This is a genomic window from Psychrobacter arcticus 273-4 (assembly GCF_000012305.1).
Lineage (GTDB): Bacteria > Pseudomonadota > Gammaproteobacteria > Pseudomonadales > Moraxellaceae > Psychrobacter > Psychrobacter arcticus.
The window spans coordinates 692,059-922,744 of record NC_007204.1 but is presented as its reverse complement, the minus strand read 5'-3'; the positions used below and the strand labels follow the sequence as shown (position 1 = coordinate 922,744).

Sequence of the window (230,686 nt, the reverse complement as noted above, 5' to 3'; positions counted from 1 at the left end):
GTTAAAATAGGCGTTTTTCGTCAACCAATAATAGATGCCACTATGACAAATACTGCTCTGCCAACCTCTTCTGCTGATCAAGAAAACGATACCCAATTAAACGAGCTGCATAAAAGCCAAAATGCGGTCGTGCTGTTGTCAGGTGGGCTTGATTCAGTGACTTGTTTATATTGGGCAAAGGCGCGTTATGCTTCAGTAACCGCAGTCAGCTTTGATTATGGTCAACGTCATAATAGTGAGCTTATCGCTGCTAAAGCGATCGCTGAAACCGCAGGGGTCAATCATAGGATTATTGATATCGATATCGCCCAATTGGGTGGCTCATCATTAACAGATCACAGTATGATTGTGCCCGATGGTGATACTGATAAATTCCCAGATAAAAAGCGTGATGAGATTGATAACGACGCCATTCCAAATACCTATGTGCCAGCGCGCAATACTATCTTCTTATCTTATGCCTTGGCAGTCGCTGAAGTGACTGACTCTAACCATATCGTCATTGGTGTAAGCTCAGTCGATTATTCAGGATATCCTGACTGCCGACCTGAATATATTGCCGCTTTCCAGCATATGGCAAACCTTGCCACCAAAGCAGGTGTTACCGGTCATCATTTATCGATTCAAACGCCACTGCAACAGCTATCAAAAGCCAAAACCATCGAGCTTGGTCTGTCTCTTGGCGTCGATTACGGGCAGACGATTTCTTGTTATCAAGCAGATGCCAATGGTTTTGCCTGCGGCGTTTGTGACAGTTGTGCGCTGCGCCGTCAAGGGTTTGCTCAGGCAGGCGTTGCCGACCCTACACATTACCAGTCATGATTGCAGAGATTAATGTCTTAGAATACGAATAGACTGTCTTAAAATAAAGGCGATTAAACATTGGCGCAACATTCGCTTGCATTAACACAGCACGCTGCCGTTGTATTTTAAATACAATAGTTGGTATGGTATGAGCCACTCTATCTGCAACAAGATATGAATGCGCACCAAAATACCAACATTTTAGCAGAAGTGATATTTTATCATTTGTACAAAAACTGAATTATTTATAAAAAATTCAAGTCATCGCTGCTACCCGTAAGAGGATATTTATGAAATTTTTGCCAGTATTACCCCTAGCCCTTGCTGCTCTATTTGCCATGCCACAAGCAAATGCTGTTGATATTAAACAGAATAATATCAATACTTGCGTCAACGGCGCGGTCAAATACAAAGTCGCTGACAAGAGCACTGCAACCAAGCTTTGTGACTGTACCATCGGTGTCCGTAGCAATATGACCATTGGTCAGATGTGGGAGATTGAGAGCTACGCGCAAAGTAAAAAAGACCCATCAAGCCTCTCGTATGTGAAAAAAATGCAAAAAGATTTGCAGCAATGTACCATTGGTTTGGACTTAAAACAGCCACAAAAACCTGCTTAATCCTTAAATTTTTAGATGTCTAAAAGACTGGCAATTGCCAGTCTTTTTTGTTGCTCATCCATAAGTGATGTGTAAAATTGAGGATTTATTTCTACGAATCTGCCTATAATGGGATGACCAATAATAATATAACCCCAATCAAAATAAATAAGGATTTTATGATGGCAAAGCCAACCACAGAAACCATTACCCTACCTGATTTTCCAGTCACCATCGTACGCGAGCTAGACGGTCATTTCATTCATGATGACATCAGCTTAAAAGAGCTAGTAGCCAATACCAGCAAAGGACTTATCCTTTATTTTTATCCAAAAGACAATACCCCTGGCTGCACCACACAAGCGACAGAGTTTACCGCCCATCTTAACGAGTTTGATGACTTAGGCTATGACATCATTGGCGTCTCACGTGATAGCGTTGAATCACATGAAAGCTTTATTACCAAATACAATCTACAGATCCCACTTATCAGTGATGCCGATGAAAAACTTTGCCACCATTTTGATGTGATTAAAGAAAAGAACATGTATGGCAATATTACTCTAGGTCTTGTGCGTTCAGCATTTGTCTTTGATAAAAATGGTACGCTCACTCATGCACAGCGCAACCTTAAAGCAAAGGATTATACTGAGCGTTTATTAACCACGCTTGCGCCTTAGTTTTTTAATAGACCTGACGATAAACCTTAAAACACTCTTTATTTGAGAATACTATGAATAAACAGCCTGATACCGCCTCCGATCCTTCTGCTCCCTTTGATCATAGCACTCATCAAAACGTGACGCGCAAGGTATCTGTTGCGGTCATTGGTGCTGGGACTGCCGGTCAAAACGCTTTTCGTCAAGCAAAAAAATCTGTAGAAGATATCATTATTATTAATGATGGCTTTTGGACAACGACCTGTATTGCGGTGGGTTGTATGCCAAGCAAATTACTCATTGCCGCCGCTGACCGCGCTCATGATGCCAATCATTCTGGTGAATTTGGCATCCATGCCACTGCTCACATAGATGGCAAACAAGTAATGGAACGGGTGCGCGCTGAGCGTGGTCATTTTTCCAGCTACATCGAAAAATACGTCGATAGCTGGTCTGAGGATAGCAAAATAGCGGGACGTGCTTATATTAATAAGCAAGGTCTGATTGAGGTCAATGATGAGTTGATACAAGCAGATAAAATCATTGTCGCTACTGGCAGCTCGACCTTTATTCCAGATGGCTGGGCTGACAAGCTTGGCGACACCATGCTGACCTCAGACACTGTCTTTGAGTTAGTCGACTTGCCAAAATCCATGGCTGTCATTGGTGCAGGTGCCATAGGTTTAGAGCTTGCCCAAGCCTTTACACGTTTGGGTGTAAAGGTAACGGTATTTAATCGCGCCAAACGCGTTGCTGGTTTAAAAGATAATGATATCAATAACAAAGCCATTGACTGCCTAAGTCGCGAGCTGACCATGCACTTGGGGAGTAAAATTACTGATATCGGTCAAAAATTAGATGGAAATATCGATAAAAATATAGATAAAAAGAACATCGCTGCATTTATTGACTATGAAGACAGCGCCGGTAAGGTACAACAATGGCAAGGTGACTATGTACTGGTCGCGACCGGTCGACGCAACAATATAGATACATTGGGTGTTGAAAACCTTGGCGTTGAGCTCGATGATAAAAATCGCCCAAAAAACCTTGATAAAAAAACTGGTAAAATCGGTGATTTAGACGTTTATATTGTAGGTGATGCCAATGCCCATATTCCATTGCTTCATGTAGCAAGCGATGAAGGTTTCAGTGCCGGAAGTATGGTCTGCGGCAACAAAAAAGACGCCTATATTCGTCCGCCTGCAACGCCATTTTCCATCGTCTTTAGTTCACCGCAAATCGTCAATGTCGGTATGTCTTTACCAGATATCGAACAAGATCCAACGCTTGAACACGTGATTGGGAAAGTCAACTTTGACAATCAAGGTCGTAGCCGTGTTATGGGTGTCAACTGTGGTCTATTGCATATTTATGGCTGTGAAAAAACAGACAGAATCTTGGGCGCAAGCATGGTTGGTCCGGATGCAGAATATATCGGTCATATATTGGCAATGGCAATTACCAACGACTTGAGTATCAAAGACATACTCGACACCCCTTTTTATCACCCTACTATTTTAGAGGCTTTGCGTGCTGCCTTGCGTGATGTTCAGGATTTGATGGAAATACCGTATCAATCGCTTGATACCCAACAACACAGCTCTTGAATGAGCATTAAACCACGTTGTTAACATCATATTAGTATAGAGTAATATATTTTAGAACCACACCTTTCATGGATAAGATAATGGCAATCACTAGTATTACTGAGTTTTTTCAAGAGATTGCTCGCGATCTGCATACCAGCCTTTATCTTGCCATTGGTGGCTCTATCGAGGAAGGCACCTTAGATTGGTCGTCTAAATCAGTAGAACTGGTGAGCACTGGCATCAAAATCCTAATATTGCTTGCGATATCGGGGTTTCTTTATTGGCTTGCTATCTATGTACTCAAAAAAAGCAAAGCACGCATTCGCCTTAATGAGCGCTGGGCTAAAATTGCCCGCTCAATCCTGCGTTATGTATGGGCCGTGACCAGTGTCATTGCTATTATGAGTCAGCTGAATTTTGAGCCAGATACCATCAAGGCCACTGCCAAAGCCAGTACATGGGCGGGGATATATTATGTATTATGGACATCTTCTGGACAAATTATCCATAAAATCCTACAGCACTATGGTCTAAACGCCTCTATTGAGCAGCTGCTTAAAAATATCTTATCGGTGCTGCTATTAGTCTTAGGGCTTGCCAGTGTCATGGCACAGTTTGGCTTTGATATTGTCTCTTTAGTAGCAGGTTTGGGTATCGCCGGTTTGGCAGTCGGTTTTGCCGCGCAGTCAACGCTTGCCAATTTTATTGCGGGCATTACTATTTTGCTTGAGCAGTCCTTTCAAGTCGGTGACTGGGTCAACATCAATGACAATGAAGGTCGCGTAGTGGTGATTGCCTTACGTACGACCCATATCTTAACTCGTGACAATATTACAGTCATCATACCCAATTCGAATGTCGCCTCCTCCGTCGTTACCAACCTGACCTCCAAAAACTTTATACGCTTTGATATTCAGATGCGTATTGCTTTTGAAGATGATATCGATAAAGCACGTGAGGAAATTCTGCAGGTACTGTCTGATAGTGAGGCGGTACTTAACCGACCTGAGTCTTCTGCGACCGTGGCAGAGATTGGCGAGTATGGCGTATATTTTATTGTACGCTTTTGGGTCAAACCAGCGGCAGTAGCTCGTATGCCCAAAATCAAAGAGGATTTACGAGAGAATATCAAACGCGCTTTTGATGCCGCTGATATCTCGACCCCTTATCCTCATATGCGCCTCTTAATGCCAAGAGAAGACGTCTATCCGATTGTGACCAAGCCCAAGCCATTGGCAACGACCGCGCAAACTGTTTCAGAGTCATTAGCGCTGAACAAAGACCAGCATTAATATTCTTGCAACTTATTTAGCATTTATAGTTGAAATACTTTAAAGTCGCTACCGTATTACTGGTGTAAATTTTTTGCAGCCTCTGTCTGCGTAGGCACAGCAAGCAAGAAAAATTTGCACCAGTAGTACGTGTTGTATCGATATTACTTTTCACCGACTATATATGCCATAAAAAGTTCTTTAAAATATAAATCTTTTAATCATCGCTTTCTTAAACATCAGCGCTTTAAAGCATCCGCTATAGAATTATGGTAAAATTAGCGGTTAAACATCTTATTTTATGATGTGCACTATTTATCAATTTAGCCCACAGGTATCCGTATGACCGAAACAACCGCGCTCGCCTCTTCCACAGTATCTTCGGCACCGTTGTCGCTTGACCTTATCATTACCTGCGCCGATGGGTTAGAAGCACCGCTACAGACTGAGCTGACCAGTTTTGGTATTGCAAGCGAGATGAAAAGCACTGGTCGCCTTGCTGTTACGGGTACCTTGCGTGATTTATATAAGATCTGCCTTTGGTCGCGCGTGGCATCTCGTGTATTAATGCTGATTAAACGCAAAAATATCAATGCCGAATATGATGTGGCTGAGCAGCTGTATGGTTTGGCAAAATCGGTCAATTGGACGGAGCAATTTAGCTTAGAGCAGACATTTGCGATTCGTCTGTCTGTGGATAAACGTGTGGCAGTCAGCCAACAGTTTGCCATGCTACGTATCAAAGATGCGATTGCTGATACCTTTAACGAAGTATATGAAAGCCGCCCTAACGTCGATAGTAAAAATCCAGACTTTTCTATTTTTGCGACCGTCAATGACAAGCAAGCTGAATTGTATTTGGATTTGTCAGGTACCAGTTTACATCGCCGTGGCTATCGCGTGGCAATGACAGAGGCACCATTAAAAGAAAACTTAGCAGCTGCCCTACTTTATAGTGCAGGCTGGCATCAGAAAAATGAGGCAGGTGACGCGCCTTTTTATAATGCACTAATCGACCCGATGTGTGGCTCTGGTACCTTTATCATTGAAGCGCTACTCATGCATTGTGATTATGCCGTCGGTATTGATAAAGCCGCCAATCAATTTGGTTTTTACGAGTGGCAGCATCATGATGCGGCACTATGGCAAGAGATGATTGATGATGCACAGACACGTTTCCGTGCAGCCTTAGAGATTGCTAATGAGCAGCCGGATACTTTGCCGCTCATCTTTGGATTCGATGCTGATAATGGCGCCATCATTGCCACAGAAAAGAACCTGATTGCCGCCGGTCTGCAAGACTTATTGCCGCTACTCGATATCGAAACGCGCGCCCTTGATCAGCTAAGTACGCTATTAAAACCCTTGGTTGCTGACGGTCGTCTAAGCAATCCTTTGATTATCACCAACCCACCTTATGGTGAGCGTCTGGGTGATGAAGAAATGATTAAGCCATTATATCAATCGATTGGTCTTATATTACAAGACAGCTTTGCTGGTAGTGGTGTTGATCCGATGCTTGGTATATTGGCATCTCACGTTGAGCAAGTAGATATCTTGCCTATCAGAGAGCCAAAAACGTTGCGGTGTCATAATGGTGCCATTACCGTGTATTTCCGCTATGGTACCTTGATTGCTGGACAAACGGGTAATCTTGTTAATCGTTTTGAGAAACGTGAAATTGAGGTTGAAGACGGTCAAGATTTTATCAACCGTTTGCAAAAAAACCTGACCCGACTAAAGAAATTGGCTAAAAAAGACAACGTGAGCAATATCCGGGTCTACAACGCTGACTTACCTGATTTTAAAGTGGCGATCGACTTATATGGCGACTATGCTCATGTGCAAGAGTACGCGCCGCCGAAAACTATTCCACCAGAAACTGCCAAAAAACGCTTTAATTTGGCGTTAATGGGTATTCGTGAAGTGTTCGGCATTAACCGCGAACAAATCTTTATTAAAACTCGTGCTCGTCAATCCGGTAATGACCAATATAGTAAACAAGGCAATACCGAAAAGCGTGGCAAGTTTTATATTGCCCGCGAAGATGGCGCTTATCTGTATGTCAATTTCACCGATTATCTCGATACGGGTTTATTTATTGACCATCGCAATATGCGTGCGCGTATCAAAGACAACAGTCGTAATAAGTCGGTATTGAACTTATTCGCTTATACTTGTACGGCGAGTGTGCATGCTGCATTGGCGGGCGCTAAAAAAGTGACCAGCGTGGATTTATCACAGAATTACCTGGATTGGGGCAAGCAAAACTTTGCCTTGAATGGCTTAAATGTCAGTGGTAATAAATATCAATTTGTTGCTGCCGATATTTTTGAGTGGATCAAAGACAATACGGAACAATTCGATATTATCTTTATTGATCCACCAACCTTTTCAAACTCTAAAAAGTTTCAAGGTACCTTTGATGTCCAGCGTGATCATGCTGCACTGATTAACCGTGCCATGAACCGCTTAACGGCAGATGGTATTTTATACTTCTCTAATAACTTTACCCGCTTTGAGCTGGATGAGCAGTTGACTGAACGTTATGACATCGTCGATATTACCCAAAAAACTATCGGTTTTGATTTTGATATCAAAAAACCGATTCATCAAAGTTTTGAGATTCGTCATCGTCAGAGTATATAAAAAACAATAAATCTTAGCTTTGATGCCTAACTTGGTATGAAACATAACAATGACCCAATCAGCTTTGATTGGGTCATTTTTTATTGGTATGATAGAACGCTGCTAGCGATCATCTTACCTTTGTTTAATCCTATTATCGCTGGTATAGTAAATCTGATTCAAAAGCGACACAGTACTATTTTGAAGAGACGGTCTTAAAATATAGTTGAAATACTTTAAAGCCGCTACAGTACTACTGGTGTAAATTTTTTGCAGCCTCTGTCTGCGTAGGCACAGCAAGCAAGAAAAATTTGCACCAGTAGTACCTGTTGTATCGATATTACTTTTCACCGACTATAGTTTTTATCTTCACCGTTGTAATCGTGCAACTCACCCTACTCCAATAAATAACAAGGACCATTCCATGGCATTATCTCTGAATAAAGGCGGTAATTTATCGCTCACCAAAACAGATCCAAATCTAACCAAATTACTTATTGGTCTTGGTTGGGATGAGCGCGCAACCTCTGGTGCTGAATTCGATCTTGATGCGAGCGTATTTTTATTAAATGCAGCTGGCAAAGTACGCGGCGACCATGACTTTATCTTTTATAATCAGCTCAAATCTGATAATGGCGCCGTTGAGCATACCGGTGACAACCGTACGGGCGAAGGTGACGGTGATGACGAAGTGGTCAAAGTCAACCTAACGCAAGTACCTGCTGATGTCGATAAAATCGTTGTCACTGTGACTATCCATGATGCCGCTGCGCGTAGCCAAAATTTCGGACAAGTAGCCAATGCATTTATTCGCGTTGTTAATGAAGAAACGGGTACTGAAGTGGTCCGTTTTGATTTAGCAGAAGACCACTCTATTGAGACAGCGATGGTATTTGGCGAAGTCTATCGCCACAATGCCGAATGGAAATTCCGCGCCGTTGGTCAAGGCTATTCAGGTGGTCTACAAGTGATGTGCCAGCAATATGGTGTTGATATCTAAATCAATATTTAGTCCGTGCTAAAACTATTTATTAGATGATAAGTCCGTCCAAAACATAAAGCAAATATGCCTCACTATTAGCTGTGATAATGGCTGTAAAATATGGTTGCAAAATAGTCACAATTTTTAATAGCCAAATGACTGATAATGCTTTATGTTTTGTTTAGAATTATGCATAAAAAGTGGTTAGTAATAACCGCTTTTTTTATGCTGTGTCTATAATAGACAACCTTAGCTTTACGCAACCAGACAGGATGTGTCATGAGACATTTTTATTTAGACTTCATCTTCACAGCTATCGCATTGATGGTAGCTGCATGGTGGGGATATTCACATGGTGGTATGGGCGGCTTAATAACCACTCTATCTATTACTGCTATTTTGGCCGTCATGGAGATTTCATTATCATTTGATAATGCGGTGGTCAACGCTTCAGTCCTTAAAGGCTGGGACGAATTTTGGAAAAAGATATTTTTAACCGTTGGTATTTTAATTGCTGTATTCGGTATGCGCTTAGTATTCCCGATTGTCATCGTTGCAGTGACTGCCGACCTTGGTATGATGGAAGTAATCAATCTAGCGTTATATCAACCAGAAGAATACTCGGCAAGACTAATGGCACATCATGCTGAAATCTCAGCCTTTGGTGGTATTTTCTTGTTACTGGTATTCTTAAACTTTATCTTTGATGATAAAGAAGTCCATTGGTTCCATTGGCTTGAGAGCCGTTTGGCAAAATTGGGCAAAGTCGATGCCATGAGCGTGTTTGTCGCGCTTATTGTCCTGATGTTTGCCGTATCATGGGCCAATGCTGAACAAGGTTCTGCCGTACTGATTGCTGGTGTATGGGGTATCTTGGTCTATCTTGGCGTCCAAGTTATCTCTGGTATGCTCGAGGGTGACCTTGAAGAAGACTTAGAAAACGAAGAGAATGGTTCTGGCGCAGCAGCGACCAGCGCGATTATGAAAGGCGGTATTATCGGCTTTTTATACTTAGAAGTCCTTGATGCCTCATTCAGTTTCGATGGCGTGATTGGCGCATTTGCGATTACCAATGACGTTATCGTGATTATGCTTGGTCTTGCCATTGGTGCTATGTTTGTGCGTTCGATGACCATCTTCTTGGTCGACAAAGGCACGCTTGATGAGTTCATCTATCTTGAACATGGCGCACATTATGCCATCGGTGCCTTGGCAATTATCATGCTACTATCGGTGAAATTCCATGTACCAGAGCTTATTACTGGTTTGATTGGTATTGCCTTTATCGGTTGGGCATTGCTTGCTTCACTCAAATATCGCAAGCAACAAGCAAAGTCGATTACCTAGTGTTTATATAACAGGGTGTGTAAATAACATAACGTAAAAAGATTTTATCTCAAAGCGTTACTAATAACAGGTTATATCGAGCAATTGGTATAGCTTGTTTTTTTACCTTTTTTATTTTACCGGCAATTTATATCATTAGATTTTGCTTAACAGCTATAGTTGAAATACTTTAAAGTCGCTACAGTATTGCTGGTGTAAATTTTTTGCAGCCTCTGTCTGCGTAGGCACAGCAAGCAAGAAAAATTTGCACCAGCAGTACGTGTTGTATCGATATTATTTTTCACCGACTATAGCTTCGACATTGAAACCTCAGTACCAACTTTAGTATCTAAGAAATTCATTTTTGATAACAATATCTTAACGCTTGTTATCGGGATGGTTAGAAAGTATCAGATTTGCACAATTGCTATATCTATTAGTAAACACAACATCAGCGCACAAAATACGCCTTGCTTAGTGAGCAAACGCTTAGTATAGTAAATCGTAATGATATGCAGGGCATGGCGTACAGATGGATTTTTTCTAACGGCGTCTATATCTCGACCACTGCACTATTTGAGTTTATTTTTTTATCAATCAATCCACTTAATTATTAATCCAAAGGATATTTATATGGCTATTAGCTTAACAAAAGGCGGCAACGTAAACTTATCAAAAGAAGCGCCAGGTTTAACCAATATTACTGTCGGTCTAGGCTGGGATCCACGCGCCACTGACGGTCAAGAATTTGACTTAGATGCGATTGGCTTTTTGGTCAATGAAGCAGGTCAAGTACGTAATGATCAAGATTTCATCTTCTTTAACAACCTAAAGTCAGACAATGGCGCGGTTGAACACACAGGCGACAACCGTACCGGTGAAGGTGATGGCGATGATGAAAAAATCAAAATCAACCTTGCGAGCATTCCAGCTGACGTAAGCAAAGTCGCTATCTGTGCCATCATCTATGAAGGTCAAGCTCGCAACCAAAATTTCGGTCAAGTGGGTGACGCTTATATCCGTGTTTTGAACGACAATGGCGACGCTGAAATCGCTCGTTATGACCTATCAGAAGACGGCAGTACCGAAACAGCGATGATTTTTGGTGAATTATATCGTCATAGTGGCGACTGGAAATTCCGCGCGGTTGGTCAAGGTTTCAGCGGTGGTCTTGGACCATTAGCGGCCTCTTACGGCGTCAACGTTTAATAGTCTAATTGACTTAAGCGTGTCGCAGGCCAACTATCGTAAGTAACTATTCACTTACGAAATCTATAAGCCATCAAGTGTGTTGTTTAAGACATTTGATGGCTTTAAATTTAAGTAGCTATGGCTTTAATCGCTAAACGATATTGACAGAAGATACTTGCTACACCCTCTAAAAATAGACTTATAAAAATATTAGAACAAGGACTTTTGACCTATGGCTGCAACGTTTAGCTTAATCGGAACTATTGAACCCTTCTTACATTGCACTCTTAAAAAAGGCGATTCAATCTATTGCGAAGCCAATGCTATGGTGATGATGGAATCAAATCTTGAGCTAAAAGGTAAGTTGCAAGGTGGACTGATGCAGTCATTGATGCGCCGTTTTGCTAATGATGAGTCACTTTTTCAGCAGCAAATTGAAGCGGTAAATGGTGAAGGCGATTGCTTACTGGCACCAACGCTAGACGGCGATATGCAAATCATTGATTGTGGCAAACATCAATATACCTTGAGCGATGGTGCTTTTGTCGCGGCGCAAATTGGCGTCGATATCAGAGCCCATATTCAACGTAACTTAGGTGGCGCAGTCTTTGGTGATACCGGCGGCTTTATGGTCATGCAGACGCAAGGTCAAGGTCAGGTGGTGGTATCGGGTTTTGGTTCATTATTTGAGATTGATGTGACCCCAGATAAAGATGTCATTATCGATAATGGTCATGTGGTCTGTTGGGACTCGACGCTTGATTATAAGCTCTCTGTATCCACCAGCAAGAAAAAAGGCATCATGAGCAATATCATTAATTCAGTCACCAGTGGCGAAGGCATGGTATTGAACTTTTCGGGATCAGGCAAAGTCATTATTTGCTCACGCAACCGTGACAGCTACCAAGGTTGGCTGCAAAGCATCTTAGGTACCAGCTCAGGCGGTCGCGGCGGCAATAGCGGATTACTTGGTAATATTTTATAGCAATTTCTCATACAACTATTCTAAGGATTATCACATGGCAGTTAGTTTACAAAAGGGTCAAAAAATCTCCCTAAGCAAAGAAGCTGGCGGCGATCTTACCCAAGTAAAATTAGGTCTAGGCTGGGATGTTGCCCAAGCTCCACAAGATAAAAAAGGTGGGTTTTTAGGTAAATTGTTCGGCGGCGGTAGTGGCGGCGATTCTATCGATTTAGATGCGTCATGCATCATGTTTGATAGCAACAAACAGCCAGTGGATGCCATTTGGTTTAGCCAATTAAAATCAAAAGATGGCAGTATCGTGCACACTGGTGATAACCGCACCGGTGACGGCGATGGTGACGATGAAGTGATCAATGTTGATTTATCAAAAGTCCCAGCTAACGTAGTGTCCTTGGTATTTACCGTGAACAGCTTTACTGGTCAGACGTTTGAGACAGTAGAAAATGCGTTTTGCCGTATCGTCAATGCCAATAACAATACTGAAGTAGCACGCTATAATTTGTCGTCGCAAGGTACTCATACAGCGATGATTATGGCAAAAGTTTACCGCCATAATAATGAGTGGAAAATGCATGCCATCGGTGAAACGGCGACTGGTCGTACTTTCCATGACTTGATGCCTGCTATCACCCCGCATGCTTAATATAGTTGAAATACTTTAAAGTCGCTACCGTATTGCTGGTGTAAATTTTTTGCAGCCTCTGTCTGCGTAGGCACAGCAAGCAAGAAAAATTTGCACCAGTAGTACCTGTTGTATCGATATTACTTTTCACCGACTATAGCTATAATTTTTGAAATGATATCTCGTCTTATCGTTTATAAAAATTGCGCATAAAAATCAGCCCATCTAACAATAGATGGACTGATTTTTTACGTTTGTTAAAGCATATAAATACAGTCGTTACTTACTGCCACGTTTCCAACTAAAGCCCCAATTAAAAGCTTTATCCATCTCTTGATGTCCTTTAAAGTACTCATTAATACGCTCAACATTAATACTGCCTTGTTGATTGACCAGACGCGCAATAGCGCACATTGGTAAGTTACCTGCACCTTCTGTCAAACGTGTTTCAATCGGTGGCTGGTCTGGCACATGAATGGTCACTACCCCATCTGTTTGCGACCAATTTGGTGCCCCTTCATAGATAAAAGCAAAGATAAACACCTCTTCAATCTGTGACCACTGCTGACCATTAATATCCAGCCATTCGCCACCATTCGTTTGTCCCGTTCTATCATCAGCACGCAATAAAACGTAAGGCGCTGACTGCAAGCTACCAAAGCGATTGCCTAAAGCTTGAATCAGGGTCTTTTCACCATTTTTCAGATGAATCATCGCGCCAACATCAAGATCTATGCCGCCAGCTTTATGTTGCTTAAACAAATCGCCAAGTAGCCCTTTTTTGGGCGCTTGCTTGCTGGTATCTGGACGCTGATTCCAGTTTAAATTGACAGAGATTTTACCAAAGTCATCGCGCTTTTTAAGATTGATGCTAGATTGATTTTTGGTTAAGGTGATTTTACTCAGGTTAATTGAAGGGCTAGTAGAGCTGGCAGGTATTGGCGGTGGCGTACTTGTTTGAGGCGCACTACCAGCTTTTTGCGTGTTGATCGGTCGCTGTGTATTAATAGTCTGAGCTTGAGATTGAGCAGGCGCTTCATCGGCAATTTCAACACCGAAATGCTCAGACAAAGGTTTAAGACCGCCTTCAAAACCTTGAGCAATAAAGCGAAACTTCCAACTGCCCTGCCGGCGATAACATTCTGCTAAAATGATGGCTTTTTCATTACGTCCAACAGCACTTAATTGGCAAGTTATCAGCACTTGGCTGCCTTGCAATACCTGGATATCTACATCGCCGACTTGAGCAAGCGTTTGCGCGCTAGAAAACGCTAAAGCAATCTTCTCAATATTGGCAGGTTGCGCTGTTAAATTAATATCAAAAAATCCATCGCTGTCATGACCGCGAAAGCCGACGCTACCATCATCGCTACGTGTCTGCCCATAAAATATCATATCGCCATCACCGCGCACTTTGCCATCCGCGGTCAAACGGTAAGCGGCGCAATCGATGGCATTTTGGCTTAAAATACGAATACTGATATTGTCAGTTGGTAGTGGCGCATTGGCACCAGCAATCAGTGCTTGAGGTTGACTCATTTTTTATCCTTTAAATGATTGATTGTGTCGCTGTATTTATTAGATTGACTATAGTAAGCCCAGTATAAAAACGATACAGCGGGACTGGAATGAATTTTTTGCAGCCTCTGTCTGCGCAGGCACAGCACGCCAGAAAAATTTATACCAGTGCCGCGTCAAAACATGATGTATCTACTTTATTTGGAATCGACTATATCGCCATATAGTAGCATGGATGGCACCAAAACCTTAGTCAGAACCAGCGTCTCATAAAACGTCAAAAAACATTATAAAAAACAGTAAAAATCCTTGATGCTATTTAATTGGAAGCATTTATAACGTCTAGCATTTGTATATAATAGAGCCCGTTATATACAAATGCTATTTCTGAGATTATTTGATCATGTATTAGATTGCTAATCACTTTGTGATGACGATATTGAGTGATCCAAAACCCTATTATTTAAAAGAATGCTGAGAGAATTATGGATAACCCTGTTAACAATAGTCATCATACAAAGTTAAACGCTGTTTGGTTGGCTGAAGGTCAATCAAGCCAGCGTGATATGCTCGCCAGCCTGCAAGCTTTAAAATCCCAATCTAACACACCTTTTACTATCATTGCTTCACACCGCCACAATAGACCTGAGATTTTTGAATTTGCCGATATCGTATACCGAGAACCTTCTGTAACTGCGACAGATAGTGATGAGCAAGCAATAATCGAATCCGTTGAGACATTGATACCGCGTTGGGAATTTGTCTTAGAGCAAGCCAAAAACAATAACGTAAAAGTGTTACTCACTGGACGCAATGGTATCGATTACGAAGCCCAACGGGAAAAATTTACTGCCGCCGGTATTCGTTTGTTAACGGGTGCGACCAGCGTTGCAGCACTAGAATCAATCGATGATAAGTTTGCTTTTATGCAACAGTGCCATGAGCATGATATCCCTGTTGCAGATGCGTGGCGCTTTGATAGTGTGGCAGAGCTTGAGGCTTTACTTGCCAAACACGGTCATCAGCCGTTATGTGTCAAACCAGTGACGGGTATTTTTGCACAAGGATTTTGGCGACTAGGCAAAGTTAAAGAGACGGGTAAAGAAGAAGGTGAGCAATATGACAGTTTTGAGCATTTATACTTTACTGAAGAGAAAAAAATCAATACCGCGCAATTTATCAATGCTTACGCCAATAGTCTAATGGTGCATGAGCACCCGATTCCCATGTTACTGATGCCTTTTTTATCAGGGCAAGAATACTCTATCGATGTCGTCTGTGAATACGGCGAAGTATTGGCCGCCGTCACCCGTTATAAAACGGGGAAAATCCAACATATTGGTTATGAGCAATCAGTTATGGATGTGGTCATTCCACTAATAAAAGCCTTTGGCTGCGATGGTATCGTTAGCGTACAAACCAAAGCCGATGATGATGGTCAGCACCGAGTGCTTGAGATTAACAGTCGCCCCTCTGGCGGTATTGATTACACCACTCATAGCGGTGTAGATTTGACTCAAGTTGGTTTTGCTTATTGGCTCGGTTTAAGTGAAAAACCAAAGCTTGCGGATATCGCACAGCAAATTACGCCGTGCCAAGTACGCTCCATCATGATGAGTGTCAAAATTGAAGCAGATATCGAGGAAGAGATTCTCGAGTAATAAAAGCAAGTATTGTGAATATTGTTTGATATACAAGACGTATCAAGGCGTTATCACTGGTGAGCTGTTAAAGTTAAATCTTAGGATTAATCAGTCGCGCTAAATCTATAGAGTAGAAAGTCCAAAGGAACATTAATGTCAAATAAGCAACACAGCACGACCATCACCTTACCTCGCGGTACGCTTGATCTAACCTATCAGACTAACGCTGCTAGTGGTAACAATGACCTTAAAGAAAGTAGCCGTTATCAGCTTGAAGATTTGCTTGATTTTGCTCAACGTATCAACCCAAAACGGGCGTTTTTATTTGTGTCAAAAGTCTTAGGTCGTCATATTCCGGTGGCACCGAGCACCATGCGTGACGCCTTTACTGATTTGGCAAACCTAGTACCTGATGATTTGCCTGAGCCAATTTTGGTCATCGGGATGGCAGAGACAGCGGTTGGCTTATCTGCGGGTGTGCATCAAGCGCTACAAACGCGCTATCCACAGGCTTTATTATTGAATTCTACCCGTCACGCCCAACACGATAATGATAATACCAATAATTTGTTAACTACCTTTAGCGAAGACCACAGTCATGCCAGTCAGCATCTGATTTATCAAAGTGCCGACAAAGTGACCCAAGCGCAGCTGCTTGCTAGCAAAACCCTAATTATGGTCGATGACGAAGCATCAACGGGTAATACTTGTGTTAATGTCGTCACGGCGCTACGCAATGCGGGACTGATGCAATTGCAGCAAGTGCATCTCACAACCTTGGTTGATTGGTCCCTAAATCAGAATCAGACTGATGCTAAAGCCGATGATACGATTGCCAGCCGCTTGCCAAATATTGATTTTTACCGCCATCATCTGCTATCTGGCGCTTGGAAATGGACCGACGCGCCCAATCCTGAGCCTATTATTATGCCATCAGTTGATACGACTGAGGCTGGCAGTCAAGCATTAGCTCATACTGGTCATTGGGGACGCTTTCCAACGCTAGATAGCACGGATGGCTTTGCTAATTACCTAGCAAGTTTTCAAACTACATTTGCAATTTTTGATGGTCAAACCGCGTTTGATAACGCTCAATTGCCACAAAAAATATTGGTATTGGGCAGTAATGAATTCGTATGGTTGCCATTTTTATTAGCGGAATGGCTTGAACAAAATGCCGATACCGTTATTGATAATCAAGTGATTAAATTTAGTGCATTAACCCGCTCACCGATTGCACTTGGTGGCGGTATTAGCACGATGTTAAGCTTTCATGATAATTACGGGCTTGGTATGACCAACTTTGCTTATAACGTTGACCCTAGCAACTGGGATTTGATTGTATTGTGTGTGGAAACGTCCGCCGATGGTGTTGATGCAATGTGGCAAGATTTAGACAATGTACTGATAGTGAGCCCTAAATAGGCGCTCATTTAATATAGATATTACCTACCTATTCTCCAATCATTTAAACTTATCTACCTAATCCCAAGTTCGCTAAATCCAATCCTCTTTTGGCAATTTTGCGCTTTTATAGTCGGTGAAAAGTAACATCGATACAACACGTACTACTGGTGCAAATTTTTCTTGCTTGCTGTGCCTACGCAGACAGAGGCTGCAAAAAATTTACACCAGCAATACGGTAGCGACCGTAAAGCATTTCAACTATATTGTTGATTTATTCTGACCTTTTTTATGATTATCGTTATACTGTCTGAATTGAAATATCCGTATTCAAGCCATATCTAAACAGCCTTGTCATCATTTTTATCTTTGGAAAACATAATGACCTTCCTATTTTTCCAACCCAGTTCAAACATCATTAAGCCTTATGCGCTAATGGATTTGGACGATACGCTCTTTCAGACCCAACGTAAAATTGATGCTTGGGAATTACCAACGACTGAACCTGAAAATTTGGTTTGCGCCACCGTCAATAAACAAGGCGAGCCGTTAAGCTTTATGAGTCAGCGCCAGGCGGCATTCTTTAATTGGCTGCTTGCCAGCACTGAATTGATAGCCGTCACAGCACGTGATCGTCTGGAGATTAAGCGCGTCAAGCTGCTCTTTAATAGCTGGCAAGTATTAACCCATGGCGCGGTTATTTTAACCTCTGATGGTGAGCCACTAAGCACATGGCAACAGCATATGTATAATGCGCTTATCCCATTACAAGATAAGATCAATCAGCTGACCGAGTGGGTGAATAGCTATAGTAAAGAAAGCGATAGAACTCATAACGATTTAAAACTTACCCCGCATACCGATACTTTTATCGACAGCGAACTGACCATTTATTTAGCGATCAAACATACGCAAAAAGATCATCAAGCATTGGCAGAGTTGGCTACACAGCTACCAACGCTAATACCAGATTTTGATGCACATTTTTATGTGCATGTGAATGCTAATAATTTAGCCATATTACCGCATGCTGTTCATAAGCGTCATGCGGTGCAGTTTTTATTAGAGCAGCACTTGGATCATCAGCGCCCAAGCTTTGGTTTTGGTGATAGTCTGGCAGACCTGCCATTCCTGCAATTACTTGACTGGTACGGCATGCCCAATCACGGGCAGCTTCATACTCAACAATAGAGCTTTTATTTTCATTGCAATCTCAAGCATATTATCATTAAGTGAGTACCAATATTTCTACCATGACTCCAAATAACCATAATACTCAAACAGCCAATTTATCCCAATATGGTTCAGGTAGCTATCTTGCTAGCGATGTCACTGTGCTGCTCGATATCGTGGATAAAGATGCCGTTGCTGATGTGCCTGTCAGTCATAAAGAAGCGCTAATCCAAAGTGGGCAGCGTCATTACTCTGATATGCTGACCTTGGAAGATGCGCCAAGTGCCATGCACGAGCAGCTGTATATCGAGGCGTTAGAGCAAGGCAAAGCAAAAGCGGCTACTGATATTGCCAATTTGGCCTATACGCTACAGCAGGTTTTTCAGCCAAACGTCAATAATGAGAGCCCGTTGATATTGGTCAGCCTCGTGCGCGCCGGTTTACCGATTGGCGTGCTGTTGCAACACGCATTGGCAGATACTAATAGCAGCTATGCTTTACCAAGTATCCATTACGGTGTCAGCATCATCCGAGATCGTGGTTTGGATCCGGTTGCTTTACAGATGATATTAAATAACCACCCTCATAGCCCGATTGTATTTGTCGATGGTTGGACCGGTAAAGGTGCCATTTATCAAGAACTGGCGCATAGTCTAGAAGCATTTGCCGATCCTAACCACCCTAACTTTGCCAATATTTTCCATCAAGGTATGGATGTTATACCGCTACTTACCCTTGCTGATCCGGCTGGCGTTGCTTGGCTTGCTGCTAGTGAAGAAGACTGGCTGATTCCATCGGGTTTATTGAACAGTACCGTATCGGGTCTCATATCACGTAGCTTATATACTGAACCAGAGTTAGGGCTGCATCGCAGTGTCTTTTATGATAATTTAATAGAGGCGGATCATAGCCTAGCCTTTATCGATTGTATTGATGCCACAAGGCTCACATTGAGTATATTGAGCACGCCTTTACAATGCTTGCCAACATATAAGCAACCTCGCTATCAGACCGCAGACTTAATAGATACGCTGGCAGCAGAATATAATATTACCAATCGCAATCGTATTAAGCCAACCATCGCTGAGGCGACACGCGCGATATTACGCCGCGACCCCGAGTGTATTCTGCTGGCAAGCGCTGAGCATCCTGATACCATATTATTGCGCCATTTATGTGCACAGCGACATATCCCTATCCGTGTGTTAGGTGATAAAATACTGCCTTATCAAGCGATTACGCTCATCAAGCAGCGCGCCACAGACAATGAATGATTTATCGTTTTGCGCCTAATGTTTCAACCGTTCGGTTATGCCTATTCATTTACCACTATTATACGATGCCCATTATGTCAGATATGCCAAATAACGAGTCCCATCTTTATCAAAACACCCAGTCTTATGCCTATCTGATTACTGAGCGTCATGCCATGCTCAAGCCTCATATGCATCATCCGTATCAGTTGGGGGCGAGCTTGTATATGCCAGCGACACGCCAAGATATTTGGCAAGTAATCAAGCGTGATAAATTACCGACGATTAATAGTATTATCATCTGCCTAGAAGATGCCGTCAGCCACAATGATGTTGAGGTGGCACTTGAGCGCCTGCAAATACTGCTGCATACGTGGGCAACGCACGTCGATAGTATCAATGAGCCGACACAGCAAGCCGATATACAGCCCGAGCAGCCAACGCGCCCGTTGGTATTTGTACGTCCGCGCCATCCCGTCATGCTAGAGCAGTTATCGAATTTTTCTCATATCGATTTGATTGATGGTTTTGTGATGCCCAAGGTCGATATGTATAGCCTGTCTAATTGGCGCATGGCGTGCCAGAATCTTAGTACTAACATGCTATTGATGCCGACGCTTGAGACGGCAGCATTATTTAATCCGCATCACAATCAAGAGTTGGCTATTGGTTTTAAAGAAGCCTTTAGCCAGCCCGTATTTGCCTTGCGTATCGGTGGTAATGATTTATTTGCAGCGCTGCGCTTGCGCCGTCCTAAAAATAGCCTTGTCTATGACACACCCGTTGGCACGCTTGCCTATCAGCTGCTTGGTTGTTTTGTGCCGCATGGCTTCTATCTCTCGGCACCGGTGTTTGAGTATTTGGATGAGCCAACACTATTTATGCAAGAGCTGACGCGTGATGTGAGTTTGGGGCTGGTTGGTAAAACGGTCATTCATCCCAGCCAAATTGCCTTGGTACAGCAAGCCTATTGCGTACCGCTTAGCATTTTAGATGAGGCGCAGGCAATCTTGCATAGCGAGGCAAAAGCGGTCTTTAAATATAACAATACTATGCTAGAGCCTGCTACCCATCGCGCTTGGGCAACAGAAATCGTCAATCGAGCTCAAGTATTTGGCACCATTAATGATAGCAATAACAACTATACAGCACGCTTATAAGTTACAAACAACCTTTTAAAAGCGTTAAAAAAAGCCGTTATCATAAATTTGATTGAACTGACCCCCGAAAATCAAACGCAATACAACGATAACTTGCTTGTCATACATGCGCGTATTCCATAGCAAACCATGAGCGAATACCTTGACAGGCTTTTGCTTGTCGTTTGGCGCGCTGTCTTCATAATAAATATCGACATCATTGACATGAATAATTGGCACTGCATTATTTGTCTGACTTATTGCCAATATCACCTTTTTATGACCATCATTATCTAGAACACTCTCTTAAGGATATCCAAAATGTCACAAGCTCTCGTCGAATACCAAGCAGAAAACCATATCGCCACCATCACAATGAACGACCCTAAAACCTTGAACGCTTTTAGTACTGTGCTCAAAGATGCCATGATGGCAGCACTGACCAAAGCGGATGAAGACGAGCAAGTACGAGTCATTGTTTTGCAGGGCGCCAACAATAATTTTTCAAGTGGCGGACATATCGGTGAAATGTTAGAAAACGGCATGGAAAGCGAGGCATTGTCGGATAAGCTAAACTTCATGGTTGGTGAAGTGGCTGAGATTAGCTTAAAGCTGCGTAATATCCATAAGCCCATTATCGCCAAATTAGAAGGTGCGGTCGCTGGCGCTGGGATGAACTTGGCACTGACTTGTGATTTTCGCATAGCAAGCGAGAATGCCAAATTTGTACAAGCCTTTGTCAATATCGGTCTGATTCCAGATGCTGGTGGTATTTATTTATTGAATCAATTGATTGGCGTCGCAAAGACCACTGAAATGGTCATGCTAGGCGATAAGCTCAAAGCAGAAGATATGGCACGCTTAAACTTGGTGAATGATGTGGTCAGTAGCGATAAGCTAGATGCTAGCGTGTTAGCGTTGGCAACGCGTCTGAGCAACCTGCCCGGAAAAGCATTAGCATCGATGAAGCACATGATTAATACGCATGCTTATATGGGGTTGAATGAAGCGCTAGATATGGAAGTGGATCAACAAACGATGCTCGCCAAAACCGATGATTTTAAAGAAGGTATTACAGCATTTATGGAGAAACGTAAGCCGGTTTATATTGGTAAGTAGGTTCTTATGTAAAGCTGAGTATTGCAAATCTATAAGCGCCCGTACTCAGCTTCATTCGGTTAAGTAACTTGTTAAGTAAAAGCTCACTCGAATCCAGTTTCTTTCTTTTGATTTATTCTATATTCGAATGATATAGACGATCTTTCTGCTCCATGACTTCTAGCTTTTATATCACCAATTTTAACAACAGCAAAAAACCCGTTTTGATTTACTAAAGTAATAAACTCACCAGTTTTAGGAGTACGTGATCTAGAAGTATAATCAAACAATGATGCATCAGTTATATCGGAAAAAGAGTTGACCTCATAGGCTAAAGCTATACCTTCTATATTCTTAGGGTCATTATAAATGTGGATTGAACCATTGCCAGCACTGGAAAAACTTAGCTCGAATTGCATACTACCTGCACCAATGATATAGCGACCATTGTTGTTTTCATAATCGAACTCAACTTCACCGCTAAAATTTGGGTTTGAATATTGACTCATACTTATGCTGGTCATCAGTGCTATTGGACTTTCAGAAGCTTCAAATGGATTACTACCTAATGCTGGTCGAGCCTTAGTATATTCACCATGTATCTCATGTATCAACTCAATATAACGTGCTTCGTAGTTATTTTCATCACGGAAATCTACATAAGCTTTTGTTTGAAGGAATACTGGAGTTACCTTGGGCGCATCGTTACTCTTTATAAGAGGTATTATTTTTTTAGAATTTATATTACTCATTAATTCTGACGTTAAAATCATTTTTTCATAACCAACACCGCCAGAACCCCTATTAGCTTTCGAAACGTACGCCTCTGTGCAAATACATATCACTCGATCTGCTTCAGTTAATCCACTTTCCATGAATGACGGCAGATCGCCACCTAACCTTACATCCCATTGATCTAAAATTATATCTACGCCGTTTTTCATTAATCTTGTAGCAAGATTCAATACCCACTCTTTGTGAAGATCATTATCGTGAGAATATGAGATAAAACACTTTGAAGAGACGCTCATAAATTTTCCTATTTAGATTCTAGTGATTACAATAAGTAAGTATTTAAATACATTCTGATATTATCAGATATTAAGCCTACACTACAAAAAACCCCGCATCATGACGATACGGGGTTTTCTTTTTCTAAACAGATTAAACTTTGTTTAAAGCAAAAACTAGCTCAACTGAGCAACGTTAATTTTATCGGCTTCTTCAGTATAAGACTCCATACGGTCGAAGTTCATGTACTGATACACCTCTTCACCCATGCTATCAAGCATACCAGCGTACTGCTGATACTCTTCATTCGTTGGTAATTTACCCAATACCGCAGCAACAGAAGCCAACTCAGCTGATGCTAGATATACGTTAGCACCTTGACCTAAACGGTTCGGGAAGTTACGAGTTGAGGTCGATACCGCAGTAGAGTTCGGTGCGATACGTGCTTGGTTACCCATACACAATGAACAACCTGGCATCTCAGTACGAGCACCGGCTTGGGCATAAATATTATAGTAACCTTCTTCCATCAACTGACGCGCATCCATCTTAGTCGGTGGCGCAATCCATAGACGAGTTTTCAAGCTACCTGCTGGTACGTCTTGTAGCAATTTACCGGCAGCACGGAAGTGACCAATGTTAGTCATACATGAACCAATGAATACTTCATCAATGGTATCACCAGCCACGTCAGCTAAGGTTTTTGCATCGTCTGGATCGTTCGGGCAGCAAAGAATCGGCTCTTTGATTTCAGACATATCGATAACCATATCGATAGCATACTCTGCATCTTCGTCAGCACGCAATAAGCTTGGATTCGCCAACCACTCTTGCATTTGTTCAACACGGCGGCTAATCGTACGCGCATCGCCATAGCCTTCTGAGATCATCCATTTAAGTAGCGTGATGTTTGAGTTTAGATACTCAGTCACTGACGCTTCAGATAAAGTGATCGTACAACCAGCAGCACTACGCTCAGCTGACGCATCAGACAATTCAAACGCTTGCTCAGCCGTTAAGTCTTCTAGACCTTCAATCTCAAGGATACGACCGTTAAACTCGTTGATTTTTCCTTTTTTATCAACGGTCAAATAGCCTTCTTTGATCGCTTGATAAGGAATAGCATGTACCAAGTCACGTAATGTGATGCCAGCTTGGCGCTCACCGATGAAACGAACACGGACAGATTCAGGCATATCAAGTGGCATCACACCCGTTGCAGCAGCAAATGCTACTAGACCAGAACCCGCTGGGAAAGAGATGCCCATTGGGAAACGAGTATGCGAGTCACCACCAGTACCAACGGTATCTGGAAGTAGCATACGGTTCAACCATGAATGAATGATGCCATCGCCTGGACGTAAGCTTACGCCGCCACGGTTCATGATAAAATCAGGTAGTGTATGCTGAGTCTCAACGTCAACTGGCTTTGGATAAGCGGCCGTATGACAGAATGATTGCATAACTAGGTCTGCTTGGAAGCCCAAACATGCCAAGTCTTTCAGCTCATCACGGGTCATTGGACCAGTGGTATCCTGACTTCCTACAGTGGTAATTTTTGGCTCACAGTACATACCAGGGCGTACGCCTTGCATGCCACAAGCTTTACCAACCATTTTTTGCGCTAGCGTGAAGCCTTTACCCGTATCTACCGGCTCTTCTGGCTTAGCAAATACGTCTGAATGACTAAGACCCATATATTCACGAGCACGATTGGTTAGACCACGACCAACGATTAGTGGAATACGACCACCAGCACGAACTTCGTCAAGCAATGTTGGCGAGTTTAGCTTAAACGTTGACAGCACTTCATCAGAGTCATGCTTAGTGATTTTGCCTTCATACGGATAGATATCGAATACATCACCCATATTTAAATTATCGACGTTGACGCCATCGATAGGGAGTGCGCCTGAATCTTCCATAGTGTTAAAGAAGATAGGGGCAATATTGTTACCTAGTACTAGACCGCCACCACGTTTGTTTGGCACGTTAGGGATATCATCGCCCATCAACCACAATACTGAGTTGGTCGCTGATTTACGGCTAGAGCCGGTACCTACTACGTCACCAACATAAGCCAACTGATGGCCTTTTTCTTTTAGCGCTTCAATCTGTTTCATAGAACCAACCACACCCTCTTCGTCAGCGATGATACCGTCGCGAGAGTTTTTGTGCATGGCCAATGAATGCAATGGAATATCAGGACGGCTCCACGCATCTTGCGCAGGAGACAAATCATCCGTATTGGTTTCGCCAGTTACTTTGAATGTCGTGTAAGTCGTCTTTGCTGGTACAGCATCACGGCTCAAGAACCACTCAGCATCCGCCCATGATTGAACGACTTCTTTAGCAATGGTATTGCCCGCTTCGGCTTTTTCGGTCACATCATTGAACGCATCAAATACCAATAAAGTTTTTTTCAACGCATCGGCCGCTTCTTGTGCCACTTCTGCATCATCAAGAGCAGCAACCAACGGTTGAACGTTGTAACCACCTTGCATGGTACCCAAGATTTGAACCGCTTTTTTCTTAGACAAAAGAGGTGACGTTGCTTCGCCTTTTACGATAGCCGCTAAAAATGCCGCTTTAACATAAGCAGCTTGGTCAACACCGGCAGGAATACGATTTTCCAGCAAGTCCATCAAGAACGCATCTTCGCCCGCTGGTGGGTTTTTGAGTAGCTCAACCAATTCTACTACCTGCTTCTCATTTAGTGGAAGTGGTACAATTCCTAGCTCAGCACGTTCTGCGACATGTTTACGATAAGCTTCTAACACAATAGTCGTCCTCGTCGGTTGGTGACCAGTACATCACGTGAGTAGTCAGGATGACAGCCTACATCGATGTACTGCATTGAATAATTATCCGTGCAATCATAGCTCAAAATGCTTAAAAAGTTAATGGCTGAGTCGAGAAAAGGCGCATAATAAGGCCATATTGGACATTTATTATAAAAATAGTGCCATAAATAACATGACTAATGGTGCCTATATCATAAATACTGAACTTTTCATACTGAGGTCTTATTTTGTCGCTTACCATTCAAAATGTGTTCGCAGTAAAGTACTATTACGACCACCTATTCACTTAAAAAATAATACAGCGCTGCTGCCTTAGTAAGGCGTTATTGTTATACGTCGTTACTGTTAAATGGAATCAACTATAGTTGAAATACTTTAAAGTCGCTACCGTATTGCTGGTATAAATTTTTTGCAGCCTCTGTCTGCGTAGGCACAGCAAGCAAGAAAAATTTGTACCAGCAATACGTGTTGTATCGATATTACTTTTCACCGACTATATATCTCGATTAGCGGTTAAATAAAACACCCTCGACTGTTATAATGTTTGATAAGAATACACTCATTAAATGCAAAGGATGTAACCATAAAATCAAGGATTACAATGGATAATAAAGAGATCGAAGATCGCAACACCACTCACAGTATGAGTCATAACCCTAACCAAAACGCCAATTATGACAACGGTTTAAAAGTTCGTACCGAGGTAATGGGCGCAGAGCACGTTAAACGCTCGCTTGACTCGGCGACGTCCTTTACTCAGCCATTACAAGACTGGATCATCGAACACGCTTGGGGCAGTACGTGGCAAGATGACTCAGTACTGCCGCGCAAATATCGCTCGCTTATCACTATTGGTTTTTTGATTGCTCAAAAAAGCCCAAACGAGCTCAAAGGACACATTCGAGGGGCGATTAATAATGGTGCGAGTGTCGCTGAAATTCGAGAAGTCTTGATGCACAGCTTGCCTTATTGCGGTGCACCTGCCACTCAAGAAGCGTTTCGTGCCGCCATAGAAGTGCTAAATGAGTTGAATATTAATATAGATAAATGAAACTATGCTAAATCGCGTATTCATAGTAGCCTTAATAAGGTAACCCTCATACAATTGCATAAAAACTGCCAACCTGATATCTGCTATAATAACTCGATTCATAAAGCATTCTAATAATTCCATAAACCCTTATTCTATCAAGGGTTAAGAGATAATTTTATTATGACAAACGCCGTACAAACGCACATGCCTGCTGCCCGTGCAAAACCCAAAAAAGCCATCCAAGGCGAAAAATTACGTGGCTACGATAAAGTTGCACGTATTCCAATTAAAATCATCCCGACTGTCGAGGCAAAGAAAAAGCCAGATTGGATTCGGGTAAAGCTGTCTTCACCTGCTGAAGTCGCACGTATCAAATCTACCTTGCGTGAGCAAAAGCTTTACACCGTTTGTGAAGAAGCTGCCTGCCCTAACCTGCCGCAGTGTTTTGCCGATGGTACCGCCACCTTTATGATTATGGGTGATATCTGTACGCGTCGTTGCCCGTTCTGTGATGTCGGACATGGTCGCCCCAATGAGTTAGATAAAGATGAGCCGCGCCATACTGCTGAGACCATTCAAGGTTTGGGTCTTAAATATGCCGTCATTACCTCTGTTGACCGTGATGATTTAAAAGATGGCGGCGCCGCGCATTTCGTTGAAGTATTGAACGAATCTCGCGCACTCAGCCCAAATTGCTTAATCGAGATTTTGGTGCCAGATTTCCGTGGCCGTATGGATATAGCGTTAGACTTATTGACTGAAACTGCGCCTGACGTCTTTAACCACAATATCGAAACGGTGCCTCGTTTATATAAAGCCTTCCGTCCAGGCTCTGATTATCAGCATTCATTAGACTTGCTCAAGATCTATAAAGAGCGTCGCCCTGATATTGCCACCAAATGCGGCTTTATGGTTGGGCTTGGTGAAACAGAAGAAGAAATCTATAAGCTACTTGATGATCTAAAAGCGCATAACGTCGATATGATTACCGTTGGTCAGTACTTACAACCAAGTAAAGACCATGCGCCAGTCGATCGCTATGTGCATCCTGATGAATTCCAGCGTTATATGGACTATGGCAAAAAGATTGGCTTCTTTAACATTTGGGCAGGTCCTATGGTGCGCTCAAGCTATTTTGCTGATCGTCAATACTACGGCGAAGATTGCCCAGCACCTATCCGTAGCAAAAAAGCCTTAGCAGCAGAAGGTAAGCTTGGCTGTTAAGTGAGAGTCGTCACTATATCAACGTAAAATGACGAATCTTAAAATATACAAAGGGCGAATAGCAGATATCTACTATTCGCCCTTTTCTATGCTTCTAAATCTTCTGTTTCACTTAAAGCAGCAGCGTTTCAATGTTAAACACTTAAAGCGGTTGGCGCCTTACTACCTTTTATATTAAACGCCGCGATACCCAGTACTATTACGCCACCTATTACACCTGTGATAAGCCCAGGATAAATCAGCAATAATGCACCTAATGCCAATATTAAGCGTGTAACGACATTCATGTCACTTTTAAAATAACCCTCTAACGCCGCGCTAAGCCCAATCACACCAATGACAGACGTCACAACAGCAATAACAATATCGATTACAGGTGGCAGAGGAAACGCTTTAGCCGTGACAGCAAGATCTGTCGGGTCAATCATCAACATCGCAGGATTATAAATAAACATAAACGGGACGATAAAACCTGCTAACGCTAACTTTAATGACAAGTATCCTGTTGTCATCGGGTCACCGCCAGAGATACCAGCACCAGCAAAGGCTGCTAGACAGACTGGCGGGGTAATGTTAGCAAACACGCCAAAATAGAAGACAAACATATGCGCTGATAAAATAGGAATATCAAACCCAGCTAAAGCTGGCGCTGCCATGGTTGCGGTAATGATATAAGCAGGAATGGAGGGCAATCCCATACCCAAGACCATCGAAGCTAGCATAGTCAAAATCAAAGTAAGCAATAAAGACCCTGCACCCAAGGTGACAATTGAAGAAGTCATCACCGTACCAAAGCTGGTCAAACTGACTACTCCGATGATAATACCCACGACCGCACAAGCTGCCATCACTGCTAATGACTGGCGAGCACCATCTTCTAGAGCACCCAAGATATCCTTGAAGCCCATGCGTGTCTCTTTGCGTAGCATACTGATGACGACAGTAAAGCCAATGGTATAAGCAGCGGCATAACCTACTGGTACATTTTGTATTAATAAATATATCAAAAACACAATCGGCAATAGCATATGACCGCGCGCTTTTAATACCTCTTTTACCTGCGGCAGACTCTCTTTTGCCATGCCTTTTAAGTCTCGGCGACCGGCACGAAAATGTACCTGTGCGATAACGCCGAGATAATAGAGAATAGCAGGTAATAACGCCGCCAAAGCAATGGTGCTATACGGTAGGCCTGTTGTCTCCGCCATAATAAAAGCACTGGCACCCATGATAGGCGGTAATATCTGACCACCGACTGAGGCACTGGCCTCTACTGCCCCAGCAAAATCTTTATGATAACCGACCTTTTTCATCAAAGGGATGGTAAACGCGCCGGTACTGACTACGTTTGATAAGGCTGAGCCATTGATACTGCCCATAAAGCCGCTTGAAATCACAGCAACCTTAGCAGGTCCGCCTTTTTTATCCCCTGCCAGCGCCAATGCCAAATCATTAAATAGCTGACCCATTCCAGAACGCGCCAAAAATGCGCCAAACAAAATAAACAGAAAGATAAAAGTCACTGACGCGCCAATCGCAACGGAGTACAGTCCTTCAGTCTTCAAAAATAGCTGACCAAAAATATCGCCAAAATCATATGGCCGAGTGAGCAAACGATTTGGCATAAAGTCTAAATGACTTATAAATGGATAGAGCAAAAATATCGACGCCAATATGGGCAATATCCAACCAGTGATGCGTCGACTACCTTCAAGGACACAGATGACCGTAATAATAGAAAATATCACATCGACCGAATTTGCCATACCACCGCGAGAAGTCACAATTTCTTGGTACTCATATATGAGATAGGCCATCCCAGAGAAGGACAGTAAAAACCAAATCCAGTCATACCATGCCACTTTCTTACGGCTGCTTTTTTTACTGGCAGGGAAAATCAAAAAAATCAAAGCAAACCCAACGCCCACATGCACAGAGCGCTGTAGTAGTGAGGGCATTGGATTAAAGGTGATGTATAAGTGAAAAATGGAGTAGAAAATACAGATCGCAGCAATAATATACTTCACTGGACCTTGGGTGATATGACGCGTAATAGATTCTCGATCGTATTTTTCTAATATCGCCTGTGTGACACTAGGATCAACATCATCGTCATCGTCAACATCAGTATCTACATGAAGGTCCGGATGCTTCGACAAATTGGCATCTTCGCTAGACATGGTGGATGCGCTATTGTGATCCGTCACTTGAGAGTTCATGGCACAAGTCCTTATTAAATCTATCCATTATATTATACGCTTTGGGCGTAATCGTTACCTCTGAGTAATCTGGCACCCATTGATGAATCAAAATCCGATAGGCAGCATAATCAATTTCACCTTTAGTTAGCCGGGATACCACCCAGTCCAGATGAGGGAGTCTTTCATTGATTTGATAACCTACATAGCCAGGTTTTTGTACTGAAGCAAGCGCTTCAGTTGATGGGGTGCCCGCACCGAAAGCTTGAAAATAGGTGGTGGTCAGCAGTAACCCATCGCTTTCGCGAAGATACTGCTCCTCCCACCATTGTTTTTCTACAGAATGTATCCATCGCAGTTGGAAGTTGGGTTCGATGAAATAACAGACCACTTTATCAGATTCATCAGTATCCTCAACGCCATCAACTCGCACTTCGATTACAGACTGGCGTGTAGACACGGCCCATAGCGTAAAAAAAACTAGCGCAACAATAAGTGTTGCGCCAGTTAATAACCATAGCCATGAGCGCTTATTTAGCTGCTTGCTCATCATAGTATTTTTTGGCTCCTGGATGAATAGGCGCTACCATACCTTGCTGCGCCGTCTCTAAACTGATATCAGCGGCCGCTTGGTGGGCATTTTTCAAACCTTCTAAATTATCAAATAAAGCTTTGGTCAGTTTATAAACGTCATCCTCAGACATATCAGAACGCACTAATAAGGCGTTCATGACAGCTGTTGTTGGAATAGCAGCATCATTACCATAGGTACCGGCAGGAATCTCAAAAGTCTTAAAGTAAGGTTTGGTCTCAATAATTTTTTTAAGCTTATCTTGATTGATGGTGACCAACTGCAACTTAATGCCTTGCTCTAGCTCTAATAATGAAGAGTTTGGTAAGCCACTACTAAAAAATGCCGCCTCAATTTTGCCAGCTTTCATCGCATCTGCAGCATCAGCAAAGCCTAAATAATCCACCTCGACATCATCATAAGTCAAGCCAAACCCTTCTAGTAATGTCCGAGCATTCACTTCTGTGCCAGATCCTTGATCGCCAACAGCAATACGCTTGCCTTTTAAGTCTTCAATATTTTTGATTCCAGAATCTTGAGTGGCAACCAACTGAATTACGTTAGGATACAATACGGCAATTTGTTGAATATTAGTGATTGGCGCATCAAAGTTATTTTTACCTTCAACCGCATCAGTGACCACATCACTAAGGGCCAATACCATATCAACTTTACCTTGTGTCAACAGATTGACGTTTTCTACTGAGGCGCCTGTCGTTTGAGTCTTTGAGTTGACGCCAAAGGTTTTGGCATAAATCTCTGCCAAAGACGTCCCGATAATATTATAAGGACCTGACGCGCCGCCTGTAGCGATAGTAACAAATTTGGTTTCAAGCTTGTCATTTGCTGTGGCAGCGGTGTCAGTAACAGCGCCATCGGCAGCCGTACTGTCAGTAGCTGCGCTATCAGTAGCCGCTTTGTCTGAACAGGCAACCAGCATCATACTAGCTGCTATCATTGCCGCAAGTAAAGGCGTTTTATAAATGGACTTCATTATTTTCTTCCTTGATAAAATAAAGCAAATGGACTTATAAAAGTATGACTCGAATATGATAGCGCTATCCATATTCGTCATACTAGCAACGTGCTATTTTAGATGGCTTTTTAATCACTCTGTTGTAACGAGCTCGCCATAAAAAATAGTCTATCTAATTAAAACATGAGAAGCTTTATATTGCTATATTGTTTTTCTCGCTAGCCCTTATCCTGACTATAAATCGAGATTTATTCAGAATTGAGAACTACTATTTACTAAATACCACCTTCTTGTTTCGCTAAGCGATACTAAGTTTCATATTGTAAGTTATTTAAACAAACTTTAACCGCCTTGTAAACCTTTATATCTATAAGGACATACCCCTACTGGAATATTTACAACTCTTTTCACCATGACATAATTTGATATAAGAACAGTTGTTAAGAGATATTCTAATAGCACGTTCATATTTCCTTTGTCATCAATATTGAGTTCTAGTAAGATGACTTTTTAACTGTCTTGATGTATATAGTTGAAATACTTTAAAGTCGCTACAGTATTGCTGGTGTAAATTTTTTGCAGCCTCTGTCTGCGTAGGCACAGCAAGCAAGAAAAATTTGCACCAGCAATACGTGTTGTATCGATATTACTTTGCACCGACTATATAGATAGCAAAAAGTAGATTGTAGATTTTGGCACCTCTGCTCAGCACGATATAAAATTTTAAATATGTCTCCTCATAACACCGATCAACCTGAAAGGAAATCTGATGAAGAAATTATTTGCATCAACAGCATTACTAGCAACATTTGCGTTAGCGGGCTGTGCCACAACGGGCGGCAATACCAATGCAGGAACAGCAATGGGTACTGCAAACGAGATCGGTATGAACGTTTTTAAAGCGGCTATCGACAATCAATGTCGCAGTCAGATCGAACAGCAAAACGCGTGGCGTATTGCCAGTGTTGCTATGACTGAAGCGCAAGAAGAAGCGGTAAAAGGCAGGGTTTGCGGCTGCGTCAGCGAACAAGCACCACAGCAAGTCACTTTTATTGAATTGGGCAATGCAGCCATAGACCCACAATATCGCGTGCAATTGGTGGCTAGAGTCGTCGCGAAATCATTGCAGAGTTGTTATTCGAGTATCGTTAAATAAGCAGTTTATTAGGGCGTATTGAACATTTATAATTTCAACCATAGATAAGCACAAGCGAGTGCCAGTCCATATATAGTTGAAATACTTTAAAGTGGCTACCGTATTGCTGGTGTAAATTTTTTGCAGCCTCTGTCTGCGTAGGCACAGCAAGCAAGAAAAATTTGCACCAGTAGTACGTGTTGTATCGATATTACTTTTCACCGACTATGGTTGTTGGTGGACTTAAAGATGACTGCTTCGCTATTTTTTTTACCATCAATTTATCCACAATGTTCAACACGCCCTACTTTTTTTACATTCTAAACTTTACTTTCTAAATCAAATGCGCCTTTAACTCAAGCACCTTATCACGTGTTTTTGCCGCATCTTCAAACTTCAAGTCACGCGACATCTGCTTCATGAGCTTCTCAAGGCGATTAATTTCTTTGGCGAGCAAATCAGGACTGCGTAAGATACTGATATCAACATCAGGTAGATTGCTTTTGACCGGAATCGCTTGATTATCATTGGCATCAAGGTCATCGCCCGTATCGATTTTATCCGTGATACTACGGCGAGCACCTGTTGGCGTAATGTTATGCTCAAGGTTAAATGCCACTTGTTTTTCGCGGCGACGATCCGTCTCATCAATCGCTTTTTGCATACTATTGGTAATACGATCGGCATAAAGAATCGCTTTACCATTAATATGACGGGCAGCACGACCAATAGTCTGAATCAAGGCACGCTCAGAGCGCAAAAAGCCCTCTTTATCTGCATCAAATATCGCGACCAATGACACCTCAGGCATATCAAGACCTTCACGTAGCAAGTTAATGCCGACCAGCACATCATGTACACCAGTACGCAATTCATGAATAATCTGCATGCGCTCAAGGGTATCAATATCCGAATGTAAATAGGCGACTTTGACATCATATTCTTTCAGATAACTGGTCAAATCCTCTGACATTCGCTTAGTCAAAGTCGTAATCAGTACGCGCTCATCTTTTTCACGGCGTTTGGTAATCTCAGACAACACATCATCGACTTGCGTCAATACGGGACGAATCTCAATCTCAGGGTCAATCAAACCAGTCGGACGCACCACTTGCTCGACCACTTGCTCGCTATGCTCAAGCTCATACAACGCAGGCGTAGCGCTGACATAAATGGTCTTGGGCTTAATACGCTCCCACTCTTCAAACTTCATCGGACGGTTATTCATCGCACTCGGTAGACGAAAGCCGTAATTGACGAGATTTTCTTTACGTGATCTATCGCCTTTATACATCGCGCCAATTTGCGATACCGTCACGTGCGATTCATCAATGAATAGCAGCGCATCTTCTGGAATGTAATCAAACAACGTCGGCGGCGCTTCACCTGACGGGCGACCAGACAGATGCTGTGAGTAGTTCTCAATACCGTTACAGTAGCCGAGCTGCTGAATCATCTCAAGGTCATACTGGGTACGCTCTTTGAGACGTTGTGCTTCAATCAGTTTATTATTTTCACGAAAATACTCTAACCGCGGCTCAAGCTCGGCGCGGATGGTATGACTGGCAGCTTCCAGTTTATTACGCGGTGTCACATAATGTGATTTTGGATAGATGGTAATGCGCGGTACAGTACGCACCGTTTTGCCCGTTAAAGGGTCAAACCAAGTAATTTTTTCCACTTCGTTATCAAACAAATGTACACGCACAGCCAGCTGCTCGGACTCAGCAGGATAGATATCTAGTAGCTCACCGCGCAGACGATAAGTACCACGCCCAAAGTCCAGCTCGTTACGCGTATATTGCATCTCAACCAGACGCTTAATCGTCGCGGTGCGGTCTATTTTGTCACCGACGACGACGTGGAGCAGCATTTTCAGATAACTTTCTGGATCACCCAAACCATAAATGCATGATACCGATGCGACGATAATTGCATCACGACGCTCAAGTAGTGCACGTGTGGCTGACAGACGCATCTGGTCAATATGATCATTAATGGCGCTGTCTTTTTCGATAAAGGTATCGCTCGCTGCGACATATGCTTCCGGCTGATAATAGTCATAATAACTAACGAAATATTCAACTGCATTATTAGGGAAAAACGATTTAAATTCACCATATAACTGGGCGGCAAGCGTCTTATTATGCGCCATGATAATGGTTGGGCGTTGAGTCTCAGAGATGACCTTTGCCATGGTATACGTCTTACCAGAACCCGTCACGCCCAGTAATAACTGCTCATCCATACCAGAATTGATACCGTTAACCAGCTTTTTGATCGCTTGCGGCTGATCCCCCGCAGGCTCAAATTCGGTAACCATCTCAAAGGCACGACTTGATATTTGCGTACCAGACGCATTAACACCACTAATTTCAGCTTCGCCTTGTAGCTGAGTGGCCAATTGGTTTAACTGACGCGATGAGCGCGGTTCAGGCATTCGCATAATGGCTGTCTTCCTGATTTTTTATAAGAGGTTAGGTTTATAACAATATGGGGTTAAACCTTTATTTTTAAAGGTCATTTATTGCGCTAAACGCCCACAAATGGATGCAAAAACACTCAATAAACAGCATAAAAACTCAGGTATAGTTCAATGACAATTAATCAAGGAAAGAGTTATGAAAGGTCACTGTCTGTGCGGTTAGGTGTTGTCTGAAGCATTAAACGGGTTTTGAGCGCGAGAGCGACCAACGCCACTCGTATCAGCGTGCGGCGTTGGCTCATGTGTTTGAGTCGGTTTTGACGGTTTTATATAATCGAGTTACTCTAGAGTAGATACAACGCTGCTCGAATGAATATCTCTTAAAATGACTCGATCATCGCTCTTTCAAAATAGTTTTTTTAAACCGCTTAACTTTGTGTTTTTGTAGCGGTGACTCTTGCATTCCCTTGTTTATCTGCCAGCTTGGCGATATCACAGTTGATGCGCTGCGATCCTTCCATACGCCTCTTTTTACGCTCCAAGCCTGCGTCAAATCGGCATTGCTGCATGGCATCTGTAATCTCAAGCTCAGGTGCCGGTGTTGGCTTACCTTTATCATCAATCGCGACCATCGTAAAATAGCAGCTGTTGGTATGGCGAACTTTACGCGCACGGACGTCCTCTGCCTCAACCCGAATACCAACCTCCATTGAGGTTTTGCCAACATAATTAATACTAGCTGCAAACGTCACCAACTCGCCAACATAAATAGGCTCACGAAACATCACTTGATCGACCGACAGTGTCACCACATAACTACCGCTATATCGACTGGCACAAGCATAAGCAACTTGGTCCAGCATCTTGAGCAAATCTCCACCATGGACGTTACCAATAAAATTGGCCATATCAGGTGTCATCAGCACTGACATATATAGCTCATGGTTTAACGGGACTCTTTTAGCAGTAGAGCTGGTGTTATATTGCGACATAATATTCCTTAACGGGGGGGGGAGGTGAAAACCTATTATTAAGTGTTATTTATACAGCAGCAATTGCGACAGCGCAAATATAGTCTATTCACGTTAAGTAATAGACTATATTTGCCAATGAAAACGATAAGCAAGCCAAGCCACGATAGTACTCACGGAACCCGTTAAGATACCGCCCCAAGCAAAATCAACCAAAGCGGTTTCCAGAGTAAAGCCTTGGTATAATGCTAAGCTGGTAAAATCATAAGTGCCGTAAGCCATCAGCCCTATTAAAGCACCCAGTAAGAAAATATGGTGAAGTGGCGCATTTGATCTAATTTGTGGATAGAGAATAATAATGCACAGTACCAGCAGATAAAACAGATAAAACACACCAGCGGCAATGATATTTGGCTCATCGGCAAGCAAATGTCCAATACGCTTTTCATAAAATAGACCCGTCATAGTCTTAAGCCAAATGGCATCAATACCCAAAAATATAACAAGGGAGGCAAGATAGATATAAATATAACCCATAGTAATATCCTTTTATAATAAGGACTAAAAATTTAGCCTATGAATGCCATGCATCAATATTGTTTGGCTTTACTGCGGTGACTTGCACTACTCCAATCGTACGCTCCAAAAACCCCCCTTCGCAGTAACAGAAGTAAAACTCCCATAAGCGAATAAACGCCTCATCATAACCGAGTGCTTTTACCTCTTCACGCTGCGACATAAATGCTCGGCGCCAATCTCGCAGCGTAAAAGCGTAGTCAAAACCATAATCATGCAACTGCTTGATGACCATATCAGTCTGTTCGGTAAATTGCGTATTTAGCTCTTGATTGGACAGCAAACATCCACCGGGGAAAATATGCGTCTGAATAAAATCAACAGATTTTATATAGGTCTGATAATTTTGATCATTAAAGGTAATGGCTTGAAGCACCATTAAGCCGGTTGGCTTCAGCAGGCTATTACATTTGGCAAAAAACGTCGGCAAATACTCGTGTCCGACCGCCTCAATCATCTCAATACTGACCAATTTGTCATACTGTCCTGCCAGCGTGCGATAGTCTTGCTTCAGCAGGGTTATTTTATCCGACAGTCCGGCCAATTCGACACGGCGCTGAGCCTCTTCGTATTGTGCGTCTGAGATAGTCGTCGTTGTTATTTGACAACCATAATGCTGTGCCGCATAAATGGCAAAACCGCCCCAACCAGTCCCGATTTCTATCACATGATCTTCAGCCGTGAGTTGTAGACGCTCACAAATCAATGCCAGTTTGTGCTGCTGCGCCTCCGCTAAGCTCGTCTCTGGATTTTTATATACCGCCGACGAATACATCATCGTATCATCTAAAAAACACTGGTACATGGCATTACCCAAGTCGTAATGCGCTAAAATATTGGACTTTGAACCCGATTTGTCATTGCTGCGCAGCTTATGATTTGCCCGCTCAAACGTTTTACTAATACCTGCAAAACGGCTTTCTAATTGATTAAGCACTGCCAAATTACGCGCCGCCAGTCGAATCAAACCCGTCAAATCATCCGTATCCCATTCGCCATTGATATAGCTGTCCGCTAGCGCAATAGAGCCGCCAAATAATAACTGACGATAGACGCGGCTATCATGAATGGTCAGCGTCACATCTAAGGGGTGACGACCGATGGCTGAGCTACTTATGTTATCAGAAGAGGTTTTGCCAAAACGATGTGGCTTAGACGCTGGTCCAGCAAAGTCTTCAATGATAGTAATACTGCCAAATTGAATATGCGTCAAAGCACGGAATATGGCTTTTTTTGCCAGATAATTCACGCTATTACTGACTGGCTGCAAAATAACACTGTCATTAACCGTTTGACTGATGCGAGCAGTGAATTTTTCTAGTTTTGATGTGGGTGCTTTGCTGGTTAGTCTTGCTGACATCATTTATTCATCCTTGTATAAGTATTCAATCGTAAGCGCTCTACCTTAAATCATTGAATCATTGAATCATTGGCATAATTAGTTAATGTTCACTATTATTACCATTGTGCTGCTGGCTATCGGCTAATGTTTCATCGTAATTAATATAGGGTACTTTTTTAATGGCATAAAGTTTAAAAGCGTGTCCATAAATACGCATTAAAGACGTTACATTCATCAGTGGATTTTTGCGCAAACTTTCATAAATCGTCGACGCTGTCATTGGAATACCTGACATTTTAATACCCGTTTTTAATACCTCACCGCGCTTATCGCTGATATTTATCGCGATACGAACGTCCAAACATTGGTTAGAATGCTCGTTTCTCTCAAATCTCACTTCATTTATAACCGTATTTTTTATTGCACTCTTAATCGTTACTTGCCACTGATACTGCTGGTCAATGGGATTAAAAGGTGAGACATGAAAATCTTTATCATGACAAAAATCAGTATTTACGCCATCTAATAAGAACCCATAATAATGACGTTTGTCCCATGGCGTATTAGATACTTCTGCCAATAGATGGCTAGGTTTTTGCTCTATATCAAAACCCAAATAGAAATTCACTGGACTAAAATAAATACCTGCATTACGGCAAACAAGCATGCCAATCATATCGCCTGTTGGCGCACTACCCGTCCGTTCTGTAAATGCCTGAATTAAACGTTGTTCTATTGCTTGGACATCTGTTAAATATTTTTTCTTATCATCAATCTCTTTATTTTTACTTAGGCTATTTTTATCTTGTGTGCTTAACCCTTGCAAATAATCCTCAGGATAAAACTGTTGTAAGGCTTTTTTTGTCCCAGAAAATAGCAATAGTTTATTCAATGATAGTTTTTTTAGGAATTTATTATCGATAAATGGTCTGATATCCACTTCTGGCAATACTTGCCCTGCTGCTAATGCGGTAATATTAACGCCCCAATAACGATAAGGGTAAGCGAATTTATGCATACTCGGCAGCAACCGGCTGTGCCATGTTGTCCCGTGAAATATTTGGTGTGGTAAGCCCTTAGCATCATCTGATAATGTATGTTTCGCTTGTATACTCTTAGACTGTGCTGATGCTGTCATACTGATTACCCTCAATTGGCAACGTTATGTTTAATTGCTACACATGCTTGTCTTTACGACCAGCAAAAAACCCCAGTTTTTTCTTTTTAAATACTTTAGCCACTGGCTCTAACGTTGCAATGTATTGCACCAACTCTTGATTGGTCGTAGCAGTGACTATCTGACGTTTTTTGAGTTTGCGTAACTGTTTATCTGCTTTTATCGGCAAGTCTTTATAGCGAAACGGCGTATGGGCACTCTCGGCATCAGGCAAATGACTTGGGTCAACAGTATCCTTTATATCGATATCGCATCCCAATACCTGACAAACACGCAAAGCACTTCGTACGCCGTCTTCATGGAAACCATTAAACCAATAAGCACCGCAAAAATGGCTATGTGAGTCGGTACCAGAGATGCTTGACCATTGCGCTTGCGCGGCGACCATCTGATTATTAAATACCGGATGCCTATAATCAATGCGCTTGATGACTTGACGTTCATCCACCTTATGATTGAGGGTGACTAAGTAATTGTGCTGTTTGGTCAAGCGCTGCAAAATATTCATATGATAGGTCAATACAGGCTTTGTGGCAGTTTGCAGCGGCTCTTTGTCATTCTCAATAGAATTTTTATCATCGATTAAATAATTCCAGCTTGCCCATGCCAGCGACCTTTTTGGTAAGACTGAGGTATCGGTATGTAGAACAGCGGTATTACTGGTGAAGGTAAAATGGCTCAATACTTCTTGTTCGGTAGGATTCGCATCTTGTAATATTTTAAGCGCTGTATCTGCATGACAAGCAAAGATGACCTCATCAAACACAAGTGCTTGTGCCTTATCAGCCGTTGTATCTATAACTTTTAATATGACCTTGTTATCTTCGCGAATAACTGATTGCACGGGGCTGTTCACGCGAACGGTGCCACCCGCTTTCACAAAACGTTTGACCAGCTTATTTACATACTGCTTAGAACTCCCTTTTATCGTAAACCACTGCGGACGATTGACCACCTCAAGTAGACCATGATTATCAAAAAATTGAGCAAAAAACACTAAAGGCAACGCTTGTACGTCGCGCAAGCTGGTCGACCAAATGGCAGACACCATTGGTAATAAATAATTGTCCGTGAACAAGTCGCCATACTTGTTAGTATCTAGATATTCGCCTAGCGTTTGCTTGGTAAAAACACCAACAGCCTGCCCCTGCTCGCGCGCCTTATCATAATCTTGGCGTAGCTGACGTACCTGTTTATTGAACTGCAAAATATCGTTAATAAACCCCCAAAACTTAGGGTTCAAAATATTCTTGCGCTGCGATAACAAGGTATTGAGTGTATGACCATTATATTCAAAATGACGCGCCGTATTTTTAACAGAAAAACTCATGTCCGTTGCTTGAAACGGCACTTGCAGCTCATAAAGTAGGCGAAAAAAATTGGGATAGGTACGCTCATTAAAGACAATAAAACCGGTATCTATTGCACTTTTTTCAACGGTGCTTCGCTTTGCTTTCTTACCGTCCTGTAGCGTTACATCGATAGTATTTACATGCCCACCGACATAATCACTGGCTTCAAATACTGTGACCTCAAATTGCGCTGCCAAATAATGTGCGCAAGTGAGTCCTGAGACGCCTGAGCCAATGATAGCGAGGCGTTTTTTAGCTTCTGGATTTAGAGAGTTATCTAAGTCGCGGCTAGTATGATTAACCACTGATTTATTAGAAACGGCTTCTGTACTCTTAGATTTACGGCGGAAAAATGGCATCAAGGCATTCCTTATTGTTTTCTTTACACAGTCTCATAAACAGTCTCATAAATAGCAAAACTGGCTATTTTTTATTGATTTTTTCGCTGACTTGTTGCCAGACCAAATCAGGTAACGTCCCTAAGACCTTTAAGGGCAAAGTAAGTTTTTTGGGAAATTCAATGACTTCATTGGCATTATTTTATTAATCAACACAGGCATTTATTTATCAAATCTAAATAATTATAGTATAAGCAAGAGGCTTTATTTGTTGTTGCTTCGCAAACAGATTTGTATCGAAGATATGAGACAAATTCGTCTAATAAAAATCTCTGTCATAGCAATAGTATTTTTAATCTAAAAAATACTCAAAAAAAAGCTTGACGTATTTTTTATCTTTGCTAGAATACGCCCCACTTAGCAAGAACTCGTTAGAGGCTTTCTAAGCTCGTTGTAAGCGATTAAACACTTGCAGCTTATTCTCCAATAGCTCAGTTGGTAGAGCAACGGACTGTTAATCCGTGTGTCCCTGGTTCGAGCCCAGGTTGGAGAGCCATATTTTAGTAGTAAATTTTTTGAGTCATCTTTGATTCGATTATGGCATTTGCCAAGACCCTCATCACTTTGATGGGGGTTTTTTTATGGCCGATATCTTTGTAGCTGTCGTTTAAATGACTGGACCATAGCGCTCATTGAAAACCAAACAACATACTAATGTTGCTAATTTTCGCAATTAGATTGGTTCTAGCAATAACTTATCCCTATAATAAAGCCCTAAAAAATATATAATCTATCTCATCATACCCTTAACCATTCAAGGACTGGATTTTTATGAGTAATACTGAACAAATCACCTCTTCTGACAATACTCATTATCTGCATCATACCTTTTTTGAGCCGAGTAATAGTGATACCGCCATTAGCGCAACCTTGCTGATTGTACACGGCATGGCAGAGCACAGCGGGCGTTATGCAGACTTGGCTCAATTTTTAGCCGATCACGGTATTGCGGTCGCCACTTATGATCAGCTTGGTCATGGAAAAACCGTCAAATCCGCTAAAGATTTGGGGTTTTTTGGTGAAGAGCATCCTGTGCAGTCACTATTAAAAGATGTCATCGTCATGGCAGACAGCTTAAAAGTGCGTCATCCGAATGTGCCTCACTTCGTCATGGGTCACTCTATGGGCTCGTTTATCGTACGTAACGTCCTAAAGCATCATGCACGTAACTTTACCGGTGCTATCTTAATGGGTACAGCTGACGCCAATCCATTGACCAAAGTATTATTGCCGGTCAATAAGTTACTGGCAAAAGCGGCGCCTAAAAAGCCAAATACCCTGTTTGCTAACGTGATGAATAAAGTACTCAATAGCAAGCTCAACAATCGTATTTCTTCATCGAAGTTTGCGTGGTTGAACGAAGACCCTGCCGCCGTTGAAGCTTATGAAGCCGATCCATTGACAGGTTTTGACCTTACCAATAACGGCTTTATGACCCTCTTTACACTGATGGACGCAGGCTTGCATAAGAACTGGGCAATGACGATTGCCAAAGATTTTCCGATTTTATTGATCAGTGGCGAAAATGACCCCATCGGTGATATGGGTCGCGGCATTCGCAACATTGCCAACCGCTTAGACAGACAGCATTTTGATCATGTCTCTGTGCAGCTCTACCCTCATATGCGCCATGAGCCGCTACACGAACAGAATAAAGAGCAGGTTTATCAAGACATCTTAGGCTGGATAAATAATAATACTTAAGACCATAAACACCCGAACTTATAGTATCGTCTATCACGTTTGCTAAAAGTCGCCAAATTAGCGACAATACGGCAAGTTTTTTATTTACCTTCATCAATTTTAGGAATCCTTATGTCATTACAACAAACCATCGAACAAGCTTTTGAGAACCGCAACGAATATAGCCCAGCAACCATGCCACAAGATGTCCGTGATGCCATCAATCAAGTGCTTGAGCAGCTAGATAACGGCACTTTGCGCGTTGCAGAAAAAAAGGATGGCGAATGGGTCGTCAATCAGTGGGCAAAAAAAGCCGTCTTGCTATCGTTCCGCCTAAATGACAACTACGTTCAAGCAGCGGGCGAGCATATACAGTTTTATGACAAGGTGCCAACGAAATTTGCTGATTGGACAGAAGCACAGTTTAAAGAAGCCGGCGTACGTGTAGTACCACCAGCCGTTGCTCGTAAAGGCTCATATATCGCACCAGGTGCCGTACTAATGCCATCGTATGTCAACATCGGTGCTTATGTTGATCAAGGTGCTATGGTAGATACATGGGCGACAGTTGGTTCATGTGCTCAAATCGGTAAAAACGTCCATCTATCAGGCGGCGTCGGTATCGGTGGTGTCTTAGAACCATTACAAGCCAATCCGACTATCATCGAAGACAACTGCTTTATCGGTGCGCGCTCTGAAATCGTTGAAGGCGTCATCGTAGAAGAAGGCGCAGTTATCTCTATGGGTGTCTATATCGGTCAGTCTACCCGTATTTATGATCGCGAAACGGGCGAGATTCATCGTGGTCGCGTACCAGCAGGCTCAGTGGTTGTGCCAGGCAGCTTACCTTCTGAAGATGGTACACACAGCTTGTATGCTGCTATCATCGTGAAAAAAGTAGATGCACAAACCCGCGCTAAAACATCAGTAAATGAGTTATTACGTTTAGCCTAAATACTTAATCACGATTATTTATCGCTTTTAAAAAAGATGCTGAAGCTTAATGTGCTCCAGCATCTTTTTTGTTGCTGAATAGCAGCTTAATAGAGGACTTTACGTTATAATCTTTGTCTCGTTTGGGCACTGAACTTCCGAGTGTTAGACAGATTATTAAACCTTTTTTATTTGATATGTGCTCGATGGCACGATTAATCCTTAACTGTATTTGAAATATTATGAGTGAGTTATCTTTACGCACTGCTGCCATCCCTGTCACTGACCCTGAAGCTGGGTTACGTTTGACGGAGATTTTCTACTCCTTACAAGGTGAGGCACTGACTTCAGGGTTGCCAACGATATTTGTGCGCTTGACCGGCTGTCCGCTGCGCTGTGTCTATTGCGATACCGAATATGCCTTTAGTGGCGGCGAGCGTCAATCGCTTGAGACCATGATGGCGACTATTGCAAGCTTCCCTTGCAAGCGTATTTGCTTGACCGGTGGCGAGCCTTTAGCCCAGCCTAATGCCATTGAATTGATGAAACGTTTGCTAAACGATGGTTACGAGATTTCTCTTGAAACGGCAGGTGCACTGACGGTCGAAAATGTCCCGCCAACGGTCAGCAAAGTCATGGATTTAAAAACCCCAAGCTCAGGTGAAGTCGATAAAAACTTATGGTCAAACCTCGATTACCTCACTCAACATGACCAAATAAAATTTGTCATTATGAATCGCGCCGATTATGACTGGGCAAAAGCCAAGCTTGTCGAATACAAGCTCAATGAATTGGTCGGTACGGTATGGTTTTCACCGATGTTTAATGTGGCGCATGAAGACACTGTAAACGATAACAGTCCAGAAGTGCCAGTCCTGGCACGCGAGCTTGCCGAATGGATGTTAGCCGACGCCCTACCCGTACGTTTTCAATTGCAATTACACAAGATTATTTGGGCGGACGCCAAGGGCAAATAGTCTCTAAAATCTAAATGGACAATTAAATACATATAGTCGGTGAAAAGTAATATCGATACAACACGTACTACTGGTGCAAATTTTTCTTGCTTGCTGTGCCTACGCAGACAGAGGCTGCAAAAAATTTACACCAGTAGTACTGTAGCGATTTTAAAGTATTTCAACTATAGCAAGCCAAGGCAGAAAGGGATAGGCATGGTCAAACTCATTTTATTGGGCTTATTAGCGGGCGCGTTTTTTAGCGCCACCTTTATTTTAAATGAGATGATGAGTAGTGCCGGTGGGCACTGGTTTTGGTCAGCAAGCCTACGCTATTTATTTATGTGGCTCATCATTACTATCCTGATTGCAATGCAGCATGGTTTTGGGCGTATTAAAGAATTGAGCGCTATCTTTTTTCAGCATTGGCGGTTTTGGTGTATCACCGGTAGTATCGGCTTTGGCGTATTTTATACTGGCATTTGTTATGCTGGTGACCATATTGCAGGTTGGGTGGTTGCGGCAACCTTTATGTTTACGGTGGTGACAAGCTTATTGGTGTTGGTAGCATTTGGGCAAAGATTTGATAAAAAATTCATCATTTATGCCTTATTGGTCTTTATTGGCGTAGTGATGGTCAACGTCAGTGAAGGCTTACATGCTTCTACCCTAACCGATACCGTACCTATGGCTGATATGCTGCTATATGGCGCGCTGCCTGCACTGATTGCAGCATTCAGTTACCCGATTGGCAATCAACTGGTTTGGCAAGTGTCTCACAACTCACGCAAACATAGCGCTGAGCAGCAACAAGCTCGAGATAGTAATCAAAAGAATGACGCTGATATTCATACCCAGCGCATTGTCACCGAAGCCCCTATATTACCTATCGATAGACAAGCTGCGTCACGCTTGCAAAATCTCATCGCGCGCATTCCTGCGATTGAGACGACTTTACTGCAAAATGCTTTTAATAAAGTTTGGCTAATGACCTTCGGTAGCTTGCCGTTTTGGTTACTATTAGGCTTAATAATACGTCCTGAGCAACCTGCTACTACACAGGTCTTTAATACATTACTGGTGGCAGTATTGGCAGGGGTCGCGGCGACGAGTATATTTTTATATGCCCGTGAGCAAGCGGTGACATCGAGCGAGGTGGCAGGCGTAGATTCTACCCAAGCCAGTGAAGTGATATTTGCTGTGATTGGCGGCATGTTATTACTGAATAAGGCACTTCCTTCTACACTAGGCTTGGTGGGTATTGCGCTTATCATTCTGGGACTGATATTATTTGCAAAAGATGGTTAAGGCTCAAATACAGCCATGATAAACAACTTTATTTTCCCCGATATCCTGCTGTAGATTTTGGATTTTGGCGCTCGACTACTGCAGGCTGGATACGACAACAAACGAATTTACAATGTTATTTATCATCTTTGCTGTACGCATGCTGGCGCTTAAATTCGACTGGCATTTGCCTTCCATTCGCTTGGTCGATTAACTGATTAGCCGGTTTTTATGATTGGCGAAGAAAATAGCAGCACTTTAATCTCAGTGCTTTAATCTCAGTGCTTTAATGAGAATAACTCATGCCTACCATTGCCTTAGATTCTAATCTGATTACTACTTTTGACCCGCGCTCACTCATTTATTTGTTCGATATGATTGGCATTGTCGCTTGTAGCATTTCAGGAACGATATTAGCCAAGCATAAAAACTTCGATGTATTTGGCTGCTTACTGGTATCGATTGTGACTGCTATCGGCGGCGGTACCGTGCGTGATGTGATCTTGAATCGTCATCCACTGTTTTGGATGGTGGATATGAATTATCTGACGGTCATTACCATCTCTTCACTGTTGATGCAGATATTCTTTCACCCCAACTCTAGACGCGTTGATACGTTTCTTAAACTCTCTGACACCATTGGTCTGTCAGCCTTTACCTTAATCGGTATCAAGGTGGCTGATAGTATGGGCACAAATGTGCTGGTGGCATTGTTACTTGGGGTTATTACAATTATTGTCGGCGGTATCATTCGCGATATGATTTGCAATGAAATTCCACTGGTGCTACAGCAAGAGATTTATATCACCGCCGCTTTAACAGGTGGTATCCTTTACTTTGTGCTTCAAAATCTTGGCGTGAGCGCTTGGATTGCTGATATCTCAGCAATGGCAACGATTTTTACCTTACGCATGCTTGCTATTCGCTATGACTGGCAGTTTCCGAGCATTGAATGGAAATATTAAAGCCTAGCAATTATTAATACAGTTAAGCTACTAGCTCTCTTCTACCGTCTCTTTTACAAGCGCCAAATCTTTTATCATCAACTGCAAGCTTTGTTTGCCATTCCACTCATTAATGTTCAGCTCAAACAATACATGCACTTTTCCGGCGCGGTAATCCCAAGCACTGCTATCAAAATTGAATTGAATGGCTTCAATCGGATACTGCACATCAGGATAACGTAGCGATAATTTGAGGTGCTTATCTTTTAGTACCTTAAAGTTTAATACTTCAAACACCCCGTCAAATATCGGCGGTGCAAACCCATGCCCCCAAATACTAGATTCTGCCAGATACTCGGCAAACCACAGACTAAAATCACCTGCTTGTAGAGGGCCATCGGTGAATTTCTTCTCGGCGAATACCTCATCATCCATCTGTGCCAGCACATCATTGAAAGCGGCGACAAAGGCATCAAAGTTACCACGTTTCAACGTTAATCCGGCTGCCATGGCATGACCACCAAAATGGCTGATTAAATCAGGATGACTTTCGGCAACTTGTTCAATAGCATCACGAATATGCACGCCAGTGATAGAACGTGCTGAGCCTTTAATAGCATCGTCGTCGCCTATGCGCTTAGTATCCGCTGGTGCAAAGACAATACTGGGCAGATAATGGCTTTCTTTCAAACGCCCTGCAACGATACCGATGACACCTTGATGCCAGTCATCTTGATATAACACGATACTGCGGGTGTTAGTGGTCTTCTTCTCAAGTTTATGCTGAACGATGATATCACCGCTTTCGTCAGCATTAGCTTCAATACCTGCATCAGCAGCAGCTAATGCTTGGACGATATCATCCGCTTGTGCACGCATCTCACCTTCTACGTGGCGACGCGTACGGTTGAGCTGCTCAAGCTCTTGCGCCAATCGCTGCGCCGTTGCCCAATCATCCGCTAACAAGCATTCAATACCGATGCGCATATTATCCATACGACCAGCGGCATTAATACGTGGACCTAAGACAAAACCAAAATCTTGCGCCTGTAGTTTTTTGGGATCGCGACCCGCTTGCTCTAACAATGCCAGTATCCCCAAAGAGCCACGCCCTTGACGAATAGCAGCTAAGCCATGATGTACTAAAATACGATTGTTTTTATCGAGCACTCCAACATCAGCAATCGTGCCAAGCGCCACTAAATCTAAATATTGGCTGACTTGTACGGTAGACTTTCCCGCTTCCCGGCGCAGCTTTGCCAGTCGTCCAAGCACATAAAATGCTACCCCAACACCCACCAAGGCTTTGCTAGCAAAGTTACAATCAAGCTGATTGGGATTAACCACGGCTTCAGCAGGCGGTGTCTCTTTGGTTGTCAGATGATGGTCAGTAATAATGACAGTGATACCATCAGCCTGCGCACGTGCCACGCCTTCATGGCTTGAGATACCATTATCTACCGTAACGATCATTTGCGGTTGATAAGTTTCAATACCCAATTCGACAATCTCTGGCGTCAGACCATAACCGTATTTAAAGCGGTCGGGCACCAAAAAATCCACCTTCGCGCCCATAGCAGTCAGCGCGCGCATCATTAGCGCCGTGCTGGTCGCGCCATCACAATCAAAGTCGCCAACAATCAAAATGCGCTGACCTTCATCGATAGCAACATCTAACAAACGTACCGCTTCGGTAACGCCTTTTAAGCGCTCAGCAGGTAATAAACTAGCTAGCTGAATTTCAAGCTCATCAGGCTGCAGGATACCGCGACCGGCATATAACCGAGCAAGCGTCAAGGATTGGGCGGCAAGTGGTTGCAACGCGGCGGGCAACTCGTCGATGCGAGTGCTGGTATAACGGGGGGTTAAATTTAGCATGAAGGTATTCTACTGGCTTTAGTAAGTGGTCACAATATTAATTTAGGGGTAATTTTCAGCGTGTAGGTGCATGGTTAGAGATTGCTTATGCACGCATCATCACGTAACTTATAGCATAATTTAAGCACACATAAATGGTGTATTTACTTCTAAACTGCTACTTTTAGCGCATACCTTCATTTACAAAAATGGTGCAGATTAACCCTGTTTTTCTGCATTTTGCTACAAAGCAGCGATTGTATGGTGTTTATAAATACATAGAATAGTAGGCATCTTATAAACACCGCAGTTGCTTGTCATCTATGCCATACTAAATGTTTGATTATTCCCTGCTTCTCTTTTATTTTCTTTTAATTGCTTTTTTTAACTACTTTAAGGATATTTCATGAAAACCACCCCTCTCGCTGAAAAACTACCCAATACGATTGATCCAAATTTAAATCTTGAACAAGTTAAAAAAGAATGTATCGCTATGGTTAAAAAACGCGCCAGAATCTCTGCTGGTGTTGCCATCGTTCCTGTACCGTTTTTTGATGTGGCAATCGACGCTAGCATGCTCACTATGCTGCTACCTGAAATCAGTGAGCGCTTTGGTTTGCTCGAAGATCGCCAAGCAGCGGTAGACTTAGAGTCACGTGCTATTCACTGGAGTGCTCTAAAAGATCGTACAGTCGATTTTGCAGGTCTGATGGCAACCCGTGGTATCATAAAAAAGACCGTTCAGGGCTTTGGTGGTCGTATTGCAGCCAAGCAAGTGACCAAATTTATTCCACTTGGTGGTCAACTGGTCGCAGGTACAATGGGCTATATGATTTTTAAAAAAATCGCTACTGACCATATTAATGAGTGCTATAACTTAGCAAAAGACATTCAGCAAAAGCAACACGGTAAAAATGTCTAAAGCGCTACTTCAAATAAACTGAACCGCCCCGGAATTGTCGAAGATTTAACATTCTGAGAGAATACGATAATGAAAACACGAAACTACACTCCCGAGATTAAAGAACGAGCCGTTCGCATGCTGATTGAAGCAGCAGGCGACTACCCAGCACATAGACCAAACCATTCCTGCCGTTGTACAAGCGCAAAGCTAACAGCGCATCAAAATGCTTGAACGCGAGAATAGAGAGCTTAAGCAAGCGAATGAAGTCATACACAAGGCGGCGGCTTTTTTCGCCCAGACGGAGCTCGACCGCTAACTAAAATAATGGTTCAGTTTATCGATGATTATAAAGATAATTAGGGGATCGAGCCTATCTGTAGAGTGCTACCGATTACCCCATCAACCTATGGTTATGTGTCGCCTTTTGAGTTTGAAAAGCGGTATTATGATAGTTTAATCCTGTCAGGCATCGCTGCTTGACTCAAGTAAATTAGCCACCGATATAGTCGGGGCGGTTTACATTTTGAATTTAATCTTAACAAAACCGCCCTACTTCGAGTTGATATATTTCCTTCAATTAATTAACACAGAACTATTATTGTTGTTCATAAGCAATACTAAAGTTATATAGATGTCATTGATAATTGACGCATACCTCAAAGGAACCACCTAACAAGACTCGTTAATCAATTAATAGACCACTCAAAATAGACTGATATAGAGGAACCACCTATAACAGACTTTTTATAACGAGAGTGTGAGTCCTAGATAAGGAGTAACACTATCTGCTATAGGTTTCTATTTAATCGCCCTAAAAATCATTTCGAATATTCCTATCCCAGCAAATATACCAAGTTTTAATCAAGTTATTATCTAAAATATTTTAGCCTCTTTTTAAACTGTTCATGTTTTCTTAGATAACTGTAAATTTCTCATATAACCAAGGCTCAATATCTTCAATCACTTGATGGTATAAATGCGGGCCTAGCGTTTCAATAATGAAATCCAATCAAAACCGAGCAGTCAGGTTGCCGATATCGGTATCAAACTCCTCTTTCATATATGTACTGAGACTCTCCAAAACCATTTCTTCTGCTCCCTCTAATAATTTTAGTGGTGGCTCTTTATTCATGTTAGCTGCTCCAAATAATCACTTTTCTTCGTTAAATATTAGCTATTAAAGCTTAGTTATAACGATATAGTCTACCCAAAATATACAGTTATAGATGAACGCTTAGCAGTAACTAACAACAATGATAAGCAGTAAATAGCAGAGTCTAAACCATAGAGATGTAAACTATCTCTTTCATTCTTAACTGAAAATCTATAAGATACCGTCTGTATGGTTTCTTTTTAAGCCGTAAATTGTTGCGAGTATCTACAAGATGAGTCCTACTACTATTGCTTACAGCTACCTTGGCATCGCCATTATTTGTGAAGTGATTGGCACTACTTTTTTGATGAAGTCAGAGCAATTCACCCGTGTGGTGCCGACACTCATCATGGGCGGGCTTTATACCATCTCATTTTTCTTGTTGACTCAGACACTAAAAACACTACCGCTGGGTATTGCCTATGCGATGTGGGGCGGACTGGGCATTGTGCTCACCTCAGTCATTGGTCTCGTAATGTTCAAGCAGCACCTCGATACCGCAGCAGTGAGTGGCATTACTATGATTGTGGGTGGCGTCGTTGTGATGAATATATTTTCTAATTCTGTAGGACATTAAGACATGGACAACGCGCATAAACGCAAAAAACAACCAGAGTTTGTTCGTCATGCATTACTTGAACAAGCCGCCAAGCTGACAATAGAGCAAGGGCTGTCTAAGGTTACATTTCAAGCGGTCGCTGAGGCTGTAGGAGTGACAAAAGGTGGCGTGATGCATCACTTTGCCACCAAAGACGCGCTTGTTCTTGCCGTGTTTAACGATGCCATGGCAAAATTTGAGTTGGAAGTAGATGACGCCATGGCCAAAGATTCTGTGAGTTATGGTTCTTTTACCCGCGCTTATATAGATGCCACGATCAGTTTGGGTAAAAAAGGGCAGGAGCAGTTTAATCACCAAGCAACGTTATATGTACTGATGTTAGGGGATAGCGAGCTTCGTGAGTTGTGGGCTCGTTGGTCTAATAAGCAATTACAGAAGCATGAAAACACAGACAATACCGAGACGTTATGTATGGCGCGTTTGGTCGCTGATGGTATTTGGCTCTCTGACTTCTCGGGTATTAGCATCTCTGACAAAAAGTCATTGCGGAACCGCTTGATACAAATGACGCAGAGCGAGCAGTAGTAAAATATAACATTATCAAAAATTAGCTTTATTCAAAATTAGCCTTTAAGCAACCGTAAATATTTTTGATTCGACCGTTTTTACTATCCGGTCATAATTCATTTTAACCATTTATAAAAACGACAATTTATTAGGTGTAAAGGGCTTGCTATAGCCCTTTTTTTGCCGGTTGTCATAAGGAGACATCATGACTGACTCAACTGATCTTAAACACATGGACAATGCCGAACAAACACAGACGGCTTATATCAATGGCAGTTATCTTGCAGTAGACAAAGCGCTCTCGACCTTCGATAGCATTAACCCTGTAACGGGTGAGGTGCTCTCAACCATTCAGCAAACCACTACCGAGCAAATCAATGATGCTGTTATTGCAGCGCAAAAAGGTCAAAAGGTTTGGGCGGCAATGACTGCGATTGAGCGTAGCCGTATCCTGTTAAATGCCGTTGCTATATTACGCGAACGCAATGACGAGCTGGCCGTTCTTGAAACTAAGGACACGGGAAAAGCGATCTCTGAAACTAAATATGTCGATATCGTCACCGGTGCCGATGTCATTGAGTACTATGCAGGGCTTGCGCCCATGATCGAGGGGCGTCAAATCCCGCTACGTGATACCAGTTTTGTGTACACCCGCCAAGAGCCGTTAGGCGTAATCGCGGGTATTGGTGCATGGAACTATCCCATCCAAATCGCCATGTGGAAAGCAGCACCTGCGCTCGCGGCGGGTAATGCGATGATCTTTAAGCCTTCTGAAGTGACGCCATTGTCTGCGCTAAAACTGGCAGAAATCTTCACTGAAGCGGGATTGCCAGAAGGTGTCTTTAATGTAGTGCAGGGTAACTATGAAGTTGGCGAAGCGCTTACTCAGCACCCTGACATCGCTAAAGTGTCATTCACGGGTGGCGTGCCAACGGGTAAAAAAGTCATGTCATCAGCGGCAACGTCCTCACTCAAAGACGTTACTTTAGAGCTGGGCGGTAAATCACCGCTGATTATATTTGACGATGCCGATATTGATACCGCTGCCGACATCGCCATGATGGCGAACTTCTATAGTACGGGACAAGTATGTACCAATGGTACGCGAGTATTTATCCCTAAAGCGTTACAAGCCAAATTTGAGCAAGCCATCCAAACGCGCGTTAAGCGCATCAAGTTGGGTGATCCTATGGATGACAGTATCACCATGGGGCCATTGGTAAGCTTCCCGCATATGGACAGAGTGCTTGGTTATATCGAGCAAGGTAAAGCGAGCGGCGCGCGCTTACTGTGTGGCGGTGCACGTGTGACAACAGGCTCGCTTGCTGACGGTGCTTATGTGGCGGCTACCGTATTTACTGATTGCACGGATGATATGAGTATTGTGCGCGAAGAGATCTTTGGTCCAGTTATGTCAATATTGACTTACGAGACAGAAGAAGAAGTCATTCGCCGTGCCAACGATACCGAGTATGGTTTGGCGGCAGGCGTTGTGACTGCTGATTTGAACCGCGCGCATCGCGTAATCGCTCAAATTGAAGCGGGTATCTGCTGGTTAAATACGTGGGGTGAGTCGGCTGCGCAAATGCCAGTAGGCGGCTACAAGCACTCAGGCATTGGCCGTGAAAACGGCATTCAAACGCTTGAGCATTACACTCAAACCAAGTCTATTCAAGTAGAGCTGGGCGCATTTGAATCTGTATTTTAAAGCCTCGGTTTAATACTTGGTTTTTACGGCTCGATTTTTAGCGTTTATCTAACGTATACACTTTACTATTATGGATATTTTTATGTCATCAACATTACCTGAGTTTGACTACATCATCGTTGGCGCAGGGTCAGCAGGCAATGTGCTGGCCACACGCTTGACCGAAGATGACGATATTAACGTACTGCTACTAGAGGCCGGTCGTCCAGATCATCGTCTCGACTTTCGCACCCAAATGCCAGCTGCTTTGGCAATGCCATTGCAAGGCACTACTTATAACTGGGGCTACAAAACCGACCCCGAGCCTTATATGAATAACCGTGTCATGGACTGTGGTCGCGGTAAAGGGCTTGGTGGCTCCTCCCTAATTAATGGGATGTGCTATATCCGCGGCAATGCCTTGGATTTTGACGATTGGGCCAAAATAGAAGGGCTAGAGGACTGGACCTATTCAGATTGTCTGCCTTATTTTAAAAAGCTAGAAAACCGTGATGCGGGCGAGAATGACTATCATGGCGTGGGCGGCCCTGTTGAGATGACCACCTCAAAACCGGGGGTTAACCCGCTGTTTCAAGCTATGATTGAAGCGGGTGTGCAAGCCGGCTACCCGAGCACCGAAGATTTAAACGGCTATCAGCAAGAAGGTTTTGGCCCGATGGATCGTTTTGTCACGCCAAATGGTCGCCGTGCGTCAACCGCACGAGGCTATCTTGACCAGGCCAAGCCGCGCAGCAACCTGACGATTTTGACGGGTGCATTGACCGATGTGATTTTGTTTGATGGCAAACGTGCCATTGGCGTTAAGGTCGAGCACGGCGGTCAGACCAAGAATTTTTATGCCTCTCGTGAAGTGATTGTGTCCTCTGGCGCGATTGCTTCGCCGCAACTGCTCCAGCGTTCAGGCATTGGCCCTGAACAGTGGCTTAAAGAGTTGGGTGTGCCAGTGGTGTTAGATTTACCAGGCGTGGGCAACAATTTACAAGACCATTTAGAGCTGTATATGCAGTATGAATGTACCCAACCGGTCTCGATTGCTCCTGCCAATAAATGGTGGAATAAGCCCGCTATTGGTGCAGAATGGTTATTCAAGGGTACTGGCCTTGGCGCATCCAATCAGTTTGAAGGGGGCGGTTTTATCCGTACCGATGAGACGTTTACCCATCCAAACATCCAGTATCATTTCTTACCACTTGCGGTTCGTTATGATGGCCGCAGTGCCAGTGATTCTCATAGCTTTCAGGCGCATGTTGGCTCATTGCGTTCACCAAGTCGTGGCCGCGTGAAGCTGACCTCGCGCGATCCAAGTGCCCATCCTAGTATCTTGTTTAATTATATGTCTCATGATCAAGATTGGCGTGAGTTCCGTGCAGCAATGCGCATCACTCGTGAAATTATGCATCAACCTGCACTTGATCCGTACCGTGGCCGTGCCATCTCTCCTAGTGAAGACTTGGTGACTGACGAGCAGTTAGACGACTACGTTCGTGAAAACAGCGAGACCGCTTATCATCCGTCGTGCACATGTGCGATGGGCGAGCACAAAGATGCAGTGGTTAATGGCGAAGGGCTGGTACATGGCATTGAGAGCCTGCGAGTAGTGGATGCCTCCATTATGCCCAACATCATCAGTGGTAATCTCAACGCGACCACCATTATGATGGCAGAAAAAATTGTCGATAAAATGAGAGGCGTACAGCTGCCCCGTTCAACCGTAGATTATTACGTTGCGAATGGCGCGCCACTCAGAGCGGAGCCAATGCGGGATTATAGCCCTGCTCAATAACAGTTCTACTCGATAAAAGGTTCTGCTCGATAAAAGGTTCTGCTCGATAAAAGGTTCTGCTCGATAAAAGGTTCTGCTCGATAAACACCAACCTTTTAAAACAACGACATTATTAATGCTCTACTGATTGTTATTACCTTGTTCGCTACAAAGTTGAAATATTGCGGCGCACAAGGTAATACCTGAATGTAGTTAACTTTACCTATTGAGGTCTTTTATGTATAGCTCGCCTTCCGAGGATACAACACAAACCATGAGTCTAAACAAAACAGTGTTTATAGGCTCAGCTGTTATTTCTATTTTATTAATCATTTGGACCATTGTTTTTCCAACTTACAGTGGGGCTTTGCTCGGCGCTGGCATGGCGTGGGTATCAGAGAGCTTCGGCTGGTATTACATGTTGGTAGTCGCCGCTTATAGTATTTTTGCCTTGTTCGTTGGATTCTCTAAATATGGTGATATCAAGCTCGGTCAAGACCATGAAAAGGCGCAATTTCCCTTTTTAGCATGGGCAGCCATGCTGTTCTCAGCGGGTATTGGCATCGACTTATTGTTCTTTGGTGCCTCCGAGCCTTTGATGCATTACCTCACGCCACATGCTGGACTTGCGCCGGCAAGTGAAGAGGCCATGCGCCAAGCCGTCGCCCAAACGTTCTTACATTGGGGTCTGCATGGTTGGGGCATTTATGCACTGATCGGTATGGCGTTGGCATACTTTGCTTATCGCAAAAATATGCCTCTGGCGCTCCGATCTCCCTTAACCCCAATCTTTGGCGAGCGCTTAATTAAAGGCTGGCTAGGTGATGGTATCGATACCTTTGGCGTGGTATGTACGCTAATGGGGATTGCGACCAGTTTGGGCATTGGTGTCCTACAAGCTAATGCGGGACTGACGCATGTGTTCGGTATCGAATCGAGTAAAATGGTTCAGACCATTATCATCGTTTGCGTTGTTGTGGCGGCTGCAATATCAGCAATGACGGGTGTTGAGAGAGGCGTGCGTCGCCTGTCTGAATTCAATATGCTTGCGGCTATATTATTTCTGGTTGCCATATTGGTAATGGGCAACACGGTTTATCTGCTTAATACATTCACCCAAAGCGTGGGTCAATATTTCCAAACGATCGTTGCCAAGACTTTTGATGTCTATGCTTACGATGGTGCTGCTGGTGCCGAATGGAAGTCAGGCTGGACGGTATTTTTCTGGGCATGGTGGGTTGCATGGGCGCCTTTCGTTGGCTTGTTTATCGCACGTATCAGCCGTGGCCGTACCTTACGCGAGTTCGTCTTTGGCGTGATGTTTATTCCACTGGGTTTCATCTTTGCTTGGTTTTCTATCTTTGGTAATTCAGCGATAGAATTGGTTGCTAATGGTGCCACTGAGCTTGGTGAGGTCGCGGTTAACGATGCTGCCATGGGTCTGTTTGCATTATTTGAGTACTATCCGTACAGTGATGTGCTGTCTCTTGTAGGCGTCATCATAGGTTTGGTATTCTTTATCACATCAGCCGACTCAGGTGCTTTAGTATTGGCCAATCTGAGCTCAAGAGGGCTGATTAATGGTGTTGATGCACCCGTATGGTTACGGTTGTTTTGGGCAGCAGCGACCGGTCTTATCACGCTAGGCTTACTATTTGCTGGCGGGTTTTCCTCATTGCAATCAGTGTCTGTTATAGCAGGATTGCCTTTCTCAGTTATCTTAGTGCTCTATATGATAGCCATGTGGAAATCGCTGAAAGAAGAGGGTAACAAGCGTAAAGCGAGTACGATAGGTACGGCTAATGTGCTGGATAATGGCAAAAGCTGGAAAGCACGCTTGCAACGTATTGTCAGCTTTCCTAAACATGCACAAGTTGAGCATTTTTTACAGACTATCGTATTGCCAGCCATGACTGACGTTGAAAGCGAGCTAAGAGCAGGTGGACTCAAAACAGCTTTGGTCGTCCGAAATCCTGAGCATATTGGTCAAGATATCGATCAAGGTAAGGACCAAGAAAGTGTGCAAATAGAAGGTCTGAAACTACAAGTCGGCCATGGCGATCAAGATGACTTTATTTATGAAGTCAATTTGGTGAAAGCTGAGCGACCTAACTTTACGCTTAATACGTCAAGCAAACTTGCCGAATATTATTATAGAGCTGAAGTCTTCTTGAGTGATGGGTCGCAAGAGTACGATTTGGTTGGCTATAGTAAAGAGCAAGTATTGGTCGATATTCTTAACCAGTATGAGCGTCATATGCAGTATTTACATTTAGAACGGTAACTAACTTAAAAATTTAACGACCGTTAGCAAGCTATCATCATGTTGTCTAATGTAGCGTAAATTTTATATGAGAAAGTAAAACCCCAGTTAATAGCTGGGGTTTTTTTGCTTATTTTTTGAGATTAAATCAGCTCACTTTACGGTATAACACTGGTTTTTCTTATCAAACAGTTTGTGATTCAGGCATAGACATTGCCCGCCACAAGATAGTGACGTGGTCAACTAAATTCACACACCCCAGTTAAGACATAATAAGCTTAATTGGAGAAATAGAATGACAACACGTAAAAAATATTCAAAAGAATTTAAATTAGATGCAATATCGCTCGTTAATGAGCAAGGCTACAACAAAGCGGAAGCAGCTAGAAACCTTGGTGTTAGCCCTGGACTACTTGGTAAATGGATTCGAGAGGCAGAAAACGATGATGGGCTCGCCTTTAGAGGTAATGGCAAATTAACGCCTGAACAATTAGAAATGCGTCAACTTAAAGAAGAAACGAAATAAAGTATTCGTTTATTACTGAGCATAAGAAGACCTGGCCTGTGAGTGTCATCTGCCCTTTAATTGGTGTGAAAATCCGTAATTATTACAGTTACTTAAAGCGTTCTGGAGCGAAAAAGTTCGCACCCGATGATGGCGACATGATTGAAGTGATACAAAAAATATCAGAGGCCAGTGATCACACTTACGGCAGCCGTAGAATACAGAAAAAATTAAATGCATTAAGTTTTCCGGTTGGACGTTGAAAAACAGCTCAATTAATGAAAGACGCGGGTGTTTGGGTCCGTTATAAAAAGAAATATAAAGTGACAACAAATAGTGAACACAATAAGCCAGTATTTAAAAACGAGCTGAAACAAAATTTCAAATTCGATCAGCCAAATCAAGCTTGGGTTGGAAATATTACCTATATCTGGACCACCGAAGGCTGGTTGTATAGTTGAAATACTTTAAAGTCGCTACAGTATTGCTGATGTAAATTTTTTGCAGCCTCTGTCTGCGTAGGCACAGCAAGCAAGAAAAATTTGCACCAGTAGTACGTGTCGTATCGATATTACTTTTCACCGACTATACTAAATTATGTATGAGTATGAGTATAACTAAACCACCCTACTCCTCTTAAAATTCTCAGCCTGCTCAAATATCTCTTTATAGACCTCTTTTGAGTCAACAGGTGGATAACCCCATTCATCGAGCAATACCATCAGGTCAAACTGTAGCTCCGCTTTGATGTCATCACGCTTATTCCAGTCAGTGTATTTAGCCTTCTCATCGATGAGCTTTTTCACCTCTTTGGACAGCTCAATCAGCTTAGCTTCTGGATAGGTAAAATCATACTTATGCGCCAGTGACAGCAAGATGTCATAAAATGCTTTTTCTTCAAAGTCGATACCCATCTTGCCAAACGACGCCATCTCTTCGCGTAGCTCGTGATACAGCTTGATGATCTCATCAGAGAAGTCGCCAATGACTTCAGCGCGCAGTATGTCTTGCTCGGCGCGGTCGTTATACTTCTCAACGAGCGCATTCATTTTTTTACTGAAATCGACACCCTTTACCTTGTTGGTTTTTTTCAGCTCACCAATGGCTTTTGCGAGTAGCTGTTGTAGCAGCTCTAACTTGGTATTGGGCTGCTTAATCACCTCAAGCTTGGCTAAGTAGTCTTCATCGAAGATATCGATCTCACCGTCGGTGTTATCACCCAGCTTGAATATTTCTTCAACACCATCACTCATTAGCGCATCTTTTACCAGATCACGTACCTTTTGGTTCATCTGTTCAACGTCAGGCGCGCCGCCAGTGGTGATTTTAAAGATGATGGTACGAATAGCTAAGTAGTAATGAATTTTGTCTTTATGCGCTTTGGTGAGCGCTTCACTACCCACGCAAATATCATAGGCAGACTTAAGACGCTTGGCTAAATCCATAAAACGCTTTTCTAGCTTTTTGGATTGCAGGGCAAAGTCAGCCGCCGCGTTTAAGCAATTGAGCTGCTCTAGTGGCGTGCCGTTGAAGTAAAGACTAGAGTCAAACTTATGATAGACCGTATCCAGTAGGTCTAAGTGGTCTTTCACTACCACGACTGACTTTTGGATATCTTCTAGGTTTTGAATCTGACCGCCCGTATAGTGCGAGAGCGCAAGGTTCATCTGCTTTTTGATGCCAATGTAATCAACCACTAAGCCGCTTTCTTTGCCTTCGAACTTACGGTTGACCCGTGAGATGGTTTGAATCAGGCTGTGCTTTTGCAGCGGTTTATCAATGTAGATGGTATCGAGAAATGGCACGTCAAAGCCTGTGAGCCACATATCGACGACGATGGCTATCTTGAAGTTAGATTTGTCATTCTTAAATTGCTTATCCAGCTCTTTGCGGTAGTCTTTATTACCGAGATTGTCCCACATGCCTTTTTCATCATCCTTGTTACGAGTCATAATCATCTTGACGCGCTCCATAGGCATGACTTTTTTCTTATCACTTTCAGATAAGGTTGAGCCTTCCTCGCACGCTCTGAACCGCCCCGGTATTGTCGGAGACTCAACATTCTGAGAGAATACGACAATGAAAACACGAAACTACACTCCCGAGATTAAAGAACGAGCCGTTCGCATGCTGATTGAAGCAGCAGGCGATTATCCTTCCACATGGTCAGCCATTCAAGCCATAGCGTCAAAGATTGGCTGCACGCCTGAAACCCTGCGTTCATGGCATAAAAAGCACATAGAGCAAACCATTCCTGCCGTTGTACAAGCGCAAAGCTAACAGCGCATCAAAGTGCTTGAACGCGAGAATAGAGAGCTTAAGCAAGCCAACGAAATCATACGTAAGGCGGCGGCTTTTTTCGCCCAGACGGAGCTCGACCGCTAACTAAAATAATGGTTCAGTTTATCGATGATTATAAAGATAATTAGGGGATCGAGCCTATCTGCAGAATCCTACCGATTGCCCCATCAACCTATGGTTATGTGTCGCTTTTTGAGTTTGAAAGACGGTATTATGATAGTTTAATCCTGTCAGGCATCACTGCTTGACTCAAGTAAATTAGCCTCCGATAAAGTCGGGGCGGTTCAATTGCCTCAACGTAAAAAAACGAAAGAACCGGAGAGTTATCTTTCGTTTAGGACTTACTTAGCTATACTTAATTACAACTTATACCAGTATAGAAAATATAACAATACAGTGTGGCGTTGGTTAAGTCATATCATAACACTTAGACAAACACGCTCTTCCTTGCTTTACTTTTTTTGAATTTTATAAAACTATCAACTTGGTTAACATACCACTATATCCTCTCCTCGTTTATACAATCGCCCTTATGCAGTGCATTATAGAGCTTTATCTCTGCAACTTTTATCAATGCCTCACGCTTAGCATAAGCGTAGCTTTGGGCAGCATTGGTGTCACATAATCGGTTTTGGTTGTTCTGTGCTCGCCATTCAATAATACTCTGCAAAAGCTCGGCACAATAAGCTTGGTGCGCCTCATCAAATAAGAGCGTATCAACAGTAGGTGCACTACCAATATCATCTTCGACCGTAGTGATTGCTAACATCATGATGGCATCAAAACTTCGCTGACTAACTGCTATATCACTTTGCTTTTTTGTAGCGAGCATCATCTTTCCCACTATTTTATACTTAAGAATTTATAACTCGCTATACTAGGTTTTTGATGTGACAGACTGATGACATCATCACAATTATCTGTAATACATAATTGCAGCTTTCAACTAAACTGCCCCAGTATTGTCGAAGATTCAACATTCTAAAAGAATATAGTAAGCCCAGTATAAAAACGATACAGCGGGACTGGAATGAATTTTTTGCAGCCTCTGTCTGCGCAGGCACAGCACGCCAGAAAAATTTATACCAGTGCCGCGTCAAAACATGATGTATCTACTTTATTTGGAATCGACTATACAACAATGAAAAAATGAACCTATACTCCCGAGGAAAACACGAAACTACACTCCTGAGATTAAAGAACGAGCCGTTTGCATGCTCATTGAAACAGCAGGCGATTATCCTTCCACATGGTCAGCCATTCAAGCCATGGACAGAGTATGTTTAGCCTGCCCTATTCTATCTAATAATACGCCAACCTCTGAACTTGGCAAAGAAGCCCTTAAGTCTTTCAGAAAAATTCAAAGCCTCCGATTCTGTCACCTCTTCGACATGATGGCGAGCCGCCAGTATCGGCTGTTCTACCAATCTTTCATGATGATCAAAAGCACGATCCAGACTGATACTCATGATAGAGAAGTTGGTCGGCCGTGGTAGACAACGATATACCTGACCTTTATTAATTAAATCAATGACCATATGGGCATCTTTGAATTCAGTCAACATAAGAACCATCAGATCTGGCTGGATATTTTTCAAAGCATAAACGATGGGTGTAATATTTTCTTTATTAAGCGTCGAATCCGTAATAGTGACGCCAAAGCGTTTTTTTTGTAATAACTTTGCAGCCTGTTCAAGATTACTGGCCCAACTCACGGTATAGGCACTCTTAAACTGACTTTTTATTTGCTGATAGACGCTCTCGTCGTCATCTAATATTAATATATTGCGCTTGCTACCAGCACCACTATCAATACGATTTTGAGTCGCATTGTTTTCAATGGTACTTTGCGTAATTTCTTGCGTTTGCTGAGCAATTTCTGTGGCTTTATTAACGATTTTTTTAAGTTCATCATTTTGCCATGGCTTGGTGATATAGCGATAAATTTCGCCCTCATTCACAGAATCCATCACGGCATTCAGATCCGCATAACCAGTTAATAAGATACGAATAGTATTTGGTGAGGCCGCTTTGATGTCACTCAATACTTCCGTACCTTGCTTATCTGGCATACGTTGGTCGCTGATGACCACTTGTACCTCATTCGTGCTGACATATTCCATCAGCTCAGCGGCATCGGTAGTAATAAATACGTCATGTGACTGGCGAAAATGCATTTTTAAACTTCGTAAAATGCGTGGCTCATCATCGATAAAAGCGATTTTTGGTTTTTGCATTACGCTCTCTTTAAATAAATTATTGGAAGTCTCTCAACTTTCGAATAAGGCTTGTGGAGGTTTGTTTTTATGAGCGATAGACTGTATCGGTAATTTGATGGTAAACGTCGTGCCTTCGCCAACGCTTGAGCTAACCTCGATGCCTCCAGCATGTTGCTCGATGATTTGTGCCGTAATGGCCAGCCCTAACCCTGTGCCATCACCTGCTTTTTTGGTGGTAAAAAACGGCTCAAAAATCTGCGCCAGCGTACTTTCTTGGATACCGACACCATTGTCTTTGACACTCACTATGATGTGCTGCTGCGCCTTATCGACAGACGAGTTGACCTGTAATACCCCTTTATGATCAATCGGCATGGCTTGGGCGGCATTATTAAACAGGTTTAATAATACTTGGTTGATTTGTGAAGGATTACATTGAATCAGCGGCAGCTCGGCTAGATTGGTATTGACGTCTAAATTTTTTAAGTTATTGCGCGCCATAATCAATGAGGTATTGATGCAATCATTGATATCGACATCTTTTACCTTAGATTCGTCAATTCGAGAAAAGTTGCGCAAGCCGACTACCAGTTCAGCAATCTGATCGACGCCATAAAGTCCATCTTTAATCAACTCTGCCAAATCTTCACTGACCTCATCTTCTTTAATCTCTTCGCAGCATTGTAAGGTTTGCTCTATCAGTTGCTCGACTTGTTCTTGATTGATGGTTGGCGCTTTTAAGGCATGCAATAATTGATCGCTATGCTGTAGCAACTCATCAAAACGTATGAGATTATCGCCAACCAATTCCATGTTACTTCGCACGTAGCCCAGCGGCGTGTTGACTTCATGCGCCACACCTGCCACCATTTGGCCAAGCGTAGCCATTTTTTCGGAGCGCACCAGATGTACTTGTGAGGCTTTTAATTCATCCATGGCTTGCTGTAAGTCTTGCGTGCGGGCGGCGACTTGTTTTTCTAGATGAACATTAATTTCAGCAAGTGCGCCTTCATTCTCGACGACGCGATCAATCAGTTGATTGGTCTGCTCACTGATGATTTGAATTTCGCTGACATTTGAATGAGGCAGTTTGTGCGCGCTTAATTGTTGATATTTTTTTTGTTCAATTAACGCCCCCATATCAGCCACCGACTGTGCCATGCGCTTTAGCGGCCGCGTAAAATAGCGACGAAACACCCATGCGGTCAACAATAAGATAGGAATGAAACCCAGCAGCATGGCTTGAATCAGTTTATTGGACAGGGCATTTGCCACGCTCATCATGTCATTATCAGGCTTGACGATAACCATCTTCCAATACGTAAACGGCATGCGAAAGACAAAAGCAGTGGCGGGCTGCTGCAACACAAAATCATTGGGCACAGCGATGGTATCGACCAAATGACTCTCTACCAAATTAAACGTTTGGTCGATATTTAACAGTAATAATGCTGAGAGCAACTTGGACTCTTGCTCGCTGATTTTATCCAGATTGGTCGTACTTAGAATACTACGTGCAGCGAGCGTATAACGGCTTTTATCTTTAGCTACCGCCTCATCTATCAGTGTCTGATTAATACTATCTAGACTGTCCGCGATAGGGGCAAAGTTAGGGTTGGCATCTGCCAACTGACGTGCCGTTATGACCTCGCCTTGGCGACTATCTTCAGTTGTATGCATGACTTTCGACTGATCTGGAAAAGTCAAAAACCGATTGTCTAGGTCTACTAAAAAGACATAACCGCCGAGCTTATCTTGCCACTTTTTCATGGCATCGCCGAGGTTGTCCAATAGCAGATTGAAACTCACCACCCCATCAAAAGCTTGATTGCGACTGTCATACAGAGCCTTGGCGCACGTCATCATCGGCTGATTACTCACTGGATCGACATAGGCACGGCTCCAGACACAATGGTCATGACGCGCGTACATCGCAGGAATATACCACCAATCACGATAATAGGGATTAGGCGTTTGGCGTGCTTGATTGTAACGCTCTAATGGCTGCATGGTGCCTGACTCATCACGTGCCCATACAAACGACTGCCGCTCTCGGCCCTGAGCGTACATATTAGGGTCAAACCACACACCGCCGCCTACAATACGTTGATCCGTTTGTTGCATGAGATTGCCAAAGGTTTCTTTATAAAGGGCGTCTTGTTTTGGCAAGCCGCCCGCCATCGTACTGGTGGCTTTCGCCATTCCATCGACATGATTGATACTCGCCATGATGCTGTTAATGGCTTCGTTACCTGTTTCAACCACTGTCTCTGAGGTCATCTCCAGTATGCGCGGCTTAGCTTGGGTTTCGATGACCCAATAGACCATCAAAATAATAAGTAAAAAAGCCAATGTTAAGATAATCAATATACGGGTGGAAATACTACCAAACCGACCAACAACTTTCATAAACACACCTGTAGTGGCATAATAAATTCGGACAACTAGTAAGGTTATACTAACCCAAAGAGGTTAACTAGTATGCCTAACAAACGCAACCAATACATAGCGAACGAGATCTTTTTTTTGTAAGAGCTTAACGATTAACCGTTCGCTATTTTTTGCCAACATTTTATGCACAATGTTCAACACACCCTAATCTAACAATGATATGAATTTCCACTACCAAATTTTAACAACCTTGGTCAAAAAATGGTCACCGATTTTCAAAAAGCAGAGTGCATGCACGCAGACTTATAGAGAATAAATTATTAAAGAGTAGACCTTTTCTTAATGGTTGATAGAGACAAAATGCATATCTCTTATAAATAAAGGTCTCAAGGAGAAAATTCAGACACAAAAAAACCTCAAGTATGAATACTTGAGGTTGAAACTTTTGTATTAAAACTAAGTTTTAAATATGGCGCAGCGGACGGGACTCGAACCCGCGACCCCCGGCGTGACAGGCCGGTATTCTAACCAACTGAACTACCGCTGCTTAGGTCATCTTTAGCGTTTCACCTTTATCAAGAGGTCCACGTCGCTAAAATAGTGGTGGGTGATGACGGATTCGAACCGCCGACATTCTGCGTGTAAGGCAGACGCTCTACCAACTGAGCTAATCACCCTTTGAACAATTGCTAGGCAATTTATTCTACATTAACCGAGCCCTAAGTTTGTCACTAAGCTCTGCTGCTGTGGGAGTGTATTATATAGATTTACACATGGCTGTCAAACACTATTTCATATTTATCACGGATTTTTGCTTATTTTAGTGATTAAATTTATAAGCATCTGTTTTTATTCATTTTATAATTTAGCAAAACTTAATCTTTATAGTCAGAGAAATTTTGCGTAGTTCCGTCGATAGGCTCAGCGCTAAAATCATAAATAGTATTCATTATTCATCCTTAAATTAGTCACTCATTTATATTGCTATCAAACATTAGACACTGTGTTATGTAAGATACTATAGTCGGTGAAAAATAGTCGGTGAAAAGTAATATCGATACAACACGTACTACTGGTGCAAATTTTTCTTGCTTGCTGTGCCTACGCAGACAGAGGCTGCAAAAAATTTACACCAGCAATACTGTAGAGACTTTAAAGTATTTCAACTATATATAAGACGCTGTGGTTAATGGATTTAATAGGCTTAACGATATTAATAATAAGTAGGGAGACATCAATACCCCCTACTCTTTTCACTCTTATTTTATTAGCTCACCCTCAGTTTTGATTATTCGTCAGATTTATCTAAATCAATAGCGACTGAGTTGATGCAATAGCGCATGCCAGTGGTCTCACTTGGACCATCAGGGAACACATGACCCAAGTGCGCGCTGCAATGGCTGCAAGTAACTTCGGTACGGCGCATGCCTAGTGAGTCATCGACGTGCTCATCGATGGCGCTATTGTCGATGCCTTGATCAAAGCTTGGCCAACCGCACCCTGCATCAAACTTGTTATCTGACTCAAATAAATTGGCGCCACAGCCTTTACAGCGATAAATGCCCTTATCATTAATATCGTTATAAACGCCCGTAAATGGTCGCTCTGTGCCCTTCTCGCGCATCACATGATACTCATCAGAACTCAGGCGCTCTTTCCAGTCAGCGTCGGTCAATTGGCTGATTTCTTCTTTGCTCAGTTGATTGTATTGCATAACGAATCCTTATGGAATGACTGATTATCTACTCTATCGTGAGTAATGGTTTATCGAGGCCTTATCGCTATTTTTTATAAAAACGATAAGCTTTATCTGTTGGCGAGCATCTTATTATTCAAGACGCTTATAACAAGAATACTTGCTGTATCAAATGGCAGTGCCAGATACTATAGGCGATTTGATATCGAAAAATGACAAGCTATAGTTGAAATACTTTAAAGTCGCTACCGTATTGCTGGTGTAAATTTTTTGCAGCCTCTGTCTGCGTAGGCACAGCAAGCAAGAAAAATTTGCACCAGCAATACGTGTTGTATCGATATTACTTTTCACCGACTATAGATAGTGCTTTATTGAGTTGAATTTTCTTAGGACGTTACAGTGATTTCCACAATGCAAGATAATCTTGCATTGTGGAAATCACTGTAATCTATAAAAAACTTGCATTTAGTTTTTACATGCAATAATATCTTGCATTAGGAATTAATTAAAAGTATTTCTCTTTTAAAGCATTAGCTTAATACTTACCTTATAGAATTGGTTTCGTTATTTGATTAGTGACGGATTTATAAAATAAAAAGGCTTACACAATGATGGCTGATGACAAGACTAAAAGCACACAAGCTGAACGACTGGTACAGCTGCGCCGTGACAAAGGAATGACGGCAGAGCAGTTGGCACAAGCGATGACTGCTGCTGGCGCTAAAGTCAGTCGTGGTGCCATCTCTAATTGGGAGCGTGGGACGAATGGGATTGTCTCATCTAAGCTACCTACTCTCGCGCGTATTTTAGGCTGTAGCGAAGGATATTTATTGCGCGGTGAGCTTGAAAGTGACAGCAAATCAGATGTCGATTTAAAGAATATAGCGTCAGACAATACCAACGTATATGTCGAATCCGATGAGCAAGCTCATAGTGCCAGTCAAATCACACACACAACGACAATACCCTCTACTCCCCGCAAAATTTCACCAAATAACCTGATGAGTGGTCCCTTTATGAATACAATAAAAAAATCCGATAAATTACAAAACGTCTGCTACGACATTCGCGGTCCTCTGTTGCAAACTGCCAATAAAATGGAAGCAGAAGGCAAACGTATTTTAAAGCTGAATATTGGCAATCCCGCTCCTTTTGGTTTAGAAGCACCGCATGAGATTTTGCGTGATGTGGCGATGAATCTGCCGGAAGCGACGGGCTATTCAGACTCGCAAGGGATTTTTTCAGCGCGTAAAGCGGTATTGCAATACTATCAATCAAAAGGGCTTCTATCGGCAGTTGATGTTCGTGATGTTTACCTAGGTAATGGCGTCTCTGAGCTGATTGTCATGACCTTGCAGGCACTGATGAATGATGGCGATGAAGTATTGATTCCAATGCCAGACTACCCGCTTTGGACAGCAGCTACCAATCTAGCAGGCGGTACAGCGGTACATTATCGCTGTAATGAAGAAGACAACTGGCATCCTGATATTGAAGACATCAAATCTAAAATCACTAGCAAAACCAAAGGCATTGTGGTTATTAATCCCAATAATCCGACAGGCGCACTTTATAGTGATGAAGTACTGCTGCAAATTATCGAGGTCGCAAAAGAGCATGATTTAATTATTATGGCCGATGAAATTTATGACCGTATTCTTTATGACGATATGGAACATACGCCGATGAGTACCTTGACCGATGAAGTACTGGTGTTGTCCTATAATGGTTTGTCAAAATCGCATCGCATCGCAGGCTTTCGTGCCGGTTGGATGATGATCTCAGGTCGCAAAGAACACGCCGCTGACTTTATCGAAGGTTTGGATATGCTCGCCTCTATGCGTCTATGTTCTAACGTTCAAGGACAATATGCGATTCAGACAGCCATGGGCGGCTATCAAAGCATGAAAGACTTAACTTCTAAAAAAGGTCGCTTGTACAAGCAGCGCGAGTTGGCAGTGACCCGCCTTAATGCGATCAAAGGTATTTCTTGTACCATGCCACAAGGCGCGTTTTACTGCTTTCCAAAGATGGATCCTGAGATTTACCCTATCAAAGATGATATGCAGTTTATGATGGATTTATTGTTGGAAGAAAACGTATTGATGGTACAAGGAACAGGGTTTAACTGGGACAAACATGACCATTTCCGCTTGGTATTTTTACCCAACTTACACGATTTAGAAGACGCCATGGATCGCTTAGACCGCTTCTTTGCTAAAAAGCGTAAGCAATTTGGTACCGACTAAGTCATAAATGACATTTATGATTTTGTATAAAAAAACGCTTATCGATATGATATCGATAAGCGTTTTTTATATTTACCACTTAAACTTAAGTTACTATAAATTTAAATTACTATAAACTTAAGTTTTAAAAGATATTTATCAGCACGATATAACTGATTGCAGACATGCTTGCTGCTGCAGGAAGCGTGATAATCCACGCCAAACCAATAGGCTTCATCAGCGCCCAGTTGGTATCTCTATTCACAATACCAATGCCTAGCACTGCGCCAACTAAGGTATGTGTACTCGATACCGGCAGACCCATCGTCGATGCACCCATAACAACAGCAGCAGCAGCCAATTCAGCTGAGAAGCCAGAAGCTGGATGCATTTTTGCTAAATTGGTACCGACAGTTTGAATCACTTCTTTACCAATAAACCAAAGACCGACAATCAGTGCCACACCAAAAGTTAGCATCACTGCTGGAGGTACAGCCGCTTCGGTTGAAATACTATTGGTACGAATAACATCCATAATCGCAGCAAACGGACCAACAGCGTTGGCAATATCGTTCGAACCATGACTAAAGGCAAACGCTGATGCGGTAAAGACTTGCATCCAGCTAAACATAATAAACGTCGCTTTGGTCAAGTCTTCTTTATGTTTACCGCGGATACTCTTAGTATAAATATAAGTCGCAAGCCATACTAGCGCTGCTATCATCCCCATGATTAAAAAGCCTTGCAACGTCGTCATACCATTATTGACGTTTTTCAGACCTTTGAAGATAACCAAAGAGGCCATGACCGCACCGCCTGCAGCCGCAATAATAGGCACCCATTGCTTAAGTGCTTTTAGGGTATCGAGATTGCTGCGCTCGTTTTCAACCTTATAAAGTGCTTTGTAATAATCCGTCTCTAAATCTTCAACCAAGCAATCATCATCTTTATAGATTTCTTGGTCACGTAACATCGCTGACGTATAAGCCAATTGCTCAGACTCGGTTAGACCATCCAAATACGCTTTATGCGTTTGCTTTAGCATCTTTTTATTGTCTTTTAGAACTGCAATATGCGCCTCTGTTTTATCATTATACTCAATGATATTTTTCTTAATCTGTCCATATAACAGATAAGACAAAACGCCGCCTAGTAGCGGTGATAGGACCCAAGAGATGGCGATTGTGCCAATCTTGCCCCAATTCACTGTTGATAACGCCATTTCAGTACCACCTAAAGTGATACCCAACACAATGGAGCTACCAACTACGCCGCCAATAATCGAGTGTGTGGTCGAAACTGGCAGACCTTTTTTGGTGGCAAACAACAGCCAAAATGCGGCAGCGATGAGCGCTGAAAGCATGACATAAATGAACTGGTTAGGTGTCACTGACAACCCATCTAAATTGACAATGCCGCTCCGAATGGTATCGGTCACTTCACCACCAGCAAGTACCGCCCCTGATACTTCAAATATCGCTGCCACACCTAGCGCTTGCGGGATGGTTAACGTCCCTGCACCGACTGAGGTGCCAAAGGAATTGGCGACGTCATTACCGCCAATATTGAATGCCATAAAAACACCAAAAGCAGTGGCGACAATAAACAGCGTCGTCTGCTGATGCATGGTGTAATCTAGACCCCACCACAAAAAGTAGGCGGTCATTCCAATCATTAAAATGGCAAAAAATAGATTGATTCTCATAGAGCCGACTGATTTTGTTGGTTCTGTAGAGCTGCTGCTAATACCCATACGTTGATACGTCCTGCGTAAGCTGATTGAAACTAAAGACAAATAAACAGAAGACAAGGCTATTTTGATAAATAGCAATGCTTATTACGCGCCTATTATATTAAATATAGACGCATAATGCATGATGATATGACAAAATTTGCAACTGTGAATATATGATTTGAGAAATATGCAGCTTAGATCAAACGGTAGAGGGTTATTTTTAGCCAACATACGCTTTGATTGCCATAGTAAATTCAAGATAAAACAGCAAAAAATTAATGCTATAAATGAATAGATAGCTGTTTAATAGTACGATTACACGTACTTTTCTGGAATAAATCATCCGCGTTTATTGTGTACTATGCACGCCAAAGCCGTAAGAAAAACTGTCCTTGCAGCACTGTATTATTTAGCCGATAGCAAGCAACGCTGAGAGCTGATCGATTGCATGGTCTAGAACCTCTAAACGCGCTTGGCGCTTATCATTATTAGCGATAACACACCAAGGGGCGTTCTTGGTATCCGTACGTGCCAGCATATCGGCGGCAGATTGTACATAATCCGACCATTTATCACGGTTACGCCAATCGTCATCGGTTAATTTAAATTGTTTGTACGCAGTCGCTTTACGCGCCTTAAAACGCTTGAGCTGCTCTTTTTTATCGATGGCAAGCCAGTACTTAATGACCAAGGTACCTGACGCTGCCAAGGCGGCCTCAAAGCGATTGATTTCATCATAAGCACGCTGCCACTCATCATCAGTCGCAAAGCCCTCAATACGCTCTACCAAGACGCGCCCATACCAAGTACGATCAAAAATGCCAACACGGCTGATGCGGTCTGTTTGCTCGTTCGGAAGCTTTTGCCAAAAACGCCACAAATAAGGATACTGTAACTCATACAACATAGGCGCGCCAATGTTATAAATTTGATATTCGCGTGGATCAAGTGGCGCCACCAATCTTTTGATAGCGCCGCCCTTGCCAGCGGCATCCATACCTTCAAAGGCAAATACCACATGCTGACCTTGACGCGCACGTAATAATTCTGCCAAGCGCGCCTGCTTCTTAGCCAATGCGTCATTGTAGTCAGATTTATCAATATCTGAATCTTCGATATCGGTGAGTAACTTAGGTATTTTTACTGGTTTAAACTTTATTGATTGGGACTCTACTTGGTGATTGTGAGTATTGTTTGAGTCTTTACTGTTTTCTACTTCGCTACTGACCAATGCCTTTTGCATCGCATGTAAGACTTCATGACAAAAATGCAGGGCTGCTTGCGACTTATCTGCGCCATCTATAATGACCCAATCGCCTTGCTGGCGTAATAAACTCGCTGCAACTTCATTAAACTTAGCCACTATCGCCGCATCATGCCAATCAATTTGATACAAGAACTTGGGATCTGGCTCATCGTCATTTAGTCTTGCTTGCAAAGTCTCAATATCGACATGAAACCAGCATTTCAGCAGCTTGGTTTGATTTGCCACAAGGTCTTGCTCAAAAGCTTGCAGTTCCGTCAGCTGCTGGCGTAAATAGTCTTGCCATTGACCAATTGGCAGCGCTTTAACATCCGTACTCTTGTTACTTTTTGCTGACTTTTCGCTCTCTGCAGTCACCATTCGCATCACGTTATATAGCAAGTCAGCATACCAGTTGCCAAAATATACCATCACATCACCGTGGCGCGCCATAGCTTTGGTATGCGTCTGCCAAATTGGTTGGTGCGCTAAGGGACAATAATCGATGGTCGCTTCAACTTTAAGCAGGCGCGGATCGACCCACTGGTGCAATTGCGTCACCGCAGTTCCCTTACCGGCCTGCTCCATACCATTAACCAACACCAATAGCCCAACGGCTTTATCAGTGCTGGGTGCGGCTGGCTGACGCGTCGCTCGCAGAGCAAACTGGGCGGTGACCAATGCCAATCGCAGCGCATCTTCATCCATTGAAAATTTGCTCAAAGGATTAGGCATGAGACTCTGCTCGACGACTTGCTCATTAAATGGCGCGCTCACATCTTCTGCTGACTCTACATCCGTTTTATTATTTTTTTTGCTCATGTCTATGCTCGCTATAGTCTTATCAAATAATTGGTTTAAAATAATCGTTTTAAATAGCTAAGTTGTTTTATCATAGCACTGCGCCCGTTTAGTAAATAACGTGGCTATGTAACAGTTTGGCATTTGTATTCTGCCTTATTTTCTTTTAAGGTGAACAAAATCTTGAGAGCATGGTTTAATAGCTGCCCATAAGTAGAAAACTTAGCGCTAACCAGCCCATTATTATCCCTTTTTTATTATCAACTTGATGACTATTATTTTTATTTTTATAGGATGACGTGCCATGTCTGCTTTAGCCAATTTACAACAGCACCTAAACCGCTTTTGGGCGCTGCCACATCATGAAGATGCTGCATTGAATAAAAAACTCAATGAAGTACAGTCATGGCAACAAGCCCGTATTAAGCGTACGCATAGCGCACTATTTGAACAACCAAAAAACCAGTTAATGGCAGATTATTTTTTAACGCAGCTGTACGGTGGTGATGAATTTAAAGTATTGGCAGAACAATTGGGCCGCATCCTTCCTAAAGCTAAGAAACTAGAACGTCTTGCCAAAGAGTCTTCTTTAGAAGCCGGTAGTATGGGTATTCAAGCGTCTATATTGGCCATTGAGCTTGACTTACATTTGGCGCAGTGGTTACTCGAACAAGAGTTAGCGGTCAATGAAGAAAACATGCTGCTCGCTTACCGTACGGTTGATGAAGCGGATGAGCGCCGCGTACAGATTAATAACTTAAAAGACGTCTGCTATCGTACTGACAAAGACTTGAATTCATTTATGCTCAAAAAAGCCTTTGCTCTGGCTAAAGGCACCGCCTATCGCTACAACTTTCAACCGCTTTACGATTTTATCGATGCAGGCTTTAAAGCCATGAAACCCTTAAAAAGTGTGAGCAGCTTTATCGAACCGTTTTGCGAGCGCGAGCTTGAGGTTATTGATGAAGTGCATGCCGTGGATAATGGCGGTAAGCCCGCTGCGTTTGGTGTATGATAATAACAAGCATCATCTCAGTAAATCTGAGTATTTTATCTGGCTAAAAATAAGCATAAAAATAAATAACAGGACAACACGATGACTGATCATGTAAATAATAACGCAAGCCAAGCTGCTCATACTTCTACTAGCAACCTATCTAATAACATCACGACTACTAACGGTCATCTACAAGATAAATTGGTTCAAGACAGTATCACCAATAACCAAAATATCACCGCTCAAGTGAAAGCACTTCAAAATACCACCACAAGTGCTAATAATAATGACTTTACCCATGTTGAAGATTTACCCATAGGAACACCACAAGGGCAACAAACCACTATGCCAAATGCCAATACTGAAAACCGCACCCAAAACAGTCACGCCAATAGCGCTGCACAAACGAGTACAGCCACCAAACAAACGCTTTTTAACCAGCGTGATGACATCAATAATCCGCATACATCTGATACCGATGGTCATGAAGAAACCCATTTTGGTTATAAGACCGTTAATAAAGCGGAAAAGCAAGCGCGTGTGGCTGATGTATTTACTTCAGTTGCCAAAAAATACGACATCATGAATGACTTGATGTCTTTTGGTATTCATCGCTTGTGGAAGCGTTATGCCATCAGCTTGTCTGGCGTGCGTGCCGGTCAACATGTATTAGATATCGCTGGCGGTACGGGTGATTTGGCAAAAGTATTTAGCCGTGAAGTCGGACGCAATGGTCACGTTGTGTTATCAGATATCAATGCAGCGATGTTAGAGGTCGGTCGTGAGCGCTTGATTAATGCTGGCTGTAATAATGTAGATTTTGTCTTGGCCAATGCTGAAACCCTAGCACCATTTGATGATAATAGCTTTGATTTGGTTACTATTAGCTTTGGCTTGCGTAACGTCACGGACAAAGATGCGGCGTTAAAATCTATGTACCGTGTGCTGAAGCCAGGTGGTCGCTTATTGGTGCTTGAGTTTTCAAAACCGGTTTTTGAGCCATTGTCTAAAGCTTATGACTTATATTCATTTACCGCATTACCGATTATGGGCAAGCTGATTGCCAATGATGCTGAGAGCTATCAGTATTTAGCAGAATCGATTCGGATGCACCCTGATCAGCAAACATTAAAGCAAATGATGCAACAAGCAGGCTTTGAAAATTGTGATTATTACAATCTGACAGCTGGTATCGTCGCTGTCCATCGTGGCTTTAAAGCTTAAGCTTTAAATTAAAATATAGTCGGTGAAAAGTAATATCGATACAACACGTACTGCTGGTGCAAATTTTTCTTGCTTGCTGTGCCTACGCAGACAGAGGCTGCAAAAAATTTACACCAGCAATACGGTAGCGACTTTAAAGTATTTCAACTATATATAGTGATAAAAAATACCATCACTTAAAGTGGTGGCAACGGATCTTGATAAATAATGCGCTCTTTTAAGGCGCTCAACTAACCATGCGAGAGCCTTATGCTGACTGTTCTACTTTTGGCTGGTGCCGAAAAGCTGATTAACATGGCCATCGCCAGTGATGAGATTACCAAAGCGGGTCTGGTGCCACTTGCTGGCAAAGTGCTGCGTCTAAATATGGGTACGCCTGATGTAAATTTGGATGTGCTATTTACTCAAGAGCGTTTGCGTTTTGAGCCGGTGACGACTGAGAGTGTATTTGAACAAAGTGGCACTATGAATGAGCGCCAAAAAGCCAGTCTTGAGCGTGGTCGTCTTGGTCACAGCCGCCCAGATTGTATTATTACCGTTGCTAATCCTGCCCAGCTACTGAATCTCATGCGCGGCACTGAAGGCAATTTGCCTATTGAAGGCGATTACAAGGTGCTTATGCAATTAAATCAACTGGTAGCAGGCTTTGATCCTGATGTCGCCGGACAGCTTGAACCATTTATTGGTAAGCCGATGGCGAGCCAGTTACATTTACTGATATCGCAGCTTAAAGGCAGCTGGCGTCATAGCGCCAAACGCGCCTTTAACGATGTCAGCGACTGGGCAAATGATGTGGCAGGCAATGTCACTCCTGACACTAGTGAAGCAGCAGAAGTAAATGTTCTTAAGCAGCAACTACTGAAACTGCGCGCCGATGTCGAACGTGAAGAAGCCAGATTAGCCGCCATCAAAGATGAGCAAGCACGTTTGACCAATAGTAGATGACCCCTTTTTCTACAACGCCTACCTTATTTTTGACTTTATTTAGAGTACTTATATCTCATGCTATTATCCCATCGCGCCCGTTTACTTGAGCTTTGGCGTATTGCCGCCACCTATCGTATTGACACCCATTTTTCTGTCGAAGAAGCGCCGCAGCTGCAACCTTTGGTGCGTTTAATACGTATGCATCCAGCTGCGTGGGGTAAAAAGCATCAGCCCAATGCCATTAAATACTCGCTTGAAGATATGGGCACGCTGTTCCTAAAACTGGGACAACTGCTCTCAACCCGCCGTGACCTCGTTCCACCTGAGATTATTGCGCAACTTATTCAACTGCAAGATAAAGTTAAATCTTTTGATTCTGATGTTGCCATTGCCCAAATCCAAGACTCCAAGCATGGACTTGGTCAATCTATTGGGACTTTATTTGCGCGTTTTGACGTCAAGCCTTTAGCAGCAGCGTCTATTGCCCAAGTCCATACCGCTGCCCTGCATGATGGGCGTGAAGTGGTGGTAAAGGTGGTTCGTCCTGATATTCGCACTACCATTATTGCAGATTTTGAATTGCTACGTGAACTGGCTAATTGGGCATCGGCTCGTATTGAAGTCGCACGTGCGATACATGTTATCGATATTGTTGAAGACTATCGTCAAGTCATGCTCAATGAGTTGGATTTGACGTTAGAGGCGGACAATACGACGCAGATGCGCAACAACTTTTTGGGCTCGGCATTGATGTATGTGCCTGAAATCTATGATGCCGCCAAAAACGTCATGGTCATGGAGCGTATTCAAGGCGTTCCTATCTCGCAAATTGAAATATTTGATCAATTGGGCTATGACCGTGCGGCGCTTGCAGAAAAAGGCTTAACCATATTTTTTACCCAAGTATTCCGTGATAACTTCTTCCATGCCGATATGCATCCCGGCAACGTCTTTGTAGAGACGCCGCCAGTCAATACCTTGACTGCAAATATGGCAGCCGTTGACTTAGGTCATGAGCCACGTTATATCGGGCTTGATTGTGCCATCATGGGCACCTTGTCAAAGGATGATCAGCTTATCGTCGCACGAATGTTATTGTCCGTGATGAATAATAACTTTACGGCGATGGTCGATATTGTCAGCCGAGCAGGCTGGATACCACCAAATACCGACAAACATGCTTTGATGCGCGATATGAAGCGCACTGTCGGTCCGATGCTACAAAAATCGATTAATGATATCGATTTTGCGGGTGTGTTGATGCAAATCTTAGATATCGCCCGCCGCCATCATATGAGCATCCCGCCACAGTTGATGCTACTGCTAAAAACCTTGGTGCACGTCGAGGGTCTTGGGCGTGACTTATATCCTGACCTTGATATCTGGTCACTTGCCAAGCCCATCCTAAGCAGCTGGATTAAAGAGCAGCTCGATCCGATGCGTAATTTGCAACAGCTACGTCAGCAGTTGCCTGAGATTTTATTATCAACGATAGATATCCCAAAATTGTTAGACCAAGGATTACAGAGCCTTGCTTCACAAGGGTCACGTCAAGACAGCCAATTGCGTGAAATTCAACAAATTCGTGCTGATATGCTAAACGATCGTCGCCGAGATTGGTTGGCACTGGCGGGCTTTGTTATTTTCATTGCCATTGCAACGCAAGTTATCGGTTGGCTCTCACCTATCTTTTATCTTTTGGCGATTTTGGCAGTCGTTTGGCGCATCTTAGCCTAAACCGTTAATACCTTTAACGAGAATACCTTTGAAACTAATAATAGGGCTTATAAGAAATTAAAGCAAAAAAATGTGCCTGTGTTTAACATTCTAATTAAACACAGGCACATTTTTTGGGCTAACTTTTATACCATTTGATCAATCGCCATTTGCGTCAATACACGACCACGTGCGGTGCGTAGTACATAGCCTTGTTGAATCAGATACGGCTCAATCACATCTTCAAGCGTACCGCGGTCTTCAGCCATCGCTGCTGCCACGGCTTCAACGCCTGCAGGTCCACCATCAAAACGCTCATGCAATATTTCAATATAACGTCTGTCTAAATGATCAAGACCACGTCTGTCCACTGCTAGCATATCAAGTGCACTACCAGCTATAGCACCATTGATACTACCATCGCCTCGGACTTGTGCATAGTCACGTACACGGCGTAATAGACGATTGGCAATCCTTGGCGTACCACGAGCACGGCGCGCAATCTCAACTGCACCATCCTCACTCATCGGCACGCGCATCAAACGAGCAGCGCGGCTGACAATGGTCGTTAGATCCGCAATATTATAAAACTCCAGTCGCTGCACAATACCAAAGCGATCGCGCAACGGTGATGTCAATAAACCTGCTCGCGTGGTCGCTGCGACCAAAGTAAATGGCGGTAACTCAAGCTTAATAGAGCGTGCTGCTGGTCCTTCACCAATCATGATATCCAGCTGAAAATCCTCCATCGCTGGATAAAGTATTTCTTCAATCACAGGACTTAAACGGTGAATCTCATCGATAAATAAAACATCACCCGCTTCCAAATTGGTCAGCATCGCTGCCAAATCACCCGCACGCTCAAGCACAGGTCCTGATGTTGAACGTAGGTTGCCACCCATCTCACGAGCAATGATATTGGCAAGGGTCGTTTTCCCTAAGCCTGGCGGTCCAAAGATAAGCGTATGATCCAATGCTTCATCACGCGCACGTGCTGCTTGAATAAAGACTTCCATCTGCTCGCGTACGACGGGCTGACCGATATATTCCGCCAATAATGCTGGTCGAATATTGGCATCAGGGGCATCAGCTGCCCCTTCTAGCGGATTAATCAAACGATCTTGCATCATAGTTTTTGCCATTATGTTTAAAGCATTGTTTTTAAAAGATTAGGTAACAAATAGCATAACCAAACGCTTCGCATAAGTCATGCGAAACATCATAAAACAGGCGCTAAAAAGAAAATAAGCGACACCTAATGTCGCTTATTTTTAATCGCTATTTTTTAATTACTGCTTTGTTATAAAGATAACGCTACTTAAAACTTTGAAACTGCTGCAAGGTGGCTTTTAACAAGCTCTGTGTATCTGCAAATGTCTCGCCATTACTTTTTGCTGCCTTGATCGCTTGCTGAGCTTCTTTCTCTTTATAGCCCAAGCTCATCAACGCGCCTTCGACCTCAGCAATAATACTATCTTCAGCAGAAATTGGTGCAGGCTGAATCGCAAATTCTAAATTACTGTTGTCAACCTCGATATTTTTCAGCTTGTCTTTTAGCTCAATCAACAAACGCTGCGCCGTTTTTTTGCCGATACCTGGGATACGAGTCAATGCAGTTTCTGACTCTTGCTCGACATGCATTTTTAGCTCAGCAGCTGACATTGCAGACAGCATAGCCAATGCCATTTTTGCGCCAACGCCATTGATTTTAATCAGCTGGCGAAAAACATCGCGCTCTTTACGATCGATAAAACCATAAAGCAGCTGCGCATCTTCACGCACATGAAAATGCGTCCAAATGCTCGCCTGCTCATTGAGTCGTAATTGGCAAAATGACGGTAGCGGCAGCTCGATATCATAGCCTATGCCAGAGGTGGTCATAACACAGGCAGTCGGTGCCATCAAATACTGCACCTGTCCACTAATCAATCCAATCATAATCCACCACCTTTTATAAAACCTGCAATAAAATAATTTGCTTTGCAGTTATTAAATTAGCCTATCTTGCCAACAAGCTTATTTATAAAAATCGACCATGCCTTCAAGACTGATAGGACGAATTTTATGTGCTTGACCAGCAGAACCAAATGCTTCAAAACGATTGGTACAGATATCTGACATCGCAACCATAGACGCTTTGAAGTATTTACGTGGATCAAATTCACTAGGATTTTCGGCAAGGAACTTGCGGATAGCACCGGTTGATGCCAAACGTAAATCAGTATCGATGTTTACCTTACGTACGCCATGCTTAATCGCTTCAACAATTTGCTCAACGGGCACACCATAAGTTTCACCGATATTACCGCCATTTTCATTGATGACTTTTAGCCACTCTTGCGGTACTGATGATGAGCCATGCATGACCAGATGCGTGTTAGGAATACGTGCATGAATTTCTTTGACGCGCTCAATCGATAGAATATCGCCTGTCGGTGGACGCGTGAACTTATAAGCGCCATGACTGGTACCGATAGCAATGGCAAGCGCATCAACATTGGTATCTTTAACGAATTGCTCAGCTTCATCAGCGCTGGTCAATAGCTGCTCATGATCTAACACACCCTCTGCGCCAGAGCCATCTTCTTCGCCTGCCATACCAGTCTCAAGACTGCCCAAACAGCCAATCTCGCCTTCTACTGAAACACCGCAAGCATGAGCCATTTTGACCACTTCACGGGTGACGCTAGCGTTGTAATCATAATCCATTGGCGTTTTGCCATCTGTACCAAGCGAGCCATCCATCATCACTGACGAAAAACCAAGCTGAATTGAGCGCTGGCAAATAGCGGGTGACATACCGTGATCTTGATGCATCACTACTGGAATATGTGGCCACTCTTCAATAGCAGCAATAATCAGGTGACGCAAAAACGCCGAGCCTGCATAACTACGTGCGCCGGCACTGGCTTGTACAATCACAGGAGAATCACAGGCGTCAGCCGCCATCATGATGGCACGCATCTGCTCTAAATTATTGACATTATAAGCAGGAACACCATAGCCGTGTTCAGCAGCATGATCCAAAAGTTGACGTAACGATATTAAGGCCATAAAACGCTCTCTGGTTATGTTTTAAAAATAGTATTTTGAAGATGAGATTAAGACATCATTTTTAACAATACGACGCTGCCACATTTGCACTGCAACCTAGCTTTGCAATGGATATTCCATGATAAGCCAACAAAAACACTGTTTTTTGCTCGTCATTATTACGTCGTGATTATAGCAAAAATTACCGGCGCTTCGTAGCGCTTAGCCGATTATTTGTTTGTCTGCTTGGTTTTTATATCTTGTTTGGATAATTAGATGGTCGATTTCATTTATCTAAGATCCATAAAAATACCCCATAAGTTGTGTCCAACTTATGGGGGTCAGTTCACACCAAAGCTTTTTTATATTTTAATAGCTTATAAAACAACTCATCAGCTAACAGCCTGTCACTACTATATTAATGAATAGCCTGAGCTTTATGTTGCGTGTTTTCATATTGCTTAATATTGTTGTTCTGCATCAACAGCGACATCATTTGCGCCGTCAGCAACTGCGTTAGCACCGTCAGCAACGGCTGATGCAGTACCTTCAACGACTTTGCTTGTGCCTTCAGCAATAGCATCGCCAGTTTCTTGAGCAGCTACTTCAGCTTCAGCAGCAGCGGCTTCTGTATTCGCAGCAGCATCTTCGCCAGCTGAATCAGCAGCAGCGCCAGTTTTATCTTGTGTTTCTTGGCTACATGCAGTGATTGCAAAAGTACCAGCAAGAACACTAGCAAGTAATAAATGACGTTTTAACATAGTAAATCCCTCATAAATAAAGCATATAAAATACATGGTTTGCGCTATTTTATAGAGTGCAAATTAGACATGCAATAACAATTTTCAGTATAGAAACAAATAATTATCACTTAATAATAATCAATGACAATTCGCACTTATCGCCTTAAAAACAATAAGATATGAATAGTAGCCAAAATATTATCTGTACAGCGTACCTTAGATATTGAGGCTAAGTTGTACGGCTAATGTTACTCATCTGCTGAAGTATCGTTAAGACGTTATTCATTAATTTGTAAAGCAGCAACCGCCGGCAAGACTTTACCTTCTACAAACTCTAAGAAAGCACCACCACCCGTTGACATGTAGCTGACGCCATCTGCCACTTGATATTTATCAATCGCAGCAAGCGTATCACCGCCGCCCGCGATAGAAAAACCTTGGCTATTTTTGACCGCTTCTGCCACTATCTGAGTGCCCTGACCAAACGCATCCACTTCAAAAACCCCTACTGGACCATTCCATAAGATAGTTTTGGCATTGGTAATAGCAGCAGCCAACTTTATAGCACTGTCTGGCGCGATATCCAATATCATGTCATTGTCGCCGATATTATCAACAGACTTGATGGTCGCAACTGCCTTTTGCAATGAGCCTGTAAAATCTGCAAAATCAATGTCATTTTTATTAGCAACGACGACATATTCAGGTAATAAAATCTCGGTTTTACCCATTATTTCACGAGCTGTATCGACCAGATCTGCTTCATAAAGTGAAGCTCCAACGCTATGACCTTGCGCGGCTAAGAAGGTATTGGCAATCCCGCCACCAACGATAATCTGCGAGCAGAGCTCAGCCAAACTATGCAAAACCTCTAATTTGGTAGAGACTTTTGAGCCACCAACGATAGCTAACATGGGCTGTGCTGGCGTTTCAAGCGCCAAACTCAATGCATCAAGCTCGGCTGCCAATAAAGGTCCAGCACAAGCCGTCTTGCCAGCTTGGTGCATCGCTTGGGTCACGCCTTCTGTCGACGCCTGAGCACGATGTGCTGTCCCAAAAGCGTCCATCACAAATACATCGCACAAATCAGCATATTTTTGCGCGAGCGCCGCGTTATTTTTCTTTTCGCCTTCATTAAAACGTACGTTTTCTAACAATACGACCTCGCCCGCTTTGATAGCTACGCCTTGAGCGAGGTAGTCATTATTAAGCGTAACAGGCGCTGATAATTTATCGCTTAAATAGTCAGCAACAGGCGCTAATGAATAAATGGCTTCAGAACTTCCTTCTGTCGGGCGACCCAAATGCGAGCAAACAATCACCGCTGCGCCCTTCTCTAACGCCATCTTAATCGTCGGCAGGCTGGCTTGTAAGCGTGCGTCACTAGCGACCTTACCTTCTTTGATAGGCACATTGAGGTCTTCACGAATCAACACTACTTTATTGGTCAAACTCAGCTCGCTCATACGCAAAAAATTCATTATCTGCTCCTATGTATCATCTATTATTAATCTGTGTGATGCTTCGCCAACGGTTTATTGAATACTCTTTAGCAAATTTATTTCATCAAATTCTATCGTTGCTGGTCTTATAAAACTGTCCTAGCAAGAATTTAAGGCGGTGTATTCTAACAGTTTTATAGTCCGTACTTATATGTCACCTAAGATAAATTTAGCGATAAGCAAATTTTATCTTCTTAAACTGACAACAATCTTATTAACATTTTGTGGTGGTACTTAGCCGTTTAGCTATTTATGATCAATGGCCTACTTATGTATTCAGCAGGTACATTCCACTTATTAAGCACTTGCTGCCATTGCTGACAACGCGCGGCGATTTGATGGACGGGTAAATCCATGATATCGCCAACGATTGCTATATAAGTAATAGGCAACCCCGCCAGCTCTAAGATGTTTTCTGCCGTCAAACCGCCTATCACGCATACTTTGATATCTTGCTGGCAGCCATCTATCAGTTGCTGCCGCGAAATTGTAGCAGCATTGGGCTTTGTCGTTGAAGCAAATACCGCACCCATGGCGGCATATCTTGCACCTTCATTTTTCGCTGCTTTGACTAGCGCTACATCGCCATGACAAGTGCGACCAATAATTTTATTAGGCGCTAAACACTGTGTTGCCTCGCTAATATCACCATCCTGCTGTCCTAGATGCACGCCAATACCAAGCTTTGCGGCCAAAGCGATATTGTCATTTATCAATACTGGCACATTGTAAGTTTTAGCCAAATTGACGATTTGTAGCGCCTCTTTATAAAGAAGAGACTCACCATCAGGCAATGCCAATATGTGCTTACGGCGGATTTGTAAGAGAGCAATCAATCCTGTTGCCAAAGCGGCTTCTAGTTTGTGATATAAAAGGCTAAACTCATCATCATTAGTAAGCAGGTATAGCTTAGGTATGGCATGAGAAGCCGTAGAGAATGATGGCTGAATCATGTAACGCTCCTTAATATCAACACGTTTTTTACATAATAAAAAAGCTGTTATATTGCATAACAGCCTTTTTATTTTATTATAAATGTCTTTTGATACTGCTGATTTAATGCTGTAATCTTATACCGTACGGCGCGTTGCCAAGCTGTTTAAGATATTTTTGGCATCACCCCAACGCGTTGCTGAGCTATTGGCACCCAAAATCACGATAATAGCGGGACGATTATTGACGCGCGTCTCCATGACAACACAACGACCTGCTTCATTGATAAAGCCTGTCTTTGAGATACCAATAGGATAGCTGCCATCACGAACTAAGCTGCTCGTGTTATTGGCTTTATAAGTGCGGTTGCCACTTGCGTAGTTAGAGACAAAAAAGTCATAGCTCTTGGTGGTCGAAAAACGACGTATCACATCATAATTACCAGCAGCACGAACCATTTTAACCAAGTCATTTGATGAAGCAATGTTACGCTTATCAAGACCAGTTGGGTCACCAAAGAAAGCGGTACTCATGCCAAGCTCTTGAGCTTTACGGTTCATAGCGCGCATAAAGGCGCTGTAGCCACCTGGATAATTACGGGCAAGACTTTTTGCTGCAGGGTTCTCTGATTTCATTAATGCCATTAATAGCATCTCAGCACGATTAAGACGGTCGCCTGATTTTAAGTTTGAACTAGCACGCTTTGGGCCAACGAAATCTTCTGGATCAAGCGTGAGCTCCTCACGCATGTCCAAACCAGCATCAAGTACCACCATAGCGGTCATCACTTTGGTAATGCTTGCCATTGGACGCGCGATATCGGCATCTTTTTCATAGATAGATTCGCCAGTCTCCGCATCGATAACCGCGACACTGCGCGAATCGGTGCTGATCGGAATCATATTGCTATTGCCAAAACTGCCACGATAAGTGGTGTTATAGCTATTGGCATTATTATAACTGTTGTTATTACTACCAAAACTGGTCGTATTAGTGATATTGGTTGTGCTCGAACCGTTATCTACTTTTTTAATTGTAGAACTGCTGCCAGACTTAGACATGATACTGCGTGCTTCAGATAAGCTGTCGGCACCGCCCCAGCTAAGGCGAGCACTAGACTCAGAGCTAGCGCTACCATTAATTGTAAGTGCGGCTTGTGCGACACTGCCCAAACTCAATGAAATCATAGCAGCGATTAATTGCTGTTTGGTTAATGGTAGTTGCTTCATTTTGCCTCCTGCTTACGTGCTGTCGTCAGTTACATACTGGCTGACGCCAACTACGTACGTAGCGTTTATAGGTGTGTTTGTAGATACTCACATAGAGTTTTTGTATTTTTAGTGTATCATGGTTTGCATTTAAGTTTAATCCGCTAAATCAATTAGATGGCATTTCAGTGCCACATCCAAATTTTACTACACTTACTTGATGTTACAGCAATATTAGTTAACATTAGCACAATATAGAATTATATTGACGCTATCAGACACCCTATTGCGTATCTACTATTAAAATATGACACTTAATATTGGCTTTTTTGTGAGTGAATGAATTTTATTGGTCAAATAGATTGATTGAGATGATTAAAAGTTAGCAGTGCACCCTTTATTCTGACAGATAGAAAAGAGTATAACGATGATTCGAGTATTAGTAGTAGATGATCATGATTTGGTGCGGATGGGTATTAGCCGTATGCTCGCAGATAGTGCAGATATCGAAGTCGTCGGTGAGGCAGACAGCGGTGATATGGCGATAAAGCTGGCAAAACAGCTGCGTCCTGATGTGATATTACTGGATGTGAATATGCCTAATATTGGCGGTTTGGAAGCCACCAAACGCTTGATTCAGCTGGATATGGGTATCAAAATTTTGGCGGTTAGTAGTATGTCAGCTCAACCTTATCCTTCAATGTTGATTAAAGCGGGCGTCAATGGCTATATTACTAAAGGCACACCGCTTGATGAGATGATACGAGCTGTCAAAAAAATCTATCAAGGTGGACGCTATTTTAGCCAAGACGTTGCTGAACAGTTAGCTGACGTACTATTATCTGATAATGCCAACTCACCTTTTGACTTATTAAGTGATCGTGAGAAGCAAGTAGCAATGATGGTGGTCAACTGCCAAAGTCCTCAACAAATTGCAGACCAGTTATTTGTTAGTGTAAAGACCATCAATACCTATCGTTATCGCATTTATGAAAAAGTAAATGTCGATAGTGATGTGAAATTGACTCATTTGGCGATTCGCCATGGTCTTATTCAACCCTAATTATCAAGCACGCCATTTATCAAGAACATTGGTTATCAACCCATGAATCCTGCCAAATCCGCCTCGAATTATTATCACTGCCCTTAAGCAAACTGGTTGGAATAAAACCCAAGCCGCTGAATTATTGGGGACGACTTTTCGATCTTTACGCTATAGTCGGTGAAAGGTAATATCGATACAACACGTACTGCTGGTGCAAATTTTTCTTGCTTGCTGTGCCTACGCAGACAGAGGCTGCAAAAAATTTACACCAGCAATACGGTAGCGACTTTAAAGTATTTCAACTATATCGTATGACCAAACTTGATAGTGCAGAAGATCAGTCTGAATAGTGCGCTTTGCTTTAAGATTGAGAATAAATTAGGATTTCTCCTTAAATGTCGGTTTTTCGATAACATTATTTATAACAGTATTGTTCTTAATAACACTGTTTTTAGGATCAGATTTTTTCTTAGAGAGATCCTCTAATGCTGCCCTGTATACAAATTGAATACCTGAAGTAAGCGCTTTCTTTCGTAATAAATTAAGCGCTTGCTCCTCCCACGTGCTCTCACTCCCCGATAGTGCGACATCGGGCTCTACCCCAATACCGTCTATCTTCTTACCTAAAGCGGTCATATAGTTGGCAACCGTGAGCTTGACTGCTTGCGCATCATTAAGCGGTATCACTGATTGTACTGAGCCTTTGCCATAACTGATCTCACCTAAGATAGTGGCTCGCTTTTGCGCCTGCAAGCTGCTGGTCAACACTTCTGCCGCTGACGCCGAGTAGCGATTTTGCAGTACCACTACTGGCAGTGACTTGAATAATGCTGCACCTTTGGTCGATAACGTACGCGAATCAGCCTGACGACTCTTTATCTGCACCACATCCGTATCTGTCATAAATAAGCTAGCAACGCTCACAGCTGATGCCAATACGCCGCCCGGATTGTCACGCAAATCCAATAATATTCCTGTGACGGGTTTATTTAAATCAATCAAACTTTGCAGCAGTTTTTCGCGGCTGTTATTTTGAAATGCGGGCAACCGAACAACGGCCATACCATCTACAAAACGAGTTTCAATGATTTGAGGATGGCTACTATTACGTTGTAACGTGGTGATATGTTTACGGCGTCCTGCCTTGGAAGTCACCACATCTACCTGCGTCCCTGCAATCCCTGTCAGTAGCTGCTCAATATCATTACTTTCTTCATCTTCGCCAAGCTTAAACTCATCGACTTGGTGTAGATAATCACCAACGGCGATGCCTTTTTTATCGGCAGGTGAATCATCAAGTACCTCCGTGATGACCCAATAGCCCAAGGCTGACTGATACTCAACCTTGATGCCAATATCGCCGACATCACCTTCAGTAAAAGCACGCAGATTTTCATAGGCTTCAGCATCCAAAAATTCAGCATGGCTATCGAGCTTGGTTAACATGCCGCTCATGGCATTATTAAACAGCTCTTCATCATTGACCGTATCAACATATTCACGGCGCACCAAGTCAATCAAAGTAACAAAAGTCTTTAACGTTTCAGGAGAAATGGCATTTAATGATACTTGAGCGACTTCAGCAGGAATGTCGGTATTAATCACAGCCGACTCATTGTTCAATACACTTTCATCCGCTACGCTATCAATTAAATCGTCAGTTTGATCAGCAGACTCAAGCATATCAGCAATATCTGATAAATCATCCGCGCCGTTGTCTAATGGTACATTATCGGTATTTAAACGGATCAGTTGTAAGCTTTCCGTACGACTAGCATTGTGCCCTGCAGTACTATCCTTGACAGCCGCTTGTGCTGGCATAGTCATCACACTTAAGCCCAACAGACCCATAATAAGTGTCGGCTTTAAGACGTTAGAATAAGTGAATATCGTGCTCACTGACTGCTCTACTCTTTTAGAGGTCAATGAAAATGTACGAATGATAGGACTGATAGGATTGATAAAATGCATAAAAATCACCTGAAAATTTGTCCAAAGTTAAGCCATGATTGTTATATGATCGTTATAGTCGGTGAAAAGTAATATCGATACAACACGTACTACTGGTGCAAATTTTTCTTGCTTGCTGTGCCTACGCAGACAGAGGCTGCAAAAAATTTACACCAGCAATACGGTAGCGACTTTAAAGTACTTCAACTATATATGGTTATTATTGAATAATAGACCATAAGATAGCATCAAGCGCCCTTGTAAGAATAGGAGAGTATTGCAAGTAACTTAGGTGAAATGTTAGACAAAATATAGCAACAAAAAAGGGAGAACTGATCAATAGCTCTCCCTTTTCATGCCAATTTACTTTAAGAGTTAAGAGTAATGTAACGCTACTATTATAAATTTCTAGCGCCTTAACACAACTGGATTACTCCGCGGCAACCAATAGGTTTTCACCTGTCATCTCTTTCGGCGCTTCGATATCCATCAGTGCCAAGATAGTGGGCGCAACGTCACTAAGCTTACCGCCGCTACGCACTTGTACTTTTTTCTCACCCACATAAATCAGTGGCACGTGCTCAGTGGTATGCTGAGTATGTACTTGACCACTTTCATAGTCTTGCATTTGCTCGCAGTTGCCATGATCTGCTGTGATCAGCATATCGCCGCCTGCGGCATGTACCGCTGCTGCCACACGACCAACGCAGACATCTAGCGCTTCTACCGCTTGAACCGCAGCATCAAAGATACCAGTATGACCGACCATATCACCATTGGCATAATTGACCACTAGCACATCATATTGACCAGATTCAATCGCTTCTACCAATTTATCTGTCACCTCAGGGGCGCTCATCTCAGGCTGCAAGTCATAAGTGGCAACATCTGGAGATGGCACTAAGATACGTGTCTCGCCTTTATACTCATCTTCACGCCCGCCACTAAAGAAGAACGTTACGTGGGCATATTTTTCAGTTTCAGCGATACGCAGCTGGGTTTTACCCTTACTCTGCAAATATTCGCCAAGGGTATTGGTCAATGAGGTTGGATAATAGGCAATGCTAGTTTTAGGATTGTCTGCTAACACATCAGAATACTTGGTCAACATCACAAATGCCGCAAGTTTTGGCTGCTTATTGCGGGCAAATCCTGAAAACTCGTGATCTGGCAATACAAAGGCTTGCGCAAGCTCACGAGCACGGTCAGCACGGAAATTCATAAAAATAAGGGCGTCATTGTCATCAACAGTATAAGGCACCTCATCACGCCCAATCACGACCGTTGGGTTGATAAACTCATCAGTTTCGCGGGCTTTATATGCCGCTTGTACCGCGCCATCAGCACGAGTAGACAAACGATCTGCTTTACCTTCAGTAATCAGCTCATAGGCTTTTTGCACGCGATCCCAGCGATTGTCACGATCCATCGCATAGTAGCGCCCAATAATACTGGCAATCTGTACACGACCACTCTCATAATGCGCGTTAAGCTTAATGATATGATCACGAAGACGATTGATGTATTTATCAGCAGACTTAGGCGGTGTATCACGTCCATCTAAAAAGCAGTGTACAAAGACATTTTTGGCACCATGTACCAATGCTGAATGGCACATCGCTTCGATATGGTCTTGATTTGAATGAACACCACCATCTGACAGCAAGCCCATAATATGCACATTACCACCCAGTGTATTGGCGGCTTTTACTGCATTTACCAAGGCTTCATTTTTATAAAAATCACGACTGGCGACTTCACTCGAAATGCGGGTTGAGTCTTGGTAAAGCACGCGCCCAGCACCCAAGTTCATATGCCCAACTTCTGAATTACCAAACTGCCCATCTGGCAAGCCCACGTCTTCTCCTGACGCTGATATCAATCCATGCGGATATTGTTCATAAATCTTATCTAAATTTGGCATATCAGCGGCAGCAATGGCATTGTCTTTATCGTCTTCACGATGCCCAAACCCATCTAATATCATTAAAACACGAGGCACTTTTTTATTATTATCACTATTTTGCTGCTTACTTAATTGTGCCTGATTGTCGTCGATAGATTCTGATTGTTGCTGGGTATTGGTCATGGATTACCGCTCCTCAAGTGAATGAACGCCTATAATGCTGTATTAGGATGTATAAAGTTCTCTATATTAGCACACATCTTGAAATAGCTGAAAAATGAGCTTTTTAGCCAACAGTTGATTGCTTTATGACCAAATGTAGATGTAATAAAGCTCCCATCGCAATAATGCTCATTATTAAAACCACGTAGCAATCTGTAAATCGTACTTGCAATCACTCAAACCATTGGTTAAGATAATTATATTCTGAAGTGTTGGCTAGCAGATGTTTATTCCCTGAGCCGATAATGCTTTACCAGGATGTGGTACCTATTGCTTCATTGTGTATGCCTGCACCGCTTGCGGTGTATCAGGAAACCTGCCGAGGCAGTGACGCATCCGCCCTGAACTTCACGGTTCATGGGTCACCATCTTGCGGCGGCACTTCGGTTGTTATATTCGGTTAGTAGTTTTTTTATTTATAAGTACTACCTTTATAAAGAACGAATTACAACTACTAAAAAGCCCCTTTTCTCATTGACGAAAGGGGCTTTTTTTATGCTAAATAACTTGATATCTACGGATTAATACTCTACTCATCATTAGCAGATTTAGTAATTTTTTTCACATCTTTAGGAATAGTTTTTGCCGTACCATCGACTGTTGTATGCTGCTTAAACACATTACCGAACGGGTTTTGTTGTTGACCAAATGGACTTTGGTTATTCATACCACCGGCGCCGCCAAACGGGTTTTGACCGCCCATACCACCTGCGCCACCAAATGGATTTTGACCACCACCCATCTGCTTAGCCATCATTTCCATCATTTTTTGCTGATTGTTCATGACATAATTATTGGCAAAGTCTTTGAGCTTTTTCTGCACTGGCGGCAATATAACAAGTAACGCCAACAAGTCACTGAGCACACCTGGAATGAGTAGCAAAATACCAGCCGCTGCCATGGCCACACTTTTGATCATAGTCGATTCTTGCGGACGCATCGATGGGTTCATCATACCGCCCGCTTTCATCTGTTGTGCCATTGGATTGAGAGCTGCCATGCCTTTACGCAGGAGCGTGATACCGATGACGGTGGCGATAATGAACCACATAAATACCCACCAGCCACTCGTAAATTGAGCAAGCAAATACCAAAGCAGCATCTCGATAATAAACCATACGATGGCAATACCAACTATCTGACCCATAAAGCGTCGTCCTATAAAATAAAATCAATAAATTGAGCGCCATGCAACTTAAAATGGCTAACATATGATGTATATGGGGATTGATTGCTATACTATCAAACTTACGGCTAATTTTTAAGCCCTACAACAAAATGTCAGCAAGATGGAACACTATGGCAATTATTATTGGGATTGATCCAGGTTCACGCATGACCGGCTATGGAATCCTTCAACAAACGGGTGATAAGCTCACCTATATTGATTCAGGTACTATTCGTACCGATACCAAAGAGATGCCTGAACGCCTAAAACGTATTTTTAATGGCTTGACGCGTATTACTCAGCATCATCTAAAATATGCAGATGAGCCTATTTATACGGCAATTGAACAAGTATTTATGGCAGAAAACCCTGATTCAGCGCTTAAGCTGGGGCAAGCACGTGGTGCAGCCATTGCAGCGATGGTAGCACTGGATTTGGAAGTCTCAGAATATACTGCTCGCCAAATAAAACAAGCCGTTTGCGGCTATGGCGCAGCAGCAAAAGAGCAAGTACAAGACATGGTGTGCCGCATACTGACTTTGGACTTTGTACCACAACAAGATGCGGCAGACGGTCTTGCCTGCGCCATCTGTCATGCGCACTCAAGCCATTCGATGAACAAACTTATATTAAACAGTGCCATGCGCGGGCGCGGTGCGTCTAAGAAAAAAGGTCGCTGGCGTTTAACTGAAGAAGACTTAGGAAATTTGCGTTAAAAATGCTTATAAAACAATGATAAAAAAAACACGCACCATCTGGTCGCGTGTTTTTTTTATCAATATTGAAGGTCACTATAGTAAGCCCAGTATAAAAATGATACAGCGGGACTGGAATGAATTTTTTGCAGCCTCTGTCTGCGTAGGCACAGCACGCCAGAAAAATTTATACCAGTACCGCGTCAAAAGATGATGTATCTACTTTATTTGGAATCGACTATATTTATTAATAATTAATCAGCGCTATTCTACCACTGAGCTTTCAATGACAGCGTCTAGTACATAAGCATACTTTTCAGCGGCTGCATTCTGTTCCTCTGCTCCACCCTGATTTAACGAGTAGCGCTGTATTCTTAGCACTTCATTATGCTTGCCATCATACTGATAGCCATCAATTTCACCATTAAATGCAGACCACTTACCTTCACTGGTTTTAATCCCTTGATCATTATAAGTGATGGGTTTCACTTGTAGACACATCTCTGAGCTATTATCGGCGCACGCTATTTTGTTAGCGTTTACTGCCCAAAATACAGTCTCACCCTTACCATTGTACTTGGCTTGTGACGTCAGCCTACCTTTCCAAGTCAAAGTCACAGCATTGCTCGTCACTTGCGTTAGTACTGGATTCTCACCTTCAGTAACACTTATCTCACTAGTGCCTTGCATCAAGGTATCTAAACTATTTTCTGCCTTATTTAGATTTTCGCATAGCATTTTAGTACTCATGCTATCTTCAGTTGTTAGTGTATGACCTTGCAGTTGATAACCCGCACTCATAGTGTTACAGCCTACACCATAATTCAGGGTGTTGTGACCTTGATTATGTTTAAACAACAGCGTTACTTGATTCTTAATATCTACAAGCGTCGTTATAACTGGTCCACCACTTTTGTCATCGATATCGAGTAGTGTCCAACGATAACGCGCAAGATTGGCAATCATTTGTTCTTCAGCGCTCATCTCACTCGCCTTAGCTAACGTGGCAGTATTATTATCTACATCAGCATTTTCGGTGCTCATATTAGTATCAGCTGCCTCAATATTTGCATCCGTTGGAACGGAAGCATCTTGGCAGGCACTTAATGCCAAACTTATCGCTAGCATAGTTGGCAATAGGGCAGATTTAAAAGATAGTGTCATCAAGATCATACCTTGCAGTTATACTTTTTAATTCGACTTTTAACCCATTTAATCTACAAAATCTAACTGCCAAAATTGTACATGAGACATCCATCAGATGACTTAAAGGGTATTTATAGCGACTTTCATCAAAGGGTAATAATCTGACCACTATAGCGCTCATGACTGATAGGGGTGTAACGAAGTGTTTAATTTTATACATCCATAGTAAATTTCACATATAGTCGGTGAAAAGTAATATCGATACAACACGTACTGCTGGTGCAAATTTTTCTTGCTTGCTGTGCCTACGCAGACAGAGGCTGCAAAAAATTTACACCAGCAATACGGTAGCGACTTTAAAGTATTTCAACTATAGTTGCTGACGCTATTTTTGATATTAACCATAGCAAAACAGCCTTACATTATTAGGAGTTATCCTCGTTACGCAAAGCTGTTGTTGCTTATCAGTACATTCTTAAAAACTTACTGCTCTAATCCTCTTCATGGATGGGTTTGGCTTTTGCCATGTTTTTAATACTAAAACGTTCGTTCATCATCTGGTAAAAACGGGCAAGATTGTCGCCCTGCTCATTGGGATTGACTTGGAGGACTTTGCCAAAATCCAAACTCAAATACAGCACAATATCAGCAAAGCTCAGTTGGTCACCAACCAAATACTCATGACCGTCCAGCATGGTATCAAAATATACCAAGGCTTTGACAGCACGTGCGATAGAGGGCGCGACAAATTCTGGTACTTGCTCAACATGCTGGGCTTTTGATGGGTGACTATGCTGAAAGGCGAGCATAAAGTTATATAACACCTCAAATTCAGCGATACGGCGCATAGAGCACACTTGCGCACGCTGTACCACATCATTGCCCATCACCGAACGCTCACCATAAACACGGTCGAGATATTCACAAACTGCCTGCGAGTCATTGAGCACGGTACCATCATCTAATGTCAAAACGGGTACGGTTTGCATGGGATTTATTTTGGTAAATGTCTCTGACATTTGCTCGTTGATAGCAAAGTCAATATCAATCACATCTAGGTCATCCATATCATCAATATCGATACCTTTTGACGCCAATAAAATAAGTGCCTTCCGTGGATTGGGTGCGGTACGAGTAATGTATAACTTTTTCATAAAAACTCCTTGTAAGGTGGGCTTAAAAGCGACTCAGCGCTGCTGTACTTTATTATGTTTGTTGTGTTATCAAGTATCAAATGCACTATTGGATCGAGTATTAACGATAACAATTCATATCCAAATTATCCATGCTTGATTTAATAGTTATAACGTACTCTGCTTATCATAGCAAAGCCTTATTTAGCTGACGGTTCTGATAACAAGCTTAATAGCAAAAAGCCCCACAATTTTACATTATGGGACTTTTTGAATCATATCTTAATCAAACTGACATGCTCCAGCTTATTATTTATTAGGTGCAGGAGTAGTACGTAGATATGGCTTGATTTCTGTGTGACCTTTTGGATATTTTGCAGCGATATCTTCGTTTTTTACGCTTGGTGGAATGATAACATCATCGCCATCTTTCCAGTCAACTGGCGTTGCAATGTTGTACTCATCAGACAATTGCAGCGCGTCAATAACGCGGATAATTTCATCAAAGTTACGACCACAACTGGCAGGATATGTCAGCGTTAGGCGAATCTTTTTGCTTGGATCAATAATAAAGACACTACGTACTGTATGCGTGCTGTCTGCATTTGGGTGCATCATGTCATATAGCTCAGCGACTTCTTTATTAGGGTCAGCGATGATTGGGAAATTTAGCTCAGTACCTTGAGTCTCACCGATGTCTTTTGCCCACGCATGGTGGTCATCGATACCGTCAACAGAGATACAAATTGGCTTCACACCGCGCTTCTGAAACTCACCATTTAGCGCAGCAGCGCGGCCAAGCTCAGTGGTGCATACTGGGGTAAAATCGGCTGGATGTGAGAAGAAAACCACCCAGTTATCACCCGCCCACTCATGGAAATTGATATCACCCTCTGTGGTGGTCGCGTCAAAGTTTGGTGCGGTATCGCCTAAACGTAAATGTGCCATGCTTTATTCCTTATTTATATTCATGATGAACGCTATTATCAAAGGCTATCCATGCGCTCTATTATTATCAACATACTCAGTTGGATACTATTCAGTTAGATACTATATGGATAGTACATAATATCTCAAAGTACGTCAGCAAAAAACTTCCTTTATATTAACAAACTGGTTATGAATGTCTTGTGACGGATTGTAATGCAGTTATTCCTTTTATTACCAAGTAGAATGTAGCAAAGTAATTATTTGAAAACACAGTAATGGGTTAAAACTTGATAAGTTAAAGAGATTGTTATATCACCATCCCTGAATCCCACAAACAAAACTCGCCAAACTTTCCACGCTTACTCGTACCGCCTGCTGCACGCCCAGCATCGGTCAATATCAACTCCTCTTCTTGCTCTTGTAGATAACCAGCGGCGAGTAACTTCTCGTTTAATTCTTGCGTCTTCAATCCCAATTCTTTGGCAAGCTTAGCCGTCGTCAGTTTAGAGTAATTAAAGGTTGTTACCTCTGTAGGATTACTTATAGTAGAGCTTTGAGATGGGCTATCAGAGCTAAGTTTTGTCTCGACTCTATTATCAGGCTCAACTACTTTTTCAAGAGACATTCTTACTTCATCACTGATACGAATAATGCGCTGGGCTTCCTCATAAGTATCGGCATAAAGCTTCGCATCTTCGTTACGGTAAATCAGCACACCCATTTCATTATTATTTACTTGGCTAAATTCATAAAGGTTTAAGCTAGTAATGATGCACTCATTTTCATTAAGGTAGCACTTCGCATGCAAGTTTTTACAAAAGCTCGTACGAATAAAAGTCAGATTTTTAAGCCAGTTGATTTCTTCTGGGTGCAAATCATTTTTACCATAAACAATACGGATATCAATTTTAAGACGATTACGATCCTCTAATAGCTCTTTAATACGCTCATTAAGCTTTAAATAGGGGCTAATAATAATTAATCTGTCAGACGCATTTTTAATCAACTCTTCTAAATGATAAGTTGTACCACTGCTGTTTAAAAACTTTGCCATTCTAATGCCCTCACCATCTATAGTTGAAATACTTTAAAGTCGCTACCGTATTGCTGGTGTAAATTTTTTGCAGCCTCTGTCTGCGTAGGCACAGCAAGCAAGAAAAATTTGCACCAGCAATACGTGTTGTATCAATATTACTTTTCACCATCTACGATTAAAATTTATGCTTATTCACAAAAAAGCCCATCCCTAGCGTACTAGAAATGGGTAATCTTGCAAACTACTATTGTTCAGTATTTTCTTACAAGTAAGTATTAATCGCGCTAATGATAAATTAAGCGGGTTTATAACTATCACGTAAGCTCACGATTTGGTTAAATACTGGCTTATCACTGCTATGATCTTCGCTATCAGAAATAAAGTAACCTTCACGCTCAAACTGGAAGCGCGTACCAGCATCTGCATTCACCAATGATGGTTCAACCACTGCATTGAGCTCAGTCAACGAGTTTGGGTTTAGTGCTTGATGTACGTCAGCAACGCTACTTGGGTCTTCAACACTAAATAACTGCTCATACATGCGTACTGTCGCTGGTATACCTTGGCTCGCTGATACCCAATGAATAACACCCTTCACCTTGCGACCTTCAGGGTTGTTACCTAAAGTAGCTGGATCAATCGTTGCTTTTAGCTCAATCACATTGCCGCTATCATCAGTAATATGCTCAGTTACTGCCAATACATAGGTATTACGCAGACGAATCTCATTCTTCTCTGGTGACAGACGCTTATAGCCCGCTGGCGGCTCAATCTCATAATCGCCTTGATCAATATAAATGGTCTCAGTGAAAGGAATCTCTCGCTCGCCCATATCGACATTAGGATGGTTTGGCTGAGTCAGCCATAAAGTCTGCGAGGCATCGTCAAAGCGAGCTTGAACGCTATCAGCCTTTTGCGACTCCCAACTGCTAACAGCTTCCGCAAAGTTAGTAATCGTCACTTTTAATGGTTTGAGCACTGCCATGCCACGTGCAGTCGTCGTCTCTAGTGACTGACGAATGCTAAATTCTAACAGACGGAAATCTACAACACTGTCCACTTTGGTCACACCAACACGCTCACAGAAGTCACGTAAGCCTTCTGGCGTATAACCACGGCGACGCATACCTGCAATAGTCGGCATGCGTGGATCGTCCCAACTGCTAACGATATTCTCATCAACGAGCTGCTTTAATTTGCGCTTACTGGTTAATGTATGATCAACATTGAGGCGGCTAAACTCATACTGATGCGGCGCTTGCTCAAAGCCAACCTTTTCTATTACCCAGTCATAAAATGGACGATGGTCTTCAAATTCTAGCGTACATAATGAATGAGTAATGCCTTCGAGCGCATCAGAGAGCGGATGGGCAAAATCATACATCGGATAAATGCACCATTTATCACCAGTTTGATGATGCGTTTGATGCATGATGCGATAAACAACAGGATCGCGCAGGTTCATATTTGGGCTTGCCATATCAATCTTGGCACGTAAAACAGCTTTACCTTCAGCATATTTGCCCTCTTTCATATCATCAAAGAGTTGCAGGTTTTCTTCGACACTGGCATCACGATGTGGTGACGCTGTGCCTGCATCATTAAATGAGCCACGGTTTTCTTTGATTTGCTCAGGCGACTGCAAGTCTACGTACGCATCGCCTTGCTCAATCAATTGCACTGCCCAAGCATACAACTGGTCAAAGTAGCCTGACGCATGATGCGCTTCTCCTGCCCACTCAAAGCCTAGCCATTTTACATCGTTCTCGATGTTATCAATGAAGTCTTGCTTTTCTGCGGTAGGGTTGGTGTCATCAAAACGCAGGTTACAGACACCGCCAAACTCCTCAGCCACACCAAAGTTTAAGCAAATAGATTTTACGTGACCCAAATGTAAGTAACCATTTGGCTCAGGTGGGAAACGAGTGATAATCTGTTGGTACTTTTGCGCAGTAACATCATCACGAATGATATTACGAATAAAGTCATTTTTTTGTTCGTCTTTTTGTGCATGGTTGCTTGATTGCTCACTCATTGGGCATTGCTCCTAACGCAAATGGTCAATTCATGCGACGTGCCATCACGCCTCATGGAAAATTCAAAATATTTAGTAAAATAAAACGATTTGTTAAAATAAGAATCAGTCAGAAAAATAAATTCGGCTAATGAGAATCTCAGCCATAAAAACAGTGGGTTATCACATTAAGCGCTTAAGCGCGTTTAATAAATAGGATTAAAAATCGGTAAAGTTGCCTTATTCTATCAGCTTTTACAAACGCATTAACAGCCTGATACATGACACGGGATAAAAAAGCCGTTAGACTAGCCATAACTTTTTAACCACCACTCACGACAGCGTCATTTAATACGCTGCAATCAAAGAGGAATATCACATGGTAGACATGCCACCAGTAGTAGAACTTGACACCAGTATGGGTGCGATCGTTATCGAACTCAACGAAGAAAAAGCACCAAAAACAGTAGAAAATTTTTTAAACTATGTAAAATCTGGTCATTATGATGGCACGATTTTCCATCGCATTATTGATGGTTTTATGATTCAAGGCGGCGGCATGGACGCTGATATGAATGAAAAAGCCACCAACAAGCCAGTAGAAAATGAAGCAGACAATGGTCTAAAAAACAACGCTGGTACGATTGCTATGGCACGTACGCAAGATCCACATTCAGCGACTAGCCAGTTTTTCGTTAACGTAAAAGACAACGATTTCTTAAACCATTCTGGCAAAAACATGCAAGGTTGGGGTTATACCGTATTTGGTAAAGTAACAAGCGGTATGGACGTGATCGAAAAAATGCGCGGCGTACCAACCGGTCGTTTCGGCATGCATGCTGACGTGCCAAAAGAGCCAGTGGTTATCAACTCAGCAACCATCATCACTCAGTAATCATTCTTCATTAGTTATTACTCAGTAGTGATGAGTCGTTACTGTTTAAAATTATGAGGATAAGGATAAATGCAAAGTTTTAATCACCTAATGACCACCCACCCTCATGAGGTGCAGCAAGTATTGATTAGCGATTTGCATTTATCGCCTGAAGAGCCTGCCTTAGTGCAGGCTTTTTTGGCGCTGCTTGATGATTGCTTAGCCTTGCCACAGCTTAAACGCTTGTTCATTTTGGGCGATTGGTTTGAGGTATGGATTGGCGATGATGCTTATTTATCACTATCAAAAGACGAACGTCAAACTCATTGGTTGACCCCTCTTAGCGTTAAGTTAAAAAAACTGCGCGTAGCTGGCTGCGAGATTTTGGTCATGCATGGCAACCGTGATTTTTTGTTAGGTCAGCCATTTTGTAATTTATTCGGTGGTGAGCTTATTTATGAGCCATATACCTTAACCGTCGGACAGAAAAACTACCGCTTAGAACACGGCGACGCCTTATGCATTGATGATAAGAAATATCAGTTTTTTCGTAAAGTGATGCGCAATCGTCTGACGCAGTGGTATCTGCTTAGTAAATCGCTAGAAAAACGCTTGGCGATTGCCGATAACATGCGTCAGAAAAGCCAGCAGAATAATGCCAATAAAGCCGCTTACATCATGGATGTCAATGAAAATGCGGTGATACAAGCAATAACAGCTAGTGATGCTTTAGTACACGGACATACTCATCGTCCAGATATTCATCCGACCAGCAATGATAAAATACGCTACGTCCTTGGTGACTGGCGACTGTTAGATAGCGGCACACGCCAGCCAAAAGTCAGTGCAGTGATTGGGGCGGTGACAGCTGATGACTGTTTAAATAAAGATAAAAAACCCAATAATAATGGTGCAGAATTCGGGTTGTTTGAATTTAATATCACTATTTAAATACCTAAACATCTAAACTGCTGCTGTCATTCTCATATAATGAAAAACTCCGTTATAAAACGGAGTTTTTTATTTCTTAACATTGTTATTTCTTAATATTGTTATGTTTAAACAACCTTTGAAAATAATGATTGTCCAAAAATAGCGACTTCACTCTATCTCACCATCCCGCCAATGAAGACCCACTACCTTGAGTAATAAAACCATCTGGGGTCTGACCATTGTCTGCTTGCCAGCGCTGGAACGCCTTACGAGTATTGGTACCAACAATGCCATCAGCACCTTTTGTATCATAGCCTGAACTGGTCAAACGCTGCTGTAAATTGCGTACTTGAGACGTCGATAAAGGACGCTCATAGCGTGGCCATGACTTTTGCAACCCATCTTGTCCAACAAGCGCTTTACCCAATAAGCTGACACCAAGCGCATAGCTTGATGAATTATTATAGACCTTGATGACATCAAAGTTTGGACTCAATAGAAGCACAGGACCATCTTTACCAGCCGGCAACCACAGCTCCATCTCGGTATTGGCATCTAAGTACACATCGGCTATGGTATCAACGCCCATTGCCGCCCATCTAGAAGCAGGCTGCTTAGTGCCAACCAGTGAGTAATCAAATGATGACGGAATAGTCGCTTCATAAAAAGGTTCCAAACCACGTACCCAACCTGAATTGCTCAGATAGTTGGCAGTAGATGCCAAGGCATCGCCGGTTGACCATGGATTACGATGGCCATTACCATCACCGTCGACCCCATTCTTAAGCCAAGTATCAGGGATGAATTGAGTATGCCCCATACCGCCCGCCCAAGAGCCCTCTAGCTGTGACCAAGAGACATCCCCACGCTGTAATAGTGTCGCTAATGATAATAATTGAGTTTCAGCAAATTCTTGACGGCGACCATCATAAGCAAGGCTGGCAAGCGCGCTTGGAATATTGCTATTGCCAGTCACCACACCATATGAGGACTCCATTCCCCAAATCGCAGCGACTACCTCTGCATTAACCCCATACTGCGACTGCAACTGGGATAGATACGTGCGTTGCTCGGCAAACTTACGCTTACCAGTACTGACACGACCATCTGATACCGCAGAATCAACATACTCCCATGGCATTTTTGAAAACTCTGGCTGACCTGAGTCAAGTGATATGACTTGCTGATTTAAATAAGCAGAATCGAGCAGACGATGAACCGTAGCAGCATCATGACCTGATGAAATCGCGCGCATAGAAAAATCAGACTTCCAATCAGAAAAACTATTGTAGCTTGGCTTGGCAACTGGCGTCGGTTTAATAACCGGTGCTGGGGTCGGCTTCACTTGAATGGTTTGGGTCTGGGCAATTTGCACATTACCTTGACGAACCGGCTTATTAGGTTGCTGCATCGCCTGCTGACTGGTACAGCCAACCATGACTAGAGCGGGGAAAAAGACAAGGTAGTGTTTATTTAATCGCATAAAAAGTCTCAAGTATCCGTAAGTAAAGTGGCAATGTGGCTTTGATAATTCAATTTAATAGCCAAGCAATAAGAAATTTAACGCCCTAGTACTGCCCGTGGATCGATAGGATTGCCATTTAAGCGCACTTGGAACTCCAAACCCACTTGGTTGGTCTGACCACTATTACCCATGTTTGCGATACGTTGACCGCGTTGGACACTATCACCTTCTTTAACCAACAACTGGCTGTTATGCGCATAGGCAGTGATGTAGTTGTCGCTATGACGAATCATAATCAAGTTGCCATACTCTGGCAGACCGTTACCCGAATAAAGAACCGTACCTGATTGGCTCGCCTGCACCGGATCGCCAGCGTTACCTGCAAACCACATGCCCATCGTTCCAGATGCGGCGTCAAAATTACGTGTCACTTGATTGCGAGTAGGATATTCATAACCTGAAGTAGCATTTGCCGTTACTTCATAGACGGGGGTTTGTGAATAGTTAGGGGTGCTTGTCACTGGCGGCGTATGCGTATAGGTTGGTTGTACAGGCGCAGCGGTATTGTTCGAGGCATTATAGTGATTGTTATTGGTCGCGGGTACTGACTCACCTTGCCACAGTTTGAGCCACTGGCCACTATAAATAGTATATTTACTGTCTAAACCATTCAGTGCGCCAATTTGACGATAGTTGAGACGATAGCGCGCCGCCACTTGACTGACCGTATCGCCGCGCTGCACACGATGATAATTGGGAACCCCTTGATTATTGGTAATAATCTTAGGTGCCGCTTGGTTGGTTGATTGATAAGTAGGCTTGGTGGCACAGCCTACCATCGTTACTGTGGCAGCAGCCATCGTGCCCATCAATGCCACTGTGATAAATCGCGATCCAGCCATAAGCTTCTTCATACAAGATTTCCTATTCTTTATGTTACGTACAAACCCCTTGTGTGACTCACAAGCATTTTGCTAACTGTTATACCGTTTAATGTCTCAGATACCGACATCAGGAATATTAACGTTTAATACGTGATAGGGCAAATTTTTGCAAATATCCAATATGGGCATATCTGTTAATAACCCCGAATTAATACCTGTAATCACACAGTCAAAATCTGTCTCAGGATACAGTTCATTTAACGCCAAATAAATACCGTCAGCCGGCGTACCATTAACAGCGATAAAACCAGACGGCAACTGATGCGTATATAGTTGAAATACTTTAAAGTCGCTACAGTATTGCTGGTGTAAATTTTTTGCAGCCTCTGTCTGCGTAGGCACAGCAAGCAAGAAAAATTTGCACCAGCAATACGTGTTGTATCGATATTACTTTTCACCGACTAATAACAGCATGGTGATACTTAAGGCATTGCAATCAAAGCGGTATTGGTTGTTAATACTGACTGATTATATTTACTTAAATACGGTGTAGCTGTGATTATTTCGGGCGATTATACCCTAATCGTAGATAGACACGAACCCGCTCTTTATAGGTCATGTGCATAATACCCTAGTTTTTTAAATGATTTATCCATAGCAAGACCCCTATTTTCAGCCTCAAAAACCTGCGCTGAAGTTACAGTAGGCTACAACCCACAACATTTGCAGCTTATACTTTTATATTGAGGTAACTTACCGGTTTATAATACGGATATGTTGCTGAAGACCCTATTTGGCTCACAATATCTCTACACATAAATCAATATATTATGTGACATTTGTTTTTTTACCCATTAACATAGCACTATTAAATAAAGATAAGCGAGTGTGATACTGAATGAAAAATCAATCGATATTATCTATGGCTTCTGTGATGGCAAAGAGTGCCTCAAAAGTCGGGCTGGCAGCATCGATAACGTCTATTGCGATGCTGTCTCAAGCAACAAACGCTGCACCCAATTCTGCGACAGCCATACCTTTAGATTTGTCCGGTATCAATATCACAAAACATGAAATTGCGGTCATGCAAGTGCTGTCAGAGATATGCCCGCCAATGCTAAATGGCAAGCAAAAGCAGCGTTTTTATAAATCTTATAACGTGCAGCTTCATGAGTTGATGCCGTCATTAGAAGACCCAAAAGCAGCTATCCAATACTTGTCTACTCAGCAAGATTACCGTCAAATTTTGCAAGGTATTCGCAGCTGGACGATGGGCTTTTCTAAGCAGGACAACAAAGCATTGTGTGAAGATTTAGCGAATGCTGAATATCAATAGTAGCCCTTTATTGATACGCTGTTTTATAGACATACTTTTTTGACCCATGTTAAGAGGTTAAATAGATAAAGACCACTATAATTAACGACAATAATCTACTGGCTTATCTCTTTAACATCCACATAAAGCGGTTAAATAAGTATTATGTAAGGCAGTTTTAAGCGCTTATTTATTTAGATGACTCGCTACAAAAAGCTTGCTGCTATCCCTATTATTTAACAAGGATAGCAGCAAGCTTTTTTATGAGTGAATTTTATAAAATTACTCACTCTATTTTTAATAACGTCTTATTTTATTGTATTTATCGTTTCCCCATCGGGCGGCATTTTGCTAAGATAAGACGTTAATTTTATGTCCGTTGCTTTAGTCTCCTCTGCTCTCAAAAAATCCATGGTTTAACCTGAGATTTAACACAGTCTGCCAACGATTGTGTAAAGGTGTGGTATTGGGGATAAGCGGCAGATACATTTGGTTTTATGATGCGGTGTAACAATCTATGACAGTAAAGCGTGTGAAAAAACAGCTGGTGCAGCTGGTAGTGGGTGTCAGTATTTCTATGAGTGCAGTGATGGCAAGTGCAGCCATACAGCAGCCTGAGATGGCAAATACTGCGTATGTATTAATGGACTATAACACGGGTGAAATTTTGGCACAGAAAAATGCCAATCAAGCCTTGCCGCCAGCGTCTTTGACCAAAATGATGACCAGTTATATCATTGAGCAGCGCTTAGCATCAGGCGATCTCAAAGAAACCGATCAGGTATTAATGAGTCCAAATGCTTGGTGCCGCGGCAGTAATAGCCAGTCGTGCATGTATGTACCAGTGAATAAAAGCGCAAGTGTCATCGATATGCTACGCGGTATTATTATCCAATCAGGTAATGATGCCTCAAAAGCGATGGCTGAGCATATCGCTGGTAGCGAAGCGTCGTTTGCTATCTTGATGAATGAGCAAGCGCAAAAGATTGGTATGAAGAATACCCATTTCGTTAACTCTACCGGTATGCCTGAGGAAGGTCACCAAGCATCTGCTCTAGATTTGGCCAAGCTGTCACGCGCTATTATCAAAAACAGCGGCGACTACTACAGAATTTATTCAGAAAAAGAGTTTACCTATAACGGTATTACTCAAGGTAACCGTAATGCGCTACTCGCCACCGACCCTACTGTTGATGGTCTAAAAACAGGACATACGGATGCGGCTGGTTATTGCTTGGCAGCCTCAAGCAACCGTGAAGGTATGCGTCTAATCTCTGTCATTATGGGTACAGAAAGTCAGCAAGCACGTGCTGACCAGTCGCGTGAGTTGCTAAACTGGGGTTTTGGTCACTTCACCACTGTCACTCAAGCACCTGCTGGGCAATTTGTCAGCAAAGTTCCTGTCTGGTTTGGTGAAGCAAAAGAGATAGAAGTGGTAACTGCTGATAATTTGCAGATTCTAACCACTAAGACTCAAAAGAATAAAATCTCTACTGTAATCGATATTCCTGAAAGCTTAGAAGCGCCTATCAAAAAAGGTCAAGAAATCGGTAAGATGATGGCTGTTATCGATGGTAAAGCAGTTGCTTCTGTGCCTGTGATTGCGACAAGCGATATTGAGCAATCAGGCTTTATGAGCCGTATCTGGCAACGTTTTTCTCGCTGGGCACAAAACTTATTTTAAGCGTAATAATGGCCTTTTAAAATAATGCTTTTATCATGAAGTTCAACATAAAAAAGACGCCTCGATAGGAGGCGTCTTTTTTATGTCTAGTCACTTTTTATAGTCCAGTCACTTTCTATATAGTCGGTGAAAAGTAATATCGATACAACACGTACTACTGGTGCAAATTTTTCTTGCTTGCTGTGCCTACGCAGACAGAGGCTGCAAAAAATTTACACCAGCAATACGGTAGCGACTTTAAAGTATTTCAACTATATATCAATTAAAAAGCGTAAAAACAGTGAGAATTTAATAAAATTAACGCGGTTTCTTATCTTTTGTCGTAAATTTCTGCGCACGATTACGTTCACGTTGACGCAGCTGTTGGGTTTTCGCTTTGGTTGGTGTGTCGCTTTTGTTAGCATACGGGTTTTCATTCAGTTTAAAGACTACGTTTAGTGGCGTGCCTTCTAACTTAAATACCTGACGGAATTGATTTTCAAGATAGCGCTGATAGCTCTTAGGTAACGAGCCAGTCTGATTGCCATGAATCACAATAACGGGCGGATTGTGTCCACCAATATGCGCGTAACGCAACTTAATGCGGCGACCAGCGACCGTTGGCGGTGGATTAGCAGTAACAGCATCTTGCAAAATCTGTGTCAAACGGTTGGTCGACACTTCAAACATAGACGATTGATAAGCGCGCAATATAGACGGATATAAATTACCCACACCCGTACCATGTAGTGCTGAGATTTGATGCACTTTTACATAAGGGATAAAGTTAAAACGGCGATCCATCTCAATCTTGATATAGTTCTTTTGATCGGCAGTCAGACCATCCCACTTATTAATCGCAACCACTAGAGCACGACCTGCGTCCAATGCATAGCCAATCATATGCAAATCTTGATCGACGATACCTTCATGAGCATCAATAACAATAACAGTCACGTTAGAATCTTCAATGGCTTGCAAAGTTTTGATAACTGAGAATTTCTCTACCTTTTCATCGATTTTACCACGGCGACGTACCCCAGCCGTATCAATCAATACGTAATCTTTGCCATCACGCTTATATGGGATATAAATACTATCACGAGTGGTACCAGGCATATCAAAAACGACAACGCGGTCTTCACCCAATAAACGGTTAACGAGAGTTGATTTGCCAACGTTTGGACGACCGATAATAGCAAGCTTTAAGCCTCTTGGCTCTATGATATTTTCTTGATTAGGCATATCAGCGGTCAATACTTCGAGCAGGTTGCCCACACCACGACCGTGACTGGCCGCCATTGGATATGGTTCGCCTAGACCTAATGCATAAAATTCAGCCGGCGCCGAATCATGCACGCCATCGACTTTATTGGCAACCACATAGACAGGCTTGCCAAGGGTATGTAGAAATTTACCAATCTCAGCATCGGCACCAATCATTCCTGCGCGCGCATCAACCACAAACACAATGATGTCGGCTTCATGAATGGCAGTATACGACTGCTCAGACATGTAATCATCAATATCGCCTCTGCCATCGTCCGCTTCACCAATACCACCGGTATCAACGACAATAAAAGCTTTGTCTTCGTAGGTTGCATCACCGTATTGACGGTCACGAGTCAATCCTGACAAATCAGCAACCAATGCCTGCCGACTTTTAGTGAACTGATTGAATAAGGTGGATTTACCGACGTTTGGACGACCAATTAAGGCGACCACAGGCTTGATACTCATGGGTTACTCTCAGTGAAAGGCACAATGACGGACAATGCGACTACTTAGGTAAAATCTCTTTTACAAAGCTGCTATGATAATAAAATACCAAATAGTTGTAATAAAGCAGTAAATAGTGGCAGTTGACCGTAAATTTAAATGAATGATAAGATAAAACGATAGCCAGAAAATAGTTCTTGGCTATCTTACAATGAATAAATAAATGATATTCAGAGGACTGCATCATATATGGACATTATCTATCGCTATTATATATAGATAACGCCAACAATGCACCGGTCGCATAGCGTACGCGAAAGCCGATATGTAAACAAGCAATTTTACAAGGCATTAAACGCTGACAATGCAGCGTTTTCTGTTCATTTTACTATTAGGCTGCCTATTCAATGAGCCATATGGAACAATACTCATTAGATAAGACTGCAAGTCATTAAGATTAGCGCGCCAACTGCCAAATCGCTACTTGACCTGAGGTGCTTTGGGTCATCAAGCGGCTGCCTTGTACTTGCAAATTGGTCAATGAGCCTTTGGTCTGTACACGGCTGACAATCTTACCGGTGGCTGGGTCAAATAAATGCACCACTCCATCAAAATCGCCCACTGCGATATAGTTGCCAATCATCACAGGATTGGTCAAATGACGATAGGCCAATTCTTCACTTTCCCATAAGACAGTACCATTACTGCGGTTATAAGCAACCACTTTACCCTCTAAGCTCGTCGCAACCACTTGCTGATTATTGACTGCAAGCGCTTTTAAGCTGGCAAGCTCATTAACAAACAATACTTGTCCTGATGCCAAATCAATACCGAGTAGCTGACCACTATAGCTGATAGCAAATAACTGATTGTTATCTACAATCGGCATACCATCAACGTCGCTCATACGTTCAACTTCGCTGCTGCCTGTACCCACACCAACGCGTCTTGACCATAATGGCAAACCATTATCTACCGTAACAGCATGCAAGCGTCCATCGGCAGTCGCTAGCAATGCTGTCTTGGCATCTAATAACGTTGGTGCAGCGCTACCACGTACACTAATCACAGGGACTTGGGTAGCAAACTGCCAGACTGACTGACCGGTCTGTAGTGATAAGCCATGCAGAAAACCATCATTGGCTGATAGAATAACGCGGTTGTTGCTGATCAATGCTGGCGTTAGCACTGAACCGGTAAGCTGTTGCTGCCAGCGTTTTGCACCTGTTACGCTATCAAATGCCATAACCAGACCGCCACGAGTACTGATAATAGCGGTTTGGCTTAGCTCATCTATCGCAACACCACCTGTAATCTGGTCGCCAACATTCACTGACCATAAACGCTGACCAGCTTTATCAAAACCAACCAGATCACCAGCGCGCGAGGCCGTAACGATTTGCGAATTGGCATAGCCAACTTGCAAAGTAAGCGGATCTTTTTTACTGACGTTTTTATTACCAAGGTCGGTACTAAAAACTGGCTGCAATACACTAACAGGTTGGATAATTTGTACCAATTTTACAGGGTCATTGACGACTGGCTTGATACCTCGATTACACCCAATGACCGCAGTTGTCATCACTGCAATTACGGCTATATGCATGGCCGTTGAGCGCATGGTTTTGGCTTTGATGGTATTGTTAAAGCGAATAGCTTGAGTCATTATAGGTCTCACTACAAATAAATTAATCATTAATAAATTAGCGTTTAATCAGTGATAAAAAACAATACTAACCTAGTACAAATAAGTGTCGGTTATCATCATCCTTCTGACTGATTATGCTACTTCCTTTGTAGAACGTTTTGAGGTATTACCATATCTATCGAAATCAGCACTAACTTTTTTAATACTAAGCCTCTAGTTTTAAAATTTTATGCACCAGCACCGGTATTAGTTTCTACTGAATCTTCCATCACTGGTGCTTGCGATGTTGCCGTAGATTCTTGAATAAGGCTGGTTTGCTCAGCGATAGGCTCAGGGACGATACCCAAACTTTCCATTTTTAATGCCAATACTGCGCGGGTTTCTTGACGCTCACGTAATAAATTCCACGCATTATTATAGGATTTAATCGCTGAATCTGTATTGTCTTGTGCTAAATAAATATCACCAAGTAACTCTTGCTGACTGGCTTCAAATGAGCTGGGCATGTAACGACTGGCTTCTGTCAATGCCGCTTTTGCATCGCCTGCTGCCAAAAGCGTGGTCGCATAACGCAAACGGGTAATCGCCTCTAGACCTGCATCACCCAAATCAATCGCTAACGCCTTTTTAAAGCTCTCGCCTGCTGCCTTAAAATCATCACTGTCGACTTGTTGACGCGCTTTAATCATCAGAGCCTGCCAAGCATAGACCGATTCTCCATGGGTGCCAACTAAAGTATCGATGTTCTTATTTAGCTGAGTACGACTCTTCTCTAACGATGCTTTTGCGTCCGCTTCTAGATCGGGATTTTGCGACGCCAAGCTAACTTCTGCATTAAGACGTTGAATATCCGCATATTGATCGGCTGCAACGGTATCCACACGTGCATGATTATCTTGCCAATAAGTCCAGCCAAAATAGGCGGCTAACGCCAATAAAATCGCGGTGACAATATAGCTGCCATACTGCTTTAACGCTTGCATTGAGTTGTCTGCATTCGGCGAATTAGGGGTCAGAGCCATATACTTTTACCTGATAAAATGGTTATTAAATTGCTAATACTAAACTCAATGCTACTTACGGCGACAAAAGTTATCTTTATCCGATAACCAATCTTGAGCAGCTGTTTTTTGTTCGCCAGTTTGCATATCTTTGATACTAATGGTTTTATCATCAATCTCTTGCTGGGCGATAATAACGGTCAATGCAGCACCCGACTTATCCGCCTTTTTCATTTGGGCTTTTAGGCTAGTGGCACTTGCCATTTTGACGCGCAAATCTGGACGGCTATAACGCAGGTTTTGCGCATAACCAATACCAGCACTATAAACCTCAGGATGGGCGACCACAAAGACGTCACAAGCAGGGATATCAGCAATGGGTGCCACCGCGTCTATGAGCAATAATAGACGCTCAAGCCCCATGGCAAAACCAACCGCAGGCTCAGATTTGACTGGCTTACTATCGGCTTTAGCATCGGCTTTAGCATCGGCTTTAGCATCACGGGTATCAATAGATTTTAGCTGTCCAACCAAACCGTCATAACGACCGCCGGCACAGACCGTTGCTTGACTACCAAGCTTATCAGTGACCCATTCAAAAACGGTTTTGTTATAGTAATCAAGACCACGTACCAGATGCGGATTGATTTCAAAATCAATGCCAAGCTCTGTTAAATAAGTTTGCACTTGCTCAAAATGCGCCACACTCTCTTCGCCTAAAAAGTTAGCAAGTTTGGGTGCATCTATTAATAGGGCTTGGGTGCTGGCTTCTTTACTGTCTAAAATACGTAGTGGATTGGTGGTTAGGCGACGTTTGCTATCCTCATCTAGCTGCTCTTGCTTATCAGTTAGATAGGTTACCAGCGCTTCACGATAAGCATGACGCTCATCACGCTCGCCTAGACTATTCAACTGCAGACGCATCTCATCTTTTAGACCCAGCTCTTGCCACATCAGATGGGTCATCGCAATCAGCTCGGCATCGGCATCTGGTAAGGCACTACCAAAGCTCTCGACACCCAATTGATGAAACTGACGATAACGCCCTTTTTGTGGACGCTCATAGCGGAACATCGGACCGATATACCAAAGTTTGGGCGTATCACCGCGTAGTAGATTGTGCTCATTTACCGCTCGTACTGCCCCTGCGGTTCCTTCAGGACGCAAGGTTAGCGGCGTTGGTGGATCAGACTTGTCGGTAAAGCTATACATCTCTTTTTCAACGATATCCGTGGCACCACCAATGGCACGAGCGAACAAATCGGTTTGCTCAACGATAGGCAAGCGAATATGCTCATAACCGTATCTGCCTAGCACATCAGCCAATATTGACTCTAAATACAGCCATTTTGCAGACTGTGCAGGCAAAATATCATTAAACCCTTTAATCGCTTTAATCATGGTTCGGTCGTGTCCTTTAAATTTTAACAAACAGCTCTATAATTTTTATTGGTAAAACATTTTATTATCTAACGCGAATAATCTCATTTTCACGTTTTTTCGCCAATTCTTCTGCATGAGCGCGTACCATCCCTTCTATCTCATCGACCAAATTATCGGTATCAATCAGATGGCTTTTTTCGCCCATACGGTAGACCAGCGATTTTGGTGCAGCACCAACGATACCGATATCGGCTTCTTTTGCTTCACCCGGACCATTTACTTTGCAGCCAATCACTGACAAATTCATTGGCTCACGAATGTCTTCTAAACGCGACTCTAACGCGGTCATTACTCTAATTACGTCAAACTCTTGGCGTGAGCAGCTTGGGCAAGCAATAAAGTTGACACCATTAGAGCGAATATTGAGTGATTTTAAGATATCAAAACCAATTTTAATCTCTTCTTCTGGCTCGGCTGCCAAGGAAATACGAATCGTATCCCCAATACCGTCCAATAATAAACCACCAAGCGCGATGGCAGATTTGACCGAACCAGTACGATAGACACCGGCTTCCGTAACGCCTAAATGCAGCGGATTATCAATCTGTGCTGAGATCAGACGGTACGCATCCATGGTCAAAAACACATTGCTGGCTTTGACAGACACTTTATATTGATCAAAATTAAGGCGCTCTAATATATCAATATGACGCATTGCTGATTCCAGCATTGCTGCACCATTTGGCTCTTTATACTTACGCTGAATGTCTTTTTCTAAAGAGCCAGCATTGACGCCGATACGAATAGGAATATTATAGTGCTTGGCACAGGCAACGACTTCACGTACTTTGGCGTCGCTACCGATATTGCCTGGGTTAATACGCAGACAATCTGCGCCCGCTGCCGCAACCGCTAAAGCAATTTTGTGGTCAAAATGCACATCCGCTATCAAGGGTACGCTGACCAATTTGCGAATTTCACCAAATGCTTTAACGGTATCCATCGTCGGGGTAGAGACGCGCATCAAATCAGCGCCTGCTTCAACACAGCGCTCAATTTGGGCAACAGTCGCTGCCACATCGCAGGTATCGGTATTGGTCATACTTTGCACACTAATCGGCGCATCACCACCAATCGCGACATCACCGACATATATTTTCTTAGTAAGACGACGATTAATAGGCGCTGACGTTGACATAGACAAACCCTTTCATGAAAGCAGTAAGAACGAGAATAACCATAAAACTGAAGGTAATAATAAACAATATTCGCTTTGAAAAATAAATCAGTTAATAAATTAAGGCGCCAATTCAAAACTGGCTTGGCGACCATTTGCGTAGCTGTTTAAAGCGACGGATTGCTGATTAAGCATCAGGCGCACGTTATTGATATTATCGATCTGTACATTAAACGGTGGCATACCTGATAATTGATAATCACCCGCATTTTGCGAGCCCGCTATCAAGCTGCTACCGGTAGCGTCTGTAATAGTGACCACAGCAGCAGCAGTCAGCTTAACATCTAAAGTGGCGGGGGCAACGTCACCACCGCCTAAGTTTAGTGCTGAACCTGAAGCGCTAACCCCTGTAACATCGGTATTAATGGCGGCGCCTTGTGCTTGTTCTACTGCTGAGATATCTTCAGCGCTAGAGACAGGCGGCGCAGTGTTTTCCTTGCTCGCATTACTGACCATACGGAATAGGAAAATCGCTAAAATAACGACACCGATGACGGCGATGATAAGCAGCGGATTGAAGCGAATGCGACTGTGTGTATCACGCTGTAGCGTGCCCATCGGACGCAGTAGCGACTGAGTATTACTGGCTGAACGCGATTTTAGCTCATTTGGGTATGCCGCATCAAAGCTACTGGCTATTCTTACTGGGTCGAGACCCAAATATTTGGCATAGTTAATCGCAAAACCGCGTGCAAACGCCACTTGCGGCAAGTCAGAAAAATCTTCGTTTTCTAACGCTTGCAGATGACGTTTTAAAATAAACAATTCATTTGCCGCGTCGTCCAAGCTAACTTGCTTAGCTTTGCGAGCTTGCTGCAACATGGCACCAAATGATCCCTGCGCGTTAAAGTTAGTGTTTGATAATGGGGTGGTCATTTCCATGGTGCCTCTGGATTGTTAAGCCAAGTCTTTAGTTGTTTTGCTTCATCACTTAATGGATAAGCGGATAAAAGTTGCTGTGCCAATTGTTGGCGTGTCTCGATGTTTTTTTGCGCTGCCGCCAATTTGATACCTTGTAGTAGCAAGCGTGGACTAACGCCCTGCCCTTGCAGCAATATCAAGGTCTCATCATAGAGTCTTTGTGCTTGCTGAAAACGCTGCTGCTCAAGTAGTAAGTCAACCATCTCAATATGCGCAATGATGCTGTTTCGATTGCCATCTAAAGCCCGTAAAAAAGCCTTTTCCGCGGCAGGATGATCCTTTAGTTGAAGGTAGGTACGACCTAAGTTTTCTAACGCACCAATACGGCCTTCATAGCCAAGGGCAGCGCCTGCTATTTCGAACTGCTCTGCTGCCTCTTTGTAACGCTTCATCTGCGACAAATACACGCCATAATTGTTGTGTGCTTGATCAAAATCTTTATCAAGCACAATGGCTTTTTTAAAAAATTGTTCGGCTTTTTCAAGATTAAGGCGGCTACCCTCTTGCTGCAACAAAACACCCATCATATCATAGGCCGGCGCATGACGGCTATCGGCAGCAAAGGCTTTTTCGAGCTGTCTTTGGGCAGCATCGAGCTCGTTTTTGCGGATATATTGTGCAGCAAGTGTCGTTCGAACGCGAGCAATTTCTTGCTGATCCAATTGACGATTGTCATTGGGTTGCGTTGAGGTTTGATAAAGCGTGCCCGTTATTAAATCATTGGTTGGCGTGCTTTGACAACCAGAAATCAATAAAGCGCTTAACGTGCTGGCAAGCCATATACCTTGAGCACTTTTTCTAACAAAAACGGTAGCGCCCAACTGCCTCACTGAATGAGAAAGAGAGGTTTGATATTTGAACTGACAAGAATTTTTAGAAGTCATTATGGTCGCCATCATAAAACTGTGAGTCAATGCGTTCGATCATCGAGGCATCAGTTTAATAGATTTAGCCTCCATAAGTACAATTTAGTTGTCATTAATTGTCTCACTCCCTCAGTACTAGCATTGGCGACTACATTTTATTACCATTGTGATGCAAAAAAGACAGCTAAACATAGTCCGTCTGCAATACTAGAAATAATATTATAGTAACGCGTTACTGCTATAAATTTTTCTTGTTTGCTTGCTTGCTGCTGCCTGCATAGTAGAGGCTACAAAAAATACTATAGTAGGATTCTTTTTAATACGCGACTCTCAACTTAATATGGGCTATCGTAGGCTGGTGCTTTTAGCCCAGTCAATCGTAACAATTTGCCAAAAACGCTGGGCTAAAGCCACAGCCTACGCCAAAAATTATGATAGTTGAGAGTGGGGTTTTTTAATACATTAATTCATCTATAGCTACGTTAGATAGCTATAGCAGTCATTTTTATTAACCTAATCAACTATTTTCGCGGTCTTTAATACTTTGCTGCCAAGCGGCTGAGCGACGTGTTCTATCGGCTACCTGCCCAACCAATTGCCCACAAGCGGCATCAATGTCATCACCGCGCGTTTGGCGAATGGTACAAACAAAACCTGCTTCACTTAATATGTTGCTAAAGGCATGAATGCGATTGTTACTCGACTTATCATAATTTGCATGTGGGAATGGGTTAAACGGTATCAAGTTAATCTTACTTGGCAAATCACCCAATAAGGCAACCAGTTGCTCAGCATGCTCATTACTATCATTGACACCGTCTAACATGACATATTCGATCGTCACATGTTTTTTATGGCGCGGGTTCACGTCAAAGACGTAATTTCTCGCCGCTGCCATTAACTGCTCTAACGGATATTTTTTGTTAATCGGTACCAATTCATTACGCAGCTCATCATTTGGCGCGTGTAATGAAATCGCTAAAGCGACGTCCAGCTCTTTTGCCAACTCATACATTTTTGGCACCACACCTGAGGTAGATAGAGTGACACGGCGCTTTGATAAACCATAGGCATGATCACTGAGCATCAACTCCATTGAGCTGACAACGGGACGATAGTTTAATAACGGCTCACCCATGCCCATCATGACCACATTGGTGACATTATTTTCCCATAAACTATGGTCAATATTCTCTAAGCTGTCGTTTTCATCGCTCATATAAGAAGCATTGGCCACCCATAATTGTCCGAGAATCTCAGCCGCCGTTAAATCGCGCTCAAAGCCCTGCTTGCCCGTACTACAGAAGCTACAGTCCAGCGCACAGCCGACTTGCGAGGAGATACACAAGGTTTTGCGACCATTTAACTTACTGTCATCTGCCGGAATCAATACCGTCTCAACCAATGAGCCGCCAGTCACTTCAAATACCCATTTGCGCGTACCATCATCACTATATTGGCGATGGATAACCTTTGGTGGTATCACACAGGCATTGGCTGATAACTTATCTCGCAAAGACTTACTTAAATTGGTCATTTGCTCAAAATCTGTCACCCCTTGCTGATATATCCACTTAATGACTTGCGTCGAGCGGAACGGCTTTTCGCCAATACTCTTAAAGTAATCCGCCAATTGTGCTTGTGTCATGCCTAGTAGATTGGTTTTTGCCTGCGCCTCGTCTACCAATTTTATGCTGTTAGCAGTTTTGGCTGGGAGATATTGGACAGGGGTTTGGACAGTCGACATAATAAATAACCTTTTTGCATTTTTTGATATAAGCGATGCAATTGTTGAGATGGGCGTTGCTAGACATACTTAATGTATGAGTGCATGAGCAATCCGTTATGAGTGCATTTTTTATCAGAAATTGATAGAAACATACTGATAAAGGATTGATAACGCTAAGTAAAACCAATAATGAGGGAGAAAAGTTAAAATTTCAATGCATAGTTAGACTATAATTGATCCACTTTTAAAAGAGTGCAGCGCTACTGGGGTTAATTATTCGCAGCCTCTGTCTGCGTAGGCACAGCAAGCAAGAAAAATTAACCCCAGTAGTGCTTTATAACATCTGTATTTCTTTTACTTAGGACTGACTATATTATAATAGCTAAAACGGCTTATACCAAAAGATATAAGCCGTCTCGTTACACTAATAATTAATCAGCGCTATTATTATGGATAACAGTGGCTGTTAATAAAATCTGTTAATAAAAGCTGCTATTAACGCGTACGTGCACAAACTTCTTCTTCATTGAAGAAGTAGCTGATTTCACGTGCTGCTGATTCTGCTGAATCTGAACCATGAACAGCGTTTTCATCGATGCTGCTAGCAAAATCAGCACGGATAGTGCCTTCAGCTGCGTCTTTTGGGTTAGTAGCGCCCATGATTTCACGATGCTTAGCGATAGCATTTTCGCCTTCTAGTACTGATACCAATACTGGACCTGACATCATGAAAGATTTTAGGTCGTTATAAAATGGACGCTCAGCGTGCTCAGCGTAAAAACCGCCCGCTTTTTCATCATCTAGTTGCATCATTTTAGCCGCAACAATTTTTAGACCTGATTTTTCAAAACGGTCGTAGATAGCGCCAATGTTATTGCCAGCGACTGCGTCAGGTTTGATGATAGATAAAGTACGTTCGTTAGCCATGAAAAGCTCCTGATATATAAGTGAGAAATTAAATAATTTACGTTGTCTGTGATCACTGCGCTAAGCGAATTCATTCATGCATGTCTAATACGGATACACAATAAGAAGATATAGTGCTCAGCGAATGATTGCTGCCTATTATAATGATTAAGCGTGTAAATGATAGGATTAATTTATGGTTGTATAGTCGGTGAAAAGTAATATCGATACAACAGGTACTACTGGTGCAAATTTTTCTTACTTACCAAAAACAAAACCCCAATGTTTAGCATTAGGGTTTTGTGAATGAACCATACAATATAGTTATAACCAATTATGCATCATACGGATCACGTAGGACGATGGTCTCTTCACGATCAGGACCGGTTGAGATGATATCGATAGGGCAACCAATCAATACTTCGATACGTTTGATGTATTTTTTAGCATTTTCAGGCAGCTCATCGTAGTTAGTGATACCAACCGTTGATTCGCTCCAACCTTGTAGTGTTTCATACTTTGGTGTTACCGACTCATAGAATTCAGCATCATGCGCGCCTGCACACTCAGTTTCTGGCAAATTATAACCGACACCAATGAGTAGCTCTTCAAGACCATCTAACACGTCAAGCTTGGTTAGGCAGATACCTGACATAGAGTTAAGTACGACAGCACGGCGTAATGCCTCGGCATCGAACCAACCACAGCGACGCGCGCGTCCTGTCGTGGCACCAAATTCATGACCGACTTTGGCTAAATGCGCGCCAACATCATCAAACAATTCGGTTGGGAATGGACCGCTACCGACGCGCGTGGTATAGGCTTTTGTGATACCAAGGACATAATCCAAATATAATGGACCGATACCCGTGCCTGTAGATACGCCACCAGCGGTCACGCTTGAGCTGGTCACAAACGGATACGTACCGTGGTCGATATCAAGTAAGGTACCTTGCGCACCTTCAAACATTAGGTTCTTGCCAGCCAGACGCAATTGGTTCAAATCTTCAGTGACATCAGTCACCATGCCTCTGATTGCTTCTTTCCACTCTTGGCACAGCTTAAGCGTCTCATCAAAATCAATCGCTTCAACTTTATAGTACTGAGTCAATTGGAAGTTATGATATTCGATTAAGTTACGTAATTTTTCTTCTAAATCATCACGGAACAAATCAGCAAGCTTGATCGCACGGCGTGCAACTTTGTCCTCATAAGCTGGTCCAATACCGCGACCAGTCGTACCGATTTTGCCGCTACCGCGCTTGGCTTCACGCGCTTGGTCAAGAGCAACATGATATGGCATGATAAGTGGGCAGTTTGGAGAGATACGTAGACGCTCGCGTACAGGTACATTATTGTCTTCTAAATTTTTCATCTCTTTTAGTAAAGCGTCAGGCGCTAGTACCACACCATTACCGATAAAGCAGGTTACGCCTTCACGTAAGATACCTGATGGAATCAGATGCAAGATGGTGGTTTTGCCATCAACGACTAAGGTGTGACCAGCGTTATGACCGCCTTGAAAGCGAGCGACTGCTGAGGCTTTTTCGGTAAGTAAATCAACGATTTTACCCTTACCTTCATCGCCCCACTGGCTACCCAAAACTACGACATTCTTACCCATGATGAATCCTTACTTTGATGTATTGATGTATTGATGTATTGAGATGTGTGCAATTTCATACCAAGTGCTTTTATTTAAAGCGCTTATAAACGTAAATTTTTTTAAAGTTAAACCGCGTGTAGTCGCCATTGGTTATCTGCAAGGCTTAAACGATGCGTCAACCCCACTGGCATGTCTTCTGCCGTTAATGGCATGGTGACGCGATAGCCCTGCTGACGTAAGCTTGCCACTTGCTGTAATAAGAGCTGCCGCTGCGCACTGTCTAAATTATTAAAAGCATCATAATCGATCAGCACGATAAAGGGTGCATCAAGCTGAGTATGCGCGAGCAAACGGCTGACATCCATACTAAAACCCGTCGCTTGACGCGGCTGATTCGTGGCTAGCTGATTACTTTTCATGCCATCAAAACGCCCGCCACGCACCAGCGGCTGGGTCTCACTATTGATATAGCCATTGAACACAATGCCGGTATGATAATGATAGCCTGATAGCTCGGTCACATCGATACTGACCGCACACTGCCACTGTACTTGCAAGTGCGCTTTTAGACGTTGCAGCTCATCGATGGCGGTGACAATTTTCGTATCTTGTTGAGCATTCTCTGACAACCTTCCAAGCAGATTTGCAATGTCATGACCAAAGCGTGCCAAGGTATAAAAATCGCTACCCATCGGCAATACTTGGCAGACCTGCTTAAGTTCTGGCAAGTTCTTATTGGCATAAAGCTGCATCAATTGCTCAGTATCGCTAGCGGATAATGCCGCCAATTCTGCCAAGCGTTTAAATATCGTGACATGACCCAAATCAACGTGCAATACTGCACTCATATCTAGGCTATTAATCATGCTAAATAGGACATCAATCAGCTCAATATCTGCTGCAATTGACTCACAACCAAATATCTCAGCACCGAGCTGTAGCGGTGTGCGTGAACCAAAAAGCCCTGATGGCAAGGTATGAATGACATCGCCTGCATAGCAATAACGCGCGATTCCATCGCCGCCATGGTGTGCATCAATACGCAGAATCTGCGGCGTAATATCGGCACGTATACCCATCAATCGACCGGTTAGCTGGTCAATAATTTTAAAGGTTTGACGCTTTAAATCCTCTGAGGCCCCGCTTAATAAGGATTCGGTGAACTCAATCATCGGCGGAGACACCAGCTGATAGCCGTGTGTAATCAGCTGCTGCGTCAATTGATGTCTAAGCACTTCTTGCTTATGAGCGTCTTCAAACAATACATCGGCCACTCCATCAGGCAGCAACCAACTATTAGCAACATCGCTGGCAAGATTGCTAAGATAAGGTAAACGGTTGGGTGCGGCGTTATTATCAGCGGGCTGAGTAGCCGCTTGCTTGATGGCGTTTTGCAGGGCAGGTTTGGCAGAATCAGAACTGGCAGACACAATAAATCCTTGTTTGGCGTATCGCTTACCAAAAAGCGCGGTAGAGATGCGGTACTTAAATGTGGTACTTAAAGGTTATATTTCCAATTGCATAGATATCAGGCGATTTTTATTTTTCACGCGCAACATCACTGACCCAATTATTGATAAGCAAACTAGGTAACCGCAAAAGGGTGAGCAATAGTATAAGTTGGGATGATAAGACGAGTATCTTTATGCGCTAAAAAACTATGATAATTTATGCGCTAAAAAACCATGATAAATAATCAAGGCACTTTATGCTTTAGTCTAGCATAGCAGCCAAGCTTTGCCTAGTGACAATTAACTGCAATCGCCATCTATAGTCGGTGAAAAGTAATATCAACACAACACGTACTACTGGTGCAAATTTTTCTTGCTTGCTGTGCCTACGCAGACAGAGGCTGCAAAAAATTTACACCAGCAATACGGTAGCGACTTTAAAGTATTTCCACTATATCGTTGAATAACGCCTTGGATGTGCACTCATGTTACACTAGCCTATATTTTTATTTTGGAAGCCTTATGTCCTCTGATTATCATCCAAATCCAGCCATCAACCAAAGCAACGTACTTGGCACTGCCCTAGCCAGCTGTTGTTTTGATCCACTTACCGGTTATTATCGCAATGGCTTTTGTCATACGGGCAACCATGATGTTGGTCAACATACCGTTTGCGCCAAAATGACCAGCGAGTTTTTAAACTTTTCAGCCAGTCGCGGTAATGATTTGAGTACACCGCTGCCTGAGTATGGTTTTGTCGGTCTACAACCGGGTGACTACTGGTGTATTTGTGCACTACGCTGGGTTGAAGCACTCGATTTGGGCATGGCACCACAAATCAAGCTTGAAGCTTGTCATGAGAGCTTATTGAATTTGGTCGATATCGATACGTTAAAACGCTTTGCACTGTAATCTATATCCGTTGCATGAATCGATATCCGTTGCATGAATCATTTTTATATTTATTTCCTACTTAGATAAAAGGAGCAGGTATGAACCAAGATGATGACCTGATTGTCAAAACGGCAACGCGTATCACACCTGAGTCTAATGTCAGTCTTATTGACGCCACTATCATAGACGAGCACTCCTATTTAGACAATTATGACAGCTATATCTATGGCGATTCTGATGCGACGGTCGAGGACACCATTGAGACGATGACCGTCTATGATCCAGACTCTGAGCGCTATGAGGATATTGAGCCATTAAGTGCCAATGAAGTGGTCAATTGTTATACTTACTCACGTAAAACTGGTGAGCAGCTCAACAAAATAGCACTCAGGGATGTCAGTCGCGCCTTGAGCAATAGCGGTCAGTTTATCTGGCTAGGTCTTTATGAACCTAGCTTGCAAACGATCTCTGAGGTAAAAGAAGCCTTTGATCTGCACGAGCTCTCAATCGAAGATGCCTTTGCTGACCATCAGCGTGCCAAAGTTGAAAGCTATGACAATGATACGATATTTGTGGTATTGCGTACCGCTAAGCTTGAAGGCAATGTCATCCGCTACGGTACCACCGCGATATTTATGGGTAAGAATTATCTGATTACGATTCGTAATGGCCCTTCGAACTCCTACGCACCGGTACGCGAGCACTGTAATCGCCGCCCTGAAAAATTACGTATGGGGCCTATTTTTGTCTTGCACGCTGTTATTGACTTTATTGTCGATAACTATATGCCAGTGACCGACCGCTTAGGCAGCTATTTACGTGAGCAAGAGCGCAATATTTTTACTTATGAATTTAATAAAGAAACGCTTAGAAATCTATATGAATTAAAATCACAATTGGTGCATATGCGTGCGGTGATTTTACCGGTGCAAGATATCTGTAGCTTTTTTATTAACCATCAAAAAAGCGATCTCGTCTCACCATTCTCGCACGCTGCCAAGCCTTACTTTCGTGACATCAATGACCATTTATTGCATTCTCTAGATGCGATTAATGGTTTGAATGAGATGCTCAGCGTGGTGATGAATACCTATCTGGCTATGGTCAATATGGGACAGAACGAAGTGGTTCGTAAGCTTGCGGCTTGGGCGGGTATTTTGGCAGTACCAACGGCGATGGCGGGTATTTATGGGATGAACTTTGACTTTATGCCTGAGCTGCACTGGCAATATTCTTACTTTATCGTCATGGCCGTTATCATTTCACTATGTAGCTTTTTATACCTTAATTTTAAGCGCTTGGGCTGGTTATAAATTAGCTTTTCAGACAAAAAAAAGGGCTGCCATATATATACATGACAGCCCTTTTTAATGAACTATAGTCGGTGAAAAGTAATATCGATACAACACAACACGTACTACTGGTGCAAGTTTTTCTTGCTTGCTGTGCCTACGCAGACAGAGGCTGCAAAAAATTTACACCAGCAATACGGTAGCGACTTTAAAGTATTGCAACTATATATCATCTTATAAACCCGCTGACTTTTCAGCCGCATCAACGGTTTGACGAATCAGGGTATTAATCGTCATCGGTCCAACACCACCTGGGACTGGTGTATAGGCACTGGCAATATTTTCTACGCCTTGCAGCTCGATATCACCGACGCCGCCATTATCAGTCGGATGGAAGCCTGCATCGATGACTACCGCGCCTGCTTTAATCCAATTGGCTTTGATCAGCTCAGGTACGCCCACTGCCCCAACCACGATATCGGCACGCTTAATATGAGATTCTAAATCTTGCGTTCTTGAATGGCAAATCGTCACGGTACAGTTGGCATTCAATAGCATCATCGCCATTGGTTTACCTAGGATAGCACTGCGCCCTACCACTACCGCCTCTAAACCAGCCAGTTCGATATTATGATGCTCTAGTAAATGCATGATGCCTTGCGGGGTACATGAGCCATAAGCAGACTGCTGCATCGCCATACGACCAAAGCCAAGGCAGGTCACGCCATCGACGTCTTTTGCCAAGTCAATCTGCTCAAAGCAAGCACGCTCATCGATATGCGCCGGTACTGGATGCTGTAGCAAGATGCCATGGACGTCTGGATTGTTATTTAGCTCGTCTATCTTAGCCATAAGCTCTGCAGTCGTTGTCGCACTCGGCATCTCAACGCGTATAGAATCCATGCCGACACGCTGACAAGCATTGCCCTTCATACGTACATAAGTCGCAGAAGCGGGATCATCACCGACCAATATCGTCGCTAGGCTTGGGGTGCGTCCTGTCTTAGCTTTAATAGCGTCTACACGCGTACTCAGTTGCTGTTCTATTTGTTTAGCAAGTGCTTTACCATCCAAAATGGTAGCAGATCCTTGGGCAGTTGATGCAATAGACGCAATAGACATAGTAACTCCAATAGAGGGTGCGATAAAAAAACAAAGACAGCGCCTGCAGTATAGTCGGTGAAAAATAATATCGATACAACACGTACTACTGGTGCAAATTTTTCTTGCTTGCTGTGCCTACGCAGACAGAGGCTGCAAAAAATTTACACCAGCAATACGGTAGCGACTTTAAAGTATTTCAACTATATCTTTGCATGCCTGTCTTATGCTCGGTCAATATATAGTCATATTAATATAAAAGAGATACCTTCAAAACAGCGTTCTGCTGGGATAAATTTTCCTCGCTTGCTGTGCGCTTCGCACTCCAGAGGCTTCGCAACATTTATCCCAGCAGCACTATATTCTTTCTAAATTTAATCGACTATATTATTAAGACTGATATTGTACCTGTGTAGGCTGAAAAATCCTAGCGTGAGATGAGAACACCTTAATTAAAAAACAATAACATGACCATAAAAAAGTCGGTCTATTAGTAGTTAATAGACCGACTTTTTGTGTTCAAGTGCTATCGTAAACTGACTAAATATAGTCAAATCTAAATAAAAAAGATACATTATATTGCAACGCTGAACTGGTATAAATTTTTCTGGCGTGCTGTGCCTACGCAGACAGAGGCTGCGAAAAATTTATTCCAGTCCTGCTGACTCGTTTTTATAATGAATTTACTATAGCCATCTAATAAGTATGAAACTCTATACCCACTGCCGCGCCAATGTCACTAGATTGGGTATCAGAGTCTACTGCCCACAGCCTAGTAGTCACCAACGCTTGTGGTTTTAGCTGATGCTCCCACGCCACATCGATAGCTGTCAGCTTATCAGTCGCTGGGAAGGCCTGATTATCATTTTCATCTGATTGGTTTACTTTAGCATGTTGCACTTTTGCATTGATAAAGTTACGGTTATCAAGCCATAATCGTCCACCAAGTGCGATGCTTTCCGCATCGCCGCCTAGCGCATAGCCTAATGGGAAGCCTTGCTGATAATAGCCATCTGTATAAACAAAGTGGTCGTAGGAAATACCTCGCACTTCGCCACTAGAGCGGGTGTCCGTATACTCTGCATAAAGCTGATAAGGTTTACCATAAGCATCAGACGCATAATCAACACCGGCTAAATACATATTTTTAGCGGGCAAGCCGCCTGCTTCATCTTCACCTACATATTGAGCATAGACACCTGCGGGTACGTTGATTAACGGTGCCAGACTCATGCGCGCATCAAAACCGCCAAGTTGATTGGCTGGATCATTGGCTGCCTCAATACTATTAGTCGCTTCATTATCTTTGGTACCTAAAAGAGCATCAGTAAAGGAGCCAAAGCTCTGTGGACGACCTTCACCGCCCCACATAAAGGTACGAGACGCACCCACTTCTAGCCATGGCCATGGGCTAGCCGTCAGCCTTGCGCCAAATAACTTAGCATCGGGAATGGCCTCATAATCCTCTAATTGACCGGCAAATAGCTGATATTGCCAAGGTCCGACCCATGATAAATACTGCGATGTAGGCGCGGTTTGCTGATCACGCTGCATGGTAAAACCTGCAACCGGTAAGCTTGCATCGCCTCGAATGAGGCTGCCATCGTGACCCGGTCCCCACCATGTTGGAACTTTACCCGCGATTAACCATTGATTGGCAGCAGTACCCGCAAGATACGAGCCCTCAAAACTAACGTCTGAGCTGTCCTCGATGAGTTTGTCATTTTTCACATTGGCTTGTAAATTAAATTCCCACTCCGCTTTGCTAAGCGACACCCCGACGCTTGCTTGCTGACCAGCAAGCTGATCGTCGGCAAACTTTTGTGGTAGCTGATCTCTATCGGTTTGTATATGCAGTGCAGCCGAGCCTTTTACCACTGAGTCAAGGTTCTGATTCAATCGCGTTTGTACCGACTGTAATATCTGCTGCTGCGCTGGCGTCTGGGCATTAGCGGTATTTAAAGCGCGTTTGATCTCATTAGCCGTCAGCGGCCAAGTACTGGTACTAATCTGCGCGACCCCTTGAGTATTGAGCCAGTCAAGATCTGCCTTAAGCTTTAGGTCGTTCATATACAGGTTTTGTGCGCTGGCAAGTGTACTCACCATACCAAAGCTCAATAAAATACTGATTAGACTTAAAGCGTTTAGACGGCGGTGTGACAGTTGCTTGCTCATAGTGGTTTACTCATAATCTAGTTTATGAAACAGATGGGTTATTAACTCAATAGTTTACCGCGAACCAAATCCTGTCAGCGTAGTATGAATGGTTCTAAAGAAAATCAGTAAGTCCAAGGTAAATGAAATATGCTTGATATAATAAAAATCATATTCAATTTTTAATTGGGTTTCTTCTGCTCCGGTAGCATAACCTTGGTTGACCTGTGCCCAACCAGAGATGCCGGGCTTGACAATATGACGATAATTAAAAAAAGGCACTTGTTTTTCAAGTTTGACCGCAAAATCAATAAATTCAGCCCTCGGACCTATTAAGCTCATCTCACCTTTAATAACGTTAATAAATTGAGGCAGCTCATCAACTCTAGTCTTACGAATAAACTTGCCCACCTTAGTAATTCGATCATCACTATCGACCGTTAAGATTTCTTTCGCATTTTCGCGCATACTGCGGAATTTATAAACTTTGATGGGTTTCCCACGATAACCCACTCGTGATTGAACATAAAAAACCTTACCCCCATCTTCACGCTTAATCGCTATAGCAGTCAATAGACAGATTATAAGGGTAAATGGCAGTAATATTAGAATAATTAAGAAATCAAGGCAATATTTGATTAACATATAATTTTCGCAAGGAAGCAAAGAGCCCAATTCATTCTCATACATATGATTGATTCTGACTCTACCAGTCAATGACTCGCGGATATTACGATAATGATAGACGGGAATACCTTCTAAAGTTTTATTAGCGATAAACTTTTGCCAGTCATCAGTCAAGTCATCGCTATGAAGGTCCGTTACGATACCACTCACATCCTGCTCTAAGTTAGTAGTGTCTAACTTCATCCAATCAGCAGAGGGCACTTGTTTTGGCATATCCGTTGCTCTACCCACTGGAATATAGGCTAAGGTTTGAACTTGGTAATGACCATTAATTATATTAACGATAAAAAGGTAGCTAAACAAACAAATGCTACTTAAGTAATAATAGGTTAAAGAAAAAGGAAAATCGGTTGGTGTGGCTAAGGTAAAAATTATAGCAAACCAAAATAGGAATACCGGTAATATGTATGACGTCGAGGTAATACCTGGGAATTGACGTATCAAGTTCAGGGTGAACAAAGTCAATAAAGTGAGTGTGCCACTAGTAAGAATATTAAAAACACTCGCTTTGTTAAACCCTTGAGTTAGATAATTCCAGTCAAAAAATAAGTACGGAATCCAAGTACATAGTAATAATCCTACGAATAGCTGGACAGGCAAGAAGCGCAAATACTGTAGCGTTTTTCTATTGAACATAATTAGAGTCTTTCATTCGTAGATACAAAGTACATTTGGAAATTTAGCAAATATAACTTATTGAGAGTGTAAAAAACTGTACTATTGTAGTAGGTTGGCAATTTAGATAAAGGAAGTGCTATAAAAAAACGGAAAACTATAAAAGATACCCCACTCTCAACTATCATAATTTTTGGCGTAGGCTGTGGCTTTAGCCCAGCGTTTTTGGCAAATTGTTACGATTGACTGGGCTAAAAGCGCCAGCCTACGATAGCCCATATTAAGTTGAGAGTCGCGTAAAAGATGGTAATCAATACTGCTGGTAAATAGACAAATGCTGATCGACCACTTGTTCAATTGAGAACGCATTTTCTGCCAGCTGACGCCCTGCCGTACCCATACGTACTCGAAGAATAGTGTCTGTGACCAGCTTTTCGATAGCATCAGCCAACTCATTGGGGCTCTTAACGGCTACTAACAAACCCGTTTCATTTGCTTCTATAGCATCACGGCAGCCCGGTACATCGGTTGTAATGACCGCTCGTCCGCAAGCAGCAGCTTCAATCAGAACTTTAGGCAAACCTTCACGATAAGAAGGCAATACCACCAGATTAGAATGTCTAAAAACAGCTGCCATATCTTTTTGGTAGCCCCTAATACTTAAATTAGGAATAGACTTCCATAGCTCAATATCTCTATTTTTAGCACTAGTGAGGTTACCTGGGTCTAGATCTCCCACTATCTGATAACTCGCAGCTATTCCTTTGTTATTCAAAAGCTTAATAGCTTCGATATACTCCGTTAAGCCTTTATCAAACAATAAACGAGCAGCAAAGGTTACCACAGGCTTATCAGTTAGATTCTCAGGGAAAAAACTAAAAGCCGAAAGGTCTATGCCTGAGCCACGAATTAAGACGGTTTGCTCTGGTTTGACCGCTTTGAGATCTATAAACATCCGCTTGTCATCAGGATTTTGAAAAATCACTGTGGTCTTATTAGAGCTTAACGCAAAATGATACAACCATGTACCAAGTTTTCGTTTTAACTGAGCTTTAAACCCTGTAGCCAAAAACAAAGTCCCCAATCCTGACACTGCAGCGACTACCTTTGGCACTACTGTAAATCGAGCAGCAATACCACCATATACAACGGGCTTAATAGTAACTAAATGGAGCACATCAGGCTTAACCTGTGTTAGCAGTTTCCAAATAGCAAATAAGCTATTCAACTCATTGGGTATACTACTACCACTGCGTGACAGTGGGATGTCATGATGGATAAAACCCATATCAGTGATTTCTTTGACTGCTTTACCGTCTCTAGTCGCTACATGTACGGTATGACCTTGCTCTTTAGCAGCCAAAGCGATAGGCAGACGATGAGATAAGAAAAACCAAGGCTCATTAACGATATATAATATTTTCAATTTAAGTCCTATCACCTTTATCGTGTGTTACTGGCTGATTCGCATGAGAAGGTCGATTTTTTTTCGGAAACAACTTTTGGACATTACAGTCAGCACAGACAAACAATACATAGATAACCACGAATGCATAACGATAACGGACAGCAGTACCATAGTTAGCCACAACCAAACCATATACAGACATCGCTAACGCCATAAACAATAGCCAAAAGGTAAGTTTGTCAGGGAACTTCCTCCAAGCTTGACGGGTTATTAAGTACAAAATGGCTAATACTGCTAAGTTCTCAACGGACTGTACAAATTGCAAAGCACCGCTAGCTTCCCAGGGTAAAGGTTTGGACAAGAAATACAACGCTGAGGTCAGACCTTGAAATACAAAGTCACCTGTGCCTGTAATAAGGCTGATATTCTCTGCTTTTCCACCATCTTCGACAAACATAGCGACTCTAAATTTATTAACTAACGGTATAGCAATAGGAGCAGAGAGTAGTAGAGCAGCTAAGCCAACCGCACCAATAATCAATGCTTTGGTTACCCCCATTCCTTTTTTTGCCACATTAAATATAAAATACAGCAGAACAATAGGACCTAGAATAAAGAAATTTTGAAATTTAATTATATATAAGGGTGCAATACAGATAATACTTTTAAAAACTTTAGACTCACGGGCGTATACTATTGTCAAAATCATAAAAAATAATATTAAAGTTTCTCTTAAGCTCAGAGCAGTATATAAAGCAGCACTTGGAAATAGTAAGTAAAACCATATAGACACATTGGTAAATATTTTTTTTACGTATAGAATAAAAAATAGAATGATATAGAGAAAGGTATTGTAGAAGCCTAAGCTGATAATTGAAACAGGCGTTGGAAATGGAATCAAAGCCAGCAGGGCACTTGCTGTTAAGACGGTATCACTGCTTTGAAAAGCTTCGATAAAGCCTAATTCTCCACTCCTCAACTCATTAACACCACCCCAGTAACGGAACTGATCTGGCATATAATTAGCATTAAACAACACATCATTTAAAATAAAGGGCAAGAAGCAATGTAGTGCTAACACAACCTGATATTTAGGTGAAATATCAAATTTATATCCGAGTATGAATACAGTCAACAAGCACATAAAAAAACTAGGCAAATCGAACAGCCTAGTCCCTAAAAATCCATAAGTATTAATCCAGCTTAGATCTGACATTCAATTATCTCTATTTTCTAGGTATTATTGCGTTTCAAGCCATGCCTGAAACATAAGTATGTCCCATAGCTGATGTTGATGATTAAATACGCCGCTCAAATGTTCATTCCAAATCTTACGGATTGGCGCTGGATTAAAATACCCTTGCTGCTGCAAAAGATTTCTATCAAGCAAGGCTTCAGCCCAATCACGTAAAGAACCTCGTAGCCAATCATGCAGAGGTATACCAAAACCCATTTTAGGACGTTCAATTAATTCGCGAGGCACATGACGATATAATACTTGCTTCAGCAACCATTTACCTTCACCATTACGTATTTTATAATCTAAAGGCATACGCCAAGCGAGTTCAGCGATACGATGATCAAGCATTGGCACTCGGGTCTCTAAGCTATTGGCCATTGCCGCACGATCAACTTTAACCAATATATCATCTGTCATGTAAGTTTGCGCATCCATAGCCATCATGGCATGCTGAAAGCTATCTGTTGTCGGCCAGCAACTTGAATCACTGATTAGGGTTGCTGGTTCTTGTGCACCAATAACTAATTGAGCTGGATCCTGCCAATGACTGGTTAAGTTCTGATAAAAGGCTTGTTCGCTATCGATATTAAGGACACCTGCTAGCTTATGGGCTTTGTCCCCAGGAGTACGTAAATTTAGGCGTTTAGGTATTACCGGACTAAGCGTATTAACCAATGTATCCCAGCTTTTGGGTGACAAAGCAGTAAGACTAACGGCTGCTAGCTGCCGCATCGGCCTAGGCAACTTGCGACTCTTACTCCAAACCTGCTGAGCCATAAGATAGCGGTTATAACCTCCAAATAATTCATCACCACCATCACCGCTGAGCGCCACCGTCACGTGCTGGTGTGCTAACTGATTCACCAAAAAGGTCGGAATCTGCGAGCTGTCGGAAAATGGCTCGCAATATATAGAAGATAATTTAGGTATTACCGCTAGAGCGTCTTCAGGGCGCATATACATTTCAGTATGTTCAGTACCTATATGTTTAGCAATAGCCTTTGCATGAGTTGCCTCATTATAACCTGCGTCATCAAACCCTATAGTAAAGGTCTTTACTGGGCGTGAACTTTGCGCTTGCATCAAGGCCACTACTGTACTGCTATCAATACCGCCACTTAAAAAAGCCCCAAGTGGCACATCAGACTGCATCTGTCCCCCGATGCTTTGCATCAGTGCAGACTCTAAAGCGTCAACTGCTTGCTCTGGACTTCCTGTAAATGGATCTGCTAAACCTGCTTCAACGATATCATTAAAACGCCAGTAGGCTTTCGATTGCGCTGTTTTAGCTTGTTGTATATCAGATAAAGGCAATTGCACCCAATGTCCAGGACGCAGCTTTTCGATACCCTGATAAATACTATAAGGAGCGGGAATGCAATTGTGTCGTAATAGTAGAGTTATCGCATCACGATTAATATCAGTTTTAAACGAAGGATGCGCTTTGAGTCCTTTTAACTCAGAGCTAAAGTATAGGCTCTGTCCTTGCCACCCCCAATATAGAGGCTTTTCACCCATTCGATCTCTAGCTAGCGTCAATACTTTTTGCTGGCGATCCCACAGTACAATGGCGAACATACCTACCATCGCTTGTAGAGTTTTTTCTATCCCCCAAGCGACAAAGCAGGCTAGCATAGTTTCTGTATCTGAATGACCACGCCAAGCGGGTGCATGACCTTCAATCATAAGCTGCTCACGCAATTGTAAATGATTGTAGATTTCGCCATTAAATGCTAGCACATATCGCCCACAAGCAGAGTGCATGGGCTGTGCGCCTGCCGGGGAAAGATCTTGTATAGCCAAACGCTGATGACCAAGAACCAAACCAATATTCTCATCCAACCAAGCATCACCAGCATCTGGGCCACGATGATCGATAGCGGCATTCATCTGAGCTATGACATTTTGCACAGGTATCGTTGTGTGCGCATTGAAAAAACCGTTTACACCACACATAATTAGGTCACATCGCTTTTAATTATTGAATTAAATATACGAGCTAGAATAGGTGCCTGAACCTGCAGCGAATAAGTTTTTTCGACTGCTTTCCTACCAGCATCACCAAGCATTTGTCGTTTCTCCTGAGAAGATAGTAGTATACTCAATGAATCAGCCCACTGTTCTAAGTTATCAGCCAAATAGCCACATTTACCATCACTTATAATATCGTTATTAACACCGACAGGACTGGCAACAACAGGTATGCCACATGCCATGTACTGGATAAGCTTATAGCCGCATTTACCTTTTTCCCAAGGCCCATCAGGAAGCGGCATAACACCGATATCCATCTGCTGAATCAATTGAGCTTCACTATCTTCACTCCAAGCTGCAACTTCAACTTCTATACCTGAGAACTCATCAACGATGTCTTGGGTTGCACCCACTAGTAGCAAACGAGCCGAATGAAGCTCACAGACGGTATGTAAAGCTTCTTTTATATCTAGAATATACTTTTGTGTTGAGGGTGATCCTATCCAACCAATTACCTTTTGATTACCTTTTTCCTTCAGCATTGGTACATAGCGAGACTGATCAACGACAGTGGGTACCCATTCAATATATTTACCACCAGCGGCTCGCGCACGCTCAGCTAAGTAAGCATTGCCTGCAATCACGCAACTGGATTTTGCCATGACCATATCAATCTTTTTAGCTAAGAATTTACGGATTATTGAATTATCAAATAAATCATAATTATGAAAAATTGCATCGTCATAATCCACTATATATTCTTTACCAATAAGTCTTAAATACCGTTCAGCAAAAGCAGGTAAATAAGGGAAGAGTTCGTATTCAATCCATATTAAATCGTAGCGATAGACCGAAAATAAGGTAATCAAGCGCTTACAATAATACTTTAAAACAGCCAAACGTGAGCGACTACTATTGTTATAAAGATTTTCAAGATAGGCTTCGTCAAATAAACTACGGACAGTAAATTCAAAACCATGTTGCTCAAGTAGTGGTAAATACTGCAAAGTACGTAATCGAGAGCTAGCACCCATACGAGGGTACTTTGTAAAAACTAATACTTTCATTTATTACCCTTATTGGCACAAGAGCAAAATGTATTAGCATTCAACCCTACTTTTTGTGAGAAAAACGAGTAATGCATCATCCAACAGCAGAAGCTGGCGCAGGAGTAATTTGCAAAAACAACATTTATTAAGCCTGCATTAGTCATGGGAAATTATGCTTTTATAAATCTTACGATATTTATCTGCACCACTATCAGCAGAAAAATAAGTTTCAGCCGCATTTCTACAGCGCTCAGATAAATTCTTATCTTGATATAATGAATCGAGGCTAGCTAAAGCTTTATCTATAGATTGTTGGCTACCGTCTTCAATAACCACTCCTACTTTATAATGCTCAATGAGATCGGCCATATCACCGACTCCACGATTACCGATAACTGGAATACCGCAAGCCAAAAACTCACCCATACGAGTCGGAGCAGAACCTAACTTACTAACGCCTGAGGTAAAGTAAAGTAACCCAGCTTTTATATTGGCAATATTGTTTGCGATATCATTAGGGGTAGAGCTTATAATCTCTAATTTTGAACCTTCAATACCATACTGTGTCGCTAGCTTACGAAGCGCTTGTTCTGAATCACGCGTAACTATTTTGAATGTCGCGTCCTTGTCCTTTTTCATTTGCGTTTGTAGCGTTAAAAACAACCAATCCAAATGATACCAACCACTAATCACTGTGCCCATAGTGCCTAGTTTCTTAGGTGAGTTTTCAGCTTTTCTAGTAATAAATTTACTCAAATCCACACAGGTAGTAATAACAGAAAATTTCTGGCTTTTTAGATGAGACTGCTGTGCCTGTAAGTAGTCAACAGCGGCTTGGGTAAGGCTGACCACATGTGCAGCATCTTTTAATAGCTTGGTTTCTAGTAACACTAATATTCGGTGAATGATGCTATTACGGTCTAAGCGTCCAGCGTCAATCATCTCATCAAGCCACAAGGCACGCATATCGAAAATAAAAGGCACTTTGGTTACTTTACCTACAAGCAGAGCAGCAATCGCAGGAATATAGCTACGGCAATGTACTAACTCTGCCCTTCCCGAATGAGAGAATGTCCAAGTAGCCTGAAGTAAAACCCACAAATCCCATAATGTGGCTAACAGTCTAGGCTTATGGTGATAAATTTTGGGTTGCCAGTCAATACCGTAAGAGACACATTCTTCTCGCAAAGCCTCAACCTTGGATGCTTCAGCAAAATCATTAGCTTTCTCAAAGCTGACAATAGTAAATTGATACTCATCTGACAATCGCGAAAGATAAGCTAAAATTTGAGAGCGACCTAAAGGTTCTAATAAGCCAGTATATGATAAATACAGCGCTTTCTTCTTAAGCATCATTTTTTGACCTTTCGAAAAATATAGTTTTTGGTTATAAATCTATACTATTCTCTGTTATTTACTAGTTGCCAAATGTTCTGAAAACCACATTTGGAACATTAATAGTGTCCAAATTTTTCTATCATCGTTCTTACCTGCGTGGAACAAGCGTAGTAAATCAGTAACATATTTGGGATCAAAAACACCATACTCTTTTATAATATCTTCATTTAAATATTGATCTAATAAATATTTTAGGTCATTTCGCAACCACGAATTAATGGGAATACCAAAGCCTTGCTTTTTTCTCAAGAACAATTCTTCAGGAACATAACGCTTCAGAATATCCTTTAAGATAGACTTATTTTTCTTCAAAGATATTGGCATCCTAGCAGCAAACTCGATAATCTTATGATCGAGTAGTGGTTCTCTACCTTCTAGTGAGACACTCATTGTTGACCTATCAACCTTTACGAGTAAATCATCTGGCAAATAGCCTTTGAAGTCAGAAATCATCATTTTCTCTAGTGTAGAAACATGACTAATTGAGTCTTCATTAAAAAAATACTCTTGAGATATGATTTTATCTATTTCGTCTTTACAAAAAACAGAATTTGAAACTTTAAACGCATTAGCAATGTCGTCATGTTCTAACAGATTTCTAAATTTCATAAATTTAGTATATAAATTTTCATTGATACCATTAAGAAGTACGAGAGGGAATGGTATAAAATCTGATAGTTTTTTGATACTGTTCTTAAAAGGTATTTTGGATATAGAGGCGAACCTTTTCTCCATTAACGTATAGCTAGAGTATCCGCAGAATAACTCATCGCCACCGTCACCTGATAAAATTACAGATACCTTTTCTTTTGCTAGTTTAGAGACCAACGTTGTTGGTATAGCTGAGCTGTCTGCAAATGGCTCATCAAAAATCTTCGGTAGCTCTTTAATTATCTCTAATGCGTCTTCCTTTTTACAGATATACTCAGTGTGGTTTGTACCTAAGTGATCAGCTATAGCTTTGGCGTAAATTGATTCATCATAATTTTTATCTTCAAAACCAATAGTAAAGGTATTGATTGGTATATCGCTATATTTTTGAAGGATGGCCGTTACTAAAGAACTGTCTACCCCACCACTGAGAAACGTACCCACTGGAACATCAGAAATCATACGTAAATTAAATGACTCTATAATTATAGACTCTAGCTCATCAGTAATAGCGGTTATATCAGTGACATTAGTCTTATCTTCAAAATAATCAGTCACATCCCAATAGCAATCGATGGATAGTTTTTTTGATGCAATATCGAATTTTAAATAATGCCCAGGCAATAGTTTCTTGGCCGAACTAAATATACTTTTTGGCGCATGAATATAACCGAACTGGAGATAAGAAGATACAGCTTCAAAATCAATACTTTTATCAAAGTTTGGGAAGCTAATGAAAGGCTTCAATTCACTAGAAAAAATAAAGCTATCTTCTGTTTGGGAATAATAAAGTGGTTTTACTCCTACACGATCACGAAAAATAGTAATCTCTCGTTTGTTTATATCGTAAATTGCAAAAGCAAACATTCCTCGAAACTTATCGACACTCTTAATTCCCCAGCAGTGAAACGCTTTTAAAATCACTTCAGTATCAGAATCAGACTCAAAAAAGTAACCTTTTTCTAAAAGCTGTTGCTGAATCTCTTTAAAATTATAAACTTCACCATTATAAATAGTGACTAAATTGTCATATTTCATAGGCTGATGCCCATGATTGCTAAGGTCTTGAATCGCAAGTCTTCTATGACCAAGTAAAACTGAACAAGAATCGTCATAAAATAAATCTATTCCTTCGCTATCAGGACCGCGTTTCACTAAACAAGATAACATCTCACTAAAGATATCTTCGCTAGTTGTTTTTGTATAATCAATTAAACCTAATAATCCACACATTATCTAAAAACCTCTAAGTATTGCTTTGCAATCTTATCAACTGAAAACTTTGCAGCTCGTAGTTTCAGAGCATCCATATCATGTTGTTCATTTAAAGACTCAACCATAGCTTGTGCCAAAGCATCAACATCACCTACAGGCACTAATTTACCATATTTTCCATCACAGAGAATTTCTCTAGGACCCGACTTGCAATCGGTAGAAACAACTGCAGTTCCAACGTCTAGTGATTCAACTATGACATTACCAAAGCCTTCACAACTAGAAGATAGCACTAGTAAATCAGCAGATGCCATCCATGCAGAGGGCATAGTGCTGAAACCTGCGAAGTTAACTTGCTTACGAATGCCTAGCTGTTCTGCTATAGCTTCTAACTCAGATAGTAAAGTACCCTGACCGACTATACTCAAGTACGCATTTTCCTTTTTTAATAATAAAGCAAAGGCTTTTAGCAAAGTAGGATAATCCTTTTCCCACTTTAAGGCACCTACAGCGACAATTTTCTTACCACTAAAACCCTGCCAAGATTCTTCATTTTGCTCCTTGGTAAAACGCATAGTATCTGAACTAACTGGGTTATGAAGCACTGTAATACTACTTCGCTTGATATTACCTAGTGTCGCTAAGTCATTTGCAACTCCCTCAGACACGGCCAACCTTGCATTAGCAAAAGAATAAACCATAGGCAAACTCAATTTGAAAAATATTCTTGTTGATTTTTTTTTCAATAAAGGTGCTTGTGAGAAAGTAGTATGATCAGAGACTACGACACGTCCAGGTAATTTTGCGAATTTAAAAGCAGTAACTGCTAATAAAGTCAGTGGCCACATTAAAGCTAGCAAAACATCAGGACGTTCTGCTTTTAAATAACGTAATAAAGGAAAAAATGCGTTACGCAACCTTGGACTTTTTAAATCGACTACATTAATGCGAGTATCTAACTCGGATAAGAACTCACCATGAGCAGTGCAGAGTATTACATCTACAGCACAACCTTTTTGCACAAACTCATTAGATAGTAATAACGCTACTTTTTCAGCACCACCAGCACGAAGATCGGGAAGGAAAATTGCTATTTTTTTCATCTTATCTCAGACTTTTATAAATTATATTGACCTGACATGAAACTTCTTAACTTTAGCTATACCATATTTTCCAACATCATTTACTAAAGAATTACTTTAAATACTTATTTCAAGCAGTATAAAATTATGTCTATAATTTTTTAGTATATTCCAGTTTTAGTAGTTTTCATTATATGCAGTCTACTCATCAACTAGTAAATCAATAAACTCAATATCTGTATTATCAGCCAACGAATAAGCTACTGTTGAATTGAAGTGATACACCTTTATTTTGAGACCCATTCTATCCACAATATGTTTCAAAATTGCTTCTGCGGGGCTATGGAGCCTGACAGCTTTCACATTTTCTATCCAAACACTCTCACGGGGATGCATAATGTATAAATCAATGGAAGGAAATATCTCAAGTACTTTTTGTTGTAGATACTCCCTTTTACTCAAGTTATGAAACACCGTTCCTAACAATATAGTATTAGTCTGTGCTGGTATTTTCTTTAAGTCTCTTTCATCTAATAGCTCACCCCAATCCCAATTAAGATTGAACAATCTTGCCTCTTCAACGATATTGCTCAGACCTGAAAATATTGTATAATGCAGCTTAGTTCTACTTCTTAAGTATTTTGCAGCCCCTTCAGGAAAAGCTACTTTAGAAATAATTCCCTTAATTCCTTTCCTCTCAAGAGGAGTATCTTTAAAATATTTTGAGTTGCTAATAAAATTGGCAGTGCCATCATCATATGTAATAATTTTTGAGAAAGGAAAAATCTTGGCTGATATAGCAAAAGGATAACTATCTATTCCTGCCAGAAATATTTTTCCACCTGTAATAAAAGATAGTACATGTAGACAAAGATATTTCAAAATATTAATAGAAATATTATCTATCGAAAGTACACTTATAGAAAAAATCGAGTTTCTTTTAACTTTCTCGTATAAAGAATAAACCTCAGTTGCATCTTCATACCTGTGATCTTGATAACATAGAACTAATACATATAGCTTTTTGCTTTCTATTTTTATTATCTTCTCTACTATTAATGCTTGTAGTCTTGTTCTAACAATGAAAATATTCATATAAAAACTCATAAACATAGTTACTTTGTATATTTATTTAAATTAACAATGCGCAGTTATAGTCGGCACTAAATAAAAAAGGTGCTTTAGCCTATGTATCAAGACTAATATATAGTTTTCATATTGAACTGACTATATATTTATGACTTCAGCTTACTTCTGTAAATACTTTAAAACAACAGCTGTATTTTCCTTAACATCTTCCTTCACTACTTTTCCAATCACTTCCTCCAAAAACTTCGGAGCCAACCCAAATCCTGGCCTGACACTGCGTACTGCATCTTCCGTGATAACATCACCTGCCTTCAAATCTTTGACAAAATATAGAGAACGACGAAACTTCATATTGCCTTGCTCGCTTGCTTTGCGTCCATAGTCTACTTTGCCAAGTGCTGCCCAAGTAGTCTTACTATCCCGGCAAAGAGCCGTTAAATCTGTAGGCTCTAAAGAGAAGCTATCATCGGGACCACCAGCATTACGGTCAAGCGTAAAGTGTTTTTCGATAATTGATGCACCAAGCGCCACACTAGTGATTGCTGTCGTATTATCAAGTGTATGATCTGATAAACCTGTCACTAAACCAAAGCGTTTCATCATATCTGGAATCGTAAGTAGATTGTAGTCCTCGCTAGGTGCAGGATAGCCACTCACACAATGCAGAATAGCGAGCTCTTTACAGCCACCTGAACATGCCGTATGGATCGATTTAATACCTATTACATCCATAGAAGAATTCATTACTTTATTTCTCTAACCAGCATAAAGGCTTCTGCTGCGTGAACACCAACCGTATAACCTCGATGCCTAGCAAGTAGTTCTATGTGCTGTAGACTGCGTGAATGAGGTACCTCTCGCATTTCATTATAATAGGCTTTTGATGCATCCATCTTTACAGGTAAATAATCAGTTATATCTATAAATACATTAGGTATAAAAAGTGCTGAATTGGATGTTTGCCACTCTGTACTTGAAAGCACCTCGAAAGCGTAAATGGTTTTCACACTGAAACCTGGCTGAGGTCGACAGGCCGTCATAACTGCTTTGTGCGTCACTTGATGATCAATATTTAGATCACCTATATGGTGTGTATAGATAATTTCCGGCTTAATTTCAGAAATTTTAACTTCAACCTCTTTCACGATATCCAAAAGCGCTACGCTATCCATACGATTATCAGGAAAGCTTAAGTTAGTAAAAGAGCTAACTCCTAAAATTTTAGCGGCTTGTTGTGCTGCACTTGATCGGTCTATTACTTCTTCAGCCAAAACTTCACGCGAACCGACACCATCAGTCATAAATAAAAGATGTACCTCGTCGCCTTCTGCTATGTGCCGAGCAATAGTGCCGCCACAACCCATCGCTTCATCATCTGTATGAGCAGCTACTACGAGAATTATTTTACTCATCAAATAAATCCCAGCTGGTTGGTGTACCACGGGTAACAGATGTTTTTAGGCGCTTACCTATAATCTCTTGCTCATGTTTAGGCGCAAGTCCAAGTCCTGGCCTAATACGACGTATACTATCAGCAGTAACTAAGCTTCCTGCCGGTAAGTCTTTGACAAAATAAACCGAACGTCTAAATTTTATATTGGCTTCTTCAGCTGGTTTTCTTTCATATCCAGCTTGACCGAGCGATAACCAAGCATCGTTAGTTTGCTCAATCAAAGATGTCAACTCATTAGGCTCTATCGAAAATGAGGAGTCAGGACCTTTATCATTTCTATCTAAGATAAAGTGCTTTTCGATAAGCGTAGCACCTAGACCTGTAGCTACTACAGAAGCAGTATTCGATATAGTATGATCAGATAACCCTATCTGTACTCCCAACTTTTTTCTCATATCAGGAATAGTTAATAAGTTAGATTGCTCTATAGGTGCTGGGTAGCTGCTAAGACAATGTAAGACTATTAAGTCTCTGCAGCCAGCATCTTGTGCAGTAGCAACCATTTCAGCTATCTCTTCAAAGTTAGCCATACCTGTAGACATTATCATCGGCTTTTTAGTTGCAGCCACATATCTTATTAATGGTAAGTCTGTTGCTTCAAATGAGGCAATTTTATAAGCAGGTACGTTCATATCCTCCAACAGATCAACAGCTGTTTCATCAAAAGGCGTGGAGAAACAGGTAATGTCTATATTACGTGCATGATCAAACATTGCTTTATGCCATTCAAATGGTGTTTGTGCTTGCTTATATAAATCATAAAGCTTATAACCGTCCCACAGACCGCCATTAATCATAAAATCTTTAGTGTCACAATCGATAGTCATAGTATCGGCTGAGTAGGTTTGTAATTTAATACCATCTGCGCCGCAATTTTTGGCTGCAGTAATAGTGTCAAGCGCTTTTTGCAATACGCCATTATGATTAGCTGAAAGCTCTGCTAAGATATATGGTGGGAAATCTTGCCCTATCTTACGGCCGTTAATTTCAATATGAGACATTTATATATCCTTTAATTTAATTTTTACTCGAGCAGTCACAGTATTTGTAGCTAGTTCAGCTTGATCAAATTCTAGTTGGTATGATCCTTTATCTATAAAAGCTTTAGGATATCCTGGGGCGTCCAACATACGTATATAATCATATAACTGTTCTACTGTTAAATCATTAGGTATTTCACTCTGCTTAGGTGTACGACGCTGAAAATTTACAGTATCACCTTGCTGTGGAATGGGCTGTGGTTCATTTGCAATGATATTTTTAATCATATCCCATGCAGTTTGACTAGCACGATTATAAATAGCCTCTGCACTACCTGCTAAATTAAACGCTTCCTTTAAGTAAACTGGCCCAGTATCTAAACCTTTTTCCATTTTTAATGCGGTTAATACCGTATCTTTATGACCGCGAACTATAAGATTTTGTAGTGGCGAGCCACCTCGGCCATAAGGAACATCAGTCATATGAAAACAGACGCATTCAAATTCGCTAAGTATCTGGACAGGTACAATCCAACGCCAATGTAGGAAAAATATATACTTCGGGTCAAAGCCTGTTGCTAGCTTAGCTTTTAATTCGGTTGGAGTAGAGACATAAGCCCAATTACCCGAAAGCTTAACAACATACTCGTCAAATAATGCTTTGTTCCACTCCCCTATTGCAGCAACGATATAATTCATAAGTCGTTCTTAGTCAATTGCATAGTAAGTACTTTCTCACCACCTTGATCAAAAGAGCTTACTAAAGAGAAGCCAAATTTTATATATAGATTCACTGCTATGTTATTTGACTCATAAACCTCTAAGCTTATTTTTTTAAGATTTATGCTCCTATCAAAGTATGCCAAAGCTGATTCCATTAAGACAGAGCCTGCACTATCTAATTTTTTATATAAATTAGCATAGACACCAAACACTGCACTATGCTTACCATCATCAATATCTGTAAAATAGATAACTCCAACAATACTTTTTTGATAATTAACCATTAAATATTGTTTTTCGGCGTTGTCTTTTAGCAATTCGATAAAATTTAAATGACCTTCTTCATTAATAATATCTTGACTATGCATCTGCGCTCTCACTTTTGGGTGATTACGCATCTCAAGAATTTTCATCTTGCTCTCATAGGATAAACTAGTGAGATTTAATAACTCTACTTCGCCAAAGCTAGGAGTATCTACTATCATATTTAAAACCCTTTAACATGTAACTAATCACTCTTTCAGCTCCTAATCCATCAGCAACAGATTGAGCACGAATAACTATAGGTAATACCCAGTGCTTTACATTTATCACTAGATGGGTAAGTTCATTAACATCTTTAATGAGCTTAACAACACCATCCACTGCTAAATATTCTGCGATTTGACGTTGATTTTCGGCAATCACTAGCTGAATGGTCGGCACACCTAAACAACAACGCTCCCAAGTTGTAGCACCCGCAGCGCCTATTGCTAGGTCTGCGTTACTCATTAATTCTGCCATATTACTAACATTAACTTTTACCGTAGTTTTTACTGGCATGTCAGCTGCTTGGTGTTTGACCGATTGTAGATGTGGAGCAGTTACACCCATAACGACTGTAATGACTATTTTTGGATCTAATTCAGTCTTGGCAAGATATTTAAGTATTTTTCCAGTGTAATTATCAGGATCAACACCACCTAGCGTAATTAAAATACTCTTAACTTCCCTATTATCTTTACGGCGTTTCAGGCTATAGTCACGCCATAGAGCAAATTCTGGTCTTAATAGCGCAAAAGTAGTACCTGCTAAAATTTTACAATCTTTAGGTACTAGCTTTTTATATTTTTCAACTGTCGATCCGTAATTTTGGTCTAACAATAGATCCCCTAAATGCTCTCTATCCCCTAAATCATCAATCACCATTAATTTTTTACAGTACGGGTGCAACGCTTTTTCCCAGCTTATATCAATAGCATAATGATCAATAACTAACCAGTCAGGCTTTATTAATCCGAGCAGATCAATGCAGTATTGAGCATCTTCCTGCTGCGTAGCTCCTAACCAGTCCGCGTGTGCAAGCTTTATGTTGCCTTTTATACTTTTTCCTACATCGTCTTTAAGTGGCAGGCTGTGAGCTTGATGACCACGTTTTCTAATCACTTCAAGCAAGTTACCTTCATGCTCACGGCAAATGAAGTAGCACTCTGCGCCCTTTAAAACCAATGCATCAGCCAATGTCAGACAGCGCATCACATGACCAGTACCTATTTGGATAGAAGCATCGCAGCGGAAAACGACTCTCATCCTTGCAGCGCCTTAAACAACCATTCAGCGCGATCCCAATCTTCAGACGTATCAATATCTTGTACACGGTGTCTTGGCAAAATAACTGGAGTAGAGTCAGCTCCAAAGATTATTTTTTCAGTTAACCAAGCATCTACTCTACCCCAATAGAATTGACCAGCATCATGCCAAGCCTCTTCTAAATCTTGAGATCGAGTATTAAAGTTATTCCTATCGAACATCTCTACCCCTAACTCAGGGTTAAGCTTAATAGCTCTTTGAATAGGAAAAGCATAACTGGTCACTGTAAAAGCATAAGCTGCATTGGTGCTCTTTAGTTGCTGAAAGCCTTGCTGTAAGTATTCGGCGGTAACAAAGGGAGCCGTAGCATATAAGCAGCATATAAGCTCAGGATCGAACCCTTGTTTTATAAGCCATTCAATAGCATGACGTATAACAGGAATAGTGCCTGAATAATCATCAGACAGTTCCATTGGTCGCATAAAAGGCACTTCAGCGCCATAACTTTTAGCGACTTCTGCAATTTCTAAATCGTCTGTAGATACAATGATTTTATCGAAACAGCCAGACTGCAGCGCGGCTTCGATTGAATAAGCAATCATTGGTTTACCACAAAATTCTTTGATATTTTTGCGCGGTATGCGCTTACTGCCACCGCGTGCTGGAATAACAGCAATTTTCATAGCTTATCGCTTAATGTAGTATTTTCTGGAAACGGTTTCTGCCAAGCCTTATAACGCTCTTTTTCAAAAAAATCTGTCTGATCTTTAAAAACTAAAAAAGAAAGATACCAGTGAAATAAAAAATATACTTTGAATTTTTTGTTTTCTCCTAAATCTTCTCTAAACCCTTTTTCTATTTTTAAATCTTTAGCTACTTTTCTATATTGTTTCATGACTCTATATGTCATAACCCAATTTTTAGATGGACGTTTTGTCATCAGTGCCCCTACTGTATTTATCAAATAGAGCCTATTAAACTTAGATTGCAGAATAGAAATATCATTTATATCTGAGGTTAGTTTATACCCTTCCCTAATCCCGTAAACAGATGTAAACAAACGATCTAAAAAAATTGGACTAGGATTACATCTAGTGATAGAGCTATATTCTTCGTGATGTATGTAACCAACAATATCAGACTTTAAAAATTTACTACAGAGAAACGGGTAAATAAAAACGAGTGGATTATCTTCATATATACAATATTCAGGATAATATATATTATTTTTTATTAAAAAATCCTTTTTGAATATTTTCGTCCATATACGTCCAAACTTGGCAAGAAGTATCTCTCTATTTGTATTCATATCTTTATATGAATCACTTTCTATTTCCATACTGTTACAGATAGAACCTTTAGAGATATAGTTGAAGTCAACAAAGTCATATCCTTTATGATAGATGTTCTTCAAATAAACTAGTGCATCAAGTTTAATATCGTCATCAGAATCTACAAACCAAACATATTCACCTTTAGCTATGTTCAGACCTGCATTTCTTGCACCACCTGGTCCTTTGTTCTCTTGCCTAATGACTTTTACCTCGACTTGACTTTCTGATCTGAAAGCAGTTAATAATGCAACTGTATCATCTGTTGAACCATCATCGACAAAGATAATCTCGATTTCTTCATCTTTGATATTCATCAAGGTTTCTAACAGCCTTTTACACTTCTCTTCAGAGTTGTAAAAAGGAGAGATGATAGAGAGATAATGCATAGAAAAATATCCTAAAATAATAGTTGTTGTAAAGTATTAACTATTTTTTCTTGCTGTTGATTAGTCATCGTCGGAAACATTGGAATACTTATAGCTTCTTTATAGTATTGTTCCGCTTGAGGAAACTGACCAGCTTTAAAGCCCATTGATTGATAATAAGGTTGCATATGCACAGGTATATAATGCAAATTAACCAAGATACCAGCTTCACGCATCCCTTCAAAAACTTCTAAGTGTGTTTTCTTGATCTTATCTAACTGCAAGCGAATCACATATAAATGTAAGCCTGAATAGCTATTCTTATGCTGCCAAGGCAGCGTTACAGGCAAGTCTTTAAGCAAGGTATCATAACGCTGTGCTAATTCATGACGTTTGGCAACAAAAGCCTCTAAACGCTGCATTTGCGACACACCCAAAGCAGCTTGCAACTCTGTCATACGATAATTAAAACCCAAATCGACTTGCTGATAATACCAAGGACCATCCGTAGGTTTGGTCATTAAGTCAGTATCACGAGTAATGCCATGGCTGCGTAGTAAGTCTAACTTCTGTGCTAACTCTGGACTATTCGTTGTTGCCATACCACCTTCAGCAGTAGTGATTATTTTTACTGGATGAAAACTAAATACCGTAATGTCGCTATATCGACAGTTACCAATAGGCTCACCTTTATATTTACCACCGATGGCATGCGAAGCATCTTCAATAATCTTAAATCCATATTGTTTTGATAAACTGTATATTGCTTCCATATCACATGGTTGACCACTAAAATGTACTGGAATAACCACCTTAGGTAACTTCCCTGCTTTTTCTGCGATAACTAGCTTTTTTTCTAACTCTTTTGCACATAGGTTGTAAGTTTTAGGATCGATATCTACAAAGTCAACTTGTGCACCGCAGTAAAGCCCACAATTTGCTGAAGCGACAAAAGTATTAGGCGTCGTCCAAAGCCAATCACCTTTTTTTAATCCTAATGCAAGACAAGCAATATGTAATGCAGATGTTGCACTATTGACCGCCAACGCATATTTTGCATCACAAGCGTCCTTGACCGCTTGTTCAAATGCAGGAACTTTAGGACCTTGAGTCAGAAAATCTGATTTGAGGACTTCAACAACAGCATCAATATCTTGTTGATTAATGTCTTGGCGGCCATAGGGAATCATTTAGATGCTCCCGATTTTATCACGGTTAGTGTCAATCCATTCTTGTAAATCAGTATCACTCATCCATTCTGGATTGTTATCACTAGCGTATTCAAATCCTTCAGGCACACGTTTACCGTCTTTAATTCTTGCAGGATCATTTGCCCATTTATTAATGGTAGGTAAAATCTTAAAGTGCTCAGGATACTCGTAGGTATAGTAAGCATCTTCAACGCTAATCATTTGCTCATGTAGCTTTTCACCTGGGCGGATACCAATAACTTCTTGCTTTGCTTCTGGCGCAACAACTCTAGCTAAATCTGTCATTTTCATTGATGGAATTTTTTTGACATAAATTTCACCACCCACCATATCTTCGAATGCATGCCAAACCAGTTTAACCCCATCTTCCAATGAAATCATAAACCGAGTCATACGATCGTCTGTAATAGGCAACACACCTTTATCTTTAATAGACATAAAGAATGGAATAACTGAACCACGAGAGCCCATCACATTTCCGTAACGGACAACTGAAAACTTGGTCCCATGCTCTCCAGAATAAGAGTTACCTGCTACAAACAATTTATCAGAGGCAAGTTTAGTAGCACCATAAAGGTTGATTGGACTACTGGCTTTATCTGTCGATAGCGCAACGACACCTTTAACGCCTTTATCAATACAAGCATCAATTAAGTTCATGGCACCATTGATATTGGTTTTCACACATTCAAATGGATTGTATTCAGCAGTCGGTACAATCTTAGTGGCAGCAGCATGTACTACATAATCAACGCCATCTAGTGCGCGATATAAGCGTTCCTTATCACGAACATCACCGATGAAAAATCGAACCCTATCATCACCGACGAATTTTTTTGCCATATCCCACTGCTTCATCTCATCACGTGAGAAGATAATCACCTTTTTAGGATTATATTTTTCTAGCACCATGGGAACAAAAGTGTTTCCAAATGATCCTGTACCGCCGGTAATCAGAATAGTACTATTACTTAACATTTAATTCTCTCTTTCAATTTAAATTCTATATTTTAAAATTAGTTGAAAACACCAATAAGATAATAATATGTGTTCTAGAAAACACTTTCTTTGATCTTTGATATAGTTACACTTGGTACAACAATTATTTATACCATATTCAATCATTGAGCTAGAAGATATCGGAATTTTAAACTATAAATTCATTAAGCATGATCAGCCATCTTTTTAAATTGGACATTCTTTTCTAATAGTTCTTGGTAAGTACCTTGATCAACTATTTCACCTTGATCCATTAAATAAATAATGTCACATTTCTGTACCGTTTTTAGACGATGCGCAATCATAATTATCGTTTTCTGACCACTAAAATCATGAATAGCATCCATGATTATCTTTTCTGTAATACCATCTAGTGCACTGGTTGCTTCATCAAACACCAAAATACCTGCTTCATGATAAAGTGCTCGAGCAATACCAATACGTTGACGTTGGCCACCAGACAGCTGGACACCGCGCTCACCTACTTTTGTATTTACGCCATCTGGAAGTTGTTCAACTAGTTCTGTTAAATGTGCAAGTTCGAGCGTCTTATGAACTTGCTTGAGATCAATATCTTTAGTAGGCAAACCAAAAGCAATATTCTCAGCGATAGTTCCTTCGCTTAAAAAGATACTCTGCGGAACAAAACCTAATGTATTTTGCCAAGCACGTTTATTTTCAGGAGTGATACAAGTGTCATCTATACACAAGTGACCACTTTGAGGTGTCAATAAACCAAGCAACAAATCTATTAAAGTAGATTTCCCAGAACCAGTCGATCCTACTAAACCGACCACGCTATTAGCAGGAATAGTCATAGTGACACCATTCACAGCAGGTTTTGGTTTGCCAGGATAACTAAACTGTATATTACTTAAAGTAATTTTTTCCTTTAGCTCGATTCGTATTGGTAGAGGATCTTTAGAAATAGAGTTATTCTGATTAAGTGATTTTTGCAAATCCTCTTCAACTGCTTCAAATGCAGCTAGATTCCCTTTGATTTGAGCCACACTAGAATATATTTGTTGCAAAGCTGGAAGTAACTTAAATGCAGCGAGAGCGTAAACGGCTAGGATTGGTAATACGGCTCCTAAGTTGCCTTCGTGTAATTTAATCAGGAGTAGAACCAACCCAATCATAGTACCGAAAGCAATTAATTCCATAAAATAGCGGGGGACTTGACCGATACCTGCATTTAATCCTAAAGCACGAGCATAAACCCTACCACTATCTTCAAAGCGTTGAATGAAATCATGGCTACGATCAAGTAGTAAGACATCTTTGATACCACCAAACCCTTCATTCATTAACCTAAATCGATCAGTAGATACTTTTGATATCTCTTGACCATTAGAAACCAATTTATTACGAACAAGTTTATAAAGTAAGAAATATGCTAACGCAAATATAATTAAACCGCCTATAGCTATAATAGGATTGTAAATTAATATACTTACAGAGATCAGAATAGCTAAAATTACTTTTGCATTCATTTGCATCAGTGGTTGTATTATTCCACTCGTTAAGCGCATAGCTTCTGTAGATACCTGCTTGGTTAACTGAGCGCTACTACCACTGGCATGAAACTGCCAATCTTCTCGCATATAATAAGCGTAAAGACGATCCGCAATTTCAATACCGACGCTCGCCCCATAAAGTGATAGTTTCCAAATCGTAAACATAGAAACTAGGGTAGAGACTGTTAAAGCTAAAAGTACCAGTAACCCAGTATAAAACACAAAATCCATAGGATCTGTTAAACCAGACATTTGGTATAATTCTGCGAAGACATTACTTTTTTCTAGTATAGAAATATCACCGACTAGAGCCATAAAAGGCGCTATGGATGCAATACCCAATAACTCAGTAAAAGCCATAACCACTACAAGCACTTGCAGAATATAAAACTGTTTTACTTGCTGGGCTGAAAGCAATGAGAAAAGCTGCTTAATCATCTTAAACATATAAATCCCACTATCAAAATCAACCTAAAAACTTAACATACCAAGGCATAGCTTTCTCAATACCCTGAACAATATCAAACTGCGGTGCATAGCCTAATGCGTTCTGTATTTTACTAATATCAGCCTGACTATGACGCACATCTCCTGCTCTAAAATCTCGATATACTGCTTCTTGAGTATAATTCACCCCATTGAGGGCTAGATTCTCGTGTAGCGCCGTAAATAGTGTATTGAGCGTTGTACGACCACCCACTGCCACGTTATACACCTCGTTTTTAGCTTCATCCGTAGCAGTCGCCGACAAAATATTAGCTTGTACCGCATTCTCAATAAAGTTAAAGTCTCGACTGGTATCACCATCACCATTGATATAGACCGCATCACCAGCTATCATAGCCGCCGTCCATTTAGGTATCACTGCGGCATAAGCACCATCTGGCGTTTGGCGTTTGCCAAATATATTGAAATAACGTAGACCAATCGTATTGAAGTCATAGGTACGAGCAAATACATCGGCATATAGCTCATTGACATATTTAGTCACTGCATAGGGTGATAAAGGCTTACCAATGGCATCCTCGACCTTGGGTAATGCAGGATGATCACCATACGTTGAGCTACTAGCCGCATAAGTAAAGCTAGCGACCTTTGCATCACGTGCTGCGGTCAGCATATTTAAAAAGCCTGAAATATTAGTCTCATTAGTATTAATAGGATCAGCGATAGAGCGTGGGACCGAACCTAGCGCTGCTTGGTGCAAGACATAATCGATACCAATACACGCCGCTTGGCAATCTGCTAAGTTACGTATATCACCTTCTATAAAAGTAAAGCCTTGCCATTGTTGCGCGCTCACTAAGCTTTGGACTTCATCTAAATTATGTTGAAACCCAGTCGCGAAATTATCTAAACCCACTACTTTTTGATTTAGCAATAATAAAGTTTCTAATAGATTAGATCCTATGAAACCCGCAACCCCTGTAATGAGCCATGTTTTTGGCTCATTTGCCAGTGTTTGCTTAATTTGTTCATAGACTGTCTGTGTCTGTATCATTCTGATTTTCCTAATTGCTTATTATATGGACTACCCTACTCTCAACTATCATAATTTTTGGCGTAGGCTGTGGCTTTAGCCCAGCGTTTTTGGCAAATTGTTACGATTAACTGGGCTAAAAGCGCCAGCCTACGATAGCCCATATTAAGTTGAGAGTCGCGTATGAACTAAATATTTATAGTCGGATATCAGTATCTTCTTTAGTAAAGACATACTTTAAATCATAGAGAACATGGCTAGTTTTACCAAGCGATCTAATTTGCTCTACACCCATTTCTACAAACTCATTATGCGCGACTGCTAAGACGATACCATCATAGGTATTAATCGCTAACTTGCTGATAGGCGTAACATTATACTCACGCTCAGCTTCTGCTTTATTTACCCAAGGGTCATAAATCTCAACTTCGATATTATATTCTTCTAGCTCACGTACGATATCGATCACTTTAGTATTGCGCACATCTGGACAATTTTCTTTAAAGCTTAACCCTAAGATCAAAACTTTGGCACCTTCAACTTGAATACGCTTTTTGATCATGGTTTTGACCAGTTGGGTTACCACATACTCGCCCATGCTATCATTCAAGCGACGACCAGCTAGTATAATTTCTGGATTATAGCCGATGGCCTGTGCTTTATGAGTCAAATAATAAGGATCTACCCCGATACAATGACCACCCACTAGTCCGGGGCGGAATGGCAAAAAGTTCCATTTTGTACCTGCAGCTTCTAACACCGCTTCGGTATCTATATTCATCTTATTAAAGATAACGGCTAACTCATTGATTAGCGCAATATTGACATCTCTTTGGGTATTTTCAATCACTTTTGCCGCTTCTGCTACTTTGATGCTTGGTGCTTTATGAGTACCTGCAGTGATGATTAGGTTATATACCTCATCGACAAAGTCGGCTACCTCTGGAGTGGAACCTGCCGTTACTTTCAAAATATTAGTAACACGATGCTCCTTATCGCCTGGATTGATACGTTCAGGACTATAACCTGCATAGAAATCTTGGTTGAAAACTAAACCAGAGATTTTTTCTAATACTGGAATACAGACTTCTTCTGTCGCACCTGGATAAACTGTCGATTCATAAACTACAATATCGTCTTTTTTGAGTAGACTGCCGATAGATTCTGAAGCTTTAATTAATGGCGTCAAATCTGGTTGCTTGTATTCATCAATAGGCGTTGGTACGGTCACAATAAAAAAGTTACAGTCTTTGAGCGCTTGGATATTAGAGCTATAACTCAAATGCGCTGCTTGCGCTAGCTCCTCATTACTAACTTCTAGCGTACGCTCCATACCTGACGTTAGCTCAGTAATACGATCATTATTGATGTCAAAACCAATAACTGAATGGTTCTTACCAAACTCAACAGCGAGTGGTAAACCCACATAACCAAGGCCAATCACAGCTATTTTAATGTTACTAATATTCATCATAGTATCCTGTTAACTGTTCTTATTCATTTTATGCTTTAAAGGCGCGGCAACCGTAATTTTTCTTAACGCGCCGTGTATGTGAGTCCGTAAGCTGAAAGTTTTATCAATAATGAGTCAACCAGTATTACTTACTAACGAGAGTGAACGAACTCTGTGCTCACAGAAATAGCGCTCATTTGATAATATGCTCGTTAATTATTATTGCCATAAGCATAACTATAGTGATAGCTATATTTACTCATAATGCCTTGCTGTACATCATTTAAGATAATGCCATCCACTTTTATATTGGCTTTATTCATCTGATTGACGGCATAAACCAATTGACCTTCTATTGAGGACTCATATCGTGTCACCATCAGTACTTTATCAGCGTGCTGCGCTAATATCATCGCGTCAGAGGCTGCCAATATCGGTGGTGAGTCGATAATAATATAATCATAATGAAGATTTAAATCAGCCATCAAGTGATCAAAACTACCATTAGCTAATAGCGATGCAGGATTGCGCGGATGTTCGCCCCGTGGCATAAAGTCAATATTATCAATACCTGTTGAATGGATAAAGCTTGCTAAATGACTAGACTCTTGAACCGTATCAATTTTTGCTAGCTGAGTATTATCTCTCGATAGGTGTGTCGTATCTTGTGTTAAATAATCCGCCAAACCATTATGTTGGTCCATATTAAACACTTTATGCAACTCACCCAAACGCATATCTGCATCTATGATTAAGGTTTTTTTATCCAGTTGAGCCAATACTTCTGTTAAGTTAGACGAGATAAAAGACTTACCTACCCCCGGACTTTCACCGGTAATTAAGATAACTTTGGCACGCTGACCGGCTCGCGCTGCAGCAGGCATACCAAACATCAGGTTCGTTCTTAAGCTCTTAATGGCTTCATAGCTTAGACTATTATTATCCACGTAAGCCAGTAATCGGTTAGGCGCGTTCTTGTTTCTACGCAGTCTTGTTAATAGTGGAGAGCGTGGAATAGTCGCAATGACAGGTATACCTGTCTTGGCTTCAAGACGCTCTGGGTCTTTGACCGTGTTTCTGAGGAAGTTTCTAAGAAAGACTAGTAATAGTCCTAACATTATCCCCGACAATGTCGCTATCATTATTATCAGTTGTTTCTTAGGGGCAATAGTCCTATAGGTACTGATAGGCATGTCAATAATACGTGCGTAACCAACTTGGCCTGCTTTCACTATCTTTAACTGTTGATAGTTCTTGAGCATAGTGAGATAGATTTCTCTATTGATAATTGTATCTTCTGATAGCTTCAAAAACTCTCTTTGTATCTCAGGTAAACCTGCTACTCTATCTTCTATTTCTTGTCTTCTGTTATTTAGAACTGCAATTTGATCATTTATTTGGATGACTAGCGGGTGCTCTTCTGTATAGTAAGTGGTCAAATCTGCTTTTTTGAGTTTTAGCTCATTAAGTTGAGAGTCAATTTGAGACTTTTCTCCAACTAACAGAGATGCTTCCTGACCGATGTCAATGGTGCCTGATTTTTCACGGAAATTATTAAATAGTTCTTCAGAGGTCTCAAGCTGTTGTTTGAGCAAAGGCATCTGCGTTTCCATAAACCTTAAAGTTTTAATGGTTTGTTCAGAGCTTCGAGATTCATTTTTAGCCATATAAGATAAAATAATCTGTTTTAATATCAAGGTTATTTGTGGTTGGTTTGAACCAATAAGTGATAACTGAAGAATACCGGTTCCACCTTTTTCTACCACTGTTAAAGCCCCATTTATGGCATCTGTAGCATTCTGCAATGACTGCTTACTAATATTGATAGGGTGATTGTCAGCGGGCAGCTCGGCTACAGTAATTTGAATGATACCTTCTGAGCCTCTAAATCGATGCGGTTGATTTAGCTGCCCTTTAAAGTCATCGAAGCCATTACTTAGTGTAAATCCTTTATCGGATTTCACTAAAGTAAACGATTGATTTAGGTAGGCTTGTGAGACATCAAACTGACTGATTCGGACTTGTCCGTCTGCAGTATCAAGTGTGACACCTTCTGCAGTATTAACTTGGGTAGATGTGCGATTGGTTTTTATTCTATCAAAAGAGTTAACGGCAGGATCATTCAGCCGAACGTCTAGATGTAGTAGGTCAACCACTGGCTTTAATACCATACGTGACTTTATCAGTTCAGTCTCGGTTAGTGCAGTACTGTCCTCTGGAGTCACCAAACCTGAGATATTCTCTCCAAGCGCCGAGATACCCTGCGAATTGTTTTCAATCTGTATTAGGGCGTCCGACTTAAAAGTAGGATTCTCATAGCGGCTATATAGCACACCTATCAGTAAACCCAATACAGCAAAAAAGACGATGACTTTCCAGTCACGTAAAATAGCAAAAAGCAGCGCCATTAAATCAGTTTCGTCACTGTCTTTTTTAGAGGCAGAGTTTGATACATTATTTGAATCTGTATTCATAACGGTAGGTTCATCACTTAAGGTTATTCGTTTAATAATAGTAGACTTTTAGTAATAGTTATTTAACAATCACAGTGGCTTAGCCGATTTTATCAGCCCATTGCTCCAAACCATCTACAATGTCTTGATGTGCAGTCTCGAATGCACTTATCTCATGCTTGTAAGGATCAGCAATGTCTTTATCAATCCAATGGCCTAGCTTAAAGGTTTTACCACGGCAAAAAGGCCAGCGCTCTTCTATCCATTTGGTCTGACCGTCTGACATGGTAAAAATAAGGTCTGCTTTTTTCGCCAATTGCTCATCAATTTGCTTAGCAACATGATTGGTAATATCAATCTGCTGCTTTGACATGATTTCTAGCGCAGCTGGGTCGGCGGGATGCCCGACCAAAGCACCTACCCCTGCAGAGTCAATAGTCTTATTGGGAAAACGCTGTTTCAATAGTGCTTCCGCCATTGGACTACGACAGATATTACCGACACACACCACTAGAATATGATCAAATGCCATGATAATTATTACCTCTTGATTATAATCCTGATAGACTTCTGACCGCTGATGTAGAAGGTAAGAGCGAACTAAGTACGCGATTCCAACGCGTCAAGCCAGTTGGATCTACATAGACAATATCATTGGCACGCATCTCAAAACGATTGGCAAGCGCAAAGCTGGTAATCGTCTGCATATCAACATAATAAATATCCGTAGCCCTTGTATTAACATTATCACGGACGATGTATATCTTGGCGGCATTGGCGGTACTAGAATTAAGACCTGCAGACTCCCCCAATACTTGAGCCAAATTTAATCCTTGCTCGAGAATAGGAACAGGCGCGACTCGTCCAAACTCACCTAAGACATATACTTTATTAATGTCTAGGGTATTGATATGAATTGAGTCGCCATCTTGTACATAAATTTGGTTGGCCGATGAGCCTATTTGTCGAAGTGAGGATAGGTTTATGTTGTAACTTGCCCCACGACGATTCAATACGATGTTGTTTGAATCGCCAGTAGCGGTTACGCCACCTGCCATAGAAATGGCGCTATAGAGAGAGACGGGGGCGTCGGTGATATTGAATTCGCCCATTTTACTGACTTCACCATCAACAATAAATGTATTGCCGCGATAGTCGATAACTTTGACTTGTGGGTCTGAATATTTGAGATAGCGTTGCAACTGCCCGCGTAGGTTTGCGGTGAATTGCGGGACACTCATACCACTGGCTTTAATACGACCTATTAGAGGAATTTGAACAAAGCCTTGCTGATCGACCGTTAGACTCGAGGTTGAGGCATTGATATTTGGATACTCGACAAGGACAACATTGAGAATGTCGCCTTGAGCAATGCGATAGTCTACGCGATTGGAAGTTTTAATCAGTCGAGACAAGTCACTAGTGGGTCGAACAACCGCTTGTTTTGGCGGTAACGTTGCTAGGCTTAGCGGTTGAACATTAAAATGCAACCCATTTTCAGCGATAAATGCACCACTCGGTGGCAGCTCGCCTACTTGCAGTCCTGCATTGATACTAGAGCACCCTGAAACCAGACTAATCATTAGCAGACACGTTATACTTAATAACCTTGATGAATTGAAAAACATAAAAAGACCTTTATAAATCATAAATATAATAAGTAGTGTCCAGCATTAAAGAAAAGAATCAGACAGCCATACCAGAGCGTTATATTATTAGCACTGCATCGTTTTTAAATTGCATCATTTTTAAATTGCATCGACTATAACATAGGTGGTTAAATAGTAAACTGCAATCATGTATGCTTAATGAAAATTGCGCTTAATTATGAAATAAATTATATGCGAATATTCTTATATTTGGCGATAGCCATCATATAGCTCTTGCTCATCTATAGTCGGTGAAAAGTAATATCGATACAACACGTACTATTGGTGCAAATTTTTCTTGCTTGCTGTGCCTACGCAGACAGAGGCTGCAAAAAATTTACACCAGTAATACTGTAGCGACTTTAAAGTATTTCAACTATAAAGTAACAAACATCCTTCTGTTTGGCATTTGAGCAAGCGCTTTGGATCGACAAATGATATGGAAATAACTGTTCTTATTCAGATATAAAATCGAAACCCATTGAAACATAATCCCTATTACGCTTATAAATAGCGTATAATACTCAGTCCAAATTTATACATTGAGAAATGTAAACCCACCGATTCTAGGAAATCGTTATGAAAGATGAAAAATTACAGAAAGCACTTGCCCGTATGGGACTTGGTTCACGTCGTCAGATGGAAGAAGTCATTAAAGCAGGTCGCGTAACCGTCAATAATGGTCCAGCTACCATCGGTGACCGCGTTGAGCAAGGTGATGAGATTCGGGTTGATGGTCGTCAGATTAAATATACTGCTGAAAATGAAAAGCGTCGCCGTGTATTAGCCTATTACAAGCCTGAAGGCGAAGTGTGCTCAGCCAATGACCCAGAAGGTCGCCCTACCGTGTTTGAGCGTCTGCCAAAACTGACTCACGATCGCTGGGTGATGGTTGGGCGTTTGGATATTAATTCCACAGGTCTATTATTATTTACCAATGATGGTGAAATGGCGCATCGTTTGATGCATCCGTCTAGCGAAGTAACTCGCGAATATGCAGTACGTGTATTGGGCGATGTTACCCCAGATATGGCACGGGCGATGACAACGGGTGTCATGTTAGAAGATGGCATGGCCAAATTTGAAGACATCAAAGAAGGCGGCGGTGAAGGCGTCAATAAGTGGCATCATGTCAAGCTTAAAGAAGGTCGTAACCGTGAAGTTCGTCGTTTATTTGAGTCACAAGGCCTTAAAGTCAGCCGTCTATTACGTACGAGCTATGGTAATATTGCGTTACCAAAAGAGCTACGGACTGGGCGCTTCTTAGAGCTGGATAGAAAAGATATTAATATTTTAACAGACCTAGTGAGCTTACGCCCGCGTTATGGTACTGGTCTGCATGGTGCTGCCAAAGAAAAGCAAGAGCGTATCAGAAATAAGCCGCTTAAAGCCCGTCGTACTGACACTCGTAGCGATAATCGCAACAGTACTAGTAGTAGCGCCAATAGTAGCACCAAACCAAAAACTAGTGGTAGCCCTGCCAGTCGCGGCACCCGTAATAGCCGTGACCGCAACGACAAGCGCTAATCTGTTTTAGATTTAGCGTAGTTCATAAAAAGCGGCCCATGATAAATAATCATGGGCCGCTTTTTATGTCGCTGTTTTTTGATAAATATTTTCTATTGACTCATACTATAGTCGGTGAAAAGTAATATCGATACAACACGTACTACTGGTGCAAATTTTTCTTGCTTGCTGTGCCTACGCAGACAGAGGCTGCAAAAAATTTACACCAGCAATACTGTAGCGACTTTAAAGTATTTCAACTATATAGCTCGCTTTTCATCGTTCAAACATATGTCTTATAACTGGATAGTTATAGCCGATTATTTACAGTTTAACATCCTCAGTGTTAGCTGACCTATGCTGTCAAATCTGTAGACATTGACTTGGGAGATTTTAGTTACGCAGCCTGACGATAAAAGTCAAACCACATCTGTCTTGGCGTTCTATAGCCTAAACCCTTTTGAATCCTAGTCTGGTTGTAATCTAGTTCAATATATTTAGTGATATCGCTAATGGCTTCGAATCTTGTTTTATAGTCTTGGTGATACACCAACTCATTCTTCCTTGCGGAGCAGTGCTCCTCACCCGAGAAGCTTTCTATGGGCGCGTTATCAAAGCAATTGCCACGTCTGGACATCGAGCCCTTAAATTTATGCTGCTTAATGATCTTATGGTACTCATGGCTACAGTACTGACTACCTCTGTCAGAGTGAATAATCAGGTTTGAGCTTGGTCGTTTATTCTTAATTGCCATATTGAGTGCACGGCATACTAGAGCAGTGGTCATGCGCTTATTAATGGCATAGCCGACCAGCTCTTTAGTATAGATGTCTTTAACGCCTGCCAAATATAGCCAACCTTCATTTGTCCAGATATAAGTGATGTCACTAACCCACGACTCGTTAGGACGATTGGTATCAAACTTCTGATCGATCAGGTTTGGATATACGAGCTTATTATGATTAGAGTTGGTAGTGATTTTAAAACGTTTGTGACGACGGCAAGTAATACCGTACTGTTCTTTGATGCTTCTGACCATGTATTGACTGATATGATGCCCTTGCTCTGCAAGATGAGCATGCAAGCGCTCACAGCCATAGCGCTGTTTAGTTTCATAATGAGCCACGCGAACCAGCAACTCACACTGATTGCGACGAATCTGCTGATTACTGATACCACGATTTATCCAGTTGTAGTAGCTTGATGGCTTGACATCTAATACGTGACACATACAGGTGATGCTAAATATTTTTTGGTTTCTTTGATAAAGACGTACTTCATCAACTGTCACTGCGGGCATAGCCCTACGTCTTGCGTCACTAAAACAGTCTCCCAGACTGTTTCTTAACGTTCCTCATTCGCGAAGTACGCCGTGGCCTTTTTTAGAATGTCTCGCTCCTCCTGAGCAACTTTAAGATCATGTTTAAGACGTTTATTCTCTTCTATAATGGCCATGAGTTCAGGATCATACTGCTTAGTGCCGATAAGCTTGCCTTCATTCGCTTTGTTCTGCCAGTTAGATAGGGTCTGCATGGCTATGCCTAGCTGCTTTGCAGTCGCTGAAACATTGCCGTTATTGTCTGCTATCTTTTTGACGGCTTCAGCTTTGAAAGCTGCACTGTAGGTTCTGATTTTCTTAGTCATGATAAACTCCTCGTTGAGTCGTTAGTTTACCAAGTTTGGTTCTACAGTTTCTTCAGCATAGCTCATCTCTCGGAATGTTGAGCCTCCGACAATACTGGGGCGGTTCATCAGAGCAATCACTAAAGCCTTGGGTAGAGCTAGGTATATCAGAAAGCACATATCAAAGACTCGGTAAAATTTGACAGTGGATAAGCCTAAATCAGATAACAGCCTTTTTTATCGAAGCCTGCTTAGGCTATTGCTGTGCTCTCTCTCCTCTAGTGCGGCTTGCTTTTTACTATTTAGTCTACTATCTCATATACTCTTATTTTATATGGGGCTTTAGGGCTTGTGTATGTGCCTTTAAGTTCTAAGTTCTCGTTAGCTATAATCGGATCGTTTGAGATGACGTACTTGATTCTCATATCCTTAGCAACTTGGAAATCAATTGGTAATTCTACAGGTGTCTGATTTTGTGTTCTGTGTGGTGCATAATTTGACTCCTCTGAAAATATGTATGCTCTTCCTCCCCAATTATCGAAGTATGCTGTATATTTTTCTGACTTCTCTAATCCAGGTTTTATTAGTCTTCTGAATTTATTTTTATAACTTTGATAGTAAGCATTATGGTATCCGTCCATAGTGAACATCCCATTGTAAGCAATGATGCTTGGGTGGATGCCAAAAGCTATTACTCTCTCATTCTCTTTGTATGCTATCTCTTTTTTTAAATTATTGAAGAAGTCTATGCTATAAAATTCATTATATGAAAGATTATTTTCGCAGGTAGTGAAGTAATTACATTTAATTGTTTGATAGAAATCGTTGCCATATCTTGGGTAGCTGATTGTAAATAGTATTTGCAAGGTTAAGAATACTATTATTACATGACGATTTGCTTTTCTGTGTGTATATGCTAATAGACTTAAAATGAGTAAATGCCAGAAAAACGGGTTAAACCATATGAATCTAGAGAAGTTCCAACCTGATAAAGGTGTTACGATATCCCAAAAAATGTAGTTTATATTTGTCACTGTGTATATTGTATAAATAAAATAATTAAAAATTATTATGGCAGCTAGTAAATACATTTCCTTAGGTATGCTTACTTTCTCTTTAATTTTCAAATATAAGAGATATAGTAAAAATGGTATGAATATATATGTATGTATGGAGAAGTGGTACTGTCCATTTAGAATAGATGAAATTAAAACCTTGAAAAAATTTCCGTCGGCTGAAACCAACATTGTTTTTCGAATAGTATCTTCGCTAGATAAAACAGTGCTAAGTATCAACCTGTATTCAATAATTAAATACCCTATAGATAAAGTGATTATTGAGATTATGTTGTATCTAACCTTTTGATCTTTATGGTAAAGTAGATAGAGAAAATGCATGCTCATAAAAATAAGTATGAACATACCAAATCTTGTTAGTTCAGATAATATCGGATATAGAAATATAGAAGTTAGTATTATTAATTTTTTCTCATTAATATATTTCAAGTATAAGTATAAAATTAAAGGTATGGATGCTTGTGCAATATAAAGATTTTCATTTCCAGAGGTTAGAGCAAAAGATATAGCAATTAAGGATATGTATATATTTGGAATATTTTTTTCGCTGAATATATAGTTAGACAAAGCTATGAATGAAAAATAACCTATTGTAAACTTTATTATTATTAGTATACAGTGAGCTAATAAAGGTGTAAAAATCATAAAAATTATATTTACCAGTTGTGTTTCTGGTAAATATAACCCACGAGAGGTTCCACCCATGTGTGGAATAACTTCGTTACTTTCTGCGAACCATGCATTGTTATCTGAAAGCAGTTTGTACCAACCAAAATGCTGGTCTAGATTATCGTGTATTTCAATATATAAATTATTATAATTTAAATAAAAGTACAATATCAATATAGTTATACTAATAATATAAGCTATTAATGAGGTTCTGTTTTTCATTTTATCTCTTTTTTAGAACATAACGTGGTCTTTGCTTTGTTTCAATATAAATTCTACCTATATATTCACCTAAAATGCCGATACCAATTAGTTGAATACCACCTAAAAACAATATTGATACTAATAATGATGGATATCCTGCAACTGCACTTCCCCACAATAAAGTGTTAATTATCATCCAAGACCCGTAAAAAAATGACAGACTAGCAATTAAGATGCCAAGATAAGTCCAGATTTTCAAAGGTACTGTCGAAAAGCTTGTAACACCTTCTAAAGCAAGATTCCATAACTTCCAACTATTAAACTTCGTTATTCCTGCTATTCGAACTGGGCGCTTATATTCGACAATATCTACTTTCCCACCAACCCAAGAAAGAATTCCTTTCATAAATAGATTGCGTTCAGGCATACTTTTGATATTTTCTATTACATCACGAGACATTAGGCGAAAATCACCTACATTATCTTCAATTTTGGGATTGCTAATTTTATTGTGAAGCTTATAAAAGCTTGATGAGGTACTACGCTTTAAAAAACTGTCAGAGGAGCGATCAACTCTTTTAGCTAGGACGATATCAGCACCTACTAACCATTTCTCAATAAGCTTAGGGATTACTTCTATAGGATCCTGTAGGTCTACATCCATTGGGATAACTGCATCGCCAGTAGCATGTTCGATGCCAGCAATTAAAGCAGGTTCTTTCCCAAAATTACGGGTAAAACTTAAAGACGTTACTAACGGATCTGAAGCCATTAAATTATTAATAATTATTTCTGTATCATCTGTACTACCATCGTTTATAAATATAATTTCTATATCGTATTTTTGAAAGTCAGGATAACTCCTCACAGAATCATAAAAAAGAGGGATAGCTTCCTCTTCATTGAAAACAGGAACTACTAAGGATACCTTCATTTTTTACTCTTTAAAAACGATAAAATGGGAATATATAAAACCAAGAAACAAACTAATGATAGAAAAAGACACTAAAGTAACTAAACCTGGTAATTTTATTGTATCTGCTATATAACCTAGGATTACGGCGATAAATCCCATAAATACAACAAAAATAAGATAACGAGATAAGGTTGCGCTGGCTTTAAAAGTCCATTTAGAGTTGGCAAAAAAGCTAAATGTAACAGCTACACAAAATGCGGTGAAATTAGCCATGGCTTGTGATCTATCTAAAAATAAGACTAATACGGCAAAAACCATCCAATGGATTGCAGTGTTTAATATTCCAATAGAGAAATATCGGCCAAATAATTTGAGCATTAAATCTACACTGTGTATGAAAAATATCGTGATTGTATCACAAAGCTTTCTAATTACTATCGGATTATGGTAACCCTCCCAAGCATAAGACACTGAAGTAATACGAGCTATATATTCGCTTACAAATACCATACTATCAAGTATACTACAACAATTTCATATTCACCCGGTAATCATCCCAAGCATAAGACACTTAATCAATAGAATTAAGCTGCCTGGTTTAGTTTCTGTATAGGCGTAAAGCCGCCATTACCCATATTAGGGCGCTCATTATTATAGTGGTATAACCAGTCTTCAGCTTGCTCTCTGACTTGATCTAAATATGTAAACAACTCCTGATTTAGCCAATCATAGCGCATGGTTCTATTATAGCGCTCCACATAGGCGTTTTGTTGTGGATTGCCAGGTTCAATATAGCTTATCGTAATGCCTTGTTCTAAGGCCCAGTCTTTGAGCGCATTACTGATATATTCAGGGCCGTTATCACATCTTAATTGATCAGGGCGACCTCGACATTCAATCAGCTGATTTAAGCTACGTATGACTCTTTGGGCTGGTAGTGAGAAATCAATCTCAACCGTTAAGGCTTCTCGGTTGTAATCATCAATGACATTAAACAGTCTAAATGCCCTGCCATCGGTTAAAGCATCATGCATGAAGTCCATGCTCCAGCTTTGATTCGGTTCTACAGGTACGGCAAGTGGTACGGGTTTAACGCGTTTAATACGGCGCTTAGGTTTGATTCTAAGGTTTAATTCAAGCTCGCAGTAGATGCGATACACACGCTTATGATTGTAAGGTAGTCCAATCACATTACGCAGGGTTAAGAAGCACAACCCAAAGCCCCAGTTCTTATTCTGGGTGGTCAGCTCTATAAGCAAGTCAGCTATTTGCTTATTCTCGTCAGAAGCCGCAGACTTATGATAATAGCAGGTCACGCTGATATTAAAGATCAAGCAAGCCCTGCGGATACTGATGCCATAATCTTTAATATAGTGACTAGCTAATGCTTTGCGCCCAAGCGGCGCTACCACTTTTTTGACATAGCATCCTGTAGGATATCTGATTTGAGTCGCTCTTCGGCATACATCTTCTTCAGACGGGCATTTTCAATCTCAAGCTCTTTAAGACGGGTAATAAGCGTGGCATCCATGCCGCCATACTTTGAACGCCAGTTATAGAACGTGCTTTGGCCGACATTGTGCTCACGGCACAGCTCAGCAATAGGTACGCCTTGTTCCGCTTGTTTGAGGATGTTGACGATTTGGTTGTCGCTAAAGCGTGATTTTTTCATGAGTTTCTCCTGCTGGTAGTTTAGCAGTTAATCTCTATTTCTAGGTGTTCTTATTTATTGGGGGGATTACCACCCTTTGGACAGATTTCTTATGAAGTTTAGAAAAGATATTAACGGCCTTAGAGCACTTGCCGTCATCGCTGTTGTGCTATTCCATTTCAACGCTTCTTGGATGCCTGGTGGCTTTTCTGGGGTTGATGTCTTTTTTGTTATTTCAGGTTTTTTAATGACTGGGATTATATTTAGAGGGATGGAGCAAGATAATTTCTCAGTTCTTAATTTTTATGTTGCTCGAGCCAATAGAATTATTCCTGCTTTAGCATTGCTTTGCTTGGTGTTGTTGGTCTTTGGCTGGTTTTATCTCACACCATTAGAATACAAGGCGTTAGGTAAGCATGCTGCGAGCAGTGTAGGCTTCTTATCTAATTTTGTTTATTGGCGAGAGGCTAGATATTTCGATGCAGCTTCTCATGAGAAATGGCTGTTACATACCTGGTCATTATCGGTAGAGTGGCAGTTTTATATCATCTACCCGTTGGTGCTTCTAGCTTTACGTAAATTTCTATCTATAAAAACCCTAAAATCGTTACTCATAGTTGGCACCGTACTTGGCTTTATATTCTCTGCTATTGCAACCTATCAGTCACCTAATGCCGCTTACTACCTGTTTCCTACTAGAGCATGGGAGATGATGCTGGGTGGAATTGCCTACCTTTACCCTTTTACACTACAAGAAAACAGAAAGAAGTTTGTAGAGTGGACAGGCTTGATATTAGTTATTGCCTCTTACTTCTTAATTTCAGCAGAAAATCTGTGGCCAGGTTATTTAGCGCTATTCCCTGTCCTAGGTTCATTTCTTATTATCCAAGCACAACGCAACGATAGCATCATTACAGGCAATATCGTCTTTCAGAAGTTAGGGGCGTGGTCTTATTCAATCTACCTTTGGCATTGGCCATTTGTGGTTGCTATCTATACATTCTCCCTGCCTGATCATTATATTTATATAGGTATGGTACTGTCAGTATTGCTTGGCTTTTTAAGTTACAAGTATGTTGAGAAAATTAATTTTAAAAGAAGTTTTCCTACTTTTTTAAGTTACTTAAAATGTAAGCCAGTTTATATTGCGGGGATTGTAGGAGTGTTAGGTAGTGTACTGTTTCTAAAGTCTGAAGCCCTTACATCTTATCGCTTGTCAACAGAGAAAATAACTATAATAGAACAACAAAAAAGAAATCCTAGAGAACCAGTTTGTGGAAAAGTGGAAAATGGAGTCTCTCCAGCCTGTATTTACGGTGATGGTCCAGTAAAAGCAATTGTTGTTGGAGATAGTCATGCAAATGCCCAAATGGTTTCTATTGGTAATAGAGCTGCCTTAGCTAACGGAAGTGTTTTAAGTATGGGCCTTTCGGCATGTAATACGATAAAAGGATTGTATTCAGTTAATAAGAATGGGGATAATCCAGATTATAATTGTGGCAAATTAGTGGCAAATGTTATTGAGATTTCAGCACAAAAGTACCCTGGTGTTCCAGTGATTATCATTAACAGAACATCTCAGAATCTATACGGATTAAACGAGGATAAAGATTTCCACTTAAGCCCTCCAGAGCGTTTTGTCGATAAGGTTTTTAGTAAAAGGAACAATGAATATCGGAAGAATTTAACAGGGCATATGATTAACACCATATGTGAGTTCACTCAAAATAACCCTGTTTATTTAGTAAGACCAACGCCTGAAATGAAAGAAGATATACCATTAACCATGTTTCGGTCTTCAGTTTTGAATAGTAATGATAAATCTATTAAAATAACACTTGATGAATATAAAAAACGCCAAAAGAGTGCATTTAAAATGCAAGATAAAGCTGTGCAACGCTGTGGTGCTAAGGTATTAGATCCCCTTCCTTCCCTATGCGACAGTAAATATTGTTATGGTGATATTGATGGAGTTCCACTTTATTTTGATGATGATCATTTAAGTAGCTATGGCTCAGAAGTTATTTCGCCTATTTATGATGAAGTTTTTAAATGAGTTCAGCAACATAGTGAAAAGGACGTTATTGAGAAATGAACTGACCCCCATAAGTTGGACACAACTTATGGGGTATTTTTATGCGTTACAATCTAGACTTTAAGATCAAAATCATCGCATACTACAAGCAAGGGTAATCATCCCAAGCATAAGACACTTAATCAATAGAATTAAGCTGCCTGGTTTAGTTTCTGTATAGGCGTAAAGCCGCCATTACCCATATTAGGGCGCTCATTATTATAGTGGTATAACCAGTCTTCAGCTTGCTCTCTGACTTGATCTAAATATGTAAACAACTCCTGATTTAGCCAATCATAGCGCATGGTTCTATTATAGCGCTCCACATAGGCGTTTTGTTGTGGATTGCCAGGTTCAATATAGCTTATCGTAATGCCTTGTTCTAAGGCCCAGTCTTTGAGCGCATTACTGATATATTCAGGGCCGTTATCACATCTTAATTGATCAGGGCGACCTCGACATTCAATCAGCTGATTTAAGCTACGTATGACTCTTTGGGCTGGTAGTGAGAAATCAATCTCAACCGTTAAGGCTTCTCGGTTGTAATCATCAATGACATTAAACAGTCTAAATGCCCTGCCATCGGTTAAAGCATCATGCATGAAGTCCATGCTCCAGCTTTGATTCGGTTCTACAGGTACGGCAAGTGGTACGGGTTTAACGCGTTTAATACGGCGCTTAGGTTTGATTCTAAGGTTTAATTCAAGCTCGCAGTAGATGCGATACACACGCTTATGATTGTAAGGTAGTCCAATCACATTACGCAGGGTTAAGAAGCACAACCCAAAGCCCCAGTTCTTATTCTGGGTGGTCAGCTCTATAAGCAAGTCAGCTATTTGCTTATTCTCGTCAGAAGCCGCAGACTTATGATAATAGCAGGTCACGCTGATATTAAAGATCAAGCAAGCCCTGCGGATACTGATGCCATAATCTTTAATATAGTGACTAGCTAATGCTTTGCGCCCAAGCGGCGCTACCACTTTTTTGACATAGCATCCTGTAGGATATCTGATTTGAGTCGCTCTTCGGCATACATCTTCTTCAGACGGGCATTTTCAATCTCAAGCTCTTTAAGACGGGTAATAAGCGTGGCATCCATGCCGCCATACTTTGAACGCCAGTTATAGAACGTGCTTTGGCCGACATTGTGCTCACGGCACAGCTCAGCAATAGGTACGCCTTGTTCCGCTTGTTTGAGGATGTTGACGATTTGGTTGTCGCTAAAGCGTGATTTTTTCATGAGTTTCTCCTGCTGGTAGTTTAGCAGTTAATCTCTATTTCTAGGTGTTCTTATTTATTGGGGGGATTACCATACCTTGGTACTGGTCGGTATGGTTTCAACGGGTGCCAGTAGTAAACTTGCCTTTGCAGTAGGTGCGGTCAACGCTTCGTTCTTCTTCTTTTTTGCGCTTGGCTATGGCGCAAGGCTACTAAAGCCTTTATTTATCAAACCAAAAGCATGGAATATCCTTGATACCCTTGGTCGGCATATTTGCTATATTTGGCTTGGCATTTATAGCAAAGCTAAAACAGACATTTTCAGCTCAAATAAGTTTTATAGTCTAAAAAACTACATCAAATCAGGGAACAGCGTGCGGAGCCCGTTAATGATAATTTCGATAGCAACTGCAGCGAGTAGCATGCCCATAATTCGACTCATAATATTGAGTCCTGTATCACCCAATAAGCGACTGATACGACCGGCTGCCATCAATGCCAAATAACAAAATAGACTAATAAACAAACCCGCAATCAAAATGGCGGATACTTGCAAGATACCGGAAACTTGTGATGAGTAAATAATCACCGTTGAAATACCACCCGGTCCAATCATCATCGGAATAGCAATCGGTACAACAGCGGCTGCCATCGTTGGCGGCGCACCTTGCAGATGGTCGACATCGAAGTTTTCTTGATCAGGCTTAACCGGATTACCATCGCCATTCATCATATTGAGAGCGATTAAAAACACCAAGATACCGCCGGCCAACTGAAACGAGCCGATTGAAATACCCAAGACTTTGAGAAGCGTTTCGCCTGCTAGCGTAAAAAAACTGATGGTAATAAAAATCGTCAGACAAGCAACACGGGCAACTTTACGTCGATTATTCATCGAATAACCGCGGGTCGAATCCAAAAATAGCGTCAGAGCGCTAAACGGATTAATCAATACCATAAAGGCCAAGATTATCTTAATAATTTCAGTATTCACTGAGCGCTCGCTTGTCTATAGTTGAAATACTTTAAAGTCGCTACCGTATTGCTGGTGTAAATTTTTTGCAGCCTCTGTCTGCGTAGGCACAGCAAGCAAGAAAAATTTGCACCAGTAGTACGTGTTGTATCGATATTACTTTTCACCGACTATATTGGTCAAACTGGGCAAAAAGATAAGGTCACCCTACTGTTATAGCGATGACCTAATAGTCGGTAGCAGCGGCATTGTAGCATAGGCAGATAAGCCTATTAAATCATTACTTTGTTTGAGTTTTCTTGTACAACCAAATCAGTATCCACTCAATAGCAATAGGCTCTTTTAATAGACTAATGACCAACATTTTAAATCATCAATGATTTAAACCATAAAATCGAATGCTTATTTTATGCACTAAAATCAAGACCGATATCGAGTGCCGTCGTGCTATGAGTCAAGTATCCCATCGCGATAAAATCAACGCCAGTTTTTGCAACGGCCTGCACCGTTTCAGGGGTGATACCGCCTGATGCTTCCGTTTTGGCGCGACCTTGACACATAGCGACCGCTTGTAACAACACTTCAGGCGCCATGTTATCCAAAAGTACCAAGCTGACGCCAGCATCTAAAGCTTGCTCTAGTTGCGCCAAGGTATCGACTTCCACTTCGATTGGGATCAGATGCCCAGCAAATTGTTGTGCTTGCTCAATCGCTGTTTTAATATCACCTGCGATAGCAATATGGTTGTCTTTAATTAAAATCGCATCATCTAATCCCAAGCGATGATTGCGCCCGCCGCCGCAGCGTACGGCATATTTTTGGACGATACGTAAGCCTGGAATGGTTTTACGGGTACAGGTAATTTGTGCTGGATAATCTGCAACACTATCGACGATTTTTTTGGTGTCTGTCGCAATACCACTAAGATGGGTCATAAAGTTAAGCGCCGTACGCTCTGCGGTCAGCAAATTTCGCGCATTGCCGCGCACAGTTGCTAATACTGCGCCAGCCTCGACCGTTTCACCGTCATTGATGTAAGCAACAAACTCAATCTTCTCATCAATCAAAGCAAAAGATAAGCGTGCTAAATCCATACCACATATCACGCCAGCTTGGCGTGCTTTGATCTGTAATTGCGCTTGCATATCAGCTGGAATGGTCGCTTGCGAGGTGACATCACCGCGTCTACCCAAATCTTCCATTAATGCTGACTCAACCAAAGGTTTAAGTAACACCTCAGCCAATGCTGGCTCTCGTTTAACTGTCATTTTTAGCCCTTATTTCTGTGTGTCTTTACTTAATAGATGCGTATATTGTGAAAAAATCTCATTTAAACTCAAAATGAGCATAAATATAACGTAAAGTTCATTGGCTCGCAAGAACATCTCACCAATTGAAAGTTTCAATAAATTTATAGGGTTTGAAAATGATAAAGATTTTGAGGCTATTTACGTTTTGGCAATTTGCTGTCCATCAGCAAACTTTGTAGTTCAATATCATGGCGAAAACGATAAAGCTTGGCTGGGCGACCACGCTGGGCGCTGCTACTCTGCCCTGTTTCTAGCACAAGATTTTGCGACTCAAGTAGACGACGAAAGTTTTGCTTATGTAAGCGCACACCAGATAACGCTTCAATGCTTTGCTGCAACTGTGACAAGGTAAATACATCTGGCATCAATCCAAAAATGAGCGGTCGATATTCAATTTTTGCACGCAACCTTGAAATAGCAGTCGCAATCACCCGGCGATGGTCATAGTACATCGGCGACCCTATGAGCTGTGACCAGTTATTAGGTAATTTAAAGGCCTTGCCAGATTGAGCATTGCTAGATTGAGCATTGGACAAATAGCTTGGTGGATAAGTCGGTGCTTCTGCAATAAGACCTGCTTCATACAACATCTCATAGCGCAGAAGGACATGTTCTGCAATCCATTCTCTATTCTCGTATTCTTTGTTATTTATTGTCTGATTGTTGCTCTCTGTATTTGAAAGTGCGCTTTTATTTTGAGCGGCATTATTCAGAATCGTTTCACTGACTCCCCAACACAAACCAATACGCTGACGGCGACGTTGCTTGACCTCTGTCTCTTTTGCATCATCTGCCCAGCTTAATAACGCTGGTACGATATGTTCCATAATGATAACCGGCATACCATCTAGGTGATTTTCCCATGGGAAATAATCATACCAATCACGCCATAATGCTTGGCTCTGTAGCTGCTGCGTTTGCGTCTCTTGCACCAACCCCAAATAGCTGACATATACCAATGCATGACCATCGACATTGCGTCTATTGGTATCGACAAAGGTATATAGCTGCTCTAAATAACCGAGCGGCTGCTGCGTTTGTTCTTCCACCCATTGACGCACGCCCGCTTGCAACGAGCGATGCAACGGCATAAGCGGACCATTAGGCAAAAGCTTGCCTTGATCAACGGTTAAAACGCGCGCCGTATGTTCAGTAATCGCAACCAGCACTGCGACAACTTCCGTCGTGCCGCTACCTTGTTGATGAGCATGTGAATAAGACAACGTCATGACGTTAATGATTACCTTTTATTTTAATTGTTAAATAAAGCTCAATTGATAAGCCATTGACCATATGCTCAGTATAGCTTGAATCAATGATTATCATAGCTTGTGGTTGTAATTATACAAAATGAGTCCTGCATAAATGATAAACGTATAAAAAATATCTTGTATTTATGCTCAAAATGAGCATAATTAAAACAGTTTATTTTTAGCGGTATTTACTTGACTCAATTTTAGCGGCAGATGACATGTCGTTACTGCATCAAAGGTTTGCACTTATGAAAAATTATCCGTATGACGCGCCGATTATGAGTACTGACAATCGCATTGCCACTCAGATGAATATCGAATATGCCAAAGCAAAAATGCCTGCCGACTTACCGCGTGCAGAACGACTAGTGGTTGAAGAGAGTATTAAACAGCTATTGAAGGATAACAATGCCGTACTAGTCGCGCACTACTACGTCGACCCTTTTATTCAGGATTTGGCATTGGCTACCGGCGGCTGTGTTGGTGATTCGCTTGAGATGGCACGCTTTGGGCAGGCGCATAGTGCACAGACACTGGTAGTCGCTGGGGTGCGCTTTATGGGCGAGTCGGCAAAGATACTCAGTATGGAAAAGACCGTCCTGATGCCAGACTTGGAAGCGGAGTGTTCGCTTGATTTGGGCTGTCCGGCCGATGAGTTTTCTGCCTTTTGTGATGCGCATCCTGAGCGTACGGTGGTGGTTTATGCCAATACCAGTGCAGCGGTGAAAGCACGAGCTGATTGGGTAGTTACCTCCTCAGTCGGTATCGATATCGTTCGTCATCTACATGCGCAAGGCGAACCTATTATTTGGGGTCCGGATAGACACCTGGGTAAATACATCGCTCGTGAGACTGGTGCAGATATGCTGCTTTGGCAAGGCTCATGTATGGTACATAATGAGTTTAAAGCGACTGAGCTTGAACAACTGAAAGCGGAATATCCTACCGCAAAAGTATTGGTGCATCCAGAATCTCCAGACAGTGTCGTTGCGCTTGCCGATGTGGTTGGCTCGACCAGTAAACTATTACAATCTACCTATGAGATGGATGCCGATACCTTTATCGTCGCAACTGATTTGGGTATCTTGCACGAAATGCAAAAGCGCTCACCAAACAAACGCTTTTTGGCCGCACCGACTGCGGGCGAAAGTGCCAGCTGCAAGAGCTGTGCTTTTTGTCCATGGATGGCGATGAATGCTCTACAAGGTATCGAGCAATGCTTGATTAATAATAGCGGTGAAGTGTTGATGACGCCTGAGCTAGCAGCCGCAGCGAGAAAACCATTACAACGTATGCTTGATTTTGCCGAATCGCAAAAACAGCGGGTAGCGGCAAGTGGTGATATCGTCAAAGACCGTCAGCTTTTTGCAAATGTTGGGGCAGCATAATATGAGTGCGCTAGAGTTGAATGGCGAAGATAACGGTAATGTGCCTCAGAATCCTGATGCTGTCATAAAGACAGATGTACTCATCATTGGTGCAGGGCTTGCAGGACTAAGTACCGCGCTTGCTTTGCCAAAGTCGCTGAGCATTACTGTATTAAGTAAAGCAGCACTGGAAGTCTGCTCAAGCCATTATGCTCAAGGCGGTATCGCCGCAAGCTTAGATAAAAATGACTCAGTCGCTGACCATATCGCTGATACACTAATCGCTGGTGCAGGATTATGTGCAGCGGATAATACGGCAATTATTTTAAGCGCAGGGCAACAAGCCGTTCAATGGCTATGTGAGCAAGGCGTACCCTTTACCCAGATTCCTCAAGATAATAATGGGCAAAACCACAGCGCAAAACCTGTCACTGAACTACAAACTGCCAATTTGCATCTAACCAAAGAAGGCGGTCATGGCTGTAGACGCGTTGCCCATGCTGATGATGCAACGGGTCGCCACGTTATGGAAGCCTTAATGATAAAAGCGCAAGTCGCGTCTAATATCACTCTATTGCCCTATCATGAAGCGTTAAGACTTTTAAAAGGAAATAATGATAGCTCGTGCCAAGGTGCACTTGTTTTTGACCATAACAGCCAACGCCAACTTACCTTTCATAGTCGCGCCGTTGTTTTAGCTAGTGGCGGTTTAGGGCAGTTATTTCAACGAGCTAGCGCGCCCAATGTCTGTGTCGGTGATGGCGTTATGATGGCGTGGCAAGCCGGTTGTCGCTTGGCAAATTTAGAATTTATCCAATTTCATCCGACGGGGCTAGCACTGGATGATAGCAGCTTCTTGATATCAGAAGCTTTACGCGGTGAAGGTGGTCGCCTGTACTGTCCACAATCTAGCAAGCGCTTTATGCTCGCTATTGATAAACGTGCGGAATTAGCGCCACGAGATATTGTGGCTCGTGCGATAGCTGAGCAAATTAACAATAATGGACTTGGCTATGTGTATCTAGATGTTAGCCACTTACCAGCCGTTTTTTTGCAGGAACATTTTCCGCAAATTTATGAGACGCTATTAGCACTTGGTATTGATATGACCAAAGAGCCCATTCCTGTTGCACCAACGGCTCACTATAGCTGTGGTGGCGTAGTTACTGATGCCAATGGCGTCACTGACGTCGCCGGTCTTTATGCTGCTGGTGAAGTCGCTTATACAGGCTTGCATGGGGCAAATCGTTTGGCAAGTAACTCATTATTGGAATGTGTGGTGGTTGGACGTAATATCGCTACTGACTTACCACGCTATTTAAAAGCATTAGAGAATTTAGATCCGGTTGCCATTTATAATAGCTCGGATTTAGCAGCACCTACCGTTTGGACAGCACCAACGCTTAAAGACATTCAAACGATTAAACCACCTTCTGCTACTGCATCTCCATTTAATTTATCTGCATTTAATTTACCTGCATTTAATTCATCTTATTGTGATGAGGATTATATTGACAGCAATATCGTTACTGATGAACAGGCTGCCAAGATAATCACAGCGTTAAAATCTTTGATGACATCAAACATGGGTATCACTCGCACTGCCGAGTCATTAGAGCAAATGTTGATGCAGATACAGCAATGGCAAGAGTGGCTTGAAAAAATCGAATTAAGCCAGTCCAATATAAATACTCCAAATGACGCTATGACGGCTGATAGGCTAATAATTTTCCAATTAGCAAGGCAACTACCATTAGCGACTTTAATTGTTCAGTCTGCTTATCAGCGCCTTGAAAGTCGTGGTGGACATTATCGGACAGACTATCCTCACTTAGCAGCCACTGCTCGCATTAGTGTGATTGAGCCATTATCAGACCAAGCTATTCTTCCAATAAGTGATATCATTTATTGATATCAACAACACCTTTTAAAAAATGCCGCGAGCCCTTCACCATGCAAAGCTTAGTTACCCTTGTTTTGGTTTTAATGCCACTATTTATTGGCTTTGCCATTCCATCCAATCCAACCCTGACCAAAATTGCCGATAACAGCTTGTCTTATTTGGTCTTTATTATTTTAGGTTTGATTGGTATTGAGCTGGCGCAAGTTGAAGGGCTTGGTAGTCAGGTAGGTGAAATTGCTCTTTATGTCACGATACTATCGATATTGACGATTGGAACTGGATTATTTGGGCTGATGCTGTTTGACCGTTTGCGTCCGTGGCATGCCAAAAAACCCAGTGTTAAGTCTAAAGAACATCGCGTTAGTATTCGCGGCAGCCTTACCCAAGTCATCTGTGTGGTGATAGGTTTTGTGATCGGCTACTTCTTGCCAGCCAGCTATATGCCACCTGAAAATACCATGACGGTGATGCTAATGCTATTAATCTTGCTGGTTGGTATCGGACTAAAAGGCTCGGGCATTACTTTAAAAGAAGTCCTGCTCAATAAACGCGGCGTTGAGATGAGTATTATCTTTACGCTCTCGGTATTGGTTGGCGGACTTATCTTTGCACTGATGTTTAGCGATGTCTCTTGGACTAAGGGAATGGCACTGGCATCAGGACTTGGTTGGTATTCGCTATCAGCGATTGTGATGACTGATGCTTATGGGGCGATTTGGGGCAGTGTGGCGCTGTTTAATGACTTGATACGTGAGTTTTTTGCGTTGATATTTATCCCCGTCTTTATGCGTAAATATCCCTCTGCTGCGGTCGGACTTGGCGGTGCCACCAGCTTGGACTTTACCTTACCTATTATTCAGCAATCAGGCGGTCTAAAAGTGGTGCCATTAGCGATTAGCTTTGGCTTTATTATTAATATTGTCGCGCCAGTGCTGATGGTAATGTTTTCGGCGTTGGGGTAGATACCTAAACCCCACTCGCCTGCTTAGCAAACAGGCGCATTAAAGGTTTAATTTTACTGACCCGATACATACCTTCATTACGTAATTGCTGAACAGGACGTATCTGAGCCAGCGAGCCAGCAAACAGCCAGTTAAGCGCCGAGAAGCTGTGCATCATCAGACTATTATGCGGACGACGCAAACGCTCATAGCTACGCAAAGTTTGATTGGCACCCCAAAGCGTACCGCCACTACGGTTATAATCATGAGCCAATTGTTTGCTTAATGCTCTCACATCAAGCATACCCAGATTTAGTCCTTGTCCCGCCAGCGGATGCACGCCATGCGCCGCATCACCAATCAATACCAAATTATCCGCGACATAGCTTTTTGCCTGCTGTGCTGCTAGCGGAAAACTGGCGATTGATTCTATTTTATGGATAGCACCAAGCTCATAATGACTGGCAGCGGCCAATTTATCAGCGATGTAGCACGGGTGTTCCGCTACCAATGCCAATGCCTGATTACGTGGTAGTGTCCATACGATAGACTGCCAATGCTGTGGATTGGCCTTGTCTTCATCGGTGATATCAGCGAGCGGCAACAGTGCCAACGTCCCAGTAGGTAGCATGGCTTGACGAGCAGTTGCTAGATGCGGCTTTTCGGTTTGAATCGCGCAGCAAATCGCGGTTTGATTATAATCAAGAACATCCAGCTCAATGCCTGCTTGCTTACGAACAAACGAGCCGCGACCGTCAGCACCAACCAAGAGGCGTGCATCAATCACATCGCCATTATCTAATGTCACACGGTAGCCTTGTGTCGCACCGAGCCAGTCCATATCGACAACTTTGTGCCCAGCGATAACGGTTAGATATTGACTGACATCAGGCGCTGATAAACGCTGCCATAGTGCGTGCTCAATGACTGCAGGCTCAACCATACTACCGAGCATTTTTGGCTCAGTGTTATCATTATTATTAGCAACATTGCTATTACCAGTACTGCTATTAGAGTCACCACTATCGCCAAACAGTAACTCGCCCATACCATTCAATTGCCAAACCTGCATTTGTGAGTAATCAGCTTTACGCTCTGACGCTGCTATCTTTTGCCAAGCGCCAACCTCTTTTAGCAAATGAATACTGGCAAGGCTAAGCGCATAAACACGCGCATCACGTTGACCAAGCACTTGCTGCCAATCTGCCTCGCTACGTTTTGGGCGTGCATCAATAAGTGTCACGGGCTTATTGTCTTGTGCCAGTTTAAGCGCAAGCGTCGCGCCAACGATACCGCCACCAATAATCAGCGTATGGTTATTTTTCATAAAACACCCTTTGTATTGCTATTGATGCTCTCCGCTCATATTTGAAGCAGTTAGCAACAGCTGAATTTTTGGATTTCTTTAGTATATAGTAAGCCCAGTATAAAAAACGATACAGCGGGACTGGAATGAATTTTTTGCAGCCTCTGTCTGCGCAGGCACAGCACACCAGAAAAATTTATATTATTAGCACTGCATCGTTTTTAAATTAAATCGACTATAACTTATAAAATTATTAAATGGACAGCACTTATACGAACTATGATTTTAAGCCCATCGCATAATTTGCAATGAACGGTTTAATATTCGGTAATTTATCAAAGGCAACCAAGGCGACATTACGTGCCAGCTTCACGGCTGGATTTGGATGCGTAAAGCCATGAACGACTGCATCACAAAAACGAATGACGCGCTTTTGGTCCTTTTGACGGGCTTTTTCATAACGTTTTAGCAGTGTTGGATCACCAATATCGGCGCCTTTCAACACTTGCGCGCTCATCATCTGTGCCAATACATGAGCATCGCGCATACAGAGGTTAAACCCTTGTCCCGCAACTGGATGTAAAGTGTGTGCAGCATTACCCATGATGACGCAGCGACCGTCGACTTGCTTGTCTGCCAGCACCCGTGTCAAGGGATAAGCCCCGCGGCGACCAGCGGTCTGAAACGTGCCAGCGCGCGCGCCGAAGGCTTGCTGCAAAGTCGCTAAGAAATGCGCATCGTCTTCTAAGTATTGCGTTTCTTCTCCCGTCGGACAGACCCAAACGACTGAACGTCTGAAGCCAGTCTGGTAGTCATCATTGCCGTCGCCTTTTGGATCAGTCAATGGCAATACAGCAAGTGGTCCTGCTGGGCTAAAGCGCTCAATCGCAATATGCTCATGAGGTTTATCCGTTTCTACCACGCCAACGATAGCTGTTTGCTTATAATCGTAATTGGTGGTACCGATATCTAATAACTGACGCACCGTAGAATCACGACCATCACAGGCGACCAAAACGCTGGCTTGCAATTGCTGCTCATGCTCTTCTGCACCATAGTAGCTAAAACTTAGGGTCACACTATCGCTTTGCTGGTTAACAGCGATCACATCCGCATTATCAATAAGGGTAATCAGCGGCTCTTGCTGGGCAGCAAGCAGCAATTTACGTCCAAGCCACGCGTTTTCCATCACTTGTCCAAACGACTCTACCTGTTCATCGGCTTTATTTAACTGTGCGCGCCCAAAGCTACCTTGCTCACTAATCTGTACCGCATCAATGCGGCAAGCATGGCTTTGTAGCTCATCCCATAGTCCAATCTCTTGATAAATCTGTACCGTACGCCGTGACAATGCCGTATTGCGGCTGTCTAAATAATGACTGCGTGTGCGGTCATCATTTGGGCTGATGGTTGGATAGCTGTTCTTTTCAAGCAAAGTACTAGCGATACCATGATGCGCCAGTAATAAAGCAAAAGACAAACCGACATGACCGCCACCAGCGATAAGTACCTGCTGCTCAGTCATCGCAGCGTGTTTAATATTGTTAGATTTTGACAGATTTTCTTCAGTAGTTTGCATCATTATTATTCCTATATCGCCCATTTAGCACGCTTTTACACGTGATTGTTATTCACTCAACATTTTATTTTATTCAAAAATCTATTGTTCTTTGAACATATTAAAAAATTTCTAATATAGTAGATGCACCTTTAAAAGAATACAGTGCTACTGGAATTAATTATTCGCAGCCTCTGTCTGCGTAGGCACAGCAAGCAAGAAAAATTAATACCAGTAGCACGTTATAATGTTTGTATTTCTTTCACTTAAAACTCACTATAGCGTTATCACCTAGATAATAGATTACCACAAATCTCCTATCATTCTGTGGTCTTGACGGTATCCATAGCAGCTATAAAAAATTCTTTCAGTGTGACTGCTGAATGCTTTCGTCTATCGTTGCAATCACCATACAAAAACAAAGCCGTGCTTACATCTATAGTTGAAATACTTTAAAGTCGCTACCGTATTGCTGGTGTAAATTTTTTGCCGCCTCTGTCTGCGTAGGCACAGCAAGCAAGAAAAATTTGCACCAGTAGTACCTGTTGTATCGATATTACTTTTCACCGACTATATATAGCTTGAAATTTCAAATCTATCTACCATAATGAAGGCAGGACATTTACTTATTATTCATCAAACTTACTATTCATTAAACTAACCGCTGCTTTGCCGTCATTTTCTGTTATCTAAAAGCCCTACACTAAAAGCAATAAACCAAAGAACATAAAGCACGACTCACTATTTTATCTCTGAAGCCCGTTTGACTATGCAGCATAAAAGCAATAACCATAGCAGCGGGCAACCAATATAAGGATAATCGCTTGACTGACTCCATGAGCCGCCGCATAAAATTTGAATCCTTGACCCCAGCACAGCTCAAAACCGTGCTTGGCGAATACAACAATCACATGAAATACATTCAACAACGACTCGATATTAAAATCAACCAACGCCAAGGTGATTTTTGTCTGAGTGGCGATATATTGGGTGTCGAGCGCGGCGAACGTATTATTTATAAAATGGTCGACGAAGCGCAGAACACCAAAGACATCAGTGCAGAAGAGCTACACCTCATCATCCAATCGAGTCTCTCGCGCGATGAGGATATCGAAGAAGATGCAGTGCGATTAGTGGATGAAGAGAAAAATTTAGACGCCCCAAGTGATTTTACACCTATCAGCTTGCGTACGCGTAATGGAAAGATCATCCCACGCGGTGGCAATCAGCAGCGTTATGTCAGAGACATTTTATCGTCTGATGTATCTTTCGGTATCGGACCTGCCGGTACCGGCAAGACCTATCTCGCGGTTGCTTGTGCGGTTGATATGATTGAGCGCAATGAAATTGAGCGTATTTTGCTCGTACGTCCTGCGGTAGAAGCTGGCGAAAAACTGGGCTTCTTACCCGGTGATTTAACCCAAAAGATTGATCCATATTTGCGTCCTTTATATGATGCGCTATATGAGATGCTTGGGTTCGAAAAAGTGGGTAAAATGCTTGAGAAGCAAATCATTGAAGTTGCCCCACTTGCTTATATGCGTGGTCGTACGCTTAATAACTCATTTGTCATTTTAGATGAAGCGCAAAATACCACACCTGAACAGATGAAGATGTTTTTGACACGTTTAGGCTTTGGCTCACGTGCGGTGATTACCGGTGATATTACACAGGTCGATTTGCCACGTGGCAGTAAGTCAGGGTTGGCACAAGCGATGGAAATCTTAAGTGGTATTGAAGAGATTCATATCACAAAATTCGATTCAAAAGACGTCGTGCGCCATCAGTTGGTACAAAAAATCGTTGAGGCTTATGATGTCTTTGATGATGAGCAGTTTGCCTTGCAGGAAAAGCGCAAGTTTGAGCGTCTTAAAGAGCAAGAGCGCAAACAGGCAGTTGCTGGTGCCGCAGCCAAACTTTAATCTCTCTTAATAGACGCATATTGGAAAAAAACCGGATTTGATATCCGGTTTTTTATTATTAGATACTTTTTAATTGACATAGAAATAAAAGGATTAGGGCATGAGCCAAGCCAACCATAACGATACTCACAACAATATTGACGATAATATTAATAACCATTTTAATGATAGCGAAAGCTTAGACACGCTCGATATCAGTGCCAGTGACAATATTGATGACGAGGTGTTAGATGGCTTTTATCATCGTGAGCAGCTGCTATCTGTGATGATGGCAACGTTAGACTATATCGATGAACGGGTAAAAAAAGGTCTGATATTGCCGTACTTTGACGATATCGATACTGAACAGTGGCAAGAGAAGATTAAAGCGTTAGATATTTATATTACGGATGAGGATGAAGGTCGCGAGCTGAATTTGGAAGCACGGCAAAAAGACTATGCAACCAACATCCTCTCCTACCCAAGCGACTTGCCAGCAGCAATTATTGGACTGATGCCAACGCTACCACTTGGCGAGCTGGTCATTTGCCATGCTGTCATGGTACGTGAAGCAGCAGAGCAAAATAAAGCGGCAGTGCAACATATCAATCACTTATTAGTCCATGGCATACTGCACCTGCTCGGTTTCGACCATGAGCTCGGACAAGCCGAGCAAGATGAGATGGAGCGCTTTGAGATTGAAATTTTGGCAGGGCTCAATATCCCAAACCCTTATAATTAATCTTTTTTCGTTAGCAGTTTTTGCGCTTGATCCATTTGATTAATCATCTGGTCAAGTCCTTTAACATGGACATTGCGCTGCGGGAATGGAATATCAATTTTATTATCGTCTAGCGCATATTTAAACTGTTCCAATAGATCGCACTGCATTGACCACCAATCATCATTGGTTGTCCAAACATTCAAGGTTAAATCAACGGAGTTATCGCCCAAGTTGGTAACGCGGATAACCGGTGCAGGATCAGTAAACGCCTTCGGATTGCTGATTGCCAAATTTAGCATAACATCTTTGGCAGTTTTGATATCAGCATCATAACCAATACCAACGGTGATATCGACGCGGCGGTTGGGCAATGCGGTGTAATTGATGACCGCTGAAGTGGTGATATCACTATTAGGAATGATAACATCATGATTATTAATCGTCGTTAGATGGGTATTAACCAAGGTAATTTCTGTCACGGTGCCTGTATAACTACTGATTTGCACATAGTCGCCGCGTACAAAGGGGCGAAAGGTGACAATCATAATGCCCGCTGCAAAATTAGACAGCTGATCTTTAAGCGATAAACCAATCGCAACCGCTGCACCGCCTAAGATAGCAACGACCGAGGTGGTTTGTACCCCAACTTTACTCAGCGCTGCCAACACTACTATCACTAGTAACATGCCATAGATGAGCCGACCTAAAAAATTGGCGACTGTATCATCTAAGTGACTGCGCAACATAATCTTATGCGTGAATGTCACCGCTTTTTTGGCAAGCCAGCGCCCTACAATGAATATTAGCAGCGCTAACGCAACTTTGGCAGCAAGGCTCAAAGCGTTATTGGTTAAGGTGGCAACATCAAGGGTAAAACCTAAAAATTCCATATAAACTCTTTACTCTATATCTGTGTGTTATCTATTTAATACTGTAAAAATGCAGGGCTGCTGGTATTAATACGTCACTTCTACCGTATCACTATAACGATAGGTACGTATCAGACGCAATTCAACGATGTCTTTCATGTCCGCGGTAAATTTACCAAATGGCGCGGCTTGTCTAACTGATTGTTTAGCCGCCTCATCTAAGATGGTTGAATTTGAGCTCTCAAGCAAACGGATGGCCTTGATATTACCGTCGTTGGCAATGATCACCATCAAGCGCACTTCGCCCGTAATACTTTGCGCTCGTGCTTGGGCAGGATATTGTAGGTTGCCAACGCGCTCAACGTGCTCACGAAAGGTATTGATATAATCTGCCGCGGCGCCATGTGTCGTTGAGTTACTGTCCATGGTCACCACTTTTGATTTGGTGGCATAGGTTTGTTGACGCTGAGACAGCTGTGCCTCCAAGGTAGCGATTTGCTTACGCAGGCGCTCTTCTTGCACCCTCATATCATCTTGCGCTTGCTTACTGTCATTATCAGACTCTACGCTTGCGTGACGCCAGCTTAGCGTCGTGCGCAGGTAGCTTTCTTGATAACGCTGCTGGCGCACTTGCCGCTGCAAGCGAATCACATCTTGCGTCTCACTCATTTGTTCAGCGGACAAAGGACTGCTTTGGTCGGTTTCTTGGCGCAATTGCTCTTGCACGGTGCCGCCGCCTTGCTGTGAAGCATTGGCAATAAACTGCGCATCTTCATTTGGCTGCATATTATCCGTCAGGGCTTTAGCAACGTCTTGCATCAATCCGGCAGGGTCTTGCCCCATCGAAAAACTGACACCAAAAATAATCAACGCATGCACCGTGATGGCAATGACAATCGCCATCGGCAAGCTGATATCGCGCTTTGGTGCTTGCGCTGAAAAATGGTAGCTCTGTGAGTCTTTAATATACACCGCAGTCAGTCTCAGCTTATGAATATAAAGGCGGTCATCAATAAACGTGGTAATATCCATATCTATTGCCCATGCTGGCGCCATCATAACATGACATAGAATTGTGTCGCTAGCACAACCGTATACCGTAAATTCACAGTAGCCTCTCAACAATTTATCATTGCTTACAGTGAGAGGTATAGATTAAAAAGACCATTCGTGATTGTTATGGATATGAGCGAGGATAAAGCAGTGCTTTGCCCAAGTGAAAGACGAGAGCTGGGCTCGAGTGACAAGCTTTCATAAACGTATCCAAAAACCGCTCAATAGACCCGGCCATCGCATTCTTTGGTTGCCACCTTATAGCTCTGGCTTAAACCCCATCGAACGAAAGTGGACGCAGATTGAATTTTGATGTCAAAGATGGATGGAGAATAACTTAGATAAACTGTTTTATGATATGGGCGGTATCGATTTTATATTGAACTGATTATATTTATAAAAATAACTCATTTTTTGTTTATTAAATTCTGTGCAATATAGTAACAATATAGTTTAAATGCGTTAACTGGGAATAGAGAAAAAAATGAGTGAAACAGCAGATTTATTTCGTAACGAGCAAAAAAACTTTCAACTTAACGCTTGTGTTGGGAACAATGGCTGGAGAGGAATGTTTGCTCATATTGAAGGTTACCAATCAGCTACGTTGGTAATGTTAGAATCGATCTTATCTCAATACAATCCTGAGATTGATAGTATCACACCTAAACAAGCTTTTCTTTGGAGCATAGATACAGCAGTTTATCCTATCTTATTCACTGCTAGACATTTTGTTGAAATTTATATTAAACAAAAAATAAATACTAGGCCGTGTTGAACATTCATAATTTCAACCAAAGATAAGCACAAGCAAGGGCCACCGTATTCTCATAACTCTGCTTGAGCTTATCAAATCTGGTTGCAACCGCTCTGTAGTTTTTTAACTTAGCAAAAGCATTTTCTACTAAGTGTCGCGCCTTGTACAAGTGCCAGTCCATATGGTTGTTGGTGGACTTAGTATTCTGTTTACGAGGAATGTTATCACAGCAACCAGCTTGTTTAATATGGGTTCGTAGCGCATCAGAATCATAGCCCTTATCGGCACATAGAATGTCTGTATCGCTTAAATCCATCTTATCCATTAAGTCTGGTGCCACCTTCACATCGTGAATGGTGCCATCTGATAAGATAAAAGTGATGGGGTTGCCATGAGCATCAACCGCTAAGTGAATCTTGGTCGCGCGTCCTACCACACTTAAGGAATACTATGAAAAATTCAGACCAACCACTACAAATAGACATCGTATCGGATGTTGTTTGCCCTTGGTGCATCATCGGCTATCGGCAGCTAGCCGAGGCATTGAAGGACACCAATACCGCGCATGAGATACATTGGCACCCGTTCGAGCTGAACCCTAACATGCCAGCCGAAGGGCAAAATCTGCGTGAGCATATTATCGAAAAATATGGCAGCAGCGTACAAGAGTCGAATGAGAGCCGGACTAGGATGGCCGCAGCAGGAGCAGACGTTGGCTTCGAATTCAACTTTACTGATGATACGCGCATGCACAACACCTTTAATTTGCATCAACTGTTACATTGGGCGGATCAACAAGGCCACATGCACGATTTAAAACAAGCGTTATTCACCGCCCATTTTACCAATAATCGCAACATCTCTGATAACGCTGTGCTCGCGGATATAGCAGCGGAAATCGGCTTAGATCGTGCCGAAGCGTTGGCCGTTGTTGAAGATCAGCGCTTTGCCAAAGACGTTCGCGAGGCAGAACAGCATTCAGCACAACAAGGTATTCAAGGTGTGCCAGCAGTTATCTTTAATGGTCGCCATTTGGTCAGCGGTGCCCAAGGCATAGAAAACTTTACCAGAATTCTAAAACAGTTGGCCGAAAATCCCGACTAAACTCTCTTTTTAAAACTGTTTTCTAACGCTCCTATCTGCGGGGCTTCTGTTGAGCACTCTATAAAGTGCTCTTCCAGATTTAGTCGCATCGGATCTGACCTCATGTACTAAGCAAATTATTTTTAATAGTTAAGTTTGAGGAATAGGATACACTTTGTCATAGGCCAAATTATAGACAAAGGCATATACCACATAGAAGCAGGCCATAGCGATATCCATTATAAAGGCTTCCCACAGGCTGATGCCTAAGTACCAGGCAATCATCGGCATAAATAATAACAGCAGACCGCCCTCAAATATCAGGGCATGAAATACCCGTATTAGCATTGTCTTATGTACCTCTCCGTGCAGCTTTAGCATAGCGTGATCGAACAACAAGTTATAAAAATAGTTCCATACCGTGGCGATAGTTGAGGCGGCGATAGCTATGACCCCCATCGTTTGTAGCTCGTAACCGAAAACTAAGCTTGCCAATGGGGCTAAAATGATTAGACCTATTATCTCAAAGCCTAAGGTATGGCGAATACGATCTTTAGTAGTACGCATTAAACTTCCTAATTAATTCAGTCATTTATTGACTAATCTTATCTCTTAAATCCTCGTATCCAAGTTGAATCTGCTATTCACGCTGATAGAAATAAGCACTGAGGCAACTAAAAAAGCGTTATGATTTGTCTAAAAATAGTTTATTAGCTAAATCCCGTACGAAACAAGGTGCCAACAACGACAAAGCTTACTGACAATAAGGTCACCAAAATAATATTTATTGAAAACGCGTTCAGCGTATTAGCTGATAAGGTTGGGATGACCCGGAAGCGTGCGTGTAGTGCGACTATAACAGTCGCTAGCAACAGCAATAATTTGAGACTGATGAGGATGCTAAGGTCATTATCAAATGTGAACCAGGCGCTTATATCGGGTATTAATCTATATGACATCCACAGCCCCGTTATTATTTGAACTGCTAACGCTGGCATACCGACCTTTTCAAAATGCTGCTCGAACTGTAGCAACACATCGATATCGCGTGATGACAGCGCTTTGGGCAAAATAACTAACGCTAAGATTAAATGACCACCTGTCCAGATAGTCGCCCCTAATAAATGTACGATTAGTATATAGTTGAGCATAACGTTGAATTCTGTAAAAAGGAGATTAATTATGAAACGTGCCAATCAATTACAGCCTTTGTCTCGCCAGCATCATCTTGGACTACATGTAGGCCGTCACGCTAAAGAGTGCGCTGACAATCCGCAAGAGATTGCCGAACATTGGCAAGCGCTGTCCTCTTATATGAGTGACATGCGCAATCACTTTAAAATTGAAGACAATCTAATCGTTGATGCCCTACTGCCTCATCAATCTACTCAGCCTGACGTGGCGTCCGCACTTGAAACGTTGGAAGAACAGCATCAGCAGTTGAACGACTTGACGGCAGAGATTCATGCCTCTCAAGCGAATAAAGATGGTCAGCCTACTGATAGCCTAGTCACTGATAGCGTAGTCACTGTAGACCAAGTCAGACAACTTGCTAACCTGCTCTATGATCATGTTCGTTTTGAAGAACGCGAGCTCTTTCCTATCGTTGAAAAGTATCTGACAGAGGATGAGCTGAATGCTGTTTATAATGCGAGTCCAGATGATATTAAACATTTAGATGAGCGGCGCTAGATTGCACGTTATTTGAATGTCATAGTTAAACCACTTTAAAACAGATACAGAGTAGCTGGGAAAATTCATTCCAGTAGCACTGTGTTTTTTTAAATTGGACTAAATATATCTCACATAGACCGTTTTATGGACGCTGATTTAACTTATTAACGCTGGCGATTAAAGCGACCATTATCATGCCCATTACAATCAGAATGATGGACATCGTATGGGCAGTCTCATAATTAAGCGCCTCTACTTGCTCATAGATAGCAATGGAGACCACTTTGGTTTCACCAGAGATGCTGCCCCCTATCATCAGTACCACACCAAACTCGCCAATAGTATGCGCAAAGCTAATTAGACTGCCAAGAACAATACCAACCCGAGCTTGCGGTAACGCCACTCTTATAAAGCGTTTCAGTCGATTGGGCTCTAATAACTGGGCGACTTCCATAACGCTTCTTGGAATCCGTAAAAACTGCGCATAGACAGGCTGTACATAAAACGGTAGCGAATAAATAATCGACCCTATCACTAAGCCTTCAAAAGTGAATATAAATGGGCTGATGTTATGCTCGGCAAGCCATTTGCCGATGCCGAAATTCGGACTCATGAGTAATAATAAATAAAAACCAATCACGGTAGGCGGTAACACCAATGGCATGGCAATGACGCCCATTAATAATATCTTAAGATGCCCGACGACATTGCCCCGGCTGGGCTTAGCCAACCAGTAAGCTAGAGGTGTCGCAAACAATAACAAGCACAAGGTTGTCACACCGGCAAGCTTAATACTTACCCAAATTGGGCTGAGCATGTCTGATACAAGGGTTTCAGATATCATAGTGTCACTGTTTACTCACCGTTATCTTGCGTGTTATTCGTCATACTGTTCATTATGCACTCTACAATAACCCTAAAACTTATCAGCAATAAGGCGTGTCAGCAACGATATTTAGAACCTCATTGCTCACACGCCCTAGTCTATAAAACTAACAGAAAGAGTATCCATTAATTATTTAACGGCTAAATAACCTGCTTTTGAAAAGTATGCTTGGCCTACAGGAGAGCGTATATAGTCAGTGAAGTCTGTCGCTGTAGCACCATCAGTGATTACCATACCATCTTGTAAAATAGGCGGATAAGCATTTGGTGGCAAGGTATAAAATTGTTCAGGTGTGGCTTTAATCGCCGTAATCTGTGATTGCGCGACAAACCCATAATCAACACTCCCAGTATGAGCATATTGAAAGGCTTGACCAATATTCTCAGCCTGTATTATGCGTTTTTGCTCATTTAGTGAATCATAGATATTTTGTGACTGTAGATACGCTTTTGCAGACTCGCCATAAGGGGCAAGCTCAGGATTGGCTATCGTTATTTTACTATCAGGGTTTGCCGTAAAGGCCTCTAGGCCGTTCATAGGCGTAGTGACACTGTATAGCGCCAATTGACCTTGAGTATAAGTGAATGGTTTATAAGTCTTTTCACTTTGAGGCCTTTTATGAGCTAACTCGTCCGCTAACTTTGCAGGGAACGTTTGATTGGCGGATAAGAATATATCATAAGGGGCGCCTGAGGTTATTTGGGCATATAGCTTACCAGAAGAGGCAAAAGTGACCTCTATGTCTTGATCAGGCAATTTCCTATCTGCTTTATAAGCTTCAACAATATCAGGCAATACATCAAATAGATTAGCAGCAGCAGCAATACGTAGCGTTTCGGTCTGCGCAGTCGTATCATTAACCGCAGCTTGCGCCGTATTCGTGGTACTTTCTTTGGCACAAGACGTGAGTGTTAACGCCAAAAAAGTAGAGGCACTAACCGTTAACAAAGCTTTAAATACGGTTGTAAAATGCGGTATTAAAGTTTTAGTATCACCATCGTTTACTGTATTAATTTTCATAGCTTACCATCTGTAGAATCCAGTTTTTATTTGGCATATATTGCTAAAACGACTAAGCAAAAACAGTCCTATGACCCTTCTTACTTAGCCGTTATTGGTTGCTCATTTTTACTTTTTACTTAGCTACTGTCACGCAATCACTGTCACTCAACCACTGCTACTTAACCATTGTTGCTTAGCCATTTAGAGGAGTCATCCTCGTAGTATTCTTGCTTCCACACGGGAATATCAGCCTTAATAGTATCAAGTATCCAACGACAGGCATCAAACGCAGGATAGCGATGCGCAGAAACCACCCCGATCCATACGGCTATATCACCTATCTCTAACGCACCGATACGATGAATAGCAATAGCATGGGTGATATCAAATTTATTCTTTGCCTTTTCAATAATTTGCCGGCCTTGATTAACGGCTAATTCTTCATAGCCATAATAACTTAAGCGATCGACACTACTGGCATTATTGTGATTACGCACGCGTCCTTCAAAGCTTACGAAGGCGCCGCAACTGTCATCATCAAGCATATCTCTGAGTCTACTCTCATCAATGGCGATATCTAATAAGGCAAAGCCATCACGCTCAGCGATCATATAGGCGTCATCGACGCTACGGCTTATGTGCATGGATTGGCTATGCACATCTTTTTTGTCGTGCTCTGCTTTATGGTTTTTTACATCAGCATCTTTATTGCTATTGTTCACACTATCTTCCATCTCTCATCTCTCATCTCTCATCTCTACTTATACAGTCTTTATTTATATGCTCTTTATTTATACAGGCTCTGCTTATCGTTTTCATTCTATCCATTCACGCATCAAATGCGCTATCAGCCACCGGCTACCGGCAGGATAAAGACCACATTATCGCCATCATAAATGGCTTCATTCCATTTGACAAAGTAATCATTTACCGCGACCCGTAATTGGGATTGTGGGCGGCTGAAACGATGCTTTTGACTTAAGTGTTCATACAAACCAGTGAGTGACAGTGACTGCCTTACGGTAACCTTTTCCTCATGGCACTTGGCTTCATCAGCCAAACCAGCAAAGTATAAAATATTAATATCCATAGTGGCATCTGTAATGCTCATAGAGGTCTCCCTGGTTGGCTGACTGTCTAACTAAATATCTAAATTGAATCAAACTAAGGATTAAATCGAAGAACAGTTATAATCCGATTTGCCACCCGTTTTAGTAATAAGGCGAATGTCATCAATAACAATGTCATGCGACAATGCTTTGGTCATATCATATAGGGTCAAACAAGCAATACTAACAGCGGTTAAGGCTTCCATTTCTACGCCTGTTTTATGAGTGACTTTTACCGTTGCCGTCACTGTAATCGCATGAATGCTATCGTCATAATCAAAAGTTAAACCAATTTTATCTAAAGGTAGCGGATGACAAAGGGGAATAAGCTCATGAGTGCGCTTGGCCGCCATAATACCAGCGATATGTGCGGTCTGAGTGATACTACCCTTCTTAGTCATACCATCGGCAGCTTTGATTTGCGTATAGATGCCTTCTGGAAAACGTACTTGCCCTGTGGCGTGGGCCTCTCTAGTAGTTACTGTCTTGCCACTCACATCGACCATATTAATGTCGCCATCACTATCCAAATGGGATAGACCAGATGCGGTTAAATCAGTTTGCGTGTTCTGTTCAACATCGGTATTAGAATTAGGATTCATCGGCATAGTCTCTTTACTCTTTAAAAGTCTCGTTATTTTATAGATCATATAAAGCGGTACAGGCGCGCTTAAAGTCTTCAGGGGTATTAAAGTTAGTTAGTGGCTGCCATTCTTTTACAATTGAAATAGCCTGAGTCATCGGTTTAATAAACGTCATCACTTGCCGTTCCCCACTATCAATATAAGTCTTTAAATCAGTCTCAACACTCAAGCAATAAACTCCTAACAACGGATATAAATAGCGCTCATCGGTTAAACAAATTACTTTTTTATCTGATGATTCTGCTATAAAGGGCTGTAACTTTTGCCATAAATCAGTAGCTGGAATTAAGCTGTCACAACTAATGACCATCAACCATGATGAGTACTCATTCTTTAGTGGGCCAGCGTCAGTTGTATTTGCCAACGGCTGTTTTACTAATGATTGCTTTATTAATGGCTGCTTTATTAATAATTGTAGCGCTGACTCAATCGCGACTAATGCTCCCCCAGTACCGTTATGCTTATGGCTATCGCTATTATCGGCAATAGTCGTTGTAGAACCATAGTCAGCAACATGGGAAATAGGTGACTCTGAACGCTTTAAAAGCAATTCTGGCATTACGGTAAAACCGCGCTCATTATCAGCAATAATAATAGGTACGTTTAAATCGATAGCGTGTCGCACATGATAATCCAGTAGGCTTTCGTTGCTAGGCAGAGTCAGCTTGGCTTTGGCTGTGCCCATGCGTCTGGACGCCCCTCCTGCCAAAATTACCACACCGGCCAAGCTTTCTAATCTATTCAAACTATCTAGGCTATTCAAACCCTGTAAGCGATCTACCCTATCAGTCATGGCTAGGATTGATGCGCATAAAATGGGGTACGAAATTACACGGACGGGTGCGGCTATCGAACTGGTCTTTTAATATGCCTTCCCAACCAGTACGGCAAGCCCCTGATGATCCAGGCAGGCAGAAAATACCGGTACCGTTTGCCATCCCTGCAACCGCTCGCGACTGTACGGTAGACATGCCAATATCGTCTTTTGAGATCAAACGGAACATCTCACCGAAACCATCAATGGACTTGTCAAATAACACATTAACCGCTTCTGGCATGCTGTCTCTAATATAAAAGCCAGTACCGCCGGTGGTGATAACCGCATGGACATTGGGATCTGCAATCCAGCCACTGATAACAGCTCGAATATGATAAATGTCATCAGTAATGAGTTGGCGATCTGCTAACTGATGTCCCGCTGACATCAGCTGATCGACCAGATATTGACCTGATGTGTCTTGTGCTAAAGTGCGAGAGTCAGAAACAGTTAAAACAGCAATACTAAGCGGAATAAATTCTGCAGCGGGCTTGGACATAAATTTTCCTTAACGAAAGCAAAAAAATAAATAGATAGAGTTAGTTCAAAATAAAAGAATACAGTGCTGCCTCTTTTATTTTGAACTGACTATATAAGATTAAGGGTTTAATATAAGAAGCTAACCACCAATCATTGATAAATTATTCATCATGCCACTATTAGAGTCATGCAAGTGATGATGCTCAGGCTTGATAGGCATAAAGCTTTGTAGTGTGGCCATCAGACCTTCCACATCATTCTGACGTAGGTGCTCACGAATATCGTAGTTACCTTCGTCAAATAAACACAGATGCACTTTACCCAAGCTGCTGACACGTAGACGGTTACAGTTATCACAAAAGTGAGCCGCATACGGGGCAATCATACCAATGCGTCCGAGATAATCCGGATGACTGTATTCTATTGCTGGGCCATCAGCGCTACCATGATCGTTGGTCTGCCAGCCGTGGTCTAACAAATAATCAGTAATAGTCTCAGCTTGCGCATGCTGGGCAAAAAATAAGTCGCTGTTGTCACTGGTCTGCATAAATTCGATAAAGCGGTACGTCACCGGACGATTTTTCACATAGTCCATCGCCGTTATCAGATTTTGAAAAGCGGTTTCTGCCATCAAGACACTGTTTATTTTTAGCTTAATATCCGTGGTCTCTAACAGCTGATCCATATCAGTCATTAACTGCGGCAACATATTAAAGCCGGTCACCTTATGAAAGGTATCCGCATCGAAGCTATCCATACTGATATTGATCTGATTCAGTCCAGCAGCTTGCCAATTGGCTAAATGCTTGCCAAGCTTATACCCATTACTGGTCATCGCTACGGTTTCAATGCCAGGCGTCTGCTTTATGGTTTGGATAATGTCCACGACATCACGGCGAATAGAAGGCTCACCACCTGTGATCCGCACTTTTCGTGTCCCTACTTGGGCAAACCCACGAATCAAGGTAGCAATTTCAGACACGCTTAACTCGTCATCAGGACGCTTGCCCTGATAGCCATTAGGCAAGCAGTATTCACAACGGAAGTTACAGAAATCAGTGATGGATAAACGTAGGTAAGTTAATTGGCGTGCAAAATTATCTGTTAAAGGCTGATGGTGGCTGATAGAGGAATCATTAGGCACAGTTGCTACCGACGATGCTGTGTGATCGTCAATATCAAAGCTAGCAGGTGTTGAAACAGAAGAATACAATTGAGCACTCCCTATTGTGGGGCTGTGATAAGTCATATGTCGTTACCGCCAATATTGTGGTCTGTAAGCGGTGCCTCAGGTTGTGAGTTGATAAAGGTCTATTGTCTATTTATTATGACAGATTGAGGTCAGATAGCAATTAACCCTAAGCGCCTTAATATGTACTACTAAAGTGGTAGATATTAAGGCGCTTAGGGTCAAATTAACTATTAGATAGTTTTACTACTTATGTAGCCAAGGAAAAGGTTGAACGTTTACGATATCACCTGATGTCACGTTGCCACTATCTTGGTCTAAAACGATAAAGCAGTTGGCATGGCTTAGCTGCTTTATTCTATGAGAGTCTTGTTTAGAGGAACACTCAACTTGATAGCTACCATCTTTGTCCTGTGACAATACGCCGCGTTGAAAATCAGTACGACCGACTGATTTTTTCACATCATTCATAAGCGTGGCTTTTACGGTCAGTTGCATGGGCTGCTCTGACGCTAGAACCCCTGACATCTGCCATAATGCTGGAATCACAAATTGCAAAGCCCCTACTACCGTTGACAAAGGATTGCCCGGTAAGCCAAAAAACAATACCGGCTTGTCGATACCTTTATTTAATTCACCAAAGACGAAAGGCTTGCCGGGTTTCATCGCCACTTTATAATGGTTAATTTGCCCTAAATCTTCAATCACTGTAGTCAGAAAATCATAATCTCCGACAGAGACCCCAGCAGTAGAAATCAGCACATCGCACTCTTTCATGGCTTTAGTAACGGCTTTGGTGGTCTTATTTAGGTCGTCAGGGATGATGCCATAGTCATTAATAACGATCGGTAACGACTCTAACAAGCTCTTCATAGTGGGTGTATTAGAGTTATATATTTGCGCCAAACTTTTTAATTTACCACCAAGTGCCACCAATTCATCACCTGTCGCCACAAGGCCTACTGTCAGCGGCTTAAATACTTTTACTTTATCAATACCCAGATTGGCAAGTAAGCTAATATCAGCAGGGTTTATGCGTTTGCCTTGTTGTAAGACCAGCTCGTTGTGTTGTATCTCTTCGCCTTGCTTACGGATATTAGCATCTACGTCTGCAGCCTTTGATAGAATAATCTCGTAAGGTTGCGTTTTATCTAGGCTGTCTTTTATATAAGCAAAATTGGTGTTTTCTTGCATAATAACGGTATCACAACTGTCCGGCACCACAGCACCGGTAAAGATACGGATACCTTGGCCTTTTTTAACAGCATCGGTATAAGGACTTCCTGCTTGCGACTCGCCAACAATCTCAATAATACTGCCTTTTGAGAGTGTGCTACCGTGAGCCATAGCGTAGCCATCCATCGCCGATATATTCTGTCTCGGCACGGCAAAGGGTGAAATAATATATTCAGCCAGTATGTGGTTACGGCTGTCTAATAGCGCGCAATTTTGCGTCGCTCTGTTTTTTAGTGGCAAATCATCTTGATTATAAATAGCGATGCGTTGCTGGATTGCAGACCGCAACTGCTCTGTAGTAATCATAAGCGTACACTCGTTTTATTAATGATAAATATTCGATCCATTTATCAGTGATAAGTTTGTTAGTGCTAAGTTAAACAATGACTGGCATTCAGTCAACGAAAAAATAGACGGCTGCTCATTTAATTGGCAACAGCGTCTATTTTCTAGGGCGTATTGAACATTCAGCACGCCCTAATATCATATACCTTTACTAACCGCGATATATATTTTCTTGTGCCAGCACCATCTCAATTCCTTGTATTTCCGCTTCATCAGTTAAGGTAAATAAGTAATCACAAAGCGACTGATGAAAGGCTTGTTGACTCAGCTTATTGGCTATCGCAGCGCTTACTTGCTCATAATTCATTTGTATTCCGGGCTGTTTATTGAGCACCTCAACAATGTGAAAGCCATATCTGCTTTCGATAGGACTAGGCGCTATACCGGTCTCTAACTTAAATAATGTGCTCTCAAATTCCGGTACGGTTTGTCCTTTGCTGATGACACCCAAATCGCCCCCTTGTTCTTTTGAGGGACAAGCAGAGTGCTGACGCGCTAATTCAATAAGTGCCGCAGTAGAATTGCTATCTGCGTTAATTTGCTCAATCAGGTCGTAAGCGGTTTTTTTGAGTTTCAGTCTTTCGTCACCATCTTCAGGCAAGCAAGCCAATAATATATGGCGAGCAGACATAATAGGATCAGTCATAAAGTCAGTTATATTCTGCTCATAATAACGCTCGCAGATTGCATTATTTGGTGTGGTCGCTTTTACGTTTTTATCAATTAAGCTAGAGATGGCTTTTTCTTCATCTTCGTCCCATGCCGATTCGCCTAGACTGCTGTCACTTAAAACGGCAAGCCTTAATAACTCACGAACCACCAACGCTTGAGTCGCTAAAAACACTGCGTCCTCTTTATTTTCTGCGGGATGATATTGTAGCTCTTGAGCAATAGCCGTTCTATCAATCATCACGCCGTTGACCAATACAGAAGGCAGCTCATCACGGCTAGAGGCGATTAGGTTCTTATGGTTGCTACGCTCTTCTGCCATTGCTTTTTCGATGAACTCTTGATCAGAATGCGGCTTTTTAAGATCCGTCAAGGTTGGCATCAGATGAACGATATCATCCTTGTTTGTTATAGTCGAAGTATCCATTGCCGTCTTATCTGCTACAGTAGAAGAATTAGGGGCATGAGTATCACAATTAACGTGGTCGGCGGGGTTATAAGTACTGACAGTCATAGTTGGCGCTCCACTAAGAATTCGTATAATAGGAATTTAGAGAATGATGTGTTTAAAAAAATGGTATTTAAAAATACTGTATTTAGAAACATGGCATTTAAACACAGCATTGAGATCATTCATTTAAGTCGGGCTGGATGTTTCATAAGCGCTGTTTTATTGCGAGCTCTTTTGCCTAACAATCTGATAGCGACGACCAAGATACCAAACGGGTGCACTAATAATATGAATCAATCGGGTAAACGGAAAGATCATTACTAGCGTAATACCCAGCGCCATATGTAGCTGATAAATGATATCGGTTTGCTCGATACGTGCTGCTGCATGCCACGGTCTTAAGATAGTGATGTCTTGCGCCCAGCCCGCTAAATTCATCATCGTCAAGCCATCCAAATGTTGGACAGAGGTGAAGATAGACGCTAAACCTAGGTTAAGCTGAATAAATAACAACACCAGTATCAGCTTGTCTGAGAACGATGAGGTATTGGAGATACGATCATCAGTAAAGCGTCGCCACATGAGCATGACCAAGCCAATCCAGCAAAACACCCCCGCGATACCGCCGACGATTACCGCTACCACTTGTTTGCGTCCCGCACTGATAAAGGGCTCATAAAGAAAATGCGGTGTTAACATACCGAATAGATGTCCCAGTAGCACGACGATAATACCCACATGAAATAGATTGCTGGCCCAGCGCATATTCTTGCTTCGTAGCATCTGCGTCGACCCAGTCTTCCATGAGTACTGAGACAAATCAAAACGTACCCAAGTACCAACGATAGCGACGGTCAATGCAATATAGGGATAAATACCAAAAGTGAATATTTGTAGCCAATTTAGATTGGCTAAAGACTGCATACCAGGATCTGCAATATTCATGTCTTTTCTCCTTTTTATTGTTTGACCGAAGGGTTTTGTTTAAAGTCCACCCAGTGCACAGGGGCATCGACGGCATTTTTTGCCTTGGCAGGTCTAACACCAGCTTTTGCAGCCAGATTATGGGTACTGGTCTCTGAAGGACAGCGCTCTTCTTGCTGTGCCCCTAAAAAGTCGACCACTTCTTCTTCCCACTCTTTATCTAACGCTTCAAAAGTGTCATCTCGCGTCTCTTTACTGATTTTTTCTTGAAAGTCGTCAACCATCTCAAGGGGTTTTCCTGCAATCTGTAATAGCGCATTGAAACAACCTTGATATAAGCTTTGTCGGTCACCGAGTCTGGCGGCCAGCAACGCAATAATATGACTCACATCGGCAATATCCATACGAATTTGAATATCATCTTCAATAACAGTGGCTTGGTATGCCAAGAATTCTAGATATAAAGGTAGAAAATCTGGTAGCTCTTTTACCCCAATCTCAAAACCAGCTTCTTCATACTGACCCATCAGATCAACCATAGCTTGACCGCGGTCACGCGACTCGCCATGGACATGCTCAAATAACCATAGCGACAAGGAACGACCGCGCTCAAACAAACCGTCATAACGAGATTGCGCCTCAAGAGACCCCATCTCAATTAAGTCGTCAATTAAGCGGATTATTTGGCTGCGTACTTGTGGGCTAATCAGGGTTGATTTTGCAACGATCTGTTTACACTGAGCAAAAGCATCGCCTTCAAAGAGCTCATTACTCGGATAATCGATGAGTAAGCTCAATACTTTTAATAACTTTAATTCCGAGTCGCCAATAACGGGAAGCACATCAGCATCGTTGCTAGGATTGGTACTATAAGACTGAGAACTATAAGGTTGAGAGGTTTTCATATTATGATTCCCACTTTTGGACAGTATCAATAAAGTCGCGACGGTTGGTTTTACGCTGTCCGAACATACTATTATCAGTAGAACCAGAACAGCCCTCGCCAAAGGTGAATCCACAGCCACCACGTTCAGCAAATGCATCACTCAACGCTTCTTCGCGATGCGCCGTTGGAATGACGAAGCGGTCTTCATAGTTGGCAATCGCCAGATAACGATACATCTCTTCAACTTGAATTTTGGTCAGACCCACATCGTCCAATATGCTTTGAACTTCTTGCTTTTCGACCAACTGCATACGCTTATAGCTTCGCATAGCAAGTAGCCGTTTTAGAGCAAGACGAACGGGCTCTTCATCACCGGCGGTCAGTAGATTGGCTAAATAACGCAGCGGTATACGTAGGCTGTCCACATCTGGAATAAGTCCATCCATGCCTACCTTTCCGGCTTCAGCAGCATTTTGAATCGGTGATAATGGTGGCACATACCAGACCATTGGCAAGGTGCGATACTCAGGATGTAGCGGTAAGGCAAGCTTCCACTCCACTGCCAACTTATATACCGGTGAGCGCTGGGCAGAATCGATAACTGACTGCGGGACCCCATCTTTTAATGCTTGCGCAATAACAACAGGATCATTAGGATCTAAAAATAAATCCAATTGCGCGGGGTAAATGTCTTTTTCGTTTGGCGTACTGGCAGCCTCGGCGATTTTGTCAGCGTCATATAACAGCACGCCTAAATAGCGGATACGGCCTACACAAGTTTCTGAACAGACAGTCGGCAAACCGGCTTCAATACGCGGATAGCAGAAGATACATTTTTCAGATTTTCCCGATTTCCAGTTATAGTAAATCTTTTTATACGGGCAACCTGAGATACACATCCGCCAGCCACGACATTTTTCCTGATCAATCAGTACAATACCGTCTTCTTCACGCTTGTAAATAGCGCCACTAGGGCACGCCGCCACGCAAGTTGGGTTCAAGCAATGCTCACAAAGACGTGGCAGATACATCATGAATGTATTCTCGTACTCTCCGTAGATATCCGCTTGGATATTATCGAAGTTCTTATCTTTGCGTCTTTTTTCAAACTCAGTACCTAGAATCTCTTCCCAGTTAGGGCCCCACTCTATCTTTTGCATGCGCTTGCCAGAAATCAATGAGCGCGGGCGGGCAATAGGTTGGTGATTGCTGATAGGCGCGGTATGAAGATGCTGATAATCAAAATCAAACGGTTCGTAATAATCGTCAATCTCTGGCAAATCAGGGTTGGCAAAAATATTAGCCAACACTCTGAACTTACCACCAATGCGAGGATTAATAGTGCCGTTAGCATTGCGTATCCAACCGCCTTTCCATTTGGTTTGATTTTCCCATTCTTTGGGATAGCCAATACCGGGCTTGGATTCGACGTTATTAAACCACGCATATTCCATGCCTTCACGGCTGGTCCAAACGTTTTTACAGGTAACTGAGCAGGTGTGACAACCGATACATTTATCAAGGTTAAGCACCATGCCGACTTGCGAACGAATTTTCATGGGTGTGTGTGCTCCAAGTATGGATAGAAAAAAGTGACTTTACCCTTCAATGCTGGTCGGCAGTGGGCGCGGCAATGAATCATCTGGCTTGTCTTCTAACCAGTCAATTTTTGACATTTTACGGATAACAACAAACTCATCACGGTTACAACCCACCGTTCCATAATAGTTAAAGCCATAAGACTGCTGAGCATAGCTGCCAATCATATGGGTAGGCTTCAAGATAGTACGGGTCATTGAGTTGTGAATACCGCCACGAGTACCGGTCTGCTCAGAACCAGGAATATTGACCAGTTTTTCCTGAGCGTGATACATCATGGTCATGCCTTCTTTGACGCGCTGACTGACGATGGCACGAGCGGTGAGAGCGCCGTTAGCATTGAACAGCTCAATCCAGTCGTTATCGACGATACCTGCTTTGGCCGCATCAACTTCTGACATCCAGACACAAGGGCCGCCACGGCTCAGGGTCAGCATCAATAAGTTGTCAGAATACGTGCTATGGATACCCCACTTTTGATGTGGTGTTAAAAAGTTAAGCACAATTTCTTTATTACCATTGGGCTTAGCGTTTTTGACTATCTCAGTGGTTTTGGTATCAATCGGTGGACGATACTGTTGCATTTGTTCCCCAAAAGCCTGCATCCACGGATGATCTTGATAAAACTGCTGACGGCCCGTAATCGTACGCCAAGGAATAAGCTCATGAACGTTGGTATAACCGGCGTTATAGCTCACTTCATCGGATTCAATCCCCGACCACGTCGGGCTTGAAATGATTTTGCGCGGTTGCGCCACGATGTCTTTGAAGCGAATTTTTTCATGTTCGCTAGACTTGGCAAGATGCGCATGCTCACGACCGGTAAACTCAGACAATGCTTGCCAGCCTTTAACAGCGACATGACCATTGGTTTCTGGAGCGAGCATTAAGATGGTTTCGGATGCATGGATTGCCGTACTGATACGTGGACGACCTTCAGAAACGCCAGGTTCAGTCACGCGGTAATTGAGATCACCCAGTTGCTTAACTTCAGTTTTGACGTCCCAATTCAGACCTTTTGAACCGTTGCCTAACTGTTCCAAAGCAGGTCCAAGCGAGGTGAATTTGGCATAAGTATTTGGATAATCGCGCTCAACAATCTTAATCATTGGGCAGTTCTTACCCGGAACCGGTCTTTCGCCAGCGGTTTTCCAGTCTGTGCCACCAAATGGCTGAGCCAGCTCCCCCGGAGTATCATGCTGCATCGGATAAGTTACGACATCAGTCTCAACCCCTAAATGACCTTTAGAGATTTCAGAAAAGCTTTTAGCGATACCTTTATAGATTTCCCAATCCGTTTTAGATTCCCAAGCAGGATCTGTTGCGGCGGTTAGAGGATGGATAAAAGGATGCATGTCTGAGGTATTCATGTCATCTTTTTCATACCAAGTCGCAGTCGGCAGGACGATATCAGAATACATACAAGTAGAAGACATCCGGAAGTCTAAAGTAACCACCAAATCCAGCTTGCCAGTCGGGCCTTTTTCTACCCAATCGACTTCTTTTGGTTGTAAATGACCAGCAGGGTTCTCTTCGTTTAGCAGGCCGTTTTTGGTGCCCAAAAAATACTTGAGCATGTATTCATGCCCTTTACCTGATGAACCCAACAAGTTTGAGCGCCAGATAAACATATTACGAGGGAAGTTAACGGGGTTGTCCGGTGCTTCACAGGCAAAGCGCATACTGCCATCTTCCAGAGAATCCACCACATAATCCTCTATCTCTTTGCCACTCGCTTTTGCTTGCTCAGCAATGATTAGCGGATTGCGATCGAGTTGCGGTGCTGAAGGTAACCAACCTGCTCGCTCTGCTTGAATATTGTAGTCAAGCATATGCTCAGGAAAGTCTGCTTTATTGGCATTCGGAGAGAGAATCTCATGAGCAGAAATAGTTTCATGACGCCACTGTGAGCTATGGCTATAAAAGAAACTGGTACCGGCCATTTGACGCGGTGGACGATGCCAATCAAGCGCAAATGCCAATGGCAACCAACCGGTCTGTGGACGTAGTTTTTCTTGACCCACATAATGCGCCCAGCCACCACCTGATTTGCCGATACAACCGCACAGCATAAGCATGTTGATAACGCCGCGATAGTTCATATCGAGGTGATACCAGTGATTCATACCCGCACCGATGATAATCATCGATTTGCCTTTAGTCTTATGCGCGTTTTCTGCAAACTCACGGCCCACTTGAATGACGCGCTCGCGACTGAGACCCGTGATTACTTCCTGCCACGCAGGCGTCCCTGGGACACTAGCATCGTTATAATCATCGGTGACGTGTTCGCCCCCAACCCCATTATCAACCCCAAGATTAGCGACTGTTAAGTCAAATACGGTCGCTACTATAGCGGTGGTGCCGTCGGCAAGGGTGACGGTTTTACAAGGGACGGTCTTTTGCTGTAACGCGTCGCCTGGTACGCACTCAAAGTGTGGATGTTTAACATGACCAAAGTAGTCGAATGCAACTATACTAGTTTCACCACTGTCTTTTAAGGTTAGCGTCAGGTCAATGGCCTCGCCTGTCGTTCCATTCTTTTGCTCAATGTTCCACTTGCCCTTTTCGCCCCAACGGTAACCGATAGAGCCTTGTGGAGAAACCAGCTCGCCATCATTATTTAAGCCGATGGTTTTCCATTCTGGATTGTTTTCTTGACCTAAGTTATCAACCAAGTCAGAAGCACGAAGATAGCGACCCGGACGACGCGAGCCTTCTGCGCCTTCTAACATGACCAAGATTGGCATATCGGTATAGCGCTTGGCATAGTCTAGAAAATACTCGCTAGGCTGCTTTAGGTAAAACTCTTTAATAATGACATGACAAAACGCTTGAGCGACCGCTGCATCCGTCCCTTGTTTAGGGTTCAGCCACAAATCAGTTAATTTAGATATCTCCGCATAATCGGGCGTAATAGAAACTGTTTTGGTGCCTTTGTAACGGACTTCAGTAAAGAAATGCGCATCGGGTGTGCGCGTTTGCGGCACGTTCGACCCCCAAGCGATAATATAATCAGAGTTGTACCAGTCGGCTGATTCAGGCACATCCGTTTGCTCGCCCCAAGTCATTGGCGACGCCGGTGGCAAATCACAGTACCAATCGTAAAAAGACAGAGAAGCGCCACCAATCAAAGACAGGTAACGACTGCCTGCGGCATAGCTGACCATTGACATGGCAGGAATAGGAGAGAAACCGACGATACGGTCAGGGCCATAAACTTTGGCAGTGTAGACGTTACTCGCGGCAATAATCTCGTTGACTTCTGCCCAAGTTGAGCGGATAAAGCCACCAAGACCACGCTTAGATTTATATTGTTCGGCTTTGATTGGATCTTCAACGATACTTCCCCAAGCATCGACTGGGTCTGGAAACTCGCCCTTGGCTTCGCGCCATAATTTTAATAAAGGCTTACGAATTTTAGGATATTTGACCCGGTTGGCAGAATACATATACCAGCTATAACTTGCGCCACGAGGACAGCCGCGAGGTTCGTGGTTGGGTAGATCTGGGCGCGTTTCTGGATAGTCAGTTTGCTGAGTTTCCCACGTAACCAGTCCGTTTTTAACATAGATTTTCCATGAGCACGAACCCGTACAGTTGACGCCATGTGTTGAGCGCACGACTTTGTCATACTGCCAACGACTGCGATAAACATTTTCCCAATCACGCGACTCATCACGGGTCTCGCCGTGTCCATCGGTGAACTCACCTTTTTTGCGCTTAAAAAAACGGAACTGATCGAGTAAATGACTCATTTCGCTATCCCCTAGGTTATTGCTTATGATGTATCTAGAACTGGGCTCAGAGTGATTTGAGGAGTGATTTTAGTAGCTTCTCTATGCACATAAGCCGTAAATACTGTTTCGATATCATCATTGTAAGTAAGCGCTAGAGGACTTACTATTATCTAACATGAGCACAGCCCTACCACCTTAGTAGTAGCCGTTATAAAAATACTGTCGTCAAAAACCAATCAATAAGAGAGAAAACAGGCGACAGAAAACCAGATAAAATGGAATAAGCAAAAAAAATGCTACTGACCTAAGTAAGTAGCCTGGTCAAAAAACGTTGATCGTATATTTTTAGTGCTGATATAGTTTTAACACCTCTATATTCCTAGATTAACACACCAAGTGCAACGCTAAATAATATTATAGAACACCTGGTTTGGCGCAGCCACACAGCAAGCGAGTAAAATTTGTACCAGTAGTACGTTATCATATCTGTACCTATTTTATTATGGACTGACTATATATATAGCTAACAAGGATATTCTGCGTTTCCACGGCTGTAATACCACCAAGTCAATACGATACAAATGATATAAAAAATAATTAAAGCGATAAAAGTGCCAAAGACTCCTAAGCCCGATCCAAACATTTTAGGAATAAAGAAAGCGCCATAAGCCGCGATAGCCGAGGTAAAACCAACCACCGCTGCGGACTCTTTACGTATCTCTACGAACAGTGACTCTGCTCCCACCTTCTCCGGTGCACGTCGCTCATGAAAGGTTCTAAAAATAACCGGAATCATGGTAAAGGTAGAGCCGTTACCGATGCCGGTAGTAATAAATAGCACCATGAAGGAGATGAAGTATCCGACAAAGCTGCCTTCATTGCTCTCACTGGGTAAGAAGTACATGACAGCCAGTACTGCCAACACCATCACAATGTAATTCCAAAACGTGACTCTAGCGCCGCCTACTTTATCAGATATCCAACCTCCTAAAGGCCGGAAAAGCGCGCCTACCAAGGGACCTAAAAAGGCAAATTTCAGGGCGTCTATGGCAGGGAACGAGTTCTTAATCAACATAGGAAACGCGGCAGAAAAACCAATGAATGAACCAAAGGTTGCCATGTAAAGAATGCACATGATCCAGTTGTGCTTACGTTTAAAGATAACAGATTGATCTTTAAAGGAGGCTTTGGAAGTAGCAATATCATTCATTCCAAACCAAGCTAACACTGAGAATAGCAGAATAAAAGGTATCCAAATAAAGCCCGCATTTTGTAGATAGAACTGTTGGCCTGAACCGGAAATCTGCGGATCGCCGCCTAAGCTACCGAACGCCGCAAATAGGATGACCACCGGCACCACAAACTGCATAACGGACACGCCTAGATTACCAAGACCGGCATTGAGGCCCAGTGCGGTACCTTGTTCAGATTTTGGATAAAAGAACGAAATATTGGACATAGAAGAGGCAAAATTGCCGCCGCCGAAGCCGCAAAGTAGCGCAATAATGGCGAATATAATGAACGGGGTATCAGGGTTTTGAACGGCAAACCCCATCCATAATGCCGGAATCAATAACGATGCAGTGGAGATAGCTGTCCAGCGCCGTCCACCAAATATAGGCACCATAAAAGAATAAAAAATCCGCAGTGTCGCCCCTGATAGGCCTGGTAGAGCCGCCAACCAAAAAAGCTGACCTCTATCAAATCCAAAACCTATCTCTGGCAAGCGAACGATGACCGCACTCCATACCATCCATACCGCAAAAGCCAGCAGTAAGGCCGGTATAGATATCCATAAATTGCGACGGGCGACTTTTTTGCCGCTACTTTCCCAAAACTCTTCCATTTCAGGACGCCAGTCAGTGATGAGCTTACCACCTTTAAAATTGTCATTACTGCCCATACTATTCCTCACTTAATATCGTCTATACAGTTAGGCCACTATAAAAATAGGCAGTAAGAAGTAGACGTTTAAAGAAAAAAACGGGCTACTATCCTTGCGTATTGGCTCTATTATTCACTTGATGCATTAACAACAAATGATAACTCACGGTACTTTGTTATCACCGTCATTAGTATTGATACATAGTGGTAGACTGATACCTCAAAGAGGTAATGTTTAGCACTCTAAGTGAACTACTGCTTTAGAGGTATATAAAAGGTCAACTCATTGATGATAAATTGATATTTGGGCTTATACGCTTGAGTATTTCAAACTCGAAATTTATAAAAACCATGCTTCCCAATCATTATTCCCCGTCATGCTTTCTCATAGGTAAAAGCTTATTAATTATGAATAGTCGTCTATTACGCCATTCCCTACCCCTTCATGCTTGGGGCGCTATCTTTACTATTTCTATCTTATGTTTTATATCTACATTAGGTGGCGGCATGCTAGCTTGGGTGTCAGAAACAGATGCTCAAGCCATTAACACCGCAGGCTCGATACGTATGGCCACTTACCGTATTAGCTTTCAGTTGGCGACTAATTTTTCTGAAAACAATCCTTTTGATTTGAACATTGGTCTTAAGAAAAATGACTTAGAAGGTAAAAAAGAAGGTACAGAGAATGTTAAGGGTGAGAATAGAATTGGAGAGCAAGATAAATTAAGTCCTATCCGGAAAGAAAAGACTGAAGAAATCAGCACTCTTATTGAGGATATGGAAAGTAGGCTTGCGGAATTACATGACTATCAATTGGCCAATGCGAATGACAATGAAGGAATCAACAACCAACTTAAGCAAATAGAGTCGCAGTGGTTTCGCGAGTTGAAACCTGCTTTGTTATCACAAGATGCCCAAAAATTTTATATCGTCTCGTTTAAATACATTGAAGACGTGGATAGCTTCGTCAACGAGCTACAGTATAGAAATGAGCAGCGTCAGACGTGGCAGCAAATCCTGCAAATTGTATCGTTGGTGCTGACGGTTATCATTATGCTAGTGGGTATGCAGAGACTGCGTCAAAATGTACTGATACCCGTACAACAGCTTATTAAAGCCAACTATAAATTTAAACAGGGCAAGCGCAATACTAAAGTGTCTATATCGGGCTATACAGAATTTAATGCACTCGGAGATTCTTTTAATGATATGGCGAGCACCATTGAGACCCATCAGCGTTCACTTGAAAGTGAAGTACAGATAAAAACCCAACATCTAGTGAAAGCCAACCAGGTGCTGTCGCTGTTTTATGACTTTTCTAAATCCCTAACCACCAGTCAAGTGAGCTTGTACAGGCTAGATACCTTGATTACAGATTTTGGCAAGATCCTGCCGCACTTAGAGTTCACTTTATGCATACAGAATAAATTCATAAATAATAAAAACGCCATCATCTTACATGGTGAAAAAATGAAAGAGCTGTGTAAGAAGTTAAACTGTGATAACTGTTTAACCAAAGAAGGCGTATATACCAAATCCTATCCTATCGCCCACCAAAAAGTCGAATTCGGCGAGTTAAAAGTGCGGCCAAAGTCGGTCCTACTTATCAATAGTACACTTTTTCCAAATAATAATGACGGCAATACGCCGTCCTCACAGCGTATTCAGATTGCAAAAGAAGGCAGAACCTTTTTCGAGTCTGAAATAGGTTCTGAGCTAGACCTTGAAAACAATGAGCTGATTGTAGCGCTCACCAATCTCATCAGCACCGCTCTGTCACTACGTAAGCAAAGACAACAGGAACATCAGCTCATTTTATTTGAAGAGCGGTCCACTATCGCCAGAGAGTTGCATGATTCTTTGGCTCAGTCATTGTCTTATCTGAAGATTCAAATCAGTGTGTTAGAGAGGCATCTTAAAAATGGGTCTGACGAACAAAATGAAGCTTCCGTCCGGCAGCATATTGATCAAATAAAAGCAGGTCTTAGCTCCGCCTATCAACAGTTAAGAGACTTATTAATTACCTTCCGTCTCACCATCGATAACGATAATTTTGATGAAGCATTACACGAAGCCGCCAATGAATTTGCGCTTAAGGGTAAGTTTGAGATTACGGTGAGTAATCGAGTGATGACCCTGAACTTGAGTGCCACTGAACAAATTGATTTGATCCAAATTGCTAGAGAGGCGTTGTCGAATATTAGCAGGCATGCCCAAGCTGAAAACGTAGAGATTGATTTGGGTTATGACGATGAGGACAAATATATTGTTATGACCATCGTAGATAACGGTGTTGGTATATCAGGAACCGTAGATCAAACTCAACATCATGGTCTAATGATTATGAAAGAGCGCGCTCATAACTTAGGCGGGGAGTTGATTGTATCTAATAACGAATCACAAGGCACGACAATAACCGCTAAGTTTGCTCCCAATTTCTTCGATGAGAATATATCCAAAGAAGCTTATCTCTAAGCCAGTAGAATTAGACCTTCCAGTAAAGTTAAACAGTTAGCTTGCCGTTTTTTAAGATTTAGAACGCTTCTTTTATAGTATTTTTAATCTGTGAGTATGTTATGAGTACTAAAGTTTATACCTCCGCTTCTCCAGCTCGGTTGTTACTGGTGGATGACCATCCTATGCTACGTCGCGGGGTGGCAGAGTTATTGAGTCTTGAGAATGACGTAGAGGTCATTGGTGAAGCGAGTAATGGACAAGAGGCGTTAGAATTTTTAGCAAATAATGAGGTTGACTTGGTCATACTAGACCATAAAATGCCCATACTAACGGGTATGGAAACCTTAAAAGAAATCAAAGCGAGAAACATTAAGACCAAAACCGTATTATTTACAGTTTCTGATAGCGGTGAAGATGTACAGGATGCCTTGAAGTTAGGCGTAGATGGGTATCTATTAAAGGATATGGAACCTGACTTAATCATTATTGATATTAGAAAAATATTGCGCGGAGAGCTGGTTATCAGTCCAAATCTGGCGTCAATATTGGCACAAACCTTACGTACCCCTAGTATTGAAGATATTGCTGGCAGTCTGACAGGTAGAGAACTGCAAGTGATTCAGATGATAGCGGAAGGGCTTAGTAATAAGATGATTGCCAATAAGCTTGATATTGCAGAATCAACGGTAAAAGTACATGTGAAGCATATCCTTAATAAGACCGGTCTGCGTACACGGGTAGATGCGGCCGTTTGGACAGTCAATCACTTATCAAAATAACTTGTTATCAAAACTGATAAATAAAAAACTACCTAATTTAAAGCCACCTAACCATAAGTTAGGTGGCTTTCTTTATAGGAAAAACAGTCATAGGGAAAACAATACTAACCGTTATGTTCTTTAGCAATCTGAATATCTACCGATGACATTTTATAATCATCCCCAAAGGCATCTTCAGGCTCTTTTAACCAGAAGAAGCAAAGTACCCAAGCAATAAAGGCACCTATAGCGATAATGAAAAAGAATTGGTTGGGCTCAACCAAGGTAAATACAAACAAGTAGAATACTGCGCCTACGTTGCCATAAGCGCCTGCCAAGCCTGATATCTGACCCGTGAGACGTCGCTTAATGGACGGAATAACGCCAAAGGTTGCCCCTTCTGCGCCTTGTACAAATACTGAGCATAAAATGGTAAAGACCACCGCAATAAACAACGGCCACTCTGCATTCAATAATCCCATTAGTCCAAATCCGATACCAATGCCGAACATATAGACCAACATAACCAAACGGCGATTACCTACTCGATCGGAGATATAACCCCCTAACGGACGCGCCCACAAATTAACAAAGGCAAAAGTCGAGGCAACCAGCCCTGCTACCGTGGGATCAAGTGTCCATGTCGCGGCAAAGAACATCGGTAGCATAGATACCACTGCCAGCTCTGCCCCAAAGTTAGCAAAGTAAGTCACGTTTAGAGCAGCAACGGAGGTAAACGGATACTTATCGTCTTCAGGAATACCCGCCTTAATGATAGGAACATTAACGCTGATGGCTTTATAAATTTGATACAGCACCATCAACCCGATAACGCCATAGCATACCCAAGCGCCAGTAGCGCTCAAAAAGCCCATTCCTTGAGTACGATAGACCAGTAATGATAATACACCGTATAAAGGAACAATAAACAAACAGTATAATAAAAGGTCTTTCCAAGTCGATACCTCTAAAGCGCCAGCCGAACGTGCTTTTTTATGGGTGTCAGCCGTTGGACCATCGGTAATCAGAAACCAATACACCACACCGTATGCCGCCATAATTAACCCAGACAATGCAATGGCCCAACGCCAACCATCATCGCCACCGAAGAACTGTAGCGCAACCGTCGGAATAGTAATCGCCGCTGCTGCCGAGCCAAAATTCCCCCATCCTGCATAGAAGCCTTCGGCAAAGCCAATATCTTTCGGCTTAAACCATAGCGCCGTCATATGTATACCGACCACGAAACCAGCACCGACGATAGACATAAATAGTCGCGCAACGAATAGTTGCATGGCAGAGGTACCAAAAGCAAAAAACCAAGTCGGTATCGCCATGACGACCATTAATATCGAGAACACTCGTCTGGGTCCGAAACGATCTAAGGCCATTCCGACGACCACTCGCCCAGGAATCGTTAAAGCCACGTTTGCAATTAGGAACAACTTAATATGATCAGGCGTCAAATAGCTTTCTGTCTGTAACATAGAAGTGGCTAGCGGCGCCATGTTGAACCAGACATAGAAGGTAAGAAAAAAAGCGATCCACGTATAGTGAAGCGCTTTTATTTCCCGGCGTTCCAGTTCAAGTAGCTCTTTTGCTTGCATAGTAAATACCCCTACCGTAAATTTTCACAGTTGTAATAGGGGCAATATACCAATAAATAATGAAGCTAACTATTGAGCGAAAGCAGTATAAATTTTGTTTTCAATACTACTTAATAGGCACTAAAAAATAGTGTTAACGGGAGTGGAACGATGATATTAAACAGCGGCTAAACATGGTTGCATGTTATGCGAAGTCTATTTATTTACAAAAGCAATCTTAGTCAGACCCGCATTACTCGCGGCAGCCAGCACTTGCGCGACCATATCGTAACGGGTGTCTTTATCCGCCCGCAGGTGAATATTTGGATTACGCCCTTCTTTTGACGCTTGCTCAAACCGGACTTGTAATTACTCTAACGTCAGCGCCTCTTCATCCCAGAATAAGCCATTGTCCTTATCAATACTGACTTGCAATACCTCATCAGGTAAGCCATTAACCGTAGCACTGGTCTCGGGTAGCTCCAAAGGTACGGTTGGATTCATCACTGTGGCCGTAACCAAAAAGATAATCATCAGCACCAGTGACCCCTGCCGTCAACACCGTACAACTAAACTTGGGAGATTTTAGTTATGCAGCCTGACGATAATAATCAAACCACACCTGTCTAGGCGATTTATAGCCCAAGCTCTTTTGAATTCTCGCCCCACTGCGAGCACAGCTCTTGTCTTGCGTCGCTGCAAAGCAGTGCTTTGCTAATCGCTCCTCATTGTACTCAAGCTCGATATATTGTGTGATATCGCTGATGGCTTCAAACCTTGTTTTATAATCTTGGTGATACACTAATTCGTTCTTCAACACGCCCCAAAAGCTTTCTATTGGCGCATTATCGAAGCAATTACCTTTAGCACTCATTGACCCTGTAAATTGATGTTGCTCGATAATCTTGTGGTACGCATGGCTGCAATACTGGCTGCCTCTGTCAGAGTGCACAATCAATCCTTGTCTTGGACGTTTGTTCTTGATTGCCATATTCAGTGCACGGCAAACTAAATCAGCCGTCATGCGCTTATTGATAGCGTAGCCGACCAGCTCTTTGGTGTATAAGTCTTTAACCCCTGCTAAGTACAGCCAGCCCTCATTTGTCCAGATATAGGTGATGTCACTAACCCAAGACTCATTGGGATGCTTAGCATCAAACTGCTGATCCAGCACGTTTAGATAAACCAGCTTGTTATGATTGGAGTTGGTAGTCATTTTAAAACGCTTGTGGCGCCGGCATTTGATGCCGTATTCTTCTTTAATGCTTCTAATCATATATTGGCTGACATAGTGCCCTTGCTGTCTTAGATGTGCTTGCAGACGATCTACGCCATAGCGCTCACGAGTCTCAGTGTGAGCCGCTTTGACAAGTAGTTCACACTGGTTGCGGTGTATCTGCTGATCACTGATGTTACGATTCATCCAGTCGTAGTAGCTTGATGGTTTAACAGCTAATACACGGCACATGCTTATGACGGTAAAGATATGCCGATTAGTTTTTATAAAAGCGTACCTTACTAGCTGTCACTGCGGGCATAGCCCTACGTCTTGCGTCACTAAAACAGTCTCCCAGACTGTTTCTTAACGTTCCTCATTGGCAAAGTACGCTGTGGCCTCATTCGAGCATACTCTAAATTGCTCTCATCGTATAAGCCCAGCGCATTTCATATCGAAAATAAAGGTATGCTGATGAGTAATAGACGTTCATTTTGCCTGCCTCGTTTTTGATATATACTGTTTAATATCGGTCACGCTTTTATAATGATAAGGATAATAAGTTTGAGTAACTTTGATAATATGGACAATATAAATGATTCAGACAATTTTGATGACTTTTTTGAGAATCTCGGCTACCGCTTTGATGAATCATTTAGCGATGGTTGGGATCGCCTGACCCAATCTATTAAAGACTTATACAACCGTACAACCGATAAGCTGGAAGATGAGCTGGCGCTACCGCTGACACAAACCTACGTTAATGATGCACTGAAAACCTATGTCACGGATAATGTCAAAGCCATCTTAGAGCTGCGTGTTGAGATACATGAAGACTGGTTTCGCTTATACTGCACCGTCGATGCAGGCGGCATTTATGCGGAGGTCGCGAGTAACTTTCGTCTGGTACATGCGCAGCTCGATCGCAATGTACAGCGCTTTGTTTTTGGTCAACTGACTTATACCGATATCTTAAATCTGCGCTGCGAATCCTTTCTTAAGCGTCAAGGTATCAAACTGTTTATTTGGTTTTACCACCGCATTCTAAAAAAAGATCCGTTAGGCTTTATCCTATCTTATATCAACATTGCACGCACAAAAAATGAGATTATTTATATTGATATCAATCGTTGGCTGAAGAGTAATAAGAAAATCATCAGTACCTTGCATAAGGCACAAATCAATTATGGTGAGCTTGAAGAAGAACAATTGATTTTGAAAGCGCAGATTAACTATCGTGATTTATTATCCTCAAATAGCAATGAAGATATTATCAGCGAAAAGGACGAGCCTGTACAGGTACAAGGTCCTGTCCATCCGCTAGATGCGGAAAAGATGCCAAGACCAGCTTAAATCATCACAAGCTCTCAGCTCTTATAATTTTTAGCTCTTATAAAAAAAAGCGGTATCTTGCCAGACAACAGTCTTCAAGATACCGCTTTTTTCTTTTGCTAAAACTTTCAAAAAAATGACACTCTTTACCAGTAGTTTTCTACCGCAATATTGCCTTCGCCGCGACGATTCATTACCAGTCCTAATGTCTTTAAAGTCTCTTTAGTATCTTCTACCATCTCTGGATTACCACAGAGCATGACATGCGTACTGTCGATATCTAAGGCAATACCCGCACGTTCTTGCAGCGTTCCGTCTAATAGAAGTTTCGGCAGACGTTCAGTCAATGCGCCCTCGACAGGCTCACGAGTAACGATCGGTATAAAGGTTAATTTTGCAGGATTATCGACTAAGGAGCCAAAGTCTTCTTGTAGACTCTCTATCTTCTCAACGTACGCCAACTCTTCTATCGAACGTGCGCTATACGCCAAGATGATATGCTCGTAATCTTCCCATGTCTTTAAATCTTGCAGCATTGATAAGAAAGGTGCAAGTCCAGTCCCAGTAGCCAGCAGCCACAAATCTTTTGGTAATGGCTTTTGATACCGTGCTAAGGTTAAAAAGCCAAATGGTATGGTATTAAGCAGCAACTCATCGCCTACTTGCAGATGTTGTAGTTGCGAGGTAAAAGCGCCATCAGGAATAACGATAGAGAAAAATGCTAGTACCTCATCAAAGGGTGACGAGACAATCGAGTAAGCACGAAAAATATCTTCGTTTAGTGCTTCATTGGCGATATCATGACCTGCTTCGTTCTGCTGCTTATAATAATTTAACTGACTGGGATTAACGCCCAAGCGTACGAACTGCCCAGCCGTGAATTTAAAGCTATCAGGACGGCTGACGGTAAAGCTAAATAAATTTGGTGTCCAAGTGGTTTTGCTTAGCACTGTTACGGTTTGAATATTGTCGCTCATAGTCATGAATCACTTATATTTTATTAACATTTATTTTTATAAAAATTTAAACAACACAAAAAAAGATGCGCCAAGCTTATCACAAAGCTGGCGCATCTTGTTTTTCGAACCGTAACAAGCAATAAATATAGTCGGTGAAAAGTAATATCGATACAACACGTACTGCTGGTGCAAATTTTTCTTGCTTGCTGTGCCTACGCAGACAGAGGCTGCAAAAAATTTACACCAGCAATACGGTAGCGACTTTAAAGTATTTCAACTATAGCAACATAGATATAGCGCTACTTATTTCAGATTTCTATTTTCTATTTTCTATGCTTACCAAATACGAGCCAAACTCGCCCATTCAATCATACTGTTTGGCAACACACCAAAGAATACAATGATTGCCGTGACTGCAATGACCATGATACCACCGGTACGTAGACCCCACTGCTTTGAGACGTCAAATTCAATAAACTGTTTTGGACGTTTAAATAGCGTGAGCAAGACGCGTAGGTAATAGAACAGACCAATGGCACTACCCAAGATAATCATCGCTGCCAAGAACCAATTGGTACCTTGTACGGCAGCAAGAATCGCAAACAGCTTCGTAATAAAGCCTGCGGTCAGTGGAATACCCGCCAAAGACAACATCATGATGGTCATGACAGCCGTCAATACCGGACGACGCCAAAACAGCCCTTGATAATGCGTTAATTCATCCGCTTCACCAGATAAGCGATAAGGGCTAGACATCAAGGTCACTACGCCAAAGGCACCGATAGAGGTAAAGGCATAAATCGCCATATACATGCTAGAAATACTATCAGCAGCAGAGCCAATGCTCACGATTACGATTAACACATAACCCATATGGGCAATGGATGAATAACCAAGCAAGCGTTTGAGACTGGTTTGGCGTACCGCGAGTAAGTTACCTAGCAAAATCGACAAGGTTGCCATAACCATCAGCAGCATTTGCACCGATGGTAATGCCAATAGTGAGGTATCAATTAAAAATCGTACTGCCAGTGCCATCATCGCTACTTTTGATACCGAGGCCAGATAAGTCGCGATAGGTGCAGGTGCGCCTTCGTAGACATCTGGTGTCCAGATATGAAAGGGCGCAGCAGAAAGCTTAAAGGCAATACCAAACATCATCATCGCTGCCCCTAAGATTAACAGCGGCGATTCAAACGTATCTGCTAAGGTTAAACTGATAGGCTTAAAAGCAAGCGAGCCGACTTCTGCATAGATAAATGCCATGCCCATCAGCAGCGTTGCCGATGCTGTCGCTGATAGCACTAAGTACTTCAGCCCCGACTCAAGCGAGCGAGTGCGCATATAAGTATATGACAGCATGCCATATAGCGGTATCGATAGCATCTCCAGACTCATAAAGAAGGATGCTAAGTGCTGGGCGCAAACCATAAGCAGCGCACCAACCGTTGATAGCAACATGAGCAAATACAGCTCTTCTTTATGGTCTTTTAAATCGGCTAAATAGGCATAAGATAACGTACAACATGCCAATGCACAGATAAAGATAATCACCATATTAAACTGAGCAAAGTTATCAATAACGAATAACTGCTCAGCCGCTGGCACGAGCGACCCACTGTCAATGATGCCTGCCATTTGCCCAAGCAAAATAAACAGACCAATATTAAGACCGACGACCGAAATCGTACCAGTTACCATATGTGAGCGCTTCATAGTAATGGCAATCATCACCACCAATACCGTAATCACTACCGCAATGATTGGTGCATAAGGCAATAGCCCCATCAAATCATTCATCGTAAAATCGTTCATGACTTAACGTGCCTCCATTGCATCAAGCAGTTGCGAGGCATCTACTTGTGTTACTTGACTGTATATATAGGCGTTATTAATCCACTGCATCGCATGACTTGAGGTATCAAGGAACGGCTGTGGATACAGTCCGAGCCAGACTAAGCCTGCGGCAAGCATCAATAGCAACGACAACTCGCGCTTGCCCAAATCTTTTAATGGACGCTCTGGCAGACCATGAGATTTGGTTTCTTTTAACGCCACTTCTTTAATATTATTAGTACCGAATAGCGCCTTATGAATTAATATAAGCGAGTATAAACCTGCTAATACTAAGCTAAAGGTTGCCAAGACCACAAACACAGGATACTGTGCAAATGCGCCAAACAAGATCAAGAATTCACCGATAAAGTTACCCGTACCCGGAATACCAAGCAAGGCGGCACAAAAGAACATCAATATCGGCGCATAATAACGGAACTGACCCCACATACCGCCCATCAAGGTCAAATCACGGGTGTGCAGACGCTCATACAACTGCCCTGCCATAATAAATAGCGCTGCTGAGCTTAAACCATGCGCAAGCATCTGAATCATCAAACCTTGTAAGCTGAGTAACGTTCCGGCATAAATCGCCAACACCACAAAGCCCATGTGCGAGATACTGGTATAAGCCAGCAGCCGCTTCATATCAGTTTGCATAAAGGCTAGCCATGCGCCATAGAAGATACCAATGGTACCCAAGGTCATGGCAATCGGAGCAAAATCTTGTGACGCAGCTGGAAATAATGGCAAGACAAAACGAATCAAACCATAAGCGGCAGTCTTAATCAAAACCCCTGCCAAATCTACCGAACCTGCGGTTGGTGCTTGCGCATGCGCATCTGGCAACCAGCCGTGGAACGGAATAATCGGCAACTTAACCGCAAAGCCAATAAAGAAGCACAGCATGATCGGATATTCCCAGCCGCCAAGTGACGTACCGAGCAAATCATTATAATTAAAGCTGACCACGCCTTTTTGGGCGTAGCTGATAATGACCAATATCAAAATACCTACGAGCATGATTAACCCAGACGCTTGGGTATAAATAAAGAACTTAGTTGCTGCGTATTCTTTGGTTTTGCCAACGACGTCATGACCCCAAATCGCGATCAAGAAATAGATCGGAACCAGCATCATCTCCCAAAAGAAGAAGAATAAGAACATATCGATGGCTAAGAAAACACCAATGACGCCGCCCAAGCTCCATAGCAAGTTCAAATGGAAGAAACCAACACGACGCTGAATCTCATTCCACGAACAGGCAACGGCGGCAACACCGAGAAGCCCTGTCAAAGCTACCATCATTAGCGATAAACCATCTAAGGCTAAATGAAAGCTGATACCAAAGCTGGGTATCCATGGCACACTGAATTCAGCGACCCAAGGCACATTTGCATCTGGCGCAATGACTTGCTGACTCATGCCAGAAAAATCGCCGTATTGCCACAGTACCATTGATAACACAAAGGTCAACGTCATACCGATTAAGGCAATCCAGCGCGGTAGACGTTTATTAAAGCGTTCAACCAGCCAACACAGCAATCCTGCAATAAAAGGAATGGCAATTAATGCTGGTAGCATCCACGTTTGTTGTAACTCAATCATCTTATACCACCGTCATCATTACCAGCACGAGTAACACAGCCATACCCAAGCCAAAGCTTGCAGCATAACCTCGAAGTGACCCTGTTTGCGTCGCAGACAATACCTTATTACCCGCTGATGCCAGCTTAGGCAATAGCAGCCACGTTTTATCGATAGGGTCGGCTTTAAATAAGCGGCCGATGAACAAAAAGGGTTTTACAAAAACTATATCGTATAGCGCGTCAAAGCCCATACCGTGATAGCACCAATGATATAACGCGCCGCCGATACGCGTGCGCTTAAAGCTTGTGAGCAGTCGACCTTTATTAACGACATATAATAGCGCCGCCAATACCAAGCCTGCTGCCATCGCACCCATGGCGATAAACTCAGCGGTATGCTTACCATGCGCTTGACCAGCAACTTCTAATAAATGCCCAACGCTCTCTGGCAATACGCCTTGCAGTGGCGGGGTAATGAAAGCACCTACTGCCGTTGATAATACCAGCAACACACTAAGTGGCAACCAATATGAGACACCAGATAATTTATGTGCGTGCGTTTTCTCTTCACCAAAGAAGATAATCCAAATCATACGGAAGGTATAAAGCGCGGTTAAGAAGGCACCGAATACGCCCATATAAAATAACACCATATGACCGGTTGCATAACTCTCCCAAAGAATCGCTTCTTTAGAATAAAAACCAACCGTCACCCAAGGTATCGCTGCCAATGCACCGCCGCCGACGATATAGCACCAAAAGACTAATGGTATCTTTTTACGTAAGCCGCCCATCTTAAAGATGTTCTGCTCATGATGTACCGCAAGAATCACCGCACCTGATGATAAGAATAACAAAGCTTTAAAGAAAGCGTGCGTCATCAGATGGAAGATAGCGCCTTGCCATGCCCCAACGCCCAATGCTAAGAACATATAACCGATTTGGCTCATGGTCGAATAAGCAAGGATACGTTTGATGTCCGTTTGTGCCAGCGCACAGAATCCAGCGACGACCAACGTCAATGCACCCACTGCCCCAACCCAGTACAATAATACCCCTGGTGTTAAGATAAATAGTGGATGTAGACGGGCGATTAAATAAACACCAGCGGTAACCATGGTTGCTGCGTGAATCAATGCTGATACTGGCGTTGGACCTGCCATCGCATCTGCAAGCCATGTATGCAGTGGTAACTGTGCTGATTTACCCATCGCCCCGCCAACCAACATAATCGTGGTCAGAATCATGGTCGGATTATTGATATCAAACACTTCCGGCGCACGAGTAATAATCTCTTGAATATTAAGCGTACCAAATTCGCGGAACAATAAAAATAAACCAAAAGCTAAGAACACATCACCCACACGAGTGACGGTAAAGGCTTTCATCGCTGCCCGACCATTGGCACGGTCTTGATAATAAAAACCAATCAGCAAGTATGAACAAATACCCACGCCTTCCCAGCCAAGATAGAGCAAGAACAAATTGTCCGCTAATACCAGCAATAACATACTGGTGACGAACAAGTTCATATAGCTAAAGAAGCGTGCAAAACCGGTTTCGCCTTTCATATACCAAGCGGCAAACAGATGGATTAAAAAGCCAATGCCGGTAATCACCCCAGTCATCGTCAATGCTAAGCCATCAAAGCTTAAACCAAAATTCGGCGCAAAATCCCCAACTTGAAACCAAGTCCACAACGGAATCTCTACGACGGTTCCGGCTGGATGCGTTGTTAAAAAGGTATAGCTAACAACCAGCGTACAGAGCGCTGATAGCAACATGCTACCGACACCGACAATCGCTGCTACCTGCTCGCTTAACTTGTCGCGCATAAAGGCTAAAATCAAAAAGCCAACGAGCGGGAATATAAAGGTTAATGGTAATAAACTCATGACATCATCCTTTCATCTCATTGGCGCTGTCGACATCGAGATGCCCACGCTGATGATAAAAACGCAATAATATTGCTAAACCAATGGCTGCCTCTGCTGCTGCTAAGGTCAAAATAAAGATAAACATAATCTGTCCATCTGGATCGACCCAGCGGCTACCTGCTACCACAAATGCTAGTGCCGCCGCATTCATCATGATCTCAAGGCTCATCAGCATAAACAAGAAATTACGCCGTACCATGACACCGCACAGACCAATGGCAAATAAGATACCTGCCAAGATCAATCCATGACTCATGGGTATCAGACCCAGTACATTTTGCGCCTCAGCAACCGGCTGCACTAAGCCTGCTACTTCATGGGCAAACGGCACATTGGCAACCTCTTGTGCCACGCTTGCTGCTAGTACCATCAGTCTGACTCCTTGCGCGTGACTTTTTTCATACCTACCTGCATACCTACGTAGTCATGCGGGTCGACATCTTTATATTCGTATGATTCAGCCATTGTTGCTGCATCAGTATCTATTTGCATGCCGTTATTATCATATTGTTCGATACTGGCTACCTTAGCGTTAAGTGCTAGGCTATCGTTACCAACGATCTCATCATCGATAGCTTCTTTACCCAAATGATAAGCCGCAACTAAGGCCGCGAGTAGTAGCAAAGCAGCTACTTCTATCAACATAATGTATTTGGTAAATAAGACAGTACCTACCGCTTTGGCTGAAATGGTTGACCCGCCAATCACAGCAGCTTCGTTATGATTAAGACCAATCATTGCATACAGCACAACCGCGATAATTATCGTTAGCCCCGTCGGTATCGCCCAAGTGCCAGCATCAAGCCAGCGCTCTTCACGCTCATCATTACGCATGCCTAAATTTAGCATCATAATCACGAAAACGAACAGCACCATAATGGCACCAGCGTAAACGACAATTTCAAGTGCCCCAGCAAACGGCGCACCTATCACAAAAAATATACCTGCAATTGCCAGTAACGACACAATCATCGATAAAATAGCATGGACTGGATTGGCTTGGGTTACCACGCGCAAACTGGCAAATATTGCCACCGCTGCCAGTGAGTAAAACCCTGCCAATTCAGGATGGTTCAAAATATTCATCATGGTAGCAAGCTCCTTAGATCAATCGGTGCCGCTTCATTTTGCGCCGCACCTTTTGGTTTATCTGCTACCGCCATACCCGTCACGCGATAATAGTTATAATCGGGATATTTACCCGGTCCTGAAATCAGTAAATGCTCTTTTTCATAGACCAAATCTTGACGGACGTATTCGCTCATCTCAAAGTCAGGCGTCATCTGAATGGCCGTCGTAGGGCAAGCTTCTTCACACAATCCACAAAAAATACAACGTGAAAAGTTGATTCGAAAGAACTCTGGATACCAGCGTCCGTCTTCGCGTTCCGCTTTTTGTAACGAGATACAGCCAACTGGACATGCCACGGCACATAAGTTACAAGCAACACAGCGCTCATCACCATCAGGGTCACGAGACAATATAATACGTCCACGAAAACGTGGCGGCACCGGTACCGGCACCTCAGGATAAAGAATGGTGTCGCGTGGTCTGATTGCATGACTATTGACCATCCACATGCTGCGGACAATGGTAAATAGTCCAATAACGGTCTTTTTTATCGTAGTAAACATGGGATTATTATCCTTCTCAGCTTTACCCTAGTTCATCAGTGATGGCTAGTGATGATTACAACGTTGGGGAAAAAATCAAAATGACTGCAGCAGTAACCAATAAATTAATCAAAGTTACTGGCAGGCAGACTTTCCAGCCAAAGTTCATCACCTGATCATAGCGCGGACGCATGAGTGAGCCTCGAGCCAAAATAAACATAGTCATAAAGAATAGCGTCTTAATCATGAACCAAAAAGCTGGTGGAATAAACGGAATATCTAAATTGAAAGGTGCCAACCAACCCCCAAAGAACAGACACGTCATCAAAGCAGAAATCAGTACAACGTTGACGTATTCGCCAATAAAAAACATACCGAACTTCATGCCAGAGTATTCAACGTGATACCCTTCAGCAAGCTCTTGCTCTGCTTCTGGCTGATCAAATGGATGCCTATGCGTTACCGCAACACCCGCGACCACAAAGGTTAAGAAGCCAAAAAACTGCGGGATGATATACCAACCATCAGCCTGCGCTTCGACAATTGCACGTAAGTTAAAGGAGCCTGTCAATGCAACAACGCCCATCAACGACAATCCTAAAAACACTTCATAACTAATGGTTTGCGCGGCTGAACGTAAACCGCCGAGTAACGAGAATTTATTGGCTGACGCCCAACCACCAAACAGCACTGCATATACCGCAATACCTGCCATGGCAAAAAAGAATAAAATACCAATATCCCAATCAGCCACCCCAAGGGTTGGCGAGATAGGAATAATGGCAAATGAGGCTAAAGCAGTAAACATCGCTACCGCTGGCGCCAAGGTAAACATAAATTTATCGGTAAAGTTTGGCGTCCAATCTTCTTTAAAGAAGATTTTGAGCATATCAGCAACCAGTTGCAACGAACCAAACGGTCCGACACGGTTTGGACCATAACGATCTTGCCAGAGTGCTAGCATACGGCGCTCATAGATAATCATCATTGCCGCAACAATCACGACGACTAAAAAGATAACCAACGATTGTACGACCATAAAAAGTATCGACCAAGTATCAAAGGTCATCATACTAGCCAAAAAGCTTGGCACATCAGGGATAATACGGGTCACTTGCATATTACACCTCCTGTGTGGTGGTCGGCGCGCTGCTTACTGGCGCTGCGCGGTTATTGGTATTGGCTGTTAAAGATCTCTCAGTCGCCATGCTGCCCATCATCGTCACCGGCGCATCGACTTTACGTACCGATGCTGGCATCGATGGATGAATAATACTGACCTGTCCAACTGGATAGCCAATACAGCCTTCGGCTAAATAGCCAACCAGCTGAATAGGCAAGGTGATTTGCTGTTTATCAATCTCAATCGCCAGATAATCGCCAGCAGCAACATCCCACTCTTTAGCATCATCAATACCCACACGCCATGCAGCTACTGGTAATTGCTCAGCAACCACTGGGCTACGCGATGCCATCATTGAGCTGGCATAGATATTATAAATAGGCACCAATTTGGCTTGTCCTTGCTGCATATCTGTCGTGGCTACCGAGGTAACTTCTGGAGCAACATACTGGCGCATAGCCAAACGCTCTAATTGGTCGAACAAGCGTACGCCCGGATCACCATTTCTAAGACTGCCACCGACTTTATCTTGATATTTATTCCAAGCTTGCGGTGAGTTCCAGCCCGCGGATTGTGCAAAAGGAATCATAGCGCTTGGGGTTTGTTTACCGCTATAGCCTTCCATTGAAAAGGTTAAACCGGTATCCAAATCTTTTGGCTGCATTGGCTCATGCACCGATACCGGCGCGCGCATAGAAGTACGACCTGAGTAACGACGTGGCTGGCGGGCAATTTTTAGACCATTCATCCGGTAATCGGCATCAGGTGCCGCCTCTTTAATACCGGCAAGTTTAGGATGCGTCGCTATCAAAGCATTGATGACATCATCAAGCTGCGTCCAATCAACATCGCGACCTTCTAAGCTGCTATGTACGGCATGTAACCAGCGCCAGCCTTCTTTGATACTGCTAAGCGGGTGATAATAGTCGTTATCATAAACTTGGAAGAAGCGCTGCGCACGACCTTCGGCAGAAATAAGCGTGCCATCTGCCTCAGCAAAGGTGGCTGCTGGCAATACAATATCGACATCTTTGTGCCAATCAAGCAATTGATGATCCAGCGCAATCACGGTTTTATCGGTCAATAGTTGGGTTAATTTATTAGCATCAATGGCATCGGTCAGCTGATTTTCTGCCACAATGACCACGTCAAAATCTGTCGCCAGCAATTCTTCAACTGAATGTCCACCAAGCAAACACACACCGATGCTATTGGCATCTGGAACCGCTAAATAGATACCCGCTTGCGCATGATATTTTTTATTGACGTCTTTTAGCTCAAGCTTGGTTGCAGGCTGACGTTCAACATCATCTTGCGCTTCAGTATCCACACCTGCCTGAGGTTTGCTAGGTTTAGCAGATAGCTCTTTATCTTCTGTTTGCTGAGTGGTTGTTGTTTGTGCTTGCACTTCAGCTGCTGCAACTTGAGCGTTATGCGTCTCAACTTCATACTGCTCAGTTGCTTTGATGGCTGCACGCTTTTGGCTTAATGCTTGCGTGATTTGTGCAGCCGCTTCTATTAAAGCGATAGACGATAAGCTGCTGCCAGAGACGACCAATGGCTTATCCGCTTGTATCAAGTCATAAGCGATTTGCTGTGCCAGTGCTTGCATAGCATCAATATCAGTATCGGCATCTTTTTCAGCTATTTGCGGGTCGACGATTTTTGCTAAATTATCGGCAAATTTAGCAATCTCATCAGCGACTTTGAAACCAAGCTTAGTGATGTCTTCAGGCGTCGCGACCACGCTAACCTTACTGATATCTTCAAGTTTGGTTTGAGTCACATCGATGACATATACTGGGCTCTGCGCGCCTTGAGCAATGCGTTTGACTGGCTCAGCCAACCACGATTGTGTCTTGGTCACAGCAGCCATTTTTATGGCTTCATTTTTTGCCGCTTGACGAATAGATAGCGCCACACGTGATGACGTTTGAGTGATATCCTCACCCAACACTAACACCGCATCATGACTTTCAATATCAACCATACCTGGGTTATAAATACCCTCGGTACTTAGTACTTCAATACATTTATTGACCAGTGCTTGCTGCTGATGATTGAGACCTGTTGAAAAATTATCAAAACCAACGAGGTTCTTCAGCGCAAAGTTGGTCTCTAAACTGGCACGTGGTGAACCAATACCAATGACTTTTTTATCTTTGATACGCTTAATGGTTTCATCAAGCGCATAGTCAATATTGATTTTGACGTGTTTGCCATTAATACGCTCAAGCGCTTGGGTTGGGCGATCTTCACGATTAACATAACCGTAACCAAAACGACCACGGTCACATAAGAAGTAACGGTTTACTTCACCGTTATAGCGGTTTTCGATACGGCGCAACTCACCATAGCGCTCACCGGCAGAGATATTACAACCCGCTGAACAGCCATGACAGATGCTTGGGGCATACTGCATGTCCCATTTACGGTTATAACGATCAGAATGCGTTTTATCGGTAAATACACCAGTTGGGCAGACTTCCGTTAAGTTACCTGAAAACTCACTTTCAAACTGACCGTCTTTATCACGACCAAAATAAACGCGTTCATTTGAGCCATAAACACCCAAATCTTCGCCGCCTGCATAGTCTTTATAAAAACGGACACAGCGGTAGCAAGCGATACAGCGGTTCATTTCATGCGCGATGAACGGACCAAGCTCTTGATTGTGATGGGTGCGTTTGGTAAAGCGGTAGCGACGACGATGATGACCTGACATATAAGTCATATCTTGCAAATGACAGTGTCCACCCTCTTCACAAGTTGGGCAGTCATGCGGATGGTTAATCATCAACAGCTCAACCATCGACTTACGGAAAGCCTTGGCTTCATCATCAGTCACTGAGATGTACATATCATCGCCTGGGGCAACCATACAGGACATCACCAGGCGACCGCGACCCGCTTCCATATCTTCTTTGGTCATATATTGCTTAACCGCGCACTGACGGCAAGAGCCTACGGAGCCAAGGGCTGGATGATAACAAAAATACGGCACATCAATGCCGAGGGACAAGCATGCTTGTAGCAAGTTATCCGCGCTATCTACTTCGACAGTGGTTCCATCAATATGTATGACTGCCATGCCGCTCTCCTTATTTCACATCTAGCTGTTGACTGGCTGCAGCCTCAATGACATCTTCACCAACCGCCTGCGTAATTTTTTGATCAAACTCAGGACGGAAATATTTAATTGCACTCATGAGTGGTTCCATCGCACCCGGCGCATGGGCACAGAAGGTTTTACCGATCCATAAGTCACGGGTTAACCCTTCTAACTTTTCAACATCGCCCATCTGCCCTTCGCCATCATTGATAGCGGTGAGGATTTTAACGCCCCACGGTAGACCATCACGGCATGGCGTACACCAACCACACGATTCACGCTGAAAGAAAATCTCAAGGTTACGTACCAATGGCACCATATCTTGCTCTTCGTCGACGACCATCAGCAGGCCTGTACCCATACGACTACCGGCTTTTTGAATGGTATCAAAATCAACAACAGTATCTAAATGTTCAGCGGTTAAAAAATCCGTTGATGCGCCGCCCGGTAACCAAGCCTTAAGCGTGCGACCTTCCTGCATACCACCCGCAAAATCTTCAATGATCTCACGTGCCGTATAACCAAAAGGTAATTCCCAAAGACCGGGATCGTTAACCAAGCCTGAGCAACCAAACAGTTTAGTACCAGGTGTTTCGACCACACCTTTGGCTTTTGGCAAGTCTTGATACCACTTGCTACCATGCAGGATAATTGCTGAGACGTTATGCAAAGTTTCAACGTTATTAACGACGGTTGGACGTCCCCATGCACCTGCCACTTGTGGAAATGGCGGTTTGGTACGCGGATTGGCACGACGACCTTCTAAGCTGTTAATCAATGCCGTTTCTTCACCACAAATATAACGACCAGCACCCGTATGCACATGTAAATCAAAACTAAAATCTGAGCCTAAAATATTATCGCCAATCAAGTTATTGGCACGTAACTCTTCAATTGCTGCGGTTAAGCGCTCCGCTGCTAAGATATATTCACCGCGAATAAAGATATAACCAGCAGTTGCACCAATCGCGTAGGCAGAAATCAGCATACCTTCTATAAGCTGTAGTGGCAGACGCTCCATCAGCAAACGGTCTTTAAACGTACCCGGCTCCATCTCATCAGCATTACAAACTAGGTAGCGTGGACCACCATCTGGTGGTGCCATCAGCGACCACTTAATACCCGCTGGGAAACCTGCACCGCCACGTCCTTTAACTACCGCTTCTTTGATAGTTTTTAACGTATCATCTGGTGATTGGTTTAACGCTATTTTTAGTGCTTCAAAACCACGTAGCGATTCATAAGTTGCCAAATCTAATACCGCATCGTGATGTGCTAGACGCCATGTCAGTGGTTTAGTTTCACTGGTAGCGGTCGCTCTGTCACCATAGATAGGAATGCACTGCTCATTAAGTTGGCTTGGTGCTTTGCCTTGGTTGCGAAGGGCAATCTGCTCTGAAACCGTTAATCTCATGCGTATAGCTCCAACAATTGGGCGACTTCTTCAGGCTGGACAGGACCATAAGTATCTTCATTAATCAATACAGCAGGACCTTTATCACAGTTGCCCAAACAGCAAATCGGCAATAGCGTAAAGCGTTTGTCGGCGGTGGTTTGACCATAATCGATACCCAGCTGCGCTTTCAGTTCAGCTGCCAGTGCTTCATAACCTGTTAAATAACAAGCGACCGAATCACAAATGAGGATGACATGACGACCGACCGGCTGACGATAGATACGGTTAAAAAAGGTGGCTACTCCATCCATATCTGTCATAGGAACATTTAGAATGTTAGCAATGGCATTCACTTGCGCATCATCGACCCAGCCGTTACGCTTTTGCACGATTTTTAGAGCATCTAAAGATGCTGCCCGTGGATGGGGATAATGATGCATAAACTCATGGATAGCCGCAATTTCTTCAGCAGTTAAGATACTTGCCACATCTACTTTTGGCATTTTATCGGAAACAATTCTCATAATCTTTTTCTTTCCTCACTCAGCCCACTGTTAAAGTTGCGCTCAAGGCGCAATGACAGCGTTTTGGTGTGCCAATTTGGCGATAACATGTTAATGAACGTGTCTTACTTTTAATATACAAACGATAACGATAAACGTATAACCACAGACGCTCTAACGGTCACAATCCGCCATCACAACATCAATCGATGCCAAATACATAATGGCATCGGATACCAGTGAGCCATTAATGACTGATGGCATTTGCTGCAAATGAGCAAACGTCGGTGTACGGATACGGGTACGATAACTCATCGTCGCTTTATCCGAGGTAATGTAATAACTATTTAGACCTTTAGTAGCTTCTACAATCGTCGTACACTCACCCGCTGGCATCACAGGACCCCAAGAGACTGAGATAAAGTGGTTAATCAAGGTCTCGATATCATTCAAGGTACGATCTTTTGGCGGTGGTACCGCTAATGGGTGATCGGCTTTATAAGGACCTTGCGGCATATTATCCATACATTGACGGATGATACGTAACGACTGGCGCATCTCTTCGACTTTGACCATACAACGGTCATAAGCATCGCCATTATAGCCGACTGGCACTTCAAAATCGTAGTTCTCATAGCCCATGTACGGACGCGCTTTACGCAAATCAAAATCCAAACCGGTCGCACGTAAGCCTGCACCCGTGACGCCCCACGCCAATGCTTGCTTGGTATTATATTGCGCCACGCCTTGGGTACGACCTTTAAGCACGCTGTTTTGCAATGCTGCTTTGACATACTCATCCAAGCGTTTTGGCATCCAGTCTAAAAACTCGCGCACCAAACGCTGCCAGCCACGCGGTAAATCGTGCGCGGTGCCGCCAATACGGAACCATGCCGGATGCATACGATAGCCGGTCACTGCTTCGATGACGTCATAGGCTTTTTGGCGATCAGTAAACATATAGAATACCGGCGTCATACCACCTGCATCTTGAATAAAGGTGCCGACGAATAGTAAGTTATTGGTGATACGGAAGAACTCACTCATCATCACGCGGATGGTTTCAGCGCGTGGTGGAATCGTGATACCCGCCAGCTTTTCAACCGACATGATATACGGTAGCTCATTCATCACACCGCCAAGATAATCAATACGGTCGGTATAAGGAATAAATGAGTGCCATGTCTGACGCTCGGCCATCTTTTCTGCGCCGCGATGGTGATAGCCAATATCAGGGATACAGTCGACGACTTCTTCACCATCAAGCTGTAGTACCAAACGGAATGCACCATGAGCAGATGGATGGTTAGGACCAATGTTCAAGAACATAAAGTCTTCATCACGACCTGAACGTTTCATGCCCCATTCTTCAGGGACAAAGCGCAGGTTTTCTTGCTCGTATTGTTGTTTAGCTGTGTTTAAGAAATACGGTGTAAACTCAGTCGCACGCGCATGATATTCTTTACGCAGCGGATGACCTTCCCAATATTTTGGTAATAGAATACGAGTTAGATGCGGATGTCCCGTAAAGACAATACCGAACATATCCCACACTTCGCGCTCATACCAGTTAGCATTTGGCCAAATCTGTGTCGCGCTTGGGACGTTTAAATCTTCTTCACTCAGCGCGACTTTGATACGGACATCACTATTACGCTCAAGCGACATCAAGTGATAAAACACCGTGAAGTCGCTTTCAGGTAAACCTTGGCGATGCTGACGTAAACGCTCATCTATCGCTGATAAGTCAAATAGCATGACATAAGGTTTTGGCAATTTACGCAAGAATAAGAGAACGTCTAATAAATCAGCGCGTGCCACCCAAACCGTTGGAATTTCATCAACCGTGTGCTGCACGACAAACTTACCAGCATATTTTTCTTCCAGCTCTTTGATAACCGCTGGGACAGGCTTGATCTTAGGATCTATGTTTTCGACTACCGTGACCATGAATGATGTATTCCTTCATTAATCATAACTAAACCATGACAACCATAATAAAAGATGATAATCATAACCAAACTATGATGAGCGTACGCGCACTTCTAACAATTATTAATAACTACGCCAAACTACTTAACTAAATGCTATCTGGGCTACGTAAGTTTTTCACAGCAATACGATCTGCTTGCTTACGGTCACGCTCAGGCGTCATTTGCGGCTGATAGATACCCTGATCATTGACATGAATACCTAATGGACGACGCTCTTTAGTAATAGATTCTTGTAGTAACATCAAGCCTTGAATCAACGCTTCTGGACGTGGCGGACAACCTGGTACATAGACATCGACGGGAATGATTTTATCCACCCCTTGCACAACAGAATAGATATCATACATGCCGCCCGAGTTGGCACAAGCACCCATCGATATAACCCATTTTGGCTCAAGCATTTGCTCATAAAGGCGCTGAATAACGGGTGCCATTTTGACAAAGCAAGTACCAGCGACGATCATCACATCCGCCTGACGTGGCGAGGCGCGAATAACTTCGGCACCAAAGCGTGACAAATCATGAACCGCTGTCAGAGTAGTCGCATATTCGACATAACAGCATGACGTACCAAAGTTAAATGGCCATAGTGAGTGCTTACGCCCCCAGTTCGCTGTTGAGTGTACAAGGTCTTCTAGGCGACCCATAAAGACGTTTTTATTGACTTCATCTTCCATTGGGTCATTGACGGTTTGGCTTGTCTGAGCAGGATAGACATCTGCATCAGGGTTGGCTTTTGTTAATGTGTATTTCATAACATACAACCTTTATTTTAAGCAATGCATGACAATCATTTGTCATCACTATCGCCATAACTTCTATTATTAATAAGTGACCATTAATATAAATATATGATAAATCTGTTTACAGCACCTTACTTTGCTTTCAGCTTCTAGCAGGCTAGGCAAAGTTTGAGCAAAAACCGGCAAAACCATTAGGGTTTATTAACGCTTAATATTGTCTGTTTGCGCAGACGTCGCAAAGTCCACAGAAGTCACATTGCCCGTGGTGTTAATGTGATCGATGTTTTGCAAGTGACGACGATTGGTCTCAATATTGTTTGAAACATTAATCTGTCCTGAAGACTGCGCAGGTATCTTGCCCGTAGGATCAACCATTAGCTCATCAACGCCATCGAACTTAGTGATGTCCGCTAGACTAAAGCCAGCAGGTGCAGCATATAGGCGCGCTTTTTTGCGCAGCTTATCAGCTGGCGCCCAGTTCATCGCACCCAGACTCAGCTCGTATACTAAGCCAATGATCAAGATGGTGATAAATATAGCGGCAGCAGCAAAGCCAAGCCATCCAGCTTCACGTACCGAAACGGCATAAGCATATAAGTAGAGGGCTTCTAGATCAAAAATAACAAAGAAGATGGCCACCAAATAGAATTTGGCGGACAAACGAATACGGGCGTTGCCAGATCCGACAACACCCGCTTCAAATATCTCTTCTTTTTGTGAACCATGAGAGCGACCGCCAAGTAGACGCGGTACGACCAACATAAACACAACTAGCGCAATGGCGGCTAAAATAAAAGCAATGGCTGACCAATTAAAAGCAGACATGATAATACGTGCTCCTCACCCAATCGAGTGTTACACGCTGTGCAAGTACCGACCTATTTTAAGGTCGTAAAGCGACAGGCATAACGCAGACGAAAACACAACGCAACTGTCGTTGAGTCACATGTTAGGTTCTGTGCTGGTAACAACCAATTATCAAGCTTATTGACGACGATGTCAGACATGACCAACTATAGAGTTTCCGCTCGATATGCGGATAAAGGCTGGTCGCCCAACGCATCTTCTAACAACGTAAGATCAACGTATTAAATCAATATCATATTTTCGTGTTTATTTAATTGATTTAATAGCTCATTACACGTGGTCAACAATGACGTGACAACTGGCATAAATTATTTACGTACTATACGCATATCGGCAATCAAAAGCTAGTTTTTAACTGTATTGAGCGGTCACTTTATCGGCAAAAAAAATAGGTTTTTTTATGCGCAAACTATGCTATAGATTATCTATTATCCTGCTCTAAAAACCTTCTACCACTTTAAGGGATACCCTACTAATTGAATACTAAATAAGGTAAAAAATGTATATAAATCGCGCATTTAGCTACAGCTTATGATTGTTTAATGTCTACTCTTCTAAGTGATGATACTTAACTCTAACGCCTTATTTCCATTCATGGCAAATGACCTTATGTTAGCTAAATTTTAGACGTTTTTCATTGAAACAAAATGTTTCTCCAAGCCATTTTTTAAGACGTACCTTATATATACCTCATAATTTTATATATACCCCGCTACTAACTCCTGCCCAAAAGCCCTGGTTTTGCTTTATAATAGCTCACCTGATTTTTCTCAAAGATTGCCACAAAATTTTAAAATTATTCTGTGACTTATCCTATTAAAAATGTCATCTGTTTTAACGAATGTGCCTTTCGCTTGATGGCAGCTAGGTGCATTTTACGATTTACTGCTACCCTCTTTTTGCTTTTGTCTTACAGGTCACGTTATGAGTCAACTTAATCCCAAACAACAAGAAGCCATGCTCTACGTATCCGGTCCGCTGCTGGTATTAGCAGGTGCCGGCTCCGGTAAGACCTCAGTGATTACGCGCAAAATTGCTTATTTGATTGAAGAATGTAATATGCCAGCTGAGCGCATCACCGCGGTGACCTTTACCAATAAAGCGGCGCGTGAGATGAAAGCTCGAGTCAGTAAATTGCTACCGAGTGAAAAGACGCGTGGGCTGACAGTATCAACCTTTCACCAGTTTGGGCTACAGTTTTTGCGTTATGAGCTGCTTCATACGCCCCTTAAGGGCAACTTCTCCATCATGGACAGCGATGATAGCAAGCGTCTGCTGATGGAGCTGATGATGCGTGACAACTTAAGTGGCGCTGAAAGTCGAGAGTTGGTCGGCAAAGCGATAAAAATGATTTCTGATTGGAAAAACGATTTGATTGAGCCGGATAAGGCGATGGAAACCTTAGACGATCCAGAAGATATGATTTTTGCGACGCTTTATGCGCTGTATGAGCGAAATCTGCGGGCTTATAATGCGGTCGATTTTGATGACTTGATTGTATTGCCGACCAAAATCTTACGTGAAAACAGAGAGCTACGTGACAAGTGGCAAAACCGTATTCGCTATTTGTTGGTCGATGAATATCAAGATACCAATACGGCTCAGTATGAGATGATTAAATATCTGGTCGGACCGCAAGGGCGCTTTACCGTCGTTGGTGATGATGACCAATCTATTTACGCATGGCGCGGTGCTAAACCTGAAAACATGGGGCTGCTCAAAGAAGATTTTCCTAAGCTAAAAATCGTCATGCTTGAACAAAATTATCGCTCGACCACGCGTATTTTAACTTCAGCAAATGCGGTTATTACTAATAATGAGCATTTATTTGAAAAGAAACTCTGGTCAGACAAAGGTCAAGGCGAAAAAATTCGAATTATTAACTGCCGTAATGATGATGATGAGTCTGAGCGCGTCGCCAAAGAAATCGTCACTCATAAACTGCGCTTTGGCAATGAATGGGAACAATACGCGGTTCTCTATCGTAGTAACTTTCAGGCGCGGATGCTTGAAGCACAACTTCGTCAATTGCAAGTACCTTATAAATTGTCCGGTGGTCAATCATTCTTTGCCCGTAGTGAAATCAAAGACGTTATGAGCTACTTGCGTCTGATTTTAAACCCAGAAGACGACAGTGCATTTTTACGGGTGATTAATACACCCAAGCGCGGTATGGGACCAGCCACGCTCGAAAAGCTTGGCTTATTTTCACAAGAGCATAGCATCTCACTACTTGCCTCTTGTACGCATGCCGGTCTTGCTCATGTCTTGCCATCAAAAGCTTACAGCACGCTAAAAGAGTTTGGCGATTTTATTGAGCATTACACTCGTGAGCTTGATCAACATCCTGACCCTGTACCAATCGTACGCCAGATGATTGATGAGACTGGTTATATTGATTTTGTCCGCAGTGACTCTAAAACACCGCAGCAAGAAAAAAACCGTATTGATAATATCGATATGCTTTATACCAGTATCCAATCGCTGATTAATCGCGCTGAAGAAGACGAAGATCGGACGATTGATACCATCATTCGCAAGTTGGTATTGCTTGATATGCTTGAGCAGCAGCAAGAAGAAGAAAATACCAATAAAGTCAATCTGATGACCTTACATGCCGCCAAGGGCTTGGAATTTGATTTCGTGTATATCATGGGTCTGGAGGAAGAGATGCTACCGCATCGCAACTCAATTTTAAGCGAGACGGTCGAAGAAGAACGACGCTTGATGTATGTGGGCATTACTCGCGCGCGTCGTGAGCTAACCTTGACATTAGCCACCCAGCGGCGTGCTGGCGGTCAAATGCGCGTGACCTCTGAATCACGGTTTTTAGATGAGTTGCCAGAAGATCATATCGACTGGCCTGCCAAAGCAAAAAAACAAAAAGCCACCAAAGACCCCGCAGCAGTCGCTGATGAATACTTGGCTAACATTCGGGCTTTATTAGGCAATCGCTAATATTTAACCTTTAAAGTCTGCCTCTATTATTTTCAATATAGTTGAAATACTTTAAAGTCGCTACCGTATTGCTGGTGTAAATTTTTTGCAGCCTCTGTCTGCGTAGGCACAGCAAGCAAGAAAAATTTGCACCAGCAATACGTGTTGTATCGATATTACTTTTCACCGACTATACAACTCATTAATTAAACATTAAGCCTATATCTTAGTCATTATTATTTAACAATTTTGAAAAACTTGGAACCTTTATGCCCGTTCCTACGCCGAATTCTGAACGACCATTAACCCGACAGGGAGATTA

General features: G+C 42.3%; 180 protein-coding genes, 3 tRNA genes, 1 other RNA gene, 9 pseudogenes and 2 other annotated features (1 of these 195 cut by a window edge). Of the genes and pseudogenes, 65 read left to right on the top strand and 128 right to left on the bottom strand.

Annotation, left to right across the window (positions count from 1 at the left end):
• The first annotated feature begins 42 nt into the window (after nucleotides 1–42).
• The 11 genes from queC to PSYC_RS03975 all read left to right on the top strand — a co-directional run bounded on the left by queC (nucleotide 43) and on the right by PSYC_RS03975 (nucleotide 12,680).
• On the top strand, nucleotides 43–822 hold the full coding sequence (gene queC, locus PSYC_RS04025) for a 7-cyano-7-deazaguanine synthase QueC (RefSeq protein ID WP_041757566.1): 780 nt from the start codon (nucleotides 43–45) through the stop codon (nucleotides 820–822).
• Between the two features lie 272 nt (nucleotides 823–1,094).
• Nucleotides 1,095–1,424, top strand: coding sequence for a hypothetical protein (locus tag PSYC_RS04020; protein WP_011280050.1), 330 nt, complete (start codon nucleotides 1,095–1,097; stop codon nucleotides 1,422–1,424).
• 158 nt (nucleotides 1,425–1,582) lie between these two features.
• Nucleotides 1,583–2,083 carry a peroxiredoxin gene (locus PSYC_RS04015; protein ID WP_011280049.1) on the top strand — a complete coding sequence of 167 codons (501 nt, stop codon included), beginning with the start codon at nucleotides 1,583–1,585 and terminating at the stop codon, nucleotides 2,081–2,083.
• A gap of 53 nt (nucleotides 2,084–2,136) precedes the next feature.
• On the top strand, nucleotides 2,137–3,672 hold the full coding sequence (locus tag PSYC_RS04010) for a dihydrolipoyl dehydrogenase (protein ID WP_011280048.1): 1,536 nt from the start codon (nucleotides 2,137–2,139) through the stop codon (nucleotides 3,670–3,672).
• 80 nt (nucleotides 3,673–3,752) lie between these two features.
• Nucleotides 3,753–4,946, top strand: coding sequence for a mechanosensitive ion channel family protein (locus PSYC_RS04005; protein WP_227500354.1), 1,194 nt, complete (start codon nucleotides 3,753–3,755; stop codon nucleotides 4,944–4,946).
• Nucleotides 4,947–5,267: 321 nt separating this feature from the next.
• Entirely contained in the window at nucleotides 5,268–7,574 is a 2,307-nt protein-coding gene (gene rlmKL, locus PSYC_RS04000; RefSeq protein WP_011280046.1) for a bifunctional 23S rRNA (guanine(2069)-N(7))-methyltransferase RlmK/23S rRNA (guanine(2445)-N(2))-methyltransferase RlmL, read from the top strand.
• A 403-nt stretch (nucleotides 7,575–7,977) separates the two neighbouring features.
• Nucleotides 7,978–8,553 (top strand): TerD family protein, encoded by a 576-nt coding sequence (locus tag PSYC_RS03995; RefSeq protein ID WP_011280045.1) that lies wholly within the window; start codon nucleotides 7,978–7,980, stop codon nucleotides 8,551–8,553.
• A 261-nt stretch (nucleotides 8,554–8,814) separates the two neighbouring features.
• Nucleotides 8,815–9,882 (top strand): DUF475 domain-containing protein, encoded by a 1,068-nt coding sequence (locus PSYC_RS03990; RefSeq protein ID WP_011280044.1) that lies wholly within the window; start codon nucleotides 8,815–8,817, stop codon nucleotides 9,880–9,882.
• 612 nt (nucleotides 9,883–10,494) lie between these two features.
• Nucleotides 10,495–11,070, top strand: a complete 576-nt coding sequence (locus PSYC_RS03985; protein WP_011280043.1) for a TerD family protein — start codon at nucleotides 10,495–10,497, stop codon at nucleotides 11,068–11,070.
• Between the two features lie 214 nt (nucleotides 11,071–11,284).
• On the top strand, nucleotides 11,285–12,037 hold the full coding sequence (locus PSYC_RS03980) for a TIGR00266 family protein (protein ID WP_011280042.1): 753 nt from the start codon (nucleotides 11,285–11,287) through the stop codon (nucleotides 12,035–12,037).
• Nucleotides 12,038–12,071: 34 nt separating this feature from the next.
• Nucleotides 12,072–12,680, top strand: a complete 609-nt coding sequence (locus PSYC_RS03975; protein WP_011280041.1) for a TerD family protein — start codon at nucleotides 12,072–12,074, stop codon at nucleotides 12,678–12,680.
• 258 nt (nucleotides 12,681–12,938) lie between these two features.
• Here PSYC_RS03975 and PSYC_RS03970 read toward each other — a convergent pair whose 3' ends face one another.
• Nucleotides 12,939–14,198 (bottom strand): TerD family protein, encoded by a 1,260-nt coding sequence (locus PSYC_RS03970; RefSeq protein ID WP_011280040.1) that lies wholly within the window; start codon nucleotides 14,196–14,198, stop codon nucleotides 12,939–12,941.
• Between the two features lie 464 nt (nucleotides 14,199–14,662).
• Between PSYC_RS03970 and PSYC_RS03965 the strand changes: the two genes are divergently transcribed.
• The 5 genes from PSYC_RS03965 (at nucleotide 14,663) to PSYC_RS03945 (ending at nucleotide 20,810) form a co-directional block, all read left to right on the top strand.
• Nucleotides 14,663–15,838 (top strand): ATP-grasp domain-containing protein, encoded by a 1,176-nt coding sequence (locus PSYC_RS03965; protein ID WP_011280039.1) that lies wholly within the window; start codon nucleotides 14,663–14,665, stop codon nucleotides 15,836–15,838.
• A gap of 135 nt (nucleotides 15,839–15,973) precedes the next feature.
• On the top strand, nucleotides 15,974–17,245 hold the full coding sequence (locus PSYC_RS03960; RefSeq protein ID WP_011280038.1) for a phosphoribosyltransferase domain-containing protein: 1,272 nt from the start codon (nucleotides 15,974–15,976) through the stop codon (nucleotides 17,243–17,245).
• A 360-nt stretch (nucleotides 17,246–17,605) separates the two neighbouring features.
• Nucleotides 17,606–18,415 (top strand): HAD hydrolase family protein, encoded by an 810-nt coding sequence (locus PSYC_RS03955; RefSeq protein WP_011280037.1) that lies wholly within the window; start codon nucleotides 17,606–17,608, stop codon nucleotides 18,413–18,415.
• Between the two features lie 62 nt (nucleotides 18,416–18,477).
• Nucleotides 18,478–19,671, top strand: coding sequence for a cysteine protease StiP domain-containing protein (locus PSYC_RS03950; RefSeq protein WP_011280036.1), 1,194 nt, complete (start codon nucleotides 18,478–18,480; stop codon nucleotides 19,669–19,671).
• A gap of 74 nt (nucleotides 19,672–19,745) precedes the next feature.
• Nucleotides 19,746–20,810: an HpcH/HpaI aldolase/citrate lyase family protein gene (locus tag PSYC_RS03945; RefSeq protein ID WP_148201651.1), complete on the top strand. Its 1,065-nt coding sequence runs from the start codon at nucleotides 19,746–19,748 to the stop codon at nucleotides 20,808–20,810.
• Between the two features lie 24 nt (nucleotides 20,811–20,834).
• Here PSYC_RS03945 and PSYC_RS03940 read toward each other — a convergent pair whose 3' ends face one another.
• Nucleotides 20,835–21,056, bottom strand: a complete 222-nt coding sequence (locus PSYC_RS03940; RefSeq protein WP_227500353.1) for a hypothetical protein — start codon at nucleotides 21,054–21,056, stop codon at nucleotides 20,835–20,837.
• Nucleotides 21,057–21,110: 54 nt separating this feature from the next.
• Between PSYC_RS03940 and PSYC_RS03935 the strand changes: the two genes are divergently transcribed.
• Nucleotides 21,111–21,908 carry an enoyl-CoA hydratase/isomerase family protein gene (locus PSYC_RS03935; RefSeq protein ID WP_011280033.1) on the top strand — a complete coding sequence of 266 codons (798 nt, stop codon included), beginning with the start codon at nucleotides 21,111–21,113 and terminating at the stop codon, nucleotides 21,906–21,908.
• 83 nt (nucleotides 21,909–21,991) lie between these two features.
• Here PSYC_RS03935 and PSYC_RS03930 read toward each other — a convergent pair whose 3' ends face one another.
• Both PSYC_RS03930 and acnB read right to left on the bottom strand, forming a co-directional pair.
• Nucleotides 21,992–22,918, bottom strand: a complete 927-nt coding sequence (locus PSYC_RS03930; protein WP_041757563.1) for a toll/interleukin-1 receptor domain-containing protein — start codon at nucleotides 22,916–22,918, stop codon at nucleotides 21,992–21,994.
• 156 nt (nucleotides 22,919–23,074) lie between these two features.
• Nucleotides 23,075–25,678 (bottom strand): bifunctional aconitate hydratase 2/2-methylisocitrate dehydratase, encoded by a 2,604-nt coding sequence (gene acnB, locus PSYC_RS03925; protein ID WP_011280032.1) that lies wholly within the window; start codon nucleotides 25,676–25,678, stop codon nucleotides 23,075–23,077.
• A 667-nt stretch (nucleotides 25,679–26,345) separates the two neighbouring features.
• On the opposite strand from acnB, the gene PSYC_RS03920 reads away from it, so the two are divergent.
• On the top strand, nucleotides 26,346–26,753 hold the full coding sequence (locus PSYC_RS03920; RefSeq protein WP_041757966.1) for a carboxymuconolactone decarboxylase family protein: 408 nt from the start codon (nucleotides 26,346–26,348) through the stop codon (nucleotides 26,751–26,753).
• 162 nt (nucleotides 26,754–26,915) lie between these two features.
• Nucleotides 26,916–27,959, top strand: a complete 1,044-nt coding sequence (lipA, locus tag PSYC_RS03915; RefSeq protein ID WP_011280030.1) for a lipoyl synthase — start codon at nucleotides 26,916–26,918, stop codon at nucleotides 27,957–27,959.
• A gap of 134 nt (nucleotides 27,960–28,093) precedes the next feature.
• Here lipA and PSYC_RS03910 read toward each other — a convergent pair whose 3' ends face one another.
• Genes PSYC_RS03910 through PSYC_RS03900 form a run of 3 tightly spaced genes read right to left on the bottom strand, consistent with a single transcriptional unit; the run spans nucleotide 28,094 to nucleotide 31,722 of the window.
• The gene (locus PSYC_RS03910; protein WP_011280029.1) at nucleotides 28,094–30,178 is read right to left on the bottom strand and encodes a TRAP transporter permease; all 2,085 of its coding nucleotides are present in this window, start codon (nucleotides 30,176–30,178) and stop codon (nucleotides 28,094–28,096) included.
• Nucleotides 30,150–30,710 carry a DUF1850 domain-containing protein gene (locus PSYC_RS03905; RefSeq protein ID WP_041757560.1) on the bottom strand — a complete coding sequence of 187 codons (561 nt, stop codon included), beginning with the start codon at nucleotides 30,708–30,710 and terminating at the stop codon, nucleotides 30,150–30,152. Before PSYC_RS03905 ends, PSYC_RS03910 begins: the two co-directional genes overlap by 29 nt.
• On the bottom strand, nucleotides 30,688–31,722 hold the full coding sequence (locus tag PSYC_RS03900) for a TAXI family TRAP transporter solute-binding subunit (protein ID WP_011280027.1): 1,035 nt from the start codon (nucleotides 31,720–31,722) through the stop codon (nucleotides 30,688–30,690). Before PSYC_RS03900 ends, PSYC_RS03905 begins: the two co-directional genes overlap by 23 nt.
• 751 nt (nucleotides 31,723–32,473) lie before the next feature.
• Here PSYC_RS03900 and PSYC_RS03895 point away from each other — a divergent pair.
• The gene (locus PSYC_RS03895; RefSeq protein WP_011280026.1) at nucleotides 32,474–32,860 is read left to right on the top strand and encodes a hypothetical protein; all 387 of its coding nucleotides are present in this window, start codon (nucleotides 32,474–32,476) and stop codon (nucleotides 32,858–32,860) included.
• 313 nt (nucleotides 32,861–33,173) lie between these two features.
• Here the strand turns inward: PSYC_RS03895 and uvrB are convergent, their stop codons facing one another.
• The 6 genes from uvrB to PSYC_RS03865 all read right to left on the bottom strand — a co-directional run bounded on the left by uvrB (nucleotide 33,174) and on the right by PSYC_RS03865 (nucleotide 41,041).
• Nucleotides 33,174–35,285 carry an excinuclease ABC subunit UvrB gene (gene uvrB / locus PSYC_RS03890; RefSeq protein WP_011280025.1) on the bottom strand — a complete coding sequence of 704 codons (2,112 nt, stop codon included), beginning with the start codon at nucleotides 35,283–35,285 and terminating at the stop codon, nucleotides 33,174–33,176.
• Between the two features lie 407 nt (nucleotides 35,286–35,692).
• Nucleotides 35,693–36,256, bottom strand: a complete 564-nt coding sequence (locus PSYC_RS03885; RefSeq protein WP_011280024.1) for an acyl-CoA thioesterase — start codon at nucleotides 36,254–36,256, stop codon at nucleotides 35,693–35,695.
• A gap of 105 nt (nucleotides 36,257–36,361) precedes the next feature.
• Nucleotides 36,362–36,772: a DUF2177 family protein gene (locus PSYC_RS03880; protein WP_011280023.1), complete on the bottom strand. Its 411-nt coding sequence runs from the start codon at nucleotides 36,770–36,772 to the stop codon at nucleotides 36,362–36,364.
• A gap of 37 nt (nucleotides 36,773–36,809) precedes the next feature.
• Nucleotides 36,810–38,174, bottom strand: coding sequence for an SAM-dependent methyltransferase (locus PSYC_RS03875; protein WP_011280022.1), 1,365 nt, complete (start codon nucleotides 38,172–38,174; stop codon nucleotides 36,810–36,812).
• Nucleotides 38,175–38,253: 79 nt separating this feature from the next.
• Nucleotides 38,254–39,291, bottom strand: coding sequence for a DUF1365 domain-containing protein (locus PSYC_RS03870; protein ID WP_011280021.1), 1,038 nt, complete (start codon nucleotides 39,289–39,291; stop codon nucleotides 38,254–38,256).
• Between the two features lie 37 nt (nucleotides 39,292–39,328).
• The gene (locus PSYC_RS03865) at nucleotides 39,329–41,041 is read right to left on the bottom strand and encodes an NAD(P)/FAD-dependent oxidoreductase (RefSeq protein ID WP_011280020.1); all 1,713 of its coding nucleotides are present in this window, start codon (nucleotides 41,039–41,041) and stop codon (nucleotides 39,329–39,331) included.
• A 459-nt stretch (nucleotides 41,042–41,500) separates the two neighbouring features.
• Between PSYC_RS03865 and PSYC_RS03860 the strand changes: the two genes are divergently transcribed.
• From PSYC_RS03860 to PSYC_RS03835, 6 genes are all read left to right on the top strand, one after another.
• Nucleotides 41,501–41,576 (top strand) — tRNA-Asn (locus PSYC_RS03860).
• Between the two features lie 275 nt (nucleotides 41,577–41,851).
• Complete coding sequence (locus PSYC_RS03855) at nucleotides 41,852–42,784, top strand: alpha/beta fold hydrolase (RefSeq protein ID WP_011280019.1); 933 nt, start codon at nucleotides 41,852–41,854, stop codon at nucleotides 42,782–42,784.
• A gap of 111 nt (nucleotides 42,785–42,895) precedes the next feature.
• Nucleotides 42,896–43,717, top strand: coding sequence for a 2,3,4,5-tetrahydropyridine-2,6-dicarboxylate N-succinyltransferase (dapD, locus tag PSYC_RS03850; protein ID WP_011280018.1), 822 nt, complete (start codon nucleotides 42,896–42,898; stop codon nucleotides 43,715–43,717).
• 221 nt (nucleotides 43,718–43,938) lie between these two features.
• Complete coding sequence (queE, locus tag PSYC_RS03845) at nucleotides 43,939–44,673, top strand: 7-carboxy-7-deazaguanine synthase QueE (RefSeq protein WP_011280017.1); 735 nt, start codon at nucleotides 43,939–43,941, stop codon at nucleotides 44,671–44,673.
• 195 nt (nucleotides 44,674–44,868) lie between these two features.
• A complete protein-coding gene (locus PSYC_RS03840; protein ID WP_011280016.1) occupies nucleotides 44,869–45,960 on the top strand; it encodes a multidrug resistance efflux transporter family protein in 1,092 nt (363 codons plus the stop codon).
• Between the two features lie 281 nt (nucleotides 45,961–46,241).
• Entirely contained in the window at nucleotides 46,242–46,904 is a 663-nt protein-coding gene (locus PSYC_RS03835; protein WP_011280015.1) for a trimeric intracellular cation channel family protein, read from the top strand.
• Nucleotides 46,905–46,934: 30 nt separating this feature from the next.
• On the opposite strand, the gene recJ is transcribed toward PSYC_RS03835, so the two are convergent.
• A complete protein-coding gene (recJ, locus tag PSYC_RS03830; protein ID WP_011280014.1) occupies nucleotides 46,935–48,761 on the bottom strand; it encodes a single-stranded-DNA-specific exonuclease RecJ in 1,827 nt (608 codons plus the stop codon).
• A gap of 385 nt (nucleotides 48,762–49,146) precedes the next feature.
• Between recJ and PSYC_RS03825 the strand changes: the two genes are divergently transcribed.
• On the top strand, nucleotides 49,147–49,662 hold the full coding sequence (locus tag PSYC_RS03825; RefSeq protein WP_011280013.1) for a hypothetical protein: 516 nt from the start codon (nucleotides 49,147–49,149) through the stop codon (nucleotides 49,660–49,662).
• A gap of 69 nt (nucleotides 49,663–49,731) precedes the next feature.
• Nucleotides 49,732–50,001 (top strand): annotated as a pseudogene (locus tag PSYC_RS11785) (IS3 family transposase); the annotation flags it as partial.
• Nucleotides 49,927–50,043, top strand: a sequence feature (AL1L pseudoknot). It overlaps the preceding pseudogene by 75 nt.
• A 610-nt stretch (nucleotides 50,044–50,653) precedes the next feature.
• Here PSYC_RS11785 and PSYC_RS11905 read toward each other — a convergent pair.
• Nucleotides 50,654–50,776 (bottom strand): hypothetical protein, encoded by a 123-nt coding sequence (locus tag PSYC_RS11905; RefSeq protein WP_264622164.1) that lies wholly within the window; start codon nucleotides 50,774–50,776, stop codon nucleotides 50,654–50,656.
• Nucleotides 50,777–51,029: 253 nt separating this feature from the next.
• Here PSYC_RS11905 and PSYC_RS03815 point away from each other — a divergent pair, with 253 nt between their 5' ends.
• From PSYC_RS03815 to PSYC_RS11340, 6 genes and pseudogenes are all read left to right on the top strand, one after another.
• Nucleotides 51,030–51,374 (top strand): DMT family transporter, encoded by a 345-nt coding sequence (locus PSYC_RS03815; protein ID WP_011280012.1) that lies wholly within the window; start codon nucleotides 51,030–51,032, stop codon nucleotides 51,372–51,374.
• Nucleotides 51,375–51,377: 3 nt separating this feature from the next.
• Nucleotides 51,378–51,941: a TetR/AcrR family transcriptional regulator gene (locus PSYC_RS03810; RefSeq protein ID WP_011280011.1), complete on the top strand. Its 564-nt coding sequence runs from the start codon at nucleotides 51,378–51,380 to the stop codon at nucleotides 51,939–51,941.
• A gap of 214 nt (nucleotides 51,942–52,155) precedes the next feature.
• Complete coding sequence (gene betB / locus PSYC_RS03805) at nucleotides 52,156–53,631, top strand: betaine-aldehyde dehydrogenase (RefSeq protein WP_041757964.1); 1,476 nt, start codon at nucleotides 52,156–52,158, stop codon at nucleotides 53,629–53,631.
• A gap of 82 nt (nucleotides 53,632–53,713) precedes the next feature.
• On the top strand, nucleotides 53,714–55,414 hold the full coding sequence (gene betA, locus PSYC_RS03800; RefSeq protein WP_011280009.1) for a choline dehydrogenase: 1,701 nt from the start codon (nucleotides 53,714–53,716) through the stop codon (nucleotides 55,412–55,414).
• A 217-nt stretch (nucleotides 55,415–55,631) separates the two neighbouring features.
• Entirely contained in the window at nucleotides 55,632–57,677 is a 2,046-nt protein-coding gene (betT, locus tag PSYC_RS03795; protein WP_011280008.1) for a choline BCCT transporter BetT, read from the top strand.
• Between the two features lie 274 nt (nucleotides 57,678–57,951).
• Nucleotides 57,952–58,616, top strand: a pseudogene (locus tag PSYC_RS11340) (transposase); the annotation flags it as partial.
• A 162-nt stretch (nucleotides 58,617–58,778) separates the two neighbouring features.
• On the opposite strand, the pseudogene PSYC_RS03780 reads toward PSYC_RS11340, so the two are convergent.
• Nucleotides 58,779–60,176 (bottom strand): annotated as a pseudogene (locus PSYC_RS03780) (type I restriction enzyme endonuclease domain-containing protein); the annotation flags it as partial.
• A gap of 64 nt (nucleotides 60,177–60,240) precedes the next feature.
• Here PSYC_RS03780 and PSYC_RS11780 point away from each other — a divergent pair.
• Nucleotides 60,241–60,587 (top strand): annotated as a pseudogene (locus tag PSYC_RS11780) (transposase); the annotation flags it as partial.
• Nucleotides 60,513–60,629: a sequence feature (AL1L pseudoknot), on the top strand. Its footprint overlaps the pseudogene before it by 75 nt.
• 332 nt (nucleotides 60,630–60,961) lie before the next feature.
• On the opposite strand, the gene PSYC_RS03770 reads toward PSYC_RS11780, so the two are convergent.
• The 6 genes from PSYC_RS03770 to msrB all read right to left on the bottom strand — a co-directional run bounded on the left by PSYC_RS03770 (nucleotide 60,962) and on the right by msrB (nucleotide 66,786).
• Nucleotides 60,962–61,294, bottom strand: coding sequence for a hypothetical protein (locus PSYC_RS03770; protein ID WP_041757557.1), 333 nt, complete (start codon nucleotides 61,292–61,294; stop codon nucleotides 60,962–60,964).
• A gap of 466 nt (nucleotides 61,295–61,760) precedes the next feature.
• Nucleotides 61,761–62,699 (bottom strand): response regulator, encoded by a 939-nt coding sequence (locus PSYC_RS03765; RefSeq protein WP_011280006.1) that lies wholly within the window; start codon nucleotides 62,697–62,699, stop codon nucleotides 61,761–61,763.
• A 33-nt stretch (nucleotides 62,700–62,732) separates the two neighbouring features.
• Nucleotides 62,733–65,090, bottom strand: coding sequence for a sensor histidine kinase (locus PSYC_RS03760; protein ID WP_011280005.1), 2,358 nt, complete (start codon nucleotides 65,088–65,090; stop codon nucleotides 62,733–62,735).
• A 452-nt stretch (nucleotides 65,091–65,542) separates the two neighbouring features.
• Nucleotides 65,543–65,619, bottom strand: a tRNA-Asp gene (locus tag PSYC_RS03755).
• Between the two features lie 54 nt (nucleotides 65,620–65,673).
• Nucleotides 65,674–65,749: transfer RNA gene (locus PSYC_RS03750), tRNA-Val, on the bottom strand.
• A 611-nt stretch (nucleotides 65,750–66,360) separates the two neighbouring features.
• Complete coding sequence (msrB, locus tag PSYC_RS03745) at nucleotides 66,361–66,786, bottom strand: peptide-methionine (R)-S-oxide reductase MsrB (protein WP_011280004.1); 426 nt, start codon at nucleotides 66,784–66,786, stop codon at nucleotides 66,361–66,363.
• A gap of 590 nt (nucleotides 66,787–67,376) precedes the next feature.
• On the opposite strand from msrB, the gene PSYC_RS03740 reads away from it, so the two are divergent.
• The gene (locus PSYC_RS03740; protein WP_011280003.1) at nucleotides 67,377–69,017 is read left to right on the top strand and encodes an aminotransferase class I/II-fold pyridoxal phosphate-dependent enzyme; all 1,641 of its coding nucleotides are present in this window, start codon (nucleotides 67,377–67,379) and stop codon (nucleotides 69,015–69,017) included.
• Between the two features lie 124 nt (nucleotides 69,018–69,141).
• Here the strand turns inward: PSYC_RS03740 and PSYC_RS03735 are convergent, their stop codons facing one another.
• Entirely contained in the window at nucleotides 69,142–70,749 is a 1,608-nt protein-coding gene (locus PSYC_RS03735; RefSeq protein WP_011280002.1) for an inorganic phosphate transporter, read from the bottom strand.
• 391 nt (nucleotides 70,750–71,140) lie between these two features.
• Nucleotides 71,141–72,796 (bottom strand): ATPase, encoded by a 1,656-nt coding sequence (locus PSYC_RS03730; RefSeq protein WP_011280001.1) that lies wholly within the window; start codon nucleotides 72,794–72,796, stop codon nucleotides 71,141–71,143.
• Nucleotides 72,797–73,079: 283 nt separating this feature from the next.
• Here PSYC_RS03730 and PSYC_RS03725 point away from each other — a divergent pair, with 283 nt between their 5' ends.
• The 4 genes from PSYC_RS03725 to PSYC_RS03710 all read left to right on the top strand — a co-directional run bounded on the left by PSYC_RS03725 (nucleotide 73,080) and on the right by PSYC_RS03710 (nucleotide 77,660).
• A complete protein-coding gene (locus PSYC_RS03725; protein ID WP_011280000.1) occupies nucleotides 73,080–73,790 on the top strand; it encodes an FFLEELY motif protein in 711 nt (236 codons plus the stop codon).
• An 81-nt stretch (nucleotides 73,791–73,871) separates the two neighbouring features.
• The gene (gene ubiE, locus PSYC_RS03720) at nucleotides 73,872–74,996 is read left to right on the top strand and encodes a bifunctional demethylmenaquinone methyltransferase/2-methoxy-6-polyprenyl-1,4-benzoquinol methylase UbiE (RefSeq protein ID WP_011279999.1); all 1,125 of its coding nucleotides are present in this window, start codon (nucleotides 73,872–73,874) and stop codon (nucleotides 74,994–74,996) included.
• Between the two features lie 249 nt (nucleotides 74,997–75,245).
• Nucleotides 75,246–75,941 carry a ubiquinone biosynthesis accessory factor UbiJ gene (locus PSYC_RS03715; protein WP_011279998.1) on the top strand — a complete coding sequence of 232 codons (696 nt, stop codon included), beginning with the start codon at nucleotides 75,246–75,248 and terminating at the stop codon, nucleotides 75,939–75,941.
• Between the two features lie 57 nt (nucleotides 75,942–75,998).
• A complete protein-coding gene (locus PSYC_RS03710) occupies nucleotides 75,999–77,660 on the top strand; it encodes an ABC1 kinase family protein (protein ID WP_011279997.1) in 1,662 nt (553 codons plus the stop codon).
• 125 nt (nucleotides 77,661–77,785) lie between these two features.
• Here the strand turns inward: PSYC_RS03710 and ruvB are convergent, their stop codons facing one another.
• The 7 genes from ruvB to PSYC_RS03675 all read right to left on the bottom strand — a co-directional run bounded on the left by ruvB (nucleotide 77,786) and on the right by PSYC_RS03675 (nucleotide 85,079).
• Nucleotides 77,786–78,766, bottom strand: coding sequence for a Holliday junction branch migration DNA helicase RuvB (gene ruvB / locus PSYC_RS03705; RefSeq protein WP_041757960.1), 981 nt, complete (start codon nucleotides 78,764–78,766; stop codon nucleotides 77,786–77,788).
• A gap of 187 nt (nucleotides 78,767–78,953) precedes the next feature.
• The gene (gene ruvA / locus PSYC_RS03700; protein ID WP_011279995.1) at nucleotides 78,954–79,577 is read right to left on the bottom strand and encodes a Holliday junction branch migration protein RuvA; all 624 of its coding nucleotides are present in this window, start codon (nucleotides 79,575–79,577) and stop codon (nucleotides 78,954–78,956) included.
• Nucleotides 79,578–79,655: 78 nt separating this feature from the next.
• Nucleotides 79,656–80,693, bottom strand: a complete 1,038-nt coding sequence (fba, locus tag PSYC_RS03695) for a class II fructose-bisphosphate aldolase (RefSeq protein WP_011279994.1) — start codon at nucleotides 80,691–80,693, stop codon at nucleotides 79,656–79,658.
• Nucleotides 80,694–81,133: 440 nt separating this feature from the next.
• Nucleotides 81,134–81,433, bottom strand: coding sequence for a hypothetical protein (locus tag PSYC_RS03690; RefSeq protein ID WP_011279993.1), 300 nt, complete (start codon nucleotides 81,431–81,433; stop codon nucleotides 81,134–81,136).
• Nucleotides 81,434–81,693: 260 nt separating this feature from the next.
• A complete protein-coding gene (locus PSYC_RS03685) occupies nucleotides 81,694–82,896 on the bottom strand; it encodes a phosphoglycerate kinase (protein WP_011279992.1) in 1,203 nt (400 codons plus the stop codon).
• Nucleotides 82,897–83,159: 263 nt separating this feature from the next.
• A complete protein-coding gene (locus PSYC_RS03680; protein ID WP_011279991.1) occupies nucleotides 83,160–83,870 on the bottom strand; it encodes a thiamine phosphate synthase in 711 nt (236 codons plus the stop codon).
• Nucleotides 83,871–83,987: 117 nt separating this feature from the next.
• Nucleotides 83,988–85,079 (bottom strand): serine hydrolase, encoded by a 1,092-nt coding sequence (locus PSYC_RS03675; RefSeq protein ID WP_011279990.1) that lies wholly within the window; start codon nucleotides 85,077–85,079, stop codon nucleotides 83,988–83,990.
• 406 nt (nucleotides 85,080–85,485) lie between these two features.
• Between PSYC_RS03675 and PSYC_RS03670 the strand changes: the two genes are divergently transcribed.
• Nucleotides 85,486–86,121: a response regulator gene (locus PSYC_RS03670; RefSeq protein WP_011279989.1), complete on the top strand. Its 636-nt coding sequence runs from the start codon at nucleotides 85,486–85,488 to the stop codon at nucleotides 86,119–86,121.
• A 46-nt stretch (nucleotides 86,122–86,167) separates the two neighbouring features.
• Nucleotides 86,168–86,284, top strand: a complete 117-nt coding sequence (locus tag PSYC_RS11335; RefSeq protein ID WP_319795830.1) for a helix-turn-helix domain-containing protein — start codon at nucleotides 86,168–86,170, stop codon at nucleotides 86,282–86,284.
• Between the two features lie 197 nt (nucleotides 86,285–86,481).
• Here the strand turns inward: PSYC_RS11335 and PSYC_RS03665 are convergent, their stop codons facing one another.
• Both PSYC_RS03665 and gpmI read right to left on the bottom strand, forming a co-directional pair.
• Nucleotides 86,482–88,074, bottom strand: coding sequence for a S41 family peptidase (locus tag PSYC_RS03665; protein WP_041757551.1), 1,593 nt, complete (start codon nucleotides 88,072–88,074; stop codon nucleotides 86,482–86,484).
• A gap of 409 nt (nucleotides 88,075–88,483) precedes the next feature.
• A complete protein-coding gene (gene gpmI / locus PSYC_RS03660) occupies nucleotides 88,484–90,142 on the bottom strand; it encodes a 2,3-bisphosphoglycerate-independent phosphoglycerate mutase (RefSeq protein WP_011279987.1) in 1,659 nt (552 codons plus the stop codon).
• 237 nt (nucleotides 90,143–90,379) lie between these two features.
• Between gpmI and ssrS the strand changes: the two genes are divergently transcribed.
• Nucleotides 90,380–90,575: non-coding RNA, 6S RNA (gene ssrS / locus PSYC_RS11330), on the top strand.
• Between the two features lie 135 nt (nucleotides 90,576–90,710).
• Here ssrS and PSYC_RS03655 read toward each other — a convergent pair.
• On the bottom strand, nucleotides 90,711–91,328 hold the full coding sequence (locus PSYC_RS03655) for an FxsA family protein (protein ID WP_011279986.1): 618 nt from the start codon (nucleotides 91,326–91,328) through the stop codon (nucleotides 90,711–90,713).
• Nucleotides 91,329–91,480: 152 nt separating this feature from the next.
• Here PSYC_RS03655 and ruvC point away from each other — a divergent pair, with 152 nt between their 5' ends.
• On the top strand, nucleotides 91,481–92,065 hold the full coding sequence (gene ruvC, locus PSYC_RS03650) for a crossover junction endodeoxyribonuclease RuvC (protein ID WP_011279985.1): 585 nt from the start codon (nucleotides 91,481–91,483) through the stop codon (nucleotides 92,063–92,065).
• 243 nt (nucleotides 92,066–92,308) lie between these two features.
• On the opposite strand, the gene PSYC_RS03645 is transcribed toward ruvC, so the two are convergent.
• The 5 genes from PSYC_RS03645 to PSYC_RS03625 all read right to left on the bottom strand — a co-directional run bounded on the left by PSYC_RS03645 (nucleotide 92,309) and on the right by PSYC_RS03625 (nucleotide 98,324).
• Nucleotides 92,309–93,208 carry an META domain-containing protein gene (locus PSYC_RS03645; protein ID WP_011279984.1) on the bottom strand — a complete coding sequence of 300 codons (900 nt, stop codon included), beginning with the start codon at nucleotides 93,206–93,208 and terminating at the stop codon, nucleotides 92,309–92,311.
• Between the two features lie 473 nt (nucleotides 93,209–93,681).
• A complete protein-coding gene (locus PSYC_RS03640; RefSeq protein ID WP_011279983.1) occupies nucleotides 93,682–94,344 on the bottom strand; it encodes a glutathione S-transferase family protein in 663 nt (220 codons plus the stop codon).
• A gap of 288 nt (nucleotides 94,345–94,632) precedes the next feature.
• Nucleotides 94,633–95,271, bottom strand: coding sequence for a peroxiredoxin (locus tag PSYC_RS03635; protein WP_011279982.1), 639 nt, complete (start codon nucleotides 95,269–95,271; stop codon nucleotides 94,633–94,635).
• Nucleotides 95,272–95,560: 289 nt separating this feature from the next.
• Nucleotides 95,561–96,307 carry a phospholipase D family protein gene (locus PSYC_RS03630; protein WP_011279981.1) on the bottom strand — a complete coding sequence of 249 codons (747 nt, stop codon included), beginning with the start codon at nucleotides 96,305–96,307 and terminating at the stop codon, nucleotides 95,561–95,563.
• 277 nt (nucleotides 96,308–96,584) lie between these two features.
• Nucleotides 96,585–98,324 carry a glutamine--tRNA ligase/YqeY domain fusion protein gene (locus PSYC_RS03625; protein WP_011279980.1) on the bottom strand — a complete coding sequence of 580 codons (1,740 nt, stop codon included), beginning with the start codon at nucleotides 98,322–98,324 and terminating at the stop codon, nucleotides 96,585–96,587.
• 358 nt (nucleotides 98,325–98,682) lie between these two features.
• Here PSYC_RS03625 and PSYC_RS03620 point away from each other — a divergent pair, with 358 nt between their 5' ends.
• Together PSYC_RS03620 and PSYC_RS03615 are read left to right on the top strand one after the other, a co-directional pair.
• Entirely contained in the window at nucleotides 98,683–99,198 is a 516-nt protein-coding gene (locus PSYC_RS03620; RefSeq protein ID WP_011279979.1) for a peptidylprolyl isomerase, read from the top strand.
• Nucleotides 99,199–99,267: 69 nt separating this feature from the next.
• Entirely contained in the window at nucleotides 99,268–100,128 is an 861-nt protein-coding gene (locus tag PSYC_RS03615) for a UDP-2,3-diacylglucosamine diphosphatase (protein ID WP_011279978.1), read from the top strand.
• 160 nt (nucleotides 100,129–100,288) lie between these two features.
• Here the strand turns inward: PSYC_RS03615 and PSYC_RS03610 are convergent, their stop codons facing one another.
• The 3 genes and pseudogenes from PSYC_RS03610 to PSYC_RS11895 all read right to left on the bottom strand — a co-directional run.
• Entirely contained in the window at nucleotides 100,289–101,593 is a 1,305-nt protein-coding gene (locus PSYC_RS03610; RefSeq protein WP_011279977.1) for a lytic murein transglycosylase, read from the bottom strand.
• A gap of 77 nt (nucleotides 101,594–101,670) precedes the next feature.
• Nucleotides 101,671–102,489, bottom strand: a complete 819-nt coding sequence (locus PSYC_RS03605) for a peptidoglycan DD-metalloendopeptidase family protein (RefSeq protein ID WP_011279976.1) — start codon at nucleotides 102,487–102,489, stop codon at nucleotides 101,671–101,673.
• A 171-nt stretch (nucleotides 102,490–102,660) separates the two neighbouring features.
• Nucleotides 102,661–102,792 (bottom strand): annotated as a pseudogene (locus tag PSYC_RS11895) (5'/3'-nucleotidase SurE); the annotation flags it as partial.
• 589 nt (nucleotides 102,793–103,381) lie between these two features.
• On the opposite strand from PSYC_RS11895, the gene PSYC_RS03595 reads away from it, so the two are divergent.
• Together PSYC_RS03595 and PSYC_RS03590 are read left to right on the top strand one after the other, a co-directional pair.
• Complete coding sequence (locus PSYC_RS03595) at nucleotides 103,382–103,795, top strand: MCR_0457 family protein (RefSeq protein WP_227500351.1); 414 nt, start codon at nucleotides 103,382–103,384, stop codon at nucleotides 103,793–103,795.
• A 496-nt stretch (nucleotides 103,796–104,291) separates the two neighbouring features.
• The gene (locus PSYC_RS03590; RefSeq protein ID WP_011279973.1) at nucleotides 104,292–105,458 is read left to right on the top strand and encodes a D-alanyl-D-alanine carboxypeptidase family protein; all 1,167 of its coding nucleotides are present in this window, start codon (nucleotides 104,292–104,294) and stop codon (nucleotides 105,456–105,458) included.
• Between the two features lie 297 nt (nucleotides 105,459–105,755).
• Here the strand turns inward: PSYC_RS03590 and der are convergent, their stop codons facing one another.
• From der to PSYC_RS03535, 11 genes are all read right to left on the bottom strand, one after another.
• Nucleotides 105,756–107,177: a ribosome biogenesis GTPase Der gene (der, locus tag PSYC_RS03585; protein WP_011279972.1), complete on the bottom strand. Its 1,422-nt coding sequence runs from the start codon at nucleotides 107,175–107,177 to the stop codon at nucleotides 105,756–105,758.
• A 436-nt stretch (nucleotides 107,178–107,613) separates the two neighbouring features.
• The gene (gene bamB, locus PSYC_RS03580; protein ID WP_041757546.1) at nucleotides 107,614–108,822 is read right to left on the bottom strand and encodes an outer membrane protein assembly factor BamB; all 1,209 of its coding nucleotides are present in this window, start codon (nucleotides 108,820–108,822) and stop codon (nucleotides 107,614–107,616) included.
• Nucleotides 108,823–109,031: 209 nt separating this feature from the next.
• The gene (locus PSYC_RS03575) at nucleotides 109,032–109,826 is read right to left on the bottom strand and encodes a YfgM family protein (RefSeq protein WP_011279970.1); all 795 of its coding nucleotides are present in this window, start codon (nucleotides 109,824–109,826) and stop codon (nucleotides 109,032–109,034) included.
• Between the two features lie 51 nt (nucleotides 109,827–109,877).
• Complete coding sequence (gene hisS, locus PSYC_RS03570) at nucleotides 109,878–111,206, bottom strand: histidine--tRNA ligase (RefSeq protein WP_011279969.1); 1,329 nt, start codon at nucleotides 111,204–111,206, stop codon at nucleotides 109,878–109,880.
• A gap of 64 nt (nucleotides 111,207–111,270) precedes the next feature.
• Complete coding sequence (ispG, locus tag PSYC_RS03565) at nucleotides 111,271–112,386, bottom strand: flavodoxin-dependent (E)-4-hydroxy-3-methylbut-2-enyl-diphosphate synthase (protein WP_011279968.1); 1,116 nt, start codon at nucleotides 112,384–112,386, stop codon at nucleotides 111,271–111,273.
• Nucleotides 112,387–112,485: 99 nt separating this feature from the next.
• Nucleotides 112,486–113,301: a helix-turn-helix domain-containing protein gene (locus tag PSYC_RS03560; RefSeq protein ID WP_041757543.1), complete on the bottom strand. Its 816-nt coding sequence runs from the start codon at nucleotides 113,299–113,301 to the stop codon at nucleotides 112,486–112,488.
• Entirely contained in the window at nucleotides 113,298–114,230 is a 933-nt protein-coding gene (gene pilW, locus PSYC_RS03555) for a type IV pilus biogenesis/stability protein PilW (protein WP_227500350.1), read from the bottom strand. The genes PSYC_RS03560 and pilW overlap by 4 nt, the downstream gene beginning before the upstream one ends.
• A gap of 499 nt (nucleotides 114,231–114,729) precedes the next feature.
• Complete coding sequence (rlmN, locus tag PSYC_RS03550; RefSeq protein ID WP_011279965.1) at nucleotides 114,730–115,959, bottom strand: 23S rRNA (adenine(2503)-C(2))-methyltransferase RlmN; 1,230 nt, start codon at nucleotides 115,957–115,959, stop codon at nucleotides 114,730–114,732.
• Nucleotides 115,960–116,436: 477 nt separating this feature from the next.
• A complete protein-coding gene (gene ndk / locus PSYC_RS03545; RefSeq protein ID WP_011279964.1) occupies nucleotides 116,437–116,868 on the bottom strand; it encodes a nucleoside-diphosphate kinase in 432 nt (143 codons plus the stop codon).
• Between the two features lie 313 nt (nucleotides 116,869–117,181).
• Nucleotides 117,182–118,471 carry an adenylosuccinate synthase gene (locus PSYC_RS03540; RefSeq protein WP_011279963.1) on the bottom strand — a complete coding sequence of 430 codons (1,290 nt, stop codon included), beginning with the start codon at nucleotides 118,469–118,471 and terminating at the stop codon, nucleotides 117,182–117,184.
• A 107-nt stretch (nucleotides 118,472–118,578) separates the two neighbouring features.
• Nucleotides 118,579–119,883, bottom strand: a complete 1,305-nt coding sequence (locus PSYC_RS03535) for an ATP phosphoribosyltransferase regulatory subunit (RefSeq protein ID WP_011279962.1) — start codon at nucleotides 119,881–119,883, stop codon at nucleotides 118,579–118,581.
• Nucleotides 119,884–120,426: 543 nt separating this feature from the next.
• On the opposite strand from PSYC_RS03535, the gene PSYC_RS03530 reads away from it, so the two are divergent.
• Nucleotides 120,427–120,816, top strand: a complete 390-nt coding sequence (locus PSYC_RS03530; RefSeq protein ID WP_011279961.1) for a DUF2237 family protein — start codon at nucleotides 120,427–120,429, stop codon at nucleotides 120,814–120,816.
• An 80-nt stretch (nucleotides 120,817–120,896) separates the two neighbouring features.
• Nucleotides 120,897–122,111 (top strand): magnesium/cobalt transporter CorA, encoded by a 1,215-nt coding sequence (gene corA / locus PSYC_RS03525; RefSeq protein WP_011279960.1) that lies wholly within the window; start codon nucleotides 120,897–120,899, stop codon nucleotides 122,109–122,111.
• A 213-nt stretch (nucleotides 122,112–122,324) separates the two neighbouring features.
• Here corA and folD read toward each other — a convergent pair whose 3' ends face one another.
• From folD to PSYC_RS03390, 27 genes and pseudogenes are all read right to left on the bottom strand, one after another.
• Nucleotides 122,325–123,212: a bifunctional methylenetetrahydrofolate dehydrogenase/methenyltetrahydrofolate cyclohydrolase FolD gene (gene folD / locus PSYC_RS03520; RefSeq protein ID WP_011279959.1), complete on the bottom strand. Its 888-nt coding sequence runs from the start codon at nucleotides 123,210–123,212 to the stop codon at nucleotides 122,325–122,327.
• A gap of 675 nt (nucleotides 123,213–123,887) precedes the next feature.
• A complete protein-coding gene (locus tag PSYC_RS03515) occupies nucleotides 123,888–125,366 on the bottom strand; it encodes a capsule assembly Wzi family protein (RefSeq protein WP_011279958.1) in 1,479 nt (492 codons plus the stop codon).
• A gap of 54 nt (nucleotides 125,367–125,420) precedes the next feature.
• Entirely contained in the window at nucleotides 125,421–126,668 is a 1,248-nt protein-coding gene (locus PSYC_RS11775) for a sugar transferase (protein ID WP_011279957.1), read from the bottom strand.
• A 289-nt stretch (nucleotides 126,669–126,957) separates the two neighbouring features.
• Nucleotides 126,958–128,073 carry a glycosyltransferase family 4 protein gene (locus PSYC_RS03505; protein ID WP_011279956.1) on the bottom strand — a complete coding sequence of 372 codons (1,116 nt, stop codon included), beginning with the start codon at nucleotides 128,071–128,073 and terminating at the stop codon, nucleotides 126,958–126,960.
• A gap of 1 nt (nucleotide 128,074) precedes the next feature.
• Entirely contained in the window at nucleotides 128,075–129,271 is a 1,197-nt protein-coding gene (locus PSYC_RS03500; RefSeq protein WP_011279955.1) for a hypothetical protein, read from the bottom strand.
• Between the two features lie 24 nt (nucleotides 129,272–129,295).
• The gene (gene asnB / locus PSYC_RS03495) at nucleotides 129,296–131,251 is read right to left on the bottom strand and encodes an asparagine synthase (glutamine-hydrolyzing) (RefSeq protein ID WP_011279954.1); all 1,956 of its coding nucleotides are present in this window, start codon (nucleotides 131,249–131,251) and stop codon (nucleotides 129,296–129,298) included.
• Nucleotides 131,252–131,253: 2 nt separating this feature from the next.
• Nucleotides 131,254–132,336, bottom strand: a complete 1,083-nt coding sequence (locus PSYC_RS03490) for a glycosyltransferase family 4 protein (RefSeq protein WP_011279953.1) — start codon at nucleotides 132,334–132,336, stop codon at nucleotides 131,254–131,256.
• Nucleotides 132,337–132,474: 138 nt separating this feature from the next.
• On the bottom strand, nucleotides 132,475–133,674 hold the full coding sequence (locus PSYC_RS03485) for a glycosyltransferase (protein WP_011279952.1): 1,200 nt from the start codon (nucleotides 133,672–133,674) through the stop codon (nucleotides 132,475–132,477).
• Nucleotides 133,675–133,728: 54 nt separating this feature from the next.
• On the bottom strand, nucleotides 133,729–135,600 hold the full coding sequence (asnB, locus tag PSYC_RS03480; RefSeq protein ID WP_011279951.1) for an asparagine synthase (glutamine-hydrolyzing): 1,872 nt from the start codon (nucleotides 135,598–135,600) through the stop codon (nucleotides 133,729–133,731).
• Nucleotides 135,600–136,685, bottom strand: a complete 1,086-nt coding sequence (locus PSYC_RS03475) for a glycosyltransferase (RefSeq protein ID WP_011279950.1) — start codon at nucleotides 136,683–136,685, stop codon at nucleotides 135,600–135,602. The genes asnB (PSYC_RS03480) and PSYC_RS03475 overlap by 1 nt, the downstream gene beginning before the upstream one ends.
• Before the next feature lie 180 nt (nucleotides 136,686–136,865).
• Nucleotides 136,866–137,759, bottom strand: coding sequence for a glycosyltransferase family 52 (locus tag PSYC_RS03470; RefSeq protein WP_041757540.1), 894 nt, complete (start codon nucleotides 137,757–137,759; stop codon nucleotides 136,866–136,868).
• Nucleotides 137,760–137,912: 153 nt separating this feature from the next.
• Nucleotides 137,913–138,452: pseudogene (locus tag PSYC_RS03465) on the bottom strand (N-acetylneuraminate synthase family protein); the annotation flags it as partial.
• A gap of 44 nt (nucleotides 138,453–138,496) precedes the next feature.
• Nucleotides 138,497–139,165: a PIG-L deacetylase family protein gene (locus tag PSYC_RS03460; protein ID WP_011279947.1), complete on the bottom strand. Its 669-nt coding sequence runs from the start codon at nucleotides 139,163–139,165 to the stop codon at nucleotides 138,497–138,499.
• Complete coding sequence (pseI, locus tag PSYC_RS03455; RefSeq protein WP_011279946.1) at nucleotides 139,158–140,207, bottom strand: pseudaminic acid synthase; 1,050 nt, start codon at nucleotides 140,205–140,207, stop codon at nucleotides 139,158–139,160. The genes PSYC_RS03460 and pseI overlap by 8 nt, the downstream gene beginning before the upstream one ends.
• Nucleotides 140,208–140,885 (bottom strand): methionyl-tRNA formyltransferase, encoded by a 678-nt coding sequence (locus PSYC_RS03450; RefSeq protein ID WP_011279945.1) that lies wholly within the window; start codon nucleotides 140,883–140,885, stop codon nucleotides 140,208–140,210.
• Nucleotides 140,882–141,394, bottom strand: coding sequence for a UDP-4-amino-4,6-dideoxy-N-acetyl-beta-L-altrosamine N-acetyltransferase (gene pseH, locus PSYC_RS03445; protein ID WP_011279944.1), 513 nt, complete (start codon nucleotides 141,392–141,394; stop codon nucleotides 140,882–140,884). The genes PSYC_RS03450 and pseH overlap by 4 nt, the downstream gene beginning before the upstream one ends.
• Nucleotides 141,375–142,478: a UDP-2,4-diacetamido-2,4,6-trideoxy-beta-L-altropyranose hydrolase gene (gene pseG / locus PSYC_RS03440; protein ID WP_041757538.1), complete on the bottom strand. Its 1,104-nt coding sequence runs from the start codon at nucleotides 142,476–142,478 to the stop codon at nucleotides 141,375–141,377. The genes pseH and pseG overlap by 20 nt, the downstream gene beginning before the upstream one ends.
• Nucleotides 142,475–143,161, bottom strand: coding sequence for a pseudaminic acid cytidylyltransferase (gene pseF, locus PSYC_RS03435; RefSeq protein WP_011279942.1), 687 nt, complete (start codon nucleotides 143,159–143,161; stop codon nucleotides 142,475–142,477). The genes pseG and pseF overlap by 4 nt, the downstream gene beginning before the upstream one ends.
• On the bottom strand, nucleotides 143,158–144,198 hold the full coding sequence (locus PSYC_RS03430) for a glycosyltransferase family 2 protein (protein WP_011279941.1): 1,041 nt from the start codon (nucleotides 144,196–144,198) through the stop codon (nucleotides 143,158–143,160). Before PSYC_RS03430 ends, pseF begins: the two co-directional genes overlap by 4 nt.
• 11 nt (nucleotides 144,199–144,209) lie before the next feature.
• Nucleotides 144,210–145,367 carry a UDP-4-amino-4,6-dideoxy-N-acetyl-beta-L-altrosamine transaminase gene (gene pseC / locus PSYC_RS03425; RefSeq protein ID WP_011279940.1) on the bottom strand — a complete coding sequence of 386 codons (1,158 nt, stop codon included), beginning with the start codon at nucleotides 145,365–145,367 and terminating at the stop codon, nucleotides 144,210–144,212.
• Complete coding sequence (pseB, locus tag PSYC_RS03420; RefSeq protein ID WP_011279939.1) at nucleotides 145,368–146,366, bottom strand: UDP-N-acetylglucosamine 4,6-dehydratase (inverting); 999 nt, start codon at nucleotides 146,364–146,366, stop codon at nucleotides 145,368–145,370. It abuts the gene before it with no gap.
• Between the two features lie 185 nt (nucleotides 146,367–146,551).
• On the bottom strand, nucleotides 146,552–148,351 hold the full coding sequence (locus PSYC_RS03415) for an ABC transporter ATP-binding protein (protein WP_011279938.1): 1,800 nt from the start codon (nucleotides 148,349–148,351) through the stop codon (nucleotides 146,552–146,554).
• A gap of 19 nt (nucleotides 148,352–148,370) precedes the next feature.
• The gene (locus PSYC_RS03410; RefSeq protein ID WP_011279937.1) at nucleotides 148,371–149,405 is read right to left on the bottom strand and encodes an NAD-dependent epimerase/dehydratase family protein; all 1,035 of its coding nucleotides are present in this window, start codon (nucleotides 149,403–149,405) and stop codon (nucleotides 148,371–148,373) included.
• Between the two features lie 175 nt (nucleotides 149,406–149,580).
• Nucleotides 149,581–150,855 carry a Vi polysaccharide biosynthesis UDP-N-acetylglucosamine C-6 dehydrogenase TviB gene (tviB, locus tag PSYC_RS03405; RefSeq protein ID WP_187147124.1) on the bottom strand — a complete coding sequence of 425 codons (1,275 nt, stop codon included), beginning with the start codon at nucleotides 150,853–150,855 and terminating at the stop codon, nucleotides 149,581–149,583.
• Between the two features lie 194 nt (nucleotides 150,856–151,049).
• Nucleotides 151,050–153,311: a polysaccharide biosynthesis tyrosine autokinase gene (locus PSYC_RS03400; protein WP_011279935.1), complete on the bottom strand. Its 2,262-nt coding sequence runs from the start codon at nucleotides 153,309–153,311 to the stop codon at nucleotides 151,050–151,052.
• A 79-nt stretch (nucleotides 153,312–153,390) separates the two neighbouring features.
• On the bottom strand, nucleotides 153,391–153,822 hold the full coding sequence (locus PSYC_RS03395; RefSeq protein ID WP_011279934.1) for a low molecular weight protein-tyrosine-phosphatase: 432 nt from the start codon (nucleotides 153,820–153,822) through the stop codon (nucleotides 153,391–153,393).
• Nucleotides 153,823–153,841: 19 nt separating this feature from the next.
• Nucleotides 153,842–154,873, bottom strand: coding sequence for a polysaccharide biosynthesis/export family protein (locus tag PSYC_RS03390; RefSeq protein WP_227500349.1), 1,032 nt, complete (start codon nucleotides 154,871–154,873; stop codon nucleotides 153,842–153,844).
• A 645-nt stretch (nucleotides 154,874–155,518) separates the two neighbouring features.
• Between PSYC_RS03390 and rluB the strand changes: the two genes are divergently transcribed.
• On the top strand, nucleotides 155,519–156,466 hold the full coding sequence (gene rluB / locus PSYC_RS03385) for a 23S rRNA pseudouridine(2605) synthase RluB (protein ID WP_011279932.1): 948 nt from the start codon (nucleotides 155,519–155,521) through the stop codon (nucleotides 156,464–156,466).
• Between the two features lie 376 nt (nucleotides 156,467–156,842).
• Here the strand turns inward: rluB and PSYC_RS03380 are convergent.
• The 5 genes from PSYC_RS03380 to PSYC_RS03355 form a co-directional block, all read right to left on the bottom strand.
• A protein-coding gene (locus PSYC_RS03380) for an IS3 family transposase (RefSeq protein ID WP_406621528.1) occupies nucleotides 156,843–158,089 on the bottom strand; the annotation gives its coding sequence in 2 pieces (ribosomal slippage) (nucleotides 156,843–157,798 and nucleotides 157,798–158,089; 1,248 coding nt in all).
• Between the two features lie 281 nt (nucleotides 158,090–158,370).
• The gene (locus tag PSYC_RS03370) at nucleotides 158,371–160,035 is read right to left on the bottom strand and encodes a DUF6044 family protein (RefSeq protein WP_011279929.1); all 1,665 of its coding nucleotides are present in this window, start codon (nucleotides 160,033–160,035) and stop codon (nucleotides 158,371–158,373) included.
• Nucleotide 160,036: 1 nt separating this feature from the next.
• The gene (locus PSYC_RS03365; RefSeq protein WP_011279928.1) at nucleotides 160,037–160,951 is read right to left on the bottom strand and encodes a glycosyltransferase family 2 protein; all 915 of its coding nucleotides are present in this window, start codon (nucleotides 160,949–160,951) and stop codon (nucleotides 160,037–160,039) included.
• A 3-nt stretch (nucleotides 160,952–160,954) separates the two neighbouring features.
• The gene (locus PSYC_RS03360) at nucleotides 160,955–161,443 is read right to left on the bottom strand and encodes a GtrA family protein (RefSeq protein WP_319795829.1); all 489 of its coding nucleotides are present in this window, start codon (nucleotides 161,441–161,443) and stop codon (nucleotides 160,955–160,957) included.
• A 74-nt stretch (nucleotides 161,444–161,517) separates the two neighbouring features.
• A protein-coding gene (locus PSYC_RS03355; RefSeq protein WP_187147104.1) for an IS3 family transposase occupies nucleotides 161,518–162,605 on the bottom strand; the annotation gives its coding sequence in 2 pieces (ribosomal slippage) (nucleotides 161,518–162,353 and nucleotides 162,353–162,605; 1,089 coding nt in all).
• Nucleotides 162,606–162,696: 91 nt separating this feature from the next.
• Here PSYC_RS03355 and PSYC_RS03345 point away from each other — a divergent pair.
• Nucleotides 162,697–164,640, top strand: a complete 1,944-nt coding sequence (locus PSYC_RS03345) for an acyltransferase family protein (protein ID WP_011279926.1) — start codon at nucleotides 162,697–162,699, stop codon at nucleotides 164,638–164,640.
• Nucleotides 164,641–164,810: 170 nt separating this feature from the next.
• Here PSYC_RS03345 and PSYC_RS03340 read toward each other — a convergent pair.
• The 4 genes from PSYC_RS03340 to PSYC_RS03320 all read right to left on the bottom strand — a co-directional run bounded on the left by PSYC_RS03340 (nucleotide 164,811) and on the right by PSYC_RS03320 (nucleotide 169,388).
• Nucleotides 164,811–165,898, bottom strand: a protein-coding gene (locus PSYC_RS03340; RefSeq protein ID WP_187147104.1) for an IS3 family transposase whose coding sequence is annotated in 2 segments (ribosomal slippage) — nucleotides 164,811–165,646 and nucleotides 165,646–165,898 — 1,089 coding nt in all. Because the reading frame shifts where the segments join, the coding sequence is not laid out codon by codon here.
• Nucleotides 165,899–166,228: 330 nt separating this feature from the next.
• Nucleotides 166,229–166,870, bottom strand: coding sequence for a MarC family protein (locus PSYC_RS03330; RefSeq protein ID WP_083756030.1), 642 nt, complete (start codon nucleotides 166,868–166,870; stop codon nucleotides 166,229–166,231).
• A gap of 386 nt (nucleotides 166,871–167,256) precedes the next feature.
• Nucleotides 167,257–168,117: a carboxylating nicotinate-nucleotide diphosphorylase gene (gene nadC, locus PSYC_RS03325; RefSeq protein ID WP_011279922.1), complete on the bottom strand. Its 861-nt coding sequence runs from the start codon at nucleotides 168,115–168,117 to the stop codon at nucleotides 167,257–167,259.
• A 176-nt stretch (nucleotides 168,118–168,293) separates the two neighbouring features.
• On the bottom strand, nucleotides 168,294–169,388 hold the full coding sequence (locus tag PSYC_RS03320) for an NUDIX hydrolase (RefSeq protein ID WP_011279921.1): 1,095 nt from the start codon (nucleotides 169,386–169,388) through the stop codon (nucleotides 168,294–168,296).
• Nucleotides 169,389–169,660: 272 nt separating this feature from the next.
• Between PSYC_RS03320 and nadA the strand changes: the two genes are divergently transcribed.
• Genes nadA through PSYC_RS03305 form a run of 3 tightly spaced genes read left to right on the top strand, consistent with a single transcriptional unit; the run spans nucleotide 169,661 to nucleotide 173,644 of the window.
• A complete protein-coding gene (nadA, locus tag PSYC_RS03315; protein WP_011279920.1) occupies nucleotides 169,661–170,800 on the top strand; it encodes a quinolinate synthase NadA in 1,140 nt (379 codons plus the stop codon).
• Between the two features lies 1 nt (nucleotide 170,801).
• Nucleotides 170,802–172,691, top strand: coding sequence for an L-aspartate oxidase (gene nadB / locus PSYC_RS03310; protein WP_011279919.1), 1,890 nt, complete (start codon nucleotides 170,802–170,804; stop codon nucleotides 172,689–172,691).
• A 41-nt stretch (nucleotides 172,692–172,732) separates the two neighbouring features.
• Entirely contained in the window at nucleotides 172,733–173,644 is a 912-nt protein-coding gene (locus PSYC_RS03305) for a lysine exporter LysO family protein (protein WP_011279918.1), read from the top strand.
• Nucleotides 173,645–173,648: 4 nt separating this feature from the next.
• Here the strand turns inward: PSYC_RS03305 and PSYC_RS03300 are convergent, their stop codons facing one another.
• Together PSYC_RS03300 and PSYC_RS03295 are read right to left on the bottom strand one after the other, a co-directional pair.
• Nucleotides 173,649–174,950 (bottom strand): FAD-dependent monooxygenase, encoded by a 1,302-nt coding sequence (locus PSYC_RS03300; protein ID WP_011279917.1) that lies wholly within the window; start codon nucleotides 174,948–174,950, stop codon nucleotides 173,649–173,651.
• Nucleotides 174,951–175,206: 256 nt separating this feature from the next.
• Nucleotides 175,207–176,508: a UbiH/UbiF/VisC/COQ6 family ubiquinone biosynthesis hydroxylase gene (locus tag PSYC_RS03295; protein ID WP_227500368.1), complete on the bottom strand. Its 1,302-nt coding sequence runs from the start codon at nucleotides 176,506–176,508 to the stop codon at nucleotides 175,207–175,209.
• An 803-nt stretch (nucleotides 176,509–177,311) separates the two neighbouring features.
• Between PSYC_RS03295 and PSYC_RS03290 the strand changes: the two genes are divergently transcribed.
• Both PSYC_RS03290 and ybeY read left to right on the top strand, forming a co-directional pair.
• Nucleotides 177,312–178,409, top strand: a complete 1,098-nt coding sequence (locus PSYC_RS03290; protein WP_264622162.1) for a PhoH family protein — start codon at nucleotides 177,312–177,314, stop codon at nucleotides 178,407–178,409.
• Between the two features lie 100 nt (nucleotides 178,410–178,509).
• Entirely contained in the window at nucleotides 178,510–179,130 is a 621-nt protein-coding gene (gene ybeY / locus PSYC_RS03285; RefSeq protein ID WP_011279914.1) for an rRNA maturation RNase YbeY, read from the top strand.
• Here the strand turns inward: ybeY and PSYC_RS03280 are convergent.
• Both PSYC_RS03280 and PSYC_RS03275 read right to left on the bottom strand, forming a co-directional pair.
• Nucleotides 179,127–180,002: a mechanosensitive ion channel family protein gene (locus PSYC_RS03280; RefSeq protein WP_011279913.1), complete on the bottom strand. Its 876-nt coding sequence runs from the start codon at nucleotides 180,000–180,002 to the stop codon at nucleotides 179,127–179,129. The genes ybeY and PSYC_RS03280 overlap by 4 nt on opposite strands.
• A 66-nt stretch (nucleotides 180,003–180,068) precedes the next feature.
• Entirely contained in the window at nucleotides 180,069–181,040 is a 972-nt protein-coding gene (locus tag PSYC_RS03275) for an energy transducer TonB (protein WP_011279912.1), read from the bottom strand.
• Between the two features lie 478 nt (nucleotides 181,041–181,518).
• Between PSYC_RS03275 and PSYC_RS03270 the strand changes: the two genes are divergently transcribed.
• Nucleotides 181,519–181,809: a hypothetical protein gene (locus PSYC_RS03270; protein ID WP_041757532.1), complete on the top strand. Its 291-nt coding sequence runs from the start codon at nucleotides 181,519–181,521 to the stop codon at nucleotides 181,807–181,809.
• A gap of 4 nt (nucleotides 181,810–181,813) precedes the next feature.
• Here the strand turns inward: PSYC_RS03270 and PSYC_RS03265 are convergent.
• Nucleotides 181,814–182,233: pseudogene (locus tag PSYC_RS03265) on the bottom strand (IS5 family transposase); the annotation flags it as partial.
• A gap of 5 nt (nucleotides 182,234–182,238) precedes the next feature.
• Here PSYC_RS03265 and PSYC_RS03260 point away from each other — a divergent pair.
• Nucleotides 182,239–182,892 (top strand): DsbA family oxidoreductase, encoded by a 654-nt coding sequence (locus PSYC_RS03260; protein WP_011279911.1) that lies wholly within the window; start codon nucleotides 182,239–182,241, stop codon nucleotides 182,890–182,892.
• Between the two features lie 129 nt (nucleotides 182,893–183,021).
• On the opposite strand, the gene PSYC_RS03255 is transcribed toward PSYC_RS03260, so the two are convergent.
• Both PSYC_RS03255 and PSYC_RS03250 read right to left on the bottom strand, forming a co-directional pair.
• A complete protein-coding gene (locus tag PSYC_RS03255) occupies nucleotides 183,022–183,438 on the bottom strand; it encodes a PACE efflux transporter (protein WP_011279910.1) in 417 nt (138 codons plus the stop codon).
• A 143-nt stretch (nucleotides 183,439–183,581) separates the two neighbouring features.
• Nucleotides 183,582–184,022: a CopD family protein gene (locus tag PSYC_RS03250; RefSeq protein ID WP_011279909.1), complete on the bottom strand. Its 441-nt coding sequence runs from the start codon at nucleotides 184,020–184,022 to the stop codon at nucleotides 183,582–183,584.
• A 31-nt stretch (nucleotides 184,023–184,053) separates the two neighbouring features.
• Between PSYC_RS03250 and PSYC_RS03245 the strand changes: the two genes are divergently transcribed.
• Entirely contained in the window at nucleotides 184,054–184,563 is a 510-nt protein-coding gene (locus PSYC_RS03245; protein ID WP_011279908.1) for a hemerythrin domain-containing protein, read from the top strand.
• 124 nt (nucleotides 184,564–184,687) lie between these two features.
• Here the strand turns inward: PSYC_RS03245 and modB are convergent, their stop codons facing one another.
• The 15 genes from modB to PSYC_RS03170 all read right to left on the bottom strand — a co-directional run bounded on the left by modB (nucleotide 184,688) and on the right by PSYC_RS03170 (nucleotide 202,425).
• On the bottom strand, nucleotides 184,688–185,389 hold the full coding sequence (modB, locus tag PSYC_RS03240; RefSeq protein ID WP_011279907.1) for a molybdate ABC transporter permease subunit: 702 nt from the start codon (nucleotides 185,387–185,389) through the stop codon (nucleotides 184,688–184,690).
• A gap of 171 nt (nucleotides 185,390–185,560) precedes the next feature.
• Nucleotides 185,561–186,451, bottom strand: coding sequence for a molybdate ABC transporter substrate-binding protein (modA, locus tag PSYC_RS03235; RefSeq protein WP_011279906.1), 891 nt, complete (start codon nucleotides 186,449–186,451; stop codon nucleotides 185,561–185,563).
• 161 nt (nucleotides 186,452–186,612) lie between these two features.
• Nucleotides 186,613–187,077, bottom strand: a complete 465-nt coding sequence (locus PSYC_RS03230; RefSeq protein ID WP_041757932.1) for a molybdopterin synthase catalytic subunit — start codon at nucleotides 187,075–187,077, stop codon at nucleotides 186,613–186,615.
• A gap of 203 nt (nucleotides 187,078–187,280) precedes the next feature.
• Nucleotides 187,281–187,544 carry a MoaD/ThiS family protein gene (locus tag PSYC_RS03225; RefSeq protein ID WP_011279904.1) on the bottom strand — a complete coding sequence of 88 codons (264 nt, stop codon included), beginning with the start codon at nucleotides 187,542–187,544 and terminating at the stop codon, nucleotides 187,281–187,283.
• A gap of 60 nt (nucleotides 187,545–187,604) precedes the next feature.
• Nucleotides 187,605–188,144, bottom strand: a complete 540-nt coding sequence (moaC, locus tag PSYC_RS03220; protein ID WP_049750916.1) for a cyclic pyranopterin monophosphate synthase MoaC — start codon at nucleotides 188,142–188,144, stop codon at nucleotides 187,605–187,607.
• A 37-nt stretch (nucleotides 188,145–188,181) separates the two neighbouring features.
• Nucleotides 188,182–188,979: a molybdenum cofactor guanylyltransferase gene (locus tag PSYC_RS03215; RefSeq protein WP_011279902.1), complete on the bottom strand. Its 798-nt coding sequence runs from the start codon at nucleotides 188,977–188,979 to the stop codon at nucleotides 188,182–188,184.
• Nucleotides 188,972–189,502, bottom strand: a complete 531-nt coding sequence (gene moaB, locus PSYC_RS03210) for a molybdenum cofactor biosynthesis protein B (protein WP_011279901.1) — start codon at nucleotides 189,500–189,502, stop codon at nucleotides 188,972–188,974. The genes PSYC_RS03215 and moaB overlap by 8 nt, the downstream gene beginning before the upstream one ends.
• 120 nt (nucleotides 189,503–189,622) lie before the next feature.
• The gene (gene moaA / locus PSYC_RS03205; protein ID WP_011279900.1) at nucleotides 189,623–190,732 is read right to left on the bottom strand and encodes a GTP 3',8-cyclase MoaA; all 1,110 of its coding nucleotides are present in this window, start codon (nucleotides 190,730–190,732) and stop codon (nucleotides 189,623–189,625) included.
• 186 nt (nucleotides 190,733–190,918) lie between these two features.
• Complete coding sequence (glp, locus tag PSYC_RS03200) at nucleotides 190,919–192,214, bottom strand: molybdopterin molybdotransferase MoeA (RefSeq protein WP_011279899.1); 1,296 nt, start codon at nucleotides 192,212–192,214, stop codon at nucleotides 190,919–190,921.
• 190 nt (nucleotides 192,215–192,404) lie between these two features.
• On the bottom strand, nucleotides 192,405–193,436 hold the full coding sequence (locus PSYC_RS03195) for a peptidylprolyl isomerase (RefSeq protein ID WP_011279898.1): 1,032 nt from the start codon (nucleotides 193,434–193,436) through the stop codon (nucleotides 192,405–192,407).
• A gap of 156 nt (nucleotides 193,437–193,592) precedes the next feature.
• A complete protein-coding gene (gene narI / locus PSYC_RS03190) occupies nucleotides 193,593–194,318 on the bottom strand; it encodes a respiratory nitrate reductase subunit gamma (RefSeq protein WP_011279897.1) in 726 nt (241 codons plus the stop codon).
• A gap of 14 nt (nucleotides 194,319–194,332) precedes the next feature.
• Complete coding sequence (gene narJ, locus PSYC_RS03185; protein WP_011279896.1) at nucleotides 194,333–195,202, bottom strand: nitrate reductase molybdenum cofactor assembly chaperone; 870 nt, start codon at nucleotides 195,200–195,202, stop codon at nucleotides 194,333–194,335.
• A 1-nt stretch (nucleotide 195,203) separates the two neighbouring features.
• A complete protein-coding gene (gene narH / locus PSYC_RS03180; RefSeq protein ID WP_011279895.1) occupies nucleotides 195,204–196,742 on the bottom strand; it encodes a nitrate reductase subunit beta in 1,539 nt (512 codons plus the stop codon).
• A 39-nt stretch (nucleotides 196,743–196,781) separates the two neighbouring features.
• Nucleotides 196,782–200,540, bottom strand: coding sequence for a nitrate reductase subunit alpha (locus PSYC_RS03175; protein ID WP_011279894.1), 3,759 nt, complete (start codon nucleotides 200,538–200,540; stop codon nucleotides 196,782–196,784).
• Nucleotides 200,541–201,045: 505 nt separating this feature from the next.
• Nucleotides 201,046–202,425 carry a NarK family nitrate/nitrite MFS transporter gene (locus PSYC_RS03170; RefSeq protein ID WP_011279893.1) on the bottom strand — a complete coding sequence of 460 codons (1,380 nt, stop codon included), beginning with the start codon at nucleotides 202,423–202,425 and terminating at the stop codon, nucleotides 201,046–201,048.
• A 389-nt stretch (nucleotides 202,426–202,814) separates the two neighbouring features.
• Here PSYC_RS03170 and PSYC_RS03165 point away from each other — a divergent pair, with 389 nt between their 5' ends.
• Nucleotides 202,815–204,881 carry a histidine kinase gene (locus PSYC_RS03165; RefSeq protein WP_041757525.1) on the top strand — a complete coding sequence of 689 codons (2,067 nt, stop codon included), beginning with the start codon at nucleotides 202,815–202,817 and terminating at the stop codon, nucleotides 204,879–204,881.
• A gap of 101 nt (nucleotides 204,882–204,982) precedes the next feature.
• A complete protein-coding gene (narL, locus tag PSYC_RS03160) occupies nucleotides 204,983–205,642 on the top strand; it encodes a two-component system response regulator NarL (RefSeq protein WP_011279891.1) in 660 nt (219 codons plus the stop codon).
• Between the two features lie 104 nt (nucleotides 205,643–205,746).
• Here narL and PSYC_RS03155 read toward each other — a convergent pair whose 3' ends face one another.
• From PSYC_RS03155 to PSYC_RS03145, 3 genes and pseudogenes are all read right to left on the bottom strand, one after another.
• On the bottom strand, nucleotides 205,747–207,228 hold the full coding sequence (locus PSYC_RS03155) for an MFS transporter (protein ID WP_011279890.1): 1,482 nt from the start codon (nucleotides 207,226–207,228) through the stop codon (nucleotides 205,747–205,749).
• A gap of 195 nt (nucleotides 207,229–207,423) precedes the next feature.
• Nucleotides 207,424–207,750, bottom strand: a pseudogene (locus tag PSYC_RS03150) (ExbD/TolR family protein); the annotation flags it as partial.
• A gap of 46 nt (nucleotides 207,751–207,796) precedes the next feature.
• Nucleotides 207,797–208,732, bottom strand: a pseudogene (locus tag PSYC_RS03145) (IS3 family transposase); the annotation flags it as partial.
• A 237-nt stretch (nucleotides 208,733–208,969) separates the two neighbouring features.
• Between PSYC_RS03145 and PSYC_RS03140 the strand changes: the two are divergent.
• On the top strand, nucleotides 208,970–209,776 hold the full coding sequence (locus tag PSYC_RS03140) for a hypothetical protein (RefSeq protein ID WP_011279887.1): 807 nt from the start codon (nucleotides 208,970–208,972) through the stop codon (nucleotides 209,774–209,776).
• A 125-nt stretch (nucleotides 209,777–209,901) separates the two neighbouring features.
• Here the strand turns inward: PSYC_RS03140 and PSYC_RS03135 are convergent, their stop codons facing one another.
• The 14 genes from PSYC_RS03135 to ndhC all read right to left on the bottom strand — a co-directional run bounded on the left by PSYC_RS03135 (nucleotide 209,902) and on the right by ndhC (nucleotide 227,385).
• Nucleotides 209,902–210,732, bottom strand: a complete 831-nt coding sequence (locus tag PSYC_RS03135) for a ferredoxin--NADP reductase (RefSeq protein ID WP_011279886.1) — start codon at nucleotides 210,730–210,732, stop codon at nucleotides 209,902–209,904.
• Nucleotides 210,733–211,050: 318 nt separating this feature from the next.
• Entirely contained in the window at nucleotides 211,051–212,529 is a 1,479-nt protein-coding gene (locus PSYC_RS03130) for an NADH-quinone oxidoreductase subunit N (RefSeq protein ID WP_011279885.1), read from the bottom strand.
• Between the two features lie 3 nt (nucleotides 212,530–212,532).
• A complete protein-coding gene (nuoM, locus tag PSYC_RS03125) occupies nucleotides 212,533–214,158 on the bottom strand; it encodes an NADH-quinone oxidoreductase subunit M (protein WP_011279884.1) in 1,626 nt (541 codons plus the stop codon).
• Nucleotide 214,159: 1 nt separating this feature from the next.
• Nucleotides 214,160–216,034, bottom strand: a complete 1,875-nt coding sequence (nuoL, locus tag PSYC_RS03120) for an NADH-quinone oxidoreductase subunit L (RefSeq protein WP_011279883.1) — start codon at nucleotides 216,032–216,034, stop codon at nucleotides 214,160–214,162.
• Nucleotides 216,035–216,038: 4 nt separating this feature from the next.
• Nucleotides 216,039–216,347 carry an NADH-quinone oxidoreductase subunit NuoK gene (gene nuoK / locus PSYC_RS03115; RefSeq protein WP_041753378.1) on the bottom strand — a complete coding sequence of 103 codons (309 nt, stop codon included), beginning with the start codon at nucleotides 216,345–216,347 and terminating at the stop codon, nucleotides 216,039–216,041.
• A gap of 98 nt (nucleotides 216,348–216,445) precedes the next feature.
• Nucleotides 216,446–217,165, bottom strand: a complete 720-nt coding sequence (nuoJ, locus tag PSYC_RS03110; protein WP_011279881.1) for an NADH-quinone oxidoreductase subunit J — start codon at nucleotides 217,163–217,165, stop codon at nucleotides 216,446–216,448.
• Entirely contained in the window at nucleotides 217,162–217,710 is a 549-nt protein-coding gene (gene nuoI / locus PSYC_RS03105) for an NADH-quinone oxidoreductase subunit NuoI (RefSeq protein ID WP_011279880.1), read from the bottom strand. Before nuoI ends, nuoJ begins: the two co-directional genes overlap by 4 nt.
• 55 nt (nucleotides 217,711–217,765) lie before the next feature.
• Entirely contained in the window at nucleotides 217,766–218,761 is a 996-nt protein-coding gene (gene nuoH, locus PSYC_RS03100; RefSeq protein WP_041757924.1) for an NADH-quinone oxidoreductase subunit NuoH, read from the bottom strand.
• A gap of 49 nt (nucleotides 218,762–218,810) precedes the next feature.
• Nucleotides 218,811–221,903 carry an NADH-quinone oxidoreductase subunit NuoG gene (nuoG, locus tag PSYC_RS03095; RefSeq protein WP_011279878.1) on the bottom strand — a complete coding sequence of 1,031 codons (3,093 nt, stop codon included), beginning with the start codon at nucleotides 221,901–221,903 and terminating at the stop codon, nucleotides 218,811–218,813.
• 10 nt (nucleotides 221,904–221,913) lie between these two features.
• Nucleotides 221,914–223,338 carry an NADH-quinone oxidoreductase subunit NuoF gene (gene nuoF / locus PSYC_RS03090; RefSeq protein ID WP_011279877.1) on the bottom strand — a complete coding sequence of 475 codons (1,425 nt, stop codon included), beginning with the start codon at nucleotides 223,336–223,338 and terminating at the stop codon, nucleotides 221,914–221,916.
• Nucleotides 223,335–223,844 carry an NADH-quinone oxidoreductase subunit NuoE gene (nuoE, locus tag PSYC_RS03085; RefSeq protein WP_011279876.1) on the bottom strand — a complete coding sequence of 170 codons (510 nt, stop codon included), beginning with the start codon at nucleotides 223,842–223,844 and terminating at the stop codon, nucleotides 223,335–223,337. The genes nuoF and nuoE overlap by 4 nt, the downstream gene beginning before the upstream one ends.
• A 153-nt stretch (nucleotides 223,845–223,997) precedes the next feature.
• On the bottom strand, nucleotides 223,998–225,773 hold the full coding sequence (gene nuoC, locus PSYC_RS03080) for an NADH-quinone oxidoreductase subunit C/D (RefSeq protein ID WP_011279875.1): 1,776 nt from the start codon (nucleotides 225,771–225,773) through the stop codon (nucleotides 223,998–224,000).
• A 130-nt stretch (nucleotides 225,774–225,903) separates the two neighbouring features.
• On the bottom strand, nucleotides 225,904–226,572 hold the full coding sequence (locus tag PSYC_RS03075) for a NuoB/complex I 20 kDa subunit family protein (protein WP_011279874.1): 669 nt from the start codon (nucleotides 226,570–226,572) through the stop codon (nucleotides 225,904–225,906).
• Nucleotides 226,573–226,761: 189 nt separating this feature from the next.
• Nucleotides 226,762–227,385, bottom strand: coding sequence for an NADH-quinone oxidoreductase subunit A (gene ndhC / locus PSYC_RS03070; protein WP_011279873.1), 624 nt, complete (start codon nucleotides 227,383–227,385; stop codon nucleotides 226,762–226,764).
• Between the two features lie 966 nt (nucleotides 227,386–228,351).
• Here ndhC and PSYC_RS03065 point away from each other — a divergent pair.
• Together PSYC_RS03065 and mgtE are read left to right on the top strand one after the other, a co-directional pair.
• Nucleotides 228,352–230,385: a UvrD-helicase domain-containing protein gene (locus PSYC_RS03065; protein ID WP_011279872.1), complete on the top strand. Its 2,034-nt coding sequence runs from the start codon at nucleotides 228,352–228,354 to the stop codon at nucleotides 230,383–230,385.
• Nucleotides 230,386–230,633: 248 nt separating this feature from the next.
• Nucleotides 230,634–230,686, top strand: the 5' end (the start) of a protein-coding gene (mgtE, locus tag PSYC_RS03060; RefSeq protein WP_011279871.1) for a magnesium transporter. The gene runs 1,351 nt beyond the window's last position; 53 of the gene's 1,404 nt are visible here — the first part of the coding sequence; the start codon lies at nucleotides 230,634–230,636; its stop codon lies off the right edge, out of view.

Bases quoted from the DNA above. Each gene is read 5' to 3' on its own strand.
- PSYC_RS03910 (WP_011280029.1), bottom strand. From the start codon at position 30,178: ATGAACTCTCAAGTGACGGATCACAATAGCGCATCCACCATGTCTAGC.
- PSYC_RS03365 (WP_011279928.1), bottom strand. From the start codon at position 160,951: ATGAAGGTATCCTTAGTAGTTCCTGTTTTCAATGAAGAGGAAGCTATC.
- PSYC_RS03490 (WP_011279953.1), bottom strand. From the start codon at position 132,336: ATGAAAGTATTAGTTTTTACAAAGTACCCTCGTATGGGTGCTAGCTCT.
- PSYC_RS03645 (WP_011279984.1), bottom strand. From the start codon at position 93,208: ATGACACTATCTTTTAAATCTGCCCTATTGCCAACTATGCTAGCGATA.
- PSYC_RS03770 (WP_041757557.1), bottom strand. From the start codon at position 61,294: ATGCTCGCTACAAAAAAGCAAAGTGATATAGCAGTTAGTCAGCGAAGT.
- PSYC_RS03250 (WP_011279909.1), bottom strand. From the start codon at position 184,022: ATGCTCAACTATATACTAATCGTACATTTATTAGGGGCGACTATCTGG.
- msrB (WP_011280004.1), bottom strand. From the start codon at position 66,786: ATGCAATACAATCAACTGAGCAAAGAAGAAATCAGCCAATTGACCGAC.
- PSYC_RS03395 (WP_011279934.1), bottom strand. From the start codon at position 153,822: ATGGCATTTGATCATATTCTAGTGGTGTGTGTCGGTAATATCTGTCGT.
- ubiE (WP_011279999.1), top strand. From the start codon at position 73,872: ATGACTGATCATGTAAATAATAACGCAAGCCAAGCTGCTCATACTTCT.
- PSYC_RS03360 (WP_319795829.1), bottom strand. From the start codon at position 161,443: ATGGTATTTGTAAGCGAATATATAGCTCGTATTACTTCAGTGTCTTAT.
- PSYC_RS04015 (WP_011280049.1), top strand. From the start codon at position 1,583: ATGATGGCAAAGCCAACCACAGAAACCATTACCCTACCTGATTTTCCA.
- PSYC_RS03865 (WP_011280020.1), bottom strand. From the start codon at position 41,041: ATGCCATTTTTCCGCCGTAAATCTAAGAGTACAGAAGCCGTTTCTAAT.
- PSYC_RS03710 (WP_011279997.1), top strand. From the start codon at position 75,999: ATGCTATTATCCCATCGCGCCCGTTTACTTGAGCTTTGGCGTATTGCC.
- PSYC_RS03230 (WP_041757932.1), bottom strand. From the start codon at position 187,077: ATGCACATAAGCCGTAGCGTCGATGACGCCTATATGATCGCTGAGCGT.
- nuoL (WP_011279883.1), bottom strand. From the start codon at position 216,034: ATGAGTTTATTACCATTAACCTTTATATTCCCGCTCGTTGGCTTTTTG.
- lipA (WP_011280030.1), top strand. From the start codon at position 26,916: ATGACAAACGCCGTACAAACGCACATGCCTGCTGCCCGTGCAAAACCC.
- pseH (WP_011279944.1), bottom strand. From the start codon at position 141,394: ATGATAGTAGATACTCCTAGCTTTGGCGAAGTAGAGTTATTAAATCTC.
- corA (WP_011279960.1), top strand. From the start codon at position 120,897: ATGAACCAAGATGATGACCTGATTGTCAAAACGGCAACGCGTATCACA.
- pseG (WP_041757538.1), bottom strand. From the start codon at position 142,478: ATGAGAGTCGTTTTCCGCTGCGATGCTTCTATCCAAATAGGTACTGGT.
- PSYC_RS03635 (WP_011279982.1), bottom strand. From the start codon at position 95,271: ATGGCACATTTACGTTTAGGCGATACCGCACCAAACTTTGACGCGACC.
- nuoG (WP_011279878.1), bottom strand. From the start codon at position 221,903: ATGGCAGTCATACATATTGATGGAACCACTGTCGAAGTAGATAGCGCG.
- pseI (WP_011279946.1), bottom strand. From the start codon at position 140,207: ATGTCTCATATTGAAATTAACGGCCGTAAGATAGGGCAAGATTTCCCA.
- moaB (WP_011279901.1), bottom strand. From the start codon at position 189,502: ATGTCCAAGCCCGCTGCAGAATTTATTCCGCTTAGTATTGCTGTTTTA.
- PSYC_RS03475 (WP_011279950.1), bottom strand. From the start codon at position 136,685: ATGAAAAAAATAGCAATTTTCCTTCCCGATCTTCGTGCTGGTGGTGCT.
- tviB (WP_187147124.1), bottom strand. From the start codon at position 150,855: ATGAATATTAGTAACATTAAAATAGCTGTGATTGGCCTTGGTTATGTG.
- nuoE (WP_011279876.1), bottom strand. From the start codon at position 223,844: ATGAGAATTGTTTCCGATAAAATGCCAAAAGTAGATGTGGCAAGTATC.
- PSYC_RS03955 (WP_011280037.1), top strand. From the start codon at position 17,606: ATGACCTTCCTATTTTTCCAACCCAGTTCAAACATCATTAAGCCTTAT.
- PSYC_RS03075 (WP_011279874.1), bottom strand. From the start codon at position 226,572: ATGAAATACACATTAACAAAAGCCAACCCTGATGCAGATGTCTATCCT.
- PSYC_RS03975 (WP_011280041.1), top strand. From the start codon at position 12,072: ATGGCAGTTAGTTTACAAAAGGGTCAAAAAATCTCCCTAAGCAAAGAA.
- nuoJ (WP_011279881.1), bottom strand. From the start codon at position 217,165: ATGATGAATATTTTGAACCATCCTGAATTGGCAGGGTTTTACTCACTG.
- rlmN (WP_011279965.1), bottom strand. From the start codon at position 115,959: ATGTCGACTGTCCAAACCCCTGTCCAATATCTCCCAGCCAAAACTGCT.
- PSYC_RS03135 (WP_011279886.1), bottom strand. From the start codon at position 210,732: ATGAGCGACAATATTCAAACCGTAACAGTGCTAAGCAAAACCACTTGG.
- PSYC_RS03575 (WP_011279970.1), bottom strand. From the start codon at position 109,826: ATGGCTCTGACCCCTAATTCGCCGAATGCAGACAACTCAATGCAAGCG.
- nuoM (WP_011279884.1), bottom strand. From the start codon at position 214,158: ATGATTGAGTTACAACAAACGTGGATGCTACCAGCATTAATTGCCATT.
- PSYC_RS03715 (WP_011279998.1), top strand. From the start codon at position 75,246: ATGCTGACTGTTCTACTTTTGGCTGGTGCCGAAAAGCTGATTAACATG.
- PSYC_RS03620 (WP_011279979.1), top strand. From the start codon at position 98,683: ATGGTAGACATGCCACCAGTAGTAGAACTTGACACCAGTATGGGTGCG.
- PSYC_RS03530 (WP_011279961.1), top strand. From the start codon at position 120,427: ATGTCCTCTGATTATCATCCAAATCCAGCCATCAACCAAAGCAACGTA.
- PSYC_RS03255 (WP_011279910.1), bottom strand. From the start codon at position 183,438: ATGCGTACTACTAAAGATCGTATTCGCCATACCTTAGGCTTTGAGATA.
- PSYC_RS03895 (WP_011280026.1), top strand. From the start codon at position 32,474: ATGAAGAAATTATTTGCATCAACAGCATTACTAGCAACATTTGCGTTA.
- PSYC_RS03155 (WP_011279890.1), bottom strand. From the start codon at position 207,228: ATGCAAGCAAAAGAGCTACTTGAACTGGAACGCCGGGAAATAAAAGCG.
- rluB (WP_011279932.1), top strand. From the start codon at position 155,519: ATGAAAGATGAAAAATTACAGAAAGCACTTGCCCGTATGGGACTTGGT.
- narL (WP_011279891.1), top strand. From the start codon at position 204,983: ATGAGTACTAAAGTTTATACCTCCGCTTCTCCAGCTCGGTTGTTACTG.
- PSYC_RS03430 (WP_011279941.1), bottom strand. From the start codon at position 144,198: ATGCATTATCTCTCTATCATCTCTCCTTTTTACAACTCTGAAGAGAAG.
- PSYC_RS03300 (WP_011279917.1), bottom strand. From the start codon at position 174,950: ATGAAAAATAACCATACGCTGATTATTGGTGGCGGTATCGTTGGCGCG.
- PSYC_RS03690 (WP_011279993.1), bottom strand. From the start codon at position 81,433: ATGTTAAAACGTCATTTATTACTTGCTAGTGTTCTTGCTGGTACTTTT.
- PSYC_RS03595 (WP_227500351.1), top strand. From the start codon at position 103,382: ATGGCTTCTGTGATGGCAAAGAGTGCCTCAAAAGTCGGGCTGGCAGCA.
- bamB (WP_041757546.1), bottom strand. From the start codon at position 108,822: ATGACTCAAGCTATTCGCTTTAACAATACCATCAAAGCCAAAACCATG.
- PSYC_RS03450 (WP_011279945.1), bottom strand. From the start codon at position 140,885: ATGAATTATATCGTTGCTGCAATAGGGGAGTGGAACAAAGCATTATTT.
- ndk (WP_011279964.1), bottom strand. From the start codon at position 116,868: ATGGCTAACGAACGTACTTTATCTATCATCAAACCTGACGCAGTCGCT.
- PSYC_RS03400 (WP_011279935.1), bottom strand. From the start codon at position 153,311: ATGAATACAGATTCAAATAATGTATCAAACTCTGCCTCTAAAAAAGAC.
- modA (WP_011279906.1), bottom strand. From the start codon at position 186,451: ATGAAAATTAATACAGTAAACGATGGTGATACTAAAACTTTAATACCG.
- PSYC_RS04005 (WP_227500354.1), top strand. From the start codon at position 3,753: ATGGCAATCACTAGTATTACTGAGTTTTTTCAAGAGATTGCTCGCGAT.
- PSYC_RS03225 (WP_011279904.1), bottom strand. From the start codon at position 187,544: ATGAGCATTACAGATGCCACTATGGATATTAATATTTTATACTTTGCT.
- PSYC_RS03500 (WP_011279955.1), bottom strand. From the start codon at position 129,271: ATGTCAGATCTAAGCTGGATTAATACTTATGGATTTTTAGGGACTAGG.
- PSYC_RS03305 (WP_011279918.1), top strand. From the start codon at position 172,733: ATGCAAAGCTTAGTTACCCTTGTTTTGGTTTTAATGCCACTATTTATT.
- PSYC_RS03900 (WP_011280027.1), bottom strand. From the start codon at position 31,722: ATGAAGTCCATTTATAAAACGCCTTTACTTGCGGCAATGATAGCAGCT.
- PSYC_RS03945 (WP_148201651.1), top strand. From the start codon at position 19,746: ATGTCAGATATGCCAAATAACGAGTCCCATCTTTATCAAAACACCCAG.
- PSYC_RS03885 (WP_011280024.1), bottom strand. From the start codon at position 36,256: ATGTCGCAATATAACACCAGCTCTACTGCTAAAAGAGTCCCGTTAAAC.
- PSYC_RS11775 (WP_011279957.1), bottom strand. From the start codon at position 126,668: ATGTTCAATAGAAAAACGCTACAGTATTTGCGCTTCTTGCCTGTCCAG.
- PSYC_RS11905 (WP_264622164.1), bottom strand. From the start codon at position 50,776: ATGAATAAAGAGCCACCACTAAAATTATTAGAGGGAGCAGAAGAAATG.
- nuoH (WP_041757924.1), bottom strand. From the start codon at position 218,761: ATGATGACCTTTGATACTTGGTCGATACTTTTTATGGTCGTACAATCG.
- PSYC_RS03610 (WP_011279977.1), bottom strand. From the start codon at position 101,593: ATGCGATTAAATAAACACTACCTTGTCTTTTTCCCCGCTCTAGTCATG.
- nadC (WP_011279922.1), bottom strand. From the start codon at position 168,117: ATGACAGTTAAACGAGAGCCAGCATTGGCTGAGGTGTTACTTAAACCT.
- betT (WP_011280008.1), top strand. From the start codon at position 55,632: ATGTATAGCTCGCCTTCCGAGGATACAACACAAACCATGAGTCTAAAC.
- der (WP_011279972.1), bottom strand. From the start codon at position 107,177: ATGAGTATCAAGCCTGTGGTCGCCTTAATTGGTCGTCCAAACGTCGGT.
- recJ (WP_011280014.1), bottom strand. From the start codon at position 48,761: ATGCTAAATTTAACCCCCCGTTATACCAGCACTCGCATCGACGAGTTG.
- PSYC_RS03170 (WP_011279893.1), bottom strand. From the start codon at position 202,425: ATGGGCAGTAATGACAATTTTAAAGGTGGTAAGCTCATCACTGACTGG.
- ruvA (WP_011279995.1), bottom strand. From the start codon at position 79,577: ATGATTGGATTGATTAGTGGACAGGTGCAGTATTTGATGGCACCGACT.
- PSYC_RS03320 (WP_011279921.1), bottom strand. From the start codon at position 169,388: ATGACGTTGTCTTATTCACATGCTCATCAACAAGGTAGCGGCACGACG.
- PSYC_RS03415 (WP_011279938.1), bottom strand. From the start codon at position 148,351: ATGTTTAAGATGATTAAGCAGCTTTTCTCATTGCTTTCAGCCCAGCAA.
- nadA (WP_011279920.1), top strand. From the start codon at position 169,661: ATGAAAAATTATCCGTATGACGCGCCGATTATGAGTACTGACAATCGC.
- asnB (WP_011279954.1), bottom strand. From the start codon at position 131,251: ATGTGTGGTGTAAACGGTTTTTTCAATGCGCACACAACGATACCTGTG.
- queE (WP_011280017.1), top strand. From the start codon at position 43,939: ATGAGTGAGTTATCTTTACGCACTGCTGCCATCCCTGTCACTGACCCT.
- PSYC_RS03370 (WP_011279929.1), bottom strand. From the start codon at position 160,035: ATGAAAAACAGAACCTCATTAATAGCTTATATTATTAGTATAACTATA.
- PSYC_RS03640 (WP_011279983.1), bottom strand. From the start codon at position 94,344: ATGAAAAAGTTATACATTACTCGTACCGCACCCAATCCACGGAAGGCA.
- PSYC_RS03880 (WP_011280023.1), bottom strand. From the start codon at position 36,772: ATGGGTTATATTTATATCTATCTTGCCTCCCTTGTTATATTTTTGGGT.
- PSYC_RS03970 (WP_011280040.1), bottom strand. From the start codon at position 14,198: ATGAGTCAACCTCAAGCACTGATTGCTGGTGCCAATGCGCCACTACCA.
- nuoI (WP_011279880.1), bottom strand. From the start codon at position 217,710: ATGTTTACTACGATAAAAAAGACCGTTATTGGACTATTTACCATTGTC.
- pseF (WP_011279942.1), bottom strand. From the start codon at position 143,161: ATGAAAATTGCTGTTATTCCAGCACGCGGTGGCAGTAAGCGCATACCG.
- PSYC_RS03875 (WP_011280022.1), bottom strand. From the start codon at position 38,174: ATGATGTCAGCAAGACTAACCAGCAAAGCACCCACATCAAAACTAGAA.
- PSYC_RS03515 (WP_011279958.1), bottom strand. From the start codon at position 125,366: ATGAGCAAGCAACTGTCACACCGCCGTCTAAACGCTTTAAGTCTAATC.
- PSYC_RS03930 (WP_041757563.1), bottom strand. From the start codon at position 22,918: ATGAGCGTCTCTTCAAAGTGTTTTATCTCATATTCTCACGATAATGAT.
- ispG (WP_011279968.1), bottom strand. From the start codon at position 112,386: ATGTCAACGTCAGCGCCTATTAATCGTCGTCTTACTAAGAAAATATAT.
- PSYC_RS04010 (WP_011280048.1), top strand. From the start codon at position 2,137: ATGAATAAACAGCCTGATACCGCCTCCGATCCTTCTGCTCCCTTTGAT.
- modB (WP_011279907.1), bottom strand. From the start codon at position 185,389: ATGATATCTGAAACCCTTGTATCAGACATGCTCAGCCCAATTTGGGTA.
- PSYC_RS03260 (WP_011279911.1), top strand. From the start codon at position 182,239: ATGAAAAATTCAGACCAACCACTACAAATAGACATCGTATCGGATGTT.
- nuoF (WP_011279877.1), bottom strand. From the start codon at position 223,338: ATGAGATTAACGGTTTCAGAGCAGATTGCCCTTCGCAACCAAGGCAAA.
- hisS (WP_011279969.1), bottom strand. From the start codon at position 111,206: ATGATTAAAGCGATTAAAGGGTTTAATGATATTTTGCCTGCACAGTCT.
- pseB (WP_011279939.1), bottom strand. From the start codon at position 146,366: ATGTTAAGTAATAGTACTATTCTGATTACCGGCGGTACAGGATCATTT.
- dapD (WP_011280018.1), top strand. From the start codon at position 42,896: ATGTCATTACAACAAACCATCGAACAAGCTTTTGAGAACCGCAACGAA.
- PSYC_RS03630 (WP_011279981.1), bottom strand. From the start codon at position 96,307: ATGGCAAAGTTTTTAAACAGCAGTGGTACAACTTATCATTTAGAAGAG.
- PSYC_RS03685 (WP_011279992.1), bottom strand. From the start codon at position 82,896: ATGAATTTTTTGCGTATGAGCGAGCTGAGTTTGACCAATAAAGTAGTG.
- PSYC_RS03175 (WP_011279894.1), bottom strand. From the start codon at position 200,540: ATGAGTCATTTACTCGATCAGTTCCGTTTTTTTAAGCGCAAAAAAGGT.
- queC (WP_041757566.1), top strand. From the start codon at position 43: ATGACAAATACTGCTCTGCCAACCTCTTCTGCTGATCAAGAAAACGAT.
- betA (WP_011280009.1), top strand. From the start codon at position 53,714: ATGTCATCAACATTACCTGAGTTTGACTACATCATCGTTGGCGCAGGG.
- ruvC (WP_011279985.1), top strand. From the start codon at position 91,481: ATGGCAATTATTATTGGGATTGATCCAGGTTCACGCATGACCGGCTAT.
- PSYC_RS03165 (WP_041757525.1), top strand. From the start codon at position 202,815: ATGAATAGTCGTCTATTACGCCATTCCCTACCCCTTCATGCTTGGGGC.
- folD (WP_011279959.1), bottom strand. From the start codon at position 123,212: ATGTCTATTGCGTCTATTGCATCAACTGCCCAAGGATCTGCTACCATT.
- PSYC_RS03855 (WP_011280019.1), top strand. From the start codon at position 41,852: ATGAGTAATACTGAACAAATCACCTCTTCTGACAATACTCATTATCTG.
- PSYC_RS03760 (WP_011280005.1), bottom strand. From the start codon at position 65,090: ATGAAAGTTGTTGGTCGGTTTGGTAGTATTTCCACCCGTATATTGATT.
- PSYC_RS03345 (WP_011279926.1), top strand. From the start codon at position 162,697: ATGAAGTTTAGAAAAGATATTAACGGCCTTAGAGCACTTGCCGTCATC.
- PSYC_RS03825 (WP_011280013.1), top strand. From the start codon at position 49,147: ATGAAAACCACCCCTCTCGCTGAAAAACTACCCAATACGATTGATCCA.
- PSYC_RS04020 (WP_011280050.1), top strand. From the start codon at position 1,095: ATGAAATTTTTGCCAGTATTACCCCTAGCCCTTGCTGCTCTATTTGCC.
- nadB (WP_011279919.1), top strand. From the start codon at position 170,802: ATGAGTGCGCTAGAGTTGAATGGCGAAGATAACGGTAATGTGCCTCAG.
- narI (WP_011279897.1), bottom strand. From the start codon at position 194,318: ATGAATATTGCAGATCCTGGTATGCAGTCTTTAGCCAATCTAAATTGG.
- glp (WP_011279899.1), bottom strand. From the start codon at position 192,214: ATGATTACTACAGAGCAGTTGCGGTCTGCAATCCAGCAACGCATCGCT.
- PSYC_RS03065 (WP_011279872.1), top strand. From the start codon at position 228,352: ATGAGTCAACTTAATCCCAAACAACAAGAAGCCATGCTCTACGTATCC.
- PSYC_RS03275 (WP_011279912.1), bottom strand. From the start codon at position 181,040: ATGATGGCGCCAGCATGGGCAATAGATATGGATATTACCACGTTTATT.
- PSYC_RS03835 (WP_011280015.1), top strand. From the start codon at position 46,242: ATGCCTACCATTGCCTTAGATTCTAATCTGATTACTACTTTTGACCCG.
- PSYC_RS03625 (WP_011279980.1), bottom strand. From the start codon at position 98,324: ATGAGTGAGCAATCAAGCAACCATGCACAAAAAGACGAACAAAAAAAT.
- PSYC_RS03615 (WP_011279978.1), top strand. From the start codon at position 99,268: ATGCAAAGTTTTAATCACCTAATGACCACCCACCCTCATGAGGTGCAG.
- PSYC_RS03670 (WP_011279989.1), top strand. From the start codon at position 85,486: ATGATTCGAGTATTAGTAGTAGATGATCATGATTTGGTGCGGATGGGT.
- PSYC_RS03140 (WP_011279887.1), top strand. From the start codon at position 208,970: ATGATAAGGATAATAAGTTTGAGTAACTTTGATAATATGGACAATATA.
- PSYC_RS03920 (WP_041757966.1), top strand. From the start codon at position 26,346: ATGAGTCATAACCCTAACCAAAACGCCAATTATGACAACGGTTTAAAA.
- ruvB (WP_041757960.1), bottom strand. From the start codon at position 78,766: ATGCAAGATCGTTTGATTAATCCGCTAGAAGGGGCAGCTGATGCCCCT.
- nuoC (WP_011279875.1), bottom strand. From the start codon at position 225,773: ATGGTCACGGTAGTCGAAAACATAGATCCTAAGATCAAGCCTGTCCCA.
- PSYC_RS03985 (WP_011280043.1), top strand. From the start codon at position 10,495: ATGGCTATTAGCTTAACAAAAGGCGGCAACGTAAACTTATCAAAAGAA.
- PSYC_RS03280 (WP_011279913.1), bottom strand. From the start codon at position 180,002: ATGGAATTTTTAGGTTTTACCCTTGATGTTGCCACCTTAACCAATAAC.
- PSYC_RS03960 (WP_011280038.1), top strand. From the start codon at position 15,974: ATGTCAAATAAGCAACACAGCACGACCATCACCTTACCTCGCGGTACG.
- PSYC_RS03815 (WP_011280012.1), top strand. From the start codon at position 51,030: ATGAGTCCTACTACTATTGCTTACAGCTACCTTGGCATCGCCATTATT.
- PSYC_RS03675 (WP_011279990.1), bottom strand. From the start codon at position 85,079: ATGAAGCAACTACCATTAACCAAACAGCAATTAATCGCTGCTATGATT.
- PSYC_RS03470 (WP_041757540.1), bottom strand. From the start codon at position 137,759: ATGAATATTTTCATTGTTAGAACAAGACTACAAGCATTAATAGTAGAG.
- PSYC_RS03870 (WP_011280021.1), bottom strand. From the start codon at position 39,291: ATGACAGCATCAGCACAGTCTAAGAGTATACAAGCGAAACATACATTA.
- PSYC_RS03295 (WP_227500368.1), bottom strand. From the start codon at position 176,508: ATGCAAACTACTGAAGAAAATCTGTCAAAATCTAACAATATTAAACAC.
- PSYC_RS03935 (WP_011280033.1), top strand. From the start codon at position 21,111: ATGTCACAAGCTCTCGTCGAATACCAAGCAGAAAACCATATCGCCACC.
- PSYC_RS03995 (WP_011280045.1), top strand. From the start codon at position 7,978: ATGGCATTATCTCTGAATAAAGGCGGTAATTTATCGCTCACCAAAACA.
- PSYC_RS03950 (WP_011280036.1), top strand. From the start codon at position 18,478: ATGACTCCAAATAACCATAATACTCAAACAGCCAATTTATCCCAATAT.
- PSYC_RS03840 (WP_011280016.1), top strand. From the start codon at position 44,869: ATGGTCAAACTCATTTTATTGGGCTTATTAGCGGGCGCGTTTTTTAGC.
- PSYC_RS03990 (WP_011280044.1), top strand. From the start codon at position 8,815: ATGAGACATTTTTATTTAGACTTCATCTTCACAGCTATCGCATTGATG.
- PSYC_RS03765 (WP_011280006.1), bottom strand. From the start codon at position 62,699: ATGCAAAAACCAAAAATCGCTTTTATCGATGATGAGCCACGCATTTTA.
- narH (WP_011279895.1), bottom strand. From the start codon at position 196,742: ATGAAAATTCGTTCGCAAGTCGGCATGGTGCTTAACCTTGATAAATGT.
- pseC (WP_011279940.1), bottom strand. From the start codon at position 145,367: ATGATTCCCTATGGCCGCCAAGACATTAATCAACAAGATATTGATGCT.
- PSYC_RS03410 (WP_011279937.1), bottom strand. From the start codon at position 149,405: ATGATACAGACACAGACAGTCTATGAACAAATTAAGCAAACACTGGCA.
- PSYC_RS03740 (WP_011280003.1), top strand. From the start codon at position 67,377: ATGATGGCTGATGACAAGACTAAAAGCACACAAGCTGAACGACTGGTA.
- PSYC_RS03195 (WP_011279898.1), bottom strand. From the start codon at position 193,436: ATGACTGTCAGTACTTATAACCCCGCCGACCACGTTAATTGTGATACT.
- PSYC_RS03590 (WP_011279973.1), top strand. From the start codon at position 104,292: ATGACAGTAAAGCGTGTGAAAAAACAGCTGGTGCAGCTGGTAGTGGGT.
- gpmI (WP_011279987.1), bottom strand. From the start codon at position 90,142: ATGACCAATACCCAGCAACAATCAGAATCTATCGACGACAATCAGGCA.
- moaC (WP_049750916.1), bottom strand. From the start codon at position 188,144: ATGAATCCTAATTCTAATACCGATGTTGAACAGAACACGCAAACTGAT.
- PSYC_RS03810 (WP_011280011.1), top strand. From the start codon at position 51,378: ATGGACAACGCGCATAAACGCAAAAAACAACCAGAGTTTGTTCGTCAT.
- betB (WP_041757964.1), top strand. From the start codon at position 52,156: ATGGACAATGCCGAACAAACACAGACGGCTTATATCAATGGCAGTTAT.
- PSYC_RS03245 (WP_011279908.1), top strand. From the start codon at position 184,054: ATGAAACGTGCCAATCAATTACAGCCTTTGTCTCGCCAGCATCATCTT.
- PSYC_RS03485 (WP_011279952.1), bottom strand. From the start codon at position 133,674: ATGATGCTTAAGAAGAAAGCGCTGTATTTATCATATACTGGCTTATTA.
- pilW (WP_227500350.1), bottom strand. From the start codon at position 114,230: ATGACTTCTAAAAATTCTTGTCAGTTCAAATATCAAACCTCTCTTTCT.
- PSYC_RS03725 (WP_011280000.1), top strand. From the start codon at position 73,080: ATGTCTGCTTTAGCCAATTTACAACAGCACCTAAACCGCTTTTGGGCG.
- PSYC_RS03130 (WP_011279885.1), bottom strand. From the start codon at position 212,529: ATGAACGATTTTACGATGAATGATTTGATGGGGCTATTGCCTTATGCA.
- PSYC_RS03605 (WP_011279976.1), bottom strand. From the start codon at position 102,489: ATGAAGAAGCTTATGGCTGGATCGCGATTTATCACAGTGGCATTGATG.
- rlmKL (WP_011280046.1), top strand. From the start codon at position 5,268: ATGACCGAAACAACCGCGCTCGCCTCTTCCACAGTATCTTCGGCACCG.
- asnB (WP_011279951.1), bottom strand. From the start codon at position 135,600: ATGTGTGGATTATTAGGTTTAATTGATTATACAAAAACAACTAGCGAA.
- PSYC_RS03730 (WP_011280001.1), bottom strand. From the start codon at position 72,796: ATGAGCAAAAAAAATAATAAAACGGATGTAGAGTCAGCAGAAGATGTG.
- PSYC_RS03215 (WP_011279902.1), bottom strand. From the start codon at position 188,979: ATGACTGATAGGGTAGATCGCTTACAGGGTTTGAATAGCCTAGATAGT.
- PSYC_RS03665 (WP_041757551.1), bottom strand. From the start codon at position 88,074: ATGCATTTTATCAATCCTATCAGTCCTATCATTCGTACATTTTCATTG.
- PSYC_RS03680 (WP_011279991.1), bottom strand. From the start codon at position 83,870: ATGATTCAGCCATCATTCTCTACGGCTTCTCATGCCATACCTAAGCTA.
- narJ (WP_011279896.1), bottom strand. From the start codon at position 195,202: ATGAAAACCTCTCAACCTTATAGTTCTCAGTCTTATAGTACCAATCCT.
- PSYC_RS03270 (WP_041757532.1), top strand. From the start codon at position 181,519: ATGAGTGAAACAGCAGATTTATTTCGTAACGAGCAAAAAAACTTTCAA.
- PSYC_RS03540 (WP_011279963.1), bottom strand. From the start codon at position 118,471: ATGGGTAAGAATGTCGTAGTTTTGGGTAGCCAGTGGGGCGATGAAGGT.
- PSYC_RS03560 (WP_041757543.1), bottom strand. From the start codon at position 113,301: ATGACCACCCCATTATCAAACACTAACTTTAACGCGCAGGGATCATTT.
- uvrB (WP_011280025.1), bottom strand. From the start codon at position 35,285: ATGCGAATGCCTGAACCGCGCTCATCGCGTCAGTTAAACCAATTGGCC.
- PSYC_RS03655 (WP_011279986.1), bottom strand. From the start codon at position 91,328: ATGGGTCAGATAGTTGGTATTGCCATCGTATGGTTTATTATCGAGATG.
- ndhC (WP_011279873.1), bottom strand. From the start codon at position 227,385: ATGTCTGCTTTTAATTGGTCAGCCATTGCTTTTATTTTAGCCGCCATT.
- PSYC_RS03905 (WP_041757560.1), bottom strand. From the start codon at position 30,710: ATGATGAGCAAGCAGCTAAATAAGCGCTCATGGCTATGGTTATTAACT.
- PSYC_RS03460 (WP_011279947.1), bottom strand. From the start codon at position 139,165: ATGAGTAAAATAATTCTCGTAGTAGCTGCTCATACAGATGATGAAGCG.
- PSYC_RS03965 (WP_011280039.1), top strand. From the start codon at position 14,663: ATGGATAACCCTGTTAACAATAGTCATCATACAAAGTTAAACGCTGTT.
- ybeY (WP_011279914.1), top strand. From the start codon at position 178,510: ATGAGCCAAGCCAACCATAACGATACTCACAACAATATTGACGATAAT.
- PSYC_RS03390 (WP_227500349.1), bottom strand. From the start codon at position 154,873: ATGATTAGTCTGGTTTCAGGGTGCTCTAGTATCAATGCAGGACTGCAA.
- PSYC_RS03735 (WP_011280002.1), bottom strand. From the start codon at position 70,749: ATGGGTATTAGCAGCAGCTCTACAGAACCAACAAAATCAGTCGGCTCT.
- moaA (WP_011279900.1), bottom strand. From the start codon at position 190,732: ATGACTTATCACAGCCCCACAATAGGGAGTGCTCAATTGTATTCTTCT.
- PSYC_RS03980 (WP_011280042.1), top strand. From the start codon at position 11,285: ATGGCTGCAACGTTTAGCTTAATCGGAACTATTGAACCCTTCTTACAT.
- fba (WP_011279994.1), bottom strand. From the start codon at position 80,693: ATGGCCTTAATATCGTTACGTCAACTTTTGGATCATGCTGCTGAACAC.